Source organism: uncultured Cedecea sp. (genome assembly GCF_947498825.1).
In the GTDB taxonomy this organism is placed as follows: Bacteria; Pseudomonadota; Gammaproteobacteria; order Enterobacterales; family Enterobacteriaceae; genus JGM124.
On record NZ_CANMLV010000002.1, the window covers coordinates 173,015 to 348,600 of the forward strand.

Here is a 175,586-nt window from a genome sequence, read left to right on the forward strand (position 1 = left end):
ACCGGATCGCATACGGGTGCTGTTCAACCGCGTAGACAGCAACGTGGAAGACGAGTTTTTACCCATCATCGCGTATGCCGAAAAGACCGGCGACTTCACCGCAAATCCACGCGCGGCGATCTACGAAAACGAGGTGTTCGAGCTATTGGCCAACGCCCGCTGCACGATTTCGGATGTGCTGGCAGACCAGACCGACTACCGCACCCTGCTGCGCCAGGCCGACACGACAGACCGGGATCGCATCGCACAGCTAAGCAATATGCACGCGCTTCGCGCCTTGGCTCGGCCAGTGGACAGGCAGCTAAACGCCGCCTTCGCGGCCCTGTTTGATGATGCCACCTCAATACACAAGGGTTCCGCCCATGATTGAGGAACGCAACCCCACGCGCACCAAACTCGACTTCCTGTACCAGGAGGTACTAGGCGAAGTGGCGGGGCTTACCACGCGAATTGAGCAGGTCACTGCCGCGCAAGCCACCACGACCACACAACTGCTGGAAGCCAGCGCCCAGGCTACGGCCATGGTCAACGCCTGCACAAATCTGCCTATAGCTCTGGACAAGCAACTACAGGCGACGATGGAGCACACCGGCAGGCTGTTAAACACGGAAGCGGCAAAAGCCACAGCAACGACCGTGGCCGAGATTCAAAAGCCGTTACGCAGTCTTGCCGAATCCAGCGCCCGCTATGCGCATATTGCCCATTTATCCGTACGCAAAATGGCCCTTATCGCCGTGGTGGTTGGGGCCGCAGCAGGCTGCGTCGGCGGCCTGCTCGCCGGGATCGCCCTAGGTCGGTACTGGGGATACTGACTTTCCCCCCCCACCCACCGTCATCAACAAGGATCATCCATGTCACCCATTACCAAGCGGCGGCTCGCCGCCCTATTTCTGCTTGTCTTTCCAGCCGGATTCTGGGCGCTGACCGCAAGCTGGCAAAGCGGCATGGCCCTGAATCACTGGAACTGGGCCGCCACTTGGCATTTCATCACTGTGACCCCGCATTACCCCGCCCTGTACATTGCGCTGGGAGCAGGCTTGGTGACGGCATTAGCCTTGATTGTGTACATCGGTCGGGCGATACACACCGACGGGTTTGACGGTGCGGGCTACCGGCGATTTATCCGGGGCACCCGTTCTGTAACCGCAGCCAAACTTGCACGTTTATGCAATGAACAAGGCCGCGCCCAGGCCAATGTCGCCGGTATCCCCATGCCCACCCATCTGGAAAGCCTGCACCTGATGATTGGCGGCGCAACCGGCTCCGGTAAATCAGTGCTGCTGCGCGGCCTGGTCGCTTCGGTGCGCAAGCGTACCGACCGCATGATCGTTATCGACCCCAATGGCGACATGCTGAGCAAGTTCTGGAAGCCCGGCGATATCATCCTGAACCCATACGACTCACGCAGTCAGGGATGGAGTTTTTTCAACGAAATCCGCGCCGAGTATGACTGGAAGCGATTGGCGCATTCCATGGTGCCAATGAGCCAAGACAAGGTTTCTGAAGAATGGAACGACTTTGGCCGCCTGCTTTTACGCGAAACGGCTCGCAAACTCTATTCGGTCGATCCTGCGCGGGCAAGCGTTATGGATCTGTTTCGCCTGTGCACCATCGAAGACCCCAAGGTGCTGAAACAGTTCCTGGAAGGCACGCTTGCTGAGTCGCTTTTTACCGGATCAAGTGAAGCCAGCAAGGCCTTGTCCTCGGCCAGGTTCGTGTTGTCGAACAAGCTGTCGGAACATACCAGCATGAAAACCGGCCAGTTCTCGATCCGAGACTGGCTGGATGATCCCGATGGCGGCAACCTGTACATCAACTGGCGCGAAGATATGGCCAGCGCCATGAAACCGCTCGTGTCGTCCTGGGCCGATGTCTTCATCACGGCCATCCTGTCGATGCGCGAAGACTCAAACCGGCGTTGGTGGCTATTCATTGACGAGCTGGCCAGCCTTGAAGCCTTGCCTTCCCTTGAGGCGGGCCTTACCAAAGGACGAAAAAATGGGCTTCGGATTGTTGCAGGCCTGCAAAGCACGTCCCAGCTGGAATATATTTACGGGCGCACGATGGCACAAACCATCCGGGCTTCCTTTCGTAACTTGGTCGTACTGGGCGGTTCAAGAACCGACCCGCAAACCGCCGAAGACATGAGCAAAAGCCTGGGCGAACACGAGGTAGAACGCCCGGAATACAGCGTTTCACGGTCGGTAGATCATCGCAACACCTCCGACCGAGTCAATCGCACCGTTGAGCGCGTCGTCACACCCTCAGAAATACAGTCGTTCGAAGAGCTTACAGGCTACGTCGCATTCGCTAGCGATCATCCCATCGCCAAAATATCTATGCAATACCAATCATTCCCACAGCGTACTGAGCCATTTTGCGAGTCAGCCCAGCTGCAGCGCATCACACCACCCCGGAACACACCATGATCACTTACAGCATCCTGCATCGTGCCGAGGCCGACCGCAGCACCCACTACTACGGCGAACAAGCCGACGACTATTACAGCCGAGATGGCGGCGCAGCCATGTGGCACGGCACCGGCGCTAAACGGCTGGGTGCCGTAGGCGAAGTAGACATCAAACGTTTTCACGCCATGCTGCGCGGCGAATTTGGTAAAGGCGTGGTGGCTGGGCGCTCGATCCGCAAGGATTCAAAAGCCCGCGCGGGCATTGATCTGACCATCAGCGCCCCAAAAAGCATCACGTTGCAGGCACTTGTAGGTGGTGATGATCGTCTAATCGACGCCCATGACCAGGCCGTAGCCTACACGCTGGATTACATCGAAAAGCACCTGACTCTGGCCCGCCAAAAGGAAGGCGGCAAGACCCGTACCGAACAGACCACCAACCTTATTATTGCCAAGTTCCGGCACGAAACCGCCCGCCCTACGCCCACGGCCCCACCTGATCCCAACCTGCATACGCACGCCGTCATCATGAATGCCACACAACGTGCCGATGGCAGCTGGGCCGCGCTATCCAACGAACAAATCGTGGGCCTCCGTAAACTACAGGACGCCGTCTATATGTCACGGCTGGATCACCTGGTCAAAAAATTGGGCTACGACGTGCGCTATGAGAAAAACCATATCGAGCTTGCCCATATCAGTCGCGCCCACATTGAAGTGTTCAGCAAGCGTAGCGGCCAGGTTGAAACAGTCCTTGCGTCTCGCGGCCTGGATCGGGAAACATCCAGCCATGCGCAAAAGCAGATGCTCACGCTGGCCACGCGGCAGCAAAAAACCAAGAACTTCACCCGTGATGAGCTGCATCACAACTGGACGGCGCAAGCCCGTGAAGCCGGGATCCACTTTTCGCCTGAATTATCAGCAACCCACAGGCAGATTGACAGTGGCCCCGCACAACAGCGTGTCGCCGATGCGGCACTTACCTGGGCGATTGGGCACTTGTCGGAACGAGAAACCGTCATGCGCCGATCCGATCTGCTGGCGACCGCTATTTCGCACGCTGAAGGTGTCGTATCGCCGGATGCCATTTACGATGCATTGGCCCGCAGCCTGGATCAGGGACAGCTATTGAGCAACCCCGCCCGCTACCACAGCACCGACAACATGCAGGCCGAACCCCGCACCCGACAAGCCTGGGCGCAAGAGGTGGCCACGCTACGCGGCAACGACATCAGTGCTGCCTGGCCGGTGGTGGACCGTGCCATTAATGAAGGTCGCTTGGTATTTGCCGAACCCAGCTACGCCACCACGAAGGCGCTGGAGCAAGAACAGCGCATCATCGCGTTGGAAAAAACCGGACGCGACAGACTAACCCCCATCATGAAACCGGAGCGGTTAACCCCCATCTTGAGCGGTACAACGTTGACTGCGGGGCAGCGCGATGCCGTCGCGCTGATGCTCACCAGCCGCGACCAAATTATCGGCATCCAAGGCCTGGCCGGAACAGGCAAATCCTTTGCCCTGCAAAGCGCCCAGCGCATACTGAACGAGCATGGTTATTCCATGGTTGCGCTCGCGCCCTACGGAACCCAAATCAATGACCTGCGCAAAGACGGAATTGCCGCAAACACGGTCGCATCATTCCTGACCGCCAGCGATAAACGACGTTTCACCGAAACGATGGGAGAGAAAACAGTGGTGGTGATTGATGAGGCCGGGGCGATTCCCGTGCGCCAGATGGAAAAGCTGCTGACAAGAATACAGGTGACCGGCGCAAAAATCGTTACCCTGGGCGATACCGCCCAAACCAAGGCGGTCGAAGCAGGCCGCGCCTTCGCGCTACTGCAAGAACACGGTATGAACACAGTCATTATGGGCGACATTCAGCGCCAGAAATCCGAACGCCTTCGCCGTGCTGTAGAACTGGCGGCAGTTGGCCAAGCCAGCCAATCGCTTGCGCTTGTTGATCAGGTCGCGTGCATACCCGACACCTTCACAAAAGACGAGCATGGGCAAAAAATACGAGACAGTTCAGCCCGCTACGACACCATCGCCCGTGAATACGTGGCGCTACCAGTGCCCGACCAGGTTGAAACGCTGATCGTGACCGGCACCAACGCATCCCGTAAAGCCATCAATAGCATGATTCACGAGCGTCGAGGCCTGACAGGAAAAGGCTACACCTATCGCCTGTTAACACGCCACGACACAACAAAAATGCAGCGCCGCTGCGCAAAATACTACACCGTGGGCGACATCATCCAACCTGAACGAGACTACAAATGCGGCCTGCTACGCGGCGAGCTATACCGGGTAGTGGAATGCGAACGAAGCGCCGACCGTATATCGGTCGTACCACTACATGGCGACAGCCCGGCCACACCCATCGAAATCCTGCCCAAGACCATGAGCAAATTATCGGTGTATCACACCCACGAAGCAGAACTGTCTGCGGGCGACCGAGTTCGGGTCACCCGTAACAATGCGGATCTGGACCTGGTCAACGGCCAACGCTGCGAAGTAGTCGCGGTAACGCCGCATGCCGTCACGCTAGGAATCGGCGACCGACAGATCAGCCTGCCCACCGATACACCTTTGCATCTGGATCACGCCTACGCCACCACAGCCCACAGCGCCCAAGGCATGACCTGCGACCGCGTGTTCTATAACGCAGAAAGCTTCAGCCGCACAACCGCCCAGGATACGTATTACGTCAGCATTTCACGTGAGCGGCATGCGGTTACCGTGTTCACCGACGATGTACAGGCACTGCCGAAAGCGGTGGATCGGATTCCGTACAAGGGGCTGGCTCATGATCTGATTAGCCCTGCTGACAGGTTACTGGCGCCTGAAATTGAGAAACTGAATCACGAGAACGAACACGCGATGGGAAGCAGATGAATTAATCGAGTCTTTATTAGTAGCTTATCTAAAAAATGATTAGCGAAAAGCAACGATCACTACGCAGCTCACTGCAACGCACAACTAAATCGCCCCGGGCAGAAAGTGATTGCCTATTTAAGCAGCTCCATTGCTCGTGCCCGCGTTTGCTGGAACTCCAACTCGCCAGTACTTAGCATATGCAGGACCTTCAGATCTTGGTGGCCATACCGGCTCTGACACCTTGACTGGCGTTGGCATTGGAAAGTCAGCGCCAACGAGTATCGCCTCTCCTTGACCTAGCGTTGGTAGAAACGCAGCTGCAGATGCGTCCAAACTGCCACATGCCTTCTCAACCACCTCTCTGTCGCGCTCATTAATTAATCGATGAACAATAAACATGCCCATCTGACTCAGAACATCCTCTGGAATGTCACGCGGTCGCTGGGTCGCCAACATGGTCGTTAGACCGTACTTCCTCCCTTCTTTCGCGATTAGGCCAAACGCATCAAGGTAGACTCGATTGGTCTCATCCCCCATGCTCTTATTCAAAAATTGGTGGGCTTCATCCAATACCACAACCGTGGGCTTCTTCTCGAACCTATTCTCTCGGGCAAGCTCTAACAAATGGCGGCCCATGGCATTAACTAGCAACTCACGTGCATTGTGATCAAATGAAAGGTATTCCATTGAAATACGAAGTACCGCGTCATCTGTGCCAAGGAAGTCTTCAATCTGACCTGTCAGAGACTGAAATTGTTCCGGCTGAAATAGACACCGTAACGACTTGGTACGTGTAATAGAGAACACCTTTGAGACCAGCGTGTCGCAATAGCCTCTCGTACGATCATCATATTTCCCCCACACAGAATGGTCGGGGTTTTGCTGCGTACCGCCACTCTCATAAACGCATTCTTCATAAATCTGGCGAGCGAGCCACTTAATCTTATATTTCGCTCCCGTGGCCTCAATCGCCGCCTCGTTTTTATTGGCTGCTAAATTGAACTCCGACCTCGACGTGCCCGTCTTGACATACAAATGAGGCTCGCCATCACCATGAATAACATGGTTGAGCTTAAGACTTCTCAGTGCCTCGCGGAACTTTGGCATTTGCGCACCTGGACTCGGCTGAAAGATGGCAAAAAGATCCCTCTCAGTCAAATCCCAATAGGGAAACGCAACAAACACCCGTTTATCCTCTGCATCTCTGGCCTGGCCTCCAAGATAAACAGATCGAACACCTTTGGTATATGTATGAAATTCGCCAGTAGGATCAACGAGAATGATTTTTCCGCCAATGCGAGCAGCCTCTTGAATAATGCGAGCGACCGTCCAACTTTTTCCGCCACCAGTAGCGCCCAGCACCGCGCAGTGCCTACCAAATATTTGCGCTGGGCTCACGTTCACCTTTGTGTTCATGTCCTGCGGGATGGTGGCGAGCTCAATCACACTAGTTGTGTCTGCATTATTCCCTTCAATAATGTGTTTCACCAAAAGTGGATGTGCGGAATAAACATGCTGTCCAATTCTCGGATGAAATGGAATGCCCGAAATCACGCGTGCTGTTGACATTTCCAATGTTGTGAGGAGCTGCACGAAACCGATCGGATGTGCATCTAAGGGTTCACCGATAGCTGGCTCCGCCTTCAACCGCTCGTTATCTGGTAGCCTAACCTCCGTAATTCGTCCGAGTACGGCAACCCCCTCACCTTCAATAAAGACAAACTCACCAACCTGACCACCAAGCACTGGATATCCCGAATACTGCCGGGGTGCTACGCTTGCCGCATGCGGTAAATTAACCTTAGCGGCATCTGGGCTAATGTAAGTCACTGATCCTATATACCGACTCGGATCGAATGGGCTTGTTGCAAGCTTCGGCTTCATCAAACGGCTCCACGAAGTTGCCGGATACGCTCTAGGTGCTGCTCAAGATCGGTCTCCGCAGCAATATCCGGGATATGGGGAACAATTTCCTCAAAGGTCGAGCCGATCAGCGCAAGTCGCGCATCACCATGTTCGATCAAGTACTTAACCTTTGCCAAATACTGATTGTCCCGCTCAGATCCCGGCTTAACATCGCCTTCGCCCGTTTCACGAGGACCTAATGCAGGGTCACAGATCACCACTTTTAAATGAAGGTTTGAGTTGATCGCCGAAAGGATTGGTTCTGCTATATGGTTGTCATTAAAGCCAAAGCCTAGAACTAAAAGGCCAGTATCAGGCTGACGCAACGCCGCCTGAAATGCAGACATCATCTCCAAATAGGGCTGCTCGAATGACAGCTCGTACTTCGTATTTCGCGGATAGACCAAAATAGGATTCGTCGTTAATGGATCCTTTTCAATTTCCTTCGTCAGCGCATTGCGAGTCCAATCTACGGAGCCATGAAGCTTATACAAGTGAAAGACGTTAGAAATGAAGTCGTGACTATCGGGATTGCTATCACGTTTAACAACGTCATACGTGAAAAACAGTGAGTCGAATACCTGCGGCGTCGTATGGGAAAACCCGTCGATAACAACGTACCGCCCTTTGCGAGCGGCATACTCAAAACAGAGGTCATAGTTGGTTGTGAAAATTTTCGAGCGCAGCTTCCGCGCCGACCGTCGCACTAATCTTCTCAAAAAATCAGAATGCAGATCGATATCGTCGTCCAAATCAAGAAACCGAACCTGATCTCTGACAGTCTCTTCGGCAACCTTGATGAATGCTTTAATCTTAGCTTTCGCCTCCTCATCATCAATAAAATCTTCAGCAATCTTGCAATAGGATAGCAATGCCTCAATATTACCTTTCCGTTCAATAGGGAATTTTGATAGAGCAATAACCTCAGAGAAAGTTTCTCCGTCCTTCGCCTCACAGAGTCGCCATAAATCGCTCATTGTTGGCGCTATTCGCTTACCTTCTTTAGGAACACGCTTCCACGGCTCGCCCGGCGGAGGACGCTCGACGTTGACATGCAAAGATGTTCCAAGCCCAGTCAATACGAGCAAGTTATTACAACGAAAGCAATCTGACAAGCTTCGGGTAATCTCGCCTAGCGCCTCATCCGAAACAGCTCTTTCGTTCGCTTCCTTGTCCCCTCGCTCTACAGATGGCAGTGCTTCCTTCCAGACGCCATTGTTGCGATAAGTCAATACCTGCATGTTCCTTCCCCAAGCCAATTATTTTAATATTCTCGCGTATTTTGAAAATCAGCAGTGCCACAATTTCACTCAGACCCTGAAAAAAGTGTTCAAAGGTCAGAATCAAATATCATCATGTCTCACAAGAGTACCGCGAATCACTATTCTGCTGTACCAATAGCGTATGTATGATGTCTAGTCGCCGTGACCGTGGTGTAAAAGTGCTGTGCATATGGCGTATATAGGATGTCTTACAGGTTTCTATTGGAATGTGTGGCGGGGTCCACACACAAAACGGCTACAGCTGTAGTACAAACGTTTAAGCCGTGCTACGTCTTTCGACCGATTTGTAGCGCTGAACGTATACCTCCTACTTTTACGGTAACCCTCACAATCCGCGTGAAACAAGGATGTTGCAGACCTCAAAGAGGTGCGTCATGTGTGACGCCTTTAAGGCCACAAATGAGCGACAGCGAATTTGGGGATCTAAAGGCGTCAGCTAGGCCGAAGAGCTAGCAACGTCATACCATAGGGCCCCATTGAAGATGGGGAAATAGATGTGGGGCCGTGGAGAGCAAACAGTTAAATTGTACTAACTCAGACTTGACCTGGCATGTACTGTCGGATGTGCTGAATTTGAACTAGCAACCTTGACTTGCGACCAGAAGCGGTCATCAGAAAACTTCGGCGCAATGACAGCTTCCACTGGTTGCTGCCCTTCATCAACGCAAAATGCTTGACTGATATCCATCATCGAGCAGCAGATTGTCTGTTTGGAATTTGGAGGCGATTTCAATGACCGCGGCACCCGCAACCCCAGGCCAATGTTTGCTCCAGTTGGCAAACCGTTGACTGCTCACGGTCGGCGCTCAGTCACCTCGTTATTTCCAAGCTCCCGCCGCGCCGCCTGTGTGCGTAGCCAGTGTGCCACGGCCTGGACTGGCGCCGAGGACGGCCTGTCGGCGTACATGGCCAGGTGATAGGTGTGCCCGTCGATCGCGGGCCCGAATGGTTGCACGAGATGTCCGGCTTCCAGTTCGTCGGCGATCAACGCCAGGCTGACCAGCGCGATGCCATGGCCGGCGACGGCCGCCTGTATGGCGTGTCCCTCGTCAGAAAAGCGTAGCTGACTTGCTTGTGGCGGCTGGCGTCGCTGCGCGACCATGAACCAGCGCTCCCAGGTGGGGTTTTCTGGTCGAGGCCGCTTCCAGTCAAAACGGATCAATGGCACGCGAGCCAGATCTTCCGGCGACACGACGCCCAGACGCGGATTTGCCACAGGTGCGAACCGGTCGGTGAACAGCGGCTCGATCGCAAGACCGGGATACGGCCCACGGCCATAACGGATCGCGATGTCGACCGCCGTCGATCGCAGGTCGACGAGGTCGTCGCTCGCCTGCAACTGCAAGTCAATGTCGGGATGCCTGTGCCGGAAATCGGCCATGCGCGGTACCAGCCACTTCACGGTGAATGCATTCGTCGCGGAGATGCTCACCAGAGCCCGTGTTCGCTGTTGCGTCAACCGTGCCAGCGTCGCCTCAAACGCATCGAACCCGTCACGCAGCACCGGGTAGAGCTGCGCCCCGGCATCGGTCAGCGACACCTTGCGCACCTGACGATCGAACAGCACAAGTCTTGTCTGTGCTTCCAGTGCGCGGATCTGGTGGCTGACGGCGGTCGGCGTAACAGCCAGTTCCTCGGCGGCGGCCTTGAAGCTGCCCAAGCGAGCGGCGGCTTCGAATGCGCGAAGTGCAGAGAGCGGAAGTGATCGACGTTGCATGAGCGGGAGCAGCATATGAATGAGATTATTTCATCTTATACCTGACAAATGAACCTTTGTCGCGAGGGGGAGCTGCCCTCTACAGTAACGGTACGGATCGGCCATCTATACCTCAACTTTCTGGCCGACCATAAATGAAAGGATTCGCACCATGCTGAAACGTATCACGACCCAGCCCGACAACTACGCCCCCTTCCTGCTCTCGCAGGGCATTCAGTTCGGAAATTTGCTCTTCATCTCTGGTCAAGCGGGCGCCGCCGACGACGGAAAAATCATCGCGGGCGGCTTTCTTGCTCAAGGCGAGCAGGCCTTCCTCAACTTGCGCCGTGCGCTAGAAGCCGGTGGCTCCAGCTTGAAGGACGTGATCAAGGTCACGATCTTCGTCACTGACATGGCGCATTTCGAGGACGTGGTGGCGTTGCGTCGTCGCTTCTTTTCGGCCCCCTATCCGGCCGATACGATCGCCGAGATCAAGGCGCTCTACGACCCCACCGCCATGATCGAGATCGAGGCAATCGCAGCCATACGCCCGTCGGAGGGCCTCTGACATGAGCACGCTCGTCAATCGTCCGAAAGGCGATGCGCAGACAGCGCACGCTAAATTGTTCACGCCGCTGCAAGTGGGGGGTGGACTGAGCTTGGCCAACCGTCTCGCCGTCGCACCGATGACCCGGGTCAGCGCTACGGCGGATGGCCAGGCCACGAAGCAGATGGCCGACTACTACGAAGCCTTCGCTGCCGGCGGCTTCGGTCTGGTAATCACCGAAGGCCTTTATACAGACAAGGCCCATGCGCAGGGCTACCTCTTCCAGCCAGGCCTGGCCGACGACGCACAGCGCGATGCGTGGCGGACCGTGGTAGACCGTGTGCATGCGCATGGCGGCCGCATCGTTGCGCAACTGATGCACGCGGGCGCGCTGTCGCAGGGGAATCCCCATCGCATCACGACAAAGGGCCCCTCGGCTGTGTTACCTACGGGACAGCAGCTGGCTTTTTATCGGGGTGAAGGGCCTTACCAGATGCCCGAAGCGATGTCAGCCGATGATATCTCCGAGGCGGTCGAAGGCTTCGCGCAAGCGGCGCGCAGAGCGCAGGAGGCGGGATTCGACGGCGTGGAGGTACACGGCGCCAACGGGTATCTTCTAGATCAGTTTCTTACTGCCCACACCAATCTACGCGAGGACAGCTACGGTGGCAGTCTGGCCAACCGTCTGCGCTTGACGAGGGACGTCATCCAAGCCGTCCGACGGTCGACGACAGAGCGCTTTGTCGTGGGTGTGCGCATTTCGCAAGGCAAGGTCAACGACTTCACACACAAGTGGGAAGGCGGCGAGGCCGATGCGGCGCAGATCTTCGGCACGCTCAGTGCGCTGCCCATCGACTACATTCACACAACCGAGTTCGAGGCCTGGCGTCCCGCGTTCGGTGAACACGGCCCCAGTCTTGCAGCGTTGGCGCGGCGGCACGTTGCGGTGCCGGTGCTGGCGAACGGTTCGCTGCATGATGCGACGCAGGCCGACGGAGTGGTGGCAAGGCAGGAAGCGGACTTCGTTTCCCTAGGCCGTGGTGCGCTCATGCATGCCGACTGGCCAGCAAGACTGCGCGCCGGCAAGGTGCATCAGACCTTCGATCGTGGATTGTTGGTGCCGATCGCTGACCTCGCCAATGCGGTTCGTCATCGCGCGGAGTTTCACCTGTCTGTTGGGGGGGATCCGGCGTTGAATCGCTGACGGTGCAAGGGGCTTGACATGATTCGAGCCCGTCAGTAGCTGATTCGACGTCTGCTCTGGGTCGCTTTCTGCCTGGTTAATCGGACAGAGCATGTCAGATGCGTTAGAGTCGAATTTGCAGCTGCGGCATTCGGCCAACAAGAGACGTTCGTCATCACTCACGACCACGATCCCCGCTCATGAGTAACGAAGTCTTCAATCCGGAGGCTTCCCCCCTATCGGCTCTTGCCAGTTAAACTGCGAGAATCTGGATTTATGCCTTCTAGGTATTACCTGTAGATTATGCCCATAAGATTTCCAAAGGTTTGTAATGAATGAAGAGCAGCCAAGTTCCATCATCAATGCGGAGGAACTTAGAGCAGGCATGCTCTTAAACATCTTTGCAGATCAGCCCCTCTACGGGCTAGACGAAGAATATGCTTTCTTCTATGACGAAACCAACAACATTCGCAAGTTCTGGATTAGGGATGATGGTTTCAATGAGCAGCCCAAGAACTTTGTCTTGGGTGGAATTGTTCACAAAAAATCCCAGCCGTTAACCGGGCTTGATGAACTCGTAAAGTCATTGCACATCCAAAAGTCGGCTGAGGAAATCAAGTTCAATCAGCTTGCCACGGGTAGCTATCTCGGCGTGCTGAACTCCAAGAAAATAAGGACGCTTTTGGAGTGGCTGATTGCCAATGCGGTGTTCATCCACTACACCAATTTCAATATCCTCTATTGGTCACTGGTGGATATTGTGGATTCGATGTGGGACGAGCCCGAGCTGCGCCAATATATGCGTTATGTCATGCAAATTAAGGGCGAGTTATTCAACCTTGCCAACACGGATTTAGATCGGTTGGCGCAGCTTCTGAAAAAATATCGGTTCCCAAACGTTCGGCGGAATATAAGCTCAATGTTCATGATGGAATTTTCTGATCTTCTAGAGTCGGTTGCCAAGAAGCCACAATCTGACATTAGCGAACTGGTTATATACATGGTCCGCAAAGCGGCAAACCTTCCAGATTTACCTTTTATTGTGGACAACGAAGATGACGTGCTCATTGATAGCTTCAAGTTTCTATTTCTACGACCCTTGTACATCTATCCAACAAGTTTCCATACCTTCGACAACGAAACCGAGGTTCAGAAGGCTCTGAGTAACACACAGATTGAATACAAGGGAAGGCTCGTAGAGTACTCCTTCGTAGACTCGCAAGATTGCATAGAGATTCAATTGTCGGATGGCATCTGTGGCTTGCTGGGTAGTCACTTCAACTTCTTGGAGGAACATTCTGTTGAGGAACTGACTGAGATTAAGCAAAATCTTAACCCAGGCCAACGTCAGACTCTCACATTGCTCAGCAAACTCATAGCCATCTCTGATACTCAAAGCAATGGGTTCATGCTCCGAATTTCACCAATGGACAGTGACTACAAGAATGACTACTTCTTGCATGACCGTCGTTTGCCCAATCATCTAACTTGACATTGCCATGACAGTCAGGGCTTTAGGCGTGCCTGGCCACCGTTCAACTTCGACGTTGATTTGCACACCTTCTCCGTGCGCGATTGTCCGCAATGGGTCGAAAGTCGCCTATGGGTCGAGTTCGGCCTCTTCGGCTTTGGCTACAATCGGCCCAAATGCGGACTTTCGCTGTGAACACGTGAGTGTCCATTACAGACTCTGTTCAGGCGGCCTTCGAGTTACTTCATTCGCTGCCCAGCATCCAACATTAAGGTCTGATCTGTCGCCACAAAAAGGTCCGTGGCCAACTATCGACAAGCCGCAGTCTTCGATAGTCTGCACGTTGAGGTCGTTGCTAGCCCAAATGGGACCGATCGACTGACTGCCACATGGCACCTGCACCGTATACGGATTGACAAGCAATAAGGCCGACACCAACCGAGTTTCAAGTACCTAATGAGCACACCGATAACACTGACCGTAGGCGACATCACGCTCACATACAACACTGGACACATGGGCATTGACCACGGCATGCTTTTCCAGGAGCGAGATCGTCTACGCCGCAAGAGCTCTTCTATCGACTACGGTCACTTCGAGGAGTATCCAGAAGAAGATGTGGCGCAAAGCGAGATATGCTTTTGCCGCGTACTCGGCTCGATGATTCCACGGCTCGAACTGCTCGGGTACACATTGAGTGCGGTCAAGGCCGACTACGAGAGGCAATCTGCGCTTGACAGCGACCGATATGCTGAAGAGCCTACCCGGCACGCCCGTCTGACTTTCGAGCAGTTCGTAGCCTTCATCCGTGCGCATCCCGTGCGCGACCTCAAGGATGAGTACAACGATGGCTATGAGGTCGAGTTCACCGAGGGGCGAGGTCGATTCTCCGGCGAGCCGGCAGTCACTTTGCTGCCCGAAGGTGATCCTTTTCGCGATATGGGCGGGTATTCCGAACGCAGTCACTTCGGCAACCTAATCGACTTTCTGGCCCCCTACTCGATCCTCCGGATACTTGCCGAGAATCCGGCCAATTTGGACCTCGAAGTCGTTTGGGACTACGGCAACTTCGTCCATGCTGGGTGGGCTGAAAACGAGGACTTCGTCGCGGGCGCTCGTCGCACGCAGACCTACCTAATCGCAACCGAGGGCACATCCGACACCCATATTCTAAAGCGCAGCTTCGCGCTTCTTCGGCCAGATATCGAGGACTTCTTTCGGTTCATCGACGTCGAAGACAGGCACCCGTTCTCCGGCACGGGCAATTTGTCCAAGTTTGCCGAGGGGTTGATCAAGATCGACGTCCACAACCACGTCGTTTTTGTCTTCGACAACGATGCTGAAGGAGTCGACACATTTCGCAGCCTGCAGCGATTCACCTTTCCAGTGAACATGCGAGCAATGGTGCTGCCAGATCTAGAGGAACTGCGCAGTTTTCCAGCACGAGGGCCGGGTGGCGTCGCATGTTCCAACATCAACGGTTCTGCTGCGGCCATCGAGTGCTATCTAGACTTGCGCTTAAAGGATCGTCCGCCGCCGCAGGTGACCTGGACCAACTACAAGGAGTCGATGGGCATCTATCAGGGCGCGCTCGATTTTAAGGAGAGCTACGCCAAAGCGTTCTATAACACCAGCCCTGAGGCTATCGCGTCGGGAGCGTATGATGCTAGAAAACTAAATGTTGTTCTGGCCGCGCTGTTCACGCAGTGCAGCGAAATGGCGGCGCAAATGCATCACCACGCTCGGGTTAGCTTTCTGGACAACCTACAATTCACAGAATCCCCCTCAATGATAGCCACTAAATGAATGCAGAAGACAATATCAAAGCAATTCGCGGTCTCACTCGCATAGCGCTGCCAAGCGACGATGGTTATCTCTTTCGACTGGGAGTCGCGCTTTATTCCTTCGCCTCGCTCAGCAGCTTCGTGGCAGAAATCATCAGCCATCTAGATCCCACAGTCAATAGAACCGAGCTACAGGCTAAGACGGGTGGTGAAATACTTAACGCGTTCCGCAAATCGGTAAAGACCATCAAGGCCGACACCCCCTCCGTCGGCCCGATCGGCCAAGCTGCAGCAGATTTGTTCGAAGAGCTGAATTCGAAACGTTCCGACATTGTCCATGCCTACCCAATCACAAACACCGTCAAGGCCCAGATCCTTCATCGTCGATTAGACGTAAAGGACAAATATTTTGAGGTCACCAACGAATTCTTGGACAGCTTCATTTCGCGGCTTCACGACGTAAGCGACAAGCTTTACGACATTCGAAAAATCGTACGTCCCGATCTGGGTGACTGAGAGACAACCGATCACCGACTGGCCATCGCTTCAAAACTAGCTGCCTGATGATCGATAGTCTGCGACTGTAAACATGGCGCGCAGTTCGTTGTCACTCTGTGCTATCAACCGCTTTGAGTCGGGTTCGGCCCTTCTGGCTTTGGCTACAATCGGCCAAGAGCGGGATTTCTCCAACGTCTGCTTTTCGGTGCCCCAGGGACTGCGGACAGCCCAAGACTACGACTTAATTTCTGAGTGTGAGTCCAGCCATAAACAAAGACGACTGAAGCCTTGTGCTCCTACACTGTCCGTTCACATGGAGAAAAGATGATTTGCTCAAGGTGCGTGAAGCCAGAACAACTGAAAAGATTGATTGATAGCGAAAAGCTGCTGAACTATTGCCAGTATTGCAAGAAGGAAGGCAATACGATCAAAGTGGAGGCGCTGTTTGATCACATCCTTGAGTTGGTCGACAAAAATGTTGCCACTGAAGAGGATTTAACATATTACGAGTTGGGTCTGATCTACGACTGTGGGGCGGATCTTGTTGCGGTTGCAGGCATTGACATCGTATTGTCCGAGTGGTTTGATCTTGCTAACGAGCCATACTTCGATGATCTCATGGCCCATGTTTCTGAATCTTATCTGAAGAACGAACAAGGCCAGGAGCGTCACTTTTTCTCTGACGATAGCGACCTTGAGCAGAATATCTACGAAGAAAAGTGGCACCAGTTCACTGATGCCATTCGACACACTCATCGCTTCTTCAATCCGAGTGCGAAAGGCTTCCTAGATGCTGTGTTCAGTATGCTATCAGTTGACAGCGGCGAATTGAAGCCTGAAGTGGTTCGCACCATCACTAAGAGCCAAGAGTTGTACCGGGCAAGGACAGTGGCTGACTATCAGGCTGCGAAAAAGATTGAAGACAGCCCACACACCGAGCTCGGCCTTGCACCGAAGGACAAGTCTAGTAGCCAGCGCATGACCCCGCACGGCATTTCTGCGCTCTACTGCGCGTTGGAGAGGGAGACGTGCTTGAGTGAGATTCGCTCCATCACGGGGGACTACGTAGTTAGTGGTGCCATCACACCGACCGATCAGATAAAGCTCTTGGACTTAACCAAACTGGAGCTGATCGAGCCGCCGAAGCTCACCCTATTTGACGATAGCTTCCGCGACAGTCTGCACCTGAAAACTTTCCTCAAGTCGCTGGTGAAGAAGATTTCCAAGCCTAAGGGGCGTAACGACGAGTTGAGCTACTTATCAACACAGGTTGTCTTTGAGTACCTTCGGATGCAGTTTGGTAGACAGGTAGATGGCCTAGCCTTTCCTTCGGTACAGACTGGGGAAGCCGGAACAAACGTAGTTCTTTTCCCTGAAGCCTGCGGCATCAGCTCGAAGAAGTTCCTTCCTCCTGATGAGTATGAGCAAGCTATGGGGCCTGACACTTTCGCCCCCCCTGATCCGTTCAAAGAAGTTGAGAAATTAGCATTCATTGCAAGCTCTCTCCGCTTTCATAGGGTCAAGGCCATTGAAACAAAAGCTGATGAGTACAACCACATCGGTGACCTGTTCATGAGTGATCTGGTTCGTAAGCAACTAGGGCTACCTTTCGGATGAACCAGATCTATATCCTCAATACCCAAACCAAGGCTACTTACTTTTTGGTCCGACCTCAAAAATCGCAGACTACACTTCCGCGGCTATCTAAGCACAAATACTACGGCCGTTTTCTAGCGTCCTATTTGCATCCTGGGAAGGCTGGACCGGGTCGCATGGCGCCATTGGTGATGGACTTCCTCCAGTCCTTGAGTTGCCCGTCGAATATCAGAAAAGGGTCCGTGTCAAACTGTCTACCGAAGTTGACGCTGGAGGTTGTTACACATACCTTCTCCCTCTGTCACGAACATGACTCAATCTTACACATCTCACCAAGCTCAGCAACATCTACAATAATAATCGTGCTACCTGCTCCGCCGTCACCCCATCGCCCCAGGCCGACGCCAACACGTCGCGCCCTTGCATTTCCTGAGCCTCGATCATGGCCTGAGCATCTGAACGCGTCATTTCGCCCAGGCCGCATAGCGTGTCATATACGGAATTTTCCCATTCGATCCACGTTTCGGTCCGTTGTCCAGCTTGCATTTCTTTCTCCCAAGATATTTTCCGCCCCGGCGAACCGGGGCATGAGTGATTAAATGCAAGCCCAGGCACACCCGGCACCCGCTCGATTGAACGGAATATCATCAGCCATCACTGCACCGCCTGCGGTGGGCGCCGGGGCTGCTACTGCGGCCTTATGCTGCTTGGCCTTGGCCTGAGACGATTCGCTTTCTGTGCTGCGACCTCCAAGCATCTGCATCTGCTCAGCCACGATTTCGGTGCTGTAGCGGTCGGTCCCGGTTTCCTTATCCTGCCATTTTCGGGTTTTTAGTCGCCCCTCGACGTAGATCGCAGTGCCCTGGCGTAAGTACTCGCCTGCAATCTCTGCCAGGCGGTTATAGAGCACGACCCGGTGCCATTCGGCTTCTTCGCGCTTTTCGCCTGTTGCCTTGTCTTTCCAGCTTGTGGATGTCGCGACGGAAATAGTGCAGATTGCCGCGCCATCGGCGCTATAGCGTATTTCGGGATCTCGGCCTAGATTGCCGACAATGATGACTTTATTTACTGATGCCATTTTGCTTCTCCTGGTAGTGATTCGGCGGGATGCCGCCGACTGAGTTCCCCAGGCCAGTTACTGCGGCCTGGGCTTCGGTTTAGTTATCGGTCGATTCATCCAGAATCTGCATGACCGCTTTAGCCTGCCAAACGGCGGCGCTAGTCAACTGGCGTACCCAAGCGCCACGGGTCGGGCTCCAGCGAAACCCGTGGCGCTTAAGCGTGTCGCGGGTCGCTTTCCCGGGCTTTCCTTCGAAAATGAACATGGCGCGGTTTTCGTCCACGTCTTCGACATACACATACCCTGCACCCTGAACACTGACCGGCTCGCGCTCCTGGTTAGCCTGTAATTGCTTAATCCGCTGCTGGATACGACGAATGTTCGCGTTGTTGTTGGTCAAGGCATAAGATGGGAACCCAAGACGCCCGGCATAGTCGGGGGTGACTAGTTGCTGTGCACCATCACCAGACAATCCAAGCTCAAGCAAAGCGCTACGCTGGCCCTCCGGGTTGTCCTTGTATTTACGGATCACCTGGTTAATTCTTTTCATACGATCCTGGTTCGCGGTTAGTTGCTCTACTTGGTGTGTAAGCTTTTCTATCGCGTCCGGGTCATCGCTCGATATGCCGCCCTCACCCACTGCCACCGCCTTCTGTGCATAGTTGTCGGCCTTTTTTTGCAGATCAAAGGCTTTGCCGAACGTGTTATGTATCCGCTGTCGGTAGTTGCGATCACGCCCTTCACTATGGTGGCCAATCAAAATCGGCTGACCAAAGGGAATCGCCTCACCCATCCTGTGGGCCTGGTCGTATATTGTTTCGGCCTGCGCCTTGGCCTGTACCGCCCTGGCCTCCAGCTTGGCCTTGCGTTCCGCCTGCTTTTCTTCGTAGTGGTTCATGTCGCTTTTCCTTCAAAAATGCGCGGTGGCGCGGTGGTGGTTGCTGACCGGGCCTGAAGATTTTTGAGCCCGTTTGTAGGTTTTCGTTGCCGGGTTGTGCGCTGGGCCTATCGCGCTTTGCCGCCAGTCCTGTGAGTTCCATCGCCCTTGCCGTGCTGGGTCATGCAGTGACTAGCGGAAAGGGGAAGCTTTGTAAAAGTCGCATCGCGGCTTTTATGAACACCTCTTGAAGTGCCGGAACGGAGTGATACAGTCGGCGTTTTGGGGCGATGGAACCCTCGGGACCAGGCTTGCGGTGCCAAAGTGCACAACCCGGCAACAGCCCGCGCGGCGAGCGCCTTCATCACCAAAATGGTGATCTAACTTAAATGGATTACGGCCTTGTCATCGGCTTGTTCAGGCAAGCCGCCATTTGCCCGTCCTGGCACACCAGGGCGGGGCTTATGTTGAAAAGGAAGAAAGCGAATGACCACTTGTGCGCTAGCACAAGTCCAATCTGCGGCCACGCGGTGCGGCGCATAGAAACCCAGGCGGGCCACAGCCCACCCAGATCCGTCTTACAGTTGGCCACTTTCGGCTAACGAGTTGGTGCCCTGCCCCGTCACAATGATGTGATCCAACAAGCGAACATCAATCAGCGCCAAGGCATGTTTTAGGTGTCGCGTCAAAGCCAGATCGGCTTCGCTAGCTTCCGGTACGCCGCTAGGATGATTGTGCGACATGATGATTGCAGCAGCATCCAGGCGTAGCGCGGTTTTAACGATTTCGCGCGGGTATACGCTGGCCTGCGTCAGCGTTCCATGGCTCATTTCCATGTAACGGATCACCTTAAACTGGCTGTTCAGATACAGCACAGCGGCGACTTCGTGCCCCATCCCCGACAGTTTCGACTGAAAATACCGTTTGACGGTGTCCGGGTTTCCCATTGCGGCCCGATCACTAATCAGGCTTTCGGCAGCGACCCGTGCGGCGGCCAGTACGTGCGAATCGGTCGCGGCATGATACCGGCCCGATGTGCTGCGCACGTAAAGCGTCTGCCCTGCGTTCATGTTGTCATAGCCCAAGGCTGCATTGTGGTTAACGTGTTCCATAGTCCTATCCCCTCAAAAGCCAGTTTGTTTTCCTGCTGACCGGAGTCGAAGATTCCGAGCCTGGTCGTAGGTTTTCGGCGTTCGCAGTAATACGGTTCCTGCGGGGTTGCCGCCGTTGCCGTGAGTTCGTCGCCTTGCCGTGCTGAACTGCTGGCCGGGGCTGATGAACAGGACCGTGGAATATATGGAGGGGACCCGTCTGGCGGGGAGCAAGCCGTTTATGCCGCGAAAGCCAGGGCAGCAGACACGGATGGCGGTACAGTCGGCGTTTTGGGCGGCGCACTCATGGCAATGGGAACGACGGCCCGATATGCACTGATTGCGAATGCTGGCCCGTGCGGCGAGCGCCCCTATCGCCCGATGGGCGATCTGATTAAAAGTGGCTTTAATTGCTAGCGACAGCCAACACGCATTACAAGAGCTTGGTCTAACGCTTCTTTCACGACAACCTCCTCCAGGCCCGCACTTGAGCCGCTTGATGAAAGGGTTTTTGCTAAAGATGTTTAGGCGTCACAATCATTCGTGCGGTGCAGCCTCTCCCGAATTTGCTGCTGCATTAGCATATGGACGGTTGAAACTGACACCTTTCGTAGCATTCAAACTGCGGTTGTTGCGCTGCTTAAGCGCCAAGGGATCGCTGCGAATACTGCGATTGCATTGACTGATTTCTGGCTGTCACAGGGAGATTCACCGCGCATGACAATTCTCAGTTGACCTTCAACAAACTCAACTACTCATGCTTACAGTGATGCAACAATGAAGTCGGTGAATCGCCTGCCCTGCTTTATTCCATCGCTCTAGCTCATCAGTATCTCGTTGAACTCCAATACGTTCAAATCGGGGTCTCGGATGAAGCAGACATTACGGCGACCGTGGCCCATCATGACTGGACCTTCGCTGATCCTGATATTTTCACGCCCCAGCCACGCCACCAGTTCGTTCATACTGTCGACAATAAAGGCGGCGTGCGTGTAGCCGGGCCGTTTGATCGGCGCGTCAAGGAGCACATTGCCTTCACTGGCCGGCTCGCCGTTGTAAATCAGGTGAATTCTCAAACCAGTGGGGTGCACGAGGCCACAAGCCTTGACCTGTGGTGCAAACTCGTCGGGGTCGCGGATAAAACCTAGCTTGGCATAAAAGGCTTCCGCTGCAGCGAGGTCAGTTACGCGGATGCCGATGTGATCGAGACGTAGTGTGTCAAAGCGCATGTTTATTCTCCTGCTTGAATAAGATTTATGAATCAAGATGAAAAAGGCTAATTCAGGCCTCTAGTCCGGCCCGCGTTCGCTGAAAAGGGATGAAACCAGGCAGACCTTCGATCTGGCGCAGCCAGGCCCGAATGTGGGGGTAGCCGGATAGATCCACATTTCCCTCAGGCGCCCGTTCGACATAACTGTAAAGTGCAATATCGGCGATACTGGGCTCTTCTGTCCCAGCGATCCAGCGATGGTCCTTCAGCGTCTGCTCAATGATGACGAATGTTGCGTGTGTGCGCCCAATCACCTCATCAGCATTGAAGGTTGCGCCAAATACTGTGATGAGCCGAGCAGCACATGCGCCATAAGCGATCTTTCCTGCTGCGACCGAAAGCCACCGTTGTATATGCGCCTCAATGACTGGATCAGTTGGCAGCCAGTGGGACGGGCCAGCTTTTCTCGCTGCATAGACGAGGATGGCGAGCGAATCCGCGATGATGGTGCCATCATCATCGAGCACTGGAACTTCGCCGAAAGCGTTAAGTGCGAGAAATTCTGGCTGCCGGTGGCTACCAGCCGCCAAATCGACCTCAATCAGTTCGTGGGCAATGCCCGCGACTGAAAGAAAAAGAGCGGCGCGATGCGCGTGACCTGACAGGGAGTAATGGTAGAGCTTCATAGCAATCATCCTTTGTTGAGTTAACATCAGTATGACTGCTGCAAAGCAGGATGATAATCTAGTAATTCTGCACTTCATTATTGCCATTGTGGATGGCAATCTATGCGGGGATGGCTCGACAATGGATCAGTTGCGAACACTTAAAACCTTTATCAGTGTGGCCGAGCACGCAAGCTTTGCTGAGGCGGGGCGGCAGTTAAATATGTCGCCCACTACTGTGTCACGAGCGATTGCGGCACTGGAGGCTGACCTTGGTGTTCAGCTGTTGATGCGAACCACGCGTAGCGTGCGGCTGACCGACGAGGGAGCCGATTTTCTGACGCGATGCCGAGCAGGGATCGCTGAGATTGATGGAGCCTTCACCACTGTCCGAGGCGGTCGCTCAATACCACGCGGCATACTGACTGTGACGGCCCCAGTCATGTTCGGCCGGCTTCATATAATGCCGGTTGTAGTCGAGTTATCGCAGCAGTATCCAGATCTTCAAGTTAGGCTGCTCTTGCTGGATCGGGTCGTGAATTTGGTCGACGAAGGAGTCGACATCGCCATACGAATTGCCGATCTGCCTGACAGTTCGCTCCACATGTTGCGGCTGGGCGAAGTACGCCGCATATTTAGTGCAAGCCCGGCCTATTTAGCGGCGCGTAGCAGGCCTACGTCTCTGGCCGATCTTCGTGATCACGATATGATCTGGGGGGAGGACGAGTACGGACCGCATCGCGGCTGGGGGTTAAACGGTGTCAAGTGGCCCAGCCGTCAGGTGCGTTTGTCGGTCAACAACATGGACGCGGCCATTTCTGCTGCGGTCTCGGGGCTAGGGGTAGTGCGGACGCTGTCTTATCAAATTGCCGGTGAGGTCGCAACGGGACGGCTTGAGCACCTGTTTGCCGATGACGCCGCACCGGTGCTGCCCATTTCGCTGCTATTTCAAAGCGGTCGAAAGAGTCACCCAAACGTTCGTGCGTTTATTGAAGTCGCAAAACGCCATTTGCGAGAGTCATCGCTGCAGACGGTGTAGTTACATTCCCTGGAGCACGAGTTTCAAACTACGAAAACGTGCATGTGTTTTCAGGCTCTACCCATACAATCAGACCGCTGAAGTTTCATACACCGGATAATCTGTATAGCCCACATGATCTCCGCCGTAGAAGGTGCTGGGATCGGGAATGGTCATTGGCCAATCATTTTTCAGGCGTTCGACCAGGTCAGGATTAGAAATGAAGGGGCGACCGAACGCGACCAGATCCGTGAGGCCTTCACGGACGTCCCACTGAGCCGCTTCCTTCGTGTACAAACCAGCCAAAATCAAAGTCCCGGCATACGCTTCTCTGAATCGCCTCAAAAATGCGTTCCCCTCCTCGTTTGCAGTCAACGTATCGCGATTGCTGATATGTACATATGCCAGACTCCGCTTGGAGAGTTTATGCGCAAGCGCGATCCACGTCTCTTCCTCACCTTCGAAAGCAGGCATGTCGAAAGTACGATTGAACGGCGAAATGCGCAGCCCCACCCGCCCAGGACCTACCTGAGCAACCACGGCGTCTACAACCTCCAGAGCCAAACGCAGCCGCCCTCCAATCGTGCCTCCTCCGTATTGGTCATCCCGGTCGTTGATACCTGCATTGATGAATTGCTCAATCAAATAGCCATTGGCACCGTGAACTTCAACCCCATCAAAACCAGCATCAATGGCTTTTGCCGCCGCATTAGCAAAGTCCTGGACAATACTGTTTACCTCGCTGGTCAATAGCGGTCGCGGTCGGCTGACTTGCACAGAGCCAGGGTTACCGTTTTCATCATAAGCGAATGACGTCGTATTCTCAGCCATCTTAGACGTAGGGCCGACAGGTGATACGCCGTTTTCATGCAAGGAAGCATGAGAGATACGGCCGACGTGCCAAAGCTGGCTAAAAATCTTCCCGCCTTGCTCATGCACAGCACACGTCACCTTTTTCCAGCCTCCTGCCTGCTCCTCCATGTAGATACCTGGAGTAAACAAATAGCCAACACCTTGGCGAGACACCTGAGCGCCTTCGGTGACGATCAGACCAGCGCCCGCGCGTTGTGCGTAATACAACGCCGTTTCATCATTAGGAACCGTGTCTGCAGCCCGCGATCGGGTCATGGGCGCCATGACTATACGATTATTTAGCTGCAGCCCCGACAGATGGTAGCCTGTAAAGAGAGTTTTCATTAGTACGAGAACCTTCAAGAGTTGAGGAGATAAGCATCGGTACCTTCGTCGGCTGCGAGGTCTTGAAATCCCCAATGCCGTGCGTTACGACTGAGAGTTCATAGCCGTCGAAGGAAACCGCAAAAACACGTTAGGGAGTCACTTCGAGAAGCAATTTGCCGAAATTCCGCCCGGAATAGAGGTCTTGCAGTGATGAAACAGCGTTCTCAAGCCCCTGTCGTGTATCTTGCCGTGTCGTTAGCTGGCCGCTTTGCATCCACCCGGCGAGGTTTTCCACCGCTTCTGGGAAACGGGCCTGATAATCGTCGAATATAAATCCACGGATAGTGAGGCGTCGCATCATGATGGTCCACCAGAAGCTGGGCTGGGTATCGGTATCCGCGACGTTGTACTCGGAGATGATCCCGCAAAGAGACACGCGACCGAACATCTTCATGCGTTCCATGACGGCGTTTCGAATTGGGCCGCCCACTTGTTCGAAATAAATATCCACGCCTTCGGGTGCCAGATGATCCAGCGCTTCGCCGACGTTCACGGATTTGTAGTCGATGCAGGCATCAAAGCCCAGCTGCTCGGTGACGAATGTACATTTCTCCGGCCCCCCGGCAATGCCGATCACCCGGCAGCCTTTGAGCTTGCCGAGTTGGCCAACGATCTGACCCACGCCACCGGCTGCCGCCGAAACAACCAGGGTTTCCCCTGGCTGGGGGCGAGTGATGTCGAGAAGACCAAAGTAAGCGGTGGGTCCTACGAGACTGAATGTCCCGAACGTAGCCGCCAGACTAAGTCCCGGGAAGCTGGGAAGCTCCGTAAGGCCGGTGCCGTCACTGACGATATAGTCAGCCCATTCGCCAGCGCCACTCAGAACCGTGCCTTCCACCACCCCTTCCTTGTTGCTTTTTTCCACGATCCCTACCACGAGGCCGCGCATCGGAGCACCAAGCTCGACGGGTGGTAGGAACTGCTCCCGATCGTCGATGAAAACTCGTTGTGCCGGATCGAGTGACAGATAGCGGACGCGAAGCAAAAACTGCCCCTCGCTGAGTTCAGGGATCGGCTCGGAGCCAAATCGAAAGTCGTCAGCAACGATTAAACCGGCTGGACGGCGTGCCAGACGCCAGACATGACGTGTCGACATGATGAATACCTCGATAATTTGTCGTAATGATTGTGGGGGGGCAAGAGCGCGGCGACGGCTGGCCAATCACCAAAGTTGACGGCAGCCGTGCCCAGCGCAGGGAGGAAATATCGCTGTGATCTTTCTACGGCAGCTTAGCGATTATCTTGATTTCGAAATCAAATCCAGACAGCCACGTGACACCCACTGCGGTCAAGGTCGGATATGGTGCTTCGCCCCAATACTCGGGCACCACTTGCCAAATTTCCTCAAACGTCGATTGCGGGTCGATCATAAAAACCGTGACATCGACCACATCGTCGAAACTGCATCCGGCGGCCACCAGAATGGCGTTCAGGTTTTCAAAAGCCTGTCGTACCTGCTCTTTCAATCCTTGTCGCGGCGAGCCGTCTTCGAGGCTGCCAACTTGGCCGGAGACAAACACAAAACCATTAGACTTGATTGCAGGCGAGTAGCGGTGCCTTTCATAAAGGGCCTGGCGTCCAGGTGGGAAAACAACGTTGCGTGTTGTCATTGAGCTGATTCCTTCTTTATTGGGTCGATTCCGACCGGGTGCATGGTGATAAATCATTCTAATGACAGGGGTTTGGCTGATAAACTGGCAAACACACACAACACTGTTTGCGAAACCCAAACAATGCCAGAGTCGCGGGAGCACAAATAGACCGTTTCGATGACATACAGGCCTTTGCCTTGGTCGTGGAAACTGACAGTTGCACCAACGCGACGGAAACCCTGCACCTGAGCAGAACAACCGTAACGCGACTGGAGGCGCGTCTGCACTTCAAGATGCTGAATCGCGCTACACGCATCAGTCAGGCGCCAGGCTCTATCAGTTGACCCGCCGCCTTGGCAGCTTGTAGTTCGGCCACGACTTGAGCACGAGTCACGCTGCTGGTCTGGTTGCGAACGGGTGGGTAGTCAGACTCGCCGACACTCAGCTGTCCAGTCGCTTGAGCAGTCTGCAGTTCAGCTATAACTTGGGCACGTGTCAGCGAACTGGTGTGCTGGATGGCAAGCGGATAGTCAGACTCGCCGACACTCAGTTGTCCAGCCGCTTGAGCGGCGTGCAGCTCAGCTATAACTTGGGCACGTGTAAATGTGTGCGTTTCGTTATCTTGTGCGAAAGCGGCGGGGCCGACCATAGTTGCAGAGATCAGCAGCAAAGAAGCAATAGTTTTCATGATAGGTTCCAAGAAAGAATGGTAAGGTTTAAGGAGGTCGCAGTATTAGGCGATCAAGGTCGTGCACTGCCGAACGGCAGAATGGGCTGGCTGCGGGAATGAGTCGCCGCCTGGCGAAGCACTGAAGACAGTACAAACGCCCCCCCACTATGGCAAATCGCTGCCGCAAATTATTGGATGGCTATATGGGGTTGGGATGGTTGTGAGACATTCTAATGAGAGGGGTTTGGCTGATAAACTGGCAAACACACGCAACACTGTTTGCGAAACCCAAACAATGCCAGAATCGCGGGAGTACAAATGGACCGTTTCGATGCCATGCAGGCCTTCGCCCGGGTCGTAGAAACCGGCAGTTTCACCAAGGCGGCGGATACCCTGCACCTGAGCAAAACAACCGTCACGCAACTGGTGCAGCAACTGGAGGCGCGTCTGCGCGTCAAGTTGCTGCATCGCACGACACGCAAGGTCAACGTAACGCCTGACGGTGCGGCTTATTACGAACGTGTATTGCGCTTGTTGGCCGATATGGACGATGCCGAAACCAGTCTGTCCTGTGCCGTGGCATCACCTCGAGGCAGGCTACGAGTGGATGTACCCAGTCCGTTTGCCAGCATGATTCTAGTGCCGGCATTGCCGACCTTTCACGCAAAGTACCCTGACATTCAGCTGTATCTTGGTGTCAGCGATCGTGTCGTGGACTTGATTGACGAGAACGTCGATTGCGTCGTACGTGGGGGGGAGATTACTAACCTGTCGCTGGTGGCACGACATGCAGCGGATTTGCCGCTGGCCGTGTATGCCGCACCAAGTTATCTCGCGCAAGCGGGCCGCCCCGATCACCCCAGCGAGTTGGAGTTGCCGCATCATCATATCGTGGGCTTTGCATGGTCGCGCACCCGACGCGTCTTCCCGTGCACCTTGCGTCGTGACGGCGAAAGCATTGACGTGCAGGGTCGGCCCGCTCTGGTGGTCGACGATGGCAACGCCTATATAGCGGCAGGCATAGCGGGAATCGGTGCTCTCTGGATGCCATCTTACATGGCCCAGACGTACGTGGCGCGCGGTGAATTGATTCCGTTATTTTCGGATTGGCAGCTTGACCCGATGCCGATGTACATCGCATTCCCTCAAAACCGGCATATCAGTGCGAAGCTGCGTGTGTTCATCGACTGGCTCGTTGAGTTGATGGCACAGCACGCGCCTGTCGTATCCCGACCTCCACTAGGCATCGGTGCGGACTCCTAGCGCTGGCGTCGCGCATATCCACAGTATGGTCTCGGCATTCGTGTGTCCATATTATTCCCAACAAGTTCATAGCACCAGCGATGAAAAGCATCAAGCGAATAAACGCCTTCCTACTTTACGGGCAGGCTATACGTTGTTTTAGCTTCGCCTTTTCAGCGCGTGCCAATCCGGCCGTTAAGGCAATACACGCAAAAATGGCCACGGCGTAATTGACCGTCAACCAGTCCATCAGCAGCCCAAAGATCGGTGCGCCAGCAGTCTGACCGATAGCAATAGTTAGAAAGCCGATCATCAGGCCCGTGGCGGGTCGATCAGGCAGTGCCAAAACGCCCCAGACCAAATAGACACCGGTGAGCATGATGTAGGCTGCCCCAAAAAAAACACCACCGCAGAGTGTCAGAGCGGCTGTGGTGCCGCCGATGCCGACCAGAAGGATACCCACCGCCATTACCGTCAGAAAGAGCCGATGTACTCGATCAATTCCGAACCGCGCAATGAGAGTCCCTGCGCCTGCACCCGCAATACCCGCCGCCCCAATAGCGATCCAAAGAATCCCCGCGCCTGTGCTGCTCCAGTTGAGCCGAGTCGTGATGAGCTGCCCCCCAAAAGACCAGATTGCAGTGCTAGCAAAGCCCATCAGGAAAGTCGCAAAAATCAGGCGCCAAAGCACACCGGTAAGCGATGGCACCCCGTCGGCACTTTTCCTGGCTCTTATGGTGCCCCTCGGTATGCTGAATGCTGCGACTAATGCTAGGCCAACAGCAACGGCGGCAAAACCGGCGAAAGCAAGGCGCCATTGATCTCCCATCATCAGTGCCACCGGCCCCGAAAACACCACGCCCGCACTTGTCCCTGCATTAATGACCGTGTTGGTGGCGCTCTGTCGGTCCGGCCGAACGGCTACCGCCACAGCAGCTGCCATGGGTGGCGAAACCAGCCCCGTACTTGATCCGGCTAGCATGACCGCTCCTGCAAGCCAGGATGCAGAGGGCGCCATGGCGATACCAGCCATACCTACCGCCGCGACCAGGGCGGCACCAATGGCAACAAAACGAGCACCGATACGTTCTGTCAAATAGGCCGATAAGACAATAGCGATGCAGTAGCCCAGAAAGGCCCCGCCCGAGATCAACCCGCTTAGGGTCGAAGACAAGGACAGCTCAGCGTCAATCTGCGGCAGAAATAACCCCAAGGCGAAGCGAGCAAAGCCGTAGCAAACAGCGATCAGGGCGAAGCCCGTTGCGCCAAGGTACAGACCTGGACTCATAACCATCGCCGTTCAACAAGAGCACCGATCGTGATCTTGTCGATCTTTGAGAAAGCTTTGGCGCACGCAAGCGAGGCGACGGTTGTAGCACCGACCAGCCACTCATAGCCCAGCACGATCGCCGCAGCGTTGGGCGAATGCATATAGGTCGCAACTTCGGGAGCGATTTCATAAACTCCCGAAGAAATGCTGAGATGCGGCACCCGACGACCTTGCGCAAAACGCAGGCCAGCCAATCGTTCGTCAGCGTAGAAGACTGCGACAGCCCCTACCCGACGATCACCGAGACCAAGATCATCGGCACGCGGGTCGATGACTACGCCTTCTGCCTGCCCGATTTCGCTAGCCACTTGGCGGCTTTTGACCAGATCGCGCCCACCGATAAGCAAAGTCACATCGGGGTAAACGGTGCGCAGCGCGCGGGCGCTTAGGCGTCCGATAGCGCCAGTACCGCCCATCAGTAGAATAGGTTCTGAAATTAGTTGAGTCATATATCAAGTCTTCTGTATAAGCGCGACTGAACTAGTGCATCCCATTCAGCCTCTGTTGTATAGGTGTTCAATGAATGATTGCCGTGACGCGAATCTCAAAACGCATCGTCGGCAGGCCCAATGCTTCAACCCCCGACTGCGTCCACACCGGTGCATGGTTCGGCATGTACTGGCGGTACAGCTTGACAATGGTGTCGTTGACGATCGGCGGAAAACCGCCGACATGGTATGTATTGACGTGAATAACGTGATTCCAACTCGCCCCGGCCTTCGTCAGAATGAGCTCGATATTACGGAAGGCGGCCGCAATCTCCTCCTCGATCGCTTCGGGGATTTGCAGGTCATCATTCCAGCCACCCTGACCGGATGTCTCTACCCGGTTCCCGATCTTGACAGCTGTCGAGAAATGCAGGGTTTGGCGGAAAGTCTCACCAAACCCAGGGGTGACGATAAATTCAGGTTTTTCCATTGTGTTTCTCGAAGATAAAAAATATGCCGTGCTCAATGCAACCTAGAGCAGGCGATTGGCCTTCAGGCGAACATCGCGTTCGCTTAGGCGAGAGCGCCCCCGTCAACGGTCAAGGTAGCGCCCGTAATCACGCTCGCGGCCGGACTAGCAAGAAAGACCACGGCATTCGCGATTTCGTGTGGCTCGGCGTAGCGTCCCAACGACGTCAGGCTTCGCTGGAAATCAGCAGCTTCGCCATCCGCCGGATTTGCATCGGTATTGGTCGCACCGGGTTGCACAAGGTTTACGGTGATGCCGCTCGGGCCGAGTTCGCGCGAAAGACCGCGAGTGAAGGAGGTAAGTGCCGCCTTAGACATCGCATAAGTCGTTATGCCCGGGAACGGGACCCGCTCTCCCAGGGCCGAACCGATGGTGATGATGCATCCCCCTCCCGTGAGATGCGGGATAACTGCCTTCGCAAATAGCACTGGGGCTCGCACATTGATGTCCATCACTGCCTGATAGGCGTGCACGTCAAGGTCCGCAATCATCCCGGTGTGACCAATCGCTGCGCTGTTGACGAGGATATCGAGTCCGCCGAGCGTCGAGACGGCTTCGCTCACAGAGCGCGAAATAGCCTCCGGGTCAGCGCTGTCGGCTTGGATGGCAACCGCGCGACGCCCCGCTTTCTCGATTGACTTCGCGACCGCTTCAGCTTTCTCGGCTGAGTACTGATAAGTGAATGCGACGTCGGCCCCGTTCTCTGCCAGAGCCAGCGCAATCGCGGCGCCGATGCCCCGCGAACCCCCAGTTACTAATGCTCGCTTTCCATTTAAATCGATCATTGCTTTTCCTTTCTACAGTGGTTTAGTTAAGTTTAAATACGTACGCGGTTCGTTTACTTAGAGAGTGACGGCGGAAACGGATCATCCGGCAGCGGGGTGAACTCTGCATCGTCGGCATCCGGCAGCTTCATCCTTCCCTCCTTCCAGTCGGATGCCGCCTGGACGAGCCGGTCCTTTGATGAGGACACGAAGTTCCAGTAAATGAATCGCTGACCGACGGGCTCGCCGCCAAGAACCATCACAGCAGAGCTTTCCAAGGCCCGCACGCTTGAGGCGGCCGAACTAAGCACCAGCATCCTGCCGGCCTCGTAACGCGTACCATCGACCTCCACCGCACCGGTCGCGATGTAAAGCGCGCGCTCCTTGTATCCACTCGGAATCTCAGCCGTCGCTCCTAGCGCCATGTCGAGATGGGCATAGAACAGTGGCGAATGCGTTTCAGTGCCAGCAGTCAGGCCATAGGCGCTGCCGGCGATGAGCTGTCCGTTCACGCCGGCGTCGCTCCATTTCGGCAGATCAACTCCGGAATGATGGGAGAAGGATGGGGAGATTTCTTCCAACTCGGTCGGCAGCGCCACCCATGCCTGGATGCCGTGCAGGTGATCGCCCTGCACCCGTGCGCGCTCAAACCGTTCGCTATGCGTGATGCCGCTGCCCGCGGTCATCCAGTTCACTTCCTGTGGCCGGATCACCTGCTCGTAGCCGAGACTGTCGCGATGCATTATCTCGCCAGCAAACAAGTAGGTCACCGTTGCAAGACCGATGTGCGGATGCGGCCGGATGTCAACGCTCCGATCAAGGCCTGGCGCGAGATCCAGCGGTCCTATATGATCGAAGAAGATGAAGGGTCCAACCATGCGCTGCTTTGCAAACGGCAGCACGCGACCAACTTCAAAGCTGCCGCCGAGGTCGCGACGCCGCTGCTCGATAATCATTTCAATCATGTCATGTCTCCTGCTTGCTTGCCGGCCGAACCATCAGTGCGACCTCAGTGTCCAGACTCAGCGGCGCAATGCCTTCAAGCTCGCCCGATGCCGGGCAACCGGAGTTTTGCGTAGGGTTCCAGTTCATATCACTCTCTTTCGTTCTGACAGTATTAAAGTGGTCGCAACAAGTGGCGTACGACGGGCGGTTGATCGCCGATGTGAAACGCATTCAACAGCTCCTGATCGAGTGCATCGCTATGGGTCACCCTCGCATGCTGGCGCTGATGCTCGATCCAGCTTTCGACAATGAATGCCTCGACCACCCGGCCGGGCTCTGCGACGTCCTCCCAGACATCCCAGCGGATCGCACCGTCGCGATAACGAGTCACGCGAAAATCGTGCAAGGCAACGATGAACGCAGCCTGTTGTTCCGGGGCGATTAGATATTCGACCTCGATCAAGACCGGGCCGCGGTCATTGGCAGGCGGAATAGCGACGACAGGCTCGGCCCAATGGTTCGAGGGCGCCAGATCGGTGGTGGAGTCGTTCGGCAACCGCCAAAGCAGCGCCAGCAGGATCGACAGCGTCAGGCCGATGGCCGCGATGATCAGGGCGCCCGAGACGCCCGCGCTGCTGGCCAGAGTTCCCCACAGGATACTGCCGCCGGTCATGGCCCCTTGGAGCACCAGCAGATAGACGGCGAGCGCACGCGCCTTGACCCAGCCAGGCGAAGCCATCTGCGCCGCGACGTTAAGCGAGGTCAGCATGCCGATCCAGGCGAGGCCGGCACCAAACATCACTGCCCCGGCCAGCCACGCATTGGGCGCCAGCGCCAGTGCGAGGGTCGCCGCTGCGAACAGTAGTGTCGCCCAGATCGAGATCGTGTTGGACGCTACCTTTTTACGCAGTTGTTTCAGCAGCAATGCACCGACAATGGCACCAGCGCCCATGCAGCCGAGAAGCCCGCCGTAGCCCGCCGCATCCAGCCCCAGTTCACGGCGTCCCACCAACGGCAGCATCGCCCAAAGCGCACTGCTGAACAGGAAGAAGCCAAGGGTGCGGATCAATACCAGCCGCATCGCTGGAGAACGCCGTGCATAACGATAACCGGCCCGAAGCGCGCCGAAGAAATGTTCGGGCGGCAAGCTGTGCACGGTCGTGGCGCGCTTCCATCTGACAAGCACGAACAGTACCGCCAAAACCGACACGGCGTTCAGCGCGAAGACCGCCGGAATGCCGGCCATCGCCACGATCACCCCCCCAAGGGCCGGACCGATGGCGCGCGAGATATTGACGCCCAGACTATTGAGCGCCACCGCATCGGGTAAGCCTGCCTTGTCGACCAGTTCGGGGACGATGGCCTGAAACACCGGCGCACTGAGCGCCGCCGCCACGCCGAGAACACAGGTGGCGCCAAGCAGCACCCACGGGGTGGTCAGTCCTTTAAGGGTCAGGAAGGCCAGAGCCGCTGCAGCGGCAAGGCCTAGGATCTGCGCGCCCAGCAGCATCTTTCGGCGATCGACAATGTCGGCCAGCGCGCCCGCTGGCAGAGCTAGCAAGAACATCGGCAGGGTCATGGAGGCCTGGACCAAAGCCACCAGCAGTGGGTTCGGCGACAGCGAGGTCATCAGCCATCCCGCACCAACATCATGCATCCAGGTGCCGACATTGGAAATGATCGTGGCGATCCACAGTGCCCGAAAGACCGGGAAGCTAAGCGGGCCCTTCGCCGGAGCGGGTATATCAATGGTGGTCATTTCGGCTCCTGTCGGACGGCAAACGGAATTGATCGGTATCTTGCAAACATGGTCATATCCCTCCACACGCCCCAGCATCCGCAGCCGAAGGCGTCCCAGAATGTCCGGGCGTTGATGATGATTAAATTTTTCCGCAACATGCGGCTCTCCTTGACGGGTGTAGGGGATGGCGACTTCAGGCTGCTTTTGTCACAGGCTAACGGACGAGTTGCGAGTGAGATCCAGCCAAGCGACAAGCAGGAATCCCCCTGTGAGACCGAGATGTTCGAAGAAGGCATTCGCCTCTGCGTGCCTAGCTTCCCCTGCTGGCCGCTCCCAGAACCGTAGCGCGATCAGGGTAGATAGAAAAGTAAATCCGGCCAATGTCAGCGCGCCCAGCCAACGCAGAAAGCCCGTCATCACCATCGCAGAGGCAACCAGTTCCAGCACTATCACCAGGACCGCGAACAGTACAGGCGGAGACAGACGGAAGTGGGCCATTTCGGCGACGGCACCAGGGAAATCGGTCAGTTTGACCAATCCGCCCTGGATATAAGCTGCGCAGAGCCCCAAATGCGCGATGAAGAACATCACGATCGAGAGCACCCCATCTGGTTCAATTCTGAATGACATCTGACCACTCCGGATGCTTCAGTGACTGCGCCTTGACGTAAGGACAGAGTGGCACGATGCGGTACGCCTTGGCGCGAGCATCCGCAATCAGGGCTTGGACGAGCGCCGATGCGGCGCCGATTCCGCGAAGCGTATCGGGAACAAAGGTGCCATCGGCGATGATCAGCACATCGGACACCTTGGAAATAGTCAGCTCGCCCTCGTCGGCAACATCATTGATTCGAGCGACAAAGCGGCCCTTATGGCCTTTATCCTCGTACGAAATCTGAACCGCAGGTTTCTCGGTCATTTGAACCTCCGTAAACGTGAATGGGTAAGGTGACGGTGCTTCGATCGGCACACGCTACCGCCTGACAGACTAAGACGCAGGATCTGGCCTTATTGGACATAGGAAACCTCTCTTTTTTACTGACTTCTAAGCACTGTCAAACGGTGTCAGACGACGCGCTTCAGAATATGCGCGAACTCCCTCTTTTCGACGTTGCGGTCGCCATTCTTGTGAAAGTGCTGGATGTGCGGGCCATGTTCATGATGCCTAGTTTGTGTCTCGATGGATGCCCACTCCTCTACGAGGACGAAGCGTCCAGGCTCATTCTGATCTTCAAACAGGTCATAACGAATATTGCCGCTCTCTTTGCGCGACGGCTCGACAAGCGCGGACAGGTCACGACGCAATTCGTCCTCCTTGTCTGCCTTGGCCTTCAAACCGACAGCAATGAATAGTTCATTCATTCATTTTCCTCCTCACAGGATGCTTGGGGGTGGTCGAAGGTGCGACAACGACCACCAGCAAAGGTCAGACGTTCGCTAACCTCTTACCCGATTTCTAGGCTGTTTTTTCGACGTTGAAACCGTCGAAGTTATCGAAAACGCCCATGAACCCTGGGACGGTCGCCTTGCGTGACCAGTCGCGCTGAAGCTCGCAGTACATCTGTACCCTGCTGATAAGCTTCACGCCCGCCTGTTCCATGCGGCGCAGCGCCGCATCGTGTGCGGCCAAGGAGGTGCCGCCGACCGCATCGACCGGTACATAGACCTCATAGCCTTCCTGGATCGCGTCGAGCGCAGGAAAGGTCAAGCACGCCTCGGTCCAAAGCGCGGTCATGATCAGCTTGCTACGGCCCATCGCCTTGACGGCCTCCTTGAACGCTGTGTCCTCCCAGCTGTTGATCGAGGTGCGATCGTAGGTTGGCAGGTGACCGAGCACGTCTTGCAATTCTGCGATCGGCGGTTTATTGAGTCCCGTCGCGATATTGACGGTTGAGTGGACGATCGGCAGGTTGTAATTCACTGCTGCCTTTGCGGTACTAACGATGTTGAACACCAGTTCTTCGCGCGGCATCGAGCGAATCGACGAGACCTGAATAGGCTGGTAGTCGATGATGATGAACGCCGAATTCTCGGGCGTCAATAGTTGGTCGGTCTGGGGATTTCGGATCATTTCGCTTGTCATAATATTCTCTGCTCTTGGTTGGTCATGTTGAATCATCTATGGATTATTCGTGTTTCGATAGCGGCGGCCACCAATGCTTCGATGTCCGATCGATCATGGCGGTGCTTGAGAGCGGGTACCCGAACGATTCACGACCGTTGGTAGCCTTAATCACGCTATTGCTATAACGGCGGTATCACTATCTCGTAAACGATCATCCGTTGATTGGACAGGATTGCGTTTCTGGAAGATTCATACGGTCAATGTATCGTTGCGCTCGTTCCTTCATTATTGGGCCGATGCCGGCCGTGTGTGTGGTGGTGAAACATTCTAATGACGGGCGTTTAGCTGATAAACAGGCAACCACACACAACACTGTTTGTGGAACCCAAACAATGCCAGAGTTGCGGGGGAGCGTAGATGGTTGCGCCTGTTGGCCGACATGGACGATGCCGAAACCAGTCTGTCCTGTGTCCTGGCGCCGCCCCCGGGGCCAGCTACGGGTGGATGTGTCCAGTCTCTCCTAGACCATAAATTTTCCAACTAAGCCGACTGCGTCTCGTATCAATCGCGAGCTGCCATCTCATGTGGCACATAGCGTATAGCTCTGCTGCTGGTAACCGCACGAACCTTCCATAAAAGCAGGTCCGTCCAATAAATGGATGGCCGTTTACGAGATAGTGATACCACCATGGTCGATCTGATACCGATGCAATGGAGGCAGTCACTATCGACAGACAACATAGCCGGCGGTGTCGGCAGATGAAACAGAGGATAAAGAAATGACCCAAAAACTTGATACAAAACTGATGCAAACACGCTACGGGTTTCAACAGGTTGGTGGCGTCGAAGTTTTCTACCGCGAAGCAGGGCCGAGCGATGCGCCGGTAATCCTGCTGTTGCACGGCTTCCCGAGTGCCAGCCATATGTTCCGCGACTTGATTCCTCTGCTGGCTGACCGTTTTCGGCTCATCGCACCTGACTTACCTGGCTTCGGACAAACCAAGGCGCCGCCGCGCGGAACGTTTGACTACACGTTCGACAGCTTGGCCGATGTGATCGAAGGTTTCACCGATGCTATGTCGCTCGATCGATATGCCCTCTACATCTTTGACTATGGTGCGCCGGTGGGGCTGCGTCTGGCGATGCGTCATCCCGAGCGGGTGTCGGCCATTATTTCGCAAAATGGCAACGCCTACGTCGAGGGTTTTAGTGACGAATGGGGACCATGGAAAGCCTACTGGCGCGACCCAAGCTCAGCGAACCGAGAAGCCTGCCGACCGTCGCTCGCACCGGACACGATCCGCAACTGGCAGTATGGCACCGGAACGGATCCGCAGCACCTGTCGCCCGATGGTTACGAACTAGACATCTCTTACATGGCGCGCCCGGGTGCGGAGGACATCCAGCTCGATCTGATCCTGGACTATCGTAGTAATGTCGAACTCTACCCTTCCTTCCAGTCATATTTTCGTGATCATCGACCACGGCTTCTTGCTGTGTGGGGACGTCATGATCCAGCGTTTGTGCCTGCCGGAGCTCATGCTTATCAGCGAGATCTTCCGGATGCACAGATTCATCTGCTGAACACCGGGCATTTCGCACTAGAGACGCATGCAGAAGAGATCGCCACGTTGATCCGCGCCTTCTTCGACAGCGACCAAGTTTAGGTCCTGCAGTAGTGTTCTAGAGCCCCACTGCTGAATGAACGACGTCATGAAGCTACTTGAGATGCCGAGAATAATGATCAGCTCCTCTAATCTGACTTTTTTGCGCCGATAGGCGTCGACGTTGCCTGTCTTCTTGCGACTCACGGACTGCAATTACCTCGGTGAAAGAGACAACTTTCACCGAGACTTTGGACGTTTGGTTGAAGGAAAAATAAAAAACCTTCTCTGCAAAGCCTCTTGCTGAGAGCGGTTCGGTCCAAGCTTCGGGCGTAATAATGCAGTCCAAACCTCTGGGCTTATATGCACAAGGTCTCCGCCATTGCGATCAAGGGCGTAATTCCGACTCCACCTGTGATAAAAACTGTATGTCGCGCTTTTACTAGCTGAAATAATTTACATGAACCACTGAATAGCGGTAGTTTTTGGATGCCCCTACTCCGTTAACACCAAAGCGCAGGATTTTTGCTCTAAAGCGCTGTGGTGAAAAGTGGTTTCCACAACTCGATGTGGCGAGTAATCAAGGCCACGATTGCCTCGGACTGGTGCCTGGACGCCAACTTGATCACTTCGTAGTGCTCATCCACCGAGGCACGCTGGCGTTCCCGCCCCTCCTCAGAATTAACTCCATAAAGCAGCATGTTCGCACGCAAGTGCATAATCATCCGTGTAAGCAACGGATTGTCAGCGCGCGCGATCAAGGATCCATGGAAACGGCGATCAGATTCGATATACTGCCCTACATCTTCATCTTTCACGGCCTGCGCGACCTCATCAGCCAGCACCACAAGCGGTGTTGTATCGGTCAGCTCGCCCGCACCTGAACCGCAGGCCTCTCGGTCATTTCAGCCTCCGTAAACGCGAATGGGTAAGCCGTTCGAGTTTGCTTGACTAGGGAGTCTCTCTTGATTGTTGAGGAACAAGATATGCCTCAGGGGGTAATGAGGCATGAAATGAGGTTACTTTGCGCCGACCTCGAATGCTGGGGTTGCCTTGGTCGTCTTTACAGTCCACGATCCACTCTGACGGAATGAACTCGCCGATGCGTATGTGTCTTCCATAAACTGGAAGTAGACCATCTTGCCCTCGCGTACCTTAGCGTGAATCGAGAATGGCGAGGTGAAGACATGGCCCACCTCAACCGAACGATAAGTGAACTTGCCGAAAATGGCGACATCCTCGCCCACGGCCAGCTTGTCGGTAATTGCGAAGTCTTCGATCGTCCAATATTCTGCGACCCGAAGGAATGTGCTGCTATACGCACTGGGGCCTTTGGCAGTCCCCGTCCACGGCTCTATCTTCTTCAGCTCCGGGTTGTCGAAATTCAGCGATACATAAACTGCGTCGGGCGCTACGAGGCGGGCGGCCGCAGCTTCGACCTTGTCTGGGGCTGTGTTGGACAGGAAATCCATAACAACGGCCAGCGATGCTGCGGACTGATTCTGCGAACTTGTGCCCTGCGCTGCGGCAGGCGCTAACGGCAAGACAGATGTGCTAATCGCAAGTGCAGATAAGAGAACCGTTTTGGAAAATTTGAGTATTGCCATGTATTTGACTCTTTAGTATTCAGGTTTCTAAGTGTTTGTAGTCTGCGGTGGCTAGAGATATCTTCATTCGCCTCTTCTCCTTGCCGGAAATGGAGCCGACAGAAATCGCTGCCGCCATCATCAGGCCCCAAGCACGCTATTGCCATAACGGCGGTATCACTATCTTGTAAACGGCCATCCATTTATTGGACGGACCTGCTTTTATGGAAGGTTCGTGCGGTCAATGTATCCTCGCACTTAGCGGTATGTATAGTGCCCGAGGGGATCGACGCCCGCCTCTGCAGCGCGATAAACTATGCATCGTCAGCATCCGTCAGCTTTGCAGCGATTTGTGCAACATGCCTTCCTTGGTAGCGGGCACCATCCAGTTCGACCTTACTCGGTTGCCGCGAGCCGTCTCCTCCGGCAATAGTGGAAGCCCCATAGGGGGAGTTGCCCATGACCTCATCGACACCCATCTGTCCCTGAAATGAATAAGGCAAGCCGACGATAATAAAACCAAGATGAAGCAGCACCGGATGAAAAGTGAGGACCGTCGACTCTTGCCCGCCGTGCTGTGTCCCGCTGGATGCAAAGACCGAACCGACTTTGCCTACCAGCGCGCCTCTTACCCAGAGCGAGCCAGTCTGATCGATGAAACTCTTCATTTGCGCTGCCATGTTTCCATAGCGTGTAGGGGTGCCGAAAATGATGGCGTCGTATTCAGGCAACTCTTGAACCGTGGCGATCGGTGCGCTCTGGTCAAGTTTGAAGCCTGACCTCTCCGCAACTTGTTCAGGAACCGACTCGGGCACCCGCTTGACGACAACGTCCGCACCAGCCTCGCGGGCGCCTTCTGCCACGGCATAAGCCATAGTTTCGATATGTCCGTAAGACGAGTAATACAGTACCAATACTTTTGCCATAACTACCTCTTCTTTCTGAAATTAGCGGTTAACAACCATAGCGTCATACTCGTTTCTCCTGGAAGTCCAGCCATGCCACGAGCAGGAAGCCACCGACCAAACCAAGGTGCTCAAAGAATGAGTTCGCAGCCATGAAGCGCTCCTGCCCTACCGGTAGCTCCCAATAACGCAAGGCGATACCCGTGGCAAGCAACGTGAAACCTGCCAACCCCAGGGCGCCCAGCCAACGCAGACGGCCTGTCAATATCATCAACGGTGCACCTAACTCCAGTGCGATCACCAGCACAGCGAACAGCGATGCCGGTGTCAGCCCAAAATGACTCATCTCTGCGATGGCACCAGGAAAATCGGTGAGTTTGACGATGCCCCCATGTAAATACGCTGCGCATAGTCCTAGATACGCAATAAAGCGAACAGCTATGTTTCCAAGTGCAGGCCGCGAAGCAGCGCCCTGCCTAATGCGATTAGTGTTATCCATATACATTGTCGGTCCCTTAAACTGCCCAGCAGGAGCAGCCCAATGCGCCAAAGAAGCCTTTCAAGTCGGAGGCGGGAACCTTCGATCCCCAGGCCTGCGCATGATCGTGACCATGCATTCCGCATGCACTCGCGCAACCGCACGAGGCAATAGCCTGATGTCGGAGCGGTTGCAACGAATTCTTGCCGGCTCCCTCCGGCTCCCCCCAAGCACCATAGCCTTTGAACAGACGCGTTGGCGACCAATCAGGCATGGCCGGTGGTAACGGATTATCGTCCAGCGAAATAAATTGCTCTTCACCATAAACAATGCGTCCACCCACCACGGTCAAGTGCGAGGTCAGAAACGAGATTTCAGCTTCCGGCACCCCAAAATAGTCTTTACTGGGAACGATAAAGTCGGCGAATTGACCTACCTGAATGCGACCACGCTTGTTTTCTTCATTGGAGAACCAGGCAACATTCTCCGTCCACATGCGTAAGGCCGTTTCCCGATCCAGCAGATTATGTTGTGGATATAAACGTAGCCCACCAACCGTTTTACCCGTGACCATCCACGCGAGCGATACCCAAGGGTTATAGGAAGCGACACGGGTGGCGTCGGTTCCGGCAGAAACCTTGACGCCTTTTTCCAGCATTCTTGCTACGGGCGGTGTGGCCTCTGCCGCTCTGGCCCCATAACGCTCAACAAAGTATTCACCTTGATAAGCCATACGATGCTGCACTGCAATGCCGCCGCCCAAAGCCGCAACCCGATCGATCGATTTATCAGAGATGGTTTCGGCATGATCGAAGAACCAGTTGATACCCTGTAGAGGAATGTCTCGATTCACTTTTTCAAATACATCCAAAGCACGCGATATGGTTTCATCATAGGTGGCGTGCAGGCGCCAGGGCCATTTGTTCTGCGCCAGAATACGCACGACCTCTTCCAACTCGCCTTCCATCTCCGGGGGCAAGTCCGGACGCGGCTGGCGGAAATCCTCGAAATCAGCAGCAGAGAACACCAGCATCTCACCGGCGCCATTGTGACGAAAATAATCCGTGCCTTGTTTGTACTTCACACTACTGGTCCATTTCAGGAAGTCTTCCTTCTCTTCCTTGGGCTTTTGCGTGAACAGGTTATAGGCCAGGCGCACCGTCATCTGGCCTTCATCGGCCAGTTTCTGAATAACGGCGTAATCGTCCGGGTAGCTCTGGAAACCGCCACCCGCGTCAATAACGCCTGTTATACCCAAGCGATTGAGCTCACGCATGAAGTGACGCGTCGAATTGACCTGATAGTCAAAGGGCAGCTTGGGGCCTTTAGCCAAAGTGGAGTAAAGGACCATCGCGTTAGGCTTGGCTAGTAGCAAGCCTGTTGGATTACCATTCGCATCGCGAGTAATTTCCCCGCCAGGAGGCTGCGGCGTGTCTTTGGTGTAGCCTACCGCCCGTAATGCTGCACCGTTCAGCAGAGCCTGGTCGTAAAGGTAGAGAAGAAAAACGGGCGTATCAGGCGCAATAGCATTGATTTCGTCGATAGTCGGCAAGCGTTTCTCGACGAACTGGTGTTCAGTGAACCCGCCTACTACACGCACCCACTGCGGCGCAGGCGTAATAGCCACTTGCCGGCGCAGCATGTCTAACGCGTCAGCCAGCGAACGCACGCCATCCCAGCGTAGTTCCAAGTTGTAATTAAGCCCACCTCGCACCATGTGAGTATGGTTGTCAAATAGCCCGGGCAAGACGCTTCTACGCCCCAGATCAATGAGCCGTGTAGCCGAGTCCGCCAAAGCCAGAACTTCATCATCCGAGCCGACAGCTAGAAACTTGCCATCCGCAACGGCAACTGCAGTAGCCACGGGGTTGCTGGAATCAAGAGTTGTAATCCGACCGTTATGGAAAACAATGTCAGGTGTAGAATGAGCCATGGTCGAATCTCCTTTGTAGATGACCTTTGCAAAGTCCTGAAATGAACAACAGGCAACTAGCCGCTAACATGCGCCTATGCCTCGTAATCACTCTTTTGAACTTGTACTATTTGATTTCTTCCGGGAAGCTGCCCGAAGACATGGTCAGTCGCTTGCGTTTTGGCGCAAGCTGTATTGAAGGCGGTACCTTGCAAAAGCTGCTTGCCCACGGGGATAACCTGCTCACCGACCAGCATGCCGAGTAAGCCGATCAGCGCAACCAAAGGCGGAGCTGGTGAGCGCACGGTCAGCAAACTGTAGATAACACCGATCAATACACCCGCACTCAGCGAAAATAGATAAAGCTTCATAAGCCACCTCCCATCCAGATACGTTGGTTTGTACCGGTCAGCACAGATTGACAGCACATGCCCGGCCTTTTAGGTGGGCTTACTTAGCAGGATTGGGGCCAATGCGCTTGCCGTGCTGCACGCGTTCCGGCGCTTTGTGCACCATGGTGTAGGCATAATCAGCCCCCATGCCGTAAGCACCTGAGTGCTCTCTTACGATCGCCATCACCGCATCGTAGGTTTCTTTGTTCGCCCAATCACGTTGCCACTCCAGTAGTACTTGCTGCCAAGTAACGGGAATAATGCCGGCTTGGATCATGCGGTCCATGGCATAGTTGTGCGCTTCCACGGACGTGCCGCCCGAGGCGTCGGCCACCATATATATTTCGTAATCGCCCTCCAATGCGGCGCACAATGCAAAAGAGATATTGCAGACTTCCGTCCACAGTCCGGAAACCACCACTTTCTTACGGCCATTGGCAGCCAGTGCATCACGTACATTCTGGTCATCCCAGGAGTTCATCGAGGAACGTTCGAGAAGCTCATTTTCAGGAAAAACCTCTAATAGTTCAGGATAGGTGTGGCCGGAAAAACTTTCCGTCTCGACAGTCGTGATGATTGTTGGGATACTGAAAGCCTTTGCGGCCTTCGCCAGACCCACAACATTGTTCTTTAACGTCTGACGGTCAATAGACTGAACACCAAAGGCCATCTGCGGTTGCTGATCAATGAAAATTAGCTGGCTGTTTTGCGGTGTCAGTAGTTCGAGTTTTGGGTTGGTCATGTTAAATTTCCTATAGAACATGCTTGTGCAGATAGTGACCGCCACCAATGGATCGATTTTTGGGTCGGCCATGGTGACGCCTGAGGGCGGGCGCCCTAGCGGTTCTAGGCCGTTGCTGGCCTCAATAACGCTATTGCCATAACGGCGGTATCACTATCTCGCACAAGGCCATCCATTGATTGGACAGCCCTGCTTTTATGGAAGATTCCTGCGGTTAATAAGGAGGTACAAGCTGGACGAAGACCTCGTGTATTGTGTGGCGGAGCCCTTAGCATGGAAAATAATCATTTGCACCCGAGTCCTTACGTACCAGAAGGTGGCGAGATCGTCGAGTTTGGCCCATTTCGTCTGCACGTAACCGGACGGTTGCTGCAGCGCAATGGGGTGGCCGTCAAACTCGGTAGCCGCTCGCTCGATTTACTGATTGCGTTGGTTGAGCGGTCCGGCGAAGTAGTTTCCGCGCGTGAATTGATCGCGCGTGCATGGGCGGGACTGGTGGTCGACGAGGCCAATCTGCGCGTCAACATCTCGAACCTACGCAAGAGCCTGGGTGAAGGCCAGGACGGAGCGCGCTACGTCGTCAACCTTCCAGGCCGCGGATACAGCTTCGTGGTGCCCGTAACTCGAGTGCATCCCGATTCTTCGTCCCAGAAACTTGAGGCCATCCGATCTCCCGACCCTCGCACTGCCAGCCAGCCGCTCGTATCGGCCTCAGAACACTCGTTACCCGGGCAACTCGAACGTCTCATTGGGCGCGATGCTTCGGTCCGCACCTTGGTCCAGATGCTCACCGAGCACCGATTTGTGAGCATCGTCGGCCCGGGTGGAATGGGCAAAACGACTGTCGCGATCTCCGTAGCGCACACGATGCTCGATGCCTTTAGCGGCGCTGTGTACTACGTCGACCTATCTTCGGTCACCGACGCCTCGCTCGTTCCGGCTACGATTGCCTCCGTGCTCGGCCTGAAGGTGCAATTGCAAGATCCTAAACTGAGCATCCAAACTTTTTTAGGCGTCCAAAGAACGTTGCTCGTATTGGACAATTGCGAACACATCATTGACGAGACGGCCGCTCTCGCAGAATGGCTTCATATATCCGCTCCTCAGTCTCACCTGCTTACGACCAGCCGCGAGTTATTACGTGTCGAGGGCGAGCATGTACATATCCTTCCACCGCTCGATGTTCCGCCGGTCAGCGATGGCATGACAGCGGCCGATGCGATGGCGTTTCCTGCAGTCCAGCTTTTCATGGATCGAGTAGCGGCAAGCGGCGCGCAAGAGACACTGACGGATGAGACAGCGCTGCTCGCCGTCGAGATCTGCCGAAAAATGGATGGCATTGCTCTGGCGATCGAATTAGCAGCCGGTCGCGTGCGTTCGCATGGCCTGCGCGGAACAGCGGAACTGATCAGCAGCCGCTTCGATCTTCTCTGGCATGGCAGGCGCACCGCGCCTCCCCGACATCAGACGCTCCAGGCGATGCTTGATTGGAGTTACAACTTACTGTCCGAGAACGAACGCCGCGTGCTGTTCCGGTTATCAGTGTTCGTGACTCCGTTTCATCTGGCTGCGGCACAGTGGGTCGCGACGGATGCAGTACTCACGCAGGCCCAAGTGACAGCAGCAATCGCAAGCCTCACCGACAAGTCACTGCTATCGCCATCGATGTTGAACGGATCGAGGCATCTGCGCCTCCTGGATTCGACGCGCACCTACACTTCAGCAAAACTGGCGGAGTCGGGCGAGCTCAACGCCGTCTCGCGCAAGCTCGCCGAGTATCTCATTGCGCAACTCAGCCGAAGTAATGAGCGTGAGAATGAGTGGCAGGCCACGGGCCGGGATATGATGGGGGACTACATCATGCGCCCTGCGTTGGTGTGGGCATTCTCCGAGGCAGGTGAAGGTGAAGGGATCTGCAACATGCGCACTGCGCTTGCATGGGCGTTCTCCGATGCAGGCGAAAGCGAGCTGGGCGTTCGTCTGGCAGCGCTCGCCGCACCGCATCTACTGGAATTGTCGCTGCTGGACGAGTGCCATCGCTGGTGTCAAGCTGCGCTGTTGCTACTGGGTCCTCACGAGGGCTCAACGACACACCTCATCTTGCAAGAAGCGCTGGCGATCTCCGCACTATTGACTCGCAGCAATGGAGATGAAGTCCGCGATTCGATTGAGCGCGCGCTGCGTCTTGCTCGGACCTTGAACGATCACGAACGCGAACTTGGACTACTCTCGGGACTGCATATTTTTATGATCGAAATCGGTCACTCCCATGGGGCGGTCGAGGTGAGTCGACGCAGTATCGAGCTGGCACGCAGTGTCGACTCTCCTGCGGGAATCGTCATGTCTGAGTGGATGCTCGGGTGTGCGTATTTCTTGGCCGGCGATCAGGTGGGCGCGCTACGCCACATCGAGGAAGGATTCAAGCAAGCTGCAGCGCGTGGCGTGACGAAGGTCGATATGTATGGCTACCGACATCGGACCCGTGCGCTCATCGTCCTCGCACGCGCGCTTTGGTTAAGCGGCGCCGCCGACCGCGCTGCTCAAGTTGCATGTCAGGCCGTCGAGGAGGCTAAGCAGAACGAGCAACCGGTGAACGTGTTCGTCGCTGAATTGCTGTACGCCTCCACGGTTTTTCTGTGGCGGGGAGATGTAGAGGAATCGGAAACGATGGCAAGCCGCCTCGTCCAATACGTTAGTCGTTACTCCTTTGGTCCACATGTGGCCTTGAGTATCGCACTCTCAGCCGAAGTGGCTTTACTCCGGAGGGAATTTCAGACTGCGGCAAACAAGTTTCGCGAAGCGCTAGGTATCTTGCATGGGGAGGGCCGTCTCTTACTCACGATGATTTTGAGTCGATCGATGTCCGAAGCACTGTTCGAATGCGGTGAGATCCTGGAGGCGGAGACAATGATCTCTGCGGCTCTAGAACGAGCCGAGGCGGGACATGAATCATTCGACAGGCCTGAGCTATTGCGTACGCGTGCACAAATCGGAGTTGTTTCCGGTCGCTTGGATCCGCGCGCGGCCAAGGGGATGTTGCGAGATTCGATTGAGCTTGCAAACAGTCAAGGCGCACTCAGCTTAGAATTGCGCTCCTCCATGGCTTTAGGTGAACTGCTCGCAAGCGAGGAGCGGGCTGAGGAGGCCTACGCGATCCTGGCGGAGGTTTACGACCGCTTTACGGAAGGATACGAAACACGCGACCTCAGAACAGCCAGACGTTTGATCGAAGCCTGGCGTCCGGCCGCGAGGGAAGAGCTAGTCTCTGGTTAACCTAATTTACACAGCTTTACACCACTTTACGAGCGCTCCGGTGTGCAACCTCCGAGAATAGGAAGAGGTAATTCGAGGGCGTGCGTACGCCCTGCAAGGGGTATTTGTATGGCTGGTCACTCAAGCGATTCGATTCTTCCTCAACCAGTCGCACAGTTCATAGAGGCAACGAATGCCGGTGATCTGTCCCGTCTTCTTGAAGTCTTCGCTGCAGATTCGATCGTCAACGATCAGTTACGGCAATGGCGCGGGCTGACTGAACTAAGCAAATGGGCCGAGTGCGACGTTATCGGGCAGCAGCTGTCACTTCGTCCCATTCATTGCGTCCAGCACTACGGCCACTGCGTTGTCGCAGCCCACGCCGACGGAAAATTCGACAGGCGTGGATTGCCGGATCCGCTGGAAGTTCTGCTCTATTTCACTCTCGCCGAAGACCAGATCGTGCAATTGATAATTTTGCGAGATCTTTCTGGTACCTCTCCTTTCGATACGTCATTACGCAGCTCAGCGTAAAGGCGCAAAGTCAAGGCGTTAGAGCCGACCTGCTTTACAGCGTTTTTCTACACTTTACTTAGCATTTCGGCATATTTGTCCGATCATCTTCGTCACGTGGATCGAAATCCTTAAACGATCACAAACGGAGGAAATCCCATGAGCAATAGTGCAGTGTTGGCCACCAAGGCTCATCAACAGAGCAACCAGAATACGGTTGCGTTAACAGCGACTTTGCTGGATTTGCTCACCGTGGCGCAATCCAAAGTTGAGGTCGATCGTCAGGCTGCGCAAGCATGCTTGTCCCGCGCGACGGCATTGCTGGAGGCCAGTCTGGAACGAAACGTCGGACAGAAGGCCCAGAGCGCATTCCGCGGCGGACTGCCGCGTTGGCAGGCGAAACGCTTGACTACGTTCATCGAGGAGAATCTGGAACAACCTATCAGGAGTCCTGATCTCATTGCGCTCACCGGATTGAGTGCTGGACATTTCTTTCGAACTTTCAAAGAAACATTCGGCCAGGCTCCGTTTGTCTACATCGCCGGGCTGAGAATCGAGCGAGCACAGCAGATGATGCTAACAACCAACCATTCCCTTAGCCAAATCGCGCTTGATTGCGGAATGTGCGATCAGTCTCATCTCACGCGATTGTTTCGGCAACTCGTGGGTATGACGCCGGGCGAATGGCGGCGCGTATATGCCTGCGAGTCCTTCGAGTCGACGTCAGTGAGCACGGACGTCGGGTAATGCCAAGTTCTCGATCAGTGCGCAATGATGGCGTTTCTGGGATTTGGAGTGAATAACGCCTTCGACTTCTCGAATCGTATGCGCAACGACTACGGTCATGCCAACAATTTGACATTTTTGAAAGTTAAACGACAACAATATTCAATCCGTCCCCCGCAGCTCCGGCCAAATCTGATACCAGTCATCAGGCCGAAGTTGCTTCCGGGTGACCGCCCCACCCGTCAACTCTTCGATCTCCACGCAACGAATCACCGGCACCGGACGTTTACCCGCTGCCCAATTATGAATGACCTGAGGCGGAAGGCCCAAACGCTTTGCAAGCGCGGTAACACCTCCCGCGAAATCACAGGCGTCACGTACGGGTTGAAAATCTGACATAAAATCGAACACCTGTTTATACTAAAAAACTATAAGGACATTCGATAACACCAACGTTATCGACAAAATTTGGCATATTCATGCCTTTACAAGCAATTGCCAAATGAAGAAAATAATCTCAAAAACGTAACAATAATTACAACACGTACCGCTTCATAGACTTAATCTTCCTCCGTAAAACCATGCTTTGCTATATGCCCAACACCAAGGCGTGGGTACCACGTATAGGTTTAGCGCCTGACATAAGAACATACAAATTAATCTTGCAATAGAGCCTACTGCAAAAGGTTATGGGATAGCCTTTATAACGATTTGAATTTTAAAGGTTTCCTATGAACCAAACTGCCATTGACGTCCATCACCAACTTGGTGATAATGGGTTCAAGCACTGCCAACGCAGTGAGGCTCTTTAACAAAATACAAACGATAAACACTGCGCCCTGCCCTACATGGGTCACGCGATTGCGCAGCAACCTGTAATGCATTGGGGTTGGAGCAAAACCGATGAAAACCGTAGTGTGCCGTCAGCCCTCTGAGCGGGGCGCAGGATGATAGCACACGGCGGGGACTTCCCCAGCGGAAGCGCCTGGCCCACCTGTGAAGGTGCCCAAAATCAAGGATGGCGACGTAATCCTGGATGACAAGCGGGAAAGACCGCAGCCGTATCTGCCCGCGAATCACGCTAGCTACATTACGAAAGCCGTGGCGACCAAAGCGGGTAATAGCATAAATACCCGACGCACCGGTGCAACTTGCCGGTCCGTTGGTTTCAATTGCGTACGCAACGTCTTCACCTGCCACTTCGGCAACGTCAACACCCCATTCCTGAAAACCTCGAAAACTTCTACATTTTGCCACTACTGATTGGCGCGTACTAGTAGGGTTTAGGGATTACAGAGCAATAAAACCTTATCAGGCAAAAAGCCTAAACGTCTAACCCTTCAAGTCGGGCAGGCATCAACACGCCCCAAAAAGAGGAAATTGTATGTATGAGCAAAGCCGGTCTAGCGACGACCTTGTAATGAATCAACTCCCCATGGCTAATGTTGTAGCCATCAGCCGGAAAGAGCTGCTTAGCAAGATCCCTCTGTCCGATCGCACCATTTTTGATATGGAAAAGCGCGGGGAATTCCCGCAGCGATTTTGCTTATCGAATCGCGTTGTTGCCTGGGATCTGGCCGAAGTGGACGCCTGGATCGAAGCGCGCAAAAGCGCCCGCGAAGACATACAAATGCCAGCCCCTCAGATAGGGCAACGTCGCTACGCTGGGCAATAGCCGCAGCGTAGGTATGAAGGCCAACCGCTTAGGCACTTGGTCCTTCCCTTGTCCACCCGTCTATCATGTTTGCCCAGTCCTGCAGCATGGTCCGCCGCCCTTCAGCGTACTCGGCCCGGTTGTAGATACCACGAACACCCTTTTGTTCGTGAGCAAGACATTTTTCGATCCAATCCGAGTTGTAGCCTGCTTCATGCAGCAGCGTACTGGCCGTTCGTCGGAAATCATGTGGTGAAAATTGTGGTAGGTGTTTTTTGTCAGCCTGCGCTGCCGTCCATATAAGCTTGGTCACTTGATTGAAGGTAGCCTTGCTCATGCAGATTTCCGTATCGTAACGTCCTGGTAGAACCCACCGCGATCCCCCAGCACATACCTGTAATGCGGTGAAGATATCCAGAACTTGGGTGCTTAAATACACGTTATGCGGATTGCGCCGTTTCATTCTTGCCGCAGGAATGCTCCACACCGCATCGGTAAAATTCACCTCATCCCAGGTCGCTTCGATCAGTTCGGACTTACGCACCATCGTAAGCAGCAACAATCGCAGGCCCAGGCGAATTACCGGGCTGGTACCAATACGATCCAAATAGGTGTAAAGCAAACCGATCTCATCTGGGCCAAGTGAACGATCACGGGCCTTGAATCGAGCAATTGAAGTGGGTGGTATGCCCTCTGCCGGGTTTTCACCCTTATAGCCACGGGCTCCTGCCCACCGATAGATCATCATGACGATTTCTCTGGCCATCACAGCGGTGGCTGGGGCACCGCGCTCAACGATGGTATTGGCACGCCCACGTACATCTTCTTCGGTAATCTCGTGTAAAAGTCGGTTGTCAAAGAAAGGCTTGAGATCGCGCATATACACGGATCGGCGCATATCGCGGGTAGACTCGGCCATCTCGTGGCCACGTAAGTACTCTTGCGCCCAGACACCGAATCTTTTTTCAGCCTGTAATTTGCCTTTTCTACGGGCTTTATCCTGAGCGGGTGACAGTCCCGCAGCGATCTTTTTCTTGGCTTCTTGGAGCATGTTTCGCGCTTCAGCAAGCGTAATGCCATCAGCCCCATACCGCCCGAAGGTAAGTGTTTCGCTGCGGCTGTTTAATCGGTAGTTATAGCGAAATGAAATCGTGCCCGTTACGCTGACAGCCACATATAAACCTTCACGGTCTGCCAACTTGTACTGTTTATCTCGCGGCTTAGTATTGCGAAGAATGGTATCGGTTAACACAGCATTCCTTTGTAAAATCAATAGCTTATAGGTATACATGATCCCCAAGATGGTATTGCATTACGACTTCAATACCATCTTTTCACTAAACTATTTATTTTAAAATATCTTATTTATATCAATAAGATAGGGTATTTCAATACCATCCCGAATAAGATTATCAATGGATGGTATTGGGCTCGCCGCCATCATAGCGCACGGCTGATGCCATCATTAATACCATCCTGAATACTTGCTTGGCGCTGCTTGGTACTGCCTGACAACGCCACACAAAAAAACGGAGATCCGCATAAATGCTGGCTCTCCGTCGTTTTAATGCTTGTTACTGCCTTATGCTGCCAGGCAGCAAATCATTCCCACTCAATCGTCGCAGGTGGTTTGCCTGAGATGTCATACACTACGCGTGAGATACCATCCACTTCATTGATGATGCGGTTGGAAACGCGGCCGAGGAAATCATACGGCAGGTGCGCCCAGTGTGCGGTCATAAAGTCGATGGTTTCAACGGCACGCAGCGAGACGACCCAGTCATATTTACGACCATCGCCCATTACACCAACGGAGCGCACTGGCAGGAATACGGTGAAAGCCTGGCTCACTTTATTGTAGAGGTCTGCTTTGTGCAGTTCTTCAATAAAGATGGCGTCTGCACGGCGCAGCAGGTCACAGTACTCTTTCTTCACTTCGCCCAAAACACGTACTCCAAGGCCCGGACCCGGGAATGGATGGCGATAGAGCATGTCGTATGGCAGGCCTAACTCCAGACCAATTTTACGCACTTCATCTTTAAACAGCTCTTTCAGTGGTTCAACCAGGCCCATCTTCATCTCTTTCGGCAGACCACCGACGTTATGGTGAGATTTGATGACATGCGCTTTGCCGGTTGCAGAGGCTGCAGATTCGATAACATCCGGGTAAATTGTGCCTTGTGCCAGCCATTTAACATCTTCCAGACGCAGCGCTTCTTCATCAAAAACTTCCACAAAGACGCGACCAATGGTTTTGCGTTTTGCTTCTGGCTCGTCAATTCCCGCCAGCTGACTCAGGAAGCGCTCTTCCGCAGCAACGTGAACAATATTCAGGCCAAAATGATCGCCAAACATCGCCATCACCTGCTCTGCTTCATTCAGACGCAGCAGGCCGTTATCTACAAAGACACAAGTCAGATTCTGACCAATGGCACGGTGCAGCAACATAGCTGTCACTGAGGAGTCAACCCCACCAGAAAGCCCGAGGATAACTTTGTCGTTACCGACTTGCTGACGAATGCGTTCGATGGCATCTTCAATGATTTTGGCGGATGTCCACAGGGCATCACACTTGCAGATATCGCGAACAAAACGCTCCAGTAAACGTTGTCCCTGGCGGGTATGGGTCACTTCCGGATGGAACTGTACGCCATAGAAGCGTTTTTCTTCATTTGCCATAATGGCAAACGGGCAAGTTTCAGTGCTGGCTACGGTGACAAAACCATCCGGGATCGCAGTGACTTTATCGCCGTGGCTCATCCATACATCCAGCAGCGATTCGCCGTTAGGGCTGACAGCATCTTCAATATCGCGAACCAGTGCGCTGTCGGTTTTAACTTCGACCTGCGCATAGCCAAACTCACGTTCAGTTGAGCCCTGAACATGGCCACCCAGCTGCATCGCCATAGTTTGCATGCCATAACATACGCCCAGAACCGGAATGCCGGCTTCAAAAACATATTGTGGCGCGCGCGGGCTATTGTCTTCAGTGGTACTTTCCGGGCCACCGGAAAGAATAATACCGGTTGGATTAAATTCACGGATTTGTTGTTCGGTGACATCCCATGCCCACAGTTCACAGTAAACGCCTAATTCGCGTACGCGACGAGCAACAAGTTGAGTGTACTGAGAGCCGAAGTCGAGGATAAGGATGCGATGTTTATGGATATTTTCCGACATTGACGCTAATTCCGAGGCAAGTGAAAAAGGAATAAAATCGTCCGGCCCTGAGGCCGGACGAGAGAAATCAGGAACCCATACGGTAGTTCGGGGATTCTTTCGTGATAGTCACATCATGAACATGACTTTCCTGAATACCCGCGCCACTGATACGCACAAACTCCGCCTGGGTGCGCAGTGCCTCGATAGTACCACAGCCAGTGAGTCCCATACAGGAGCGTAAACCGCCCATCTGCTGATGAACGATTTCTTTCAGATGGCCTTTATAGGCAACGCGCCCTTCAATGCCTTCCGGAACCAGTTTGTCAGCAGCATTATCGGTCTGGAAGTAACGATCGGAGGACCCTTTTGACATCGCGCCTAAAGATCCCATACCGCGATAGGATTTAAATGAACGGCCTTGATAGAGTTCGATTTCGCCCGGAGATTCTTCAGTACCCGCGAGCATGCTGCCAACCATGACTGCAGAGGCCCCCGCAGCAATGGCTTTGGCAATATCACCGGAGAAACGAATACCGCCATCGGCAATCACCGGAATACCGGTACCTTCCAACGCTTCTACGGCATCTGCTACGGCAGTAATTTGTGGAACCCCGACGCCCGTAACGATACGTGTTGTACAGATAGAACCAGGGCCGATACCGACTTTAACAGCGCTACAACCTGCGTCAGCTAAAGCCCGTGCACCTGCTGCGGTGGCGACGTTGCCGCCGATGATCTGCAGGTCAGGGTATTTAGCACGCGTTTCACGAATACGCTGCAATACGCCTTCAGAATGCCCGTGAGAAGAGTCGATCAGTAATACGTCAACGCCTGCAGCAACAAGAGCATCAACACGTTCTTCGTTACCGGCTCCCGCTCCCACTGCCGCGCCAACACGCAGACGACCATGCTCATCTTTACAGGCATTGGGTTTACGTTCTGCTTTCTGGAAATCTTTAACGGTAATCATGCCACGCAGATGGAAATTCTCATCAACAACCAAGGCTTTCTCAACGCGTTTTTCGTGCATTTTAGTCAGTACGATATCGTGAGACTCACCTTCTTTGACGGTGACCAGGCGCTCCTTTGGTGTCATGTAAACACTGACAGGTTGATTCAGGTCCGTCACAAAACGCACATCACGTCCTGTCACAATACCGACCAGTTCATTATTTTCGGCAACAACCGGGTAGCCGGCGAAACCATTGCGTTCAGTTAACTCTTTAACTTCACGCAGAGTCGTGGTTGGCAGCACTGTTTGCGGGTCGGTGACGACACCACTTTCGTGTTTTTTAACGCGTCTGACTTCTTCAGCCTGACGTTCAATCGACATGTTTTTATGAATAAAACCAAGTCCACCCTCTTGCGCCAGAGCAATAGCCAGGCGGCCTTCAGTAACGGTATCCATTGCCGCTGAAAGCATAGGAATGTTAAGGCGAATGTTTTTTGTCAGTTGGGTGCTTAAATCTGCGGTGTTAGGCAAAACGGTGGAATGGGCTGGAACAAGGAGAACATCATCAAATGTCAGAGCTTCTTTAGCGATACGTAGCATAGCAATATCTCAACCTGGGGGGTGAATGAGAACAGATAAAATATTGCCGTGGCATTATACAGAACGTAACCGATTGCATCTAGTTTTTTTTACTAAAAACCTTGCTAATAACGCTACTCAAGGTAGTATCGTTCGGATAACCCGCTGATTTAAAATTTGATCTAGCTCACATGTCGATACCTAATAGCGCTGCCATTTTTACTGTTTCTCGCCTCAATCAGACGGTTCGTCTGCTGCTGGAAAAAGAGATGGGTCAGGTATGGATACGGGGTGAAATTTCAAATTTTAGCCAGCCCTCTTCCGGTCACTGGTACTTCACACTCAAAGATAATACCGCGCAGGTTCGCTGTGCGATGTTCCGTAATAGCAACAATCGCGTGGCTTTTCGCCCTCAGAATGGGCAGCAGATTGTGGTCCGTGCCAATATGACGCTTTACGAACCACGAGGTGATTATCAAATTATCGTGGAAAGTATGCAGCCGGATGGCGCAGGGTTATTACAACAGCAGTATGAGCAACTAAAACAGCGTCTGCAGGAAGAAGGTCTGTTTTCGCCGAGTGATAAGCAGTCATTACCCAGTCCCGCTCGTCAGTTAGGTCTTATCACGTCCAAAACCGGTGCCGCACTGCACGATGTATTACAAGTGCTGGAACGCCGCGATCCTTCGTTACCGATAGTTATTTATCCTACTGCGGTACAGGGTATCGATGCTCCACTGCAAATCGCCCGTGCCATTGAACTGGCTAACCTGCGCCGCGAATGTGATGTGCTGATTGTCGGACGCGGGGGCGGTTCACTTGAAGATCTGTGGAGTTTTAATGACGAGCGGGTTGCCAGAGCCATCTTTGCCAGCAGAATTCCAATCGTCAGCGCCGTCGGTCATGAAACTGATGTCACCATCGCAGATTTTGTCGCTGACTTGAGAGCACCGACGCCTTCTGCCGCTGCGGAGTTGGTAAGCCGTAACCAGAGCGAGTTATTGCGTCAATTACAAGCCCAGCAACAGCGTATGGAAATGGCGATGGACTATTATCTGTCCCAGTGTTCGCAGCAGATAACTCGCCTGCAACATCGCTTAGGGCAACAACATCCACAGTTGCGCCTGGCCCGGCAGCAAAATCTGCTGGAACGTCTGCGTCAGCGCTTACTCACTGCCACCGAAAATCATCTTCGCCGTGGCACTCAGCAGCAGCAGCGTCTTGCCAGCCGTCTTAACCAGCAGCAGCCCCAGCAGCGCATTCACCGTGCCCAGTCTCAGCTGTTACAGCTTGAGCATCGACTGACTCAGTTAGTCACTGCTCAGCTTAGTGAGTCAAAACAGCGGTTTGGTCGTACGATCGCGCAGCTTGAAGGCGTCAGTCCGCTGGCTACCCTGTCGCGAGGTTATAGCGTCACAACAGCGGACGATGGCAAAGTGTTGAAGAAAACTAATCAGGTAAAATCAGGTGACAAACTGACTACCCGCCTGGATGATGGCTGGGTGGAAAGCCAGGTTCTCGCGATTACACCACTGAAGCCCCCCCGTAAGCGTAAGTCAGCGGCAACGGGTAAGTAATCACTCACCAATCGGGATAAACTCTACCCGCTTTTTAGAAATCAACCCATGCCCATTTCGGCAAAAGTAATCGACTGCCCCGCAAGCTTTTAGTACTTCGAGTGGTTGCTGGCAGTCGGGGCAACGCGCTTCCAGCTTAAAATCCTGATGACAGTGTTCACAATGAACTCCAGTTGCTGTCGGGACTAATTCATTTTGACAAATTGGACAATTAACAAACATTGAAACCTCCTGAGCAGACAGGCAGAAAATATCTTTTCTGTTTTCCTGCATGACCATCGACCTTTTTTAGAACAAAAAGTAAATCACGACGTGATTTGAAGATGATAAACCTTATTCGCTCTCTGGCAAAGTAGAGTTCATCCAATAAAAATAAGGAAAAAATATTATTCCCCCTCTTGGTCAGCAATTTGAAATCAAGACATGATTTTTGGGGCTTGAGAGGTTTTGAGAGAATCGTTTAACTTATTAATAAAGTAACTAATCCTTCATGAGTTGTCTGATAGCATGGCCTTATAAATAGCGAATATTGAAAGTTAATATAACTTTTAACATTTATTATTCGCAGTCTATCTTTATCACTTTATTTTTAGTAAATAAATAATGATCCATTATCTATATGATAATCCAATGAGAATCCCGATGAAAAAACTCAGAACACTTCTGTTACCATTGGCCTTAATAGGGTTAATAGGCTGCACTTATAAAAAAACAGAAAATAAAATCATTTCACCTGAAATTATTTTAGAGCATAACATTAAAAATGTTATTATCATCCCCATCACCATTAAAAATAAAAAATATCGTTTTTTAGTTGATACTGGAGCGAGTATTAATGTCATAAATGAAAAAATTGCTGCGGAGATATCTACTCCATATTTACTTTCTGATCTTCATAGTAGTTATCAGAAATTTTTTTCAGAGGTAAAAAGTGTTAGTGGCGCGATTGATAAAGATAAATATATTTTTTTGAAACCTCAGCCGTTTTTTATCGGAACACAAGAAATCAGCGATGAGGATGTCTGGTTATCAATGGATCTTTCTTTATTTATCGAGGCAATTGGTGTAGATATAGACGGTATTATTGGAATGGAAACATTCAGAAAATTCTCCTGGCAAGTCGATAATATAAAAAAACGCCTGATAGTCACTAAAGATGCACCATCAACCCATAATTATCAAACATGTGATGGCTATAGAGATATGCTAAATAGCATGCCAGCAATATGGTTCAAGTATAATGATATAGATGATATCGCCTTTATGATTGATACTGGAGCAGACTATGGTAGTATTGCGGATGATTTTATTCATTATTTAAAAAACAAATCGCATTTGCAACCTGTTAGTAATCAACAACAAGTGGATGCCAGTGGTATTACTTTAGAACCTTCAAGTTTTATACTAAGCGGACTGATATATAATGACATGCCCGTCGGCGAAATAAAAGTTAATGAGAGTAAAAATCAACAATACACTATGGGGATGGATTTTCTATCACGCTTTAATCGTTACGCTTTTATTCCATCACGAATGATGTTTTGCTATGACACACAATCTATTCAGCGCAATAATATATTGCCCATACGCAATATTGCGATACGGTATATTAACAATCATATAGAGGTTTTTTATAATACTAATACAAACCTAATCGGTACTGGATTAAAAAATGGTGATATTATATTAAATGTCAATGGTAAGTACTATGCACCAGAGCAGATTGGCGATTTGAGAACAGTGTTATCAGATACTCCCAAAGCAGCTCTCGAACTGACTATTCAGCGTGGTACACAGAAATTAGTGCTACAGATCTAGCTGATAAAGTTAAGTACTGTCAAAAATAGTATGAACTCAGACTATTTCCAAAATAATTCGAGTTGCCTGCAGGCACAGAGTCAATCCTGACAATGAGCATAGATAAACGATGTGATTTGGCAGGGTTGATGAAAGCAACCCCCTGGTAACTTGAAGCATGACGGATATAGATGCATACCATAGAAATCACACAATACCCGTTATCCTATATTTTGATCTTCACCGATCCTGACTGGCCAGTATACTTCACCAATACCATTCAGGCAGGGTCTGGAAAACAGGTATCCCTGGAATAATCTGACACCTATTGACTGGAGCCAGCACCACTCTTCTTTTTTCTCGACCCCCTCAGCAACCAGTTTGATCCCCATATCTTCGCAATACTTAACCATTGCAGCAATCATCGCTTGTTTAATGCCATTCTTATGAATATCGACTATCAGAGCCCGGTCTAATTTAATTTTGTCCGGCTGGAATTTTGACAGCAACGATAATCTGGAATATCCCGAGCCAAAGTCATCAATCGCTATCCCGATACCTGCGGCTCGAATCTCTTTTAATGAATGATGAAAATCATTCATTCTGATGATTAATTCGGTCTCAAGAACTTCAATAATAACCTGATCGGGTCTTAGATTGGCCTGTCTGATTTGTTCTGATAACAAGGCTACTGAGCCTGGGACGCTATACAGTGACCCCGGGAAAAGGTTGATTGAAATCTTTTCATCTGTTCGCAGCATACGCCCAGCTTGCTGAAGAGCAATAGCTTTACTCTCAAGGTCAAAGGTATAGAGCGACTCTGATGAAATTGAGGCGAATAGCTCCTCAGGTGACTTTCCTTCAGGGCTACGAATAAGCGCTTCAAACGATGAAATATGGCCAGTTATGGGTTCAACTATTGGCTGAAAGGCAAAGGTGCAGATATTGCCCTGTTCAGAGATCTGAGGCGTTATTTGCCGGGAATAATTATTGCTGGCCATCTTCCATTGTGATGGTTTGAAATTCTCAGATGAACGGTACCATCCACCTTGATTGATAAATCGTTTTATAAACCGGAATACCCTGTCATCAGGCAAATCACGGTATTGGGCTTGATTCATATGGCGTATTTCATCTACAAGCGCCTTTGTATCTACTTTTCGCAGATCAAACAGAGTCATACCAGTATCACCGAATCGCCGGTATGCTGAGTAATCGCGCATGAGTTCCACTACCTCAGTATGGCGCAGATCGTCACATATATGTCTAAAGAGAGGCTCAACGTCATGCTCTTCACCTTCCAGAACCTGAAAAAATTCAGTGCCATTAAACAGCAGTATGCCCGTAACCTGCATTGAGATATTTTTCTCGCAGGCTACATGAGACAGTATTCTCAGGTCATTATCCGAACATTCAGCGCTTAGTTGGCTCTGGTAAATCAACGTGGTTAGCATGGATAACCTTTTGCATTGGTTAATGTTCATCACTACACAACTGTATCGTCACCGGTTCCACAGGCTGTAGCGACGACTGTTGTGTCAGCATCAAATCTTTATGGAGATTATCGCGAACCACTATTGATAATAGCGTTTTCAGATGACTGCAGATAAATGGCAACAGATCTTTTTAAAACACCAGGCTCTCTGACAATATAACCCAACAAATACTTATTTCATAAGTACTTAGGTAAAATAGTAACATTAATATCAGAAAATTATTTTGATCTCAGATATAACCTTGTTTATCAGAAAACAATGCTTTTTTAGATGAAAGGCAAACACCGGACTGCGTGTAAGGTTATGCGGGAAAGGATAAAGGAGTTCCCTCTAATCCTCGTTTTTCAATGATGAGGATTAGAGGACAATGGATCCCTGTTAATTAATGGCTTGAATAATCGTTACACGATCGTTCAGTCGCTGTTTAGCTATCGGATCGGTCGCAGCACTGGCCTGTTGTTGTAGATCAGCAATCTGCTTCTTCATCTGTTGCGGATCGGTAAACTTGAGTCCTTTGACATTGACAGAGGCGACATTGGTGTAACGTCCATCATCAGTAGTAGGAACACTGATTTTCCCCTCATTCAGCAGCTTCTCGACAATTTTACGCTCAGCTTCATATCCTTCAAGCCCCGCCAGTTTCCAGCGCTGTATGGCTTTACCCTGATACTCGCCTTTCTTCTCTTCTGTCAAATAACGAATGGTCAGGTTACGGATAGTACCGGCTTCCTCACCATACTCCGCTTTGGTATCTGACAAAATCGGGAACTGCATGCCTTCCAGAACGCCGCCTTTTTGTGTCAAATGGCCCATGCGGTAGCTGTTCATTCCCAGACGGATCGGCATCGTATCCGTTACTGGCGTACCATCATTCAGTTTCAGATCGGTAATACGTTGTCCGACAGGTTTACGTAAATCAATGGTATAAGTCACACCATCAAAGAAATCATTAGTAGAGTATTTCGAAGCACGACGTTGTGGATTGAAGCTATAGGTCACATCTCCGTCATGTTGCTGATTAAAGTAATCTCCGACCCATTCCATATACTTCTTCAGTTCTTTACCCGTCATCTGATAAACCGTAATCTCACCACCCGCATACTGATAGTTGAAAGCGATATCTTTGGCAGCAATAGTCCCTACATTTAATTTAGGACTGTCATTATCAATCTGCAGGGCAATGACTTGAGCTTTTGGAGCATAGTGACGGGCCGCTTCCTGATACAAAGCACTGATACCGGTATCCTGAATATGTACCTGTGGAATACCTTTCACCGCATCTGGTGGCACCAGATCCTGACCTGTCAGTTTGGCAATCGGCCGGTTGGCGTTAGCACGCAGGATGGTATGGAACGGCTGATAAATCTCCTCCATTTCTTTGTCAGAGGTCATCCCTTTTATCGGATAGGTATAGCTGTCTTTATTGATCAGTACATACTTGCCATTTTGCTGCTCAAACTGCAGGTCGATGCGTGATAATGCCCGGCCATATTTATCCGGTTCGGTGATAATCACACCGTTGATTATCTCTTTATCCACTTTAACGTGCATATGTCCGGCAACAATAGCTGCCAGCTCTGGGTTAGCGCGAGCAATATCTCCCACCCCGGTACCGGGCCGCTCGTTTTCATTATCAATCCCCATATGGGCGACCAGCACAATCGCATCCACCAGGCCCTGGATTTGCCCAATGACATCTTTCACCGCCTGTACCGGGTCAGTAAATGTCAGACCATCAATATGGTCAGTTCCCTTGGCAAATTCAGCGGTCATCGGTGTATCCATACCAATAATGCCGATTTTTACACCCTGACGTTCGATTATTTTATAGGCTGGCAAGTAAGGCTTACCGCTTTCCCAGAAAATATTCCCCGCCAGAGCGGTACCTTTAAACTGGTTTAACGGCGTAGACAAGACTTTCAAACCGAAATCAAACTCGTGATTACCCATGACCCACACATCATAATTCAGTGCGTTGAAGCCAAGGATCATCGGGCTGGTTTTATCATTCTTAAAGGTTTCAACAAAGTTCCCCTGAATGGTATCCCCAGCATCAACCAGAATCACGTTCGGCTGTTGAGCACGTACTTTACGGACTTGAGTGGCAATCTGACTCAGGCTACCCGCTAAGTTTTCGGTATCAGTGGAGTAATCCCAGGGAACGAAAGTACCGTGCAAATCAGACGTACCGAGAATGGTGATATTGATCGGTTCCGCAGCCATAGCAGAGGTACTTACACAAAGCAGAAGAGAAATAAGCGTTTTTTTCAGCATATTATTTAATGATAGATAGCAAAATGAAATGTAGAAGCATGATTGATGGTGATCTTTCATCTTGGTTTCAAGAGGAAGATTAGGATTATATTCTCAAATGTGATGACAGTCTATTTTATCAATAAATAAACTTGCAAATCTGATGTCATTATAAGTAGATTGAAAGTATCTTCATTCATTTCTTCCATTTTTCAGATAGTCCAATTATTGGCTTCTAACTGCGCGATAAATATCACAGCAACAGTTCCAGCAAGTAAGCCCTGACAGAGTAGTTATATTGAAAGTTATAAACAGACAAGAGTTATTAACTCAGAATCTATTTATAAATTCCATGCATAACACAACATATAATTCAGCGTTCTACAATATTAATAATTTATCATTCAAGTAATCAGAGGTTTATATGAAAAGGAATAAAATAGCCTTATCATTAATAACATTATTAATGACATCAAGTTATGTATCCGCCGAAAACAAAACTTACCCCCCTGCTATTATTACAACCACAAATGATAGTAGATTAATAAAACCTTTATCTATACGAGAACCCTCTCTGTTTAATAAAATGACCAATAATAATGAAATCATCAACCCTGTGATTCACGAGAAACAAGGCTATATTATAGAACACGGTAATTTTAAAAATGCTGAGACAAAAGAAAGCGGATCGATTGTCATTGTTAGTTCACCGAATGGGGACATTGTTGCCATCGTAGATTCCCCTGATAAAAGAGGTCTGTTCAGTATTGATACAGAAAGAAAGCTCCGTTTTATTGCCGAAGAACCTTCACGTTTATATAAAGAAGATGATGTGGTTCCCGTCAATGATAGTGATTTCGAGAAAATCAGCTCCGCATCGTCAGATAATTCTAAAAGCATTTATGATATAGAGTTTCTTGCGGGCTATTCTTCCTATGCTCTGAAACAATTAGATACTGACCCTGTAGGTTATGCACTAGCCCAGTTGGAAACAGCAAGAGAAGGTCTGAAAAACTCCAACGTAAATAACGTTAATTTGCTATTGGGTGGCATTGTAATATTTAACAAAGAAGGGGAAGGAGAGCTTAGTACATCATCAGAGGGGCTAAGATACTCGCAAGAAGTTCTCCAACCCTTCAGGGCATTGTATCAAACAGATATAAATATGGTATTCGCAACAGTTGAAACAGGCGTATCAGCTGGCCGGGCTTATATGCCAGGATATACCAGTATCAATGCGTGGAATACCTCATTAGCATTTCGCCATGAACTGGGCCATAACGTTGGGGGAAACCATTGTAACGATAATGGCTCTGATAACTACAAGTTTGGTTATAATAATAGTTTATCCAGAACCTTTCTTTGCGGTAACTCATCTCCCTATTATTCAACGCCAGATGTGATAGATAGTAACGGGCTGCCTCTGGGTGACGTAAGAACAGCAGATATGGCCCGGCTCTGGCGTGAACAAGCGGCAAGAATGGCAAATTATAATGTAGCTTTAGAGGGAATGAAACTTATCTTCGCCAGTAACGGTAAGTCTAACTCTGCAGAACTCACTATTCCACTCTTGGTTAAAACACAACGAGCAGGTATTATTGCACTTGACTCTGATATCGGTCCAACAACTTTAATTGATAGTTTTCCTGGTGGATATACCGTACTTAATGTACCACTAACCAGTGGCGGGGAAGAATATAATGTTAAGTTTAGAGCCCAGCGCTCAATCGGTAGTTGTAATATGACTATTATGAATTCCCAGATACCCTGCTTAGATGGTTTAGAAATGCATTTTATTTTTACATACCACCCTGAAGACAATAAAGAATTACCCCCTTCGCTTTACAATGGACTATTACAGCTGAAGGCTATTTCTGTAAACAACCCAGAATTCTCCACTCCATTAAACATTACCATTGCTTTAGATAACACTAATTAATATAGATACAAAATATATTCCCATAAAGAAATAAACATTATAATAATATTAAACAAATAGCCTTAACTTATAGAAAATAATTTACTCTTTGATATTAACGGAGTATATCTTGCAATATTATCCGCTAATTTCACAACAAAAACATCTATTTGCGTTCCTTAAAATGAAGATTAGATAATGGGGGAACTCGCTTAAGGAGCGAGGACATTTAACAAAACGATCATTGCGCTCACCACCGCTGATCCCATTCTGGCGGCTGATCTCTTCAACTTTCATGATGTTTACACACCTGACGGTAAACAACAGGTTAAAAACGGGTGTTTTAATTGAAGAGAGGCATTTATCGACGAATACGCGCTAATCATGCGCTTTGCTGCATCTAACTGATAGGCCATGACAACAAAAAACCGTGGTTTTGGACTGCCCCCATAAAGTCGGAAGGTTCATGTTAAGCGGCTTTCTGCCGCCTTTACTGCTTTGAACTAAGTCTTTCAGCTTTTTTAGAGAGGCATTTTCAGCCCGCAGATAACGGATTCATTTGAGATATCAAACCGGACGATGGCTTCTTGTATAGAAAGGACATCACGAATAATTGCCTGAATAACAGCCGCTCTGAACTCTGGAGAAAGAGCAGTCCTGTTCCAGGACAGCCCATCTATTCCATGGTGCTGATATGTTCTGCTCCAACGACGTACAGATGTTCTGTCGATACCAAAATGCGGTACCTCGCGCCCTATCTTTTCCTGCGAGATAGTGATTAACGACCGCAAGCCGGGTTTTAAGAGAATGCTTTTGTCTTCCCATAAAAAACTGCACCTTACTTAGTTGGGTGTCCAACTTTTAGGGTACAGTTCAGTTAGCGGGCTTCGGTATTTTGCTACCAGTCGGTAAATTCTACTGACAGCCTATTTGCTTTTCTTGATATGGCTAATTAAGCGCTTACGTTTACGCAGCTGATTAGGCGTTAACAGGTTACGCTTATTCGCAAACGGGTTTTCACCTTCTTTGAACTGAATACGGATCGGCGTCCCCATGACTTCCAATGATTTACGGAAGTAATTCATCAGATAGCGTTTATACGAGTCAGGCAAATCTTTAACCTGGTTTCCATGGATAACTACGATAGGCGGGTTATAACCACCGGCATGCGCGTATTTAAGCTTAACCCGACGACCACGTACCATTGGTGGCTGATGGTCTTCTGACGCCATATTCATAATACGCGTCAGCAGTGCGGTACTGACACGGCGCGTTGAGCTGTCATAAGCCTCACGTACCGAATCAAATAAGTTACCCACTCCACTACCATAGAGGGCGGAAATAAAATGGATACGGGCAAAATCGATAAAACCAAGACGGAAATCGAGGGTCTCTTTAACCTGCTCTTTAACTTCCTGGCTCAAACCATCCCACTTATTTACCACAATAACCAGTGAGCGCCCACTATTCAGAATAAAGCCTAACAGTGAGAGATCCTGATCGGAAATCCCTTCTCGGGCATCGATAACCAGCAATACCACGTTAGAATCTTCAATCGCTTGCAGCGTTTTGATTACCGAGAATTTTTCTACTGTTTCGGTAATTTTTCCACGTTTACGAACGCCTGCGGTATCAATCAGAACATATTCCCGCTCATCGCGCTCCATAGGAATATAGATACTGTCCCGCGTTGTGCCCGGCATATCATAAACGACCACACGCTCTTCACCGAGAATACGGTTAGTGAGCGTAGACTTACCAACATTAGGACGTCCCACAATAGCGAGCTTAATTGGTAAGTCCTGTGGATTGAACGGCTCTTCCTCTTCTTCTGGCGCATTTTCGTCAACAATGCCGTTTTTAGCATTGAACTCTGCCCAATAGAGTGCGTCTTCGTCTATTTCCTCTGGCGGTGCAACATCGTCCATCCACGGCAACAGAGCCTGTTCCAGCAGGCTGGTAACACCACGACCATGTGAGGCAGCGATAGCGTGAATTTCACCTAAACCCAGTGAATAGAAATCAATAACCGCCTGGTCAGGATCCAGACCATCAGTTTTGTTCGCGACCAGGAAAGTCGCCTTTTGCCGGGAGCGTAAATGCTTCGCGATACCTTCATCGGCTGGCATCAGTCCGGCACGTGCATCCACCATAAACAAAACAACGTCGGCTTCTTCAATGGCCAACAATGATTGTTCAGCCATGCGGGTTTCTACGCCGTCTTCTGTACCATCAATACCACCGGTATCAATACAGATAAACTCACGGCCTTCCACTTCTGCACGACCATATTTACGATCGCGGGTCAGTCCTGGAAAATCTGCTACCAGAGCATCGCGAGTACGCGTTAATCGGTTAAATAGCGTAGATTTACCGACATTAGGGCGCCCAACCAGCGCGACCACAGGTACCATGATAAAAGCCTCATTACTCAAAAATACATGATCAAACAACAGCAATGTGTTGTTTTTAAAAAACCAAAACGGTTCCCTGATAAGGGAACCGTTTCAAACGTATAGGCTATACGACAAACTTAACGCTCAATGGCGTATAAATTACCGTTTTTTGCCTGGATAAGCAGTTTGTTACCCGCGACAACAGGATCGGTCTGGAAGCCAGAACTATCGACTTTTTGCTGAGCAACAAAGCGTCCGTCACTGGTGTTAACCCAGTGCATATAACCCTCGCTGTCACCGACGACGATATAACCATCATACAGTACCGGAGAGGTCAGGCCACGATGCAACAACTCGCTTTGCGTCCATACCGTGACGCCGCCGTCAATAGTCAGTGATATTATGCGATCATTCTGATCAACTAAATAAATATGATTATCGTTGATAACAAAATCAAGCACAGAACCGAGTTCACGTTTCCATATAATTTGACCAGAACGTAGGTCAAGAGCCGCGAAGTTACCATTATAAGCCAGGGCATAAACTACGCCATTAACAATAACTGGCGTGGTATCAACATCACTCAGACGGTCAATTTCAGTGGTACCGGTTGCCTGAGAGATACGTTGCTGCCAGATTAACTGCCCTTGCTGCATCAGTACCGCGTTCACACGACCGTTATCTCCCCCTACTAAAGCAGCGCCAAAGGCAACCGCAGGGGCAGACTCACCACGTAATGATAGTGCAGGTATTTCAAGGTTAACAGTCCACTTAATTGAACCATCAGTTTCGTCTAATGCCTGCAATAAACCATTACCGGTATGGATAAGTACCAAACCGTCACTGACAACCGGGCTTGAAAGTGCTTCACCTGCCACTGTCGTTTCCCAGGCTACACTGCCGTCGTCAGTATTGAGGGCATAGACTTTTGCTTTTTCAGTGCCCACAAAAATATGAGAGCCTTCAACGGTCAAACCACCCGATAATAACGCGGAGATGTTACTGGAGAAGAAACCGGTTTTTTCTGCCAGGTCTGTCTGCCATATTTGTTTACCATCATCAGCGTTAACAGCCTTAACCAGACCACGACGGTCTGCTGCATAGACTGTTCCTCCCTGCCATGCAGGATGGAGATTTGAGTAGAAATCACCGACGCCATTACCAACAGAGGCCTGCCAAACTTTAGTCGGGGTAAACTGGTTTTCAACTGTAGGCAGCGGAGACATTTTGACAACGTCTTCTTCGCCGCTAAACAGGGAACAACCGCTGAGCAGTGTCAGGGAAATTAACCCTGGTACGAGTAGTTTACGCAATTGCATCCTGTTCCTCTTAGCTCGACAAGTTGTTAATTTTTATCTGGAGCATTTCAATCAGCGCCGGAGATGACTTACTGAGTAAACCTTGACTCCAGGCATCGCGGGCACCTTGTTTATCGCCTTTACTCAGTAACGCCTCACCGCGTAAATCTGCAACCAGTGCAGCCCAGCTTTCACCTTTGATGTTATCAAGGGTTTTTAGCGCCGCATCAGATTGCTTCTGTTGAATCTGTACGCGTGCCAGACGCAAGTCGATCAGTGCCTGCAAATTCGCATCTTTAGCGCTCGCCAGGCTACTTTGTAGCTGGCTGGCGGCTTTATCCAGCTCATTTTTATCAGCGTATTGCTGAGCCAGCTCAAGGGAAGCCAGTGAGCCATAAATGTTGTTATTGTCCTCAGCAAATTTTTGCAATGCTTCCAGGGTCTGTGGTTTGTCTGTCTGGACTTCACTGCTTAGCGTTTGATAAGACAGCGAAGCAGCACCGGCATTTGCTATCTGCTGGTTTCCCCAATAACGCCAGCCAACCAGCGCACCAATACCCAATACCACCCCGACGATCAACGCTTTACCATTTTCGGCAAAAAAACGCTTTAACGCGTCAACCTGATCGTTTTCGTTCTCAAATACTTCCACGCAGTCCTTCTCCTTAACGAGTAATTACCTGGTGATTAGCCCAGTAGCGCCAGCAGTCGAGCATCCACGTCTTGTTGTAATACGGTTTGCTGCTCACCTGTGCGAAGATCTTTAACAACCACTTCACCTTTAGAGACTTCATCTTCACCCAGTACCAGAGCCACACGAGCGCCCCATTTATCCGCACGGGCAAACTGCTTCTTAAAGTTACCCCCGCCATAGTTCGTCATGAACTTAAGAGAAGGCAATTTTTCACGCAGTTTTTCAGCCAACAGCATAGCGGCAACCTGCGTACCCTGGCCCGATGAGACCAGGTAAATATCGACAACAGATTCGGCTTTAAATTCCGGATTGATTTCTTGAACCAGTAAAACAAGACGTTCCAGGCCCATTGCAAAACCAACAGCAGGTGCCGCACGGCCGCCAAGTTGCTCTACCAGACCATCATAACGACCACCGGCACATACAGTACCCTGTGAGCCCAGATGCGTCGTCACCCACTCGAATACCGTACGGTTATAGTAGTCCAGACCGCGTACCAGACGCTGGTTAACCCGATAACCGATACCTGCCGCATCCAGGTACTGACAAAGTCCGGTAAAGTGTTCCCGTGACTCCTCGTCGAGGTAATCCCCCAGTTCCGGTGCATCGTTTAATAATAACTGCACATCCGGATTTTTAGAGTCCAGAACACGTAATGGATTGCTGTACATCCGACGTTTACAGTCTTCATCCAGTTTATCCTGATGTTGTTCCAGGAAGGCAACCAATGCATCACGATAACGCGCACGCGCTTCCAGTGAACCAATGGAGTTCAGTTCCAGGGTAACAAATTCTGAAATACCCAGAGCACGCCACCAGCTTGCTGTTAGCATAATCAGTTCGGCGTCAATATCCGGGCCATTCAGGCCAAAAACTTCAACACCAAGCTGGTTAAACTGGCGATAACGCCCTTTTTGCGGCCGTTCGTGGCGGAACATTGGACCAACGTACCACAAGCGTTGTTCCTGATTGTACAGCAGACCATGTTCAATTCCGGCACGCACACAACCAGCCGTTCCTTCAGGACGTAAAGTCAAACTGTCGCCATTACGATCCTCAAAGGTATACATTTCTTTTTCAACGACATCGGTGACTTCACCAATGGCGCGTTTGAATAATGCGGTCTGCTCTACAATCGGTAAACGAATTTCGCTGTAACCGTAACTTGCAAGCACCTGCTTCAGACGCCCTTCAATACTTTGCCAGATGGCTGTATCAGCAGGCAGGTAATCGTTCATACCGCGAATGGCTTGAATATTTTTTGCCACGTTTTTTCTCTAATTTATCTACAAAAAATGAACCCGCTATCAGACGATTTATACCCCAAATAATTCGAGTTGCTTGTAGGCACAGGGTAAATCTTGGCGACAGGCATAGATGAACTATGTGATTCGGCCAAGATTATTGCGCGCAATACCCAAGCAACTTGCAGTATGACGGGTATAACCGGGTAACTTGTCCCGCGGGCTTAATCATACACGGGAAGCCCGGCGCTTCCCATGCTTCGTATTATTTTTCCAGTTGCTGGATCTGGATGCGCTGTGCTTCATCTAACATACTGGCTTTCGCACGAATACGCGCCTCAAGCTGCGCAATCATATCCTCGTTGTCCATACGTTGTTTCTGGCGCACGCCATCTTCGTATAAACCACTTTTCTTATTGCCGCCCGTCACACCAAGCGTAGATACCAACGCTTCTCCAGGACCGTTAACCACACAACCAATAATAGAAACGTCCATCGGTGTCAGGATATCTTCAAGCCGCTGCTCAAGTGCATTGACAGTACCAATGACGTCAAACTCCTGACGCGAGCAGGTTGGACAAGCAATAAAGTTGATCCCACGAGAACGGATCCGCAATGATTTCAGAATATCAAAACCTACTTTGATCTCTTCGACAGGATCCGCCGCCAGAGAAATACGCAATGTATCGCCGATCCCTTCTGAGAGCAGTAGCCCTAAACCAATTGCTGACTTCACCGATCCCGCTCGTGCGCCACCCGCCTCGGTGATACCCAGATGTAAAGGCTGATCGATGGCTTTCGCCAGTAAGCGATAAGATTCAACGGCGAGGAAAACATCTGAAGCTTTTACACTCACTTTAAACTGCGAGAAATTCAGACGATCAAGATGATCAACATGACGCATCGCTGACTCAAGTAATGCTTGTGGCGTCGGCTCACCGTATTTTTCCTGCAAATCTTTTTCTAAAGATCCCGCATTGACGCCAATACGAATCGGAATATTTTTGTCACGCGCACAGTCAACAACGCTACGAATGCGCGCTTCGTTACCGATATTACCAGGATTAATACGTAAACAGTCCACGCCATATTCGGCTACTTTCAACGCAATGCGGTAGTCGAAATGAATATCAGCGACCAAGGGAAGATTAACTTGTTGTTTGATGAGCTTGAATGCTTCAGCGGCGTCCATCGTCGGAACAGAGACACGAACAATGTCCGCGCCAACACGTTCTAGCGCTTTAATTTGATTAACCGTCGCTTCCACATCCGTGGTACGCGTGTTGGTCATAGACTGTACAGCTATTGGTGCACCATCGCCAATGGGTACATTCCCAACATAAATCCGGGTGGATTTCCGGCGCTGGATTGGTGCGGCATTATGCATGATAAATCTCCACAATTCCCCGTTATAAACGGTGCTGCTTATTCAGCACTCACCGTCAGACGAGCAACCTGGTTAGTTCGGATAAAACGACTCAAATCAACAGGTTTACCCTGGAATTGAATTTGTACTGCTGCTGGCGCACCGATTTTCAACTGATAAGAGGGGTGGCCTTCTAAATCTAATGTTTCTCCTTTGCGTTTTAAACCGCTAAACAGTTTTTTTCCTGAAGCATCGGAGACTTCTAACCAGCAGTCATTGCTGAATGTCATATTCAGGGCATCAGCGGCAACCTCTGAGGTCGTAACATTGGCATTTTCAGTAGGCAATGTTACTGGAGCTGTTTCACTTGATTCGTTGCTCTGCAGATTGTCAGTCGATGTCTGGCTCTGAGAAACCACAGCATCGGGCTGTGAAGACGTATCAGCAGGCGTGGTATTCAGTGGCACAGGTACACTCGCCGAAGCCGTCGATTCAGGCTGAGTTAACGTCTGAGCAGGAGCGTCATCCTGGTTCAGAGGAATGCTTTGCCCATTCTGCGCGGAAGAAAGTTCGACCGATGACTGATCGTCCATAGTGATGAGTTCGGCCTGTTGTGCCTTGTGATTTTGCCACCACCATGCGCCGGTTAGCCCCAGTACCACAAACAGAATCAGCCAGGTGAAGCTCATCAACCAGCCATCGCGCTTTTTACGGCGTTTACCCAGCGAATAGCTGTGCATAACCTCAACTTTACTGTCCCGAACAGGCGTCTGCTTTGCCATCATCGGAAGTAACTCTTCTTCCGGGATATGTACCAGCCGGGCATAAGAACGAATATAACCACGCAGGAAGGTCGACGCCAGATCCTGAGGAGACGTATTCTCTTCGATATCTCGCACCGTGGAAACTTTAAGACACAGGCGTTCAGCGACAGTTTGCTGGCTAAACCCCAATTGTTCGCGAGCGATGCGCAGACGTTCGCCCATCGTTTGTGCTTCATTTGATTCTTTAGTGGCTTCAGTATTCATTAGCTACAATTACGGGTGCTGTTCAATTAAAGAATTAGGTACCAGTTCTGATAAACAACGTTTTAACACGTCGGACGAACTCATACCGCGAAAAATCTGTTACCTGAAGAAAGCTCTCAGCAATAAATACCGGCTAAAATAAGCGGTTTTTCACTCACTTAACTGTTTTTATCGGCCATTGAACTTGCCCGAGAGTCAATCATGGCTATTTTTTATGAGTCATGGCGCTAATATGACTAAATTCAGGTAACTACACGCTTATCACATCGCTACATACTGCCCTAAAGCAAGCGGAAACGCACCGTAATTATTCACGAGTTTAAGCATTCATCGCCGATTAAGGCAAACCGTCACAAACTGACGGCTTGCCATCTGTCTTTGCCCTTTAATGGTGCGCATATGCACCATTAAAGGGCCAGCTTATCTTATCAGACAGCTTTAACCGCAATAGTTTCACCTTGCATATGCTTACGCAGAGTACGCTTGGTACGGTCAATCACTTCTCCAGCTAACTGACCACAGGCGGCATCAATATCATCTCCACGGGTCTTACGCACAATGGTAGTAAAACCATAGCTCATCAGCACTTTTGAAAAACGATCGATGCGGCTATTGGAGCTACGTCCATAAGGTGCACCCGGGAACGGGTTCCATGGAATCAGGTTTATCTTACAAGGCGTATCTTTCAGACACTCGGCAAGCTGATGCGCATGTTCGGTGCCATCGTTGACATGATCCAGTAACACGTACTCTACCGTGACGCGTCCTTGGTTAGCATTCGACTTTTCCATATAACGACGAACCGATGCCAGGAAGGTTTCGATATTATATTTTTTGTTGATAGGCATGATTTCATCACGTATCGCATCCGTTGGGGCATGCAGAGAAATCGCCAGAGCCACGTCAATCATATCGCCCAGTTTGTCGAGGGCAGGAACCACACCAGAGGTAGAAAGGGTAACGCGTCGCTTGGACAGACCAAAACCAAAGTCATCCAGCATAATTTCCATGGCAGGAACCACATTATTGAGGTTCAGCAGAGGTTCGCCCATACCCATCATGACGACGTTCGTTATCGGGCGGATACCGGTTTTTTTCTGCGCGCCAATAATTTTTGCCGCACGCCATACCTGACCAATAATTTCCGACACCCGTAGGTTACGGTTGAAGCCTTGTTGGGCCGTTGAACAGAACTTACATTCCAGCGCACAGCCAACTTGTGAAGAGACGCATAATGTTGCGCGATCGGCTTCGGGAATATAGACCGTTTCCACTAGCTGATCGGCAATCTTAATTGCCCATTTGATCGTGCCATCGGCAGAACGTTGCTCTTCCGCGACCTCAGGGGCGCGGATCACCGCAACTTCTTTCAACTTGGTGCGTAACACCTTGTTGATGTCAGTCATCTCATCAAAATCATCACTGCAGTAGTGATACATCCACTTCATCACCTGATCAGCACGAAACGGTTTTTCGCCCATTTCGGCAAAAAACTCGCGTAATTGCTGACGGTTTAAATCCAGCAGATTAATTTTTTCGGGTTTATTTACCACACTTACAGATGACATCTCGGGCACATTCATTTCAGACATAATATTTTCCGGCCTCGTTATTACACGTTATGGCCCCTGGGAGGGTTAAAAAGAAGCGCCCCGGTGAGCATGCTCTTCCGGGGCGCTATATTGTACAAACTCTCAGGCACGTATGCCACGACTGAAAGCGAACAATAGAAAATTAAATGTAAGCAGATACCCGTCATACTTCAAGTCGCCAGGGGATTGTCTTCATGAATCCTGCGGAATCACACAGTTTATCTGTGCTTATCGCCAGGATTCACTCGCCACCTACGAGCAACTTGCCTGATTTCGGATACCGTCAATCGTTATTCAAGCTTAGCGAGTGCGCGGGCACACTTCGTTTTCAGCGAAGAAATACGCGATTTCACGGGCAGCAGACTCAACAGAATCCGAACCGTGGGTTCCGTTCTCGGTGAAGCTGTCAGCGTAATCAGCACGCAGAGTCCCTGCCAGTGCGTTGTCCGGGTTAGTTGCCCCTAACAGATCGCGGTGACGCTGAACGGCATTTTCACCTTCCAGAACGCTAACTACGATTGGACCTGAGGTCATAAACTCAACCAGGCCATCGAAGAAAGGTCTTCCTTCATGTTCTGCGTAGAAACCACGAGCCTGTTCAACACTCAGATGCAGCATTTTCGCACCAACAATTTTGAAACCTGCAGATTCAAAACGAGAGTAGATACCACCAATAACGTTTTTTGCTACTGCATTAGGTTTGATGATGGAAAATGTACGTTCAATAGCCATGATTACCTCTGTCAATGTACTTTATTTACCGGTGACTCATCACAGTTAAATTTCATGAAACAAGCCCGGTGTTAAATCAGCCAGTTTAAGCTCACTCAATAAAGGAGTTGCTCAAATGACATATCACCTTAGCTCATCTGTCTGTAATTCAATTATTTGACATAGTCCCAGTGTGATTTGGCGCAGATTATAATCAGCAAGTTTGCTGTTGCCTATGGATACAGATAACATTTTTTTAAAAAATATCCTTCAATGGTAACAATTTTGCTTTCATGTGCTACGTATTGTTGAGCAGAAGTGAGTATTTCAGGATACATGATTGTGTTTTAAGCGTTATCTCGCACCCCTGAGACGAGTAACTTGTTCAATGACAAAAAAACATCGACAATCATTATTTAGTTGATGAAACGGAGGCCCCCTACCATGTCCACCTCTTTCTTCGTCGCGGGTGACTGGCTCGCAGAACATATAAACGATCCCCGAATTCAGATTCTGGACGCGCGTATGGCGCCGCCTTCAGGCCCTGATGCACTCCGTGATATTCCTGCTGAATACCTTTCCGGGCATATTCCGGGCGCGATTTTATTTGATATCGAAGCCCTCTCTGACCATAGCAATCCTCTTCCACATATGATGCCTCGCCCTGAAGCTTTCGCAGTGGCAATGCGCGAACGAGGGATCCATCATGACAAGCACCTGGTGATTTATGATGACGGTAACTTATTCTCCGCTCCACGCGCCTGGTGGATGCTAAAAAGCTATGGGGTTGATAACGTCTCTATTCTGGCCGGCGGGTTAAAGCGCTGGGTTGGTGAAGACTACGAGCTTGAACAAGGTGAAGCAGTTATCACTGAAAGTGAGTTCGAGGTCAATTTTAATCCTGAAGTCATTAAACGTCTGACGGATGTGTTGCTCATCAGCCACGAAGGAACAGCACAATTAGTGGATGCCCGTCCGGCAGCTCGCTTTAATGCGCTGGCTGATGAACCTCGCCCGGGCCTTAAACGTGGCCATATTCCGGGTGCGCTTAATGTGCCCTGGACTGATGTTGTCGAAGATGGGCAGCTTAAGACCGTTGATGAACTCACAGAGATTTTTCAACAACAAGGCATTGATTTTGAAAAACCGGTGATTGTCAGTTGTGGATCGGGCGTTACTGCCGCAGTCATTGTCCTGGCGCTGGCTACACTAAATGCCAGTGATATATCCATTTATGATGGTTCATGGAGTGAATGGGGTTCACGCACCGACTTGCCCGTTGAACCTGCGACAGTGAAGTAATGACAGGTGAGGACGAAAAAGACAGCGATCTTTTGTCCTTCCGTGTTCAGAAATACTGGAAACCGCCAGCCATTAAAGGCTGGCGGTTTTGCCTCAACAGCGATAAAAAATATTACGACTGCAGGTCGAAACGGTCCAGATTCATGACTTTAGTCCAGGCTGCGATAAAGTCTTTAACAAATTTATTTTCCGCATCCTGACTGGCGTAAACCTCAGCCAGCGCCCGTAGTACTGCATTAGAACCGAATACCAGGTCTGCACGCGTGGCGGTGTATTTCACTTCACCGCTCTCACGAGAGCGCCCTTCGAATAACTCAGCATCTTCATTCACTGCTTTCCATTCGGTACGCATATCCAGCAAGTTAATAAAGAAATCGTTGCTCAGAACCCCTTGGCGAGAAGTCAGTACACCGTGCTGACTTTCATCATGGGTAATACCAAGTGAACGTAACCCGCCAATCAATACCGTCAGTTCCGGCGCGGTCAATGTCAGTTGCTGTGCCTTATCAATTAACAATGCTTCGGTAGACGTTGCATTGGCAATACGGCGGTAGTTTCTGAAGCCATCAGCGGCAGGTTCAAGCAACTCAAATGATGCAATATCGGTCTGTTCCTGTGTCGCATCAACGCGCCCTGGCGTAAACGGCACTTTACTACCACTGGCTTTTTCCAGACCAACAACCCCTGCCAGCACGATGACATCGGCCAGCGAGGCCTTCCCAGACGCCTTCTGAATAGCCTCCAGTACAGGTAATGCTCTGGCAGCTACAGCATTGACAGCCCAGCTACGTTGTGGAGCCAGCGCCAGCCGGGCACCGTTTGCGCCACCGCGTTTATCACCACCACGGAAGGTTGAAGCGGAGGCCCATGCCACAGAAACCAACTCACTTATCGTCAGACCGGAATCAGCAATGCTTTGTTTCAGCTTATCAATATCGCTACCGGAAGGCGTATGACTGACCTGCGGTAACGGATCCTGCCAAATCAGGTCTTCTTTTGGTACTTCCGGACCAATGTAACGTGCTTTAGGCCCCATATCGCGGTGCGTCAGTTTGTACCAGGCCCGGGCAAAAGCTTCATTAAAGGACTGCGGATCGTTCAGAAAACGGCGAGAAATCTTCTCAAACTCGGGATCGAAGCGCAGCGTCAGATCGGTCACCAGCATGGTTGGTTTACGTTTTTTCGTCGGTTCAAACGGGTCAGGAATAATGTCCGGACCGTTAACGGCTTCAAACTGAATGGCTCCGGCCGGACTGCGTGTTTGTACCCAGTCATAGCCGAACAGGTTTTCGAAGAAGTAGTTACTCCACTGGGTGGGCGTCTGCGTCCAGACAACTTCAAGACCTGATGAGATAGCATCCGGACCCACACCGCTATTGTAACTGCTGGCCCAGCCGAGCCCCTGCGCTTCAAGAGGTGATGCTTCAGGATCGGGACCGACATGGCTTGCTGCTGCAGAACCGTGGGTTTTACCCAACGTGTGTCCACCTGCGATCAAGGCGACGATCTCTTCATCATCCATCCCCATATTGCCAAACGTTGCACGGATAGCCGGCGCGGCAGAGGCGGGATCACCGCTATGCTCTGGGCCTTCCGGATTGACGTAAATCAGCCCCATTTCGGTTGCACCTAACGGTGCCTGTGCCAGAGATTCAGGGTGGCGGTGTTCAAGCCACTCTTTCTCACTCCCCCAGTTAACGTCCAGATCCGGCTCCCATACGTCTTCGCGTCCGGCGCCAAAGCCAAAGGTACGAAAGCCTGCGTTTTCTAGCGCGACATTACCCGCCAGAATAATCAGGTCAGCCCAAGAGATTTTCTGGCCATATTTTTGTTTGACGGGCCATAGCAAGCGGCGGGATTTATCAAGACTTACATTATCCGGCCATGAGTTAAGTGGGGCGAAGCGTTGCTGACCGCGACCGGAACCACCCCGACCATCACGGGCACGATAGGTACCTGCACTGTGCCATGCCATACGGATAAAAAGACCGATATAACTGCCCCAGTCGGCAGGCCACCATGATTGAGAATCTGTCAGCAGCGCTTTGATATCGCCTTTCAGAGCGTAGTAATCAAGCTTACTGAACTCTTTACGGTAACTGAAATTTTCATCCAGTGGGTTCGAGCGGCTGGAATGCTGGTTTAACAGGTCAACACGCAGTTGGTGCGGCCACCAGTCCTGATTACTGGTCCCCTCACCAGCAGTATCCGTACTCTGACCATGATTGAACGGGCACTTTCCAGTCCCTGCAGAAGATGCATTGTGTAAGTCAGTCGAGTTGCTCATTTCGCTCTCCGTTATTATCAGTATCCTTCCACTATAGCTCCTATGAAAAATCATTAATATCGGGTTGGGCCTACGGATTTGATAGTCAGTACCTTTTAAATATAATATTTTATAGCTGTATCCTTTCAGTTCCGATTATTTCCGGTACGACAATGAGTTCAAGACGCTCTGACAACGGGTTCTGATTTACAGCAAAAGGCAGAGAAAGGAGCGGAGACAATTCACAAGAGAAGAGAGATAACAGGGATGATTACCTGTTATCTCTTTTTGACAAGGCTAATGAGCAACGGCTATCAAATAATCCGATTAGCCTTAAAATCACGCAGGAAGCTGCCCCAGCGGCGTTCATAGAAGGGGGTAATATGCGCAATCATAAAATGACTGATCCCCTTTTCACCTTCCACGACCTGGCAGATATCAATCGGTTCATCACCCGCTAATGTATCTGTCGCCACGCTTCCAGTCTGACGAATAATCGCTTCGATATCACTATCCGCTTCAATGCCAATCAGCAGATTAGGTTGTTCATCTACTTTTTCTTTAATCGTGCATAAAAAAGCACGTTTAACATGTTTGAGATTTTTAAACAGCGTGGTTAAAGAATCGACCATTTGGGCCGGAGGCTCAACCACTTCTGACAGCAGGAGTGAAACGCCGCCTTCCAGTACTTCCTGCTGGGTTAAGGCATCACCTGACGGACTTAACAGGTGGCTGATTTCATTCGGGGTAAACTCTTTACCCGTTGGCAGCCGGGCATTTAAAAATAACGTGTTGCCAAGCGTGATTTCAAACAAAGTCCGCACAGGCATAACAACAAAGGACTGTTCATCCGTCACGGCGCGTTGCAAAGCTTCCAGTGAGGTAAAAAAAGGAATGGCTGAAGTATTGTCGTCTTTTTCCCAGTGCTGTAACTCTACTGAGCTACTGGCGTCTATCGCCTCACCTTCTGCTGCTTTACCTGGTACCCAGACGGTAGAGTCCATCAGTACCTGAAAAAAGGCAGGACGATGGGCTGCCTCTGTAGCCGCTTGTTCGAGCAGTGTTTCAAGTTCGTTTTTTGATTCTGACATGGTGATTCCGAAAGCAGCGTTTATAGCCTTCAGAAATGATGCACTGAAGGCCATAAAGAAAGGTAATTAACTCAACAATAAATTCGCGATAGCACGCACACCTAAACCAGTAGCACCTGCCGACCACTGCTCAACCCCGCTTTTGCGGTAAGTTGCGGAACAGTCGATATGCAGCCAGCCCTGACGGTAGTTTTCAACAAAGTGAGACAGGAAACCTGCAGCAGTGCTTGCTCCAGCTGAATAAGCCGCTCCGGCAACGTTGTTCAGTTCAGCAAAATTTGATGGTAACTGATGGCGGTGAGATTCTGCCAGCGGTAAACGCCAGAACGGCTCGTGTTCTTGTTCGGCACTGGCCAACAGGCGACCTGCCAGCTTATCGTCAAAACTGAACAGCGCATGATAGTCATTACCCAGCGCGGTTTTTGCCGCTCCGGTCAGGGTAGCACAGTCGATAATCAGTTCAGGATTTTGTGCCGATGCGTCAATTAAACCATCTGCCAGTACCAGACGCCCTTCAGCATCGGTATTCATTACTTCGACGGTTTTGCCGTTGCGATAGGTAATGATATCGCCGAGTTTAAAGGCATTGCCGCTAACCATATTATCGGCACAGCACAGGTAGAGTTTAACGCGCTTGTTTAACCCACGAGTGATAGCAAAAGCCAGTGCGCCCGTAACAGTTGCAGCACCGCCCATGTCGGACTTCATCGAATCCATAAATGCGCTTTGCTTCAGGCTATAGCCACCTGTATCAAAGGTAATTCCTTTCCCAACCAAACAGGCATAAACAGGTGCGTCCGGATTTCCGGTTGGGTTATAGTCCAATGCCAGTAACACTGGAGCACGATCGGAACCACGGCCAACAGTGTGGATCCCCATGTAGTTCTGTTCACGAAGATCTTCACCTTTGGTGATACGGTAAGAGACCTGATCGCAAGCAACAGCACAAAGAAGATCAACTGCACGTGAAGCCAGGCGGCCCGGACTTAATTCTTCCGCTGGCATGTTGATGGTATGACGAACCCAGTCGATAATCTGTAAACGGTTATTCAGCTCAGTTTGCTGTTCTTCGCTAAGTGAAGCCCAGTCAACTTTACCGGTATTTTTGGGTGCCCGGTAGCCTTGCCAGAATGCCCAACTTTTTTCTACATCCCAGCCTTCACCCGCCAGCTCGACATGCTTGATACCTTGTCCGTCAATTTTACGTCCTGCACGCTGAATTCTGTCTAACGTGTCGTGTGCCGTCAGGTGCAGTGTAATACCTTCATTATTAATACTGTACAGCGCTTTTTCACCCCAGCGTGCATCTGCTGGCTGTGTGGAAAGTGTAATTTTCATGGCATCTGTCATTTTTTTATCCTTTTCGTCGCTTACTGCCAATAAAAATGGGCCGCCACAGGCAGCCCATTATCGACAGTTCAGAGAGAAAAACAAATTCCCTCTTTATGATTAAGGGCATAAATTAATCCGCGGGCTATCCGGGTTTATTTACGGCCTTAACAGAATACAGAGCTTTTATTGCGCTTCGTCTAGCCATACCAATAAAATTGCTTCCAGTATTTTTTCATTGGAAGCATCAGGCTGGTCGTCAAAATCTTCCAGCTCGCAAATCCATTGGTGCATATCAGTAAAGCGCACTGTCGTCGGATCAACATCCGGGCGACTGTCATACAGCGCTTCGCCAATTTCACGGCTATCGGTCCATTTTAATCCCATAGTCCGCCTCTGTTAGTGTTCACGTGCATGGTTAATTGTATAGCGCGGCATTTCGACCACCAAGTCTTCGTCCGTCACACGTGCCTGGCAGCTTAAACGGCTTTCAGGTTCCAGGCCCCAGGCCTTATCCAGCATGTCGTCCTCGTCTTCCGTACTTTCCGCAAGTGAGTCGAAGCCTTCACGCACAACGCAGTGGCAGGTGGTACAGGCGCAGGATTTTTCACAAGCGTGTTCAATTTCAATTCCGTTGCGCAGGGCAACGTCGAGAATAGTTTCACCTTGCTGTGCTTCCAGTACTGCGCCATCCGGACAAAGATCCTGATGAGGCAGAAAAATAATCTTTGGCATATTAAACCTCGTCCACAGAATGACCGGTCAACGCGGTACGGATTGATAAATCCATACGACGAGCCGCAAATTCTTGGGTTTGCTTGTCTACGTTTTTGATTTCATTTGCAATGGCGCTGGTATCATCAGACTGTGCAGCTTCGACTAATGCCGCAATAGCAGCGTCAATCACCGCCCGTTCAGTTTCGTTGAGCAACGCAGCGTCAGCTTTCAGCGCACTTTGCAGACTTTCCAGCACACGTGCAGCTTCAACTTTTTGTTCCGCCAACATGCGTGCTTTGACATCATGTTCGGCATAGCTCATGGAGTCCTGAATCATACTGGCAATTTCACCATCGCTCAGGCCATAAGAAGGTTTTACCTGAATAGAGGCTTCGACACCGGTCGATTTTTCCATGGCAGTCACACTCAGTAAACCGTCCGCATCAACCTGGAAAGTGACGCGAATATGCGCGGCACCTGCAGCCATCGGCGGAATACCTCGTAAAGTGAAACGTGCCAGTGAGCGGCAATCCTGCACCAGTTCACGTTCACCCTGCATAACATGGATAGACATTGCAGTCTGACCATCTTTAAAGGTGGTGAACTCCTGAGCTTTCGCAACCGGGATCGTGGTATTACGGTTAATCACCTTCTCTACCAAACCGCCCATAGTCTCAAGCCCCAGTGATAACGGGATGACATCCAGTAACAGCATTTCACTGTCAGGTTTGTTCCCCACCAGAATATCAGCCTGAATCGCCGCGCCGATAGCAACCACTTTGTCAGGATCAATTGACGTAAGGGGCTCGCGACCAAAGAATGCGCCAACCTGTTCACGTACTAAAGGAACGCGGGTTGAACCGCCGACCATCACCACTTCAATAACGTCTTCCGCGGCGACTCCCGCATCTTTTAAGGCGCGACGACAAGAAAGCAGAGTACGTTTAACCAAAGCAATAATAAGTTCTTCCAACTGAAGACGTGTGACTTCAGTCTGCCGATCTGCCAACTCAACCTTAACGCTTTGGGCATCACTCAGCGCAATTTTTGCCTCTGTCGCTGCATCCAGTAACTGGCGCCGCAAGCGCAGGTCGTTCTGGGCATTTATACCCAGTTTTTCGCCCAGAAAATCCGCCAACAGATGGTCAAAGTCATCTCCCCCCAGGGCAGAATCCCCCCCTGTGGCAAGGACCTCAAATACACCGCGACTCAGGCGTAAAATAGAAATATCAAATGTGCCGCCACCCAAATCATAGACCGCAATAATGCCTTCCTGCCCGGAATCCAGGCCATAGGCAATGGCGGCTGCAGTAGGTTCATTAAGCAGACGTAAGACATGCAGGCCTGCCAGGCGGGCCGAATCTTTTGTTCCCTGACGCTGGGCGTCATCGAAATAGGCCGGAACGGTAATCACCACGCCATCGAGAGAGCCTGCCAGGGTTTCCTGCGCACGCTGGGCGAGGTGGGCCAAAATATCGGCCGAGATACGTACCGGATTCAGTAAACCAGCCGGTGTATCGATCAACGGCAGGCCGTTTTCACTGGCGCTGAACTGATAGGGAAGCTGAGGATAACGACTCTGGATATCAACCAGAGAGCGCCCCATCAGACGTTTTACGGAGCTTATCGTATTGACCGGATCAAGCGCTGCCTGAGCACGTGCTTCATAGCCGACACGATGGCCCTGTGACTGGTAATGCACCACTGAAGGGAGGAGGTGCTGTCCCTGGCTGTCAGCCAGAGTTTGCGCTTGCCCGCTGCGCACGGTTGCTACCAGAGAATGAGTGGTACCCAGATCAATCCCCGCAGCCAGTCTGCGCTGGTGCGGTTCTGCCGCCATTCCAGGCTCACTAATTTGTAATAACGCCATATTAAACTTCCAAAAATCCAGGCCCGAAATCAGGCATTAAAAATCGCTTAATTTTTCTTCGAGTTGTTCTATGTTGTGCTGTAATTTATCGAGAAAACGCAGCTTACGAACGGTATCTGCCGCTTGCTCCCACTGTAAACTATCCAGCTCTTGTACCATTCTGGCACTACGACTTTGTATCATCCTGGCAACGTTGCTGCCAAAGGCTTCCAGTGCGTTGATATCTGCCGATCGTTCGATGCTATCCAACTCTTCGCGTAGCTCAAGTTGTTCCATCAAAAATGCGGTATCACGTACGGTATGCTGCTCATTTGCCAAATCAAAACCATTCAGCAGCAGTAAGTATTCAGCACGCAGCAACGGATGGCGTAATGTTTGCCATGCCTGATTAATGGTTGCTGATTGATTTACTGCCAGAAGCTGCTCCGCCTGTGGGCGGTTGGCATATTTGTCAGGATGGAACTGTCGCTGCAATTCCTGGTAACGCGTAGCTAAGTGCTGGGTATCAACCACATAGCCTGGGGTCAGTCCAAACAGAGTAAAGTAATCCATAACAGACTCGAGTTTTTATCAGGTAAATGCTGTATCGGTCATGCAGAGTCACACGCCATCTACATGCTCAGATAGCGTGTTATATAGATCAAACGTGGAAGCTTTCACCGCAGCCACACTCGTCCTTCACGTTAGGATTAGTAAACTTAAATCCTTCGTTAAGACCTTCTTTGACAAAGTCGAGCTGGGTTCCATCTAAAAATTGCAGGCTTTTACCATCAACAACGACCTTTACACCTTTATCTTCAAAGATGGTATCACCGTCATCAGGTGCGTCTACGAACTCCAGGACATAAGCCATACCGGAACAACCAGAAGTGCGAACACCTAAGCGTAAACCAAATCCTTTTCCACGATTAATAAGGAAAGAATTCACACGATGTGCAGCACTATCGCTAAGGGTTATCGACATACTACAACCTCAATCAAATATTATCTCTCGTCATACCTCAAGTTGCATGAATACGCTAAGTACGCATGCAACTCCACTTACCTGAGTAAGACTCCAGGGACTTTTGAACGCGTCACCTGGTTACAGACTCATCTTATTTTTACTGAGAATCACGCTTGCTTTTATAATCTGCGATAGCTGCTTTAATAGCATCTTCCGCGAGGATTGAGCAGTGGATCTTCACAGGTGGCAGCTCGAGTTCGTCTGCAATATCAGTGTTTTTAATCGCTTCCGCTTCGTCCAGTGACTTACCCTTGACCCATTCAGTCAACAAAGAGCTGGAGGCAATGGCAGAGCCACAGCCATAAGTCTTGAAGCGTGCGTCTTCAATGATACCTTCATTGTTGACTTTAATCTGCAATTTCATCACGTCGCCACAAGCCGGTGCACCCACCATGCCGGAACCCACGCTGGTATCAGCGTTGTCAAAAGAACCCACGTTACGTGGATTTTCATAATGATCGATTACTTTTTCGCTATAAGCCATTTTTATTTCTCCTGAGTCTGAAATTGATTAATGGTGTGACCATTCGATAGTAGTAAGATCAACACCCTGCTTGAACATTTCCCACAGCGGAGAAAGATCGCGCAAACGACCGATAGAATTTCTTACCAGTTTGATGGTGTAATCAATCTCTTCTTCCGTAGTAAAACGGCCTAAAGAGAAACGGATAGAACTGTGTGCCAGTTCATCATTCATACCCAGAGCACGCAACACATAGGAAGGCTCCAGGCTTGCTGACGTACAGGCTGAACCTGAAGAGACCGCAAGGTCTTTCAATGCCATAATCAGCGACTCACCTTCAACGTAGTTAAAGCTGACGTTAAGGATAGTAGGTACACCATGCTCTAAGTCGCCGTTAAGATACACTTCTTCCATATCTTTCACGCCGTCCCACAAACGCTGACGCAGTACACGCAGACGCGCCATTTCCGTTTCCAGTTCTTCTTTGGCAATACGGTAAGCTTCGCCCATTCCGACAATCTGGTGAACCGGTAAGGTACCTGAACGCATGCCGCGCTCATGACCGCCGCCGTGCATCTGTGCTTCAATACGAATACGTGGTTTACGACGAACGTAAAGGCCACCGATACCTTTAGGACCATAGATTTTATGGCCGGAGAAAGACATCAAATCAACTTTCAGCTGACTCAGATCGATAGGTAATTTACCCACACTCTGGGTTGCATCGACATGGAAAATGATGCCACGAGCGCGGCACATTTCACCGATAGTCGCGATATCCTGGACTACACCGATTTCATTATTAACGTGCATGACGGACACCAGAATAGTGTCATCACGCATGGCTTCTTCAAGCACTTTCAGATCAAGAATACCGTTAACCTGTGGAGACAGATAAGTGACTTCAAATCCTTCACGCTCCAGCTGACGACAGGTATCCAGAACCGCTTTATGTTCTGTTTTTACAGTAATAACGTGCTTGCCTTTCTTTTGATAGAAGTTAGCAGCACCTTTAATCGCAAGGTTGTCTGACTCTGTAGCACCAGAAGTAAAGACAATCTCACGTGGATCGGCACCCAACAAATCGGCAATTTGGTTACGGGCAATATCAACTGCCTCTTCTGCCTGCCAGCCAAAACGATGGGAACGGGAAGCAGGGTTCCCGAAGTTGCCATCCATAGTTAAAAACTGCATCATTTTCTGCGCCACACGCGGATCTACCGGTGTGGTAGCAGAATAGTCGAGATAAATAGGTAATTTCATTGCTCTTTAAGCTCCGTACATCACTTCAATACGAAGAACCAGACTTAAAAGGTTAAAGCCGTTATCAACTGCGGTCTGCCTATCTGATTCTAAAATTCGTTTTTCTGCTTATGCGCGCAGTTTGACGTCAATCTGGTCATGGAGACGTATAGTACGATGAGTGTCATTTTGCTGACGATCGGACACATCCATCACTTCCTGGTTATTAACCAGTTCACCTAAGGTGATATTGTTCAAAAAACCAGTCAGGCGATCGCTAAGATCGCGCCACAGAGCGTGGGTCAGACATTTTTCCCCACCCTGGCAACCGCCCTTGCCCTGGCAGCGCGTAGCATCGACAGACTCATCGACCGCACTGATCACTTCTCCAACTGCAATACTCCCCGCGTCTTTACCTAACAGATAACCACCGCCCGGTCCACGGACGCTAGCGACGAGACCATTTTTACGCAGACGTGAAAATAGCTGCTCCAGGTAAGAAAGCGAAATGCCCTGACGTTCAGAAATATCCGCCAGCGGTACTGGACCAGCTTCAGAGTTCAACGCGACGTCAAGCATTGCGGTAACGGCATAGCGCCCTTTAGATGTCAGTCTCATGTCTTACTTAACCTCAAATAGCCCCTCGTTGCGGGGGTTTCAAAAAAATGATAGTTCACATAGCTTGAGGATAAGTCTGACATTCCTGAGTAATTTGGTCAACTATTTAACCTAGTAATTTACTCAAGTATTATTTCCCTGATTTATTATGCTGTTCCAGAGAAGTGAGCATTCCACGAAGGATATTTAGCTCCTGACTTTCAGGACGGGCACGGGTAAATAAGCGACGCAGCCGACTCATAACCTGGCCGGGATGAGTTGGTCGAATAAAGCCGCTGTGTGATAAAGCCCGCTCAAGGTGGACATAAAATCTTTCTAAATCATCAACTAACGGATATTCAATTTCTTCCGGAGCATTTTCTGTTTCCTGGCCTTCATTTTGCGTTGCCAGCCAGGCAATACGGACTTCATAAGCGAGGATTTGTACAGCCATCGCCAGATTCAAAGAACTGTATTCAGGATTCGCCTGAATCGCGACGTGATAGTGACATTTTTGTAATTCGTCATTCGTCAGACCCACGCGTTCGCGGCCAAAGACAATTGCGACCGGAGCATGCTGTGCCTCTGAAATACTTTTTATACCACATTCGCGTGGATCAAGCATGGGCCAAGGTAAAGTACGGGAACGCGCACTGGTCCCTACCACCAGACTACATCCGACCAATGCCTCGTCCAGCGTATCAACAATTTTGGCATCGCCAATCACATCACTGGCACCCGCTGCCAGTGCAATCGCCTGAGAGTCGGGTTTTACCAACGGATTAACCAGCCAGAGATTGGTTAAACCCATAGTTTTCATCGCGCGGGCTACGGAGCCCATATTGCCGGTATGCGAAGTTTCTACCAGCACAATTCGTACATTTTGCAGCATTATCATTCAAGGCCTGAAGAAGAAGATCGTAATATCTTATCATATCATTGGGACATATTCCGAACGCTCTGCTATACTCAGCCCCGTTTTCCCGTTCTTTAAAATCCAGTGAGAGAGACCGATGCATCCGATGCTCAACATCGCCGTGCGCGCTGCGCGCAAGGCGGGCAATTTGATTGCCAAAAGCTATGAAACACCTGACGCTGTTGAAGCCAGCCAAAAAGGCAGCAATGACTTTGTAACTAACATTGATAAAGAAGCCGAGCGCTTGATTATTGAAGTTATTCGTAAGTCTTATCCAAAACATACCATTATCACCGAAGAAGCTGGTGAACTGGCAGGCGAAGATCAGGATGTGCAATGGGTTATCGATCCACTGGATGGCACTTCTAACTTCATTAAACGCCTACCACACTTCTCTGTCTCTATCGCTGTGCGCATTAAAGGCCGTACCGAAGTCGCTGTTGTTTATGATCCTATGCGTAACGAACTGTTCAGCGCGGTACGTGGACAAGGCGCACAGTTGAATGGCTATCGCCTGCGTGGTAGCAATGCACGCGATCTTGACGGAACAATTCTGGCAACTGGCTTTCCGTTTAAACAGAAACAATACGCTGCCACTTATATCAATATCCTCGGTAAACTGTTTACCGAATGTGCAGACTTCCGTCGTACCGGCTCTGCAGCCCTGGACTTAGCTTATGTTGCAGCGGGTCGTGTAGATGGTTTCTTTGAGATTGGCCTGAAGCCTTGGGATTTTGCCGCCGGTGAACTGCTGGCGCGTGAATCGGGTAGCCTGGTTTGTGACTTCACTGGTGGTCATAACTATCTGCTGACAGGTAATATTGTCGCAGGTAACCCACGTATCGTGAAATCTATGCTCGCATTAATGCGCGATGAACTCAGCGAAGCACTGAAACGCTAACGTTTATCGGTTTGTGTCTTGAACCCTCCAAAAGGAGGGTTCAAGTATTAAAAAGGTCGAAGCCCACGCGTCACAGGCAGAGCACTGAACCACATCACCACCGCCGCACCGACCAGTATGACTCCTCCAGTCAACGCAAGTGAAGACCAACCGACCTGTTGCCATAACAGCGGCGGCCCCTTTTTACTCAGTCTGATAGCAAAATTTCTGCAACTGTGAACCAATAAAGCCAGTCCGGAGAGTGTCATTGCCGTGCCTGACGCCATAGCCAGAGCAGATAAAATCCCCCAACTGAATACCCCGATAACTTTACTGAAGAGCAGTACCATAATTGCCCCAGAGCAAGGGCGTATGCCCATCGACACCACCACCATCAGACGGGAATACCAGCTATCTCCTGCGGCAAGTTGCTGCGGATTCGGCACATGCTGATGGCCACAACCACAATGTTCATCATGGATATGTTGAGGAGTAAAGCGGCGAAAATGCGGCTGAGGGCGCAGCAGTATTCGTAAACGCCTGATTGCACGCAGGCAGAGCAATAAACCCAGTACGCCGACCAGCAAATAGCTGCCCTTCTCCAGCCAGAAGCTGCTCAGATGTAGCTGCCGCGAGGGTAACTGCAATATCACCAGTAATATTGTTACCAGACCAATCGCCACCAGCCCCTGTAAAAGTGATGCTGCAAAAGTCAGTTTAAGGCTGGTTTTCAGTTTCGAGGGATGGGTAGCAAGCCAGGTGGTGATAACAATTTTGCCGTGTCCCGGCCCCAAAGCATGCAAAACCCCATAACTGAAGCTCACCCCGAGCAAGATCCATCCCGCCCGCGCCGGATTTTCGGAGACCTGGCGCAGCAGACCACTAAGCTCTTGAGTAATCACACGCTGCCATTGTGTCGATCGGGCTAATATTTGTGGCCAGTAAGACCAGAGAACAAAGACAGCTCCGGTAACCAGAACCAGAAAAAGCAGCAACGGCCAAACATGTCGCCAGGAATAACTGTTCGATTCTGGAGAGTTTACTGGCATTGTAATGTCACTTTTTGGGCAAATTTCTGTCCCAGTGCCATATCTTCCGGCGGCGCATCGTCCTTATCCAGTGATGCAGCAAACGCCATCATCTCTTCACTGGGTTCAGGGGTCAGGACTGAAATATGACAATGGGTTTCCAGGCCGTGAGGTAAAGAGACATCATTATCCTGAAGATACGTCATATCAACATAAAAAGAGGGATCAAAAGTTGAGAACTGAATGCTGGCACCTTGTAAAGGCTGTGGTTTTGCCAGGGGCAAAATAAAGCTCAGCATAGCCTGGTGTTCAACGCGTTCCAGTCGATACTCAGGGGGCTGTGACGTGAATTTCACTTTCTTCCCCTGCCGCCATACTTCAGTAAAATAGTGCTGCCCCAGCACATTTGCCATCACTTCCGCAGCCAGTTTTTTCCAGACAGGAGAATCAGGCTGGGCATCCCCGGCATCATAGAGTAAATCAGCCGAGGTCAGTTCATCCATCAGCCACTGCATTTTTAGCCCGGTTAGCTGGCCTTGTTCGATAACCGGCGTGGTCTTAAGGGAAATAAAACTGTGTGGATGGGCAGATATACCGAAAGAACCCAGCCCGGCCAGTAGTATCAGTCCCCCGGAAAAACAGATTCGTTTACGATTCATATCAGCCTCAAATTATACTTTCGCAGTAATACTGGGGCGCAAAAATAGCGCAGGTACTGCGACCAAAGCCATAACCCAGAACATGCCACCCTGAATATGCTGATACAGATAGCCAGAGAACATGGTCATAACCGCGATACCGCCGCCCATTGCCACTGCCGAATACATTGCCTGTAAACGAATAACTTCATGACCATGACGAGCCGATATATAGCGCATGGCGGCAAGGTGACAAACGGTAAAACTCCCACAGTGCATAATTTGCGAGACAATCAGCCAGGATAACTCAGTACTTGATGCCATCAGTCCCCAGCGAATAATACCGGTGAGACCAGAAAGCAACAGTAAATCACGCGAACTCCAGCGCCTGAACAAACGATTACTCAGCGCAAAGATGACAATTTCTGCGACCACACTGAGCGACCATAAATAGCCCACTACCGAAGCAGAATAGCCCGCCTCCTGCCAGTAAATGGCACTGAAAGCATAGTAGGCTGCATGTGCACCTTGCAGCAAAGTGACACAGGCCAGAAACCGCCAGTCGCCGATTATTAAGTCCTTCCAGGCAGCCCATCCCATTGTATCTTGCTGGGCTATTTTTCCCTCTGGCATGATTGAGGGACGGAACATCATGCCAATCAGCATTGAAGCGACGCCTATACTCATAACCACCAGAATAGCCTGGTAGCTAAATTCACTCACCAGTTTACCGGTCGCCGCCGAGCCAATAACAAACGCCAGTGAACCCCATAATCTCACCCGACCATAATCGAGGGGAAACTGACGCTGCCAGGTACCAGCCAAAGCATCAGTAAGCGGGACTAAAGGTGAAAAAAAGAGGTTAAAGCCGATGATGACAATAATTAGCCAGGCCGAGGTTTGCCCGAGCCAGAAAGCGACCATAAAAATTAATGAAAGCAAGGCAAGTATGCGTAGGGCAAATATTAGCCGAGAAGGATCCGTCACTCTTGGGGCCAGTAGCAAGCTTCCCAGAAAACGTGCAATAAGTCCGGCCCCCAATAAGATACCGATAGTTTCTGGCGGCAATCCAACGCCTTCCAGCCACAAACTCCAGAACGGCAAAAAAATACCGTAACTGAAAAAATAGGTAAAATAACTCAAAGCTAGCCAAAGCGTGGATTGAACGACCATGTATTCTCCCTTTTTTAGGGAGCTAGTGTCAGGGATAGACCATCGGCTTGCAAGCCATCTATGATGATAAAATTGCCCGAAAACAGGCCAAATGATGGCTAAATATTGAAAGGTTATGGAGGGCTCAAGTTTATTTTCAGTTAACAGATATTCAATTCAGGTCAAAAAAAACGTCACATGAAAGTGACGGTGAGACTGATGACAAGGCTAAAGTGATATCTAACTCTCAGCGCTTATTTACGAAAATAAACAGGAAAATCAATTCATTGATTTTCGGCTGATAGCACAAAGAAGGAAAACCACGTTTTTTCCTTCTTTGTCAGCAATCTGACCGTCACATGAAAGTGACGGTCCTCGTCTGACACCACACAACCAGACGTAAGTGTGGCGCCATTATGGCAACTTAATCAATAATTACGCGTATACCGGGAAACGTGCGCAGATATCGAGAACCTTTTGCTTAGTGCTTTCAATGGTGGCTTCATCATTGATGTTATCCAGAATGTCACACATCCAGCCAGCCAGTTCTTTTGCTTCTGCTTCTTTGAAACCACGACGGGTCACCGCCGGGCTACCGATACGGATACCTGAAGTGACAAATGGGCTCTTCGGATCGTTGGGTACACTGTTTTTGTTAACAGTGATATTCGCGCGACCCAGTGCAGCATCAGCTTCTTTACCGGTCAGATTTTTATCGACTAAATCCAGTAAGAATAAATGGTTATCAGTACCACCAGAAACCACGTTATAACCACGGTTCAGGAAGACCTCTACCATCGCTTTCGCATTTTTAGCAACTTGCTGCTGGTAAACCTTAAATTCTGGCTCCAGAGCTTCTTTCAATGCGACCGCTTTACCGGCGATGACATGCATCAGAGGTCCACCCTGAGCTCCCGGAAATACTGCGGAGTTCAGTTTTTTATACAACTCTTCGTTGCCGCCCTTGGCCAGAATTAAACCACCGCGTGGACCTGCCAGGGTTTTATGCGTAGTAGTGGTAACAACGTGAGCATGTGGAACTGGGTTAGGATAAACGCCCGCAGCAACAAGACCTGCAACGTGTGCCATATCAACAAATAAAGAAGCACCGACTGCATCAGCGATTTCACGCATTTTGGCCCAGTCAACAACACCAGAATAAGCAGAGAAACCACCGATAATCATTTTCGGCTTGTGCTCTTTAGCCAGTTTTTCCAGCTCTGCATAGTCAATATGACCACTTTCATCGATACCATAAGGAACGATATTGTACAGTTTACCCGAGAAGTTAACCGGGGAGCCGTGAGTCAGGTGACCACCATGAGCAAGGTTCATACCCAGCACGGTATCACCAGGTTCAAGCAGGGTGGTGTAAACAGCGAAGTTTGCCTGAGAACCTGAGTGAGGCTGTACGTTAGCGTAGTCAGCACCAAACAGCTCTTTCGCACGGTCGATAGCCAGTTGCTCAACGATATCAACGTGTTCACAGCCACCATAGTAACGCTTACCCGGATACCCTTCAGCATACTTATTCGTCAGCTGAGACCCTTGAGCCTGCATCACACGTGGGCTGGTATAGTTTTCGGAGGCGATCAGTTCGATGTGCTCTTCCTGACGTACTTTTTCTTGCTCCATAGCCTGCCATAATTCGGCATCATAATCGGCAATGTTCATTTCACGCTTTAACATCCGCATCTCCTGACTCAGCTAACAGTAAACTTTTTATTGCAATAATGGGGTGCCCTTTTGGGCGACGGGAAGTAGTGTAAACCGAAATAGATTCAGGTGGTAGAGCTTGATCAAGGTTTTTACGCAAACGATTACCCAGGCATGAAATAAGGATTCTTTGCAATAAAAAACTTTCCTGTTTTTCGGACTTATCTTCATGAGCATGATGCGTATTTTTCAAGTGCAGCGCAACCTCCCGCCCTTTTCTCTGCAGCTCTGAAAATACTTTTGATGGCATTAATGAAATCTCTTAGCATCATGAGGCTATAAAAGTGGAATTTTGAGTACAGGAGCAGTGGATAATCGGGATAACTACATTATAAAAATGGTTATTGACTGATCTGAAAAAATGGATATTGAATAACGGTTTGATGGCAGTGGCTCACTGACGGAGCCATAGCAACATATCCCTGCCAGGCCCCGTATTCGCTGATGACTTGGCAGGAGGTGTCCGGACATACAAGATGGACCATTATCCAAACAAGAGAATCTTGAACACTGATATCTTATCGGCTGGTTTTCCCCAAAGTATCCCGCAGACTGGCGTATTGTGTTTTCATTTCCTGGGCTTCCCTGAAATTAGTGTACAGCGTTTGGTGACGCTCCACACAATACACAGCAATGAGCGGCAACAGGCTGCAAACATAGAGTAAAGCGAAGTTCGGCTCCCCCTGAGTTGCGCTGAATAACAGGCAGATAATGATACTCCAGACTGCTGTCAGGAAAAGCCAGAACATCAGACGGCCAACTGTAGTGAGTTTACAGGTAAATGACCAAGGGCTGGTTGATGCAAAACGATCATTAATATCACCGTTTAGCAATTCACCTAATAGAATGTAGCGGCGCTGGCGCAGCGCAAAGCAAAACATGAATAGCATGACAATGGTCATCAGAATGATGAACGCCACAATAAAGGCCGGGTTGCCGTAACCCTCAGACAGGCTAAAAGCCGGTTTAGCGGCAACAGGCAAAACAAGGGCAAAATTCACCACCAGACTCAGCAATAAGTCTTCAGTAATGTAACTCGGCAGGTAGCGTGCCTTGACCGGCTGTTTGTCCTGTGACGTCAATTGTTGCAGCGCATAGAGCATATTATATGGCATAGCCATACGCGATTGATGCATGATGATAGCAGGCATAACCACTACGCCTGCAAAGGCAATCAACCAATAGCGCAATGCCGGTCCACACAGCCAGATAAGGGTGCAACAAATAACCACCGCTACCAGTGTCAGCAATGAACTGTAGAACGGGCGATAATAAATTTTCGCCAGCCCTCCAAATTTTATGTTTTCTGTAAACTTTTCATGCACCTCCGGCTTATCGTAAAATCTCAAGGTGAAGATACTGTAAATAAAGTACCCCCGCCCATCACGCATCATGTTCCAGGTTATCGTCATTGAAATAGCCCCCAGACCGACAATCATCTCTGGCAGAGAAATATCGATGACATTACGGATCAGTGACGACGTCAAAATGCTTGAGATAAACACGATAGCCAGGAACGCTGCTATTCGATATTTTTTATAAAACGTGATGAAGTTCGGGATCATACCAGCTCAATCTCCTTGTCGATTGTTGCCGTACAAGGTTTAGTCACTTGGTAATAATGCTGCGTGTTGTGATCGCCCAGGTCTTCGTAGTGATCTGCGAGTAAATGGCAAAGCATTTTCTTACTGCTGATTTCGAGATAGTGGCGATATCCCGCATGCGACCATAAATCCATACTTTCCCGCCAGCGGACGGTATGCGTCAGATGCAGGGCCAAGTTCTCTTTAATCTGCGTGGTATCGTATTCAGCCTTACCGCTGTAATTCATGATGACAGGACGGTTCGGGGAGGAGAATGTCAAATCAGCGAGCATCGCTCGCATAGGCTCAATACCCTCGTTCATCAGAGGCGTATGCCAGGCCCCATTGACCGTGAGTTTGACGGACGTAATTTTCTGGCGAGCGAGATGATGAGTGAGGGTTTTCGCAGCCGCAGCATCTCCACCAATGACCTGCTGCATATGCCCGTTATCACAGCAGACGTTAAGTTTTTCGGTTAATCCCATCTCCTCTATTAACGCTTTCAGCGTTGCGAAAGAGAGGGATTTAACCACATACATGGCCCCTTTACGCTGCTCGGCTAACTCCTGCATGATACTGGCTCGCTGGCTGATCGCGCGAAACAACGTCTCCATATCCATGACACCAGCGGCGTATAATGCAGAATATTCACCGGCACTGTGTCCGCCGTAGCCAATTTCGATTTGCGGCGAGCGTTCGCGCAGTAATGTCAGCATAGCTGTATTGACCGTGGTTACCGCAACTTGTTGAAAACCGGTTTTAATCAGTTTGGTCATTGGCCCTTTCTGGCACAGGGCCCGTACATCAAAACCTGAAATATCGCTGGCACAGTCCCAGACGGCTTTCACCGAAGGTGAAACATCGCAGACATCACTTCCCATACCAATCACCGGGTTTCCCTGCCCTGGAAAAAGGAGAACCCAACCTTCTACAGACCCACGCGGCTTCTGCGGATCACCAATTAAATTGCATACCTGCATATCCATTTCCTTTTTCGCCGAAAGTGCCAAATTCACTGTTTGTTCTGCCAAAACTGGCAGAAATCCCGGTATACACCAAAAAGTCGTTTTTAAGCGGAGTACTTAAATGGAGATTGATTACATGACTGCGATCAACCAAGTTTGCCGTACCAGAAACCGACCAGTCGATTTTTCCGACTTGCTCTTTGTTGGTTCGTATATAAAACGTGGCGTAGTGCTTGCCCTGCAGATTACCGTTGCGAGAGGTATTGTCGATTTCCGCCGCCATCATTCGCGAATACTGCTCATAACTACTACTGATATTTTGCGTCATGGCGTAAGGCGGAATCAGATTTTTATAGCCGCCGTTCACAAACCGGATGGTATTGAAGATATTTTTCCATTCCCCCCGACTGTAACCCTGGCTCTGGCCGTAATATTCAGCACCGAATTCTTGCTGCTCGTCGCTGGTATAACGCAAGCTGACGCCTAAGTCGCCTTCGATTCCCGAATGGCGAGTTTTATAAGGTTCGCTGATATATTCCAGTTCCCGTATTTGACGCGCGGATGCCATATCCAGATGGCGCCACGTTTCTCCCCGAGAAACTGAGCCCTCAAGACTGAGGATCAATTTATCTGTCAGATTACCGCTGATACCTGCCGCAAATGTTTTCTGGTCGCCACCCAACAGTGAATACGTTGTGTTGAAGTTTTTCAGGCCATTATTGGTATAACTCGCATAATAACGGTCAGTACTGTTGGTTCTTTCAAGCGAGCTCCAGTTCGCTGCACTGTCACTACGATTGTTATTGCGGGTCAGGCGCGGTAGTAACCAAAGGGAATAGGTTCCCTCATCACGATATAGTGTCGCGCTACTGCCATAAGATCCCTCAGAATAAAAACTGCGCCAGCGATCGCCCAGCCCGTTGACCCGCACACTACGCATATTACCGGAATAATTACGCAATAAATCCAACGGAGAAACCGAGAACAGGCTTCCGCTCGCCGTACGCAGTTTTCCCAAATCTATATACAGTGGACCACTGGCCATCCAACTCAGCACGGCCTCATTGAGGATGCCGAATCCCTGATTCTTTTTGTCTTCCAAAGCGCCAGGCTGACGTGATTGAAAAGCATACGCACCACTGGCCTGCACTTTAAAATTCAGCGAATCTGTTAGCGTGCAACTTCCGACAGAGGTCGCATAGACATTCGCGATGCTATTACTGCGGAACGCTTCTCGCTTAAATTTCCATTGCGAATTAGAGGAGTCCAGGATTATCCCTTCTGCCCCAACATATCCTCTCTGGATTACACAATTAGCTGCCCAGGAGCTAGTGCTGTATAAGCTGGCAACCAGCATAACGCTGGTTGCCGACAGGCAAATATACATCCTCACCGATTGAGTCTCATGAGGTATTCTTTTTGGAAATTACTTTCCGGCAAGGATTCCAGAACGACATCGCTGTAACGCATAGTCGTGTAGTTATCCTTACGTAAAGCATCTTCAACAACGATAGTTGTCGGGCGCATTTCGCCTAATATTTGCTGATAGTCGCGGTAGTAAGAGCGTTTGATCAGCACATCTTCGGCAGAAAGAAAATCAGCCCGTACAGGGTGTCCGGTATCCTTCTCCACCCAGTAGTCGATAGCCGGATAAGTAACATAGGGCCAGCGACGTTTAAGCGATAGTTTGTAGCAAGTTGTATCGGCGCAAGCTTCTTCCCCTACCAGAGTCGATATATAGGAGTAATCAAAATCAGCGGCGACCACATCACCGTTAGACACCTGCCCTATCAGGCGCTGTTGGCGCGAGATAGGGATAGGCCGGCGCAAATCGGGGGAGTAGTACCACATTTTGTCCAAATCAGAGAGCAGTGCTTTACCTTTGTCACGCGCCGGAGACACAAAACGTACCAGTGAGCGAGCATCCCCATTTTCGTTCTGCTCGGAAGGTTTATAAAAGCGCATTGAGACATCCAGTACTTGCTGGTTTTCCGTAATATCGCGGCCGTTACGGTGCTCAAGCAATGTCAGCGTATACCGGAATGGGGTATCTGGCGCGCGAACCCGGTCAGCGCGGCGAATGATGTTCCGCGCAAGCTGATCGTCCTGAGTCAACTGCTCGAGTTGCTGTCTGTCAAGGGTGAGTTTTTCCGATTTATCAGCAAAGGCAAACAAACTCACACTCAATCCAATAGCACAGATAATATGTTGATATTTCATATGAATCCCTTCCTTAAACTCAGCCATTAAAGTTCGAGCGTGCTTCCCAGATCGGCAATAAGCGTCGCGCCACGAATCGCCGAGGACTTGTCTGAAATTAAAAACGCAGCGATATTCGCCACTTCTTCAGGCTCCACCAGCCAGCGGCGAGGGGCGTTGTCATAACGGGCAAACATATCAGGCCAGAGTTCTTTCAGAAAAGGCGCCATGTCGGTATTCACAACACCCGCACAAATGCCATTAACACGAATGTTGCGGTCATACAGTTCCACCTCCAGATAACGCACCAGATTTTCCAGTGCGGATTTGGCAATACCCAGCGGGTATTTAGGTAAAACACACTGGCTACCTAAGCTGGAGAGCGCACAAATCGTGCCACCCGACGTCATCAGCGGAGCAACTTCCTGTACACAGGTGGTATTACCGATCAGGTTGGTGTTCAGCAACAGTTTCCAGTCGTTGCGGGTCATCTCCATAAAAGGTTTAAACGGTGCAGCAGCAGCATTAAGTACCAGATGATCAATGCGTGAGATGCCATTTTTTTGTAGCGTTTTCACCATTTCCTGAATATCACGCGGTTCTGCAATATCGGCTTTTGCCAGAGTCACCTTGACCCGGGTTTCTTCTGCAATAAAGCGTTGCAGGTTGGCTGCGCTTTTTCCCTGATCGCGGCGGTAATTAAGAATCAGGTCATAGCCTTCATCAGCCAGTTTGCTCGCGATAGCCATACCGATACCACGGCCTGCACCGGTGATTAATACTGTTTGTCCTTTTGACATAAATGTTCTTCCTGAGTAATTAAACAAAACGAAATGCTTCCGCGATCACCAGTTTTGAAGCCCGGCGAGCAGGAATAATAGAGGCGATTAATGCTGTCACTAGTGGAAGTGCACACGAGAACCAGAATAGGTTCATGTCTTGATCCCACATAACAAAGGCCAGATAGCCTTGGGTATAGCCAGGCGACGGCGGCATCGGGATACCGTTGATGTTAATCAGTGAGGCGATCAAAATACCGAAACTGATACTGAGCACCGATCCGATAATACCGATAATGACCCCTTCAAGAATGAACAGGCGGCCGATATAAGACTGACTCAGTCCCAGCGCGCGTAGCGTGGCTATCTCTCGGGTTCGTTCGACAACGTTCATCATCAACGTGTTACCAATCATAAACACGACTATCACGCTGACTATCGATTTAATGAAGAGAAATATGCCTTCAAACAAATTCACGACCTGATGATAAAAAATAGCCAGATCGTCCCAAGAACGCGCTTCCAGCGGCAGGTTCTGTTCACTAATAATCTGATTAATCCGCGCCAGCACATCACCGGTTTGGCTGGTATCCTGAAGCAGAATAATTATTTTGCTGACATCGTCGGTTTGTAGCAGCCGTTGTGCCGTCTTGAGTGGCATTTTGATGGTCGTGTCGTCATATTCTTTTATTCCGGACTGGAATATGCCGCGAACCTTAGATGACATGGCGTTCTGACCACCTTCTGGATTGACCACCAGCATATCCGCCCAGTCACCGTATCCAGCGGACAGTGCATCCGAGATCCCTGATCCAATGGTAATATCCTGCTGTTCAACCCGCGATAAATCACTACCCGAGATGATTTTATCCAGCGAGCCAAGAACCAGAGAGGTTTGCGGTTCAATCCCTACACCGGTAAAAAAGGTAGAGGCGCCTTTATCGTACTGAGAGATTATTCCGGTAAAACCAAGCTGGCCGGTAATAGTGCTAACTTTTGGCCCAACTTGCGGATCGGCCATTAAAATATTTTTTACTTCATCATAATTGTTGATGGTGTATTGCAGGGAATTGTTTGCCCCGCTGGTCAGATAGCCTTTTTCGTACAGCTGAATATGCCCAAGGTTAGTACGGATCGTTTGTTCCCGTAACGCCCAGAAGGAATAATCAACAAAACCACCAAAAATAAATACCGCCACACCACCGAGGGTTATCGCCAGTAGTGTTACACCCGAGCGGCGACTTTGACGGAACAAATTCAGGAAGGTATAGCGGATATCCGTGGGTTTACGGATAACTGTCAGTACCACCACGAGAAGCGCATAGGCAATAATAGCGTTAGAGATCCAAAACATTACATTCATCATGGCGTAGCTTCCGTTGCTGGCAGAATAACTGAGGTCAGTTCCGATTCAGACCATTCAGGGGCTGGCTGATTACGTAGGAGAGAAAGTTGTTTACCTTCCTCTCCTAATTGTGAAAGAGAAGCCCACTCTTTCTCTGCCACGTCAAGATGCTTGCACTCCATATTGGCCCGTGCAGACATCAGAAGAAGCATCGGTTTCAGACTGACAGGGACTTCTGTGGTCGCTTGTAAATAAGCAATATCTTTCAAAGCAATCACACAACGGCCGTTGGAAGCCGGAACAAAAGCATCCATCCGCGCCCGCAAATAACGCATGCGCCAGTTATCCTCATCTGTTTCTGCTGCTTCATCCATGTAGAAAAACCCAAGCTTTGAGGATTCCGCAGCCTTCAGGTAATTCTTTTTGCTCAGGTAATGCGTCGCCATAAAAAGCTGTCCGTAACCATAGAAAATCTTTGCCGCCGGATAATCTGGTTTTTCTTCAAAGACATCTTCAAGGAACGCCGTAGCATTGCCCAATTCGTTGATAGCACTCTGAGTCTTGATGGTTAAAACGGCATTTAACACCGGATTGCTTTGCGCCCGTTGTTTCATTTGCTCCAGCGTCGTTGCTTGTGTCACCGAAGTCACCAGCAACAATACAGCGAGGGTAATTCCCTTACAGGTTGAGAAAGTCATTTTTCAGCTCCCCGTCTTCGATTTCCAAAACACGTCGCGCACGGTCACGCAGCTGCAGCGAATGCGTGGATATCACAAAAGTGGTTTTCAGTTCCTGATTCATGGTAAGCAGGAGATCGATAATTTCATGACCGGTACGGGTATCGAGATTACCGGTAGGTTCATCAGCCACGATCAGGCGCGGGCTTTTCACCAGCGCACGAGCAATAGCAACACGCTGTTGCTGCCCGCCAGAAAGTTCACCCGGCGGACGCTTGTAGTGATTGCTCAGCCCGACCTTTTCCAGCATATCCATCACCTGTTCGTGTGCCACGCGCCGACTGAAGCCGTTGAGCATCAGTGGATAGTAAACATTGTCGAATACACTCAACACCGGCAGCAGGTTAAAAAACTGAAAGACAAAACCAATGTGATCCGCTCGTAAACGAGCAGTTTGCTTATCATTGAGTTTTTCCAGATCCTGCCCCATCAGGAAAACGTGTCCACCGGTCGGAAAATCAATACCGGCCATCAGGTTAAGCAGCGTACTTTTTCCACTGCCAGAAGGACCACAAAGGGCAATAAATTCACCGTCATTAATTTGGGTAGTAACGGAGTTCAGAGCGGTGATAGTTCCGGCACCTTTGCCGAAAGATTTACTCGCTTGTTGCAGATACACCACAGGCAACGGCTGCGCAGCATGATGAGTCATGATGATTTCTCCTCAGAACGATGCGGCAAAGTCGATACCTGAGGTAGCAACAATAGCCGGTAACGGGGATAAATGGCGTAAACCAGATAGCCTTCGGCATTCATCCATGACTGGCTGAGCATGCTTTCATTGCTGCTGGTGATTTCAATCAGACAGCGATCGCTGCGTGGCGCAGTGTCGCCCGGGAAGGTGGCAGGCTGATAGCCCAGATAACGGATCTGCACCGGTTCAATTTCGCCTGTCATCGGAGTCATTATCCGTGAAGTCTTGGTACCGCTTACCGGATGCTGGTCACAGGGTAACGGGAAGCGCAAGGCAAACAGGGTGTAATCAAAGTCTGTATTGCTGATGCTCTGTTGCGTTTTCCCCTTTTTACCATGCAGAGTTAAGTTCAGCTGCGGCAGTACATTGTCAGATTCCCCCGTCACTTGACGAACAGCGCCGTTATCGTTTTCTTTTAATCGATAGCTGAGCATCTTATTACCGCTATAGATGACTTCATCACTGTAGTCATAGCGATAGTTCGTCAGTAGCGTTTTGATACGAAAAGAGATAGCACCTCGTTGTAACCAGTTCTTACTTTCCGGTTGCCAGATCTGGCTGATGCTATATATACCGAGCGGCGTCGCGCTATCCGGCGCCAGGATCTGGTATTGCGCCTGATATCCCTGCCCGTCGAACGATGCCATAGCCCCCGTCGAGGTAAGAACGAGTAACCCTGCGGAAAAAATTATGCGTGTGCGCTTCATTGGTTCTCTCCCTATGACCAATTTTCCAGCAGCCATACACCACCTTTGCCATCCAGAACGTTCAATAAACTGTGCCCTGGTTGCGAGTCATGACTGAGCAGATGCTGCCAGGCAAGAGCCGGATTAAGACAACCACTGTCACCATAATCTTCGCTGAGGATCGCGTGCTCTATCTGAGAAGGTAGCGTCTCAAATGCCTGAGTTTGTAATTGCCGCCACGCCTTTGACGGTGGGGAAACACTGAAAATCTGGCGAGTGTTGGTACCGATATACTCCTGCCAGCGCGCATTGAGCTTCTGCGCGGCCTCACGTGCGTTTACAGGTAACGGGAAATATTCACTGATGTTGAGAGCAATCCCTTGACCTGGTGCTTTTTTGAGAATGAGGCAGCCAATGCGCTCAATGCTGAACTGACAGTGATTGTCCTGCTGACCGCCGCGTTGTTTCGCCAGGTCCGCTATTTCGGAAAGCGCCAGCACGGGAAAACTACGAAACCCCCCGCAGATAATCACGTTATCTGCCAGCCCACTGTTCAGGCAATCCTGCGCAGTTTGCAACGCGCTCATAAGCGCATTGCGCTCGCCACGGACTTTGCCCGTAAAGTCTTTAATACCGTAATCCCTGACGATATTTTTCGGTAAAATATCCACACTCAAGGCATCACGCCAGCTATTAACACCTTCAAAAAAAGAGGTTTCGCCCCATGAGTCAACATACAGCAATGCATTTTTTTCATTGCGCAGGCGAAAGGCACCTTTTTTTCCTAGCTGTGCAATTGCCTGTTCACAGGCATCGCTCATGCTATTAAGCCAGTCGCGGTAGTTGGCTTTACGAATCGCCTGAGCTGGTAAGAGTGAATCCCCAACACCAAAGCGTTTGAACATCCACGCTTTTCTGCCGGCTTTTTTCCCTGCTTTTTGATGCAAAGAGGCTTCCCAGACGTTAAACCACGTGGGAGAAAAGAGTTGCATTCCGTCGGAGGGTTCAAGCAAAGAAAAACCGATAAGGTTGATAGCCTCGGCTGGAATTATCCGTTCACGAGAGTTCATGAATATCCTCCTGACAGGCAGACAGTACCATCGCAATGACTGAACCATCGATCCCGAGTCCTGATTTGAGAATGTTTCGCGCAGTCAGAGGGTAAGGCTGGTTTGCGACGGGAAGATCAAGCTCCAGACTTTCATCAACAGGATAACGCAGCGCCATTGGTAAAAGCCGACGTTGCATCAGGGCGTCACAGGCCACCATAAAATCCAGAACGCCACTGCATGCCGAGCTATAGCCAAACTGGCCTTTATAGCTGACAACCGGTACAGCATGCTTGCCCATCACTTTTTGCAACGCCATCGCTTCTGACTTGTCACTGAAAATAATACCGTTGCCATGAGGCATGGCGCAGGCAATGTCTTTCAGCTCAAGATCAGCCGCCTGAATGGCGCGATCCAGGGTCTGTGCGATAGAACGAAAATCAGCGCTGAATGTACTATTACCGCGCGCAGCACCGCTCTGGTAGCAAACTGAGCTCTTGATAGTGATCTGTGGAGTAAAACCACGACGGGTAGCATGTTGTTCGCTTTCAATAATCAACGCCACAGTGCCGTTTGCCGGCAGAATGTTGTCACTGTAATGACTGAAAGGCTGGGGGTGTTTATCACCCAGCATATCCAGCCCCCCCAGTAAAACAACGTCCTGGTACAATATTTCTGTCCAACCGATCACCAGAGCCAGATCCGCACCCCCCCCCGCTATCGTGGACTGAGCCAGGTGCAACGCTGCCAGTGATGAATTACTGGCACAGTACAAAGAAACCGGTGGCCATGAGAGGGAATAGGTTTCCAGCAAAGCATGGGCAAGTTGATCCTGCCCATACTCTTTGGCATGTAGATTTTTAATCTGCGGAAAGAACAGCAGATCTTCCGTATCATTCCTGTCCAGATAACCAATAAAATCGTTAATACTGCCCCGGACACCGCTACCGGCAATATAGACTCGCACCCGCTTTCCGGCGAGGTCAGACGCGTTCAGTTGTGCCATCTTCAGCGCCTGATCAATAACCAAGCGAATGCGTTCAATACCCGGACGTGCAGCAGGTTCATCAGGTACGGTGTGAGGGTTGACAGTCAAGCGCAGGTTTTGCCACTCATCATCCGTCGCAAACCAAGGTTTAGCACTGACGAACTTCTGATCCTTAAGGCCAGTAATCAGGGCAGGGAAATCTTCCGCAAAAGCAGAGTTCATTCCCCATCCACTAGCAATAACCGGCTGCTTCACGCCACGTTCCTCAGTATCACAGCATAGTGGTTGCCACCCTCTGTCGCCCCGAGAAGCAGTGCCGTGCGGACAACTTTCTTCATGGGCTCAGTGACAAAAGCAAGATCGCTGGCACAGAACGTTTTGGTGTAAGGAATAGGCAGAATTTCGCCACGTTTCATTATCTCGGTGACAACACTAATATTCAGAATACCGATGCAGGATTCCACATGACCAAACCATCCGTTGTAGTTAACGAAGGGCAGCGTGCGGCACAGTTCACCGAAGACTGAACGGACTGCTCCGGTTTCTACTGCATCATGCTCTGTCGTACCCTGACTCGTTCCGCAAACCAGATCGATATCCTGTAGCGGGATCCCTGCTTCATCCAATGCCTGAGTAATCGCACTTGCCATTGAGGCCGTTCGGGCTGGCATATCTTCTTTGGCAAAGAAACAACCGTCGTTGGATTTACCATAGCCAATAATTTCCGCGTGAACGGTAGCACCGCGAGCCTGGGCGAGACTGAGATCTTCAATCAACAGCATCGCGGCACCTTCACCCGGAATATATCCCTGCGAGTTGTCGCTATAGACCTGATAAGACGAGACATCTTGTGATAGCTGCAAATCACCACTAAGCGCCTGAAAATAGGTGACAAAAGAACTCATGCCTTCGTCAGCACCGCCTACAATCATCTGTGGCTGAAGATCCTGACGAATCAGTTCATAACCATAGGTAAGTGCGCCCAGTCCGGCGTTGTTACCTGTTGCCAGTGAGGTGTTATAGCCCTTGATCCCTTCAGAGATTGAACAGAACGTCGAAATGGCATTCATCAACGAACCTGGGAATTCGGAAGTACGTACCTTAGTAGGATCGGGGAACAAACTTTGCAGATAACGATCAACTGTCGTCTGTGGTCCTTTGGACATTCCGAGGATCATACCGAGCGTCTGACCGTCTCGTTTGATTTTACGGCCTGCATCAGTCATTGCCTGGGTCAGTGCCAGTAAGGCAAAAGTACTGATGGTATTCGCTTTACGGGCATCGAAACGACGTAAGGTTTTACGTGGATCCAGATCAATAACTTTGTGCATACCAGCCGGTTTACCCAGCTCACTTTCAATATCCACAGAACCGTAATGTCTGCGAATGTAATCCATCACCTCGTGCTTTTCACCCATATGTTCAAGGATACTGCGGAAATCTTCGCGAGTAGCCTCATCCAGTACTAACGGATATAAAGCTTCTGGTTCTTCTTGTGACCACATTTTTCTCAGAATTTCGTGCAACGTATGGCCTGCGGAACTGACAGCCCCCATCCCCGTGATCGCAACTCTTTTAGGCTGATAAGTACTGGCCGGACTTTGCTCTGGTTTAACGCTGGCAATAACGCAGCAGTTGTTACCACCAAACGCGTAGTTGTTCTTCATGAACATCTTCACGGTCTTGTCCTGGAACTCATTCGGAACATAGTTCAAATCGCAGTTCGGGCGTGCAGTACCGAAGTTTAACGTCGGCATGACTTTGTTTTCTGGCAGTGTCAAGAAACAAGCGGTCAGTTCGATTATCCCGGCAGAACCGATATTATGTCCCACATAAGCCTTGGTTGAACTGACGGGAATATCCATGATGTTCGGGAAAACTTTTTTCATCGCCAGCGTTTCGCAACGGTCATTAGCTTCCGTTCCGGTACCGTGGGCGTTGATATAATCGATATCCTGCGGGGTAATCTGGGCATTTTTCATGGCATGGAACATAACCTGCGCCGCACCCTCACCACGCGGATCGGGCGCGGTTTCATGATAGGCATCGCAGGAAGTGGCGTAAGAAACCATTTCACCGTAAATCGTTGCTCCACGCGCGATAGCGTGATCGTAATCTTCCAGAAGTAATGCGCCTGCTCCCTCACCTATCGACATACCCGGTGTATCCGAGAATGGACTGGAGGGAGAACGTTTCATGGCGTGTAGGGCATAGAAGCCAGCAAAAGTGGGCAGATAAATAGGCTCGGTACCGACAACCAGAACAGTGGCATTTTTACCGTTTTGGATGAGATCATAGCCGATACCCATGGCGTTCGTACTGGCTGTACATGCGGTCGCAACCAGCTCAAATCCCCCTTTAAGCCCTAACAGAGAAGAAACGATGGCGCTGCATGAAGCAAAGCTCCCGGATACCATCGCTTTCTTCAGGGAGAAAGTATCCATACGATGTTCTATCAGAGGAATAAAAGCTTCTGTTCCTGCGGATGAAACTCCAATAATCAGGCCAGTTTTGTCACGCAATTCACCACGGGGTAACTGTCCGTCTTTAAGTGCATCATAGCCCACTTTGTACGCCCAAAGCGCCGCATTATCGAGCGTGGCAATGACATCTTCCGACAGTTCAGGCCATTCAAGGGGTTGTAAAACTTCAGAGGCGTTAGCGTCTTCAAACCATTCAAGATATTTCTTGCTTGGTTTAATGCCACAGGTTTTGTCAAACAGGGCTTTTTTAAACTCAGGTATGCTTGAGGCGATTGAGGAAAGATGACCCATCCCGGTAATCACCACTCTTTTGCGAGTAACGCTCATAATGTCTTCCATGTTTACATACTGAAACAGCGAGGGGGAAAGCGCTATGACAGGCATAGCGCATAAAAATATCAGGCTTTTGGAGCGCTATCGGCAACCGCAAGTGCTTCTTTTTCAGCCTTTTCTTTGGCCTCTTTTTCGTCTTTAGCTTTCTGTAATTCCATTTGTTGCAAGAGATCGCGCGGACGCGAGCTATCGACATAACTGTGCTCAGAAGGGTTTACCAGGAAGCTATAGTTACGGGCAAACGGCACAGCGGAGGTTTTGACAGGAATTGAACCCGTGGTAGTCTCAATTTTGTAGGCATCAATATCAGCCCAGGCCAGTGAGGATTTAATCATTAATCGTCCTAACCCGGCTTCGAGATCCTCAGAGTAACCGTAAGTAATGACTTCACCGATACTCGTACCATCAAGAGTTACTTGGTCGCCACGCTTAGGCGTGTGCTCAGGCTTACCGGGGATTATCATGCCAACAACACGTAGGGGAACACCTTCTTCAACCCGTGCCGCTACGGCTTCAAGACCGGTAAAGCTTTCTTTGTCATAACGCACAACCCACTGCATTTGTAGTTCTATCGGGCAACGGGTGAAGTCGTTAAAAATCTGAGGCTCCCAGCATGGGTTTTCCAGACGGGCAAGGCGTTGATAATTCAAGCCACCAGTACGCAGATCGTATTTTTCTCCAGCTTCGAGCAATTGCTCCCAGATATTGGCCAGAGAATCCTGAGATCCCATCAATTTGTAAGAGTATTCACCATGTTTGCCACTGCGCAGCAGGATCTCGTCATCGACTCGCATATGCTCCTGGAATGGCAAACCAATAACGTCCATACCGTAGAGTTCGGCCAGTAATTCCCAGGCATAAGGACCTTCGATATGTAAAGTCCCCCATTCTGGGGTCAAGGATTCAATATCTTCGATATCCTCAAACTCTTCTTCATTGCCTTCAAGCATCGCGCGCAACATGTCGCATAGCGCTTCACCTGTCATCCATTCAGAGATCAGCAGGAAGCGTTCATCATCACAGGCAATATATAAATCAGTGATAATGTTGCCTTTTTCATCCAGGATCAGGCTGTACATCGCCTGTTCGTCACGAATGGAGGAAACATCACCGGAGACCAAGCGGTTAAGCAGTGACCAAGCCCCTTCCCCACTAATACTGGCAATACCAAAATGCGAGTAATCGCTTAGCAAGATATTTTTACGTACAGCGATATGTTCAGCCCTGGCATCGCCATAACTCATTGGGAGAGTGACACCATTACGTTCGCCCATAACGGCGCCTTGCTGTTGATGAATATCAGTAAGTTTGCTCATTTTTAATTACTTCCTGTAGATGATGCTTCCGCGTCCGTTGCTTCTGCTTCTGCTGCCTGTTCTGCTTGTTTTTCAATAACAAATGAAGCCAGTGTATTAATGCTACGCATATAAGACGGATCGTCTCCCTCTTTAATACGAATGTTTAATGTCTCATCAAGCAATACAATGACTTCTGTTGCATCAACGGAATCCAGTTTCAGTCCGCTGCCAAACAGAGGGGTATCATCATCAATTTGTTTGACTTCTTGATAAAGGTTAAGACGCTCAATCAATCCGGTTTTGATTTTTTCCAACACCAACTTCCGTTGTTCAATCTGTGCATCAAGTCCAATACTGCTCATTTTGGTGTGTTCCTTTCTGATTAGTTAATCAACATGCCTTTGCCTTCGGCCTGGCTGCGTTCCATGCGGAAATTGACGATACGTCCGGTACTGGCGACCTGACGCCCTACCCGTGCTTCCACGTCGTAATGGTGAAAACCGTTTACATCAGCAAAAGAGAAACGACTGGTCACCTCGATGGTGTCTCCCGGAAACACAACGTGTTTGTACTTCACATCTTGTGAAGCCAGGAAACCTACGATACGACGACGTTCAGCCAGAATACGGTCTACACCTGCCTGCTCACGCAGCGCGCGGGAAACGTCATCGAATTTTTTTAACGGCGTACCGGTTTCACGTTCATGTAGCTGGCAAAAGTCATTAACCAAGCTAAAGTACTCACTGGCCTGACCAAAAATTTCAGCAATCATGACGCCAGGCATGACCGGATTATCAGGAAAATGTCCCGGAATATAGGATTCATTGAAGGTGACGTGTTTGATGACGGTAATCGAACTTTTTTCACCTGGTGAGAAATCCACAATACGGTCAACCATAAATATCGGGGCTCGCCACGCTCCCATCTTCAGTAATAACGTAGGTGAAACTAAACTTCTGTTATAATTAGACATTCAACATTCCTGTCGGTTATCGCATCACCAGCCCACCGTCGGCGACCAGAGTCTGACCCACGATATAACTTGATGCATCTGAGCTGAGGAAAGCTACTACGTTTGCTATCTCGTCAACTCGACCAAGACGCTTAAGCGGAATAGCTGACATCACATTACGTACAATCTGTCGGGGAACTTTTTTCACCATGCGGGATTCAATCATGCCGGGAGCGACAGCATTTACGCGAACGCCTTTAGAGGCCATTTCACACGCCAAAGTCCGCGTAAATCCAATAATCCCGGATTTAGCTGCACTATAGTTTGTCTGACCAAAACTGGAGGTCACACCCGAGACTGAGGAGATATTTACTACTGTAGAATTTCGTGCATGGCGTAATAAACGCAACATTTCTTTGGTGACGGTGAAAGTGCCATAAAGATTTACTTTAATAACCTGATCGAAATCTTCATATGTCAGAGCAGAAAATAAATTGTCTCTATATATTCCGGCATTATTTATTAAAACATGAATGGCATTCGCCTCCTGCTCGAGTTTATCAGCAAGGGCTTTCACCTGTTCTTTCTCAGAAATATTGCATTGCAGTATATTTAAATTGTCGGCCGCCGGATGGCTTATTTTCAGCTTATCCAGCCCTGAAGTGTCATGCTGATAAATGGCATAAACATGACAGCCTAAATCTAAATATTTGTGACAGATGGCCAGGCCAATATCCCCGCTAGCTCCTGTAACGAGTACATTTTTCCCGCTCAAATCAGGGTACATTCCCATTTAATAGTCCTTTATTAATTAATAACACTTAACTCAATATAGCTGCGGCAATAGCATGTGATTTACAATGGGAAATGCTTAATGCAGAATGTTGGATGTTTTTACCCTGCATTATTTTAAGAAACTCTCCATAAAAAAGATAATAAGGGCAGCCCAAATCATCATGGCGAATTTCTATGTCATGAAAAGATATTCCTAATCTAAACCCCGTGCCTAATGCTTTAACCGCTGCTTCTTTAGCCGCCCAGAATCCCGCTAAACGCTCACAGTTTTCGCTGAGATCGCCAATAGTCGATCTTTCATACTCAGTTAAAATACGGTCCAGAAGCTGGCTGTTATTTCTTTTCACAATGTTGTCAATACGATGGATCTCTACAATATCCACACCAAGTTTCATTTTTTAATTCTTCTTCAATAATGATCAAACTAACTACTTTAAATAGTCTGATTTAATCATGGGACATATACAGCGAGTAACGCTATTACCATACGATAATGAGGAAAACAAACCAGTCAATGAAACCTCGAAAAGTATATTATCTTAAAAATCAAACATTACAATACCGTCCAGTCCAAGTTCAGCTAAGCACAATGGTCAAATAATAGATTTCGTTTACAGTCAGATTCTCTCCCCCCCCTCCCCCACAGGATAGATTATTTAAAAATGACAAATAAATAAGATTATTATCTCGCGAGGTTATATTATAACAAGCGGTCGCGAGAAAAAATAAAACATCGCCCATCTTTTAAAATTTACAAAAAATTAAGACAACAAGAACTTTACTTATTATTTTTCTGCAAAAAAAACCTAATAAAAACATGAAAAAAAAGCAGAGAATATAATAAGAAAATTCCCAGCAATGAATATTTAATCAAACATTAAAGAGAGCAACAGGATTATTCCAGACAATAACTATCTAATAACAATATGAAAAAACGTACTACGATGAGGAACCAAGCGCTGCTGGCAGGTGAATACTGCTAAAGAATACTGAGGAAGGGCGAGACAGATTTAACCAATAAAACGACACTCCCCGTTAATTCGGAAGGTATCAGTCCCAGAGGATAAGTTTCGTCATGAGAACAACGGAGGTTTAACAGGGAGGCACTAACGCTTCTGTATCCCCGCCTGTATTTCACTCAGAGCGAGGATTTATAGGATTTTTATTAGATAGCCGCGTCATCTTCTTCGCCAGTACGAATTCGTACCACGCGAGCAACGTCGAAGACAAAAATTTTACCATCACCAATTTTTCCGGTCTGTGCAGTACGCACGATAGTATCAACACAGATATCGACGATATCGTCAGTAACGACCAGTTCAATTTTCACTTTTGGCAGAAAATCCACCATATATTCAGCACCACGATACAGCTCAGTATGGCCTTTCTGACGACCAAACCCTTTAACCTCAGTCACGGTCATACCCGTAATACCAACTTCAGCCAAAGCTTCACGGACATCATCGAGTTTGAACGGTTTAATAATTGCTTCTATCTTTTTCATATTATTACTCTTTCCCCACGCCACATCGTATGCTGTTTTTCGTTATATACACAAAATAATTCGAGTTGCTTGTAGACTCTCAGTTCAGTCCGTCGATAAGCATAGATACACTATGTGATTCGACGGGCTGGAAGCAGGCAACACTCAGGTAACTTGAAGTATGACTGGTATATACCCAAAATAATTCGAGTTGCTTGTAGGCGCCCAGTTCAGCCCGTCGATGAGCATAGGTAAACTATGTGATTCGGCGGGCTGAACGCAGGCAACACCCAAGCAACTTGAAGTATGACGGGTATAAATCGGCATCTGCTCACACTACCACAGGCTAGTCTTTAAAGTCATTGGCATCGAGTTCATGTCGGGCCAGTAGTTTATAGAATTCAGTCCGATTTCGGCCGGCCATACGTGCGGAATGCGTCACGTTGCCTTTAGTAATATGTAACAGTTTTCGTAAGTAGTTAAGTTCAAACTGGTTTCTGGCTTCAACAAAGGTTGGAAGAGCAGTATTCTCTCCTTCCAACGCCTGCTCCACTAAGGCTTCATTAATCACGGGGGTTGAAGTCAGGGCAACGCATTGTTCAATGACGTTCACAAGCTGACGTACGTTACCCGGCCAGCTGGCTGAAATTAATCGTTTCATAGCCTCAGTAGAGAAACTACGAACAAAGGGCTTATGTTTATCTGCTGACTGACGTAGTAACTGACTGGCCAGCAGAGGAATATCTTCAGCACGCTCATTTAGCGCAGGGAGCTTCAGGCTCACGACATTCAAGCGGTAAAATAAATCTTCACGGAACTCCCCACGCTCCATCGCTTTGGGAAGATTACGATGGGTTGCCGACAGGATCCGTACGTCAATATCCACATCGCGATTACTACCGAGCGGACGAACCTTGCGTTCTTGCAAGACGCGTAACAGTTTTACCTGTAGTGAAAGTGGCATGTCGCCAATTTCATCTAAAAAAAGCGTCCCTCCTTCGGCGGCCTGAAATAATCCCTCCCGATTACTCACCGCCCCGGTAAAAGCGCCACGCGCATGACCGAATAGTTCTGACTCCAGTAACTGCTCTGGTAATGCGCCACAGTTAATTGCAATAAAGGCTTTTTTACTCCGCGGACTCGCCTGGTGTATCGCCTGGGCCAGAACCTCTTTTCCGGTTCCACTTTGGCCATTGATCAGCACACTGACATCAGACTGGGCCACCTTATGGGCTTGTTCCAGCAGACGTAACATCACGGGACTACGCGTAACAATCGTCTCGCGCCACATTTCCTCTCCGGCCGGAACCGTATGTGCCAGAGCATCGTCAATCGCCCGGTAAAGTGCATCTTTATCTACCGGTTTAGTCAAAAAGCTGAATACACCTTGTTGTGTTGCTGTCACCGCGTCAGGAATTGAACCATGTGCCGTAAGAATAATGACAGGCATGCCTGGCTGGGCCTTCTGGATTTCGCCAAAAAGGGCCATACCATCCATTTCATCCATCCGCAGGTCGCTTATCACCAGATCAATTTTTTCACGCCCCAAGACCCGTAGCCCTTCCGCACCACTTTCAGCAGTACTCACGGTATAACCTTCGCTGGTCAAACGCATGCCCAACAGTTTTAACAAGCCCGGGTCATCATCGACTAATAGTAAACTCGCCGGTTTATGTGACGTCATGGCTTGTCCTCTTCAGAGAGTTGTTCTTGGTTATCCCGAACCTCACTATTAGGTTCTTCAGGAATATAGTTGCTGCCTGGTTTGCGGCTGGAAAGCTGGCGTTCAATATCAGACATTGTTTCCAGTTTTCTGGACGTTATTTCCAGTTCATTACGTAAAAACTGCTGTGTTTGACGTAACTCATCCAACTGGCTGTCAGTTGTCTGTTGTAATTTAGTGTAGCGACTACGCTCTTCTACCAGACTTAACTGAGCCCGCTGGCTGTCACGCCAGACGATAAATAAAGAACGTATCTGGAGTGGAATATCCGTCGCCAGCATATCAAGTTGAGTCATGTACTTACGTCTTTCTGCAGGGGTAATTTTAGCAGGGGACAATAAAATACCGCGCTTAAATGTATCCTGCCAGGTTAGCTCCGACCACTGACGGGCTTCACTTCTGGCTTCTGCAGGCGAGAGCCTCTGCGCACATTCCATGCCTCGCAACCAGTAAAGTGGATTTTCCAGCGTATCGACAGAATGCTGTTGCCAGATATTCGAGCATTGGGCAGAGAGATAGTCCGGTAGCTGCTGCTCCGCTAAATGAGTCTGGTTAACGTTTTCCGCATGATGTAATTCAGGTAGTGATGTACAGCCCATCAGCACACCACTCCCTGCCACCAGCATGGTAGCAGCCAGGCGAGAACCAATAGCACCACGTAGTAGAGTTAACAGATATTCTTTCATTGCGTTTTATCATTCTCGGGAAAAACCGGTAATTCGATGCGAAAACAAACATCTGCTTTCTCATCATGTATCAGGTAGAGTTGACCTTTCATCCGATGAATACAATCCCTGGCAATACTAAGGCCTAATCCGCTGCCTTTCACTGAACCTTTACGTTGCAAGCTTCCTTGATAGAAAGGTTCAAAAATCATTTCACTTTCCGATTCAGGAATTGCCTGACCGGTATTCGCTACGTCAATATAGAGTTGATTGTCTGACTGGACGCTACGAATATAAATGGTACCGGATTCACCGCCATAGTACACCGCATTGGAATAGAGATTATCTAAGACGCTCATCAGCAATAGAGGTTCGGCCAGACAAGCAACAGAGATGAGTTCAATTTCAGTACGCATATGCTTCGCTCTGGCAGGTAAACTGTGCGCCGCTATAACACTGCTGACAAGCGGGGAGATTTCCACTTTTTCCAGCTCAACGGCTCCGTCTATGGTCCGTCGATTATAATCCAGTAGTTGTTCAATCAGCTTTTGCAAATGACGACTGCTGTCGTCAAGTATAGACACCACCTCTTTTTGTGAGGCCGTAAGTGGCCCGACAACCTGATCGGCCAATAACTCTGTGCCTTCACGCATACTGGCAAGCGGCGTTTTTAATTCATGAGAAATGTGGCGTAAAAACTCATGACGCTGAGACTCCAGCCAGCGTAAACGTTCACTTAACCAAACAATACGTTGTCCGATCGTTCTGAACTCTCTCGGACCTTTAAAACTCTCCCCGTGTTCCAGCAATCGCCCTTCGCCAAGATGTTTAATCATCCTTTCCATGCTCTTTACCGGACCGATAATCATGCGGGTAAAAATAATCACCAGATTAAGGCTCAATAAAAATAACACCAGCGCCTGCCAGCCAAAGAACTGACCACGCTCAGCGATATCCTGCTGCAATTGCTGACCACGAGAAAAAACCACTGCACGCGTCGCCTGAAGCATATCAGCATTGCCAGCAGCAAAGACTTCAAGTTCATGCAATGCTGCACTATCCGGGGCGTTATTACGACACTGAAAAGTGGAAAGCGCCGCCAATGATTTAGTCAGTGTTTGCAAAAGGGCGGGATCAGCAATAACCGGAGCATGGTCCTCCAGCATCTGGGCATATTTTCCATGCTGTTCCTGATACATGTTCAGCAGGCGGGAATCTTCCAGGACACAGTACTGTCGATAGCTTCGCTCCATTTCCAGAGCAATATTTGCCATAGTTTCGCTACGGCGCGCATCTGCCACGGTACTGCGGTTAGTTTGTTCTGCCTGAGCACTGAGCGCATTCAGACTCTGCCAGGCTTGCCATGCAAGCACCAGTAACGGAACCAGTACCAAGAAAAAAGCAATCATTACAAGTTGTCGTAATGAGCGGGGAAAGGCATGCCACTTGTTCAATTGACTCATCTCATTTTATCGCGCTAACAAGATGCTAGCTGGGATTGAATTGAGTTGAAAGCAGAGTTTACAACCAAAATAATTTGGGTGACTCTCTGGCATCCAGTTCAGACAGGCGATGAGCATAGATGAGCATAAATGAACGATATGATTCGGCTATTCTCGCAGCAGCAACAACACCCAAGTAACTTGAGGAATGACGGGGGGACAGAAACAATAAAGGCAGGGTCAAAACCCTGCCTTTATCTAAGAATTAGGCGGCGCCTTACTCAACGTTTCGCCCTGTGCATGATAAGCCCGAAAGCATTTATCAAAAGTTGGACGGCAGGCACCTTAATGTGCGTCATTCGGAGGTTTATGTAGCCTGTTTAATTAAAAACGCTGACATAAGAGATTGAATGAGCAACGTCATTAATAATGCATGATCTATGCCACAATGTAAATAAAAATATCAATAACATGATTTATAAGGCATTTTAAAAACAAAAAATAACAAAAAATCGAATTACGATCACAAAGAACTGTCTCCATATTGAGACACTAAAGAGACTTAAACTAAATATATTTAACAATCATCATTTTAAATGTCTCCAAAAAGAGACACTTAAAATGGCATTGTCGTGATTTAGCGACATAAAAAACTGCACCTTACTCAGTTGGGTGTCCAACTTTTCAGGTGCAGTTCAAATAGAGGGTTTTATATTATCTTACGAACGATCAGCCCAGCTGTTTACGAGCATTACGGAAAATACGCATCCACGGGCTGTCCTCGCCCCACTCTTCCGGGTGCCAGGAGTTACTTACCGTACGGAACACACGTTCAGGATGCGGCATCATGATAGTGACTCGTCCGTCTTCATTACTGACCGCAGTAATCCCATTTGGGGAACCATTCGGGTTTGCCGGGTAGCGTTCAGTGACATGATTGGCATTATCGATAAAGCGTAGCGCTACCAGGCCTTTACTTTCCAGCGCCAACAGATGAGCCTCATCACGCACTTCAACCCGTCCTTCGCCATGAGAGACAGCGATTGGCATATGTGAACCTGTCATTCCCTGAAGCAGGAGTGACGGGCTATCTGTCACTTCAACCAGACTAAAACGCGCTTCAAAGCGGTCAGACTGGTTGCGAACAAAACGCGGCCACAACTCACTTCCCGGGATCAGTTCCCGCAGATTAGACATCATCTGACAACCATTACAGACGCCTAAAGCCAGTGTCTGAGGACGCAGGAAGAATTCAGCAAATTCGTCACGGACACGTGAGTTGAAGAGAATCGATTTCGCCCAGCCTTCGCCAGCCCCCAGCACATCACCATAGGAGAAACCACCGCAGGCAACCAGTGTCTGGAAACTATCCAGTCCGGTACGACCAGCCAGCAAATCACTCATATGAACATCAATCGCATCAAAACCTGCGCGATGGAATGCTGCTGCCATTTCAACATGGGAGTTAACACCCTGTTCACGCAGAATCGCCACTTTCGGACGAGCCCCTGTCGCGATAAACGGTGCTGCGATATCCGCTGTGATATCAAAGTTCAGCTTAACATTGAGTCCAGGATCCTTGTCGTCAGCTTTAGCCTGGTGTTCCTGATCTGCGCAATCAGGGTTATCCCGCAGGCGCTGCATCTGCCAGGTGGTTTCTGCCCACCAGAGACGCAAGGTTGTGCGACTTTCGCTAAATACCGACTCACCATCAGCAGTCAGCGTAAAACGGTCACCTGCGACAGCTTTACCGAGGTAATGCACACAATTTGCCAGGCCATGCTCAGCAAAACATTGTTCCACTGCCGCACAGTCTGCTGCACGTACCTGGATAACACCACCGAGTTCTTCGTTAAACAGTGCTGCCAGTCGGTTACTGCCAAGACCTGTAATATCGGCTTCAATACCGCAGTGACCGGTAAAGGCCATTTCTGCCAAAGTAACGAGCAGACCGCCGTCAGAACGGTCATGCCAGGCCAGCAGCTTACGTTCAGCAACCAGGGCCTGCATGGCATGCCAGAAACCTTTCAGTTGCTCAACATTACGCACATCAGCAGGTTTATCACCTAACTGACGATAGACCTGAGCTAATGCAGTCGCACCCAACGCATTATGACCCGCGCCTAAGTCAATCAGCAGCAGGGCATTATCTTCTGTACTGAGTTGCGGTGTTACCGTCGCACGAACATCTTCAACACGCGCAAATGCGGTGATGACCAACGAAAGCGGTGAGGTCATCTCTTGAGTGCTGTCTTCCTGCTGCCAGCGGGTTTTCATCGACATAGAGTCTTTGCCCACAGGAATAGTCAGACCCAGTTGCGGACAGAGTTCCTCTCCTACCGCTTTTACAGCTTCATATAATCCGGCATCTTCACCTGGGTGTCCGGCTGCGGCCATCCAGTTTGCGGACAGTTTAATGCGTTTCAAAGAACCAATCTGGGTACCGGCAATGTTGGTTAAAGCTTCCCCCACCGCAAGACGCGCAGAGGCAGCAAAATCCAGTAAAGCAACAGGGGCACGCTCACCCAGTGACATCGCTTCGCCATAGTAGCTGTCAAGGCTTGCGGTGGTAACAGCGCAGTCGGCAACAGGGATCTGCCACGGTCCTACCATCTGATCCCGGGAAACCATACCGGTTACGGTGCGGTCGCCAATCGTGACCAGGAAGGTTTTTTCTGCCACCGTCGGTAAGTGAAGAACACGGTTAACAGCATCAGCAATAGTGATAGCACTCTCGTTCAGGGCTTCACCTTGCGCTTTCAGCGTTTCAACATTGCGCTCCATTTTCGGTGTTTTACCCAGTAAAACATCCAGCGGCATATCAATAGGCTGATTGTCGAAATGGCTGTCGTTCAGCGTGAGATGCTGCTCCTGCGTCGCTTCACCGATCACAGCATAAGGGGCACGTTCACGACGGCACAGAGCATCAAACAGAGGTAATTGCTCTGGCATTACAGCCAGGACATAACGCTCCTGCGATTCGTTACACCATACCTCTAGCGGGCTCATTCCTGGCTCATCATTTAAGATATCACGCAGTTCAAAACGACCTCCGCGTCCGCCATCACTCACCAGTTCTGGCATCGCATTCGACAAGCCACCGGCTCCTACGTCGTGGATAAAGACAATAGGGTTATCTTCGCCAAGCTGCCAGCAACGGTCAATAACCTCCTGACAGCGACGTTCCATTTCAGGGTTGTCACGCTGTACAGAAGCAAAATCCAGATCGGCATCAGACTGACCGGAAGCCATAGAAGAAGCGGCGCCGCCTCCAAGGCCGATGTTCATTGACGGCCCGCCCAGCACAATAAGCTTCGCCCCAACAGGTATTTCGCCTTTTTGTACATGGTCTGCACGAATATTTCCGATACCACCTGCCAGCATAATAGGTTTGTGGTAGCCACGGAGCTCCACACCATTATGGCTGTTAACCTGCTCTTCGTAAGTACGGAAGTAGCCTGTCAGCGCCGGGCGGCCAAATTCATTATTAAATGCTGCGCCGCCTAAAGGACCTTCGGTCATAATATCCAGCGCACTGACAATACGATCTGGTTTCCCGAAATCTTGTTCCCAAGGTTGTTCAAAGCCCGGAATTCGCAGGTTAGAAACGGAGAAACCAACCAAACCGGCTTTAGGCTTAGATCCACGTCCGGTAGCCCCTTCATCACGAATTTCACCACCGGAGCCGGTAGCAGCGCCTGGCCATGGTGAAATAGCGGTCGGATGGTTATGGGTTTCGACCTTCATCAGAATATGCGCTTCTTCCTGATGGAATGCATAACGACCAGAATCGTGATCTGCAAAGAAGCGTCCGACATGGGAGCCTTCCATAACAGCGGCGTTATCTTTATAGGCAGACAGGACATGTTCAGGCGTTTTTTCAAAGGTATTTTTGATCATCTTAAACAGCGATTTAGGCTGTTTTTCACCGTCGATAACCCAGTCTGCATTGAAAATTTTGTGACGACAGTGTTCTGAGTTCGCCTGGGCGAACATATAGAGTTCGATATCGTTAGGGTTGCGATCGAGCTGAGTAAAAGCAGCCTGCAAATAATCGATTTCATCTTCGGCCAGTGCCAGACCCAGACGGATATTGGCTTCAACCAGCGCTTCACGTCCTTTACCTGATAAATCGACGCTTTGTACCGGGGCCGGACTCTGCTGTACGAATAACTGAGCCGCATCTTCAAGAGAGGTAAATACCGTCTCCATCATTCTGTCGTGCAGTAATTCAGACACTGCTTTCCACTGTTCGTCGGTCAGCGTGTCAGCGGTAATGTACCAGGCAACGCCCCTCTCCAGTCGTTTTACCTGTGGCAGGTCACAATTATGCGCAATATCGGTCGCTTTAGAGGACCAGGGAGAGATAGTTCCCGGACGAGGTGTTACCAGCAGCAAATGACCACCAGGGGTATGTTCTGCGAGGGTTGGACCATATTTCAGTAACCGTTGCAGGCGAGCAGACTCATCAGCATTTAGCGGTGCATCCAGATAAGCAAAGTGTACATACTCGGCATACACGTCGCTGACCGGCAGGCTAGCGTCGTTGAATCTGGTCAGAAGTTTATTAATACGAAATGCCGAAAGAGCAGGCGAACCACGCAGAATTTCCATCATTAAAGATCTCTCGTCTTCAGGGCGAAGGGGGGAAAACGGGGCTATTATAGAGAATCATCAGCCTCGACGAAACCGTTTGCGTATAAATATCCGCAGATGTTTTTATTGTCTGTTTTTTAATCAATCGCGTCTTAAATGTTGCTTACTGGCGTTTTCTTACGCAAAATGCGCCTCAGATTATCATGAGACACGTCGCAATTATGTTTATTGTTAGCTAAGACCCTATCGTTGCAGACCACTATTTCTTTGAAAAAAATTAAGATTTATTATCTGCTTATCGGTGTCGTCACCTTGTTGCTGGCAGTGGCATTATGGCCCTCCCTCCCAGGTTTCAACCAAACCGAAAACCGTATCGCCGCCATTAAAGCGCGGGGGGTTTTGCGTGTCAGTACGGTTGTATCACCACTCGCTTATAATGTTGTGAATGGAAAAGTCTCCGGTTTTGATTATGAACTGGCACAGCAATTTGCCGAATACCTCAATGTCGAACTGGAAATTACGCCACGAACGACCATCAGCGACCTGTTCGACGATCTTGATAAAGGAAACGCCGATTTGCTGGCTGCAGGTCTGACCTATAACAGTAAACGTAGTCAAAACTATCAAGCAGGCCCGGTTTACTACTATGTGTCCCAGCAAATGGTCTATCGTGTCGGTAGCCCGCGCCCTAAAAGTCTCGCTGGCGTGACCGAGAATCAGCTAATGCTCTCTTCAGGCCATGGTGCTATTGATGTACTCGAGCAATTGAAAGAGAGTGATTATCCGGACCTGAGCTGGGCAATCTCTGATAAACAGACCAGCAACCAACTGCTGGGAGAAGTGATTGAAGGAAACCTTCCGTTCACCATTTCTGACTCAATAGCCGTCAGTCTGTTCCAGCGCGTTCATCCCCGGCTAGCCGTTGCCTTGGATATCACGGATGAGCAACCCGTTACTTGGTTTTCCAGCCGTGGCAGTGATGACAGTATCAGCGCAGCTTTGCTCGACTTTTATAATCAAATTTCCAGTAACGGAACGCTGGCGCGACTGGAAGAGAAATATCTCGGCCATATTGGTAATTTTGATTACGTCGACACACGCACTTTTCTTCAGTCAGTGGATAAAATCCTGCCTGGCCTGCAGCCGTTATTTGAGCAGTACGCCAATAAGATAGACTGGACATTACTGGCAGCCATCTCCTATCAAGAGTCTCACTGGGATACGCATGCCACGTCACCAACCGGTGTGCGCGGCCTGATGATGCTGACTAAAAATACGGCTCAGAGTGTCGGTGTTACCGATCGTCTGGATGCCGAGCAGAGTATCAGCGGTGGAAGTCGTTATCTGACAGATATGATGAATAAAGTTCCCGATACCGTCGCCGAGGATGAGCGTATCTGGTTTGCTCTGGCAGCCTATAATATGGGCTTTGCGCATATGATGGATGCCCGCCTGCTCACCAGTAAGCAAAAAGGTAATCCGGATAGTTGGGCAGAAGTCAAAATGCGCCTGCCGCTGTTAAGTCAGAAGTCTTACTATAGCAAAACCAATTATGGTTATGCCCGTGGGCATGAGGCTTATGCTTATGTGGAAAATATCCGTAAGTATCATTTGAGTCTGGAAGGCTACTTACAGGAAAAAGAGAAACAGGCGGCCCAGGAAGCAAAATTTGCCGAGGCCTATCCTTTGGTTGATGAAGAAGAACTGGCGACTATTCGCCCCTACGGGCCTTTTCCTTTAGAGCTTTCTTTTCCTGGCGACGGACGCGAAAAAAATCACTCAACATGGATGAGCAATCCGCTGCCAGGACTCCCTCAGTAACATGGATCTGATGGTTCATTCCGGGATGGCCTAAGATATCAAGCAGAGAACCGCTGGCCCCCGTTTTCGCATCCCTGGCACCAAAGACGAGCCTGCCAATACGGCTGTGCACCATCGCACCCGCACACATTACACAAGGTTCCAGCGTGACATAAAGGGTGGTATTGAGCAGACGATAGTTTTGCAGTACCAAACCGCCCTGACGTAGCGCCATAATCTCGGCATGCGCCGTCGGATCATGGTGTCCAATCGGCCGATTCCAGCCCTCACCTATCACCCGGTTTTCATGAACCAATACTGCACCGACAGGGATCTCGCCCTCCTCCCAGGCACGGCGTGCCAGCGTCAAAGCATGACGCATCCAGTACAGGTCTGTCCCTTCGCTTTCTGACAACTTTATCTCCTGCAAGCTAAGTGGGCGCGCATTATACACAGTGAGCTCTGGATACGGAATGATATCAGTCGAGCGTTTCCAGCTCTCCCTGCATAGTGACTCGAAAACGATGCTGGCAAAAATTGAGTACCGGTGAATCAAGTACACTATCGCTGTAACCGCTATAGAACTGTAGCGGTTTGCCAAGACGTTGCTCTAACTGAACGACCTTTTCATGTGACAAACACCGTAGTGTCAGTACTCGCCCACCAAAGGCTCGCGACATCTGGCTGCCTATAGCGTTGACTTCAGGAAACCATGGTGTATCCGAGTACACTTGTTTAACCAGTACTAAAGGGGTCCCCGTCACCAGCCAGACTTCCGTTTTTTTATCCTCAAGATAGCCATTCAGACGTTGATGCACTTTCAAAAAAGGGGTAACTGCAAGACGAAACTGACGGGCAAACTCTTTTTCCAGCCGGTTGATCCGCTGCTCACTACGGCCAAAAGTGATACTCCATAACAACAAACTGAGCGGCCAACGCGCAGAACGCCCGTTGAGAAAAAGGCCGACAATAACAACAGGTAGCAAAATAATCACTAAGGGAAAATTTCCCGGAAGAGATCGCAACAAGTAGCGTAAATAGCAGCCAAACATATCCTGCTGATGCAACGTTCCGTCGAGATCGAAAAAGACCAATCGCCGTGCATGATATAGTGCCAAATCTGACTCCCGATGGATTATCATGAGGTTTGTCCTGACTAACAGACAAAGGTAAATATTCTGAGAATAGTTATTTTCTTCAATAGCTATTATTAAGAAACAACCTAACATTTTATCCGGTAATATTGCTATCTTGTAGAATTTATTGTTCAATCCGCAGTTTACAATGGCAAGCTGCTATTGAAAAAGCTGCTCAGGAGAAAAAATGAACTGTTTATTGCGAATCAGAACCCGCTATCCAATGCTGGCACAGAGCGAGCGTAAACTGGCTGACTTTTTACTTACCGATCCTGAGCGTGTGCGACATTTAAGTTCTCAGCAACTTGCTGAAGAAGCCGGGATCAGCCAATCGAGTGTAGTCAAATTTTCACAAAAGATGGGTTTTAAAGGCTTTCCAGCCATGAAACTGGCTATTAGTGAAGCGCTGGCGAGTGGACAAAATCCGAATTCAGTACCCGTTCATAATCAGATCCTCGGTGATGACCCACTGCGCATGGTGGGAGAAAAGCTGATTAAAGAAAATATTGCAGCGATGCACGCCTCCCTGGATGTAAATACCGAGGAAAAGCTGCTCGCGAGTATTAATCTATTGCGTAATGCACGCCGGGTATTGTTAGTCGGTATTGGTGCCTCCGGTTTGGTTGCCAAAAATTTTTCCTGGAAATTAATGAAAATTGGCATTAACGCTGTGGCCGAGCAAGATATGCACGCATTACTGGCAACCGTTCAGGCTATGTCTTCGGATGATATTCTGCTGGCAATTTCTTATTCAGGTGAACGCCGCGAGATCAATCTTGCTGCCGATGAAGCCTTAAATGTAGGTGCGAAGGTTATTACAATAACCGGTTTCACACCCAATGCTCTTCAGCAACGTGCAACTCTTTGTCTTTATACCATTGCCGAAGAGCAGGCAACACGCAGCGCAGCGATTTCATCTACCAGCGCTCAAATGATGATAACCGATTTATTATTTATGGCACTGGTACAAAACGATCTTGAAAATGCCCCAAGTCGGATCCGCCATAGCGAAGCTCTGGTTAAGCGCCTGGTATGAAACGTGCCAGCGTAGTCTCTATTCCAACAACAGATGAATAAATGCGCGTCTTGACATAAAATGTCATTCCTTAGTTTGTAAAAAGTTGAGATAGCATCATTTAAGGTTTCCTTATGAAGAAAATAATTAACGCTACCATAAGTATTGGCGAACAGAACAAAGACAAGGCAAAAATCAATCATATTGCTTATGGTGTTGATAAGAATTTTCTATTCGGAACAGGTATTTCATTGGTATCCGTTCTTATCAATAACAAAGAAAAATTCCATTTTCATATATTTACTGACTTTATTAATCAGGACTATATCGAAAAGTGTAAACAGATTACAAATAAGTTCGAAACTCAAATCACTCTCTATTTAATAAATACCGATGTATTTTCCCAGCTTCCGGTAAGTGCTATCTGGCCAAAAGCGATGTACTTCAGACTCGCTATATTCGATATACTTTCTGAAGTCAGTAATAAGTTATTATATTTAGATGCTGATATCGTCTGTAAAGGCTCTCTGAGTGATTTTTTTAATACCGATTTATCAAATCACTATGCGGCTGTTGTTGCAGATCTTGACGCAGTGCAAAATAGAGTTGAACAGCGATTAGGTATTGCCGGGATGAAGGGTAAATATTTTAACTCTGGCGTTATTTTAGCTAATTTACAGGAATGGAAAGAAAATAATCTGACAGAAAAATGTTTTACTGCACTGAGTGATGAAACTATACGAAAAAAACTTCATTTTATGGATCAGGATTTATTAAATATTTTACTGTTTAACCATACTATTATTCTTGATAATAGATACAATTGTATTTATGACGGCTCTGAGCATTTCGGTAGAAAAGACTATGCTAACTATAAAGAAACGATAACTGATAATACTGTACTAATTCACTATACCAGCGATACTAAACCTTGGTTAAAGTGGGTAAGGTATCCCGCCTTCGCCTTTTTTGATAATGCACTTGCCCAATCCCCCTGGTCTGATAAAGACCTTATGGATGCCAGCCGAATTAACCAATTAAAAAAGAAATCTAAACATGAATTTTATCAAGGAAAACATTTAAGTGGTATCAAGACGCAGCTAAAATACTTATGGAAAAAAGTCGTGCATTAATCGCCAACCATATGAAAAATAATACTCCTTGCCAACCCTCTTGAAATGGTTAGCAAGGACGTGAAAATCAAAAACTAGCAAAAAATGGGGTAATGGTTGTTATATTATCGGTTTACATAACGCTAACATTTTCATGAAAATAATTAACTGGCTGATGAAAAACCAAGCTGAGCAGAGCAATGATTGGAGCAACCCTGTTTCTATGGTAAAATCTCAGGAAGCATGATTCCTGATGTCCATATCCTTTTCTTCTGCATCCAGGTCGGCCTGCCAGTAATTTAACGTGTTCAGCTTCTACAATCCTGAAGATAATATTCTGCTATGTCACTACTCATTACCAAACGCTGTATCAATTGCGATATGTGTGAACCCGAGTGTCCTAACCAAGCCATTTCTATGGGGGATATGTTCTATCAGATAGATACCGAACGCTGCACCGAGTGTATTGGTCATTATGAGGCCCCCACTTGCCAGCAAGTATGCCCCATTGCCAGCACGATTATTCACGATCCAGACCATCAGGAAAGCGAGGAGCAACTCTGGGATAAATTTGTGCTGCTCCACCATGCTGATAAAATTTAACGCTCAATAATCACCGTAGCACACGCATAGTGTCGCTCATCTGCAATTGTCACGTGTACAGAGTGCACGCCTAATGCTTCAGCCATTTGCCCTGCCTGCTCCCTGAAGAACAACAACGGTTTGCCCAGAGCGTCATTTCTCACCTCAAACTGGTTAAAAGCCAGACCGTTACGGATCCCTGTTCCCAGCGCTTTCGCCGCTGCTTCTTTCACCGCGAATCGCTTGGCAAGAAACCGCGCAGGTTGCTGATGAGCCAGATATTGGGCCCATTCATCGGGGCTTAATATCCTTTTAGCCAGCCTGTCACCCGAACGAGAAATTGCGCCCTCAATGCGCGCAATCTCTACGATATCGGTACCGATACCCAAAATAGCCATTAACGACGCGCTTCCAGCATTAAGCGTTTCATCTCCGCAACGGCTTCTTTCAGGCCACTGAACACAGCCTGACCGATAATGGCATGGCCGATATTCAATTCTATCATTTCCGGAATGGCCGCAATCGCCTGAACATTGTGGTAAGTTAAACCATGCCCGGCATTGACTTTCAGGCCTTTAGAAGTGGCGTAGGCAGCAGCATCGGCGATACGCGCTAATTCCTGTGCCTGTGCAGCCTCATCTTTTGCTTCAGCGTAACAGCCCGTATGAATTTCGATATAAGGCGCTTTTACCGCTACCGCTGCATCGATTTGTGTATAGTCAGCATCAATAAATAATGAAACCAGAATACCGGCATCTGCCAGTCGCGAACAAGCATCACGCATTTTATCAAGCTGTCCTGCAACATCCAGCCCGCCTTCGGTAGTCACTTCCTGGCGTTTTTCTGGTACCAAACAGCAAAAATGAGGTCGTGTTTCACAGGCTATGGACAGCATCTCTTCAGTAACCGCCATCTCCAGATTCATTCGGGTGCCCAGTGTTTCACGTAAAATACGTACATCACGATCGGTTATATGACGTCTGTCTTCGCGCAAATGTACTGTGATGCCATCAGCGCCAGCCTGTTCTGCAATAAATGCCGCCTGAACAGGATCCGGATAGCTGGTACCACGCGCATTACGTAATGTAGCAATATGATCGATATTTACGCCTAACAGTAACTGAGTCATGCAATACCCCAAATATTTACAGATAATGGCTAATGTACATCCGGCAACACCATGATGGCTATGGTTGTCTGTCCAACAGCCACCATTTTGTAACCAAATAAACTATTTTTTGGTAATAAACTGACGAAAAAGCTCCCGACTTTTGAGTGGCTTACCTTGCAGGTAGGGTTTAAGCGCCATCCGCGTAAAACGTTTTGCAGCGCGTAGCGTATCCGCTTCAACAAAACTGCGTTCTGACAAGGCTTGAAGCTGGCGTCCGGTAAAACTATTGTGATTAATCACCACACTGGCAATAAAACCTTTTTCTTCGCGATAGAGGTAGGTCATATCATCGCTGACCGCTTCCCCACTGCCTGCACAATGCAAAAAATCCACGCCATAACCAAGATGGGCCAGTAATGCCAGTTCAAAACGGCGTAGCGCAGGCTCTGGTGTTCCATCAGTGCCTGCTAGCTCCTGAATACAATGCAGATAGTCAAAGAACAAATCGGAGAAGCGAGTTTCTTGTTCAAGAACCCGGGCAAGGAGCTCGTTAACATATAAGCCGCTATAGAGAGAAATGCCATTGAGTGGTAAAGCAAGGGAAACCGCTTCTGCGCCACGTAAGGTTTTCACCTCACCTCGGCCACCAAAACGAATCAAAAGGGGGACAAAGGGCTGTAGAGCACCTTTTAAATTAGAGCGGCGAGAGCGCGCGCCTTTTGCTATGAGGCGGACACGCCCGGATTCTTCCGTGAACACATCAAGAAGAAGGCTGGTTTCACTCCAGGGACGAGTATGCAGAACAAATGCCCGTTGCCAGCCTTCCATTGATGAGTCTTTACTGATCGTCAGTGTAACCGAGGCTGCGTAATGCACGTTCGTCATCCGCCCAGCCCGACTTCACTTTTACCCACAGCTCAAGATGAACTTTCGCTTCAAACATCTCTTCCATGTCTTTTCGTGCTTCAATACCAATGGTTTTAATCTTGGTACCTTTGTTACCGATGACCATTTTTTTCTGTCCTTCGCGCTCAACGAGGATCAGGCCATTGATATCATAACCACCACGTTCATTGGTCACAAACTGTTCAATCTCTACAGTGACAGAGTAAGGCAGTTCTGCGCCAAGAAAACGCATCAGTTTTTCACGAATAATCTCTGACGCCATAAAACGTTGTGAACGGTCAGTGATGTACTCTTCCGGGAAGTGATGAATGGCTTCTGGTAAGTGTTTACGTACGATACTGGCAATAGTATCCACGTTCATTCCGGTCTCTGCTGAAATCGGCACAATATCCAGGAAATTCATCTGGCTACCGAGAAACTGCAAATGAGGCAGTAACACGGACTTATCCTGGACATTATCAACTTTATTGACTGCAAGGATAACCGGAGCACGACAATCACGCAGTTTATTAAGAACCATCTCGTCATCAGCAGTCCACTTGGTTCCTTCAACCACGAAGATAACCAATTCAACATCGCCAATAGAACTGCTGGCAGCACGGTTCATCAGACGGTTGATGGCACGTTTTTCTTCCATATGCAGGCCCGGAGTATCAACATAGATAGCTTGATAGGCGCCTTCAGTGTGGATCCCCATAATGCGATGGCGTGTCGTCTGAGCTTTGCGCGAAGTAATGGAAACCTTCTGCCCAAGCAGTTGGTTTAATAAGGTGGATTTACCGACATTGGGTCGACCAACAATCGCCGTAAATCCACAAAAGGTTTTTTCTTCGCTCATTCCAGCTCCAGCTTTTTAAGCGCCTGCTCAGCAGCAGCCTGTTCCGCTTTACGACGGCTGGAGCCAACGCCCACAACCGGTTCGGACAAGCCACTGATCTGACAGTGAATAGTAAATTCCTGATCGTGCGCTTCACCACGAACCTGAACAACCAGGTAAGAAGGTAAAGGCAAGTGACGCCCTTGCAGATATTCCTGCAAACGCGTTTTAGGATCTTTTTGTTTATCGCCAGGACTGATTTCATCCAGGCGAGTCTGGTACCAGCTTAAAATCAGGCGTTCTACGTTTTGAATATCACTATCAAGAAAAGCGCCACCAATTAATGCTTCAACCGTATCGGCGAGAATTGATTCACGACGAAAACCGCCGCTTTTTAATTCACCCGGGCCAAGACGTAAACACTCTCCGAGATCGAACTCTCGGGCGATTTCTGCCAGCGTATTGCCCCGAACCAAGGTTGCACGCATACGGCTCATATCACCTTCATCGACACGAGGAAAGCGAGTATAGAGTGCATTAGCAATCACATAGCTGAGAATAGAATCGCCAAGAAACTCAAGACGTTCGTTATGTTTACTGCTAGCACTGCGATGGGTTAATGCTTGCTGCAACAGTTCCTGATGCTGAAAAGTATAGCCCAACTTGCGTTGTAATCTATTTATGACGATGGGATTCATGCGATACCAAAATTAATTAATGCGTCGACAAATTCAGCACACGAAACAGACCTGAAAAAATAAACAATACTGTTTAGTGTGCTGTGGCTCTCGTGAGAGAGCCACCCTTTAAAGCGGGGTTATTCTATACACAACGACTGAGGATGTCGTTAGTTTGTGGGATAAAATTCTTAATGAATGCCACCGATACGATTTAAACGAATACCCGTAGGCCATTCACCTTCTTGTTTCTCAAAACTCATCCAGATAGTGGTCGCTTTACCCACAAGGTTTTGCTCAGGAACAAATCCCCAGTAACGGCTGTCCGCGCTATTATCACGGTTATCACCCATGACAAAATAATGACCCGGCGGCACAATCCACGTGGCTGGCGGTAAACCAGGCTGCTGATAGTACATACTCGCCTGATCTTGCGCTATCGGTAACAACAGGATGCGGTGAGTGACATCGCCTAAAGTTTCATTACGAACATTCAGACGTGCACCATTTTCCAAGTTTTTATCTAAAGGTACGCTAAAGAAACCGGCTGTCGCTTCGGAACCTTCGCTACGGGCAAAGGTTTGTACAAATTCGCTCGGTTCAATATTAGAGTAGCTAATAGGAAGTGTCGTTTCACAGGCCTGACCGGAACGACAATCTGGGAAAATAGTCAGTTCCTTGGTTACAGGATCGTAACTCACCCGATCGCCAGGTAAGCCGATAACGCGTTTTATATAATCCAGTCGGGTATCACGCGGATATTTAAATACCGCGATATCTCCACGTTTTGGATGACCCGTTTCGATGAGCGTCTTCTGATAGATAGGATCTTTTATTCCATAGGCAAATTTCTCCACCAGAATAAAATCACCAATCAGTAATGTCGGCATCATCGAACCTGATGGGATCTGAAAAGGCTCATAAATAAACGAACGGATCACCAGAACAATGGCCAGCACAGGGAATAATGAGGCTAGCGTCTCCATGAAGCCTTGTTTTTGCCCGACTTTCTTCAGCGTGTCTTGATCCAGTGTTCCACCAGTGGCAGCCTGAGCTGCCGCCTGCTGCTGTCGACGTTTTGGTGCGAAAATAAACTTATCCAGACACCAAAATATGCCGGTGACCAACGTGGCCAGCACGAGGATCAGGGCAAACATATTCGCCATACCAACTCCTTAGATTATTTGCCGTCTTTGCCAACATGCAGAATGGCAAGGAATGCTTCCTGAGGCAGCTCAACGTTACCGACCTGCTTCATACGTTTTTTACCGTCTTTCTGTTTCTGCAACAGCTTTTTCTTACGGCTGACGTCACCACCATAACATTTTGCCAGTACGTTTTTACGTAACTGTTTCACCGTTGAGCGGGCAATAATGTGGTTACCAATCGCCGCCTGAATAGCAATATCAAACTGCTGACGTGGGATCAATTCCTTCATTTTTTCGACGAGCTCACGACCACGGTAAGGGGCGTTATCGTTATGCGTGATCAGTGCCAAAGCATCAACACGCTCACCGTTAATCATGACATCCACACGCACCATGTTTGAAGCCTGGAAGCGTTTGAAATTGTAGTCCAGCGAAGCATAACCCCGAGAGGTCGATTTCAGACGGTCAAAGAAGTCGAGAACCACTTCAGCCATAGGAATTTCATAGGTCAGTGCAACCTGGTTACCGTGGTACACCATGTTGGTCTGTACACCACGTTTTTCTATGCACAGTGTAATGACGTTACCGAGATATTCTTGCGGCAGCAGCATATGACATTCAGCGATAGGTTCGCGTAGCTCCTCAATATTATTCAGCGCAGGGAGCTTAGACGGGCTATCCACATAAATAACATCTTTGCTGGTCGTTAATACTTCATACACTACCGTAGGAGCCGTGGTAATCAGTTCCAGGTCGTATTCACGTTCCAGGCGCTCCTGGATGATTTCCATATGCAGCAGGCCGAGGAAGCCACAACGGAAGCCAAAGCCCAGTGCCGTTGAGCTTTCTGGTTCGTAGAATAGTGACGCATCATTAAGGCTAAGCTTGCCCAGTGCATCACGGAAACCTTCATAGTCATCAGAACTGATAGGGAATAATCCCGCATAAACCTGCGGTTTCACCTTTTTAAAACCCGGTAAGGCTTTATCCGCCGGATTACGCGACAAAGTCAGGGTATCACCGACCGGAGCACCTAATATATCTTTGATAGCACAAACCAGCCAGCCAACTTCACCGCACTTCAGTTCAGTACGATCTATTTGTTTTGGCGTAAAGATACCCAGTCGGTCAGCGTTATACACCTGACCGGTACTCATCACTTTAACTTTATCGCCTTTACGCAAGGTGCCATTTTTTATGCGAACTAACGAAACAACACCGAGGTAATTATCAAACCAGGAGTCAATGATCAGTGCTTGCAGCGGCGCGTCCGGGTCACCTTCCGGTGGCGGAATATCACGCACCAGGCGTTCCAGTACCTCAGGTACACCTAAACCGGTTTTTGCTGAACAGCGTACTGCGTCAGCGGCATCAATACCGACGATGTCTTCAATCTCTTCTGCCACCCTGTCCGGATCGGCAGCAGGTAAGTCAATCTTGTTAAGAACCGGGACAACTTCTAAATCCATTTCCATGGCAGTATAGCAGTTGGCCAGGGTTTGAGCTTCAACTCCCTGTCCGGCATCAACCACCAGCAGCGCACCTTCACAAGCTGCCAGAGAACGAGAGACTTCATAGGAGAAGTCAACGTGTCCTGGTGTATCGATGAAATTAAGCTGATAGGTTTCACCATCACTGGCTTTGTAATCAAGCGTTACGCTTTGTGCTTTAATAGTAATACCACGTTCACGTTCCAGATCCATTGAGTCCAGTACCTGAGCGGCCATTTCACGATCGGTTAGCCCCCCACAAATCTGGATAATACGGTCGGACAGCGTCGATTTGCCGTGGTCGATATGAGCAATGATGGAAAAGTTTCTTATGTTCTTCATAAATATAGGTTTTTGTCTCATTTAGAGGCTTGGGTATTTCTGATTGACACCACTGTGGACACTCAGAGAGCGCTACCCTTCAATTATTGGCGAGAATCTTACACTGTCATGCTGAATTAGTCAGCACATGCGTGTATTACCTCGCTGGTAACTCTGCTAATTCTTATAAAGTTAGTCGACTCAGACTAATAACCGTTCAGTGACAGAAGGCTCTGATACAATTCATCCCGACCACCGACTCCAGTCAGCGCTCGGGATGAATATGAATAAGACTGCAACTTGAAGTATAACTACAAGCCACTATGGTGTTTTTAATGAGGAGGTCGACGTTTCTACGCGCAATGAATCGGGCCCCAAGGCGACGCTCAGAATGACCGGCTGCCAGTTATCGCGCTGGCTCAGACGCTGTGAATAGATACGCGCCAGCATAAAACCACCGATCCCCCCCAGCAAAGCACCCGCCATTGCCGCGATATCTGTCGCAAAAAACCACTGAAAAAGCCCACCGATAACAAAAAGCCCGGCTAGCGGGGACATATACACCAGTAATGCAGAGCCTAACAGGCTCTTTTCAGCAATACCCAGCTCAACTTTTTGCCCGGCCATCAGTGGTTTTTCACTCTGCACTGTCAGTAAATGCTCAGTCTGTGGCCCGAGTTTATTCAGTACTCGGGTACCACATCCAGCCCGCGAAGCACAGCCATTGCACGATGTTTTAACATCACACTTCAACACCGCCTCACCGTTTTGCCATGAGACCACTGTTGCCCACTCTTTAATCATGGTGCGACTCCGAATTTAACGCTGTCAGCAACACGTTTAGCGGTTTGCGGCGGCAACTCTCCAACAACCGTGATTTCTTTTTTGTCACGGTGCAGGGTATTAATCGTACGACGTCCTGTACGTATCAACTGTTCACCGTTGTTTAGTTCAGCAGTTATTTCATTCACATTCACTGAAAAGCTAAACAGTCCGTCACTGAAGAGACGCGATTCAATAGGAATACCTATCGAAGGTAATGGGCGACGGCTACTGGATACCTCTTTGAAACCTTCGGGTAACCAGGAAACATGCCAGGTAAGATTCTCACTGGCTGTATCAGGTACAGAGAATACCGGCGGTAAATTGGCTTTCTCCAGCCGACTCATTGCTTCAGTCACCTCACCATCAATCGCAAATGAGATAACCCTGAATTGTTCCAGCGTTTCACCATCACGGTCGAGTAAGTCAACTCGTAACGGTAATTTTGTCTCCGAATCAATCCAGACGATATAGCTATAACGCGTTCCATCCCGGGCAACAACACGGAGTACATCACACAGACGATCGGCAATGCGGGTACGCCCTACAGGAATAAAATCATAGTAAGGAGCCAGCTGGCTGAAATTGGTATAAACAATGGAGGGCAGCGAGTCAACGATGTAGTCACCGTTTAAAGTAAAAGGCTCGAGACCAGGTTCAAAATAGCTGATTTCATCACCGCGCTGAACAACTTCCCGCAGCGGGCCGTCCATTTGCAGTAACTGGGCTAAGGTGCTGTTATTCAGCCGAATGTGCCGATAACGCTGTGATTCGATCCCTTGCTTGTTAACGCTGATAAATGACAGTTCGTAATTGCGTGACTGACTGGCCTGGTTCATTTCCTGCAACAACGCCTCAGACGAATTATCTTTCGCTGAGGCGCTTGCAGTAAATAACAGGGCGCTTGTCACAATAGACAGGGCACACCAAAATGGCTTCATTACTGCGATTGCGTTCCTAAAGTTTGAGTTCCAGGCACTTGTATCGCAGCTTGCTGAGGTGATGTTTGTTCAAACTGCGACTGCCCGGCGTGTAAGCGACGTTGCAATTCATAATCTTGCAGCATTGCATTAATGCGTCGACGCTGTTCCTGTGCCTGCGCCTGTGCAGAGTTGCCAGGTGCTGAAGCATCAGAAGGTACCCCTAAACTGACAGGGCTCGCCTTACCAATCATCGGTAACGTATTAAATACCGGGGACTCTGGTTGCAGGTCAGTTTCAGGGGTGCCATTGTATTGTTGTACGCCAACGATAACCGCAAGCGAAACACAAGCTGCCAAACCTGCCTGAGTCAAATGACTCGCCCAAGGACGAACCCGATGCCAGAACGGCATTTTTTGCCATTGTTCTGGTTGAGGCTGAGATTCAGTTATCAGCGGGACAGCATTTTTTGCTGGTTCTTTCGCAATAGCGGCCATCACATTGCTAGAGATATCGAAATGAAGAACATCACTGCTGTCGCCACGCATAACGTCACGAATCAGATGATAACTCTCCCAGTTTTGCTGTAACGATTTGTCATTAGACAAAGCATTCAACAATTCACTGTCCAGAGACTCACCATCCATTAAAGCGGAAAGCTGTTCTTTCTGCATGTCTAATACCCTTCCAGTAATCCGACATCGTCAACGCTTAATAAGCGGTTGAACTTTGTTATCAATAGCTTCACGAGCACGAAAGATTCGTGAACGAACCGTTCCTACCGGGCAATCCATGATGGCCGCTATCTCTTCATAGCTCAGTCCATCTAACTCCCGTAACGTAATTGCCATACGTAAATCTTCCGGAAGTGACTCAATAGTACGGAAAACTATCTGCCTTAGTTCTTCTGACAACATTAAGTTCTCAGGGTTCGAAATTTCTTTCAATGCGTTGCCACTTTCGTAATTTTCAGCATCGCTGGCATCCACATCGCTTGAAGGCGGGCGCCGTCCCTGAGCGACCAAGTAGTTCTTTGCCGTATTTACAGCAATTCGGTACAACCAAGTATAAAACGCGCTATCACCACGGAATGAATCCAATGCGCGGTACGCTTTTATAAATGACTCTTGCACAACATCAGGCACATCTCCTGAAGGAACATACCGTGAAACCAGACTGGCGACTTTGTGCTGATAACGCACAACCAGTAAGTTAAACGATTTCTGGTCGCCCTTCTGGACCCGTTCGACGAGAACCTGATCTGTTATCTGCTCGCTCATCGAAGGTAATGTCTCCCAAAATCAAATATCCACACATCAACTAAAAACCACTCGGTTTCTGAATTTTTGAACAAGCTAGGGCTTGGAGTCGTTGATACGAATAAAGTTCCATTACCCCTTTGTTCTCTTTTGTTTTCAGCAGAGTTCATTTTTTTGATTATCAGTTCCGCCAGATCAACCGTGAATATAGCTTTGTTTAAAGCGATATCCCAAATAATTCGCGTAACCTGTAGGGGCTAAATGAAGTACGGCAATAAGCACAGACAGATTATACGTCTCATAAAAATCATATCCAGGCAACCTGGAATATGACGAGTATAAAAGACTAACGCTCAGAGTATCGCACGAATCGTCATTTTTCATCACTAAATCTAGAAAGTTGGACTGCATGTAAGTGTTTTCCACTGCCAGCAAACTTTTATACAACTGATTATAAAGCCTGATAGTTTAGCCAATAAAACAATAAATCAAAAAAATATGTAATCAACCTTGTTGAATGCTATCATTTCGCGAAATCTGTTTAACGTAATAAACACCATGACAATAAATAGCCATTTTATTTGTGATGTCCTTATTGTAGGCAGTGGTGCTGCCGGACTCACGGTTGCTCTGCGCCTGGCCCCACATTGTAAAGTACTGGTCTTGAGCAAAGGCCGGGTTAAAGAAAGTGCAACCTTCTACGCCCAGGGTGGAATTGCCGCTGTCTTTGATGAGACAGACAGTATTGAATCACATATTGAAGATACTCTGATTGCCGGCGCGGGTATCTGTGACAGCCAGGCGGTGAGTTTTGTCGCCCGGCATGCCAGAAGCTGTGTTGAGTGGCTTATCCAGCAGGGAGTGATGTTTGATACACATACCGAATCGGGCGGCGAAAGTCGTTATCATTTGACCCGAGAAGGTGGTCACAGTCATCGCCGCATTCTGCATGCCGCTGATGCCACAGGTAAAGCAGTTCAAACCTCGCTGGTCGAACAGGCTCTGGCTCATCCTAACATTCATATTATTGAACATTGTCAGGCGATTGATTTAATTCTCTCTGAAACAGAACATACACCTAAGCAGGCTCAGGGCGTGAAAGCGCTGAATCGTGATACAGGGGAAATAGAAGTTTACCATGCCAAGTCAGTTATCCTGGCGACCGGTGGAGCTTCACGCGTTTATCAATACACCACCAACCCGGATATTGCCTCCGGCGACGGTATTGCGATGGCATGGCGTGCTGGTTGTCGAGTTGCTAATCTGGAATTTAATCAGTTTCACCCGACAGCATTGTACCACCCCCTGGCGCGTAATTTTTTACTGACCGAGGCTCTACGAGGTGAAGGGGCATTGCTGAAACGCCCGAACGGCACGCGTTTTATGCCGGAAATTGATGAGCGTGCAGAGCTTGCGCCTCGTGATATTGTCACCCGGGCTATCGACAGTGAAATGAAACGTCTTGATGCCGATTGCATGTATCTGGATATCAGCCATAAATCACCTGAATTTATCCTTCAGCATTTCCCGAATATTTATCAAAAGCTGATGGAGCTGGGCATTGATTTAACCAAAGAAGCGGTGCCTATTGTCCCGGCAGCACATTATACCTGTGGTGGCGTAGTGGTTGATGAGCGCGGCCGCACCGATATTGAACGGTTATATGCTATAGGTGAAGTTTCCTATACCGGTCTGCACGGCGCAAACCGTATGGCCTCTAATTCGCTGCTCGAGTGCCTGGTTTATGGCTGGTCTGCAGCGGAAGATATTCTTAAGCATCTGCCCGATGCAGATTTAACGAAGCCTCTGACAACAGAGACTGCTGCATCGGCAGAATATCGTGATGAACAAGCGATTCTTCAACACAGTAGTAATGAGTTACGCATACTGATGTGGAATTATGTCGGTATTGTTCGCAGCGATCTGAGTCTGGCAAATGCACTCCGGCGAGTCCTGTTACTGCAGCAGGAAATCGTGGCGCACTGTCAGCATTTCCGCCCCTCCAGTCAGCTATTAGGGCTGCGCGATCAAATCCAGGTAGCTGAGTTGATCGTTCGTTGTGCCATGCTGCGTAAAGAGAGTCGAGGTTTACATTACTCTCTGGACTACCCGCCCTCAAAGACACCCACAACAACAGATACCGGCCCGAGTATCCTGACCCCTGTACCTTAGGTGACTTGCTCTATCTGAAGTGGCCTGGTTTTCACCAGGCCACTCGAATAATTAAAGATACAGATAGAAATCGCGCGTCAACTGACAATGCGCCGGAGAATAGCGGTTATCAGTTCCACGAATAGCTAACTCTGAGTGAGTCAAGGCTCCCGGCTGAAGAGATAATCCCAGTAATACCCGATGTGATGGACGATGCTCTTTTCCGGCCACATCAGTACGTAAGCGTAAATGCCAGCCTAATTGATTTGCCTGCGTAATAAACTCATCTGCCGTCATTGTGGGTAATATCAAACAAAATAAACCCTGATCCGTTATCCATTGCCGGGCACAACTTAACAACACCGGATAACTCAGAGTCGTGGTGTAGCGTGCCTGTGCACGTTCAGCAGAAGAACAAGCACTCCCTTTCTCAAAGTAAGGTGGATTACTGACGATTAATGAATAGCGACGATTAACCGGTGGAGCCCAGTGGCAAATATCGGCCTGATAAACGGTAATGCGCGATGCCCAAGGTGAACCCTGCACATTTTCTTGTGCTTGCTGTGTCGCAGCGATATCTAATTCGACAGCATCAATAAAGCTTGTTTCCGGGGTTCTCTGCGCCAGCATCAGTGCCAGTAAGCCGCTCCCCGTACCGATATCAAGTATCGTATCAACCTGCGTTACAGGCGCCCAGGCACCGAGCAGAACTCCGTCAGTCCCTACTTTCATTGCGCAATTTTCATGACCGATGAAAAATTGTTTAAACGTGAAACCATTGTCACGTAGCGCCGCCTTTTGTACCGACATCTGTCCACCCTGCGCCAAAACCATCTAGCATAAATGAAATGGCTGGCTGCGAAAAGGCACAAACAAACGGCATGCTTTCCCGCTATCACACCAGAGGGGTTCAAGAAGGAGATCCTTTCTTCAAGGGGAAGAACTTAACGCCCTGATAAAAGATTAAAACTCAACCAGATGGAAGAATGGGATAGAATCTGTATTTATATGCACACTTCATGTGCTTCACATCATATTGAGAGAAATGTGAAAGTGTAATTAACCTGAGGTTGATTCGCTCCCCTGGATACCCTCATCTTAATCGACAGAGGTATTCAGAGGGCTTAAAAGATGATGAAGATTGCAGCCATAACGTCTATAATCGGCGCCCCACATAGAGGTAGACCATGACTGTTAGTACATTTTCCGAACTCGAACTTGATGAAAGCCTCCTGAAAGCACTTCAGGATAAGGGCTTTACTCGCCCAACAGCTATTCAGGCTGCGGCTATTCCCCCTGCGCTTGAAGGGCGCGATGTGCTGGGCTCCGCGCCAACGGGTACCGGTAAAACAGCAGCATATTTGCTGCCAGTGCTACAGCATCTGGTCGACTTTCCGCGTAAAAAATCTGGCCCTCCACGTATTTTAATAGTGACCCCGACGCGGGAACTGGCAATGCAGGTTGCAGATCATGCCCGTGAACTGGCTAAACATACTCATTTGGATATTGCGACCATCACCGGTGGCGTAGCCTTTATGAATCATGCCGAGGTTTTCAGTGAGAACCAGGATATTGTGGTGGCGACTACTGGGCGTCTGCTGCAATACATTAAAGAAGAAAACTTCGATTGTCGGGCTGTTGAAACACTGATCCTTGACGAAGCAGACCGTATGCTGGACATGGGATTTGCTCAGGATATCGAAACTATCGCAGCAGAAACTCGCTGGCGTAAACAGACCATGCTTTTTTCTGCCACGCTGGAAGGCGATGCGATTAATGATTTTGCCGAACGTTTACTGGAAGATCCGGTGGAAGTCTCCGCCAGTCCTTCAACCAGGGAACGTAAAAAAATCCACCAGTGGTATTACCGGGCAGACGATGTTCAGCATAAAACAGCCCTGCTGGTTCACCTGTTGCAGCAACCAGAAACCACACGTTCAATCGTGTTTGTTCGTAAACGCGAGCGAGTACATGAGCTGGTTTCATGGCTGCATGAAGCAGGGATCAAAACCTGCTATCTGGAAGGTGAAATGGTTCAGGCTAAGCGCAATGAAGCCATTGCGCGCTTGAATGATGGTCGTGTTAACGTGCTGGTTGCAACGGATATCGCCGCACGCGGTATCGATATTCCGGATGTCAGCCATGTTTTCAACTTTGACTTGCCCCGTACTGCCGATGTCTATTTACACCGTATCGGTCGTACTGGACGTGCGGGTCTGAAAGGGATTGCAATCTCCCTCGTTGAAGCCCATGACCATTTATTGCTGGGTAAAATCTCGCGTTATATGAACGAGCCGTTAAAGCCACGCACGATTGATACTTTGCGTCCGGTAACGCGTATCCCGAGTGAAAAGCTAAGCGGCAAACCGTCCAAAAAAGTGCTGGCAAAACGCGCAGAGAAAAAAGAGAAAGACAAAGAGAAACCGCGGGTCAAAGTACGTCATCGCGATAAGAAAAATGTCGGTAAGCGTCGTAAGCCGAGCGCTGATAACGCCCCGGTATCAAAAGAGTAGTGAAATAACGCATTTAAGGAAACAACACCCGGTTGCCTGTCATAATATTAAACGCCTGATATTTTATCAGGCGTTTTTTTGTTTTTATTGCCTGAGAGCCAACCCAATAATAAATATACCTTTGTTTATATCCCCCCGCCTTTAAATGCATCTCAAGTCCATTTAACTGGATAAAAAAACAGAGTGTAAACGCTACCACAATGTGATGTGACATTATATTTTTATAAATTGTCTGTGCTATAGTTAACCTATAATATACGGTGTTCGGAGGTAGGAATGAGAGTTCTGGTTACAGGTGGTAGCGGTTACATAGGAAGTCATACTTGTGTGCAACTGCTGCAAAACGGGCATGACGTCGTTATCCTGGATAATTTGTGCAATAGTAAACGTAGCGTCGTTCCGGTTATTGAACGCCTGGGCGGAAAACACCCTTTATTTATTGAGGGCGATATTCGTGACGAAGCACTACTGGCAGAAATTTTCCACGAGCATAATATCGATGCGGTTATCCATTTTGCCGGACTCAAAGCCGTCGGTGAGTCAGTCAGTAAACCGCTTGAGTACTATGATAATAATGTCACCGGCACACTGCGTCTGATTAACGCGATGCGTGCTGCTAATGTCACCAACTTTATCTTCAGCTCTTCTGCCACCGTATATGGCGATCAGCCAATCATTCCGTATGTAGAAAGTTTCCCCACCGGCATGCCTGCCAGCCCTTATGGTCGTAGTAAACTCATGGCAGAACAGATCCTGAGCGATCTGCAAAAAGCACAACCTGACTGGAGCATTTCATTGTTGCGGTATTTCAATCCGGTGGGTGCTCATCCATCAGGTGATATGGGGGAAGATCCTCAAGGTATCCCTAATAACCTGATGCCCTATATTGCCCAGGTTGCCGTGGGTCGCCGTGATTCACTGGCTATTTTTGGCAATGACTATCCAACCCAGGACGGCACCGGAGTACGCGACTATATTCATGTCTTGGATCTTGCCGACGGGCATGTTGCCGCAATGCAAATGTTACAAGGTAAACCAGGTGTGCATATTTATAACCTCGGTGCCGGTGTCGGTAGCAGTGTGCTGGAGGTAGTCAATGCTTTTAGCCAGGCCTGTGGTAAACCGGTAAATTACCATTTTGCACCCCGTCGTGATGGTGACCTGCCTGCTTACTGGGCAGACGCCTCTAAAGCTGACCAGGAACTCAACTGGCGTGTGAGTCGTTCCTTACAAGAAATGGCCGATGATACCTGGCGCTGGCAATCCCGCCATCCCAATGGCTACGCAGACTAAGGAGTTATTCATGACACAATTTAACCCTGTTGATCATCCGCATCGTCGGTTTAATCCCTTAACCGGACAATATATTCTTGTTTCTCCGCACCGGGCTAAACGCCCATGGCAAGGTGCCGAAGAAACGCCTGCCATTACCCAGTTGCCGTCTCACGATCCGGAATGTTTTCTCTGTCCGGGAAATGTTCGTGTAACGGGTGACAAAAATCCTGACTATACCGGTACATTAGTGTTCACCAACGATTTTGCCGCTCTGATGACCGATACACCGAATGCGCCAGAGAGTCAGGATCCCTTAATGCGCTGTGAAAGCGCACGTGGCACCAGCCGTGTTATTTGCTTCTCGCCCGATCATAGTAAGACCTTACCCGAACTGTCAGTGTCTGAGCTCGAAGGCGTGGTAAAAACCTGGCAGGAGCAGACCGCAGAACTGGGTCAGACCTATCCTTGGGTGCAAGTTTTTGAGAATAAAGGCGCGGCGATGGGCTGCTCCAATCCACATCCACATGGTCAGATATGGGCAAACAGTTTTTTGCCCAATGAAGTTGCGCGTGAAGATAAGCAACAGCGTGAATATTACGCTAACCAGCATTCCCCTATGTTGGTGGACTATGTACAACGTGAACTGGCAGATGGCAGTCGCACAGTGGTCGAAACCGAGCACTGGCTGGCGGTTGTTCCTTACTGGGCGGCCTGGCCATTTGAAACCTTATTGTTGCCTAAGGCACATGTATTACGCATCACCGATCTTACTGATGCCCAACGCCAGGATCTGGCGCTGGCGCTAAAAAAACTCACCAGTCGCTACGATAACCTGTTCCAGTGTTCTTTCCCCTACTCTATGGGATGGCATGGAGCTCCCTTTAATGGTGAAGAAAACGCGCACTGGCAACTACATGCCCATTTCTATCCACCACTATTACGCAGTGCAACAGTACGTAAGTTTATGGTTGGCTACGAAATGTTAGCTGAAACACAACGTGATTTAACTGCCGAACAAGCAGCAGAACGTCTGCGTGCTGTCAGTGATATCCATTTTCGTCAATCCGGAGAATAGGCATGAACCTGAAAAATACCACCCAGCAACTATTTACAGAAAAATTTGGTTATAACGCTACTCATGTTATTCAGTCTCCGGGACGCGTTAATCTGATTGGCGAACACACTGACTATAACGACGGTTTTGTCCTGCCCTGCGCCATTAATTACCAAACGGTAATTAGCTGTGCAAAACGCGATGACAACATCGTTCGAGTGATCGCAGCCGACTACGATAATCAGGAAGACAGCTTCTCTCTGGATAATCCGATAATTCAGCACGAAACGCAGCAGTGGTCCAACTATATTCGGGGTGTAGTCAAGCATTTGCAGTTACGTGATAACAGCTTCGGCGGCGCTGACTTGGTTATCAGCGGTAATGTTCCTCAGGGTGCTGGTCTGAGTTCTTCGGCCTCTCTGGAAGTGGCGGTTGGAAAAACCTTCCAGCAGCTTTATAACTTGCCACTTGATGGTGTACAGCTGGCCCTTAACGGCCAGGAAGCTGAAAACCAGTTCGTCGGCTGTAATTGCGGCATTATGGATCAGCTCATTTCCTCTTTGGGCAAAAAAGACCATGCATTGCTGATCGACTGTCGTAGCCTGGAGACCCGCGCAGTTTCTATCCCTGAAAATGCTGCTGTAGTGATAATCAACAGTAACTTTAAACGTACCCTGGTAGGTAGCGAATACAACACGCGCCGTGAACAATGCGAGGCAGGTGCTCAGTTCTTTGGTAAAAAAGCCCTGCGTGACGTCACTTTGGATGAGTTTAATGCCTCGGTAGATGCACTTGATCCGGTCGTAGCTAAACGTGTTCGCCATATACTGACCGAAAACCTGCGTACGCTTGAAGCCGCTGATGCGTTAGCTAAAGGCGATTTTGTGCGTATGGGCCAGTTAATGGCTGAGTCACATGCTTCAATGCGCGATGACTTCGAAATTACCGTGCCACAAATCGATACCCTGGTAGAAATTGTCAAGGCTGCCATTGGTGAACAAGGTGGCGTGCGTATGACTGGCGGTGGCTTTGGAGGCTGTATTGTCGCTCTGGTGCCTCAGGAACTGGTTCCCGTTATCGAACAGGCTGTCGCCAGAGAATACCAAGTAAAAACCGGTATTAAAGAAACGTTTTATGTCTGCAAAGCTTCCGCAGGAGCCGGTGAATGCTAGATCAGGCACCTGATGGGAAACCTTTTTACCTTTCCACCCTGCGTAATAAAGCAGGGATGGAGGTATCAGTCATGGACTGGGGGGCAACATTACTCTCTTGTCGTGTCCCTATGAAGGACGGCAGTCTGAGAGAAACCTTACTGGGTTGCCCTTCACCAACAGACTATCCTCAGCAGAACGTTTATCTCGGCGCCAGTGTGGGCCGCTATGCGAATCGTATCGCTAACGGGCGATTACTGCACAACGATGAAGTGACCAGGCTTGAGATAAATTCTCCTCCTCACCAACTTCATGGTGGGCCGGAAGGTTTTGACAAACGTCGCTGGCATATCCTGAGTCAGGATGAGCAATCTGTTCTCTACGCGCTAGACTCACCAGAGGGCGATCAAGGTTTTCCGGGCGCATTACAGGTGACCGCGCATTATCAGTTAACTGAAGACAACAGGCTGCGTATTGTCTATCAGGCAATAGTCGATAAGTTATGTCCGGTCAACCTGACTAACCATGCTTATTTTAACCTTGACAGTGAAGCCGGCGACATTCGCCATCATCAGTTGCAGATCTTTGCTGACAGCTATTTACCGGTGGACAGTACCGGGGTACCACCAGCAGGATTGAGATCGGTAACGGATACCAGTTTTGATTTCCGTACAGCGAAAAGCATTGCCCGGGATTTTCTCAGCGACACCTGTCAGCAGGCGGTAAAAGGCTATGATCACGCGTTTCTGTTGCAGGCAAAAGGTGACCTGAGTCATCCGGCAGCTAAACTCTGGTCACGGGATGGTCAGCTAGAGATGCGGGTTTATACCACCGCCCCGGCGTTGCAATTCTACAGCGGTAATTATCTTGAAGGCACTCCAGCCCGTGAGCAAGGTATCTACCATGATCACCATGGATTAGCACTAGAGAGTCAGTTTTTGCCAGACAGCCCTAACCACCCGGAATGGCCCCAGCCTGATTGCTGGTTAGGGCCAGGGGAAAAATATGAGAGCGTCACGGAATATCAATTTATAGCACAATAATAATCTGGCTCTTCAAGAGTGAAGAGCCAATAATACTGGTTTTCGGTATGCACTGTATTAACACGCCAAGTAATTAGCCTGGTCGGCCCTGACCATAACACAGCTTCACTTCTGCTTAACTATATATCTAAAAAACGATAAACAGCCTTTTTTATCTGATTAAAGTTTATGAAGACTATTTCAAAGCTATTCATCTTTTATCATGTTCTAAAACGCACTCCTTTATTCTTCAATGATTGGAGCTGGATTTGTTACACTCAGGAGGCACCACACCATTATTGAATCAAAATTAATACATCAACAAAGTGAAAAGAACAATATAAAGTATCCAGAATGGTTTCTATCAGGTTTTCAATAAGTATTCGGCATTTTTTAACCAATACGTCGCCCTTCGATAAACTTCAGCATTTTTTGATAACCTGAAGAAATATAGCGTTATTCTTTTCTTTCATTGGTTTCAATTTTCCGAAAACTTCAGCCGGGCTGTTCTTCACTGATCAACGGCGCAACTGCAGCTCCTCCACCTGACTGATGATGAACCCTGCTCGGGCCAGCAGTGCCTGAACCCGGTCATCTCTGCTTAGCTTTGGCAATACCTGTATAAAGATGTTGTGCTAGCAAGTTCTGTCACCACCAGCCCAGCGATTGATATCAATTAATGTTGGTGATCTAATTCCCATACTTAACACGTTCTTTGTTGTGTACAAGCTGACCTTTGCTTTATCTCCATCATGACTTTCTATCTCAATTAGCGTGTTATTTATCAATAATCCGTCCGCAAGGAGCTTTTGATTGATCTCACCCTCTTTTCGCTCGGTATCAAACTCGCTTAATACAACGACCGGATTCCCAAGAAATTCCGCATATTCCAGACACTGTCTTGCCATGTATTTTAAAGTTCGATAAGTTTCGTATGCCCCTGTATTGCTGATGAGATTCCCGTCATAAGATGTATGAGTATCTTTTAATTCACTGACTGTTATGGCACATCCGCTGATTGCCAGCGAAAATAATAATGTAGCCAGGGAAATATATTTCAATTTGAACTCCAGAATTCCGGTAAATGACCTTCGCAGAGGGGATAAATATCGCCTTTTCTTTTCAGGATGATTTAAGTTTGGGGAAGTCAATAGTCACCATGAGTCCACCTTCTGCAGCCGTAGTGAGATTTACGCTGCTGTTGTGTTGCTGCGCAACAGCTTTAACTATTGCAAGACCTAAACCACTCCCGCTTTGCATCTGCCGCGGATCGCGAAAGAATCGATCAAATACACGATCCCTTAATTCAACGGGAATACCGGGTCCGGCATCTGATACACGTAGCTGCGTAAATTCATCTTTTAATTGAACCTCTACCTTAACCCGTCCGCCCTCTGGACTGTACTTAACAGCATTTTCTATGAGATTGTCGATCAGTGACATCAGGCGTTCTCTGACTCCCGTAATCCAGGTGTCATCATAAGCGTAAAATTCTAGCTCAATCTTGCGTTCAGCAGCGAGTGGCGCCAACGCAGCCATACACTCTTGTATGAGCGTCGTCAGCGGCACAGGCTCCATAACCGTGTCAATACGCGCTTCGCTGTGCATCAGCAGCAGCAACTGATTGACAAGGCGAGCAGCCCGGCCATTACTGCGAATAATGCCTGCCAGCAATTCCTGTTGATTGTTGCTGCTTACATAGGACTGCAAAGCCTCAACATTGATACGCATCGCAGCCAGTGGAGTACGTAGCTCGTGAGCGGCATCTGCAATAAAAACCCGTTCTCTTTCCGAACTTTCTCGCACCCTTGCAAGAAATACATTGATCGCATCAACCATCTGACGAAGCTCTCTTTGCCTTGGCACTTCTTTCAAGGGGGAAAGATCGTCTGGCGTTCGTAAAGAAACTTCATTAACCACTTTATTCCAAGGGCGCATTGCAATGCGGATTGATAACCACGCAGGAAACAAAAGAAAAGGAATGCATACCAACAGCGGTAATATGTAATAGCCACGGGAGTTCAGGTAAAAATAAAAATTCCATCCTGCCGCAGGAGTCAAAAGAGTGATCTCTATGTCACCATTTTCTGATTTTAGCGTACGGCTGGTCCAGGCCCGCCCTTCATTCTGAATACGCTGAATTTCTCCAACCCGGGTATTTATTACTCCAGTCGGAGCACCATCAGATGAATAAATGAGTGCTTTATTCTTGCGAACAATCAAGCTTATTGACAGCTCTGGATCTTCACCTCCGCCATAACCTTCCCGCAGCGCCTTGCTGAACGCATCAAGAACAACGCTTAAATCTTGCGGTCGTTCATCCATACTCTGGACCAGGGTAAAAACGGCATCGTAAGTCTTGTTGCCCGTGAGTATTGATGGGCTACGCAAGTCCTCCCATAAAACGAAGGTCAGAAAAAGACACCAAAGCAGTGTAAGCAATAGCATCTGGGCGACCATAATTCGCCGGACGAGCGTTGGGAGCCTCAATTGCCGACAGAAATTACGCATCAACCTTCCCCTTTATGGATTGGGACAGTATCAATGACATATCCCACACCCCTGACTGTTCGCACATAGCCGTCGCCGATTTTGCGACGCAAATTCCCCATATGCACATCAAGAGCGTTGCTCATATTTTCTTTTGAGCCAAATACCCTTTCTTCCAGAAACCTTCGTGTCAGCACGCGGTCAGTGCGCAGCAGCAAGATTTCAAGCAGTGCGTATTCACTGGCCGTCAAATCCACATTCCGGGCACCAATTGTCACGCGACGAGTTGGTAAATGGAGAGATAAACCCCGAATTTCTATTGCTTCATTCTCAAAACCGTAGCTGCGGCGTGCCAGTGCTTTCACCCTTGCCAGCAACTCGGCAAGAATAAAAGGTTTAACTAGATAGTCGTCTGCGCCGGCATTCAGGCCACAAAGACGATCCTGCAGCGTTCCTCTCGCAGTCAGAATAATAACCGGGAGCCCCTTATGCTGTTGGCGCAAGAATGCCATCAGGCTCATGCCATCACCGTCAGGCAACCCAAGGTCAAGCAGAATAAGTTCAGGCTCGCAAGCATCGATTTGATGCAGAGCATCCTCATTGCGGCGAACCCATATGACCTCAAATCCTTGATCTGTGAGGGCGATACGTACGCCATTACCGAGATCGAGATCATCTTCAATTAATAGAATTTTCATAACAGTAACTGTATCGCCAGTGAATGAAGATCGTCTGAAGAAAAACAGTATCAGTAAAATTATCAGGTTTGCGGCATCGGTACTTCCTTCAGTATTTCTTCATTTTTGGCTCATGAGAACTTTAGGGTAAACATTCAAACTGAGCATTCTGGCATGTAACAACTGCTTGTCTTGTAATCAGTTTAGTCTATAAGGACTTCTTTAATGAGAAATATAAACCTGCATAATAAGTCCCCAAGTTCACTCTCGGGTCTCAGCCTAAAAAAAATATTGCCGGGCGTTGTCCTGATCCTATTGGCCCCCCCGGTACTCGCAGCGGAGCAGAAACAGAGCAACGAATTGACCCTGGGAGGAGGTGTTGATATTGCGCCATACTATTCTGGTTCGGAAAAAAGTCGCGTCACAACTGCCCTTGTGCTTGATTACTCTACAGAAAATGGTTTATTCGTCAGTTCTACACGCGGTCTCGGCTACGGCAACAACATCGGCAAGTTTAATTACAGCGCTGCGCTGAGTTACCGTGCAGGCCGTAAGGATCGCGACGTAGACAGCAACTCAATGAGCGGTGGCAGCAACTACTTGCGCGGTATGGGCGATATCAAAGGCTCTGCTATCGGTATACCTACCCTGGGGTATGAGATAAGCGACTGGATTAATGTGCAATTACAGGCAGAAATACCCATTTCTGAACTTGATAACGGTACGGCTTTGCATTTCGGCATTGTCAGCCCGCTCTATCAATCATCGAATAGTTCAGTGACACTGACATTCACCGGCAGTTGGGGGACAAGTAAGTATATGCAGACTTACTACGGAGTAAGCACATCACAGTCGGCCAACTCAGGATTTAAACGATATGATGCAGGCTCTGGAATTTTTGCATGGTCAACGAATATTGACTGGACTTATAAGATAAGTCAGGACTGGAGCGTGATTACCGGGGCAGGATTTACGCAGTTGACGGGGGATGCACATAACAGCCCCATTGTTCAACGAAAAACATCGCCTACCGGAAGTCTGAAAGTGGCATATAGTTTTTGATCGTTGTTTGACGTGTGATTTCCAGTAATTTGTTGCTATTTATAGTTAATAAATAATCAATCGAGCCTGATTTAGAGAACGGGCATTACTGGGGCTACGTGAAAAATGAAAATTATCATACAGTAAGCGTATACTTGGTGCTGTCAGGATTTGGCTGTATATCTATAGAAATAAATAGCTGTTCGAAATGATCCATCACCTGTAGCGAATGCGGTAACGAAAGCATACCGCTATTTCGGAAAGTTGGATATCGTGCTTAACAACGCAGGTTATGCGCTGATCAGTGCGATTGAAGATACGAGTATCAACAAGGTTAAAAACGAGTTTGATACCAATGTCTTTGGTATGCTTCGCGTTATCCAGGCCGAGTTTCCTGTGCTGCGTAAGCAGAAACAGGGGCATATTCTGGGGGGCAGTGTGGCGGATCTGTAACGAGTTTCTATAATGCCTCAAAATGGGCGCTGGAGGCTCTGTATTAAAGTCTGCCAATGGAAATTTCAGTATTAATGCCCCTTATCCACATAATGCGGACACAGCCCTAAGCGAGGTTCTGGCTTTCAAACTATTCCGGGCAGACGCCGACACAGGCACAGTGACGACGCCACCGATTGTAATCACACTCGATATAATGCCCCCCCGTCGTCCACACCATTTCCCGAGTGATAAAACGTTCATCGTGGATGCATTCTGCTTTCAGTGAGTGGAAGAAGCTTTCTGCACAGGTATTCAGGAGGAACTACAGTTTAGTCAAGTCGAAATCATCAAAAAATTTATTTCTAAAGATACTGACGGCCCTTTTCTGGGGCCGTTTTATATGAGGCTGGAGAATAACTCAGTTATGAACCGGGGCAGGGATAGCGGCGTTTACACGCAGCCCTTCTGCGTTAAACACCATACAATTACGAATATCAAAACGCAGCTTTAAATTCTGATAAGGACGGAAGTGAACATCGCCCGGCAATAACATTTTAAAACCGTCATGACCATGACACTGGCCGAACAGATAGGTGTTGTTACCCAAACGTTCAACCACTTCACAATGAAAATCAAGCGCCAGAGACTCTTCCTGTGTCACCGCCAGATGTTCAGGCCGCAGGCCCAGCGTCACCGTATCTCCGGGCTGTAATGCCTCGGTTTTCATCTCAAGCGTCAGGCTCCGGCTCTCAGAGAGTTCGAGGGTAATCTGATCCGGTTGCCAGTTTCTGACGACAGCCGGCAGAAAATTCATTTTTGGTGAGCCAATAAAACCGGCGACAAACTTATTCACCGGATTGTAGTAAAGATCCATCGGGGATCCCATTTGCTCGACTTTACCGTAATTCATCACCACAATTTTATCGGCCAGCGTCATAGCTTCAACCTGGTCATGGGTAACATACACCATGGTTGTTTTCATCTCCTGATGCAGTTTGGCAATATGCAGTCGCATATCTACGCGCAGTTCGGCATCAAGGTTAGACAGCGGCTCATCAAACATAAATACACGTGGCTTACGCACGATAGCACGGCCAATAGCCACACGCTGGCGCTGTCCGCCAGAAAGTTGTTTCGGTTTTCTGTCCAGAAGATGGGAAAGTTGCAGCGTCTTTGCCACCATTTCAACCTGATGGCGAATCTCCTCTTTAGGAACTTTATTCACTTTCAGGCCATAACCCATATTTTCAGCAACCGTCATATGGGGATAAAGCGCATAAGACTGGAATACCATTGCTACGCCGCGGTGCGATGGGGCAACGTCATTAATCACTTCGTCGCCAATCAGTATCTCACCACCACTGATCTCTTCCAGCCCGGCAATCATACGTAATAACGTCGATTTACCACAGCCGGATGGCCCGACAAACACCGCAAATTCCCCATCCTCAATATCGAGATTGATGTTATGCAGTGTTTCGGTTTTGCCGAAGCGTTTGGTCACGTTCCTCAGTCTAATGCTGGACATTCGGTAATCCTCGAAAGTTATCATTCTGATGCTATGAATCGTTATGCTGTCGTCACTAACCCAATAAATGTATTACGTATAACATTCCATCAGGAAGATACACAACACAGATAAAGCATGGAAGAACTATAACTTCCCTGAATTTACACCCCTACCTGATGATTTCATTTCTGCAACAAAGATCACACAATAGCGACATTTTTGTAGAGTAAAACAGCCTCAAAGCGTAGCGTATAACATTGTAACGCATTACCGGAACCTTTACCCTACTCTGCGTAAAAAGCGAATTCAACGTTCAGAAGCCTTGTTTACTACTAAGTACAAAACACAACAATGTTATACCTTCACAAGAGACTGAGAATGAAAACCAAAAAGATAACCGCAATAATCCTAAGTGCACTGGCCGTGGCTCAGTGTGCCAGCTTCTCTGTACAGGCAGCACAAAAGCAGTTAACCGTTTGGGAAGACATCAAAAAATCTGATGGTATTAAGCAAGCTATCGCCGATTTTGAAAAGCAGTACGATGTGAAAATTAAAGTGCAGGAGATGCCTTACGCCCAGCAGATTGAAAAATTACGCCTTGATGGCCCTTCAGGCATTGGCCCTGATGTTCTGGTCATTCCCAATGACCAACTGGGTGGCGCGGTAATACAAGGGTTGCTGAGCCCTCTGGATATCAATAAGACCCTGGTGGACGCTTTCACACCCCCTTCTGTCGCAGCCTTTACCATGAATGGTTCACTCTACGGCTTGCCAAAAGCAGTAGAAACCCTGGTGATGATTTACAACAAAGATATTCTGCCCGCTCCACTTGCCACCCTGGATGAATATGCCCAGTTTTCGAAAAAACAGCGGGCAGAGAATAAATACGGCTTACTGGCAAAGTTTGATCAAATTTATTACTCCTGGGGTGCGATTGGCCCTATGGGAGGATACATCTTTAAAAAAGAGGCTAACGGTAGCCTGAATGCTAACGACGTTGGCCTGAACACACCAGGTGCTGTCGATGCGGTCACCTATCTGAAAACCTTCTACACCGATGGCCTGCTGCCTACCGGTATTTTGGGCGATAACGGCCTGAATGCTATTGATTCATTATTTACCGAGAAAAAAGCCGCTGCGGTTATCAATGGGCCGTGGGCATTCCAACCCTACGAAGCTGCCGGTATTAACTACGGTGTTGCGCCACTTCCTGCATTACCCGACGGTAAAGAGATGAGTTCATTCTTGGGTGTGAAAGGCTACGTGGTTTCAACCTGGAGCAAAGATAAACCACTGGCCCAGCAATTTATTGAATTTATTAATCAACCCCAGTACGTCAAAACTCGCTATGAAGTGACCAAAGAGATCCCGGCTCTTACCGCGATGATAGACGATCCATTAATTAAAAATGATGAAAGGGCCAGCGCCGTTGCCATTCAAGCCAGCCGTGCTTCCGCCATGCCGAGTATTCCTGAAATGAATGAAGTCTGGGGCCCTGCTAACGCAGCACTGGAGCTAAGTCTCACCGGTAAACAAGCCCCTAAAGAAGCGCTGGATAACGCGGTAAAACAAATTCATATGCAAATAGAAGCCATGCAGGCGAGTAATCAATAAATCTCGTGAAACTGGCGGCCTGTTAAGGCCGCCAAAAGATGATGAAAGAAGGAGCAGTATGTGAGTATTAGTCCAGGCGATAACGTCGCACTCGCCCCATCACACAACCGTCATGCTTTGGCTTCGGTACTGTGCGCCATTATACCCGGCTTTGGTCAGTTCTATCATCGCCAGTGGGTGAAAGGGCTTGTCTTCCTGGTATTAATCGGGAGTTTTCTCGGTGTTTTTTATGATTTTCTAAAACATGGACTATGGGGACTGTATACGCTTGGCGAACAGGTTCCGCGTGATAACTCTATTTTCCTGCTGGCAGAAGGGATAATCAGTATTCTGATCATCTGCTTTGGCCTGGGTCTCTATTTTCTTTCATTTCGTGATGCATGGATAAACGGCAAGAAGCGTGATGCCGGACTGCCGCTGAATAGCGTTCGTAAACAGTATCAGTTGCTGCTCAGTGAAGGCTTTCCCTATTTGATGGTAACACCCGGATTTATTCTGCTGGTGTTTGCCGTGATCTTCCCCATTTTATTTGGCTTCTCTATCGCCTTTACCAACTACAACCTTTATCACACACCACCAGCAAAACTGGTGGACTGGGTTGGATTTAAAAACTTTATTAATATTTTCACGCTGAATATCTGGCGCTCTACCTTCTTTGATGTGCTGCAATGGACGGTGGTCTGGACTCTGCTGGCAACCACGTTGCAGTGTTCGGTAGGTGTTCTGTTAGCCATTCTGGTCAATCAAAAAGATCTGCGTTTTAAACCGCTGATTCGTACTATTTTTATCTTGCCGTGGGCGGTACCTGGCTTCGTGACTATTCTGGTTTTTGCCGGGATGTTTAACGACACGTTTGGGGTGATTAATAACGCTATTCTGGCCTTCTTCGGTGTAGAACCCAAAGCCTGGATGACGGATCCGTTCTGGACCAAAACGGCACTGATCCTGATGCAAACCTGGCTCGGTTTTCCCTTTGTGTTTGCTATGACCACCGGTGTGTTACAGGCTATTCCGGATGATTTATATGAAGCGGCTACCATGGATGGCGCCAGCTCTTATACCAAGTTACGCACTATTACGTTACCCCTGGTGATGTACTCTATTGCGCCGATTATCATCACGCAATACACCTTCAACTTTAATAACTTCAACATTATTTATCTGTTCAACAACGGCGGCCCGGCTGTGGCGGGTTCCAATGCAGGCGGAACGGATATTCTGGTGTCGTGGATTTATAAGTTGACCATGTCCTCTTCCCAATACGCGATAGCAGCCACTATCACCATTTTATTATCCATCTTTGTTGTGGGTATAGCGCTGTGGCAATTCCGGGCAACCAAATCATTCAAAAATGATGACATGGCATAGGAGACAAAACATGGCTAAGTCGCAAAGTATCAAGCAAGAAAAGTGGATCCGACTGTCTCTTTCATGGCTGGTTATCATCCTCGTTTCCGTCATCATTATTTATCCACTGATCTGGACGGTAGGGGCATCGCTTAACGCCGGTAATAGCCTGCTCAGCACCTCTATTATCCCCACAAATCTCACATTCGAGCACTATGCCAGTTTATTCAATGGCAATGTGGACTATCTGTCCTGGTACTGGAACTCAATGAAAATTAGTTTTCTGACCATGATATTCACCCTTATCAGCGTCAGTTTTACGGCCTACGCTTTCTCACGCTTTCGCTTTAAAGGCCGGCAGAATGGACTGATGCTATTTCTGTTATTGCAGATGATCCCACAATTCTCAGCGTTGATTGCCATTTTTGTGCTCTCCCAGTTGCTCGGACTGGTCAACAGCCATCTGGCTCTGGTACTGATTTATGTCGCTGGCATGATCCCGATGAATACCTATCTGATGAAGGGCTATCTTGACGCTATCCCTAAAGATCTCGATGAGTCAGCACGGATGGACGGTGCCAGCAATTTCCGTATTTTCATTGAGATAATTATGCCGCTATCAAAACCGATCCTTGCGGTCGTGGCATTGTTCTCTTTTACCGGACCGCTGGGTGACTTCATTTTATCAAGCACTATTCTGCGCACCCCGGACCAATACACCCTACCGATTGGCCTCTATAACCTTGTGTCACAAAAAATGGGCGCCAGTTACACCATGTATGCCGCAGGCGCGGTATTGATTGCAGTCCCGGTAGCGATTCTCTACCTGGCATTGCAGAAATACTTTGTGTCCGGGCTGACTTCAGGCAGTACTAAAGGATAAAACGATGAAAAAGTTTGCACCGACATTACTGGCAGTCTGTTTATCGCTCAGCATGACAAGCACCGCTTTTGCTACCAGCGATGTGGTTATTACACCGTTTAAAAATATGCCTGCAGATTTTATTAAAGGCGCAGATATCTCAACGCTTGCAGAAGTTGAACGCCAGGGAGCCAAGTTCTATAACGAACAGGGTGTCCAGCAAGATGCTATCGCTATCTTAAAACATAACGGTATTAACTATGTACGCCTGCGTTTATGGGTCGATCCTAAAGACGCTAACGGCGCTACTTATGGCGGTGGCAGCAACGATCTTGAGACGACTCTGGCATTGGCCAAACGAGTCAAAGCTCAAGGAATGAAGCTGTTGCTGGACTTCCACTATAGCGACTTCTGGACCGATCCGGGGAAACAGTTCAAGCCAAAAGCCTGGCAGAAAATGAACTATGATCAGCTAAAAATCGCCATTCATGATTACACACGTGACACCATCGCCACCTTTAAAAAGGAGGGCGTTTTACCCGATATGGTACAAATCGGTAACGAAATTAACGGTGGTATGTTGTGGCCGGAAGGAAAAAGCTGGGGACAAAATGGAGGCGAATTTGATCGTTTAGCGGGACTGCTTAATGCAGCCATCAGCGGTCTGCGGGAAAATCTTAACTCCCCGTCAGATGTCAAAATTATGCTGCATCTGGCAGAAGGTACCAAGAATGATATGTTCCACTGGTGGTTTGATGAAATCACTAAACGTGATGTGCCATTCGATATTATTGGCCTGTCGATGTACACCTACTGGAATGGTCCAATCAGCGCCCTGAAAGCGAACATGGACGATATCAGTAAGCGTTATAACAAAGACGTAATTGTGGTTGAGGCGGCTTATGGCTACAGCCTGGAAAATTGCGATAACGCGGAAAATAGTTTTACGGAAAAAGAAGCCAAAGATGGCGGCTATCCTGGCACAGTCCAGGGACAGGCAAACTTTATTCATGATCTTATTCAGGCTGTCATCGATGTTCCCGACGGTCGTGGTAAAGGCATATTTTATTGGGAGCCGACCTGGATAGTCGCGCCGGGAAATACCTGGGCTACGCCAGTCGGTATGGAATATATTGAAGACCACTGGAAGACAGGTAATGCCCGTGAAAACCAGGCGTTATTTGACTGCAAAGGTAAAGCTCTGCCATCTATTAAAGTATTTAATTAATTACACCTTATTAACGGGTGAAGTCTATCGTTTTATTTTAAGGATATATTATGTTTAAGTTTCCACCTTTAAGCGCAAAGGTTCCTGCGTTATTGCATGGTGCTGACTATAATCCAGAACAATGGGAGAATTATTCTGGTATTATTGAAAAAGATATTACCATGATGAAACAAGCAAAATGTAATATCATGTCCGTAGGAATATTTAGCTGGGCAAAACTTGAGCCACAAGAAGGTTTATATGATTTTATCTGGCTCGATGAAATAATAAATAAACTCTATGCGGCTGGCATACATATCTTTCTCGCCACACCGAGCGGAGCCCGTCCGGCGTGGATGTCGCAAAAATATCCCGAAGTCCTTCGTGTTGGGCGAGACAGAGTGCCCGCTTTACATGGCGGGCGTCACAATCACTGCCTGAGCTCTCCAGTTTATCGCCAGAAAGTTCAGCAGATGAACCAGCAGCTGGCAGAACGCTATGCGCATCATCCGGCAGTGATTGGCTGGCATATTTCTAATGAATATGGCGGAGAATGTCATTGTAATAGCTGTCAGCAAAAATTCCGTCTCTGGCTGCAGGAACGTTATCAGACCCTGGACGCGTTGAATGAGGCTTGGTGGAGTACTTTCTGGAGCCATACCTACAGCGACTGGTCACAAATTGAATCTCCCTCTCCTCAGGGTGAAGTCTCTATTCATGGCCTCAATCTTGACTGGAAACGCTTCAACACTGCACAAGTTACTGATTTTTGCCGTGAAGAAATTAAGCCATTAAAAGCTGTCAATCCGGAAATTCCGGCGACAACAAACTTTATGGAGTACTTCTACGACTACGATTACTGGAAACTGGCGGAGGCTATCGATTTTATCTCCTGGGACAGTTATCCCATGTGGCATCGTGAGAAGGATGAAACCTTACTTGCCTGCTATACCGCGCTGTATCACGATATGATGCGTTCCCTGAAGCAAGGTAAACCATTCTTCCTGATGGAGTCGACGCCCAGTGCCACCAACTGGCAGCCACTCAGTAAACTAAAAAAACCGGGTATGCATATCCTCTCTTCACTGCAAGCTGTGGCGCATGGTGCCGATTCCGTTCAGTATTTCCAGTGGCGCAAAAGCCGCGGTTCAGTTGAGAAATTCCATGGCGCGATTGTTGACCATGTCGGGCATATTAATACCCGTGTGGGCCGTGAAGTTAGTGAACTAGGGCGCATTCTGGAATCGATGGCACCGGTAGTCGGTAGCCGGGTAGAAGCGAAAGTGGCGCTGATTTTTGATCAGGAAAGCCGCTGGGCGATGGATGATGCTCAGGGACCACGGAACTGTGGGCTGGAGTTTGAGAAAACCCTGGCTGAACATTACCGCCCGTTCTGGGAGCAAGGGATCGCCGTCGATGTTATCAACGCTGACTGCGATATCTCTGATTATGCCCTGGTGATTGCCCCTATGCTGTATATGGTACGTGATGGCTTTGCTGACAAGGTAACCCGTTTTGTTGAACAAGGCGGCCAGTTTGTCACTACCTACTGGAGCGGTATTGTTAATGAATCTGACCTCTGCTATCTCGATGGTTTCCCTGGCCCGTTACGTAAATTACTCGGCATCTGGGCTGAGGAAATAGACTCTCTGGGTGATGATGACAGCAATCAAATACAGGGATTAGCAGGAAATAAGGCCGAGCTGCAGGGACCTTATCAGGTGCGTCATTTGTGCGAACTGATCCACCTGGAAACTGCCGATGCAGTGGCTCACTACCGGGAGGATTTCTATGCTAACCGCCCTGCCGTGACAGTAAATCAGGTGGGTTCAGGGAAAGCCTGGTATGTTGCCTCCCGCAATGATGCCGCCTTCCAGCGTGATTTCTTCGGTAGCATTATTCGCGAGCTTAAACTTCCTCGCGCTCTGGAAAGCCAGTTCCCGGCGGGGGTGACTGCTCATCGTCGTACTGATGGTGAAAGTGAATTTATCGTGGTAGAAAACTACAGCGATAAAACACAAACTCTGGCATTACCTACAGCCTTTATCGATATGGTCACCCGGAAACCGGTAGAGGGTAATATCACACTTTCCCCTTGGGGAAGCCAGGTATTAACCCGTCGTATTGTCTGATCCTGTTTAACGTTGTTTCCTGCCCATTCAGCCGAATGGGCATTTTTTTATCTGTCGTTCTCCATGTAAAAGGTAACTATTATGGTCAGTCTGAAATCTTTACTGCATTATTCTACACACCCCAAACCCAGTCAGCCGTTAACAGAGGCTGAACAACAACGGGCAGAGGAGTTATTAAATAACTTTGGTGGCAGAGCTAATATTATACAAATAGATGCTTGTATTACACGCTTACGTGTCACTGTAAATGATTTATCAAAGGTGAATTCTGAAGCATTACAGAGAGCCGGAGCATTAGGCGTTATTATTCTTGGTAAAGAGGTACATGCAATATTTGGCATACAGTCAGATAATTTACGTAAAATACTCGACGAGCATTTTTCTGAGCGTTAATAAAAAAAGGGGTAACACCATAGTTACCCCAAACAAACCCATCAAAATACATCAAAAAGGTGCCAGCAGAGATGAGGTGCTATAACGAATAATAACGATAAAGATATATCACTAAATAGTTCCAAAATAATTCGAGTTACTTGTAGACGCGAAGTGAGGCACGTCGATAAGCATAGATAAACTCTGTGATTCGGCGCGCCTCACGCACGCAACACTCAAACAACTTGAAGTATGGCAGGTGTAAACAGGTGGACGTAATTACCACCAAGCCTCAACTTGTACACCAAAGTTCCAGTCATTGCTCGCAGTACCATCTTTAAATGGTTTACCGTCTTCAGAGTCATTCAGATAAGAGGCAAAAACACGCAGTTCAGGACGCGCCATAAAGTCTGTGGAAGGAGCCAGACCGAGTGCAATGGTATATTTTTCGCCACCTTGCTTATAGTGAGTTCCGTTGTTGTAGTTCTCTTTTTGATAGAAACCGCCCACCTCACCAATACCACGCACATATTCGGTGAACTGATACTGAGCGCGTCCCACCAACGAAACCATACGGGTCTTGTCAGTGTATTCAGTGGTTTTATCCGCAGCACCGAAGGTCAGGACATGATTAAGGGAGAACTTATCGGTGATTGGAATAAGCCCGGTGTTAATGACACGATAACCCGTCGCTTTGTCGGTAACGTTCCAAATATCGTACCAGCCCCCTCCCTGAGAGACCATATTCTGAGCCAGGCCTTTATTTGCGTACTGGAATACCAGCTTATTATAACCCCCGAACATATCCTGACTGATTTCACTGGTGATCATTACGCCATTTTTCGCGTCATACAGGCCGCCATACTCTTTTTGTTTTTTCGTTGGGTTTGGCATCGCGTAGTCAATACCAAATTCGGTCCAGGCTCCCTGCCACGGCTTAAATCCGGCATAACGTAAATCGAGATAGTTGATATTGACATCATTTTTGCCATCTTCACGGACATCAACATCATTTCCATCGCCGCGGATCCAGGCAAATGAGACAGCCCCCGGACCTAAACTGTAGTTTTCAATTCCGGCTCCGGATCCTGAAATGTTCCAGTATTTAGTATCAATGATGTGTAAATCATGGCGCTGATAGTAACGTTTCCCCCCCCAGATAACCGCCTCTTTGTTATCAGGGATCAGTCCCTTAATCTGCAGATTTAACTGGCGCAGGCCAAATGTCGCATCGTCATTAAACGTAGTTTCACTGTCATTTGAACCATCAGACTGCATGCTTATCATGCTGTTAACGTAAAAACTTACATCATTCTGTTGGTATACGTTAGCACCCAGCTCAACTTCCCCGTAGGTATCATTTTCGTTACCCAGACGACCCAACTTGTTTTTTTGCCACTCCACCATGCCACCATCCTGTGACACGCCGACCCCGCCTCTCAGGTAACCGTGGAAGTCGATCTTTTCAATAGCCAAAACAGCTGGTGACGTCAGCGCAGCCGCTAACGCAACAGATAAAACGCGCAATTTGGTGTTCATATTATCCTCTGTGTTGTTTGTTTTTGTATTACGTTCACATTGAGGGTGGTATAAAATGCTTAATTATAATAACTGGCAACATACAGAGTAATTTATTGTGATTCAGTGCAAATAAATCAGCGATAAGTGTAACGATAAGTGACACCTTTCACTGATTTTTGTAATGTGATCGTCATACATTCAGTCATACTCCTACGCCACTCACCAGGGGCGTCAGGTTTTTAAGCCATACCCCTGTTACAATCAGGGAAGAACACTTACAGGGAACCGGATAATGAAGTCAAAAAACGCGACATTAGAAGACGTTGCTCGCCATGCTGGGGTCTCATATCAAACTGTATCAAGGGTGCTAAACAAGTCAGCGAATGTTTCAGAGACCACGCGTCGCAAGGTCGAAATGTCAATTGAAGAGCTGCGTTACGTTCCCAACAGGCTTGCCCAACAACTGGTTGGCAAGCAAAGTATGACAGTAGGATTAGTGACCACATCACTGGCATTACATGCCCCTTCACAGATTGCAGCAGCGATTAAACAGTATGCAAATACTGAAGGGTATCAGGTACTGATTTCAATGATAGATGAGAACGTCTACCAAAGCATTCAAGACTCGATCAATGAATTGAAATCACAGCGGGTCAACAGAGTGATTATCAATGTGCCATTAGAGACTGATATCGCTGAAAAAATATCAAAAGAAAATGATGATGTGATCTGTCTTTTTCTCGATGTAGACCCATACAGCTCGGTGTTTAACGTTTCGTTTAATCCGGCAGATGGTACGCGAGCCAGTGTAAAATACCTTTATGAACTGGGGCATCGAGAAATTGCGCTATTGGCCGGACCAAAGCAGTCAGTTTCAGCCAATCTACGACTGAAAAGCTGGCAGGAGACACTGGAAGACTACAGTCTACAGCCTGCGATTGTGCTACATGGGAACTGGGATGCACAAAGCGGTTATAACTGCGCGCTACAAATGCTACGTGAAGTTCAGCATTTCAGTGCGGTACTGGTGGCCAACGATCAGATGGCTCTCGGAGTACTCAGCGCATTTCATCAGCAGCAGTTAAGTATCCCCGGACAAAAATCTGTAGTCGGATACGATGATACATATGAAAGTTCCTTTTTCTATCCTGCACTGACTACCGTATCACTTGATCTTGATCTCCAGGGAAAAGAAGCGGTACGGCATATACTGAATGCCACTGAGAATGATACGCAGCGCCTGTCTGCTATCTTGCCAGCGAAATTAGTGGTGAGAAATTCAACCGGACCACAGGCAAAAGAGAAGCGTGATTTACAACAAATAGCAGAAGAACTGCGCGTAATTGCACGAAAGCTGTCGCAGTGATACGACTTGTTGGCTCAATTTACTGATAAAACGCAAGAGTGGCGAATAAACGTGGCGTAATAATCGACGGAGACATTCTGAAGCCGCTCATTCTGTCGAAAAATTGGCGGTTACTGATTGCCATCGTTGTATTAGGATAGAGAAGATTAACGTTGTTCTTAACAATTCACATCTACAACAAGGATTAATAAAATGAGTGAAATCAAATTATTAGGTATTGCAGGTAGCTTGCGTAAAGCATCAACTAACCTCGGATTGCTTCGTGCAGCTCAATCGGTGTTACCTCAGGGTGCCTCGCTGGAGATAGCCGACTTACTCGACGTTCCTTTCTATAATGCTGATTTAAAAGAAGTCCCGGAATCGGTTCAACGTATAGCCAAACAAGCCCAGAACGCTGATGGCTTTGTCTTCGCTTGTACTGAATATAATTATTCTATGGCACCAGCACTTAAAAACATTTTAGACTGGCTATCCCGCTTACCTGAGCCCTCCGTTCTCAACAATAAACCAGCTGCATTGATGGGAGCAGGAGGCGGTATGGGAACATCACGAGCACAATATCATTTACGCCAAACCTGTGTTTTTTTGAATATTCACCCGCTGAACAGACCTGAAGTCTTCTCGAGCGCTTTTGCTGGTGGTTTCGATGAGCAAGGCAACCTGACGGATGAAAAAATCAAGGCATTAGTTGAAACTCAGATGCTTGCATTAACTCAGGCTATAACTGTCAAATAAATCTGTGCTGGTCGCGATGAAACTGCAAATAAAACAGCCGGCCAGGTTAAACACCTGGCCGGCTGTTTGTTTTACTCGTCTGCTCTTACAGGCTGGCGGTAAATGTACGGGTGATTACATCACGCTGTTGTTCTGGTGTCAGGGAGTTGAAACGTACTGCATAACCTGAAACACGAATGGTCAGCTGCGGGTATTTTTCCGGGTGCTTAACCGCATCTTCCAGTGTTTCACGACGCAGAACGTTAACGTTCAGGTGCTGACCACCTTCCACGCGAATTTCTGGTTTTAATTCCATCGGAATTTCGCGGTATTCGAACTGCCCCAATGCATTGATAGCCACAACTTCGTCTTCTGCAAAACCTGCTTTAGCACATACACAACGCGCTTCACCAGCTTCCTCATCAAGCAGCCAAAAAGAGTTCAAAAGTTGATCGTTAGCGGCTTTAGTAATCTGGATACCTGTAATCATTGTATTTCTCCCTATGGGCTCATATTGCTGATTTTAGGGCCAGCATGCTGGCTCATTGGTAAAACCTTTGTTTTAATAATGTTCTTATATCAGCCCGAGCCGGGTCATTCTTTGACCTGAATCAATAAAAACAATGCGCTTTTTATTGGAGTGACCAGATTTATTTGTTTTACATCAACTTACTGAGCGGCGTAAAAATCAAATTTTTCTGTAAATTATAAAAATTTTTATCAACCATCGATTCTCTGACACGCAGATATTTTACCCTGAGAGAAGAAGCAGTTAAGCTACTGGCTGACGACTTCACTGGAGAGCGAGATGACCACACCCCTCACCTGGCACGATGTGCTGGCAGAAGAGAAACAACAATCCTATTTTATTGATACCCTCAGTGCGGTCGCAGCTGCACGTGCAGCAGGTGTTACGGTTTATCCGCCCCAGAAAGATGTATTCAATGCTTTTCGCTTTACCGAACTCGGAGACGTGAAGGTCGTCATTTTAGGTCAGGATCCCTATCACGGGCCTAACCAGGCTCACGGTCTCTCTTTTTCCGTTCTGCCGGGCATAAATCCGCCTCCCTCGCTGGTTAATATGTATAAAGAGCTCGAGGCATCAATACCGGGCTTTATCCGCCCCAAACATGGCTATCTTGAAAGCTGGGCGCGTCAGGGAGTCTTATTACTGAATACGGTGCTAACCGTTGAGGCAGGCCAGGCCCATTCTCATGCCAAATTAGGCTGGGAAACCTTCACAGATAAAGTGATAGCGCTAATTAACCAGCACTGCGAAAGTGTTGTATTCCTGTTATGGGGTTCCCATGCACAAAAGAAAGGCCGCATCATCGACAGACAGCGCCACCATGTCTTAGCAGCCCCCCATCCTTCCCCGCTGTCTGCTCATCGCGGTTTCCTGGGGTGTGGTCATTTCTTGCAGACAAACCAGTACTTGGCAGAGCGGGGAGAGTCCCCTATTGACTGGGCACCTCAGCTCCCGGAACCGAAAGCGTAAAATGCAAAACGCCTGATAAAATACATCAGGCGTTTAAAGATAACGTGGGCAGGACAACAAAGTTATCAGGCTTTGTTTTGACGCCACCACTCAGCCAGCAATACTCCCGTCGCGACTGATACGTTCAGGCTTTCAACGTTACCCGTTCCGTTAATGGCAACACGCATATCAGCGTTATCAAAGGTCGAATCGGAAACACCATCACGCTCCTGGCCTAATACCAGTACCATTTTTTTCGGTAACTCCGCGCTAAACAGTGGCGTTCCCTGGTGGCTGGAAGTGGTGACTATCGCATAACCTGCACGGCGGAAAGATTCCAGACCATCACTGAATGTTTCACCGCTGATAGCGACGACATGTTCAGCCCCGCCTTCAGCAGTACGCACTGCAGCACCAGACTCCAGTAATGAAGCATCCTGAACCAGCAGGCCTTTAATACCGAAGTGAGCACAGCTACGCATAATGCCACCGAGGTTATGCGGGTTGCCCACATCTTCCAGCGCCAGAACACAGTCTTCTTCGCCCGCTTTAGCAAGCCAGCTTTGTACGGAAATACCATTACGCTTTTTAATCAGGAAGCAGACGCCACCGTGGTGTTCAGTGCCGGATGCTTTTTGCAGTTCTTCATCTTCAACCACATGGTAAGCTTTGCGGTTTGCCGCCATCCAGCGTAAAGCTTCTTTAAAACGTGGCGTAACGCTTTGAATAAACCAGGCGCGGACAATACAATCCGGACGGCTCTGGAATAATGCCTGACAGGCATTTTCACCGTAGACACGAGTTTCTTCGGCGCGCTGGCGGCGAATCACTTCAGGGTCGACAAAACTTTTACCGCTAATGCCACCATGATCTGGAGTTGCAGGGACATTTTCCCGTGGAGCACGGGAAACCGTACGCCATGGCGAACCATCACTTCCCAAGTCATGGTTTTCGCTACGGGCGCGATCACCACGTGGTTTGTCAGCATGACGAGCTGGACGACGAGCGCCTCCTTCATTACGTGACTGTCCTGCAGGACGCCCACCGCCTTTTCCGGTTCGCGGATTCTGGCTGCGTTTATCACTGTCATCGTCACCGCGGACATACATCACTTTGACCTTGCCGCTTTTACCTTTAAATTCGTCGTTCATTTTTCCTCCACCTCGCTGAGCGCAACGCGCGCAGATTACCTGATGTGGCGCGGCTTCGCCATTAACTTTAGTCAAAAGCTATTAACTATTGCATCTATCGGGATAATCGCCTGGTTACCCCTACAGATTAATTGATATTATCAGGGCTGTAATGCCATGCTGTAACACGTTTATATCATTTAATAACAAATGACGCTTTGAGGTTAACCATGAATACCGTGTGTGCCGAATGCCAGGCGATTAACCGTCTGCCTGAAGACCGTATTGATGACGGAGCAAAATGTGGGCGTTGCGGACATCAACTGTTTGATGGTGAAGTGGTTAATGCCACCGCTGAGACCCTGGATAAACTGCTGAAAGACGACCTGCCCGTAGTGATAGATTTCTGGGCGCCCTGGTGTGGTCCTTGCGTAAATTTTGCCCCTGTTTTTGAAGATGTTGCCGAAGAACGTAGTGGTAAAGTGCGCTTTGTTAAAGTGAATACCGAAGCAGAACAGGCGCTAAGTGCACGTTTTCGTATCCGCAGCATTCCCACACTGATGATTTTTAAACAAGGCCAGATGGTCGACATGCTGAATGGTGCGCTGCCAAAAACACATTTTGATAACTGGCTCGACGAAAAGATCTGAACCGCAGGGGCATTCCACTGTGCCCCCGCTTATAATCCAGGTTAACATAGCGTTTTTAGACAGAATCCCTTCATGACCGATAATGCTGTTCTTCGCCTTCGGAGCGAACGTCTTGCGCGGGCGACTCGTCCTTTCCTTGCTCGCGGGAATCGTGTTCTTCGTTGTCAGCGCTGCTTGCTACCACGCAAAAATTGCCTGTGCGCCAGTATTAAACCGCAAACCTCCCACAGCCGCTTCTGCCTGGTGATGTTTGATACCGAGCCTCTAAAACCCAGTAATACTGGTCGTTTGATTGCCGATATTCTTCCTGATACCCAGGCTTTTCAGTGGTCTCGTACTGAACCGCCTGCAGATTTAATCGAATTAGTCGCCAGTGAGAATTATCAGCCTATGGTAGTCTTTCCGGCGAGTTATGCCGACAGCTCACGTGAAGTGCTCACAGCCCCCCCCACCAGTGGTAAACCACCCCTGTTTATTATGCTTGACGGAACCTGGACTGAAGCACGAAAAATGTTCCGTAAAAGTCCATACCTGGACGCTCTGCCGGTTATCTCTGTCGATTTAACCACGACCTCAAGCTATCGTTTACGTGCAGCACATGGTGAGGGACAATACTGTACCGCCGAAGTGGCAGCAACCTTGCTCGAACTGGCGGGTGATATCCAAGCCTCAACGGGTCTGCAGCAACATTTTATTCATTTTCGTGAGTGTTATTTAGCGGGTAAACCTCACCATCAGGGCAGTATCACAGCAGAGTCGAGCAAAAGCGTTTAGAATCAGTCAGACATCAGTTGTGGGAGAGCACTGTGAGCCAACGTGGACTGGAAGCGCTACTACGCCCGAAATCAATCGCCGTGATTGGGGCATCAGCCAAAAATCATCGCGCCGGTTATTTAATGATGCGTAATTTGCTGGCCGGGGGATTTAATGGCCCGATTATGCCAGTGACACCGGCTTACAAGGCGGTTTGCGGGGTACTCGCCTGGCCCAATGTGGCAAGCTTACCCTTTGCTCCGGACTTAGCGGTTATTTGTACCCATTCGCGTCGTAATCTGGAACTACTCGAAGCCCTGGGAGAGAAAAACTGCAAGGCATGTATCATTCTGTCCGCACCTCCGGAACAACTCCCCGAATTGCAGGCAGCTGCGGTACGCTGGCAAATACGCCTGCTGGGTCCTAATAGTCTCGGTTTACTTGCCCCCTGGCAGGGTCTCAATGCGAGTTTTTCGCCGGTTCCCATTCAAAAAGGTAAACTGGCCTTTATTTCTCAGTCTGCCGCGGTGTCCAATACTATTCTTGATTGGGCGCAGCAGCGAGAAATTGGCTTCTCCTGGTTTATCGCTCTCGGAGACAGCCTCGATACTGACGTTGATGAACTCCTTGACTATCTGGCCCGGGACAGCAAAACCAGCGCTATCCTGCTCTACCTGGAACACCTGAGTGATGCCCGGCGTTTTGTTTCCGCCGCCAGAAGTGCCTCGCGTAATAAACCTATTCTGGTGATCAAAAGCGGTCGTAGTGCAAAAGCACAGGCCCTGCTAAAAACCCATCCAGGACTCGATGCTGCATGGGATGCCGCGATTCAACGTGCCGGTTTGCTACGGGTGAAAGATACGCATGAACTGTTTTCTGCAGTGGAAACCCTGAGCCATATGCGCCCGTTACGTGGTGAAAGATTGATGATTATCAGCAACGGTGCTGCGCCTGCCGCACTGGCACTGGATGAACTTGAGCGCCGTAACGGAAAACTCGCCACGTTAAGTGAGCAAACATTAAACCATCTACGGGAAGCATTACCCGCCAGTGTGGAACTGGGTAACCCTATTGATTTACGTGATGATGCGACGTCTGAACGTTATCTACAGGCCGTTAAAGTCTTGCTGGATAGTCAGGAAATTGATGCCCTGATGATTATCCACGCTCCAAGCGCAGTCGCACCTGGTACTGCCAGCGCTCAGGCACTGATCGAGTTATTACGCAGCCATCCACGCAGTAAGTATCTCAGCATCATCACTAACTGGTGTGGGGAGTTCTCTTCTCAGGAAGCCCGGCGTTTATTCAGTGATGCCGGTATTCCTACCTACCGCACGCCTGAAGGCACTATCACCGCCTTTATGCATATGGTCGAATATCGCCGTAACCAGAAACAATTACGTGAAACCCCTGCGCTGCCGGCCAATTTAACCGCCAATGCCAATACTACCCATAATCTGATTCAGCAGGCGATGCAGGAAGGCGTCACTATGCTGGATACTCATGAAGTCAAACCGATTCTCGAAGCTTATGGCTTAACCACTCTACCCACCTGGATTGCCAGTGATAGCGCTGAAGCGGTGTATATCGCGGAACAAATTGGTTATCCGGTGGCGCTAAAATTACGCTCTCCGGATATTCCGCATAAATCGGATGTCCAGGGCGTGATGTTATACCTGAGGACTGCTCGTGAAGTTCAACAGGCAGCCGAAGCGATTATTGACAGGGTAAAAATGACCTGGCCTCAGGCACGTATCCATGGCTTGCTGGTCCAGGGAATGGCGAACCGTGCTGGTGCTCAAGAACTGCGTGTCGTGGTCGAGCATGACCCTATCTTTGGCCCGTTGATCATGCTGGGTGAAGGGGGCGTCGACTGGCGTCCTAATCAGCAGGCGGCCGTTGCGTTGCCGCCGTTAAATATGAATCTGGCACGCTATTTAGTTATCCAGGCGATTAAAATGGATAAAATTCGTAGCCGAAGTGCGTTACGTCCGTTGGATATCACAGGGTTGAGTACCTTGCTGGTTCAGGTATCGAATCTGATTATTGATTGCCCGGAAATTACCCGTCTCGATATTCATCCCTTGCTGGCTACCGGTGATGAGTTTACGCTGCTGGATGTCACACTTGAACTGGCCCCTTTCCAGGGCGATGCAGATGCACGTCTTGCAATACGTCCCTACCCACATCAGCTTGAAGAGTCTGTTCAGCTTAAGAACGGCGAATATTGTTTATTCCGTCCGATCCTTCCTGAAGATGAGCCTTTATTACAGCAATTTATTGCCAAAGTCACAAAAGAAGATCTGTACTATCGTTACTTTAATGAAATCAACGAATTTACCCACGATGATTTAGCCAATATGACACAGATAGATTACGATCGTGAAATGGCATTTGTGGCTATTCGTCAGAGTGCTGACAAAATGGAGATCCTCGGCGTGACTCGGGCTATTTCAGATCCCGATAATCTTGATGCAGAATTCGCGGTACTGGTTCGTTCTGACTTGAAGGGTTTAGGGCTGGGCCGTCGGTTACTGGAAAAATTGATCATCTATACTCGAGAACACGGGCTGGAAAAGCTCAACGGCATCACCATGCCAAACAATCGTGGCATGATAACTCTGGCCCGTAAGCTTGGTTTTATCGTTGATATTCAGCTAGAAGACGGCATTGTCAGTTTGACGTTACCCTTAGCTAAAATTGAGGCTAGACAATAAAGTACGGTAAAACCGCATCACATTGTCAGATAGTAGTGATATTATCAGCAAGTTATGACATCTGGATTTTCAGAAGGCCATCCATGAACAGAGAAGATATGCACTGTGATGTTGTCTAAATTTAAACGATATAAACATCAGCAACACCTTGCTCAGTTACCTAAGCTTTCTCAATCGGTTGATGATGTAAAAACCCTTTTCTCCCCGGCTGAGTTCAGAGAGACGTTGTTGCGTGAAATTACCAATGCAAGAAAGCGTATCACTATTGTCGCACTCTATCTGGAACAGGATGAGGCGGGTCAAGGTATCCTTTCTGCGCTGTATCAGGCAAAGCAGCAACATCCTGAGCTCAATGTCACCATTCTGGTGGACTGGCATCGTGCACAGCGCGGACGCATTGGTGTTGAAGCAACCAACACCAATGCGGACTGGTATCACCGTATGGCTGAGCAGCACCCGGATATCGATATTCCGGTTTATGGTGTACCGGTAAATACCCGGGAAGCACTGGGTGTGTTGCACTTTAAAGGCTTTATTATCGATGACTCGGTCGTTTACAGCGGCGCCAGCATTAATGATGTCTACCTGCATCAGCAGGATAAATATCGCTATGATCGTTATCATATCATTCATAACTCTAAGCTGGCTGATACGGTATCTGACTGGATCCATCAATATCTGATCCGTGGCCGTGCCGTACACCGACTCGACTCACCTTTACGGCCCAAAAGTCCGGATATTAAAAGTGATATCCGCCAGTACCGTCAGGAGCTGCGTGATACCGGTTTTACCTTCGAGGGGGATGCTGATAACGACAGCCTGGCGATTACACCTTTAGTGGGTCTGGGTAAAACCAGCAATCTGAATAAGGTGATATCGCATTTAATTCCCAGTACTGAGCATAAACTGGTTATTTGCACACCTTATTTCAACCTGCCAGCCGTACTGGTTCGCAGTATCATCAAGCTGTTGCGTGAAGGTAAACAGGTAGAAATTATCGTCGGTGATAAAACCGCGAATGATTTTTATATTCCTGAAGATCAGCCTTTTAAGATTATCGGCGCACTCCCTTATCTTTATGAAATTAACTTACGTCGCTTCCTTAGCCGCCTGCAATATTATGTCAGCAGTGAACAGCTGACCGTACGACTGTGGAAAGATGAGGATAATAGCTATCACTTAAAAGGGATGTGGGTAGACGATAAATGGATGTTGCTGACAGGCAATAATCTTAACCCGAGAGCCTGGCGTCTGGACTTAGAAAATGCTTTGTTGATCCATGATCCTAAGCAAGAATTGGCTGAACTACGGATAAAAGAACTTGATCTGATACGCACGCATACCACGATTGTGCATCATTACCGTGATCTTGAGAGTATCGCCGAGTATCCGGTGAAAGTTCGTAAGTTAATTCGCCGTCTGCGCCGTATTCGTGTTGATCGATTGATTAGCAGGATCCTCTAGCGCCAGAACGATGAAAAGATAATTATTAAAAACCCTGTCACACAGGGTTTTTTTATCTCTGAGGTTTACGATGAAGCGACTGATACTCCCCGCTGTTTTTTTACTTGCAGGCTGTAGCCATACCGCCAACGACAGATGGAGCGGTCAGGATAAAGCCCAACACTTTATTGCCTCTGCGATCCTGACAGCAGCAGGCAGTGAAGTAGCACAGCGGCAAGGGTCGAGTTCTGTACGTAGCGCCAATATCGGCTTTCTTTTCTCCGTTTCTCTGGGTGCAACAAAAGAATTATGGGACAGCCGTCCGGCAGGAACCGGATGGAGCTGGAAAGATTTTGTCTGGGATGTAGCAGGTGCCGCAACGGGATATACCGTCTGGCGGCTCGCCAACGAATAAACCCTGTATCTTGCACATTTATATAAATGAACTGTGCACACTCAGCTTTATCTGTGTCTCATTACATTACTGGTTGTTGCTACAAAGTGAGAGGAAAATTGCCCCATCTAACCGAAATAATTTGAGTTACTTATAGGGGCAGAGCAAAGCGTGACAATGAATGCAGACAGACTCAGTGATTCGCCACGCAAGGCTCCAGCAACCCTAAATAACTTGAAATATGGCGGGTATAAATTTAAAAAATAGAGAACAAATTAGAATCAAGGTACGATAACAAAATCCGGATTAGCGATAGCAAATGCGGCTTCACGATCTGCTGCTGGTGGGTAAATCCAAATCGTATTAATTTCTTGTTTGATTTTTTTTGCTTCTTCGCCAATAACACGGACCTGTCGATCCCAGCCTTCTGCATAAAGCGCACCCCATGCACCTAAATCCAGGCAAGTTACATATTTAGGCTGGCTATAGGGGTGCAATGGAAGATCAACTAATTCTGCAGCAGCATTATGGCCTGCAACACGACCAAGACTCATCGCATGCTGACATGACATCACATTGAAATTACCGATCTCGTCTGTTGGTACTTTCACTGTGTCGCCGGTAACGAAAATATTTTTAGCGCCGGGCGCGTGCAAGAATGCATCACCAAGTACACGCCCGAGATGATCTTTTTCACCAGAGAGCTGAGCTGTAAGTCGGCTTGCACGCATTCCTGCCGTCCAGATGACGGTATTAGCTGCGATTTCTTCCCCTGTTGACAAGGTTACTCCAGAGCCATTGACTGCTGTTACTTTTGCATTTGCTTTACCTTCAATACCGAGCTCTGTTAAGGCATTTTGAATAATAAGTGCCGCTTCACTTCCCATTCCTGCGCCGATATCTGGTGCCGTATCTATAATGACAACACGAACTGTTTGATCCTCCCCCAAAATATTACGTAAACGTGCAGGCATTTCAGTCGCAGTTTCAAGACCTGTCAGCCCACCGCCAGCAACAACAACGGTATTACGGGCAGCAGTGTTTGGCTGGCCATGCAAGTTTTTTAAATGTTGTTCCAGTTTTTTGGCATCATTCAGATCGCTGACACTGAATGCATATTCTGCAAGACCTGGAACGTCAGGCGTGAATACAGTACTACCTGTTGCTAAAACAAAGCGGTCGTATTCAATTATCTCTTGTTCACCACTTATTTTTTTTACTATGACCGTTTGAGTTTTATCATTAATACTTTCAACTAAACCGGCAATATGTTTAACACCAACAGCATTCAACAATGGTAAAATATCCGGATCCATATTATCAAGAGACTGCTCATAGAGTCGGGGACGAATCACAACATTAGGCGCTGGAGATACCATAAGTACCTCGATTTCATTTTCTTGATCAGCTAATACAATAGCTCTTTTTGCAGATATCGCAGCCCATAAGCCTGCGAACCCAGAACCCGCTACGACAATACGCTTATTCATAAGACTTTATCCTTTCAAAAAATCAGGTGGTTTATTGTTTAAATGCTCAATATAAAATTCAGAATGAGCAAATTTTTCTGACAGAACGATAAGCCAGAGACAAATAGTTTATTAACGAATCACTATAACTATAAAAACATCAACCCAAAAATACGGGATGTTTTTATTTTCTCTTGAACATCATTCACCTTTCATTCATACATTTACCAACATCATCAAAATATCCCTTACCAATTTCATAGTTATTCAAAGCCTCATATTCAATAATGCAGATAAAATTCAACAGGCAATTCACTCATACTTGATGAATAGAAAAGTTATTACTCAAGTTACATTGCTGATTTCCAATAATCACATTCCTTTCTGCTTTGAAAAAAACACTAAAACAGACGACATACATCATAATTTACTAACGTTTGTCAGACTTCCTATTCTGTATAGATAGTGGTTATAGCAGACATTCCAACTTTCAGTTTCTCTTGTTCAGGCTGATTTGGGGTTAAATGGATATGCACAGGTAAACGTTGAACAATTTTTGTAAAATTCCCAGTAGCATTGCTAGGTGCAACTGCGGCATAGCTATTACCACTAGCAGGAGCAATACTTTCGACAACCCCAGTAAATGTGTGCCCTGGTAATGCATCAACACGAATATCAACAGTTTGTCCGATTGCGACATGAGCGAGTTGTGTTTCACGATAATTTGCAAGAATATAAATTGAATCCAAAGGAACAATTGCTAATAGTGGTTTTCCTGTATTAGCATAAGAACCAACACGAATTGTTTTTTGCCCAATAATTCCATTCACTGGAGCATATATCTTTGTGTAAGAAAGCTTTAATTCAGCTGCAGATTGCGCTGCTTTCGCCAGAGAAAGCGTTGCCTCAGCCTTTTCCAGATCAGCTTGAATAATTGATGTTTGCTGCTGAGTAGCCGCATAGTTAGTTTTACTTTTTATCAAATTGGCTTGTTGAATATTAAGCTGAGTATCTGCTTGTTGCATAGCTTGTACTGTACCAGAACCATCACGAGCTAAATTACGATAACGTTCTGCATTTATTTTTGCTAATTTCAAAGTTTCTTCATCAGTTTGTGTGACTATTTTAGCTTGTTGAATTTTAAGTTCTTGCTGCGCGAGATGTGCTTGCAAATTTTTAATACTGGCTTGCGCACTGATAACCTGAGCTTTAGCAATATTTAATGCAATAACAAAATCACGATCATCTATTGTTGCAAGTAACTGACCTTGTTTAATATATTGATTATCGCGGACATACACCTTCACTATATTTCCAGATACTTGAGGTGATACAACCGTAAAATCAGCTTGTACATAAGCATCATCTGTTGATTGTAATCTTGCATCTGATTCAGGGCGATTTAAATACAGAACTATTGCAATGGTGACAATCAGACATAAGATAGAAAGAATAAATTTTGTTTTTTTGTGTAATGTCATAACTAGTCATCCTTTAAGTTTGAAGATGCAATTTTGAGTGGCTGTTGAGCATTAGGTGCAGGGATATAGGTCAACTGGAAGACCAATGGAATAAGAATGAGTGCAACAACACCTAAAACGTAATAAATATCTGCAACAGAAAGGACATGAGATTGTTGGTAGATCACCTGATCCAGAATAACAGGTTCGGATAACAATGAATGAAAGTTATCTTGCAAAGCGGCCTGGTCAGAGAGCACATTTCTATGAAAGATGTCACGCGTAATGATCCATTGATTAATCATTGTACCACCCGCAAGTGAACCCAGAGCTCTTAATGTATTAATAGTGCCAGACACATATGGTCCTTCAATTGGTTTGACAACACTGGTCGCTAAAAAAAGCATTGAGATAATAGCCATCGGCTGCCCAATAGCTTGTAATAATTGTATAAAATAAAACTGATCTTTATTCCATACACTATTTATTCCCATCCCTAAAAAACATGAAATAGAGATACAAAGTAATCCTATGCTAAATACAAGACGCGCATCCATCCATTTCTGTGAAAGCAACCATGCTATTAAGGGCCCCAGAATTAGTTGTGGTAAAGCTACGGTCAGACCAATAGATGCCATTTGCATAGGACGATACCCCTGAAGTGGAGCTAAATAACTGACAGGAAGCAATGAACCTGAGGTTAGTATAATAAGAAGCACAACAAATAAACTGAAGCTCAACCACAGATTTTTTCGTGATAATAGCTGTAACTTAATAAAGGGTGTCGGATGAAACCACTCTGTATATAAATAAATGATAAAAAAAATCAAACCAATAAATAAGAAGGTAGAAATCATCGGTGAGTAGAACCAATTTAATCGGACACCTTGGTCTAAAACAATCGCTATTAAAGAAAAAGCCGTTATTCCAGAGAACATACCAAACCAATTGGCCTGGCTAAATCGATCAAATTTAATATCCTCATTTGGCAAACCTATACTGATTAAGTAACCTGAGAACAGTGTTAAAGGAATAATCTGCCAATAAATCCAACGCCAATCAGCTATGTAATCAATCCAATATCCTGCAAGCCAGATTGAAATATTCGGTGTAAACGTTGCTGTCATTGCATAGAGAGCAAGACCATATAAACGGATTGAAGGGGGTAAAAATTTTAGTGCAGCCATCATCAAAACAGGGATCATGGCACCACTGGATGCGCCTTGTAAGCAACGAATGACAAGTAATAGATTGATATTCTGTATGAAGGGAAGAATAGCAGCTAAAACAGTACAAAGTGTTAATAGCCATAATTCAAAGCGACGGACCGATAAGGTAATTGCAAACCAAGCAGCAAAGGGCATTACGACTAATTCGCCTACATTATAAACTGTCGTTAACCAAGAAGCATCGTCTAAAGCAAATCCCAATACACCACGCAAATCTGTCAATGCTAATGCCGCAACGCGATTATTTAAACCAGCAGCAATAGCTGCGATTAAAATACCAACTAGACCTAGTAGTGGTTTCTTGGATGGCGTTTGTGCAGCAGACTCAGCTGGTATAGTTGGATTGGTATTCATTACTTGCTCTCTAAACGGGTATCGATAGTACGCATCGTGGAGATTTCGTTTGGATTCCATCCTCCACCTAATGATTTATATAAATCTACAATCCCCAGTGCTATTGCAGTTGTGCTGTTATCAAGATCGCGTTGATTTACCAGTAAGTTTCGTTCAGCTGTTAATACCGTTAAATAATCGGTTGTACCTTGCTGATAATTACGTTCATAAGCACGGAGCGATTGTTGATTTTCTGCGTAAACAATAGAAAGATCTGCATATTGGCTCTGCTGCTCAGCCAAAGCGTCAAACGCATTATTTATTTCATGCCATGCTTGTAAAACGGTTTTCCGATAAATGAGTGCAGCTGTTCGCTGTTTGGATTCACTGAGGGCAAGCCGTTGGCGTAATGCCCCACCTTGGAATATAGGTAAGTAAATAGTGGGACCAATGGAAAAAAAGCGCGCATCCCAACTGTCAAGCTGACCTGACTCAAGAGATTCAAAACCTATTTTTCCATTCAAGGTTACTCTAGGATAAAAATCCGCTTTCGCAATTCCAATGGAAGCAGTAGCTGCATGTAGTTGAGCTTCTGCTTGAAGTATATCAGGTCGATTGTGAGCAATCTCTGATGAAACACCCACGGGAATATTACTGGGCATTGATGGGAATGGCAGAACGATAGATAGCTCTTGATCGAGTGCCTTAGGTTTTTCACCTAATAGAAATGTTAATGCATTTAACAAGTTATTTTGCTTATGCAATAACCCAGTGACTGCTGCATTTTCTTTTGCTAATTGAGCCTTAGCAGATGAAACCTCAAATGTTGTTGTTGTTCCATTCTTCTTTCGGCTATTAACTAAGGTAAGTATTTCTTGAGCAATCAAGATACTTTGTTTGGCAATTTTTATCTGTGCTTGATTACTGCGCAATAATAAATAAGTTTTTCCGACTTCCGCAGACAGAGCCACTTTTGATAATTCATGGTCGTAGACTGTCGATTCTAAGGTTGCGTTGGCCATTTCTTTCATACGACCTACCCGTCCCCATAAATCAAGTTCCCAGTTTGCATCGAAACCCGTTTGCCAAAGATTACCAGCGGAACTTGGCGCCCCCAGAGCAACAAGTTTTCCATATTCACTTAATGCTTCACGCGAGTAATTGTTAAAATTACCTATTTTAGGGAGCTGCTGAGATGAAGTGATACCAAGCTGAGCACGACTTTGTTCAATACGTTCCGCCGTAATTTGCAAATCGAGGTTATTTTGCAAAGCCTGAAGCTGTAAAGCATTTAATATGGGATCATCGAATAATGACCACCAGTACTTGGGATAAGGTAAGTCTGAAAACTTGAAAGAGTTTTTATCGTACTTTTCAGGTTTTAATACAATGCCTGCCAGATCATTCGGCGATTGAACATAATCGGGACCAACCATACAACCTGCAAGCATAAATGTGATTGAAATGACCTTCAGTATGCTAAAGATGCGAGAATAAAAAGGTTTAATGGATAGTCGAATAGTCATCTGTGTTTCCCAAAACAATAAGTACCGATTGGTTTTTTTAAATTTAATGCATTAAAACAATGTGTTATTTTATATAATAATCAACAAAACAATTAACAGTACCGATCGGTACAGTCAATATAACAACTTACACTAATGCTGTCAAAAATTTAACAGGATGAAGAATCGATGGAAAAAGATACCGTTTTAAACCCAAAAGCCATGAAAGTACTACAAGCTGCACGACATGTATTTTTCATACATGGCTTTAGTGGAGCGACGACAGACATGATCCAACGTGAAGCTAAAGTTTCAAAATCAACTGTTTATGCACATTTCCCGAATAAAGAAGCCTTATTTATCGCCGTTATTGAGTTTGAATGCGCGGCATTTACGGATACAGTGCGTGAGATTACTTTTGTCCCCGGAAAGTTAAGAGAAACCTTAACGTCTATAGCCCAGGCATATTTAGCGATTGTACTGACAGCAAAAGCATTAGCTCTTTTTCGTGTTGTTGTAGCAGAAGCACCGAGATTTCCCGATTTAGCGCATACTTTGTATCAGGCAGGTCCAAAGGTGATTTACGAAATGACTGAAAACCTGCTGGTACGCGCTGAGCAGATGGGTGAAATCGATCTTAGCGAGCTTGGGAAAGAAATCACCGCTAATCAATTTATCAGCCTGGTTCGTAGCGAACCTCAATTGCAATGTTTATTACATCCTGAGGCGACACCTTCTGTTGTTCAAATAGATAAATGGGCAAATGATGCAGTGACAACGTTTCTGAGGGCATATGGTAAGAGGTAAAAACAGGCATATTTTCATCGAGTAGGAGGCGGGATCGCTCCCGCCGTCCTCTCACACCACCGTACGTACGGTTCCGTATACGGCGGTTCATG

General features: G+C 48.9%; 163 protein-coding genes and 1 pseudogene (1 of these 164 cut by a window edge). 50 read left to right on the forward strand and 114 right to left on the reverse strand.

Translation table 11 applies throughout. From position 1 onward, the window contains the following. The 4 genes in view from stbB to mobF are tightly spaced (at most 39 nt apart) and all read left to right on the forward strand, a layout consistent with a single transcriptional unit that may run on beyond the window. Positions 1 to 370 carry the end of a StbB family protein gene (gene stbB, locus Q1A40_RS04210; RefSeq protein WP_299998182.1) on the forward strand. Its footprint begins 374 nt before the window's first position, so the window shows 370 of its 744 coding nt (coding positions 375-744); its start codon lies beyond the left edge, outside the window; it ends in the stop codon at positions 368 to 370. Continuing rightward, positions 363 to 812 carry a hypothetical protein gene (locus Q1A40_RS04215; RefSeq protein WP_299998183.1) on the forward strand — a complete coding sequence of 150 codons (450 nt, stop codon included), beginning with the start codon at positions 363 to 365 and terminating at the stop codon, positions 810 to 812. The genes stbB and Q1A40_RS04215 overlap by 8 nt, the downstream gene beginning before the upstream one ends. 39 nt (positions 813 to 851) lie before the next feature. Continuing rightward, complete coding sequence (locus Q1A40_RS04220) at positions 852 to 2,429, forward strand: type IV secretion system DNA-binding domain-containing protein (protein ID WP_299998184.1); 1,578 nt, start codon at positions 852 to 854, stop codon at positions 2,427 to 2,429. Further along, entirely contained in the window at positions 2,426 to 5,311 is a 2,886-nt protein-coding gene (gene mobF / locus Q1A40_RS04225; protein WP_299998185.1) for a MobF family relaxase, read from the forward strand. The genes Q1A40_RS04220 and mobF overlap by 4 nt, the downstream gene beginning before the upstream one ends. A 117-nt stretch (positions 5,312 to 5,428) precedes the next feature. On the opposite strand, the gene Q1A40_RS04230 is transcribed toward mobF, so the two are convergent. From Q1A40_RS04230 to Q1A40_RS04240, 3 genes are all read right to left on the reverse strand, one after another. Beyond that, the gene (locus Q1A40_RS04230) at positions 5,429 to 7,177 is read right to left on the reverse strand and encodes an ATP-binding protein (protein WP_299998186.1); all 1,749 of its coding nucleotides are present in this window, start codon (positions 7,175 to 7,177) and stop codon (positions 5,429 to 5,431) included. Further along, entirely contained in the window at positions 7,177 to 8,439 is a 1,263-nt protein-coding gene (locus tag Q1A40_RS04235) for an SIR2 family protein (RefSeq protein ID WP_299998187.1), read from the reverse strand. The genes Q1A40_RS04230 and Q1A40_RS04235 overlap by 1 nt, the downstream gene beginning before the upstream one ends. Before the next feature lie 835 nt (positions 8,440 to 9,274). Continuing rightward, a complete protein-coding gene (locus tag Q1A40_RS04240) occupies positions 9,275 to 10,198 on the reverse strand; it encodes a LysR substrate-binding domain-containing protein (protein ID WP_299998188.1) in 924 nt (307 codons plus the stop codon). A gap of 151 nt (positions 10,199 to 10,349) precedes the next feature. Here Q1A40_RS04240 and Q1A40_RS04245 point away from each other — a divergent pair, with 151 nt between their 5' ends. The 6 genes from Q1A40_RS04245 (at position 10,350) to Q1A40_RS04270 (ending at position 17,277) form a co-directional block, all read left to right on the forward strand. Next, entirely contained in the window at positions 10,350 to 10,745 is a 396-nt protein-coding gene (locus Q1A40_RS04245; RefSeq protein WP_299998189.1) for a RidA family protein, read from the forward strand. 1 nt (position 10,746) lies between these two features. Beyond that, a complete protein-coding gene (locus Q1A40_RS04250) occupies positions 10,747 to 11,928 on the forward strand; it encodes an NADH:flavin oxidoreductase (protein ID WP_299998190.1) in 1,182 nt (393 codons plus the stop codon). A 310-nt stretch (positions 11,929 to 12,238) separates the two neighbouring features. Further along, on the forward strand, positions 12,239 to 13,399 hold the full coding sequence (locus Q1A40_RS04255) for a DUF3800 domain-containing protein (RefSeq protein WP_299998191.1): 1,161 nt from the start codon (positions 12,239 to 12,241) through the stop codon (positions 13,397 to 13,399). A 435-nt stretch (positions 13,400 to 13,834) separates the two neighbouring features. Further along, positions 13,835 to 15,184: a HEPN/Toprim-associated domain-containing protein gene (locus Q1A40_RS04260; protein ID WP_299998192.1), complete on the forward strand. Its 1,350-nt coding sequence runs from the start codon at positions 13,835 to 13,837 to the stop codon at positions 15,182 to 15,184. Then, a complete protein-coding gene (locus Q1A40_RS04265) occupies positions 15,181 to 15,678 on the forward strand; it encodes a hypothetical protein (protein WP_299998193.1) in 498 nt (165 codons plus the stop codon). The genes Q1A40_RS04260 and Q1A40_RS04265 overlap by 4 nt, the downstream gene beginning before the upstream one ends. A gap of 324 nt (positions 15,679 to 16,002) precedes the next feature. Next, positions 16,003 to 17,277 (forward strand): RES domain-containing protein, encoded by a 1,275-nt coding sequence (locus Q1A40_RS04270; protein ID WP_299998194.1) that lies wholly within the window; start codon positions 16,003 to 16,005, stop codon positions 17,275 to 17,277. A gap of 327 nt (positions 17,278 to 17,604) precedes the next feature. Here Q1A40_RS04270 and Q1A40_RS04275 read toward each other — a convergent pair whose 3' ends face one another. From Q1A40_RS04275 to Q1A40_RS04290, 4 genes are all read right to left on the reverse strand, one after another. Continuing rightward, a complete protein-coding gene (locus tag Q1A40_RS04275; RefSeq protein ID WP_299998195.1) occupies positions 17,605 to 17,802 on the reverse strand; it encodes a hypothetical protein in 198 nt (65 codons plus the stop codon). A gap of 49 nt (positions 17,803 to 17,851) precedes the next feature. Then, a complete protein-coding gene (gene ssb / locus Q1A40_RS04280) occupies positions 17,852 to 18,334 on the reverse strand; it encodes a single-stranded DNA-binding protein (protein WP_299998196.1) in 483 nt (160 codons plus the stop codon). Positions 18,335 to 18,413: 79 nt separating this feature from the next. Beyond that, on the reverse strand, positions 18,414 to 19,214 hold the full coding sequence (locus tag Q1A40_RS04285; protein ID WP_299998197.1) for a DUF3560 domain-containing protein: 801 nt from the start codon (positions 19,212 to 19,214) through the stop codon (positions 18,414 to 18,416). Between the two features lie 557 nt (positions 19,215 to 19,771). Then, a complete protein-coding gene (locus Q1A40_RS04290) occupies positions 19,772 to 20,263 on the reverse strand; it encodes a RadC family protein (protein ID WP_367275730.1) in 492 nt (163 codons plus the stop codon). 162 nt (positions 20,264 to 20,425) lie between these two features. Between Q1A40_RS04290 and Q1A40_RS04295 the strand changes: the two genes are divergently transcribed. Further along, positions 20,426 to 20,701: a hypothetical protein gene (locus Q1A40_RS04295; RefSeq protein ID WP_299998199.1), complete on the forward strand. Its 276-nt coding sequence runs from the start codon at positions 20,426 to 20,428 to the stop codon at positions 20,699 to 20,701. Between the two features lie 401 nt (positions 20,702 to 21,102). On the opposite strand, the gene Q1A40_RS04300 is transcribed toward Q1A40_RS04295, so the two are convergent. Together Q1A40_RS04300 and Q1A40_RS04305 are read right to left on the reverse strand one after the other, a co-directional pair. Next, positions 21,103 to 21,513 carry a VOC family protein gene (locus tag Q1A40_RS04300; protein ID WP_299998200.1) on the reverse strand — a complete coding sequence of 137 codons (411 nt, stop codon included), beginning with the start codon at positions 21,511 to 21,513 and terminating at the stop codon, positions 21,103 to 21,105. A gap of 52 nt (positions 21,514 to 21,565) precedes the next feature. After that, positions 21,566 to 22,180, reverse strand: a complete 615-nt coding sequence (locus tag Q1A40_RS04305) for a glutathione S-transferase family protein (protein ID WP_299998201.1) — start codon at positions 22,178 to 22,180, stop codon at positions 21,566 to 21,568. 31 nt (positions 22,181 to 22,211) lie between these two features. Between Q1A40_RS04305 and Q1A40_RS04310 the strand changes: the two genes are divergently transcribed. Continuing rightward, positions 22,212 to 23,198, forward strand: a complete 987-nt coding sequence (locus Q1A40_RS04310; protein WP_299998202.1) for a LysR family transcriptional regulator — start codon at positions 22,212 to 22,214, stop codon at positions 23,196 to 23,198. Between the two features lie 69 nt (positions 23,199 to 23,267). On the opposite strand, the gene Q1A40_RS04315 is transcribed toward Q1A40_RS04310, so the two are convergent. The 5 genes from Q1A40_RS04315 to Q1A40_RS04335 all read right to left on the reverse strand — a co-directional run bounded on the left by Q1A40_RS04315 (position 23,268) and on the right by Q1A40_RS04335 (position 26,696). Continuing rightward, positions 23,268 to 24,374 carry an alkene reductase gene (locus tag Q1A40_RS04315; RefSeq protein ID WP_299998203.1) on the reverse strand — a complete coding sequence of 369 codons (1,107 nt, stop codon included), beginning with the start codon at positions 24,372 to 24,374 and terminating at the stop codon, positions 23,268 to 23,270. 130 nt (positions 24,375 to 24,504) lie between these two features. Beyond that, on the reverse strand, positions 24,505 to 25,512 hold the full coding sequence (locus tag Q1A40_RS04320; RefSeq protein WP_299998204.1) for an NADP-dependent oxidoreductase: 1,008 nt from the start codon (positions 25,510 to 25,512) through the stop codon (positions 24,505 to 24,507). A 124-nt stretch (positions 25,513 to 25,636) separates the two neighbouring features. After that, entirely contained in the window at positions 25,637 to 26,026 is a 390-nt protein-coding gene (locus Q1A40_RS04325) for a RidA family protein (protein WP_299998205.1), read from the reverse strand. A 53-nt stretch (positions 26,027 to 26,079) separates the two neighbouring features. Then, positions 26,080 to 26,295, reverse strand: a complete 216-nt coding sequence (locus Q1A40_RS04330; protein ID WP_299998206.1) for a hypothetical protein — start codon at positions 26,293 to 26,295, stop codon at positions 26,080 to 26,082. A 32-nt stretch (positions 26,296 to 26,327) separates the two neighbouring features. Beyond that, positions 26,328 to 26,696, reverse strand: a complete 369-nt coding sequence (locus tag Q1A40_RS04335) for a DUF4148 domain-containing protein (RefSeq protein WP_299998207.1) — start codon at positions 26,694 to 26,696, stop codon at positions 26,328 to 26,330. 300 nt (positions 26,697 to 26,996) lie between these two features. Here Q1A40_RS04335 and Q1A40_RS04340 point away from each other — a divergent pair, with 300 nt between their 5' ends. Continuing rightward, positions 26,997 to 27,941, forward strand: coding sequence for a LysR family transcriptional regulator (locus Q1A40_RS04340; RefSeq protein ID WP_299998208.1), 945 nt, complete (start codon positions 26,997 to 26,999; stop codon positions 27,939 to 27,941). Positions 27,942 to 28,056: 115 nt separating this feature from the next. On the opposite strand, the gene Q1A40_RS04345 is transcribed toward Q1A40_RS04340, so the two are convergent. The 11 genes from Q1A40_RS04345 to Q1A40_RS04395 all read right to left on the reverse strand — a co-directional run bounded on the left by Q1A40_RS04345 (position 28,057) and on the right by Q1A40_RS04395 (position 35,740). Then, the gene (locus tag Q1A40_RS04345; RefSeq protein WP_299998209.1) at positions 28,057 to 29,208 is read right to left on the reverse strand and encodes an MFS transporter; all 1,152 of its coding nucleotides are present in this window, start codon (positions 29,206 to 29,208) and stop codon (positions 28,057 to 28,059) included. Beyond that, complete coding sequence (locus tag Q1A40_RS04350; protein ID WP_299998210.1) at positions 29,205 to 29,699, reverse strand: hypothetical protein; 495 nt, start codon at positions 29,697 to 29,699, stop codon at positions 29,205 to 29,207. The genes Q1A40_RS04345 and Q1A40_RS04350 overlap by 4 nt, the downstream gene beginning before the upstream one ends. Before the next feature lie 67 nt (positions 29,700 to 29,766). Then, on the reverse strand, positions 29,767 to 30,168 hold the full coding sequence (locus Q1A40_RS04355) for a Rid family hydrolase (RefSeq protein ID WP_299998211.1): 402 nt from the start codon (positions 30,166 to 30,168) through the stop codon (positions 29,767 to 29,769). 83 nt (positions 30,169 to 30,251) lie between these two features. Continuing rightward, positions 30,252 to 30,992 (reverse strand): SDR family oxidoreductase, encoded by a 741-nt coding sequence (locus tag Q1A40_RS04360; RefSeq protein WP_299998212.1) that lies wholly within the window; start codon positions 30,990 to 30,992, stop codon positions 30,252 to 30,254. Positions 30,993 to 31,045: 53 nt separating this feature from the next. Further along, entirely contained in the window at positions 31,046 to 31,936 is an 891-nt protein-coding gene (locus tag Q1A40_RS04365; RefSeq protein WP_299998213.1) for a pirin family protein, read from the reverse strand. Position 31,937: 1 nt separating this feature from the next. After that, positions 31,938 to 32,063 carry a hypothetical protein gene (locus Q1A40_RS04370; RefSeq protein ID WP_299998214.1) on the reverse strand — a complete coding sequence of 42 codons (126 nt, stop codon included), beginning with the start codon at positions 32,061 to 32,063 and terminating at the stop codon, positions 31,938 to 31,940. Between the two features lie 25 nt (positions 32,064 to 32,088). Next, positions 32,089 to 33,675 (reverse strand): MFS transporter, encoded by a 1,587-nt coding sequence (locus Q1A40_RS04375; protein ID WP_299998215.1) that lies wholly within the window; start codon positions 33,673 to 33,675, stop codon positions 32,089 to 32,091. 189 nt (positions 33,676 to 33,864) lie between these two features. Then, positions 33,865 to 34,287 carry a DoxX family protein gene (locus Q1A40_RS04380; protein WP_049790267.1) on the reverse strand — a complete coding sequence of 141 codons (423 nt, stop codon included), beginning with the start codon at positions 34,285 to 34,287 and terminating at the stop codon, positions 33,865 to 33,867. After that, complete coding sequence (locus Q1A40_RS04385; RefSeq protein ID WP_013741959.1) at positions 34,271 to 34,576, reverse strand: GNAT family N-acetyltransferase; 306 nt, start codon at positions 34,574 to 34,576, stop codon at positions 34,271 to 34,273. Before Q1A40_RS04385 ends, Q1A40_RS04380 begins: the two co-directional genes overlap by 17 nt. Before the next feature lie 146 nt (positions 34,577 to 34,722). Continuing rightward, entirely contained in the window at positions 34,723 to 35,019 is a 297-nt protein-coding gene (locus Q1A40_RS04390) for a putative quinol monooxygenase (protein WP_299998216.1), read from the reverse strand. Between the two features lie 94 nt (positions 35,020 to 35,113). Further along, on the reverse strand, positions 35,114 to 35,740 hold the full coding sequence (locus Q1A40_RS04395; protein WP_299998217.1) for a hydrolase: 627 nt from the start codon (positions 35,738 to 35,740) through the stop codon (positions 35,114 to 35,116). Positions 35,741 to 36,501: 761 nt separating this feature from the next. Here Q1A40_RS04395 and Q1A40_RS04400 point away from each other — a divergent pair. Next, entirely contained in the window at positions 36,502 to 37,389 is an 888-nt protein-coding gene (locus Q1A40_RS04400; protein WP_299998218.1) for an alpha/beta fold hydrolase, read from the forward strand. A 467-nt stretch (positions 37,390 to 37,856) separates the two neighbouring features. Here the strand turns inward: Q1A40_RS04400 and Q1A40_RS04405 are convergent, their stop codons facing one another. The 7 genes from Q1A40_RS04405 to Q1A40_RS04435 all read right to left on the reverse strand — a co-directional run bounded on the left by Q1A40_RS04405 (position 37,857) and on the right by Q1A40_RS04435 (position 43,341). Further along, complete coding sequence (locus Q1A40_RS04405; protein WP_367275727.1) at positions 37,857 to 38,174, reverse strand: FCD domain-containing protein; 318 nt, start codon at positions 38,172 to 38,174, stop codon at positions 37,857 to 37,859. Positions 38,175 to 38,345: 171 nt separating this feature from the next. Further along, the gene (locus Q1A40_RS04410) at positions 38,346 to 38,933 is read right to left on the reverse strand and encodes a nuclear transport factor 2 family protein (RefSeq protein WP_299998219.1); all 588 of its coding nucleotides are present in this window, start codon (positions 38,931 to 38,933) and stop codon (positions 38,346 to 38,348) included. Positions 38,934 to 39,226: 293 nt separating this feature from the next. Beyond that, positions 39,227 to 39,838, reverse strand: a complete 612-nt coding sequence (gene wrbA / locus Q1A40_RS04415; protein WP_299998220.1) for an NAD(P)H:quinone oxidoreductase — start codon at positions 39,836 to 39,838, stop codon at positions 39,227 to 39,229. Between the two features lie 43 nt (positions 39,839 to 39,881). Next, positions 39,882 to 40,316, reverse strand: a complete 435-nt coding sequence (locus Q1A40_RS04420; RefSeq protein ID WP_299998343.1) for a DoxX family protein — start codon at positions 40,314 to 40,316, stop codon at positions 39,882 to 39,884. A 16-nt stretch (positions 40,317 to 40,332) separates the two neighbouring features. Next, the gene (locus Q1A40_RS04425; RefSeq protein WP_299998221.1) at positions 40,333 to 42,228 is read right to left on the reverse strand and encodes an amidohydrolase; all 1,896 of its coding nucleotides are present in this window, start codon (positions 42,226 to 42,228) and stop codon (positions 40,333 to 40,335) included. A 74-nt stretch (positions 42,229 to 42,302) separates the two neighbouring features. Then, a complete protein-coding gene (locus tag Q1A40_RS04430; protein WP_299998222.1) occupies positions 42,303 to 42,578 on the reverse strand; it encodes a XapX domain-containing protein in 276 nt (91 codons plus the stop codon). A 79-nt stretch (positions 42,579 to 42,657) separates the two neighbouring features. Then, positions 42,658 to 43,341 carry a hydrolase gene (locus Q1A40_RS04435; protein ID WP_299998344.1) on the reverse strand — a complete coding sequence of 228 codons (684 nt, stop codon included), beginning with the start codon at positions 43,339 to 43,341 and terminating at the stop codon, positions 42,658 to 42,660. A gap of 273 nt (positions 43,342 to 43,614) precedes the next feature. On the opposite strand from Q1A40_RS04435, the gene Q1A40_RS04440 reads away from it, so the two are divergent. The 3 genes from Q1A40_RS04440 (at position 43,615) to Q1A40_RS04450 (ending at position 47,853) form a co-directional block, all read left to right on the forward strand. Then, positions 43,615 to 46,614: a winged helix-turn-helix domain-containing protein gene (locus Q1A40_RS04440; protein WP_299998223.1), complete on the forward strand. Its 3,000-nt coding sequence runs from the start codon at positions 43,615 to 43,617 to the stop codon at positions 46,612 to 46,614. A gap of 108 nt (positions 46,615 to 46,722) precedes the next feature. Continuing rightward, complete coding sequence (locus tag Q1A40_RS04445) at positions 46,723 to 47,127, forward strand: nuclear transport factor 2 family protein (RefSeq protein ID WP_299998224.1); 405 nt, start codon at positions 46,723 to 46,725, stop codon at positions 47,125 to 47,127. 138 nt (positions 47,128 to 47,265) lie between these two features. Continuing rightward, complete coding sequence (locus tag Q1A40_RS04450; protein ID WP_299998225.1) at positions 47,266 to 47,853, forward strand: helix-turn-helix domain-containing protein; 588 nt, start codon at positions 47,266 to 47,268, stop codon at positions 47,851 to 47,853. 141 nt (positions 47,854 to 47,994) lie between these two features. On the opposite strand, the gene Q1A40_RS04455 is transcribed toward Q1A40_RS04450, so the two are convergent. Continuing rightward, the gene (locus tag Q1A40_RS04455; protein ID WP_299998226.1) at positions 47,995 to 48,231 is read right to left on the reverse strand and encodes a helix-turn-helix domain-containing protein; all 237 of its coding nucleotides are present in this window, start codon (positions 48,229 to 48,231) and stop codon (positions 47,995 to 47,997) included. A gap of 381 nt (positions 48,232 to 48,612) precedes the next feature. Further along, positions 48,613 to 49,089 (reverse strand): hypothetical protein, encoded by a 477-nt coding sequence (locus Q1A40_RS04460; protein WP_299998227.1) that lies wholly within the window; start codon positions 49,087 to 49,089, stop codon positions 48,613 to 48,615. 178 nt (positions 49,090 to 49,267) lie between these two features. Between Q1A40_RS04460 and Q1A40_RS04465 the strand changes: the two genes are divergently transcribed. Then, positions 49,268 to 49,507 carry an AlpA family transcriptional regulator gene (locus tag Q1A40_RS04465; RefSeq protein WP_299998345.1) on the forward strand — a complete coding sequence of 80 codons (240 nt, stop codon included), beginning with the start codon at positions 49,268 to 49,270 and terminating at the stop codon, positions 49,505 to 49,507. A 28-nt stretch (positions 49,508 to 49,535) separates the two neighbouring features. On the opposite strand, the gene Q1A40_RS04470 is transcribed toward Q1A40_RS04465, so the two are convergent. The 3 genes from Q1A40_RS04470 to guaB form a co-directional block, all read right to left on the reverse strand. Next, positions 49,536 to 50,738, reverse strand: a complete 1,203-nt coding sequence (locus Q1A40_RS04470) for a site-specific integrase (RefSeq protein WP_299998346.1) — start codon at positions 50,736 to 50,738, stop codon at positions 49,536 to 49,538. 350 nt (positions 50,739 to 51,088) lie between these two features. After that, positions 51,089 to 52,666, reverse strand: a complete 1,578-nt coding sequence (gene guaA / locus Q1A40_RS04475) for a glutamine-hydrolyzing GMP synthase (RefSeq protein WP_299998228.1) — start codon at positions 52,664 to 52,666, stop codon at positions 51,089 to 51,091. Between the two features lie 67 nt (positions 52,667 to 52,733). Then, a complete protein-coding gene (gene guaB / locus Q1A40_RS04480) occupies positions 52,734 to 54,200 on the reverse strand; it encodes an IMP dehydrogenase (protein WP_299998229.1) in 1,467 nt (488 codons plus the stop codon). Between the two features lie 170 nt (positions 54,201 to 54,370). Between guaB and xseA the strand changes: the two genes are divergently transcribed. After that, a complete protein-coding gene (xseA, locus tag Q1A40_RS04485; RefSeq protein ID WP_299998230.1) occupies positions 54,371 to 55,756 on the forward strand; it encodes an exodeoxyribonuclease VII large subunit in 1,386 nt (461 codons plus the stop codon). Here the strand turns inward: xseA and Q1A40_RS04490 are convergent, their stop codons facing one another. Continuing rightward, positions 55,757 to 55,978: a zinc ribbon domain-containing protein gene (locus tag Q1A40_RS04490; protein WP_299998347.1), complete on the reverse strand. Its 222-nt coding sequence runs from the start codon at positions 55,976 to 55,978 to the stop codon at positions 55,757 to 55,759. 420 nt (positions 55,979 to 56,398) lie between these two features. Here Q1A40_RS04490 and Q1A40_RS04495 point away from each other — a divergent pair, with 420 nt between their 5' ends. Further along, positions 56,399 to 57,574 carry an aspartyl protease family protein gene (locus Q1A40_RS04495; RefSeq protein WP_299998231.1) on the forward strand — a complete coding sequence of 392 codons (1,176 nt, stop codon included), beginning with the start codon at positions 56,399 to 56,401 and terminating at the stop codon, positions 57,572 to 57,574. Between the two features lie 200 nt (positions 57,575 to 57,774). Here the strand turns inward: Q1A40_RS04495 and Q1A40_RS04500 are convergent, their stop codons facing one another. Then, a complete protein-coding gene (locus Q1A40_RS04500) occupies positions 57,775 to 59,007 on the reverse strand; it encodes a diguanylate phosphodiesterase (RefSeq protein WP_299998232.1) in 1,233 nt (410 codons plus the stop codon). 420 nt (positions 59,008 to 59,427) lie between these two features. Next, the gene (locus tag Q1A40_RS04505) at positions 59,428 to 61,320 is read right to left on the reverse strand and encodes a 5'-nucleotidase C-terminal domain-containing protein (RefSeq protein ID WP_299998348.1); all 1,893 of its coding nucleotides are present in this window, start codon (positions 61,318 to 61,320) and stop codon (positions 59,428 to 59,430) included. Between the two features lie 406 nt (positions 61,321 to 61,726). On the opposite strand from Q1A40_RS04505, the gene Q1A40_RS04510 reads away from it, so the two are divergent. Next, positions 61,727 to 63,241 (forward strand): hypothetical protein, encoded by a 1,515-nt coding sequence (locus Q1A40_RS04510; RefSeq protein WP_299998233.1) that lies wholly within the window; start codon positions 61,727 to 61,729, stop codon positions 63,239 to 63,241. A gap of 905 nt (positions 63,242 to 64,146) precedes the next feature. Here Q1A40_RS04510 and der read toward each other — a convergent pair. The 8 genes from der to ndk all read right to left on the reverse strand — a co-directional run bounded on the left by der (position 64,147) and on the right by ndk (position 73,570). Then, positions 64,147 to 65,634, reverse strand: a complete 1,488-nt coding sequence (der, locus tag Q1A40_RS04515) for a ribosome biogenesis GTPase Der (protein ID WP_299998234.1) — start codon at positions 65,632 to 65,634, stop codon at positions 64,147 to 64,149. 119 nt (positions 65,635 to 65,753) lie between these two features. Beyond that, on the reverse strand, positions 65,754 to 66,935 hold the full coding sequence (gene bamB / locus Q1A40_RS04520) for an outer membrane protein assembly factor BamB (protein WP_299998235.1): 1,182 nt from the start codon (positions 66,933 to 66,935) through the stop codon (positions 65,754 to 65,756). Between the two features lie 10 nt (positions 66,936 to 66,945). After that, positions 66,946 to 67,566: a YfgM family protein gene (locus Q1A40_RS04525; protein WP_299998236.1), complete on the reverse strand. Its 621-nt coding sequence runs from the start codon at positions 67,564 to 67,566 to the stop codon at positions 66,946 to 66,948. Positions 67,567 to 67,601: 35 nt separating this feature from the next. Then, complete coding sequence (gene hisS, locus Q1A40_RS04530) at positions 67,602 to 68,876, reverse strand: histidine--tRNA ligase (RefSeq protein ID WP_299998237.1); 1,275 nt, start codon at positions 68,874 to 68,876, stop codon at positions 67,602 to 67,604. Between the two features lie 241 nt (positions 68,877 to 69,117). Next, a complete protein-coding gene (gene ispG, locus Q1A40_RS04535) occupies positions 69,118 to 70,239 on the reverse strand; it encodes a flavodoxin-dependent (E)-4-hydroxy-3-methylbut-2-enyl-diphosphate synthase (RefSeq protein ID WP_299998238.1) in 1,122 nt (373 codons plus the stop codon). A gap of 38 nt (positions 70,240 to 70,277) precedes the next feature. Then, positions 70,278 to 71,246: a cytoskeleton protein RodZ gene (gene rodZ / locus Q1A40_RS04540; RefSeq protein WP_299998239.1), complete on the reverse strand. Its 969-nt coding sequence runs from the start codon at positions 71,244 to 71,246 to the stop codon at positions 70,278 to 70,280. 428 nt (positions 71,247 to 71,674) lie between these two features. Continuing rightward, on the reverse strand, positions 71,675 to 72,838 hold the full coding sequence (locus Q1A40_RS04545; protein WP_299998240.1) for a bifunctional tRNA (adenosine(37)-C2)-methyltransferase TrmG/ribosomal RNA large subunit methyltransferase RlmN: 1,164 nt from the start codon (positions 72,836 to 72,838) through the stop codon (positions 71,675 to 71,677). A 300-nt stretch (positions 72,839 to 73,138) separates the two neighbouring features. Further along, positions 73,139 to 73,570 carry a nucleoside-diphosphate kinase gene (gene ndk, locus Q1A40_RS04550; RefSeq protein WP_299998241.1) on the reverse strand — a complete coding sequence of 144 codons (432 nt, stop codon included), beginning with the start codon at positions 73,568 to 73,570 and terminating at the stop codon, positions 73,139 to 73,141. A gap of 423 nt (positions 73,571 to 73,993) precedes the next feature. Between ndk and sseA the strand changes: the two genes are divergently transcribed. Further along, on the forward strand, positions 73,994 to 74,851 hold the full coding sequence (gene sseA, locus Q1A40_RS04555; protein ID WP_299998242.1) for a 3-mercaptopyruvate sulfurtransferase: 858 nt from the start codon (positions 73,994 to 73,996) through the stop codon (positions 74,849 to 74,851). A 112-nt stretch (positions 74,852 to 74,963) separates the two neighbouring features. On the opposite strand, the gene katG is transcribed toward sseA, so the two are convergent. The 12 genes from katG to trmJ all read right to left on the reverse strand — a co-directional run bounded on the left by katG (position 74,964) and on the right by trmJ (position 86,324). After that, on the reverse strand, positions 74,964 to 77,138 hold the full coding sequence (katG, locus tag Q1A40_RS04560) for a catalase/peroxidase HPI (RefSeq protein WP_299998243.1): 2,175 nt from the start codon (positions 77,136 to 77,138) through the stop codon (positions 74,964 to 74,966). Positions 77,139 to 77,431: 293 nt separating this feature from the next. Then, on the reverse strand, positions 77,432 to 78,208 hold the full coding sequence (sseB, locus tag Q1A40_RS04565) for an enhanced serine sensitivity protein SseB (RefSeq protein WP_299998244.1): 777 nt from the start codon (positions 78,206 to 78,208) through the stop codon (positions 77,432 to 77,434). Positions 78,209 to 78,274: 66 nt separating this feature from the next. Beyond that, positions 78,275 to 79,558, reverse strand: a complete 1,284-nt coding sequence (gene pepB, locus Q1A40_RS04570) for an aminopeptidase PepB (protein ID WP_299998245.1) — start codon at positions 79,556 to 79,558, stop codon at positions 78,275 to 78,277. Between the two features lie 165 nt (positions 79,559 to 79,723). After that, entirely contained in the window at positions 79,724 to 79,924 is a 201-nt protein-coding gene (gene iscX / locus Q1A40_RS04575) for a Fe-S cluster assembly protein IscX (protein WP_299998246.1), read from the reverse strand. A gap of 12 nt (positions 79,925 to 79,936) precedes the next feature. Further along, entirely contained in the window at positions 79,937 to 80,272 is a 336-nt protein-coding gene (fdx, locus tag Q1A40_RS04580; protein ID WP_299998247.1) for an ISC system 2Fe-2S type ferredoxin, read from the reverse strand. A gap of 1 nt (position 80,273) precedes the next feature. Then, positions 80,274 to 82,124, reverse strand: a complete 1,851-nt coding sequence (hscA, locus tag Q1A40_RS04585; RefSeq protein ID WP_299998248.1) for a Fe-S protein assembly chaperone HscA — start codon at positions 82,122 to 82,124, stop codon at positions 80,274 to 80,276. Between the two features lie 36 nt (positions 82,125 to 82,160). After that, positions 82,161 to 82,676, reverse strand: coding sequence for a co-chaperone HscB (gene hscB / locus Q1A40_RS04590; RefSeq protein ID WP_299998249.1), 516 nt, complete (start codon positions 82,674 to 82,676; stop codon positions 82,161 to 82,163). An 88-nt stretch (positions 82,677 to 82,764) separates the two neighbouring features. After that, positions 82,765 to 83,088 (reverse strand): iron-sulfur cluster assembly protein IscA, encoded by a 324-nt coding sequence (iscA, locus tag Q1A40_RS04595; protein WP_299998250.1) that lies wholly within the window; start codon positions 83,086 to 83,088, stop codon positions 82,765 to 82,767. 139 nt (positions 83,089 to 83,227) lie between these two features. After that, the gene (gene iscU, locus Q1A40_RS04600) at positions 83,228 to 83,614 is read right to left on the reverse strand and encodes a Fe-S cluster assembly scaffold IscU (protein WP_299998251.1); all 387 of its coding nucleotides are present in this window, start codon (positions 83,612 to 83,614) and stop codon (positions 83,228 to 83,230) included. A 27-nt stretch (positions 83,615 to 83,641) separates the two neighbouring features. Then, positions 83,642 to 84,856 (reverse strand): IscS subfamily cysteine desulfurase, encoded by a 1,215-nt coding sequence (locus Q1A40_RS04605; protein WP_299998252.1) that lies wholly within the window; start codon positions 84,854 to 84,856, stop codon positions 83,642 to 83,644. A gap of 108 nt (positions 84,857 to 84,964) precedes the next feature. Next, a complete protein-coding gene (iscR, locus tag Q1A40_RS04610) occupies positions 84,965 to 85,453 on the reverse strand; it encodes a Fe-S cluster assembly transcriptional regulator IscR (RefSeq protein WP_299998253.1) in 489 nt (162 codons plus the stop codon). Between the two features lie 130 nt (positions 85,454 to 85,583). After that, positions 85,584 to 86,324: a tRNA (cytosine(32)/uridine(32)-2'-O)-methyltransferase TrmJ gene (trmJ, locus tag Q1A40_RS04615; protein WP_299998349.1), complete on the reverse strand. Its 741-nt coding sequence runs from the start codon at positions 86,322 to 86,324 to the stop codon at positions 85,584 to 85,586. 121 nt (positions 86,325 to 86,445) lie between these two features. Between trmJ and suhB the strand changes: the two genes are divergently transcribed. Beyond that, complete coding sequence (suhB, locus tag Q1A40_RS04620; protein WP_299998254.1) at positions 86,446 to 87,249, forward strand: inositol-1-monophosphatase; 804 nt, start codon at positions 86,446 to 86,448, stop codon at positions 87,247 to 87,249. Between the two features lie 47 nt (positions 87,250 to 87,296). Here suhB and Q1A40_RS04625 read toward each other — a convergent pair whose 3' ends face one another. The 27 genes from Q1A40_RS04625 to purL all read right to left on the reverse strand — a co-directional run bounded on the left by Q1A40_RS04625 (position 87,297) and on the right by purL (position 118,578). Continuing rightward, on the reverse strand, positions 87,297 to 88,277 hold the full coding sequence (locus Q1A40_RS04625; protein ID WP_299998255.1) for a nickel/cobalt transporter: 981 nt from the start codon (positions 88,275 to 88,277) through the stop codon (positions 87,297 to 87,299). Continuing rightward, on the reverse strand, positions 88,268 to 88,915 hold the full coding sequence (locus Q1A40_RS04630) for a DUF1007 family protein (RefSeq protein WP_299998256.1): 648 nt from the start codon (positions 88,913 to 88,915) through the stop codon (positions 88,268 to 88,270). The genes Q1A40_RS04625 and Q1A40_RS04630 overlap by 10 nt, the downstream gene beginning before the upstream one ends. Positions 88,916 to 88,927: 12 nt before the next feature. Then, a complete protein-coding gene (locus Q1A40_RS04635) occupies positions 88,928 to 90,067 on the reverse strand; it encodes a 3-phenylpropionate MFS transporter (RefSeq protein ID WP_299998257.1) in 1,140 nt (379 codons plus the stop codon). Positions 90,068 to 90,481: 414 nt separating this feature from the next. Continuing rightward, positions 90,482 to 91,735, reverse strand: a complete 1,254-nt coding sequence (gene glyA, locus Q1A40_RS04640) for a serine hydroxymethyltransferase (RefSeq protein ID WP_299998258.1) — start codon at positions 91,733 to 91,735, stop codon at positions 90,482 to 90,484. After that, the gene (locus Q1A40_RS04645; RefSeq protein ID WP_299998259.1) at positions 91,722 to 92,012 is read right to left on the reverse strand and encodes a hypothetical protein; all 291 of its coding nucleotides are present in this window, start codon (positions 92,010 to 92,012) and stop codon (positions 91,722 to 91,724) included. The genes glyA and Q1A40_RS04645 overlap by 14 nt, the downstream gene beginning before the upstream one ends. A 268-nt stretch (positions 92,013 to 92,280) precedes the next feature. Next, a complete protein-coding gene (locus Q1A40_RS04650) occupies positions 92,281 to 93,327 on the reverse strand; it encodes a hypothetical protein (RefSeq protein ID WP_299998260.1) in 1,047 nt (348 codons plus the stop codon). Beyond that, positions 93,324 to 94,325, reverse strand: coding sequence for an ACP S-malonyltransferase (locus tag Q1A40_RS04655; RefSeq protein WP_299998261.1), 1,002 nt, complete (start codon positions 94,323 to 94,325; stop codon positions 93,324 to 93,326). Before Q1A40_RS04655 ends, Q1A40_RS04650 begins: the two co-directional genes overlap by 4 nt. Next, complete coding sequence (locus Q1A40_RS04660; protein ID WP_299998262.1) at positions 94,300 to 95,703, reverse strand: hypothetical protein; 1,404 nt, start codon at positions 95,701 to 95,703, stop codon at positions 94,300 to 94,302. The genes Q1A40_RS04655 and Q1A40_RS04660 overlap by 26 nt, the downstream gene beginning before the upstream one ends. Beyond that, a complete protein-coding gene (locus Q1A40_RS04665; RefSeq protein WP_299998263.1) occupies positions 95,700 to 96,530 on the reverse strand; it encodes an outer membrane lipoprotein-sorting protein in 831 nt (276 codons plus the stop codon). Before Q1A40_RS04665 ends, Q1A40_RS04660 begins: the two co-directional genes overlap by 4 nt. A 26-nt stretch (positions 96,531 to 96,556) precedes the next feature. Further along, entirely contained in the window at positions 96,557 to 97,309 is a 753-nt protein-coding gene (locus Q1A40_RS04670; RefSeq protein WP_299998264.1) for an SDR family oxidoreductase, read from the reverse strand. 19 nt (positions 97,310 to 97,328) lie between these two features. Further along, complete coding sequence (locus Q1A40_RS04675; RefSeq protein ID WP_299998265.1) at positions 97,329 to 98,654, reverse strand: FtsX-like permease family protein; 1,326 nt, start codon at positions 98,652 to 98,654, stop codon at positions 97,329 to 97,331. Beyond that, a complete protein-coding gene (locus Q1A40_RS04680) occupies positions 98,651 to 99,331 on the reverse strand; it encodes a hypothetical protein (RefSeq protein ID WP_299998266.1) in 681 nt (226 codons plus the stop codon). The genes Q1A40_RS04675 and Q1A40_RS04680 overlap by 4 nt, the downstream gene beginning before the upstream one ends. Next, positions 99,312 to 100,022 (reverse strand): ABC transporter ATP-binding protein, encoded by a 711-nt coding sequence (locus Q1A40_RS04685; RefSeq protein ID WP_299998267.1) that lies wholly within the window; start codon positions 100,020 to 100,022, stop codon positions 99,312 to 99,314. The genes Q1A40_RS04680 and Q1A40_RS04685 overlap by 20 nt, the downstream gene beginning before the upstream one ends. After that, complete coding sequence (locus Q1A40_RS04690; RefSeq protein ID WP_299998268.1) at positions 100,019 to 100,771, reverse strand: DUF6134 family protein; 753 nt, start codon at positions 100,769 to 100,771, stop codon at positions 100,019 to 100,021. Before Q1A40_RS04690 ends, Q1A40_RS04685 begins: the two co-directional genes overlap by 4 nt. Positions 100,772 to 100,782: 11 nt before the next feature. Continuing rightward, positions 100,783 to 101,820: an ATP-binding protein gene (locus tag Q1A40_RS04695; RefSeq protein WP_299998269.1), complete on the reverse strand. Its 1,038-nt coding sequence runs from the start codon at positions 101,818 to 101,820 to the stop codon at positions 100,783 to 100,785. After that, positions 101,807 to 103,042 carry a beta-ketoacyl synthase N-terminal-like domain-containing protein gene (locus Q1A40_RS04700; protein ID WP_299998270.1) on the reverse strand — a complete coding sequence of 412 codons (1,236 nt, stop codon included), beginning with the start codon at positions 103,040 to 103,042 and terminating at the stop codon, positions 101,807 to 101,809. Before Q1A40_RS04700 ends, Q1A40_RS04695 begins: the two co-directional genes overlap by 14 nt. Beyond that, positions 103,039 to 105,597: a beta-ketoacyl-[acyl-carrier-protein] synthase family protein gene (locus Q1A40_RS04705; RefSeq protein WP_299998271.1), complete on the reverse strand. Its 2,559-nt coding sequence runs from the start codon at positions 105,595 to 105,597 to the stop codon at positions 103,039 to 103,041. The genes Q1A40_RS04700 and Q1A40_RS04705 overlap by 4 nt, the downstream gene beginning before the upstream one ends. Before the next feature lie 71 nt (positions 105,598 to 105,668). Beyond that, positions 105,669 to 106,919: an aminomethyltransferase family protein gene (locus Q1A40_RS04710; RefSeq protein WP_299998272.1), complete on the reverse strand. Its 1,251-nt coding sequence runs from the start codon at positions 106,917 to 106,919 to the stop codon at positions 105,669 to 105,671. 2 nt (positions 106,920 to 106,921) lie between these two features. Further along, positions 106,922 to 107,263 carry an acyl carrier protein gene (locus tag Q1A40_RS04715; RefSeq protein ID WP_299998273.1) on the reverse strand — a complete coding sequence of 114 codons (342 nt, stop codon included), beginning with the start codon at positions 107,261 to 107,263 and terminating at the stop codon, positions 106,922 to 106,924. Positions 107,264 to 107,283: 20 nt separating this feature from the next. Beyond that, on the reverse strand, positions 107,284 to 107,874 hold the full coding sequence (locus tag Q1A40_RS04720; RefSeq protein WP_299998274.1) for a 3-hydroxyacyl-ACP dehydratase FabZ family protein: 591 nt from the start codon (positions 107,872 to 107,874) through the stop codon (positions 107,284 to 107,286). A 16-nt stretch (positions 107,875 to 107,890) separates the two neighbouring features. After that, positions 107,891 to 108,646 (reverse strand): SDR family NAD(P)-dependent oxidoreductase, encoded by a 756-nt coding sequence (locus Q1A40_RS04725; RefSeq protein WP_299998275.1) that lies wholly within the window; start codon positions 108,644 to 108,646, stop codon positions 107,891 to 107,893. 28 nt (positions 108,647 to 108,674) lie between these two features. Continuing rightward, the gene (acpS, locus tag Q1A40_RS04730) at positions 108,675 to 109,043 is read right to left on the reverse strand and encodes a holo-ACP synthase (protein ID WP_299998276.1); all 369 of its coding nucleotides are present in this window, start codon (positions 109,041 to 109,043) and stop codon (positions 108,675 to 108,677) included. Positions 109,044 to 109,813: 770 nt separating this feature from the next. Further along, positions 109,814 to 110,152 (reverse strand): nitrogen regulatory protein P-II, encoded by a 339-nt coding sequence (gene glnB, locus Q1A40_RS04735; protein ID WP_299998277.1) that lies wholly within the window; start codon positions 110,150 to 110,152, stop codon positions 109,814 to 109,816. A 325-nt stretch (positions 110,153 to 110,477) separates the two neighbouring features. Next, positions 110,478 to 111,815, reverse strand: a complete 1,338-nt coding sequence (gene glrR, locus Q1A40_RS04740) for a two-component system response regulator GlrR (RefSeq protein ID WP_299998278.1) — start codon at positions 111,813 to 111,815, stop codon at positions 110,478 to 110,480. Next, a complete protein-coding gene (qseG, locus tag Q1A40_RS04745; RefSeq protein ID WP_299998279.1) occupies positions 111,812 to 112,540 on the reverse strand; it encodes a two-component system QseEF-associated lipoprotein QseG in 729 nt (242 codons plus the stop codon). The genes glrR and qseG overlap by 4 nt, the downstream gene beginning before the upstream one ends. After that, positions 112,537 to 113,973, reverse strand: a complete 1,437-nt coding sequence (locus Q1A40_RS04750; RefSeq protein ID WP_299998280.1) for a HAMP domain-containing sensor histidine kinase — start codon at positions 113,971 to 113,973, stop codon at positions 112,537 to 112,539. Before Q1A40_RS04750 ends, qseG begins: the two co-directional genes overlap by 4 nt. Before the next feature lie 717 nt (positions 113,974 to 114,690). Next, the gene (purL, locus tag Q1A40_RS04755; protein WP_299998281.1) at positions 114,691 to 118,578 is read right to left on the reverse strand and encodes a phosphoribosylformylglycinamidine synthase; all 3,888 of its coding nucleotides are present in this window, start codon (positions 118,576 to 118,578) and stop codon (positions 114,691 to 114,693) included. Between the two features lie 246 nt (positions 118,579 to 118,824). Here purL and mltF point away from each other — a divergent pair, with 246 nt between their 5' ends. Then, positions 118,825 to 120,378 carry a membrane-bound lytic murein transglycosylase MltF gene (gene mltF, locus Q1A40_RS04760; RefSeq protein WP_299998282.1) on the forward strand — a complete coding sequence of 518 codons (1,554 nt, stop codon included), beginning with the start codon at positions 118,825 to 118,827 and terminating at the stop codon, positions 120,376 to 120,378. Here mltF and tadA read toward each other — a convergent pair. Together tadA and yfhb are read right to left on the reverse strand one after the other, a co-directional pair. After that, positions 120,269 to 120,772, reverse strand: a complete 504-nt coding sequence (gene tadA / locus Q1A40_RS04765) for a tRNA adenosine(34) deaminase TadA (protein ID WP_299998283.1) — start codon at positions 120,770 to 120,772, stop codon at positions 120,269 to 120,271. The two genes, mltF and tadA, sit on opposite strands and share 110 nt — an antisense overlap. Positions 120,773 to 120,836: 64 nt before the next feature. Next, entirely contained in the window at positions 120,837 to 121,499 is a 663-nt protein-coding gene (yfhb, locus tag Q1A40_RS04770) for a phosphatidylglycerophosphatase C (RefSeq protein WP_299998284.1), read from the reverse strand. A gap of 181 nt (positions 121,500 to 121,680) precedes the next feature. Here yfhb and Q1A40_RS04775 point away from each other — a divergent pair, with 181 nt between their 5' ends. From Q1A40_RS04775 to Q1A40_RS04785, 3 genes are all read left to right on the forward strand, one after another. Next, a complete protein-coding gene (locus Q1A40_RS04775; protein ID WP_299998285.1) occupies positions 121,681 to 122,529 on the forward strand; it encodes a MurR/RpiR family transcriptional regulator in 849 nt (282 codons plus the stop codon). A 113-nt stretch (positions 122,530 to 122,642) separates the two neighbouring features. Continuing rightward, complete coding sequence (locus tag Q1A40_RS04780; RefSeq protein ID WP_299998286.1) at positions 122,643 to 123,641, forward strand: glycosyltransferase; 999 nt, start codon at positions 122,643 to 122,645, stop codon at positions 123,639 to 123,641. A gap of 321 nt (positions 123,642 to 123,962) precedes the next feature. Continuing rightward, on the forward strand, positions 123,963 to 124,223 hold the full coding sequence (locus tag Q1A40_RS04785; protein WP_299998287.1) for a YfhL family 4Fe-4S dicluster ferredoxin: 261 nt from the start codon (positions 123,963 to 123,965) through the stop codon (positions 124,221 to 124,223). On the opposite strand, the gene acpS (Q1A40_RS04790) is transcribed toward Q1A40_RS04785, so the two are convergent. The 12 genes from acpS (Q1A40_RS04790) to rseD all read right to left on the reverse strand — a co-directional run bounded on the left by acpS (Q1A40_RS04790) (position 124,220) and on the right by rseD (position 133,843). Further along, entirely contained in the window at positions 124,220 to 124,600 is a 381-nt protein-coding gene (gene acpS, locus Q1A40_RS04790; RefSeq protein WP_299998288.1) for a holo-ACP synthase, read from the reverse strand. The two genes, Q1A40_RS04785 and acpS (Q1A40_RS04790), sit on opposite strands and share 4 nt — an antisense overlap. Continuing rightward, positions 124,600 to 125,331 carry a pyridoxine 5'-phosphate synthase gene (gene pdxJ, locus Q1A40_RS04795; protein ID WP_299998289.1) on the reverse strand — a complete coding sequence of 244 codons (732 nt, stop codon included), beginning with the start codon at positions 125,329 to 125,331 and terminating at the stop codon, positions 124,600 to 124,602. Before pdxJ ends, acpS (Q1A40_RS04790) begins: the two co-directional genes overlap by 1 nt. Positions 125,332 to 125,433: 102 nt before the next feature. Next, on the reverse strand, positions 125,434 to 126,141 hold the full coding sequence (gene recO / locus Q1A40_RS04800; protein ID WP_299998350.1) for a DNA repair protein RecO: 708 nt from the start codon (positions 126,139 to 126,141) through the stop codon (positions 125,434 to 125,436). A gap of 10 nt (positions 126,142 to 126,151) precedes the next feature. Continuing rightward, the gene (gene era, locus Q1A40_RS04805) at positions 126,152 to 127,057 is read right to left on the reverse strand and encodes a GTPase Era (protein WP_299998290.1); all 906 of its coding nucleotides are present in this window, start codon (positions 127,055 to 127,057) and stop codon (positions 126,152 to 126,154) included. Beyond that, a complete protein-coding gene (gene rnc, locus Q1A40_RS04810; RefSeq protein WP_299998291.1) occupies positions 127,054 to 127,734 on the reverse strand; it encodes a ribonuclease III in 681 nt (226 codons plus the stop codon). Before rnc ends, era begins: the two co-directional genes overlap by 4 nt. Positions 127,735 to 127,904: 170 nt before the next feature. Further along, positions 127,905 to 128,879 carry a signal peptidase I gene (gene lepB / locus Q1A40_RS04815; RefSeq protein ID WP_299998292.1) on the reverse strand — a complete coding sequence of 325 codons (975 nt, stop codon included), beginning with the start codon at positions 128,877 to 128,879 and terminating at the stop codon, positions 127,905 to 127,907. 14 nt (positions 128,880 to 128,893) lie between these two features. After that, the gene (gene lepA / locus Q1A40_RS04820) at positions 128,894 to 130,693 is read right to left on the reverse strand and encodes a translation elongation factor 4 (RefSeq protein WP_299998293.1); all 1,800 of its coding nucleotides are present in this window, start codon (positions 130,691 to 130,693) and stop codon (positions 128,894 to 128,896) included. A 300-nt stretch (positions 130,694 to 130,993) separates the two neighbouring features. Further along, positions 130,994 to 131,476: a SoxR-reducing system protein RseC gene (gene rseC / locus Q1A40_RS04825; RefSeq protein WP_299998294.1), complete on the reverse strand. Its 483-nt coding sequence runs from the start codon at positions 131,474 to 131,476 to the stop codon at positions 130,994 to 130,996. Continuing rightward, positions 131,473 to 132,435 (reverse strand): sigma-E factor regulatory protein RseB, encoded by a 963-nt coding sequence (rseB, locus tag Q1A40_RS04830; protein ID WP_299998295.1) that lies wholly within the window; start codon positions 132,433 to 132,435, stop codon positions 131,473 to 131,475. The genes rseC and rseB overlap by 4 nt, the downstream gene beginning before the upstream one ends. Continuing rightward, entirely contained in the window at positions 132,435 to 133,088 is a 654-nt protein-coding gene (gene rseA, locus Q1A40_RS04835) for an anti-sigma-E factor RseA (protein ID WP_299998296.1), read from the reverse strand. Before rseA ends, rseB begins: the two co-directional genes overlap by 1 nt. 30 nt (positions 133,089 to 133,118) lie before the next feature. Then, the gene (rpoE, locus tag Q1A40_RS04840; RefSeq protein WP_299998297.1) at positions 133,119 to 133,694 is read right to left on the reverse strand and encodes an RNA polymerase sigma factor RpoE; all 576 of its coding nucleotides are present in this window, start codon (positions 133,692 to 133,694) and stop codon (positions 133,119 to 133,121) included. Continuing rightward, positions 133,691 to 133,843: a rpoE leader peptide RseD gene (gene rseD / locus Q1A40_RS23165; RefSeq protein WP_367275728.1), complete on the reverse strand. Its 153-nt coding sequence runs from the start codon at positions 133,841 to 133,843 to the stop codon at positions 133,691 to 133,693. Before rseD ends, rpoE begins: the two co-directional genes overlap by 4 nt. A 388-nt stretch (positions 133,844 to 134,231) precedes the next feature. On the opposite strand from rseD, the gene nadB reads away from it, so the two are divergent. Then, on the forward strand, positions 134,232 to 135,845 hold the full coding sequence (gene nadB / locus Q1A40_RS04845) for an L-aspartate oxidase (protein ID WP_299998298.1): 1,614 nt from the start codon (positions 134,232 to 134,234) through the stop codon (positions 135,843 to 135,845). A gap of 51 nt (positions 135,846 to 135,896) precedes the next feature. Here nadB and Q1A40_RS04850 read toward each other — a convergent pair whose 3' ends face one another. After that, complete coding sequence (locus Q1A40_RS04850; RefSeq protein ID WP_299998299.1) at positions 135,897 to 136,634, reverse strand: tRNA1(Val) (adenine(37)-N6)-methyltransferase; 738 nt, start codon at positions 136,632 to 136,634, stop codon at positions 135,897 to 135,899. 377 nt (positions 136,635 to 137,011) lie between these two features. Here Q1A40_RS04850 and srmB point away from each other — a divergent pair, with 377 nt between their 5' ends. The 5 genes from srmB to galM all read left to right on the forward strand — a co-directional run bounded on the left by srmB (position 137,012) and on the right by galM (position 142,860). Next, positions 137,012 to 138,337, forward strand: coding sequence for an ATP-dependent RNA helicase SrmB (gene srmB, locus Q1A40_RS04855; protein ID WP_299998300.1), 1,326 nt, complete (start codon positions 137,012 to 137,014; stop codon positions 138,335 to 138,337). Between the two features lie 276 nt (positions 138,338 to 138,613). Next, complete coding sequence (gene galE / locus Q1A40_RS04860; protein WP_299998301.1) at positions 138,614 to 139,630, forward strand: UDP-glucose 4-epimerase GalE; 1,017 nt, start codon at positions 138,614 to 138,616, stop codon at positions 139,628 to 139,630. A 10-nt stretch (positions 139,631 to 139,640) separates the two neighbouring features. After that, positions 139,641 to 140,687 carry a galactose-1-phosphate uridylyltransferase gene (galT, locus tag Q1A40_RS04865; protein WP_299998302.1) on the forward strand — a complete coding sequence of 349 codons (1,047 nt, stop codon included), beginning with the start codon at positions 139,641 to 139,643 and terminating at the stop codon, positions 140,685 to 140,687. Positions 140,688 to 140,689: 2 nt separating this feature from the next. After that, entirely contained in the window at positions 140,690 to 141,838 is a 1,149-nt protein-coding gene (gene galK / locus Q1A40_RS04870; protein ID WP_299998303.1) for a galactokinase, read from the forward strand. Further along, entirely contained in the window at positions 141,832 to 142,860 is a 1,029-nt protein-coding gene (galM, locus tag Q1A40_RS04875; protein ID WP_299998304.1) for a galactose-1-epimerase, read from the forward strand. Before galK ends, galM begins: the two co-directional genes overlap by 7 nt. 614 nt (positions 142,861 to 143,474) lie before the next feature. Here galM and Q1A40_RS04880 read toward each other — a convergent pair. Genes Q1A40_RS04880 through Q1A40_RS04890 form a run of 3 tightly spaced genes read right to left on the reverse strand, consistent with a single transcriptional unit; the run spans position 143,475 to position 146,027 of the window. After that, on the reverse strand, positions 143,475 to 143,912 hold the full coding sequence (locus tag Q1A40_RS04880; RefSeq protein ID WP_367275731.1) for a hypothetical protein: 438 nt from the start codon (positions 143,910 to 143,912) through the stop codon (positions 143,475 to 143,477). A 49-nt stretch (positions 143,913 to 143,961) separates the two neighbouring features. After that, on the reverse strand, positions 143,962 to 145,350 hold the full coding sequence (locus Q1A40_RS04885; RefSeq protein ID WP_299998306.1) for a HAMP domain-containing sensor histidine kinase: 1,389 nt from the start codon (positions 145,348 to 145,350) through the stop codon (positions 143,962 to 143,964). After that, positions 145,350 to 146,027 carry a response regulator transcription factor gene (locus Q1A40_RS04890; protein WP_299998307.1) on the reverse strand — a complete coding sequence of 226 codons (678 nt, stop codon included), beginning with the start codon at positions 146,025 to 146,027 and terminating at the stop codon, positions 145,350 to 145,352. Before Q1A40_RS04890 ends, Q1A40_RS04885 begins: the two co-directional genes overlap by 1 nt. A gap of 204 nt (positions 146,028 to 146,231) precedes the next feature. Between Q1A40_RS04890 and Q1A40_RS04895 the strand changes: the two genes are divergently transcribed. Both Q1A40_RS04895 and Q1A40_RS04900 read left to right on the forward strand, forming a co-directional pair. Then, positions 146,232 to 147,068, forward strand: a complete 837-nt coding sequence (locus Q1A40_RS04895) for a MipA/OmpV family protein (protein WP_299998308.1) — start codon at positions 146,232 to 146,234, stop codon at positions 147,066 to 147,068. A gap of 174 nt (positions 147,069 to 147,242) precedes the next feature. Next, complete coding sequence (locus Q1A40_RS04900) at positions 147,243 to 147,500, forward strand: SDR family NAD(P)-dependent oxidoreductase (RefSeq protein WP_299998351.1); 258 nt, start codon at positions 147,243 to 147,245, stop codon at positions 147,498 to 147,500. 130 nt (positions 147,501 to 147,630) lie between these two features. Here Q1A40_RS04900 and Q1A40_RS04905 read toward each other — a convergent pair. After that, positions 147,631 to 147,795, reverse strand: a pseudogene (locus tag Q1A40_RS04905) (IS3 family transposase); the annotation flags it as partial. Between the two features lie 105 nt (positions 147,796 to 147,900). Next, positions 147,901 to 149,010, reverse strand: coding sequence for an ABC transporter ATP-binding protein (locus Q1A40_RS04910; RefSeq protein ID WP_299998309.1), 1,110 nt, complete (start codon positions 149,008 to 149,010; stop codon positions 147,901 to 147,903). Positions 149,011 to 149,370: 360 nt separating this feature from the next. Between Q1A40_RS04910 and Q1A40_RS04915 the strand changes: the two genes are divergently transcribed. The 6 genes from Q1A40_RS04915 to Q1A40_RS04940 all read left to right on the forward strand — a co-directional run bounded on the left by Q1A40_RS04915 (position 149,371) and on the right by Q1A40_RS04940 (position 156,547). Then, positions 149,371 to 150,606, forward strand: coding sequence for an extracellular solute-binding protein (locus Q1A40_RS04915; protein ID WP_299998310.1), 1,236 nt, complete (start codon positions 149,371 to 149,373; stop codon positions 150,604 to 150,606). 66 nt (positions 150,607 to 150,672) lie between these two features. Further along, positions 150,673 to 151,974, forward strand: a complete 1,302-nt coding sequence (locus tag Q1A40_RS04920; protein WP_299998352.1) for a carbohydrate ABC transporter permease — start codon at positions 150,673 to 150,675, stop codon at positions 151,972 to 151,974. A gap of 10 nt (positions 151,975 to 151,984) precedes the next feature. Next, complete coding sequence (locus tag Q1A40_RS04925) at positions 151,985 to 152,836, forward strand: sugar ABC transporter permease (protein WP_299998311.1); 852 nt, start codon at positions 151,985 to 151,987, stop codon at positions 152,834 to 152,836. A 4-nt stretch (positions 152,837 to 152,840) separates the two neighbouring features. Next, positions 152,841 to 154,043: an arabinogalactan endo-beta-1,4-galactanase gene (locus tag Q1A40_RS04930; RefSeq protein ID WP_299998312.1), complete on the forward strand. Its 1,203-nt coding sequence runs from the start codon at positions 152,841 to 152,843 to the stop codon at positions 154,041 to 154,043. A 50-nt stretch (positions 154,044 to 154,093) separates the two neighbouring features. Further along, the gene (locus tag Q1A40_RS04935; RefSeq protein WP_299998313.1) at positions 154,094 to 156,154 is read left to right on the forward strand and encodes a beta-galactosidase; all 2,061 of its coding nucleotides are present in this window, start codon (positions 154,094 to 154,096) and stop codon (positions 156,152 to 156,154) included. Positions 156,155 to 156,235: 81 nt separating this feature from the next. Next, positions 156,236 to 156,547: a glucose PTS transporter subunit EIIB gene (locus tag Q1A40_RS04940; protein WP_299998314.1), complete on the forward strand. Its 312-nt coding sequence runs from the start codon at positions 156,236 to 156,238 to the stop codon at positions 156,545 to 156,547. A gap of 258 nt (positions 156,548 to 156,805) precedes the next feature. Here the strand turns inward: Q1A40_RS04940 and Q1A40_RS04945 are convergent, their stop codons facing one another. Continuing rightward, positions 156,806 to 158,065 (reverse strand): maltoporin, encoded by a 1,260-nt coding sequence (locus tag Q1A40_RS04945; RefSeq protein ID WP_299998315.1) that lies wholly within the window; start codon positions 158,063 to 158,065, stop codon positions 156,806 to 156,808. 274 nt (positions 158,066 to 158,339) lie between these two features. Between Q1A40_RS04945 and Q1A40_RS04950 the strand changes: the two genes are divergently transcribed. Both Q1A40_RS04950 and Q1A40_RS04955 read left to right on the forward strand, forming a co-directional pair. Continuing rightward, entirely contained in the window at positions 158,340 to 159,413 is a 1,074-nt protein-coding gene (locus Q1A40_RS04950) for a LacI family DNA-binding transcriptional regulator (RefSeq protein ID WP_299998316.1), read from the forward strand. A 192-nt stretch (positions 159,414 to 159,605) separates the two neighbouring features. Then, positions 159,606 to 160,148 (forward strand): NADPH-dependent FMN reductase, encoded by a 543-nt coding sequence (locus Q1A40_RS04955; protein ID WP_299998317.1) that lies wholly within the window; start codon positions 159,606 to 159,608, stop codon positions 160,146 to 160,148. Positions 160,149 to 160,233: 85 nt separating this feature from the next. Here the strand turns inward: Q1A40_RS04955 and grcA are convergent, their stop codons facing one another. Continuing rightward, positions 160,234 to 160,617 (reverse strand): autonomous glycyl radical cofactor GrcA, encoded by a 384-nt coding sequence (gene grcA, locus Q1A40_RS04960; RefSeq protein WP_299998318.1) that lies wholly within the window; start codon positions 160,615 to 160,617, stop codon positions 160,234 to 160,236. Positions 160,618 to 160,935: 318 nt separating this feature from the next. Between grcA and ung the strand changes: the two genes are divergently transcribed. Continuing rightward, positions 160,936 to 161,625 carry a uracil-DNA glycosylase gene (gene ung / locus Q1A40_RS04965; RefSeq protein WP_299998319.1) on the forward strand — a complete coding sequence of 230 codons (690 nt, stop codon included), beginning with the start codon at positions 160,936 to 160,938 and terminating at the stop codon, positions 161,623 to 161,625. 65 nt (positions 161,626 to 161,690) lie between these two features. Here ung and Q1A40_RS04970 read toward each other — a convergent pair whose 3' ends face one another. Next, a complete protein-coding gene (locus tag Q1A40_RS04970; protein ID WP_299998320.1) occupies positions 161,691 to 162,755 on the reverse strand; it encodes a tRNA/rRNA methyltransferase in 1,065 nt (354 codons plus the stop codon). Positions 162,756 to 162,964: 209 nt separating this feature from the next. Between Q1A40_RS04970 and trxC the strand changes: the two genes are divergently transcribed. The 5 genes from trxC to Q1A40_RS05000 all read left to right on the forward strand — a co-directional run bounded on the left by trxC (position 162,965) and on the right by Q1A40_RS05000 (position 168,712). After that, the gene (trxC, locus tag Q1A40_RS04975) at positions 162,965 to 163,384 is read left to right on the forward strand and encodes a thioredoxin TrxC (RefSeq protein WP_299998321.1); all 420 of its coding nucleotides are present in this window, start codon (positions 162,965 to 162,967) and stop codon (positions 163,382 to 163,384) included. A gap of 72 nt (positions 163,385 to 163,456) precedes the next feature. Beyond that, positions 163,457 to 164,158, forward strand: a complete 702-nt coding sequence (locus Q1A40_RS04980; protein ID WP_299998322.1) for a tRNA-uridine aminocarboxypropyltransferase — start codon at positions 163,457 to 163,459, stop codon at positions 164,156 to 164,158. Between the two features lie 32 nt (positions 164,159 to 164,190). Then, the gene (gene pat / locus Q1A40_RS04985) at positions 164,191 to 166,854 is read left to right on the forward strand and encodes a protein lysine acetyltransferase (protein WP_299998323.1); all 2,664 of its coding nucleotides are present in this window, start codon (positions 164,191 to 164,193) and stop codon (positions 166,852 to 166,854) included. Positions 166,855 to 166,962: 108 nt separating this feature from the next. Continuing rightward, complete coding sequence (gene pssA, locus Q1A40_RS04995) at positions 166,963 to 168,318, forward strand: CDP-diacylglycerol--serine O-phosphatidyltransferase (protein WP_299998353.1); 1,356 nt, start codon at positions 166,963 to 166,965, stop codon at positions 168,316 to 168,318. Between the two features lie 70 nt (positions 168,319 to 168,388). Then, positions 168,389 to 168,712 (forward strand): YfiM family lipoprotein, encoded by a 324-nt coding sequence (locus Q1A40_RS05000; RefSeq protein WP_299998324.1) that lies wholly within the window; start codon positions 168,389 to 168,391, stop codon positions 168,710 to 168,712. Between the two features lie 260 nt (positions 168,713 to 168,972). Here the strand turns inward: Q1A40_RS05000 and Q1A40_RS05005 are convergent, their stop codons facing one another. The 4 genes from Q1A40_RS05005 to Q1A40_RS05020 form a co-directional block, all read right to left on the reverse strand. Next, positions 168,973 to 170,181, reverse strand: a complete 1,209-nt coding sequence (locus Q1A40_RS05005; protein ID WP_299998325.1) for an FAD-dependent oxidoreductase — start codon at positions 170,179 to 170,181, stop codon at positions 168,973 to 168,975. A gap of 428 nt (positions 170,182 to 170,609) precedes the next feature. Further along, positions 170,610 to 171,641, reverse strand: coding sequence for an HlyD family secretion protein (locus Q1A40_RS05010; protein WP_299998326.1), 1,032 nt, complete (start codon positions 171,639 to 171,641; stop codon positions 170,610 to 170,612). A 2-nt stretch (positions 171,642 to 171,643) separates the two neighbouring features. After that, positions 171,644 to 173,203, reverse strand: coding sequence for an MFS transporter (locus Q1A40_RS05015; RefSeq protein ID WP_299998327.1), 1,560 nt, complete (start codon positions 173,201 to 173,203; stop codon positions 171,644 to 171,646). After that, on the reverse strand, positions 173,203 to 174,708 hold the full coding sequence (locus tag Q1A40_RS05020; protein ID WP_299998328.1) for an efflux transporter outer membrane subunit: 1,506 nt from the start codon (positions 174,706 to 174,708) through the stop codon (positions 173,203 to 173,205). Before Q1A40_RS05020 ends, Q1A40_RS05015 begins: the two co-directional genes overlap by 1 nt. A gap of 168 nt (positions 174,709 to 174,876) precedes the next feature. Between Q1A40_RS05020 and Q1A40_RS05025 the strand changes: the two genes are divergently transcribed. Beyond that, on the forward strand, positions 174,877 to 175,494 hold the full coding sequence (locus Q1A40_RS05025; RefSeq protein WP_299998329.1) for a TetR/AcrR family transcriptional regulator: 618 nt from the start codon (positions 174,877 to 174,879) through the stop codon (positions 175,492 to 175,494). Positions 175,495 to 175,586 lie beyond the last annotated feature (92 nt).

Bases quoted from the DNA above. Each gene is read 5' to 3' on its own strand.
- Q1A40_RS04215 (WP_299998183.1), top strand. From the start codon at position 363: ATGATTGAGGAACGCAACCCCACGCGCACCAAACTCGACTTCCTGTAC.
- Q1A40_RS04220 (WP_299998184.1), top strand. From the start codon at position 852: ATGTCACCCATTACCAAGCGGCGGCTCGCCGCCCTATTTCTGCTTGTC.
- mobF (WP_299998185.1), top strand. From the start codon at position 2,426: ATGATCACTTACAGCATCCTGCATCGTGCCGAGGCCGACCGCAGCACC.
- Q1A40_RS04230 (WP_299998186.1), bottom strand. From the start codon at position 7,177: ATGAAGCCGAAGCTTGCAACAAGCCCATTCGATCCGAGTCGGTATATA.
- Q1A40_RS04235 (WP_299998187.1), bottom strand. From the start codon at position 8,439: ATGCAGGTATTGACTTATCGCAACAATGGCGTCTGGAAGGAAGCACTG.
- Q1A40_RS04240 (WP_299998188.1), bottom strand. From the start codon at position 10,198: ATGCAACGTCGATCACTTCCGCTCTCTGCACTTCGCGCATTCGAAGCC.
- Q1A40_RS04245 (WP_299998189.1), top strand. From the start codon at position 10,350: ATGCTGAAACGTATCACGACCCAGCCCGACAACTACGCCCCCTTCCTG.
- Q1A40_RS04250 (WP_299998190.1), top strand. From the start codon at position 10,747: ATGAGCACGCTCGTCAATCGTCCGAAAGGCGATGCGCAGACAGCGCAC.
- Q1A40_RS04255 (WP_299998191.1), top strand. From the start codon at position 12,239: ATGAATGAAGAGCAGCCAAGTTCCATCATCAATGCGGAGGAACTTAGA.
- Q1A40_RS04260 (WP_299998192.1), top strand. From the start codon at position 13,835: ATGAGCACACCGATAACACTGACCGTAGGCGACATCACGCTCACATAC.
- Q1A40_RS04265 (WP_299998193.1), top strand. From the start codon at position 15,181: ATGAATGCAGAAGACAATATCAAAGCAATTCGCGGTCTCACTCGCATA.
- Q1A40_RS04275 (WP_299998195.1), bottom strand. From the start codon at position 17,802: ATGCAAGCTGGACAACGGACCGAAACGTGGATCGAATGGGAAAATTCC.
- ssb (WP_299998196.1), bottom strand. From the start codon at position 18,334: ATGGCATCAGTAAATAAAGTCATCATTGTCGGCAATCTAGGCCGAGAT.
- Q1A40_RS04285 (WP_299998197.1), bottom strand. From the start codon at position 19,214: ATGAACCACTACGAAGAAAAGCAGGCGGAACGCAAGGCCAAGCTGGAG.
- Q1A40_RS04290 (WP_367275730.1), bottom strand. From the start codon at position 20,263: ATGAACGCAGGGCAGACGCTTTACGTGCGCAGCACATCGGGCCGGTAT.
- Q1A40_RS04300 (WP_299998200.1), bottom strand. From the start codon at position 21,513: ATGCGCTTTGACACACTACGTCTCGATCACATCGGCATCCGCGTAACT.
- Q1A40_RS04305 (WP_299998201.1), bottom strand. From the start codon at position 22,180: ATGAAGCTCTACCATTACTCCCTGTCAGGTCACGCGCATCGCGCCGCT.
- Q1A40_RS04310 (WP_299998202.1), top strand. From the start codon at position 22,212: ATGACTGCTGCAAAGCAGGATGATAATCTAGTAATTCTGCACTTCATT.
- Q1A40_RS04315 (WP_299998203.1), bottom strand. From the start codon at position 24,374: ATGAAAACTCTCTTTACAGGCTACCATCTGTCGGGGCTGCAGCTAAAT.
- Q1A40_RS04320 (WP_299998204.1), bottom strand. From the start codon at position 25,512: ATGTCGACACGTCATGTCTGGCGTCTGGCACGCCGTCCAGCCGGTTTA.
- Q1A40_RS04325 (WP_299998205.1), bottom strand. From the start codon at position 26,026: ATGACAACACGCAACGTTGTTTTCCCACCTGGACGCCAGGCCCTTTAT.
- Q1A40_RS04335 (WP_299998207.1), bottom strand. From the start codon at position 26,696: ATGAAAACTATTGCTTCTTTGCTGCTGATCTCTGCAACTATGGTCGGC.
- Q1A40_RS04340 (WP_299998208.1), top strand. From the start codon at position 26,997: ATGGACCGTTTCGATGCCATGCAGGCCTTCGCCCGGGTCGTAGAAACC.
- Q1A40_RS04345 (WP_299998209.1), bottom strand. From the start codon at position 29,208: ATGAGTCCAGGTCTGTACCTTGGCGCAACGGGCTTCGCCCTGATCGCT.
- Q1A40_RS04350 (WP_299998210.1), bottom strand. From the start codon at position 29,699: ATGACTCAACTAATTTCAGAACCTATTCTACTGATGGGCGGTACTGGC.
- Q1A40_RS04355 (WP_299998211.1), bottom strand. From the start codon at position 30,168: ATGGAAAAACCTGAATTTATCGTCACCCCTGGGTTTGGTGAGACTTTC.
- Q1A40_RS04360 (WP_299998212.1), bottom strand. From the start codon at position 30,992: ATGATCGATTTAAATGGAAAGCGAGCATTAGTAACTGGGGGTTCGCGG.
- Q1A40_RS04365 (WP_299998213.1), bottom strand. From the start codon at position 31,936: ATGATTGAAATGATTATCGAGCAGCGGCGTCGCGACCTCGGCGGCAGC.
- Q1A40_RS04370 (WP_299998214.1), bottom strand. From the start codon at position 32,063: ATGAACTGGAACCCTACGCAAAACTCCGGTTGCCCGGCATCGGGCGAG.
- Q1A40_RS04375 (WP_299998215.1), bottom strand. From the start codon at position 33,675: ATGACCACCATTGATATACCCGCTCCGGCGAAGGGCCCGCTTAGCTTC.
- Q1A40_RS04380 (WP_049790267.1), bottom strand. From the start codon at position 34,287: ATGTCATTCAGAATTGAACCAGATGGGGTGCTCTCGATCGTGATGTTC.
- Q1A40_RS04385 (WP_013741959.1), bottom strand. From the start codon at position 34,576: ATGACCGAGAAACCTGCGGTTCAGATTTCGTACGAGGATAAAGGCCAT.
- Q1A40_RS04390 (WP_299998216.1), bottom strand. From the start codon at position 35,019: ATGAATGAACTATTCATTGCTGTCGGTTTGAAGGCCAAGGCAGACAAG.
- Q1A40_RS04395 (WP_299998217.1), bottom strand. From the start codon at position 35,740: ATGACAAGCGAAATGATCCGAAATCCCCAGACCGACCAACTATTGACG.
- Q1A40_RS04400 (WP_299998218.1), top strand. From the start codon at position 36,502: ATGACCCAAAAACTTGATACAAAACTGATGCAAACACGCTACGGGTTT.
- Q1A40_RS04410 (WP_299998219.1), bottom strand. From the start codon at position 38,933: ATGGCAATACTCAAATTTTCCAAAACGGTTCTCTTATCTGCACTTGCG.
- wrbA (WP_299998220.1), bottom strand. From the start codon at position 39,838: ATGGCAAAAGTATTGGTACTGTATTACTCGTCTTACGGACATATCGAA.
- Q1A40_RS04420 (WP_299998343.1), bottom strand. From the start codon at position 40,316: ATGGATAACACTAATCGCATTAGGCAGGGCGCTGCTTCGCGGCCTGCA.
- Q1A40_RS04425 (WP_299998221.1), bottom strand. From the start codon at position 42,228: ATGGCTCATTCTACACCTGACATTGTTTTCCATAACGGTCGGATTACA.
- Q1A40_RS04430 (WP_299998222.1), bottom strand. From the start codon at position 42,578: ATGAAGCTTTATCTATTTTCGCTGAGTGCGGGTGTATTGATCGGTGTT.
- Q1A40_RS04435 (WP_299998344.1), bottom strand. From the start codon at position 43,341: ATGACCAACCCAAAACTCGAACTACTGACACCGCAAAACAGCCAGCTA.
- Q1A40_RS04440 (WP_299998223.1), top strand. From the start codon at position 43,615: ATGGAAAATAATCATTTGCACCCGAGTCCTTACGTACCAGAAGGTGGC.
- Q1A40_RS04445 (WP_299998224.1), top strand. From the start codon at position 46,723: ATGGCTGGTCACTCAAGCGATTCGATTCTTCCTCAACCAGTCGCACAG.
- Q1A40_RS04450 (WP_299998225.1), top strand. From the start codon at position 47,266: ATGAGCAATAGTGCAGTGTTGGCCACCAAGGCTCATCAACAGAGCAAC.
- Q1A40_RS04455 (WP_299998226.1), bottom strand. From the start codon at position 48,231: ATGTCAGATTTTCAACCCGTACGTGACGCCTGTGATTTCGCGGGAGGT.
- Q1A40_RS04465 (WP_299998345.1), top strand. From the start codon at position 49,268: ATGGCTAATGTTGTAGCCATCAGCCGGAAAGAGCTGCTTAGCAAGATC.
- guaA (WP_299998228.1), bottom strand. From the start codon at position 52,666: ATGTCGGAAAATATCCATAAACATCGCATCCTTATCCTCGACTTCGGC.
- guaB (WP_299998229.1), bottom strand. From the start codon at position 54,200: ATGCTACGTATCGCTAAAGAAGCTCTGACATTTGATGATGTTCTCCTT.
- xseA (WP_299998230.1), top strand. From the start codon at position 54,371: ATGTCGATACCTAATAGCGCTGCCATTTTTACTGTTTCTCGCCTCAAT.
- Q1A40_RS04490 (WP_299998347.1), bottom strand. From the start codon at position 55,978: ATGTTTGTTAATTGTCCAATTTGTCAAAATGAATTAGTCCCGACAGCA.
- Q1A40_RS04495 (WP_299998231.1), top strand. From the start codon at position 56,399: ATGAAAAAACTCAGAACACTTCTGTTACCATTGGCCTTAATAGGGTTA.
- Q1A40_RS04500 (WP_299998232.1), bottom strand. From the start codon at position 59,007: ATGCTAACCACGTTGATTTACCAGAGCCAACTAAGCGCTGAATGTTCG.
- Q1A40_RS04510 (WP_299998233.1), top strand. From the start codon at position 61,727: ATGAAAAGGAATAAAATAGCCTTATCATTAATAACATTATTAATGACA.
- der (WP_299998234.1), bottom strand. From the start codon at position 65,634: ATGGTACCTGTGGTCGCGCTGGTTGGGCGCCCTAATGTCGGTAAATCT.
- bamB (WP_299998235.1), bottom strand. From the start codon at position 66,935: ATGCAATTGCGTAAACTACTCGTACCAGGGTTAATTTCCCTGACACTG.
- ispG (WP_299998238.1), bottom strand. From the start codon at position 70,239: ATGCATAATGCCGCACCAATCCAGCGCCGGAAATCCACCCGGATTTAT.
- rodZ (WP_299998239.1), bottom strand. From the start codon at position 71,246: ATGAATACTGAAGCCACTAAAGAATCAAATGAAGCACAAACGATGGGC.
- Q1A40_RS04545 (WP_299998240.1), bottom strand. From the start codon at position 72,838: ATGTCTGAAATGAATGTGCCCGAGATGTCATCTGTAAGTGTGGTAAAT.
- ndk (WP_299998241.1), bottom strand. From the start codon at position 73,570: ATGGCTATTGAACGTACATTTTCCATCATCAAACCTAATGCAGTAGCA.
- sseA (WP_299998242.1), top strand. From the start codon at position 73,994: ATGTCCACCTCTTTCTTCGTCGCGGGTGACTGGCTCGCAGAACATATA.
- katG (WP_299998243.1), bottom strand. From the start codon at position 77,138: ATGAGCAACTCGACTGACTTACACAATGCATCTTCTGCAGGGACTGGA.
- sseB (WP_299998244.1), bottom strand. From the start codon at position 78,208: ATGTCAGAATCAAAAAACGAACTTGAAACACTGCTCGAACAAGCGGCT.
- pepB (WP_299998245.1), bottom strand. From the start codon at position 79,558: ATGACAGATGCCATGAAAATTACACTTTCCACACAGCCAGCAGATGCA.
- iscX (WP_299998246.1), bottom strand. From the start codon at position 79,924: ATGGGATTAAAATGGACCGATAGCCGTGAAATTGGCGAAGCGCTGTAT.
- fdx (WP_299998247.1), bottom strand. From the start codon at position 80,272: ATGCCAAAGATTATTTTTCTGCCTCATCAGGATCTTTGTCCGGATGGC.
- hscA (WP_299998248.1), bottom strand. From the start codon at position 82,124: ATGGCGTTATTACAAATTAGTGAGCCTGGAATGGCGGCAGAACCGCAC.
- hscB (WP_299998249.1), bottom strand. From the start codon at position 82,676: ATGGATTACTTTACTCTGTTTGGACTGACCCCAGGCTATGTGGTTGAT.
- iscA (WP_299998250.1), bottom strand. From the start codon at position 83,088: ATGTCGATAACCCTTAGCGATAGTGCTGCACATCGTGTGAATTCTTTC.
- iscU (WP_299998251.1), bottom strand. From the start codon at position 83,614: ATGGCTTATAGCGAAAAAGTAATCGATCATTATGAAAATCCACGTAAC.
- Q1A40_RS04605 (WP_299998252.1), bottom strand. From the start codon at position 84,856: ATGAAATTACCTATTTATCTCGACTATTCTGCTACCACACCGGTAGAT.
- iscR (WP_299998253.1), bottom strand. From the start codon at position 85,453: ATGAGACTGACATCTAAAGGGCGCTATGCCGTTACCGCAATGCTTGAC.
- trmJ (WP_299998349.1), bottom strand. From the start codon at position 86,324: ATGCTGCAAAATGTACGAATTGTGCTGGTAGAAACTTCGCATACCGGC.
- suhB (WP_299998254.1), top strand. From the start codon at position 86,446: ATGCATCCGATGCTCAACATCGCCGTGCGCGCTGCGCGCAAGGCGGGC.
- Q1A40_RS04625 (WP_299998255.1), bottom strand. From the start codon at position 88,277: ATGCCAGTAAACTCTCCAGAATCGAACAGTTATTCCTGGCGACATGTT.
- Q1A40_RS04630 (WP_299998256.1), bottom strand. From the start codon at position 88,915: ATGAATCGTAAACGAATCTGTTTTTCCGGGGGACTGATACTACTGGCC.
- Q1A40_RS04635 (WP_299998257.1), bottom strand. From the start codon at position 90,067: ATGGTCGTTCAATCCACGCTTTGGCTAGCTTTGAGTTATTTTACCTAT.
- glyA (WP_299998258.1), bottom strand. From the start codon at position 91,735: ATGTTAAAGCGTGAAATGAACATTGCCGATTATGATGCCGAATTATGG.
- Q1A40_RS04645 (WP_299998259.1), bottom strand. From the start codon at position 92,012: ATGCCATCAAAAGTATTTTCAGAGCTGCAGAGAAAAGGGCGGGAGGTT.
- Q1A40_RS04650 (WP_299998260.1), bottom strand. From the start codon at position 93,327: ATGATCCCGAACTTCATCACGTTTTATAAAAAATATCGAATAGCAGCG.
- Q1A40_RS04655 (WP_299998261.1), bottom strand. From the start codon at position 94,325: ATGCAGGTATGCAATTTAATTGGTGATCCGCAGAAGCCGCGTGGGTCT.
- Q1A40_RS04665 (WP_299998263.1), bottom strand. From the start codon at position 96,530: ATGAAATATCAACATATTATCTGTGCTATTGGATTGAGTGTGAGTTTG.
- Q1A40_RS04670 (WP_299998264.1), bottom strand. From the start codon at position 97,309: ATGTCAAAAGGACAAACAGTATTAATCACCGGTGCAGGCCGTGGTATC.
- Q1A40_RS04675 (WP_299998265.1), bottom strand. From the start codon at position 98,654: ATGATGAATGTAATGTTTTGGATCTCTAACGCTATTATTGCCTATGCG.
- Q1A40_RS04680 (WP_299998266.1), bottom strand. From the start codon at position 99,331: ATGACTTTCTCAACCTGTAAGGGAATTACCCTCGCTGTATTGTTGCTG.
- Q1A40_RS04685 (WP_299998267.1), bottom strand. From the start codon at position 100,022: ATGACTCATCATGCTGCGCAGCCGTTGCCTGTGGTGTATCTGCAACAA.
- Q1A40_RS04690 (WP_299998268.1), bottom strand. From the start codon at position 100,771: ATGAAGCGCACACGCATAATTTTTTCCGCAGGGTTACTCGTTCTTACC.
- Q1A40_RS04695 (WP_299998269.1), bottom strand. From the start codon at position 101,820: ATGAACTCTCGTGAACGGATAATTCCAGCCGAGGCTATCAACCTTATC.
- Q1A40_RS04705 (WP_299998271.1), bottom strand. From the start codon at position 105,597: ATGAGCGTTACTCGCAAAAGAGTGGTGATTACCGGGATGGGTCATCTT.
- Q1A40_RS04710 (WP_299998272.1), bottom strand. From the start codon at position 106,919: ATGAGCAAACTTACTGATATTCATCAACAGCAAGGCGCCGTTATGGGC.
- Q1A40_RS04715 (WP_299998273.1), bottom strand. From the start codon at position 107,263: ATGAGCAGTATTGGACTTGATGCACAGATTGAACAACGGAAGTTGGTG.
- Q1A40_RS04720 (WP_299998274.1), bottom strand. From the start codon at position 107,874: ATGTCTAATTATAACAGAAGTTTAGTTTCACCTACGTTATTACTGAAG.
- Q1A40_RS04725 (WP_299998275.1), bottom strand. From the start codon at position 108,646: ATGGGAATGTACCCTGATTTGAGCGGGAAAAATGTACTCGTTACAGGA.
- acpS (WP_299998276.1), bottom strand. From the start codon at position 109,043: ATGAAACTTGGTGTGGATATTGTAGAGATCCATCGTATTGACAACATT.
- glnB (WP_299998277.1), bottom strand. From the start codon at position 110,152: ATGAAAAAGATAGAAGCAATTATTAAACCGTTCAAACTCGATGATGTC.
- glrR (WP_299998278.1), bottom strand. From the start codon at position 111,815: ATGACGTCACATAAACCGGCGAGTTTACTATTAGTCGATGATGACCCG.
- qseG (WP_299998279.1), bottom strand. From the start codon at position 112,540: ATGAAAGAATATCTGTTAACTCTACTACGTGGTGCTATTGGTTCTCGC.
- purL (WP_299998281.1), bottom strand. From the start codon at position 118,578: ATGATGGAAATTCTGCGTGGTTCGCCTGCTCTTTCGGCATTTCGTATT.
- yfhb (WP_299998284.1), bottom strand. From the start codon at position 121,499: ATGATAATCCATCGGGAGTCAGATTTGGCACTATATCATGCACGGCGA.
- Q1A40_RS04775 (WP_299998285.1), top strand. From the start codon at position 121,681: ATGAACTGTTTATTGCGAATCAGAACCCGCTATCCAATGCTGGCACAG.
- Q1A40_RS04780 (WP_299998286.1), top strand. From the start codon at position 122,643: ATGAAGAAAATAATTAACGCTACCATAAGTATTGGCGAACAGAACAAA.
- Q1A40_RS04785 (WP_299998287.1), top strand. From the start codon at position 123,963: ATGTCACTACTCATTACCAAACGCTGTATCAATTGCGATATGTGTGAA.
- acpS (WP_299998288.1), bottom strand. From the start codon at position 124,600: ATGGCTATTTTGGGTATCGGTACCGATATCGTAGAGATTGCGCGCATT.
- pdxJ (WP_299998289.1), bottom strand. From the start codon at position 125,331: ATGACTCAGTTACTGTTAGGCGTAAATATCGATCATATTGCTACATTA.
- recO (WP_299998350.1), bottom strand. From the start codon at position 126,141: ATGGAAGGCTGGCAACGGGCATTTGTTCTGCATACTCGTCCCTGGAGT.
- era (WP_299998290.1), bottom strand. From the start codon at position 127,057: ATGAGCGAAGAAAAAACCTTTTGTGGATTTACGGCGATTGTTGGTCGA.
- rnc (WP_299998291.1), bottom strand. From the start codon at position 127,734: ATGAATCCCATCGTCATAAATAGATTACAACGCAAGTTGGGCTATACT.
- lepB (WP_299998292.1), bottom strand. From the start codon at position 128,879: ATGGCGAATATGTTTGCCCTGATCCTCGTGCTGGCCACGTTGGTCACC.
- lepA (WP_299998293.1), bottom strand. From the start codon at position 130,693: ATGAAGAACATAAGAAACTTTTCCATCATTGCTCATATCGACCACGGC.
- rseC (WP_299998294.1), bottom strand. From the start codon at position 131,476: ATGATTAAAGAGTGGGCAACAGTGGTCTCATGGCAAAACGGTGAGGCG.
- rseB (WP_299998295.1), bottom strand. From the start codon at position 132,435: ATGAAGCCATTTTGGTGTGCCCTGTCTATTGTGACAAGCGCCCTGTTA.
- rseA (WP_299998296.1), bottom strand. From the start codon at position 133,088: ATGCAGAAAGAACAGCTTTCCGCTTTAATGGATGGTGAGTCTCTGGAC.
- rpoE (WP_299998297.1), bottom strand. From the start codon at position 133,694: ATGAGCGAGCAGATAACAGATCAGGTTCTCGTCGAACGGGTCCAGAAG.
- rseD (WP_367275728.1), bottom strand. From the start codon at position 133,843: ATGAACTCTGCTGAAAACAAAAGAGAACAAAGGGGTAATGGAACTTTA.
- nadB (WP_299998298.1), top strand. From the start codon at position 134,232: ATGACAATAAATAGCCATTTTATTTGTGATGTCCTTATTGTAGGCAGT.
- Q1A40_RS04850 (WP_299998299.1), bottom strand. From the start codon at position 136,634: ATGTCGGTACAAAAGGCGGCGCTACGTGACAATGGTTTCACGTTTAAA.
- srmB (WP_299998300.1), top strand. From the start codon at position 137,012: ATGACTGTTAGTACATTTTCCGAACTCGAACTTGATGAAAGCCTCCTG.
- galE (WP_299998301.1), top strand. From the start codon at position 138,614: ATGAGAGTTCTGGTTACAGGTGGTAGCGGTTACATAGGAAGTCATACT.
- galT (WP_299998302.1), top strand. From the start codon at position 139,641: ATGACACAATTTAACCCTGTTGATCATCCGCATCGTCGGTTTAATCCC.
- galK (WP_299998303.1), top strand. From the start codon at position 140,690: ATGAACCTGAAAAATACCACCCAGCAACTATTTACAGAAAAATTTGGT.
- galM (WP_299998304.1), top strand. From the start codon at position 141,832: ATGCTAGATCAGGCACCTGATGGGAAACCTTTTTACCTTTCCACCCTG.
- Q1A40_RS04885 (WP_299998306.1), bottom strand. From the start codon at position 145,350: ATGCGTAATTTCTGTCGGCAATTGAGGCTCCCAACGCTCGTCCGGCGA.
- Q1A40_RS04890 (WP_299998307.1), bottom strand. From the start codon at position 146,027: ATGAAAATTCTATTAATTGAAGATGATCTCGATCTCGGTAATGGCGTA.
- Q1A40_RS04895 (WP_299998308.1), top strand. From the start codon at position 146,232: ATGAGAAATATAAACCTGCATAATAAGTCCCCAAGTTCACTCTCGGGT.
- Q1A40_RS04910 (WP_299998309.1), bottom strand. From the start codon at position 149,010: ATGTCCAGCATTAGACTGAGGAACGTGACCAAACGCTTCGGCAAAACC.
- Q1A40_RS04915 (WP_299998310.1), top strand. From the start codon at position 149,371: ATGAAAACCAAAAAGATAACCGCAATAATCCTAAGTGCACTGGCCGTG.
- Q1A40_RS04925 (WP_299998311.1), top strand. From the start codon at position 151,985: ATGGCTAAGTCGCAAAGTATCAAGCAAGAAAAGTGGATCCGACTGTCT.
- Q1A40_RS04930 (WP_299998312.1), top strand. From the start codon at position 152,841: ATGAAAAAGTTTGCACCGACATTACTGGCAGTCTGTTTATCGCTCAGC.
- Q1A40_RS04935 (WP_299998313.1), top strand. From the start codon at position 154,094: ATGTTTAAGTTTCCACCTTTAAGCGCAAAGGTTCCTGCGTTATTGCAT.
- Q1A40_RS04940 (WP_299998314.1), top strand. From the start codon at position 156,236: ATGGTCAGTCTGAAATCTTTACTGCATTATTCTACACACCCCAAACCC.
- Q1A40_RS04945 (WP_299998315.1), bottom strand. From the start codon at position 158,065: ATGAACACCAAATTGCGCGTTTTATCTGTTGCGTTAGCGGCTGCGCTG.
- Q1A40_RS04950 (WP_299998316.1), top strand. From the start codon at position 158,340: ATGAAGTCAAAAAACGCGACATTAGAAGACGTTGCTCGCCATGCTGGG.
- Q1A40_RS04955 (WP_299998317.1), top strand. From the start codon at position 159,606: ATGAGTGAAATCAAATTATTAGGTATTGCAGGTAGCTTGCGTAAAGCA.
- grcA (WP_299998318.1), bottom strand. From the start codon at position 160,617: ATGATTACAGGTATCCAGATTACTAAAGCCGCTAACGATCAACTTTTG.
- ung (WP_299998319.1), top strand. From the start codon at position 160,936: ATGACCACACCCCTCACCTGGCACGATGTGCTGGCAGAAGAGAAACAA.
- Q1A40_RS04970 (WP_299998320.1), bottom strand. From the start codon at position 162,755: ATGAACGACGAATTTAAAGGTAAAAGCGGCAAGGTCAAAGTGATGTAT.
- trxC (WP_299998321.1), top strand. From the start codon at position 162,965: ATGAATACCGTGTGTGCCGAATGCCAGGCGATTAACCGTCTGCCTGAA.
- Q1A40_RS04980 (WP_299998322.1), top strand. From the start codon at position 163,457: ATGACCGATAATGCTGTTCTTCGCCTTCGGAGCGAACGTCTTGCGCGG.
- pssA (WP_299998353.1), top strand. From the start codon at position 166,963: ATGTTGTCTAAATTTAAACGATATAAACATCAGCAACACCTTGCTCAG.
- Q1A40_RS05000 (WP_299998324.1), top strand. From the start codon at position 168,389: ATGAAGCGACTGATACTCCCCGCTGTTTTTTTACTTGCAGGCTGTAGC.
- Q1A40_RS05005 (WP_299998325.1), bottom strand. From the start codon at position 170,181: ATGAATAAGCGTATTGTCGTAGCGGGTTCTGGGTTCGCAGGCTTATGG.
- Q1A40_RS05010 (WP_299998326.1), bottom strand. From the start codon at position 171,641: ATGACATTACACAAAAAAACAAAATTTATTCTTTCTATCTTATGTCTG.
- Q1A40_RS05015 (WP_299998327.1), bottom strand. From the start codon at position 173,203: ATGAATACCAATCCAACTATACCAGCTGAGTCTGCTGCACAAACGCCA.
- Q1A40_RS05020 (WP_299998328.1), bottom strand. From the start codon at position 174,708: ATGACTATTCGACTATCCATTAAACCTTTTTATTCTCGCATCTTTAGC.
- Q1A40_RS05025 (WP_299998329.1), top strand. From the start codon at position 174,877: ATGGAAAAAGATACCGTTTTAAACCCAAAAGCCATGAAAGTACTACAA.